Below are 230686 nucleotides of genomic sequence, written 5' to 3' on the forward strand. Positions count from 1 at the left end.
GTCTTCGCCGACGGCCGGGCCATGCTCGATCGCCTGATCAAGGGGCGCTGGCTGACCGCCAACGGCGTGATCGCGATGCTGCCCGCCAATGTGGTCGGCGACGACGACATCGAGATCTATACCGACGAATCGCGTTCGGAAGTGGCCTTTACGTGGCATAACCTGCGCCAGCAAAGCGAGCGTCCGGTCGTAGACGGTGTTCGCCGCCCGAACCGCTCGCTGGCCGACTTCATCGCCCCCAAGGACAGTGGCGTTGCCGACTATATCGGCGTGTTCGCGGTCACGGCAGGGCTTGGCGTCGACGCCAAGGAAGCCAGTTTCCTGGCAACGCACGACGATTACAGCGCGATCATGCTCAAAGCGCTGGCCGACCGTCTGGCCGAGGCGTTCGCCGAATGCATGCACGCGCGCGTGCGCCGCGACTTCTGGGGCTACGCCAGCGACGAGCAGTTGGATAACGACGCCCTCATCAAGGAAGCGTACGTCGGCATTCGCCCGGCACCGGGCTATCCGGCCTGCCCGGAGCACTCCGTCAAAGGTCCGATGTTCAAGTACCTGCAAGCCCACGAGATCAACATGAGCGTGACGGAATCGCTCGCCATGCTCCCTGCGGCAAGCGTCTCGGGCTTCTATCTGTCGCATCCGGACAGCACGTACTTCAGTGTCGGCAAGATCGGTCCCGATCAGGTCGAAGACTTCATGGAGCGTGCCAACGTGGACGAGGCGACCGCACGGCGTCTGCTCGCACCGCAACTGTCTTAGGAACCCGCTGTAAACGCGATCCGGCGCCCGGCATGACTACCGCGCGCCGGATCGGGATGCCATAATCGCGGCGGCGCACCGGCGCGGCAATGGCAGCAATTCGACGGGCGGCGGGGCAGACACCTCGACGTCTGACGTCTCCGGTGTCATGTGCCTGTCGCAACCGAAGCGTAGTGTCCCGCCCGACCGGGCTGATCCGATCGATTTGATCGATCCGACAGATCCAACCGATTGAATTGCCGGCCTCCGGCCCGCAGCCATTTGCCGGTTGGCTCACTTCGAGACGTTCCATGCACGCACTGCAAAGCATCCAGAATTTTCAGCTCCTCCCGCTGCTGAACACGGCGGTCTCGCTGTTCGTCGCGTTCGTGCTCGGCACGATCATCGGCGTGGAGCGGCAAGTCCGCCAACGCACGGCCGGCCTGCGAACCAACGTGCTCGTGGCCGTGGGCGCGGCCGCGTTCGTCGACCTGTCGATGCGACTCATGCCCGGCGATACCCGCGTGATTGCCTATGTGGTGTCGGGCGTCGGCTTCCTCGGCGCGGGCGCGATCATGAAGGACGGCGCTTCGGTGCGTGGCCTGAATACTGCCGCCACGCTCTGGGGCTCGGCCGCCGTGGGCGCTGCCGCCGGGGCCAGCCTGATCGTCGAAGCCTGTGTCGTGGCCGCGTTCGTGCTGGCCGCCAATACGTTGCTGCGCCCTATCGTGAATCGCATCAACCGCGCCCCGATCAACGAAGCCACGTCCGAGGCGACTTACGCGCTGTCCGTCATCTGTGCCCGCACTACGCAGCGCGACGTGCTCGACAAGGTAGAGGCCTGGCTCGAGGCGTCGAACTATCCGGTGCGCGCGCTCGACATTCATCCCTTCGGCGAAGCGGAAGTCGAAATCGAAGCGCTGCTGCTGCCCACAGCGGTCAAGGCGGGGGAACTCGACGCGCTCACCGATCATCTCGAAATGCTGCCCGGCGTCAATCAGGTGTTCTGGTCAAGCCGTTCGGATGACTAAGTAAAAAGCTGAATTACAAACGATTACAAAGCCTTACAGCACCGCACGCTTCGGCTTCTTAGACTGGAATCTCACTAACGCAAGTGATGCCTGCACGACAGACGTTCCTTCGATGTGCAGCGCAAAGCAAAGGAGTCCATCTGATGAAGAAGCTGATTATTTCTGTTGCTGCCCTGACCCTCGCCGGTGCCTCGGCACTGAGTTTCGCCCAAGGTTCGGCTGGTGGCGGTGCGGCAGGCCCGGGCGGCGGCACGACGACTGACCCGTCGACCCCAATGCCCAGTCAGGCGTCGCCGGACTCGCGCCAAACACCGACGCCGGGTGCTCAGACGATGACGCCGTCGGACCCGCACCCGAACGCGAAGGCGCAGAAGCCGCGTCACAGCACGAAGAAGACGCCGAACAACGGCAATACGGGTAACGGCGCCACGAATGCCCCGGATAACGCACCGGGCAAGGCGCAATAAGGAAGCACCGCCAGGAAGCACCGTCGCCCGGCGCAGCGCTACCGGGAAGTGATACCGCAAAATGATGCGCGACGACACCGGTACCGTCGCTGCCTTCGGGCTGGCGGCAACGCGCCAGGCGCCAGGGAAGCAACCCGCCATGGTTCACGGCCTTAACCGTTCTGGCATCACGGTAAAGGCTTGGCCGAAATCCTCGCCCGGGAGCGGCTCGTTTCCTTCGGACACAAAAAAAGCAGGCTCGCGATTTTCGGCCTGCTTTTTCATTGCCTGCGTCCGGCAATCGAGGAGCCCTCTACGGGCAGCCGTCACGCAGTGTTCAACGCTTGTCCACTTCCCACATCACGGCCACGTTTTCCTTGCGGGACTCACGCAGCATGTCGAGCAGCGGATAGGCACGTTGTGCCAGACGCAGACGATCGTGCTCGTCGCGTTCATCGGACTTTTTCCCTTCGCTTTCCTTCTTCGCGGCGGCGTTATCCTCCGCGATGGCGGCCTCGAGCTTGGCGATCGCCTCACCCATTTCGTCTTCGCCGATCGCTCCGCGCTCTCCGAGCTTCTTGCCGACCAATCCGAGCAGAAACTGCGCGAGATTCTCCAGCATGGTGATCGTGGGCGAGGCGTGCGACTTGAACGTTACCAGCATGGTTGTCTCCCTATTCGCGTTATCACCACCGCCGCCCCGGACTTGTTACGCAACGAGGGGGACCGGCGGGTACCGTGACTTTATGATACACCTGTTAAAATCCGGTGCTGACGATTCAATTGCCTGTCCGGACACGTCCGGACGCACCCGAAACACCCGCCAATGCTACCCGCCCAAAAGAATGCTCTCGTCGCACTGATCGGCGACGTCGTCGCCGGTTTGATACCCGCAGACGCCACCGCGCCCGTCATCCTGCTCGAACGCCCGAAAGTCGCCGCTCACGGCGATCTGGCCTGTAACGTGGCAATGCAACTCGCCAAGCCGCTGCGCGCCAACCCGCGCGAGCTGGCCCAGAAGATTGCCGACGCCATTCTCGCCGACAGCCGCGCGACGGGTCTCGTCGACGCCGTCGAGATCGCCGGTCCCGGCTTCATCAACCTGCGACTGGCCAACGCCGCCAAGCAGTCGGTCGCCCGCGCGATCCTGACCGAGGGCGCCGCCTTCGGCCGCCGCGCCGCCAGCAACGAAGCCGCCCCGGTGCTCGTCGAATTCGTCTCGGCCAATCCGACCGGCCCGCTGCACGTGGGCCACGGGCGTCAGGCTGCGCTCGGCGACACGATCTCGGCGCTGCTCGGCACGCAAGGCCGTCCGGTGCACCGCGAGTTCTACTACAACGATGCCGGTGTGCAGATCCAGACGCTCGCAACCTCGGTGCAGGCACGCGCACGCGGCTTCAAGCCGGGTGACGCCGAGTGGCCGGAATCGGCTTACAACGGCGACTACATCGGCGACATCGCGCAGGACTTCCTCGCCGGCAAAACCGTGCAGGCGTCCGACGGTGCGCCGGTTACCGGCAGCGGCGACATCGAAGACATCGACTCGATCCGCGCGTTCGCGGTCGCCTACCTGCGCCGCGAACAGGACATCGATCTGCAAACGTTCGGCGTGATCTTCGACCAGTACTACCTCGAGTCGTCGCTCTACGCCGACGGCAGTGTCGAGCGTACGGTACAGGCACTGATCGACGCTGGCGTCACGTACGAACAGGAAGGCGCGCTGTGGCTGCGCACCACCGACTACGGCGACGACAAGGATCGCGTGATGCGCAAGTCCGACGGCACGTACACCTACTTCGTGCCAGACGTGGCGTATCACACACGCAAGTGGGATCGCGGCTTCCATCAGGTCATTAATGTGCAAGGCTCCGATCACCACGGCACCATCGCCCGTGTGCGCGCCGGTCTTCAGGCGCTGGGCATCGGCATTCCGAAGGGTTATCCCGACTACGTGCTGCACAAGATGGTTACCGTCATGCGCAACGGCGAAGAGGTGAAGATCTCGAAGCGCGCCGGCAGCTACGTGACCGTGCGCGATCTGATCGAATGGTCGGGCGGCATTACCGCGGAAACGCCGGTAACGGACCCCACCGAACGTGAAGACGCCCTGCGCCGTGGCCGCGACGCCGTGCGTTTCTTCTTAATTTCGCGCAAGGCCGACACCGAATTCGTGTTCGACGTGGATCTCGCGCTCAAGCAGAACGACGAGAACCCGGTGTATTACGTCCAGTATGCGCACGCTCGCATCTGCTCGATCCTCACGCAGTGGGGCGGCGACGAAGCCCAATTGGTCAACGCCGAACTCGCGCCGCTCGACAGCGAACGCGCACTCGCGCTGCTCCAGTTGCTCGCCGAGTATCCGGACATGCTCACGCGCGCCGCCGAGGAACTGGCACCGCATGCGGTGGCCTTCTATCTGCGGGATCTGGCGGGAGCCTTCCACTCCTTCTATAACGCCGATCGCGTGCTGGTCGATGACGAAACCGTCAAGCACGCGCGTCTGGCGCTGCTGGCGGCAACGCGTCAGGTGCTGCGCAACGGCCTTGCCGTGCTGGGTGTATCGGCCCCGGCCAAGATGTGAGCCCGGCAACGTCTGTTCACGCCAATTACCCAACCATTCCGAACGGCAACCGCATCGGAACTCTGTAAGGACGGAATCGACTCGATGGCAAACACACGTCGACCACCCCGCCAGCGGGGCGGTACTTTTCTGGGCATCGTGCTCGGCCTGATCGTTGGGCTGGCCGTTGCCGTCGTCGTTGCGCTCTACATCACGAAGACGCCCACCCCGTTCGTCGAAAAGACACCGCCGCGCCCGGCCGAGAACTCGCCGGCCGCGCAAACGCCCGATCCGAACAAGTCGCTGCAACCGCGCACACCGCTGCCGGGCGCAGCATCGGGGCCTGCCGCGCCGGACACGGCGTCGCAGGCCGTGACCTCGCCGCTCGTGCCGGGTACAACGGTCACGCCGGCCGAGCCCGCGACGGCCTCTGCCCCGACCGCACCGGCCACGCAACCCGGTCACACGAAGCCGTCGCCGGCCGACATCCTCAACGGAAAGTCGACGGTTCCGGTCGCCCCGCCGACGACCCCGCCCGCCAGCGCCACGGATAACGCCAACACGGGTTACTACCTGCAGGTCGGTGCGTTCAAGTCGCAAACGGATGCCGAACAACTGCGCGCCAAGCTGGCCCTCTCGGGCTTCGAGGCGAAGGTCACGCAGCGCGATGCAAATGGTCTGACGCTTTACCGCGTGCGCCTCGGCCCGTACGGCAAGCTCGACGAGATGAACCATGTGCGTCAGCGCCTGCAAGATGGCGGGTACGACACGGCGGTCATTCGCTTTACCAAGCAATAACGGCAAAGGGCGTTGCGCCGACAGGTGCAGCGCCCTTTGTTTCTCCTCCCGAAACACGCCTCGCTCGCGAGCAGAAACGCGGAAAAGAACGCATCATTCGGGAGGATCCGGCATGGCCGGGCCGTTGAACCCGGCGGCACATCGCCGGTCATACGCACTGGCTAATCTGCCTGAATTCGGGATATGGTTTCGCGGGAGCGCCGCTCAATCGATGGCTGGCGCGTCTGCCTCACTCCTAAACAACGATCATGAAAAAACTTCTTGGTGCCGTTCTGATTTCCTTCGGTTTCCTCTCCGGTGCGGCCTCAGCGTCGCCCGAAGCACCGGTCGCGGGGACCGACTATCTGGTGTTGCCGCAGGCACAGCCCACATCGGCTGGCGCGGGCAAGATCGAAGTGACCGAGTTCTTCTGGTACGGATGCCCGCACTGCAATGCGCTCGAGCCGTCGCTCGAAGCCTGGGTGAAGAAGCAAGGTAAGGATGTCGTGTTCAAGCGTGTGCCGGTCGCCTTCCAGGACCGCTTTGAGCCGCACACGCGCATGTTCTACGCGCTGAGCGCCCTTGGCCGCGAAGGCGACCTCACGCCGAAGGTCTTCAACGAGATCCACGTCAAGCACAACTACCTGCTCACGGCACAGACGCAAGCCGACTTCCTCGCGCAGTTCGGTATCGACAAGCAGAAGTACATGGACGCGTATAACGGCTTCTCGACCCAGGCCAACGTGAAGACGGCCAACAAAACATGGCAGGACTACAAGATCGACGGCGTGCCGACGATCGCGATCCAGGGCAAGTATCTGGTGTCGCCGGCCACCTCGGGCGACGCACTGCAAAAGGCCGGCAAGCCGGCTACGACCGAACAGCAGACGTTCGACGCAGCGCTCAAGACGGCCGACTCGATCATCAACCAGATCCGCGCGAAGAAGCTATAAGCTCCGCGTCTTACAAAGCCCGGCCCCGGCCGGGCTTTTGCGTTACATGGCCACCCATACGACATCACCGAAAGTCTTTATCACGGGCGCCTCGAGCGGATTGGGCGAGGCCCTCGCGCGCCACTATGCCGCCGAGGGCGCAATCCTCGGGCTGGTGGGCCGCCGCGGCGACAAACTCAGCGACCTTGCCGCTTCGCTGCCCCACCCGCACGCCGTGCACTGCTACGCGCTCGACGTACGCGATGCGCTCGCCCTGCGCGCGGCCGCCGCAGACTTCATGTCGCGCCACGGTGTACCGGACATCGTGATTGCCAACGCGGGCATCAGCCACGGCGTGAATACGGAAGATGCGGCCGATTTGCCGCACTTCGCATCGGTGATGGATACCAACTGGATGGCGATGGTCGCCACCTTCAGCCCGTTCGTCGCGCCGATGCGCGAGCGCAAGCGCGGCACGCTCGTGGGTATCGGCAGTGTGGCCGGCGTGCGCGGCCTGCCTGGGCACGGGGCCTACAGCGCGTCGAAGGCGGCGGCCATGACGTATCTGGAAAGCCTCCGGGTGGAACTGCGCGCCGACAAGGTGGCGGTCGTAACGATCGCGCCGGGCTACATCCGCACGCCGATGACCGACGGCAATCCGTTCCCCATGCCGTTCCTGATGGACTCGGACAAGTTCGCACGCAAAGCCGCTACCGCGATCGCGCGCCGCAAGCGCTTCGCGGTGCTGCCGTGGCAGATGGGCATAGTGGCCTGCGCCATGCGACGCCTCCCGCGATGGCTCTACGACATGCTCTTCGCTCACGCCCCTCGCAAGCCGCGCTTGTCGGAGCGTCAGTCGAACGAGCGCGCCTCGGGCAAGCCCGGCAATTCCAACACGCCACCCGACATTCCGGCGAAAAAGCCCGAATAGCCGGGCACGCCGGGGACATCGCCCAATTTTCGGGGGCGATCCCGGGGAGTGCCGTGAGATGCACGTTACAGTGCCCCGACTCTCTCACGCGCCCCGTCCCCATGAACGCCATGTCAATGCAAGACGCGTCACGCGCTTGCCACAATCGTGGCGTCGCCTCGTTTACCTCATTTGCCTCCTTTCGGCGCGTCGCCCTCGTGCTTCTCGTACCGGTCACCGGCGTCATCTCGGGATGCGCGGTGATGGACCCGGGTAACTGGCAGGTTTTCGGGCCGCCGCCATCGTACGTTCACGCAGCGCCGGTTTTCGTCGCGCCGGCGCCAGCGATTGTCATGCCCGCACCGGTCATCGTTACCCCGGCGCCCATGATCCTTGCGCCGGCACAGCCCTACATCGTCGTGCCGCAGCCCCGCCCGCGCACCACCCGCGATACGGCGCACTTCCTCAGGGAGCGATGCTATCTGGAGAAGGGCGGCTGCTACACCACCGAGTATCAGCAACGGTACGAGTACGACCCCTACTCCGGCACCTGGGGTTGGGTCGGACAACGCGACTACCGCTGGAAAGGCAGCCGGGGAAATCGCTAAGCCCCGCCACGCTCTCAACCCCCGCCTCAAATCCCCTCTCCTGAGGGACGCTCCGGAATATTGACCCGTTGTGGTGCATTGCGTACCTGCGCTAGAGTGCCTGTGTAACTTGAATAGAGGTACACACGACGTTAAACCGGTCTTGCCGCCATAGAGCGGGCGTATGCCGAAGGGCGTTACCTCGCATATCGATCCGACTGCGGCAGTCCCAACCAAGCAGGAGAGGCATATGCAGGCAACCCCCACCGGCGCGCCGGTCATCGATCCGGCACTGCGACGCAAAGCCGTGATCGGTTCCACGCTGGGCAATGCATTCGAGTGGTTCGACTTCACCGTCTACGGTCTTTTCGCCGTCGTCATCGCAAAACTCTTTTTCCCTGCAGAAAACGATACGAACTCGCTGCTCGCGAGTGTGGCCTCGCTTGGCGTGGCGTTCTTCTTCCGTCCCATCGGGGGTCTCGCATTCGGTTTGTACGCCGATCACGCGGGCCGCAAGTCCGCGCTCTCCGTCATGGTGCTGCTCATGGCGCTCGGTACCGGCCTGATCGGCATTGCTCCCACTTACGCGACCATCGGCTTCGCGGCACCGCTGCTGATCCTGCTCGCCCGGGTGATTCAGGGGTTCTCGGCGGGCGGGGAATTCGGCGGCTCGACAGCGATGCTCATCGAATTCTCGCCACCGCATCTGCGCGGCTTTTACGGCAGCTTCCAGATGTGCTCGCAAGCGTTGGCCGTGGCGCTGGCCGGGCTGTGCGCCTATTTGCTTAACACCGGGCTGACGAAAGAAGCCCTCGAATCGTGGGGCTGGCGTCTGCCGTTCCTGTTCGGGATTCTGATCGGGCCGGTGGGCTTCTACATCCGGCGCCGCATGACGGAATCGCCGGAGTTTCTGGCCTACGCCGCCGCCCGTGAACCGACGCGGCGCACGCCGCTCGCCGATGTCTTCTCGAAGCACTATCGTTCGCTCATCGCGGGCTTCGGCCTGACGGTGGCCGCCACCACGTCGTTCTACGTGACACTCATCTACACGCCGATCTACGCGGTCAAGCAGTTGGGGCTGACGCAAGGCGCTGCCAGCCTGTCGACCTTTGTTGCCGCCATTCTGATCGCCGTGATGTGCCCGCTCACCGGGTGGATTTCGGATCGCGTTGGCCGCAAGCCGTTGATTCTGCTGTTCGTGCTGCTCTACGGTCTGGTCTCGTTCTGGATGTTCACGCGTCTGCACGGCTCGCCGTCGATGGCCAACCTGCTGCTCGCGCAGATTCTCCCCGCGATCTGCATGGGCTTCGTGTGGGGCGCGTTCCCGACAGCGGTGACAGAAGTGTTCCCGGTCGGCGTGCGCTCGACGGGCGTATCGATCCTCTACAACGTCTCGGTGATGTTGTTTGGCGGCCTCGCGCCGTTCTGGATCACGTATCTGATCAAGGCGACGCAGAACCCGCTGGCCCCGGCGTATTACATTCTGCTAACCGTGGCGATCAGCCTGCTGACATATGGTCTGCTGGGCCGCGACGGCAGGCATATCCCGGCGTCGACGCAACACGCCTGATGCGGTAGTCGCGCTCTCGCGACGCAAAAAAATGCCCTGGCGACGACAGTCACCAGGGCATTTTTCGTTGACCGAATCAGCCCGCGCCGGCCGCCGGCTGATTCGGCGCGAAGTTCAGACCGGCGAGAAGCGCCAGACACCTTTCTCGTCACGCGCGCGCCTGAGTTCCCCCGCATGCCAGAGCATATGCAAATGCGCCAGCGCTTCGCCCATCGCGAAGGTCGTCTGATGCGCGTCGAGCTTGCGGTGGAACATGATCGGCACGATGTCGCCCGCGCTTTGCGGCGATACCGCACACGCCTCGCGCACTTCCTGCAACCGCGCCGCATGATGATCGCGGAGTTGACGAATGCGCGTGTGCAGTCCGGTGAACGGCCGGCCGTGCGAGGGCAACACGAGGCAATCGGCAGGCAGATCAAGGTACACGCCCAGCGAGTCGAGGAACAGTTGCAGCGAGTTGGCTTCGGGCTCTATGTCGAACACGCTCACGTTGGTCGAGATACGCGGCAGCACCATATCGCCCGAGATCAGCACGTTGTGCTGTTCGGAATACAACGCCATATGCTCGGGCGAATGACCGTAGCCCGCGATCAGGCGCCAGTCGCTGCCGCCGATGCGCAACGTATCGCCATTGCGCAACCGGTAATAGCGCGACGGCACTTCGGGCACGAGATCGCTGAAGTAGCTCTTGCGGTTGCGAATCTGGTCAATCATCGCTTCGTCGGCGAGCCCGTGCGAGATGAAGTGCGTAACCGCGAAATCGCCTCCGGCGTTGGCCGCGTTATTGTTGTCGCCCTCCGACATGAGACGGCCCCAGGCATAGTCGCCCAGCGACATGGCAAGACGCGCTTGCCAACGCTGTTTGTCACCGCCCTTGCAGATCCAGTGCGCCAGACCGAGGTGATCGGGGTGGCAGTGCGTGACAACGACGCGCAACACCGGCTCGCCACCCAGCGCGCTGTCGAACACTTGCTCCCAATATGCCTTGATCTGCGGATGCGTGATGCCGCAATCCACCACCGTCCAGCCTTTGACGCCATCCACCTCGTCGCGTAACAGCCACAGGTTGATGTGGTCGAGCACGAACGGCAGCGGCATGCGTACCCAGAAGACGCCCGGCACCACTTCGTGGACCGTGCCGCCGTCCGGCAGGAAATCGCCAAGGGGATAGTTCAGTTGTTGTTCAAGGGCATTCACGGGGGACCACACTCCAGATGGACTTGTTCTCTTGTTGTCAGGTTCACGCCGTCACCGATTGCATACGATGCAAGTTGACGCTAACGTAAACGGCAATTCTATCTGCAATGGTAAGCACTTGCTTAACCCGATGCTCACATACACGATCACCGACCTCGCCCGCGAGTTCGACATCACGCCCCGCGCGATCCGCTTCTATGAGGATCAGGGTTTGCTCACGCCGGCCCGCGAAGGCCCCGGCGGGCGCCATCGCGTCTACACCGGACAGGACCGCACACGTCTGAAGCTGACGCTGCGCGGCAAACGTCTCGGGCTCACACTCTCGGAGATCAAGAACATTCTCGATCTCTACGAGTCGCCCAAAGATACGGTGCCCCAGCTCAAAGTCTTCCTTGAGACCCTCGCGCAACACCGGCAAGTGCTCGAGCAACAACTCGAAGACCTTCACGCGACACTCGATGAAGTCTCGCAACACGAAGCGCAGTGCCTTTCGTTGCTCGAAGCCGCAGGCGAGGCCGCGCCGGCGGCTGTCGCCCGGCGGACGAAAACCCCGGCCACGTCGCACTGACGCCCTCTCTGCGTTGCCACATCCGCCGGTCGGCTTACGCCCGCTCCGGCGGGATTTTCCCCCGCTTGCGTGCGCCCATTGGCGCCTCAGGAAACCCCTTACTTTACGTTTACGTAAACGTAAAGTAATATCCTCGAACGCAGTCTGAACTCAGCCCTGTCAGCGCTTTTGCCTCCATCATGGCCAACATTCCTGTCTCTCACGCTGCACCGCTCGACGGCGCCATCGCCGCGAAAATTCGCGCCAGCTTCGACAAACAAGGCGTGATGACGAATTGGGGCGCGCAACTCACGCATTTGGCCGACGGCCACTGCGAGATTTCGCTACCGTTCTCGGACAAGGTCAACCAGCAGCACGGCTTTTTCCATGGCGGGGTGATCGGCGCCATTGCCGACTCTGCGGGCGGTTACGCGGGCTATACGCGCCTCTCGCCGGATCAGGAGCTGGTCACCGCGGAGTACAAACTGAACATTCTGGCGCCCGGCAAGGGCGATACACTGGTTGGACGCGGTCAGGTCGTCAAAGCCGGACGCACGCTCATCGTCACCACGGCCGAACTGTTCGTCATCGACAACGGCAAATGGACGCTGTGCGCGCTGATGCAGCAAACGCTGTTCGCACTGCCGGCGGCGCCCTCGGCAGCCCCGGCCTCCGCCTCACGCTGAGCGCCGTCGCACCGGATTTACCGAATCAACGCTTCTCGAAACACCATCGAACATCAGCGCGGGCAAACTGCCACGCGCCACCCTCTGGAGACTGTGTCATGACTACGTTGCCCGGCCTCAATTTCATGCTCGGCGAAGACCTCGACATGCTGCGCGAATCGGTCGCGAACTTCGCGTCCAAGGAAATCGCTCCGCGCGCGGGCGAAGTCGACCGCACGGACCAGTTCCCAATGGATCTGTGGCGCAAGATGGGCGAGCTCGGCGTGCTTGGCATGACCGTCTCGGAAGCGTACGGCGGCGCGAACATGGGCTATCTCGCGCACATGATCGCGATGGAAGAAATCTCGCGCGCGTCGGCCTCGATCGGTCTGTCGTACGGTGCGCACTCGAACCTCTGCGTCAACCAGATTCACCGCAACGGCACCGCTGCGCAGAAGGAGAAGTACCTGCCCAAGCTGGTGTCGGGCGAACATATCGGCGCCCTCGCAATGAGCGAGCCGAACGCCGGTTCGGACGTCGTCAGCATGAAACTGCGCGCCGAGAAGCGCGGCGATCGCTTCGTGCTCAACGGCACGAAAATGTGGATCACCAACGGCCCGGACTGCGACACGCTGGTGGTCTACGGCAAGACCGATCCGGAAGCCGGCGCACGCGGTATGACGGCGTTTCTGGTGGAAAAGGGCATGAAGGGCTTCTCGGTCGCGCAAAAGCTCGACAAACTCGGCATGCGCGGCTCGCACACGGGCGAACTGGTGTTCGAGAACGTGGAAGTGCCGGAAGAGAACGTGCTGGGCCAGGTCGGCGGCGGCGCCAAGGTGCTCATGAGCGGTCTGGATTACGAGCGCGCTGTGCTCGCCGGCGGGCCGCTGGGCATCATGCAGGCCGCCATGGACGTGGTCGTGCCGTACATTCACGACCGCAAGCAGTTCGGCCAGTCGATCGGCGAATTCCAGCTCATTCAGGGCAAGGTCGCCGACATGTACACGATCCTTCAGGCGAGCCGCGCCTATCTGTATGCGGTGGGCCGCCAGCTCGACTCGCTCGGCAGCGATCACGTGCGTCAGGTGCGCAAGGACTGCGCGGGCGTCATTCTCTACACGGCAGAAAAGGCAACGTGGATGGCCGGTGAAGCGATCCAGATTCTGGGTGGCAACGGCTATATCAACGAATACCCGGTCGGGCGCCTGTGGCGCGACGCAAAGCTCTATGAAATCGGCGCGGGCACGTCGGAAATCCGCCGCATGCTGATCGGCCGCGAACTGTTCGCGGAAACCCTGTAACCGACATCGATCCACGACGGACATTCAGGCGCAGGCAGCGGCGCTACAATCCACCGAAGCCTCGCCCCTGCGCCAGTCCCGACCGGTATGAATCACTTCCCGAAACTCCTGTCGTCGCAGTTTGCTTTCGATGTCGCCCGCACCATGCTGGACGGCTTCGACAAGCATTACCGCATTTTCCGCGAGGTATGTGTCGCGGCGCAGGCATGTTTCGAGGCGGGTGACTTCGCGGGTATCCAGAAGCTCCAGCGCGACCGCATCGCCTATTACGACGAGCGCGTGCGCGAATGCACCGTGACACTGGAAGACGAGTTCGACGCCCAGTCGCTCGACGACGATGTCTGGCAACAGGTAAAGCTGCACTACATCGGCTTGCTCACGGAGCATCGTCAGCCCGAGCTGGCCGAGACGTTTTTCAACTCGGTGTGCTGCAAGATCCTGCACCGCTCGTATTTCAATAATCGCTTCATCTTCGTGCGCCCCGCGGTGGCGACCGAGTACATCGAGAACGACGCGCCGGCGGCCAAGCCGACCTATCGTGTCTACTACCCGGTGCAAGACGGCATGGCCGCCACGCTCGCACGCATCGTCACGAATTTTCAGCTCACCCGGGCGTTCGCCGATCTGCCGCGCGATGTCGGTTACGTGATGCGCGCCATCGAAGACGCCTTCGGCGAGTTCGAGCCGGCCCCGAATTTCCAGATTCATGTGCTCTCGTCGCTGTTCTTTCGCAACAAGGCAGCCTATATCGTGGGCCGGATCGTCAATGGCGACGTGACCACGCCGTTCGCCGTGCCAATCACGCACGACGCGAATGGCAAGCTCATGCTCGACACCGCCCTGCTGCGCCGCGACGAATTGCGGGTGGTATTCAGCTTCACGCATGCCTATTTCATGGTCGACATGGAAGTGCCGTCGGCCTACGTGCAGTTCCTGCGCACCATCATGCCGGGCAAGCCCAAGGCCGAAATCTATACCTCGGTCGGTCTGCAAAAACACGGCAAGAACCTGTTTTACCGCGATTTCCTGCATCACCTGAAGCACTCGAGCGACAAGTTTGTGAGCGCGCCGGGCATTCCCGGTCTGGTGATGCTGGTGTTCACGCTGCCCTCGTACCCGTACGTTTTCAAGCTGATTCGCGAGCGTTTCGCGCCGCCCAAGGAAACCACCCGCGAGCAGGTGAAAGCGAAGTACCTGATGGTCAAGCAGCATGATCGTGTCGGGCGCATGGCCGATACGCTGGAGTTCTCGAGCGTGGCCTTTCCGCTCGCGCGCTTCGACGACGCCCTGCTCGCCGAGCTTCGGCGCGAAGTGCCGTCGCTGCTCGAAGTCGACGGCGACGCCCTCGTCATCCGTCACTGCTATATCGAACGCCGTATGACGCCGCTCAACCTGTGGCTTCAGGGAGCGACCGACGCGCAAGTCGATCACGCCATGCGCGAGTACGGCAACGCAGTGAAGGAGTTGATGGCGGCGAACATCTTTCCGGGCGACATGCTGTACAAGAATTTCGGTGTGACGCGCCACGGCCGCGTGGTTTTCTACGACTACGACGAACTGGAATACCTCACGGATTGCCACATCCGTCGAGTGCCGGAACCGCGTAACGAAGAAGAGGCGATGTCGGGGGAAGTCTGGTACCGTGTAGGCCCGCACGACGTGTTTCCGCAGACGTTCGAAACGTTTCTGACAGGAGATGCGCGCGTGCGGCACTATCTGAGCCAGCATCATCCGGATTTTTTCGATCCCGGCCTGTGGCAGGACTATCAGGACCGGGTGCGAGCCGGACAGATGCACGACTTCTATCCGTACGATGTCTCACTGCGTTTCGTCAATCGCTACGGCACCGGCAGCGGTGCCACGAGCGCCCCGCCCCGTGCGGCGGCCGCTTGAGCCTGCGACGTCTCTCAGCACACGACACGGCCGCCGGATGACACGATCATGACCGAAGACAAAGACCAACCTCTCATTCATCTGCTCGACAACAATCGCGCCTGGGTTGCCAGCGTAAACGCGGAAGATCCCGCGTTTTTCGAGCGGCTGTCGAAGCTGCAAACGCCGGAATACCTCTGGATCGGCTGCTCCGATTCACGTGTGCCTGCCAACCAGATTACCGGTCTCGCGCCGGGCGAGGTGTTCGTCCACCGCAATATCGCGAACGTGGTCGTGCACAGCGACCTGAACTGCCTGTCGGTATTGCAGTTCGCGGTCGAAGTGCTGAAGGTTCGCCACATCATGGTGGTGGGCCATTACGGCTGCGGCGGTGTGGGTGCGGCGCTCGACGGCGCGAAGATGGGCCTGGTGGACAACTGGCTGCGCCACGTGCGCGATGTCTACGAGCGCCATGTCGACCAGATCGACGCGCTGCCCTCGCGTGATGCGCGTCACGACCGGCTGTGTGAGCTGAACGCCATTGAACAGGTCGTGAATATCTGCCACACGACGGTATTGCGCGACGCCTGGGCCCGCAACCAACCCGTCACGGTGCACGGCTGGGTGTATGGCCTGCGCGACGGACTGGTGCGCGACCTGCGCATGTCGGTCAATAGCCTCGAAACATTGCCGCGTATCTACGACCGTTGTGTCGCCGCAATGGCCGAATTGCGTCATCCACGCGCTTAGGCGATCAGCGCGATCCGGCCTGGCCGGAAGCGCCGGGTCACGGGTGGGCGCGTGGACGATGGAAGGACTGAAGCATTGGATATTCGGGGGCTGACGCACCCGCTCGCGAGAGCGAATCGCCAGCCTCGCCACCGATTACAGGAGACTGCCATGCAACAAGACCCGATCGTTATCGTTTCCGCCGCCCGCACGCCCATGGGCGGCCTGCAAGGGGTGTTCGGCGAAGTCGCCGCACCGCAACTGGGCGCGGCCGCCATTCGCGCCGCCGTCGAGCGCGCCGGCCTCAAGCCAGAACAGGTCGACGAAGTGGTGATGGGCTGCGTGCTGCCTGCCGGGCAGGGTCAGGCCCCGGCGCGTCAGGCCACGCTCGGCGCCGGGCTGCCGCTCGCCGCCGGCGCCACCACCGTCAACAAGATGTGCGGCTCCGGCATGCGCGCCGCGATGTTCGCGCACGACATGCTCGTCGCCGGCAGTGCCGATGTGATCGTCGCCGGTGGCATGGAAAGCATGAGCAACGCCCCCTATCTGCTGCCCAAGGCGCGCGCCGGCATGCGCATGGGGCACGGTCAGGTCATCGACCATATGTTCTTCGATGGCCTGGAAGACGCCTACGACAAGGGCCGCCTGATGGGCACCTTCGCCGAGGAATGCGCCGACCGTTACGCCTTCACCCGCGAAGCACAGGACAACTTCGCCATTGCCTCGCTCGAACGCGCTCAGAACGCCACGAAAGACGGCTCGTTTGCGTGGGAAATCACACCGGTGACGGTGCCGGGCCGCAAGGGCGACACCGTTGTCGATCAGGATGAACAGCCGTTCAAAGCCAATCCCGAGAAAATCCCGACGCTCAAGGCGGCCTTCCGCAAGGACGGCACGGTGACTGCCGCCAACTCGTCGTCGATTTCGGACGGTGCCGCCGCGCTTGTGCTCATGCGCGAATCCACGGCCAAACGCCTCGGCCTCGCGCCACTCGCACGCATTGCCGGCCACAGCACCTTCGCCCAGCAACCGGGCCTGTTCACGACTGCCCCGGTCGGCGCCATGCGCAAGCTTTTCGAGAAGACCGGCTGGTCGACGAAGGACGTCGATCTCTACGAAATCAACGAAGCCTTCGCGGTCGTCACGATGGCCGCAATGCATGAGTTCGGTCTGCCGCACGACAAGGTCAATATTCACGGCGGCGCCTGCGCGCTCGGTCACCCGATCGGCGCATCCGGCGCGCGAATTCTGGTCACGCTGATCGGCGCACTGCGCAAGACCGGCGGCAAACGTGGCGTGGCCAGTCTGTGTATCGGCGGTGGCGAAGCCACGGCCATGGCCATCGAACTCGTCTGATTCTCCGTACCTCTGACTTCGGCACTGGCCGACAGGACAAACCGTCATGAAGACTGCGCTCATCATCGGTGCTTCGCGCGGCATCGGCATGGAGTTCGTACGGCAATATCGCGACGACGGCTGGCGCGTGTTCGCCACCGCGCGCGATGACCATGGACTGTCGGCCCTGCGCGAACTCGGCGCAGAACCGCTCAAGCTCGACGTCACGCGTGTCGAGTCGCTCTCCGGCCTGTCGTGGCAGCTCGACGGCGTGGAACTGGACGTTGCGGTCTACAACGCGGGCGTGAATTCGGATCGCACGTCCGGTCTGGCCCCGGTCACGAAGGAAGCATTCGACCGCGTGTTTCACACGAATGTGCTCGGCGCCATGCAAACCGCGCCGCTCGTGTTGCCGTTCGTTGAAGCCGCCGGCGGCACGTTCGGTTTTCTCTCGAGCCGCATGGGCAGCGTTGCACTGATGGACTCGAACGGAAGCTGGCTCTACCGTGCGAGCAAAGCGGCGGTGAATTCGGTCGTCAAGGCCGTATCGCTCGAAGCACAACGCGCCACGTGCGTCGCCATGCACCCGGGCTGGGTGCGCACGGACATGGGCGGCGAGAACGCCGACATCGACGTGCACACGAGCGTCGCCGGCATGCGCCGCGTGTTCGCCCGGGCACCGGGCGAGCGCGCCACGCACAACGGCGGCTTCTTCAATTACGACGGCAACGCGCTCACATGGTGACCATGCGCGCGGGCCGCAGCAATGCATCGGCAGGCGTGACCCAGGGGGACCGAACCCTAAGGATTGGACTGGCAGCGGTAAGCCGGCCACTCGGACACGAAGCACCGGAAGACACAACGTCGCGACCGGGCGACCATCGCCCGGCGTCAAACGGAATAACCAAATAACAAGCTGTTGCCACACCGCCGTATCTTTTGATTCGCGGGCCAGACTCGTCACTCGGAAACGGAGCCAACATGACGGCCGCCATCGACTTTTATTTCGACTTCGCATCCCCCTATGGGTATTTTGCGAGCACCCGCATCGACGACATCGCCGCGAAAAACGGGCGCGGCGTTGCGTGGCATCCGATCCTGCTCGACATCGTCTACAAGGTGAACGGCACGGGCGCACCGGTGCAACATCCGATCAAGACCGAGTATTTGCGACACGACGTGGAGCGCACTGCGCGCTTTCACGGCATCGCGTACAAGCGACCGACCCATTTCCCGATCCCGACGCAAGCCGCCGAGCGCGCCGTGCTGTGGGTGCAGGATCATCGCGGCGGTGACCTGTCCGCGGAGTTCGCGAAATCGATCTTTCAGGCACTGTACGTCGACGACGTGAATATTGGCGACCCGGCAGAACTGGTGCGTCTTGGCGAGGCGCTGGGCATCGACGGTGCGGCGCTCGACGCCGGCATGCACTCCCCCGCCGCCAAGGATCACCTCAAGGCCGAAATCGATCTGGCCATTGCGCGCGGGGTCTTCGGCTCGCCGTTCGTGATCGTGGACGGCGAGCCGTTCTGGGGCTTCGACCGCCTCTCGCAGGTCGAGGCCTGTCTGAAGCAAGGCAAGATCTGACTCTGATTCCGATAACAAGGCAAGACACACCATGGCAACACCCCAACCGTCGCGCAGCACCACGACACAGGCTGTTGAGCGCGAAGCCTGCCCTTGCGGCGGCCTCGCGTTCGCCGACTGTTGCGGGCGCTATCTGGAGCGCGGCGATATTCCCGCCACGGCCGAAGCGCTCATGCGCTCGCGATACACCGCGTTCGTGCGTCACAACGCGCCGTATCTGCTAGACACCTGGGCGGCACGCACACGTCCCGCCACGCTCGACTTCGACGACGCGCCGCAGTGGCTCGGCTTGCAGATCAAGGCACATCTGCAACGCGACGAGCGCCACGCCGAGGTCGAATTCGTCGCCCGCTACAAAGTCGGCGGACGCGCCCACCGCCTGCACGAGCGCAGCCGTTTCGAGCGCTCGGACGACGGGCGCTGGCGTTACGTCGACGGCGACCTGTTCGACTGACGCGGCGCGGGCGCCACGTCGCGCTCATGCACGTAAAGACAACGAAGACCCCGAATTCAACGACAACTCACTCTCCACCGGATTTCGTCACATGCCGATTCTCGAAAGCAAACTCAACCCGCGCGGCGAAGACTTTGCACGCAACGCGGCCACGATGCAAACCCTGGTCGACGACCTGCGCGAGCGGGTCGCGCAACTGGCCGGTGGCGGCGGTGAGGCCGCACGCAAGAAGCACGTGGGCCGCGGCAAGCTGTTGCCCCGGGATCGCGTGCAGCAGTTGCTCGATCCGGGCTCGCCGTTTCTCGAACTCTCGCAGCTCGCCGCTATCGGCATGTATCACGACGAAGCCCCGGGCGCGGGCATCATCACCGGCATCGGACGTGTGTCGGGGCAGGAATGCGTGATCGTCTGTAACGACGCCACGGTCAAGGGCGGCACCTATTACCCGATGACGGTCAAGAAGCATCTTCGCGCGCAGGAGATCGCCGAGCAGAATCATCTGCCGTGTATCTATCTGGTCGACTCGGGCGGCGCCAACCTGCCGAATCAGGACGACGTGTTCCCCGACCGCGATCACTTCGGCCGCATCTTCTACAACCAGGCGCAGATGTCTGCGCAGGGCATTCCGCAGATCGCCGTCGTGATGGGCTCGTGCACGGCCGGCGGGGCCTACGTGCCTGCGATGAGCGACGAGTCGATCATCGTTAAGGAACAGGGCACGATTTTCCTCGGCGGCCCGCCACTCGTGAAGGCCGCGACCGGCGAGGAAGTGAGCGCCGAAGACCTCGGCGGGGCCGACGTCCATACGCGCCTGTCGGGTGTGGTGGATCACTTTGCGCAGAACGACGCGCACGCCCTCTCCATTGCACGCAGCATCGCCGCAAACCTCAATCGTCAGAAGCCGGCAACCGTGGCGGTCAGGCCCCCGGTCGAACCGAAGTACGACGCCCGTGAGCTGTACGGCGTGATTCCGTCCGATACAAAGAAGCCCTTCGATGTGCGCGAAGTGATCGCGCGCCTGGTCGACGGCTCCGAGTTCGACGAATTCAAGGCGCGTTACGGCACCACGCTCGTGTGCGGCTTCGCGCATTTGTGGGGCTATCCGGTCGGCATCGTGGCGAACAACGGCATTCTGTTCTCGGAGTCGGCGCAAAAGGGCGCCCACTTCATCGAGTTGTGCTGCCAGCGCAAGATCCCGCTGATTTTCCTGCAGAACATCACCGGCTTCATGGTCGGGCGCAAATACGAAAACGAAGGCATCGCCAAGCACGGCGCGAAGATGGTCACGGCTGTCGCCACGGCGAACGTGCCGAAGTTCACGGTCATCATCGGCGGCTCGTTCGGTGCCGGTAACTACGGCATGTGCGGTCGCGCGTATTCGCCGCGCTTCCTGTGGATGTGGCCGAACGCCCGCATCTCGGTGATGGGCGGCGAGCAAGCCGCCTCGGTGCTGGCCACGGTCAAGCGCGACGGCATCGAGGCCAAGGGCGGTCAGTGGAGCGCCGAAGAGGAAGACGCCTTCAAGCAACCGATCCGCGACCAGTACGAACGTCAGGGCCACCCGTATTACGCGAGCGCCCGCCTGTGGGACGACGGCGTGATCGACCCGGCCGACACCCGCACCGTGCTCGGGCTCGGTCTGTCGGCTGCGCTCAATGCGCCGATTCCGGAAACACGCTTCGGCCTGTTCCGCATGTAATCGTCTTCACCGGTCCCTCGAGGAATTTCACGTCATGAATCTCGCCACGCTAAGACTCAGCGTCGAAGCGCACATCGCCACGATCACCCTCAATCGTCCTGAGGTGCGTAACGCCTTCAACGAAACGGTCATCGAGGAATTGACGGGCGCCTTCCGTGCGCTCGCCACGAACGACGACGTTCGAGTCATCGTGCTCGCCGCCGAAGGGGTTGCCTTCTGCGCCGGCGCCGACCTGAACTGGATGAAGAAGATGGCCGGTTACTCAGACGCCGAGAACCGCGCCGATGCGATGACGCTCGCCGTCATGCTCAACACCATTTACCGCTGCCCGAAGCCGGTAATCGCTCGCGTGCAGGGCGACACGTACGCCGGCGGCGTGGGTCTCGCGGCAGTGGCCGACATCGTGGTTGCCGTAGACACCGCCCACTTTTGCCTGTCCGAAGCGAAGCTGGGCCTGATTCCCGCCACGATTGGCCCATACGTCATTCGCGCCCTGGGCGAACCGGCGTCGCGCCGCTACTTCCTGACGGCCGAGCGCTTCACCGCATCGACGGCACAACGCCACGGCCTCGTTCATGAAGTCGTTGCCGCAGAGGCCCTCGACAGCACCGTGCAAGCGCTTGCCAAGGCGCTTGCCGAGAACAGCCCCAACGCCGTGAAGGAATGCAAACGCCTCGTGCAAGACTTCTCGAGCCGCGCCATCGACGAACACGCCATTGCCGAAACGGCAGACCGCATTGCGGCCATTCGCGCATCGGACGAGGGCCGCGAAGGGGTGCGGTCGTTCCTTGAAAAGCGTTCGCCGTCGTGGCGCGAGGTGTCCTGAGCCCGGTACCCGACACAGCACGCATCATCGGTTACAAATTTTTTTGAGGAGGGCTGACGGCGGAGATGCCGCAACGTTATCGGCGGGTTTTACGAATTTATCGATAACGTCTTCCTACGGCACATAAAACAGCGATTTTTCGCGCCAATTCCGCCTATTGCCCTGTCAAAACGCTTTGCCTACCATGCGCCCATCTCCCACCTCCGGCCCCGAGCGGCAGCGCCCAGTGCGACGCCCGCCACCGGCCAGCCGGACGAACGACGCACGCCCCCGTGCCGACGTCGTTCGTCGCGGCCAACCAAGGAGTCAATGATGGACGCCTCCACGCGCCCCCCCGCCGGTCCCGGCGATCTTGCCGCGCGCAGTCTGCGACAGGTCTGGCACCCCTGCACGCAGATGAAGCAACAGGCAAAGCTGCCCCTCGTCGCGCTGTCTCACGGCGAAGGCCCCTGGCTCGTCGACACCGACGGCGAGCGCTATCTCGACGCCATCAGTTCGTGGTGGGTCAATCTCTTCGGCCATGCGAATCCGCGCATCAACGCGGCGCTCGTCGATCAACTCGGCCGCCTGGAGCACGCCATGCTCGCGGGCTTCACGCACGAGCCGGTCGTGGCGTTGGCCGAACGTCTGTCGGCATTGACCGGCGGCGTGCTGGGCCATGCCTTCTTCGCCTCCGACGGGGCATCCGCCGTCGAGATCGCGCTCAAGATGAGTTTCCACGCGTGGCGCAATCTGGGCCACAGCGACAAGCGCGAATTCGTCTGTGTCCGCAACGGTTATCACGGTGAAACGCTCGGCGCCCTCGCGGTCACCGACGTCGCCCTGTTCCGCGACGCCTACGATCCGCTGCTGCGCCATGCCCATGTGGTGACCTCGCCCGATGCGCGCCTCGCACGAGACGGCGAAACACCGTTCGACGCGGCACGCCGTGCCGCCGCCGATCTTGAGGCATTGCTCGCGCAACGCGAGGGCCGCGTCGCCGCCGTCATCGTCGAGCCCCTGGTGCAATGCGCGGCGGGAATGGCGATGCACGACCCCGAGTACCTGCGTCTCGTGCGCGCGTTGTGCGACACATATGGCGCCCACCTGATCGCCGACGAAATCGCTGTCGGATGCGGACGCACCGGCACGTTCTTCGCGAGCGAACAGGCGGGTATCTGGCCCGACCTGCTCACGCTGTCCAAAGGCATCAGCGGCGGCTACCTGCCGCTCTCGCTAGTGCTCTCGCGCGATGCGATTTACGACGCGTTCTACGACGACGACACCGCGCGTGGCTTCCTGCACTCGCACTCGTACACCGGTAATCCACTCGCGTGCCGCGCCGCGCTCGCCACGCTCGACATCTTTGCCGACGACGACGTGCTCGCGCGCAACGCTGCGCGCGCCGCACAACTCACGCGCGCGCTTGCCCCGCTGGCAGACGACCCGCGCACCCGGCACTTCCGGCATCGCGGCATGATCTGGGCCTTCGACGCCGCATTGCCGGATACCCCCGGCGCGGCAGGGGCCTTCGCGAAGCGCTTCTCCACCGAAGCCCGCGCACGCGGTGTGCTGCTGCGCCCTATTGGCGCCACGGTCTATCTGATGCCACCGTACGTGCTGGACGACGGCACCATCGACTGGCTCGCGGCGCAAACGCTCGCGGCGTTCGACGCCACGATGACGCAGGGGATGGAGGTGCCGGCATGACGTCCCACCCCTTGCTCGCCCGTCTCGACGCCGGACTCGCGGAAATCGACCGCGCACACCTGCGCCGCCGCCACCGCGTGGTCTCCACGCCGTGCCAGCCGCACGTGTGCGCCGACGGCCGCGACGTTCTCGCGTTCGCCAGCAACGACTATCTCGGTCTGGCCGCGCATCCGAAGGTTGTCGAAGCGCTCATCGAAGGTGCCCGCCGCTATGGCGCGGGCAGTGGTGCGTCGCACCTCATCAGCGGTCACTCGCAGGCCCACGCCGAACTCGAAGACTTGCTCACCGGGTTCATGTCGCCGCATCTCGTCGACGCTCGCGCGCTGTACTTCTGCACCGGCTACATGGCGAATCTGGCGACAATCTCGGCGCTGGCCGGCAAAGATGCCGAGATCTTCTCCGAAGCGCTCAACCACGCTTCGCTGATCGACGGCGCGCGTCTCTCGCGTGCCCGCACGCATGTCTATCCGCACGGCGATGTCGACGCCCTCGCGGCACTGCTCGCCGCCAGCCACGCCGAGACAAAGCTGATCGTCACCGACGGCGTGTTCTCGATGGATGGCGACATCGCGCCATTGCCGCAATTGCTCGCGCTGGCCGAACAGCACAACGCGTGGCTCGTGGTGGACGACGCGCATGGCTTCGGCGTCGTCGGTGAAAACGGCCGCGGCGTGTTCGAGCATTTCAATCTGCGCTCGCCCAACCTGGTCATCATCGGCACGCTCGGCAAAGCGGCGGGCGTCGGTGGTGCGTTCGTCGCGGCGAATCATCGCGTCATCGACTGGCTCATCAATCGCGCACGGCCGTATATCTTCACCACGGCGGCCGCCCCCTCGCAAGCGCACGCGCTACTCACGAGTATTGCGCTGATCGCAGGCGACGAGGGACGCGCACGCCGCGCGGCGTTGCAAGCACGTATCGCTCAACTGCGCGACTCGCTCACGCTGCAACACTGGCAGCACATGGTCTCGCCGACGGCCGTGCAACCGATCATTCTTGGCGAGAACGCTGCGGCACTGCACGCGCAGGCAGGCCTCGCGCAAGCCGGGTTGTGGGTTCCCGCCATCCGCCCGCCGACCGTGGCGCCGGGCACATCGCGCCTGCGCGTAACGCTTAGCGCCGCACACACGGCAGACGACGTGGCACGGCTCGCCACCGCCATCAACCAACTCGATCGAGACTGGATGGAGCACGCGCATGGCTGATCAAAACCTTATCGCCGCTTTCAATGCCCCGGCCGCGCGGCCGATGCCTGCCCGCCACGCGTTTTTCGTGACCGGCACCGACACCGAAATCGGCAAGACGCTGATCTCGTCCGCACTGCTGCACACGGCGGCGCGTCGCGGGCTGGTGTGCGCGGGTCTCAAGTCGGTGGCAGCGGGGGCATCGGAGCACAACGGACGCTTCATCAACGAAGACGTCGAGCAACTGCATCAGGCCAGCAATCTGAAACTGCCTGACGACTGGTACTGCCCGTACGTTCTCAAAGACGCCACCGCACCGCACATTGCCGCTGCGGCTGAAGGCATCGCGCTCGATTGCAGTGTGATCCGGGCAGGCTATGCGCGTGTGGCTGCGCGTGCCGACCTTGTGATCGTGGAAGGCGTTGGCGGGTTTCGCGTGCCGCTCGGCCCCGACGCCAGCGCCCCGGACACCGCCGACCTCGCGCGTCAGCTCGGCCTGCCAGTGATCCTCGTGGTCGGTCTGCGGCTGGGTTGCATCAGCCACGCGCTGCTCACCGCCGAGGCCATCGCCTCGCGCGGACTCACGCTCGCGGGCTGGGTCGCCAATCACGTCGATCCGGACATGCGCCACGTCGAGGCCAACATCGATGCCATCGCTACGCGACTGTCCGCCCCCTTGCTCGGACGCGTGCCCCATCTGCCACACCCCGACGCGGCAACGGCATCCGGTTATCTCGACATTGGCCCGCTGGTCGATACCCCACTGCCGAGTGCGGTAGAGGCGTCTATGAAGACGCGCCCGCACACGGCGCCCTGAGCGCCCGACGCTCTCCCACCGCGACATCAACGCCGCGACAGAATTCAAGGAATCACACCATGCAAGTTCACGCCCACACCGCCGCTCACGGACACGACGAAGCACTGCGCCGCAATGACAAGCCCTGGACCGTTGCCGAGATCGAGGCCCTTTTTGCGTTGCCGTTCAACGACCTGATCTTCCGCGCGCAGCAGGTGCACCGCGACCACTTCGACGCCAACGCCGTCCAGCTCTCGACGCTGCTCTCGATCAAGACCGGCGGCTGTCCGGAAGACTGCTCCTATTGCCCGCAATCGGCGCGCTACGACACAGGCGTGGAAGCCGAGAAGCTCATGCCGGTGGAGGAAGTCGTTGCCGCCGCGCAGCGCGCCAAGGACGCCGGCGCCACTCGCTTCTGCATGGGGGCCGCATGGCGCAGCCCGAAGCCGCATCAGGTCGACGCGGTGGGCGAGATGGTGCGCAGCGTGAAGGCGCTGGGTCTGGAGACATGCGTTACGCTCGGCATGCTGCGCGACGGTCAGGCTGAACAACTGCGCGAGGCCGGCCTCGATTACTACAATCACAACCTCGATACGTCGCCTGAGTTCTATGGTCAGATCATCACCACACGCACGTATCAGGATCGCCTCGACACGCTCGCTCGTGTGCGCGACGCGGGCCTGAAGGTTTGCTGCGGCGGCATCGTCGGCCTGGGCGAGACACGTCGTGAGCGCGCCGGCCTGATCGCGCAACTGGCCAACATGTCGCCGTATCCCGAGTCAGTGCCCATCAACAACCTGATGAAGGTCGAAGGCACACCGCTCGAACACAACGAGAGTGTTGACCCGTTCGATTTCGTACGCATGATCGCCGTGGCTCGCATCACCATGCCGCGCGCCATGGTGCGCCTGTCGGCCGGGCGCGAGATGATGGACGACGCGCTGCAATCGCTGTGCTTCCTTGCCGGCGCCAACTCGATGTTCTACGGCGAGAAGTTGCTCGTGACGCAAAATCCGCAGGCCGAGCACGACCGCGCGCTGCTCGCACGCCTTGGCATGCGCACGTCGACCGAGGAGAAGCTCGGTGCCGAAAGCGCTGGCGAGTGCGACGGTCTCGCCGCCTGCGCCACGCACTGAGCGCGTTCGGCCATTCAGTCATTCGACCATGCGTTGTGTCGCACGGCTGGCGTTGAAGGATGTGTTGACAGGTTAACCGCCGCGACGGCTGCGAGATCGCAAGAGACGATCCGCCGTCGCGGCGAAGTTGGATAGCAACGAGAATGGCGCAAGTGCAGCGGCCTTCCGTCACAAGCGGAGGTGCGATGCGTGAGCGCCGCCCCAATCGATCATTTTCCGGAGGCAATATGTTCGACAAGATCCTCATCGCCAACCGCGGCGAAATCGCCTGTCGCGTCGCGGCAACGGCGGCACGACTGGGCATTCGCACGGTGGCCGTCTATTCCGATGCCGACGCGCAAGCCAAGCACGTTGCCGTGTGCGACGAAGCGGTACACGTTGGCGGGGCCGCCGCGCGCGACAGCTACCTGCGTATCGACGCCATCATCAACGCCGCCAAGGCCACCGGCGCACAGGCCATCCACCCCGGCTACGGCTTCCTGTCCGAGAACGAGGCCTTCGCCGCCGCATGTCACGAGGCCGGCATCGTCTTCATCGGGCCGCCGGTCGGCGCCATTCACGCCATGGGCAGCAAGAGCGCTGCCAAGACACTCATGGAAGAGGCTGCGGTGCCGCTGGTGCCCGGCTATCACGGCGAGAATCAGGACGCCGCCTTCCTGCACGCGCGCGCCGACGAGATCGGCTACCCCGTGTTGCTCAAGGCCAGTGCAGGCGGCGGCGGCAAGGGCATGCGCGTGGTGGAACGCAGCGAGGATTTCCGCGCCGCGCTGGCGTCGTGCCAACGCGAAGCCGCGAGCAGCTTCGGCGACGAACGCGTGCTCGTGGAGAAATATCTGACGCGTCCGCGTCACATCGAGATTCAGGTGTTCGCCGATACGCACGGCAACTGCGTCTATCTGTTCGAGCGCGACTGCTCGGTGCAACGCCGTCACCAGAAGGTGCTGGAAGAAGCGCCCGCGCCGGGTATGACCGACGAGCGCCGTCGCTCGATGGGCGAAGCCGCCTGCAACGCCGCGCGTGCCGTGGGCTATGTGGGCGCCGGCACGGTCGAGTTCATCGCCAATCAGGACGGCTCGTTCTACTTCATGGAGATGAACACGCGCTTGCAAGTCGAGCACCCGGTCACGGAAATGATCACCGGCCTCGATCTGGTGGAATGGCAATTGCGCGTGGCCGCTGGCGAAGTGCTGCCGCGCAGGCAAGACGAATTGCGTATTCACGGCCATGCGCTCGAAGCGCGTATCTATGCCGAGAATCCGGACAACAACTTCTTGCCGTCGACGGGTACGCTGTCCACGCTGCGTCCGCCCGCCGCGGTGCAGTTCGAGATCGGAGGCGCCGGCTCACCGGCCGCCGTGCGTATCGACCCCGGTGTACGCGAAGGCGACACCATCTCGCCGTTCTACGATCCGATGATCGCCAAGCTGATCGTGTGGGGGCGGGACCGCAATGAAGCGCTCGCCCGCATGCGTCGCGCGCTAGGTCAGTATCGCGTGGTCGGCGTGCAGACCAACATCGCGTTCCTCGGGCGTCTGGTGGCCAGCGAGCCGTTTGCCGGGGCCGATCTCGACACGGGTCTGATCGAGCGCCATCGCGACACGCTGTTCCCGGCCGCCGCCCCGGTGCCTGCCACTACGCTAGCGCTGGCCGTCGCCGCACAGCTCAGCCGCGAGACCGTGACCGGACGCCGCAAGTATCTGGACAGCGTCGACCATCACTCCCCGTGGCAACTTGCGACCGGTTGGCGTCTCAACGCCGATTACCGGCGCACGTTGTCGTTCGATCATGGCGAAACGCGTCTCGACGTCGTACTCACGAGCGGGCCGCAGGCCAGCACACTCACCGTCGATGGGCAAACGTATCCGTATCGCTACACCCACGACGGCGGGATGTACCGCGTGACGCTCGGCGAGCGTCGTGTTCAGGGTCATGTCGACTTCGAGCATCAAAACGCGCATGTCTTTGCCGATGGCCTGTCGTGGACGCTGCGCTGGCATGATCCGCTGGCACAAGCCGGGGCCCACGAAGGGGGCGAAGGCCGGTTGACGGCACCGATGCCGGGCAAGGTCATCGCCGTGCTTGCGCAGCCCGGCGCGAAGGTCGAAAAGGGCGCACCGCTACTCGTGATGGAGGCGATGAAGATGGAGCACACCATCAGTGCCCCAGCGGACGGCGAGATCGAAGAAGTGCTGTACGCCGTTGGCGATCAAGTCCCCGAAGGCGCGCAGTTGCTGGCGTTCAAACGGTAAAGGGTGCGTGGCGGGCAGTCCGTGGCTGACATCCACTGACTGCCCGCGTATCCCCCAGCCGGTCATCGATCAACGCGAGACCGGCTGAGCGTGTGCGTCTTGAGGTCACCTCAATGCTTGTCGCGGACGGGCTCGAAATGCACCACGGCAAGCTTGTTGCCATCGAGATCGCGGAAATACGCGACGTACATGCGCGGATGGTAATCCGGACGCGGCCCGGGAGCACCTTCGCATTGGCCGCCTTGTGCCATCGCCGCCGAATACGCAGCGTCGACCTGCTGTTTCGACGCCGCATGCAACGCGATCATGGTGCCGTTGCCATGCGTGGCGGGCGCGCCGTCAAAGGGCAATGTGACGGCCAATACCACTTCCTCACTGGCTGCGCCCTTGCGTCCGTAGAAGGTTTCGTTCGAGAACGGCGTCGGATGCAAATCAAGAGGGGCCAGCACGCGGTTGTAGAAAACCGTCGCATTTTCCAGATTGTTGGTGCCGAGCGTTGCATAGCGAATCATGGCGATTCCTCCAAAGGGATAGGCGAACCGCGAGTCTATAGCACAAGAACCGCCCGTCGAAGGCACGCGCCCAAACCATGGGGACGCTGCGTTGGCATGATCCGCGGCGCAGGCCGACGGATGGCACCGATGCCGGCATCACGCCGGATCGTGCCCGGCCGCGCCCAAAATCGTCTGACGCCGGAACTGCTCCGGCGTCAGCCCCGACTCTCGCGTGAACATCTCGATGAAGGCGGAGGGCGTGGCATAGCCCAGATCGAACGCAATCGATTTGACGGTACGCCCGGCTTCCAACCCCTCGATAGCGCGCAGAAAACGCATGCGTTGTCGCCACTGTCCCAGCGTCATCCCCAACTCCGTGCGGCAATGACGGGCGAGCGTGCGCTGCGTCATGGAGACCGTCTCGGCCCACGCTTCGAGCGTGCGGTTATCTGCGGGCTCACGCTGCAACGCTTCCAGTACGCGGCGCAAAGACAGCGACCTCGCCTGCGGCAAGAATCGCGGTTCTGCCGGCGCAAGTGCCAACTGATCGATCAGCACGTGCGCCAGACGCCGGTCAGCCTCAGTGCCCGGACACGCCACGCCCCGCTCGGCGAAATCGGACAGGATGGCCCGCAGCAGGCCGCTGATGCGCAACGTCGCAGCACTCGACGGAAGCGCGTCGGCAAGGGAAGCATCGATATACACCGACCGGTAAACCACGGCGTTCGCATTGAAGCTCGCGTGTTCGGCTTTGGGCGGAATCCACACGGCGTACTGCGGCGGAGAGAGGAACCGGACGCCTTCAATCTCCAACTGCATGACACCGTTCGCAACGTAATTGAGCATGCCCCAGTCGTGACGATGCGGCACCCACGCCGTCTGCGCATCGAACTCGTCATACCGGAAGTACACCGGATACGGCAGCGTCTTGAAACTCGGCCAGTTGTTGCGAAGGGTCATGGCGATGGCGGGAACGGGCGCCCGGCGGCAAGGGGGTCTCGCGCATCTTACCTGTGCCGTCCCCTGCGCGGGGGCAAGGCGTTTTCCGTCCGGGCAGGCCGCCGGGTCTCATCTGCGTCAACTCGCATTCGGTGTCATGCTTTCGAACAACGCGGACGGCAACGGTATGCGGCGCGTCAGGCGGGCAGCGCTCGCTCCTATGGCGCTTATCCCTTTCGCCCCTCAGCCCCCGCGCGGCCCCTACCTCCCTGGCATCAGGAGCTCATATGAATATCGGATTTCTTGGACTCGGCACCATGGGCGCGCCCATGGCGCGCAACCTGCTCAAGGCGGGATTCGCACTGCGCGTCTGGAATCGCTCGCGCGGCCCGGTCGACGCACTGGCGACCCTCGGCGCCACCCCCGGCGCCACGCCGGCCGACGCCGCTCGCGGCGCGGAGGCTCTCATCGCGATCCTGTCCGACGACGACACCTCGCGCACCGTGCTGTGCGAAGGTGCCGACGGTGGCGCACTCGGCGCTCTGCCGCGCGGCGCCGTCGTCGTGAACATGGCCACCGTCTCGCTTGCCTTCGCGCGAGAGATGGCGGCACGGTGCGAGTCGCTCGGCCTGCGTTACGTTGCCGCCCCGGTGCTGGGGCGCGTCAATGTGGCGGAGGCGGGCAAGCTCAACATTCTGGCGGCGGGCGACGCGAGCGCCATCGATACCGTTCAACCGCTCTTCGACGTACTCGGCCAGCGCACATGGCGCTTCGGCGACTTGCCCGAGCAGGCCAACGTTGTGAAGCTCGCCGCGAATTTCATGATTGCCAGCGCCATCGAATCGATGAGCGAAGCCGCCACGCTGGCGCAAGGTCACGGTGTAGCCGGTGCCGACTTCCTCGAGATGATCACCACTGCGGTGTTCGCTACGCCCGCCTATACGGGCTACGGCGGCGCCATCGCGAAAGAGACCTTCGAGCCGGCCGGATTCAAGCTCTCGCTCGGCGCGAAAGATTTGCGTCTGGCGCTACTCGCGGGCGAGGCCGCGAACGTGCCGATGCCGTTCGGCACCGTGTTGCGCGACAACCATCTCGACAGCCTCGCGCACGGCGAGGGCCATCTCGACTGGGCTGCACTCTCGCGTGTCGCGCTGCGGCGCGCGGGCCTGCCAAAGACCCAAACCTGAGGCGCGTAGCGTGGATACCTTCGCGCTACCGCTTACTGCGTTATTCATTGTCAAAAATTGAGGAGGTTTCCTAGAAACTTCGGTAGCGGCCAGCAGACGCGGCCGCTGCCACGGGGATTTTCACGCATTCGGAATTTTCATAAGGAATCCGAATAGGTGTTCGGAAATATTCTCGGTGTCGATCTCAACCATGCGCAGCAAGGCGCTCGACACCATGACTCAATACCCACACACACCCTCCGGTCTGCGCGCGCTCGCGCTGGCCGCCACCCTGACGCTACTGGCGCTGCCCGCCAGCGTCAGCGCACAGAGTAATGTCACGCTCTACGGCGCGATCGATTCAGGCTTCGTACACGCCAATCACGTCGCCACGGAAAGGGGCCCGCAATCGCGCTCAATGATCACGAGCAACATTCTTTCCGGCAGCCGTTGGGGCCTGCGCGGCACGGAACCGCTTGGGCAAGGGCTTTCCGCGCTGTTCCAATTGGAGAGCGGATTCAACGCGGTCAATGGCGAGTTGGGGAACGGCGGCCGCGCGTTCGGTCGCAAGGCCATCGTCGGTCTGAAGAGCACTCAATGGGGTGAAGTCACCATCGGCCGCCAGTACGACCCGGTGGTCAACCTCGTGCAAGGCACGACTGCCGACGGCTACTTCGGCGGCTTCTTCGCCACGCCGGGCGACGTCGACAATTACGATAACGGCGCGCGCGTCAACAACTCGATTCGCTATGCCACACCGAACTTCGGCGGTCTGCAATTCGAGGGCATGTATGCGACCGGCAACGTGGCGGGCAAGGAAGGCGCCGGGCGCACCTATGGCTTCGCGGGGGCTTACAGCAATGGTCCGGTCTCGGTCGGCGCAGGCTTCTTCTTCGCCGATGGCGGCAGCCGCGAAATGAGCGACTTCAGGCATGCCGATTTTGGCTATCGCGACTGGACCAGCAGCGCAGGCTCGCTGTTCAATTCGCCGATTAACAAAGGCTTCCGTACGGCAAGCAAAGTGCGTATTGCGCGCATGGGTGGCAAGTACGCGGTCGGCCCGGCAATTCTGGGCGTGTCCTTCTCGACTGCGCAGTATGCGAGCGACGGACTTTCAAATTTCACCGTCACGGCGAAATTCGACACGGTGAACACCTTCGCCACCTACGCCCTGACGCCGGTAATCAACACGGGTATCGGCTACAGCTACACACGCCTGCGCGGTGGGCGCGATGTCGGCGCCCACTACAACCAATTCAACGCCGGTGTGACGTACGCGCTCTCAAAGCGCACCTCGACGTACGTGATCGGTGGCTACCAACAGGCTGTGGGCAAGACGCTGGATCGCGGCCGCGTGGTGGCAGCCAACGCTTCGGTCGGTTCGTACGGTCTGGACGCAGGTGCGCAAACGCAGTTGCTGGTCGGCATGGGTCTGAAGCACACCTTCTGATCCACTTGGCCATCGGTCCGAACGCGTGGAAGCATGCGGGTTTGGACCGATTATTCCAATGAATGAATCACTTGGAATTCAAACGGCAGTTTGGATAAATTCAACTCATTCGTCTAAAAAAATACACTATTTACAATTTTAAGGGTTTACCCTATTGGGGAATCTATTTAGAATTCGTCTTCATTGAAGTTCGATGCAGTCGCAACCGGCGGTAACCACGCATTTTGGATTTCCCTTTGAGTTCGACGCGCTCCGGTTTTTCGAACGCTGAAGTCATCAGGGAGAAGTGCTGTGGTCTTCGTCAGTTGGTTGGTGTTTGCAGTCGTTGCCGTGACGGTCTCGGCAGCGCGAGTGATGCAGTTGCACCGTCGCGCGGAACGCGCGGCCGCTGCGACCTACATTGAGCGGGTATTGCGATTTCGCCGTAGCCATCGCAATACGCCCTGCCCACGCATTCAGTTCAAGGACGCCGCGTAATCAGCGTCGTCCGGCAGTAGCAGTAGCAGTAGCAGTAGCAGTAGCAGTAGCAGTAGCAGTAGCAGTGGAAATTCTGGCAGTCCAGGTAGTTCCGCATTATCCGCAGTAGCAGTTCAGCAACTCGCAGTATCGGAAGTTTCAGGTCTGCATCGCTGTACACGCACCACCCGCAGTCCTGCAGTACAGAAGGTCTCGCATCACAGCATTACCCGTTGCCGAAGGTTGGCAACCGCAGTTTTCGCAGTGAATTCAAGCAATACCCGCAGTTGCAGTTCGCAGTACTCATGCTGTATTCCGGCGCAAGTGTCATGGCCGGATGGAGAGTCATCCCTCCCTGCTGTTACGAGGCATCGCTCTCACGCGTCAGAGCCGTACCGCCGCCTGCGTTCAAGGCGGCGGATTGCGCGCCCACAGCCTCGTATTGCCCACGCGTTGTAATAGACAACCCGACCCGCCCCCGATCACGCATCGCAGGCATCGTCGGAACGGATATCGCCACCACGATGGCATTTCTCCGTTCGTTTGACGTGTTTGCCTTGTCTGCCGCATTCACCTCGCGGCCGATGGCACGTAGTCGGATCCCGCTCGCCTGCGTTATCGCGTGGGCGCATGGCGTGCGCGCTGTCCGCGCGACGTGCCCAGTATTTTGAAGACGAGAAAATTGAAAAACATGAACACCGACCTAGAGCGCATCACCCTCACGATCACCCTGCACCCGAACGATTTGAAACAACTCGATAAGGCGTGCCAGCGCGTGGGGATGAAACGCGAAGAGTTCTGCGTGCTGTCCACGCACCTGGAAGGCGCTCGCGTGCTCAACGGCGAAGGGCTCGCAACGCTGGCACGTCCGTTCGGTTTCGCCGCCGCACTGCCCGCAGCGCTGCGCAACGCGTTGAGCCGCCTCTGCGTGCGCTGATCGGCGCGAGGTGCCGATAACACCGGCGCCATCGATCTAAGAGGCTGCGCCCATTTCGCCTTCACACGCCGTCTTCGTTTCGCCCTCCGCATCGAGCACGACCATACCGTCGCGTCCTTCGCGTTTCGCGCGATATAACGCACGATCGGCGTACTGAAGCCACAATTGCGGCGTATCGAAGATCGTGGAAAACGGCACAAGCCCAATGCTCACCGTGCACTCGGCCAACGAGAGGGTCTGTAAAGTCTGCATTTGCATCCGCGCTTCGGCTTGCGCGACCCGAGCACGCAGATCGGCGATCAGGCGGTACATCAGGTCCTGCCCCGCCACACCGCCGGTGTTCACGAGTACGGCACCGAACTCCTCGCCTCCGTATCGGCCGACGGCATCGATCTCGCGCAGACGCTGCCGCAAGAGTTCGGCAAAGCGTCGTAACGCCGTATCACCCGCCGCATGGCCCAGCGTATCGTTAATGCGCTTGAAGTGATCCAGATCCATCAGCACCAGACACGCCGGCTGTCCCGTGAGCATGCAATGTGCATGAACCTCGGCCAGCCGCTGCTCCCACGCCCGGCGGTTGAGCAGCCCTGTCAGGCCGTCATGCTGTGACAGATACTCCATTTCACGCGAGCGCTGCGCCAGCTTCTGCGAAAGGTCGTAGGTCACCTTTCCCAAAGCAATGGGGTACAGAATCAACATCGGCAGGCTGGTAACGACATTGAACGTGTCCGATGCCGGTGCCCACACGAAGCCGAGCATGGCAATGCCGATCAGCAAGCCCGCCACGTTCGCGAGCAAACCCCGAAGGAACAGTCGAATGCCTCCCGCGCCGACACTGTCCATCGACATCATCGTGAGTATCACCACGCTTGGTAACAAATTGAATTGCATCGCGGCAACCCAGAAGCCACCGAATGCCGCATCGATCGTCAGATTGGTGCGCTCGGCGCGATACGGCACCGGTCGCGACAGCGCCAGCGCGCAAGCGAGATGGGGCCAGACAAACCCGTGGAAGATCAGAAGGGCCCAAAGCCAGAGCGGCGTGGACGGCTCGTGACGGTAAAAGACGCCTGCGACGCAAAGAAACCCGATGCCCAAGCCAATCGTTCGCAGACGATAGATTCGTCGAACGAAACGTTTCCCCTTTCCGGCCACGGCCGGATCGATAGCGGAAAGGGACGGCGCTTCACGCCGTTGAGGCGAATTGCCGGCGTGCGCCGAGCGTTCTTGCTGACTCACTGACACCATGCTGCTCCGATCATCCATCACGAAACGCGCACGATGCCCTTGCATCGTGGGCCGGGTACGGCATATCGCGTACGCGATTTACGTGCCCAGAACCCGGCATGGCGCCATTCTACCTGCGGCGCATGGCGACAGCGCATTATTGGTCTAACCGGTCCAACCAGCCCGCATCTCCCGGTGCAATCCAACGTGGCATGGTATCGACGTCGTGTCTTAAAAACCTTATCGTTTGTCTCAAATTCGCTATGTCACTCACCGCTTTCCAGCGGACAATTCGCACTATTGTGTGCAGCTTCATGTGACTTGCTAGTCCTCACGTTATTGCCTGACCCCACGCCCGTATTGCCGTACTCCTGGCCCGCTTTCACGATTGGCCGGCCGTGCGCCGTGCCGCCCCCCATTTCAGAACCATGTTCAATTTCATCCTGCCGCTGACTGCCGTGCTGATCTGGTCAGCCAATGTGATCGTCAACAAGCTTGCTGTCGGTCACATCTTCCCCGCCGAGATCGCTTTCCTGCGATGGTTCGCCGCCGGGCTGATTCTCACGCCATTTGCGTTGCCGGTACTGTGGCGAGCACGCCGCGTGTTTCTGCCACATCTAACCCAGTACGCAACATTGGGGGTACTCGGCATGGCGATTTATCAGGGGCTCGCCTACTCGGCCGCGCACTACACGACTGCTACCAACATGGGGATCATTCTGGCGTTGCTGCCCCTCACGACGCTCACGCTGGCAGTCGTCGTGCTGGGCGATGCGCTCACCGCTGGCGCACTGATGGGCGGGTTGTTGTCGATTGTGGGCGTGCTGCTGGTGGTCGGGCACGGCTCGTTGCTGCATCTGGCGGGACAAGGCATTGGCATTGGCGACGCCATGATGTTCGGCGCCATGCTCGCCTACGCGGTCTATTGCGTGTTACTGCGCAAGTGGCAATTGCCGCTCGCCCCGCTGCCGTCGCTTTACGCACAGATCATGTGCGCGGTTGTCGTCTTGCTGCCTTTCTACGTGTTTTCGCAGAAGGCCGGGGTATCGATGGACAACCTGCCGCAACTGGCCTTCGCGACACTTCCCGTGTCGGTGGCCGCACCGTTCATCTGGATGATCGGCGTGGCGCGCATCGGTCCGCGACGCGCCACCGTCGTCATCAACCTGGTGCCGATCTTCACAGCGCTCATCGCAGCGGTCGGTCTCGGCGAACATCTCGCGACCTATCACCTCGTTGGTGGCGCGCTGATTCTGGCCGGTGTCGCCCTGGGGGAAAACTGGCACTTGCCGATCCGCAAAGCGCGTGTACCGGGTCCGGCATTGCCCGATGAGTTGGGAAGTGTCCGATAAATTTTGCGCTATTAGCGTCACCGACTCTTTATAGAGGCCCGGCTGTAACGCATGGTGAGGAGAGCGATATAACGTCGCAGGGCGCGGGGGGATTGATTACGCTGTGTGACTCGTCAACGGAGTTCCGCCATGCAAACGAATCCACTCGCGCTATTCGGAGACCATCTGGCCCGCCTGCGAAAGGCGCGCGGCTGGTCGCAGGAGAAACTTGCTCTCGAGAGCGGCCTGGCACGCTCGTATGTCAGCGGCATCGAACGCGGCAGACGCAACGTCGCCCTCGTCAACATCTGTGTCCTGGCCGATACGCTCGGCGTACCGACATCGGAGATGCTGCGCTTCGCACAAGCGGCGTCCGGCACCGAGGACGCCTCCGCGCCGTCGGCTCGCACGCCGTTGCCTCAGATCAGCCGCTCCCTGTGCCGGCTCGAAAATCGCGACCAGGTCTGGCTCGCCGAGATCATCCGGAGTCTCAGTTCCCGTTTGAGTCATGCCGCCCCACCCGGGGGCCCTCGCCCCGCGGCGGACACTTGCGCGATGCCGCACGTCGAGCACGACGGCAGAGGCCAAGAGGATAAGGACCTCGATGCCCTCGACGATGCCGACGATGCCTGCCAAGCCAATGCCAACGTGCGGCACGCCGCGTTCGGCAACATCCCTGAGCGCAGCGTCGTCGAGCCCGGCGTATCTGCGCATCGTCAATTCGCCGCATCGAACGACACGGGTTTCCAAGTCGACGACCGGAAGAGGCTCGCCCACGCCACTACGCATATTCGCGAGCCGGCACATCTCTCGTCCGATGACACGCCCCCCTCGGATACGCCTGCGGCAACGCAGCGATCCGACACTATCGTGCGCGAAGACTCGCGGCGTTTCCCCAACGACGACGATGCATGAGCCATCGCTGGGCATTTGATTCTTAGGACATTGCGCAAAGTCCCCCGGCTATCACGGGGGCATTGCGCGATCGTTCGTCCAGTAAAAGTTACGAATACCCCTACTGAAATCGATCGCCCCGGCAGACGTCCGGCATTGCGTCAGGCAACACATCACGGCTTCGGGCCGAACGCGTGCACGCCAGTCACCACGGGCGTGACAGCAGTTCGATGCCCGCTGCGCGCACGCGCATATTGACGCAGCATGGGACTCGTCCCGTCGACATCAAGTGACATCCCAAAGCGGAACCTTTCAGAATCGCCCCGTGGCTTGGTTTCGCATGTCTGGTGTCACACTGCGCGGCTCCGGTTGACGGGAGTACGACAAAACGTATCTCAATGACGTCACTGCAGTACGTAGATTGACGCCGTCACGCCCCTCGGAAAGCTCGCGCACTTTGTGCCTTCTCCGAAAGTTCAAGAAAAATCCGTATTGCAGGCCCGATAGCTCGCGCCTCACAAACGGGGGATACCCGAGGCACCGCCCTCAATACTGGATTTTTGTTTCAATCTTCTCGTCCCTAACAAGGAAAACATTCTTATGGACACCAACTTATTTCGATTCGGCAGACACCTTGCCGGCTTGCGCAAGAAATACAACTGGGCGCAAGACAAGCTGGCGCTGGAAAGCGGACTGGCGCGTTCTTATCTGAGCGGTGTCGAGCGTGGTAAACGCAATATTTCGCTGCGCAATATCTGCATTCTGGCGGACACGCTGGGGTTGCCGCCGCATGAGTTGCTCTCGTTCGATTCGTCGAACGGCATGGCTTCGGATGCCGGGCCGGGTGCGACGTCGCCTTGCGATCCATATCCGTCGCTCAATCGCGCCATGCAGAAATTATCGGATCGCGATCAGGCATGGATGGCGGATCTGGTGCGCACACTGAGCTTGCGTCTGGGCCACGGCGTATTGCGCGACGAATGAAAGCGAGACGCGAAGCCGAGGCGACGGGCTCGCGTCAGGTGCCGGGCGACACCGCGATTCAAGCGCCCCTCTTTTCCGGACGTTAATCGTTACCCAGGAAGGCGTCCACCGCGCGGTGAAACGCGATCGGATTGGCGAGGTTCATGCCATGAGACGCATCCTGAATCATCATGCGGCGGGCTTCCGGCATGGCGTGCGCGAGAGCGTTCAACACGTCCGGATAAGGCGCGGGGCTCTCCGCGCCGCCCATCAGCAGCACCGGCGCGTGCAACGCGCCGAGGGCATCGATCGGCAACGGTGTGCGCGGTTCTGCCACTTGACCGATCAATGTGAGCGCGTTGTCGCGCACCATCTGCTTGAACCAGGGCACCATGCGCCGCCAGGTGTCCGGCCCGCTCACAGTGTCGATGAAGATCGCCAGACCGCCGTCGATATCGCCAGCCTCGATGGCAGCAAGTGCCGTTTGGCGGAAATTGCCTCGCTCGCTGTCGAGCGGCACCTGAATCGGGCCGCCGCTGATTTCCACACCGGGGTCGGCCAGAATCAGCGAGCGCACCGTGTCGGGCGCCACCAATGCCGTGCGCAGCGCGACGTAACCGCCACGCGAATGTCCCAGCACGTGAACCGGACCCACACCGAGCGCCGTGATGAACGCGGCGAGGTCTTCGGCGTGCTGCTCCCCCGAGAACGTGCCGTCGCGGCCGTTCCAGGCTTCCGGCCAGTAGTGGCGCAGGCTGACCGAGATGACTCGCCGCCGTTGTCCCAACGGCGCCATGTTCGGCTTGAAGTAACGACAATCGCAAAGCGAGCCGTGAACCAGCACGAGCGGCGCCCCCACCGCGTCGGCAGGGGCAGGGGATTCGACATACGCCATCGGATAACCGTTGACGTCGATCGTTTGCGGTACAGGAACCGGCATGGGGACACATCAGGTGAGACGGGCCGCCAGTATACCGAGCTTGCGGCCCCCTTGCTGCGGCGCGCCTTCTGTGCCGCAAGCGCGCAGCGCAAACGTGCCGGCATCGGGCGCTGGTGTATGCTTGCGACTCTCTTCATTTCTGCGGTTTCCCGGCATGGCACTCAAAGCCACTATCTACAAGGCCGAGGTGCAAATCACCGACCTCGACCGCCACTATTACGCCTCCCATAGCCTGACGCTGGCCCGGCATCCGTCGGAAACCGACGAACGCATGATGGTGCGTTTGCTTGCCTTCATGTTGTACGCAGGCGAGCGTCTCTCCTTCGGCAAGGGCATCTCGACGGCCGAAGAGCCCGACCTGTGGGAGCATGACTTCGGCGGCGACATTGTCCGGTGGATCGACGTCGGGCAGCCCGACGCACGCCGCCTCGTCAAGGCGGCCGGCCGCGCAGAGCATGTCGATGTCATCGCCTACGGCGGCAAGCCGGCCGCGATCTGGTGGCAGGCGACCGAAACGCAGATCACACGGCTGTCGAACCTGACTGTGCGCATGCTCGACGAAGCCTCGGCCGAAGCGCTGACGGCGCTGGCCTCGCGCACGATGCGCCTGCAATGCACCATTCAGGACGGCGAAGTCTGGATCGCCGACGACAACCATAATCTGCCGGTCAACCTCGTCACGTTGCGCGCCGCCGCCAACGACTGACCGGTTCCGGTCGCGCGGAGCGGATCTCCCGTCCGCTCTGCCGCCCCCTGGCTTAGCCTCGCGATCTCCCTCTCCCCTTAACGCTCTGCTTCGCTCTCCTTCGCTCTGCTTCGCCCCTCTTCACGTAGCGCCTCTCGCGTAGCTCCCCTCACGTAGCTCCCCTCGCGTCTCCCTTCGCATCTCCTGTCATCTCCTCCACATCCCGCCAAACGACTCGCGCCGCTTCCCCGCCCGCCCCTCCGGCGCCGCCCCAATACGCGGCACGTCACAAGCTGCGTTACACTTGACGTTAACGTCAATCGAGTCACCGCGACTGCGCCGTCCGCGATCGCGCCACGGGCCGTTGCAGCGTGCCGAGCGCGCGTGCCGGTCACGTCGGTGCGCGTATGTACCGTAAGCTCGCTGGTCCTGTCGCCGTGCCTCATTCCTATACGCGTTTGCCCCGCACCACATGGATATCCTGATCTTTTCACCGGACGGCAAGACCGCCCCGTACGAAACCGGACTCGCCGGGCACTTGCCGCAAGCCAGCATTCGCAGTTGGCAGCCCGGCGACAGCGCACCGGCCGACTATCTGGTGCTCTGGAAGCCGAATGCGGAAGTGCTGCAACCGCGCGAACGCCTGAAAGCGATCTTCAACATGGGCGCCGGTGTCGACGGCGTACTTGGCACCCGCGGCGAGGGGGCGCAGCGTCTGCCCGCAGGTGTGCCGCTCGTGCGTCTGGAAGACGCCGGCATGGCCGATCAGATGGCGCAGTACGTGAGCGCCGCCGCGTTGCGATACTTCCGCCGCCTCGATGTCTTCCACGACCAGCAAGCCCAGGCGCAATGGAAATTTCAGAAGCCGAACCGGCTGGCAGATTTTCCCGTCGCGGTGCTCGGTTACGGCACACTCGGCGCGCACGTTGCCAAAACGCTGAAGATGTTCGGTTTTCCGGTTCGCGCGTGGAGCCGCAGCCAGCGCAGCGAAGGTTCGGATAGTGGCGGTGTCGCGCTGTATCACGGCGCTGCGGGCTTCGACGCCTGCGTGTCCGGTGCGCGCATTCTCGTGAATCTGTTGCCGCTCACGCCAGAGACGGTCGATGTCCTCAACGCCAGCCTGTTCGCGAAACTCGCGCAAGGCGCGTTCCTGATCAACGTGGCGCGCGGCGCCCATCTGGTCGAGGCCGATCTGCTGGCCGCGCTGGAAAGCGCTCAGATCGCGGGCGCCACGCTGGACGTGTTCCGCACGGAGCCACTGCCCGCCGACCATCCGTTCTGGCGCGAGCCGCGTATTACCGTCACGCCCCATATTTCAGCCCTGACGTTGCGCGACGAGACTGTTGCGCAGATCGCAGGCAAGATCGCCGCGCTTGAGCGCGGCGAAGCCATTACCGGCATTGTCGATCTGACGCGCGGCTACTGAGCCACGGCCCGTCAGGTCCCTTGCCCGCACCTCAACGAGGAGACAACTCATGGTGACGTCCCATCTGCCGCAACGCGTGAAAGTGGTCGAAGTCGGCCCGCGCGACGGCTTGCAAAACGAGAAGCAGCCGGTACCGACCGACGTGAAGATCGCGCTCGTCGACCGTCTGTCGGCTGCCGGCTTCGCCAACGTCGAAACGGCGTCGTTCGTCTCGCCGAAGTGGGTACCGCAGATGGCCGACGGCGCCGAGGTCATGGCCGGCATCAAACGCCGGCCCGGCACAATCTACTCGGTGCTGACACCTAACATGCGCGGCTTCGAGGGCGCAGTGGCGGCCAGGGCGGATGAAGTCGTGATCTTCGGCGCTGCGAGCGAAGCGTTCTCGCAACGCAATATCAACTGCTCCATCGAGGAGAGCATTGCGCGCTTCGAACCCGTGGCGCGTGCGGCGAAAGACGCAGGACTGCGTTTGCGCGGCAGCATCTCGTGCGCACTTGGCTGCCCGTATCAGGGTGAAGTGCCGGTCGCGAGCGTGGTCGACGTCGTGCAGCGCCTCGCGGCACTCGGTTGCGACGAGATCGACATCGCCGACACCATCGGCGTGGGCACGCCTTCGCGCACACGTGAAGTCATGGAAGCCTGCGCGAAGGTGTTCCCGATCGAGCGTCTGTCCGGTCACTTCCACGACACCTACGGACAGGCTACCGCCAACATCTATGCCGCTTTGCTTTCGGGCATCACGATTTTCCACTCGTCCGTCGCCGGTCTCGGCGGTTGCCCGTACGCCAAGGGCGCCACGGGCAACGTGGCAACGGAAGACGTGCTGTACCTGCTGCACGGACTGGGCATCGAGACCGGCATCGATCTTGAAGCGGTGGTGCACACCGGCGACTTCATTTCGCAAGCCATTGGCCGTCCGAACGCATCGCGGGTGGGACGCGCCATGCTCGCTAAATTGAAAGACGCCGCCACCGCCGGCGCCTGACCCACGCCTCCCATGCGAATCGAGAACATCGACCCGACCATGAGCGAAACACCTCACACGCCCGAACCTGCGAACGCGCAGGATCTTCCCGAAAGTGCGCGTCATGTGGCGCGCCTGCTCGCCGGCATGGGCCACGATCAGCCGATCGTGTTGCTGCCGGCCACTGGCAAGACATCAGCCGAAGCCGCCGCGGGGCTAGGCTGCGAAGTGGCGCAGATCGCCAAATCGATCATCTTCCGCCGCGCGTCGGACGACACGCCGGTGCTGGTCATCGCCAGCGGCGTCAATCGTGTCGACGAGAAGAAGGTGGCCGCGCGCGTCGGCGAGCTGGCTCGCGCCGACGCGCGCTTCGTCAAGGAAAAGACGGGTTACTCGATCGGCGGGGTGAGCCCGATCGGGCATGTCGTCTCCCCGGTCACGCTGATCGACGAAGACCTGCTCAAGCTCGCCAGCCTGTGGGCCGCCGCCGGTCACCCGCACGCCGTGTTCAACCTCACGCCGCAGCAACTCGTGGCGATGACGGGCGCGCCCGTCGTCGACGTGGCATTGCGTGACTGAGTGACAAGTGGCTGAGCCGGCGCATGCGCGCCGCTCAGGTTGAGCGTTGTATCCGGGAACCGCATCAAGGAGACACACCATGCCGAGCCCCGAACTTGCACCGGGCCTGACATTCGAGTGGACTTATCGCGTGCCGAAAAAGGCCGTGGTCCCCGAACTGTACGACGATGTCGAACTGTGCCGCGACATGCCGGCTGTGCTCGCCACCGGTTACCTCGCGGGCATTCTCGAATGCGCCTGCCTGCAAGCCATTCGCCCCTATCTCGACTGGCCGCGCGAGCAATCGCTCGGCACGCTCGTCTCGTTCTCGCATCTGGCCGCCACGCCCGCAGGCGACACGCTGCGCATTCGCGGCAAGCTCGTGGACGTCGCAGGTCGCACGTTGCGCTTCGAGGTCGAAGCCTGGGACGGTCTGGACAAAGTGAGCGCCGGCACGCACGAGCGCGTCATCGTCGATCAGGAACGTTTCCACGGCAAGCTACGCGAGAAGGCCGCCAAGCTCGGTCTGTCCGTTTGAATTTCGCGCTGCCCTGCGTCGCTCAATGGCTGTCATGACTCCACTCGAATCCCCCGTTCCGTCGCCCTGCACGAACATCTGCCGCATGAATCCGGCAACGGGCTGGTGCTCGGGCTGCTGGCGCACCCTCAGTGAAATCGCGGCCTGGTCGAGCATGGCCGACGACGACAAGCGACGCATCTGGTCGTTACTGCCCGCCCGGCGCGCCGAGCACGAGGAGCCGCCGGTACAGCACCGTCGCGTGATCGTTGGCAACGTCGACGACACCGGCACGGGCAACGCATGAACACTCTTTCGTCACTGCATATGGGAAAAATCGTTGAAGTTGGCGAGACGTTCTCCGCCACGCATCACTTCTCTGCCGACTCGATTCGTGAGTTCTCCACACTGGCGCACGACTTCAACCCGCTGCACATCGACCCCGACTACGCGGCCGCCGATCCGCGTTTCGGCGGGTTGATCTCGTCCGGCACGCAACAAATGTCGTATCTCGCCGCGTTACTCGCCACGCATTATGCGAAGACGGCGCAACCGCTCGGGCTCGAATTCGACATGAAGCTGCGCCGCGCCGTGCACGCGGGCGACGACATCACCGTGCGCTGGACGGTCACCGACAGCCTTTGGAAAGAGAAGCTCGCGGGCGACATCGTGTCGCTCGACGGCGAGGCCGTCAATCAGCGCGGCGAGACCGTAATTGCGGCCACAGCGAAGATCCTCGTATGCGCCAAACCCGCCTGACGCCCGACAAGCCGGAAAAGCCCGACACGCCGTTGCGTCCGGTCTTCCCCCTTCACGGGATACGCCCATGACCTCGCTTGCCCTGCCTGCCGGGCTGCGCGTGTTCGAGCGCGGCTGGCTTTCATCGAACAATGTGCTGTTCCTCGGCGATGCGCCCACGCTCGTCGACAGCGGTTACGTCTCGCACTCGGCGCAGACGCTGGCGCTTGTCGAACACGCGCTGCCCGACGCCCAGCCGCTCGCGCGGCTCGTCAACACGCATCTGCACTCCGATCACTGCGGCGGCAACGCAGCACTACAGACACGCTACGGCTGCCGCACATGGGTGCCCGCTGCCGAGGCCGATCCGGTTCGCCATTGGGACGAAAGGCGTCTGTCGTTCGAAGCGACCGGGCAGCAATGCGCGCGCTTCACCTTCGACGACACGCTCTCGCCCGGCGACGCCATGACGCTCGGAGACCACGAGTGGCTGGTACTTGGCGCGCCGGGACACGACCCGCACGCACTGATGCTCTACGACGCCACCGACGGCATTCTCATTTCGGGCGACGCCCTGTGGGAGCGCGGCTTCGGCGTGATCTTCCCGGAACTCGACGGCGAGTCGGGATTTGCCGAGCAGGCCGCGGTGCTCGATCTCATCGCACAGCTCGACGTCTCGCTGGTGATTCCCGGACATGGCAAACCCTTCGGCGACATCGATGGGGCGCTTAGCGCCGCACGCTCGCGCCTCGATTACCTGCAAAGCGATCCCGCACGCAATGCGCGTAACGCGCTCAAGGTGCTGATCGTCTTTCGTCTGATGGCCGAGACAGCGATGGCACGCGCCACGCTCAAAGCCACACTCGACACGGCGCGCGCGTGGCGTAATGCCGCAGCCATGCTGGCGCCGCCATCGGGCTGGCCCGGCCTGCTCGACACGCTCGTGGCAGAACTGGCGAAGACCGGCGCGCTGCGTCACGACATGGAGACGGATACGCTGTACGCCGTATGAGTGTCCCGGCGCGGCCCAAAAAAACAACGCCACTTGCCAGTCAAGGCAAGCGGCGTTTGAGGACGTGACGTGCCGGACGAACGCTGCGGTCGCTAACGCTGCGCCCGTCCTGCGGCATCGTGATGCTGAGCTCGCCTGGCACGCCATTTCATCCTAGACGCCGCACGCACTTCGCCCCAAGGGGACTTTCCCTGATACGAGGTGAAGACAGGTTGTAAAGGCGTCGGAACCGAGGAACTCTTCGAGTGCCCGCTCACCGGGCCACGGCCGAATCCCCCTATAATCGAACGATCGTTCGCGAAACTGGATCTCCGCAAATTGCGCGCCGACGCAATGGTCGCCGACCGTCGAACGCCCTGCTCAAGGAGACTTCATGGCCCTTCCCAAGATTCTGCAAAACCTGGCGCTGCCCGTTGTGGCCTCGCCGATGTTCATCGTGAGTTACCCCGAACTGGTACTCGCGCAGTGCAAGGCCGGTATCGTCGGCTCGTTCCCCGCGCTCAACGCGCGCGAGCCGCAAATTCTCGAGGACTGGCTCTCCCGCATTACCGAGGAACTCGCCTCGTACAAGGCGGCGAATCCGGACGCGGTCGTCGGCCCGCTCGCCGTCAACCAGATCGTGCATCAATCGAATCAGCGGCTCGAGCATGATGTGCGCGTGTGCGTAGAGCATCGCGTGCCGATCTTCATCACCAGTCTGCGCGCGCCGCCCAAGGAAGTGCTCGATGCGGTGCACAGCTATGGCGGTATCGTGCTGCACGACGTGATCAATCTGCGTCACGCGAACAAGGCACTCGAAGCCGGTGTAGACGGGTTGATCCTCGTCGCCGCCGGCGCAGGCGGTCATGCTGGCACGCTGTCGCCGTTCGCGCTGGTTGGCGAAGTGCGAAAGATTTTCGACGGCCCCATCGTGCTCTCCGGCTCGATTGCGAACGGCGGCTCGATCCTCGCAGCCCAAGCCATGGGCGCCGATCTGGCCTACATCGGTACGCGCTTTATCGCTTCCACGGAGGCGAATGCCAGCGACACCTACAAGCAGGCCATCGTCGACGCGAGTGCCAACGACATTGTCTATACGAACCTGTTCACCGGCGTGTCGGGCAACTACATCCGCCAGAGCATTCTGAACGCCGGCCTCGATCCCGACGACCTGCCCACCGCCGACAAGACCGCCATGAACTTCGCCAAGGCGAAGGCGTGGAAGGACATCTGGGGCGCCGGTCAGGGGGTGGGCCTGATGGATGACATCCGCCCCGCAGCGGAAATCATCGCGCGTCTGAAGCAGGAGTACGACGAGACTCGCCGACGTCTCGCCGGCTGAGCGCTTGCGAACGCAACACTCCACACACGGCCCTCCATCCCTCCATTGGTGAATGGGCCGCCGGCCCCTCGTCGAATCGTTCGTCCGGCATCGGCGCTTCACCCATCCCCGCCGTAGCAGTTCGCCCGATGGAACGCACGGCCATCCGTTCGGACCACACGCCTTCCCGGGGCGATACACCCGGTGAGCCGCGCGGCAGGTGAGCCGTTTCGTCGCCTTGACCCAGCGAACTTGTCTGCCCGCTGGCCGGCGGCTTCGAAGGCAAAATGCCGCACCGCGAAACCTTCAACGGTCTGCGGCAATCTGGCGCCCTGCGCGCGACGCCTCGTCCAACACCCCACGTCTCCCCGCTCCGAAGCCAGAAGTGCACCCTGCGCGTGACACGATGTGAATGCCATCGCTTTTCCCCGGCTATGCAACGGAATCGACAACGCATTCGGCCGAAGCACAAACACGCTCCCCCACCCGATGGCAGTCTTGTCCCCATGACAGGACAGGCACTGCGCTGATCCGGTCATGCCTATCGTTGTCTCATATTCAGGAGGTGATTTCATGCGGTACACGTCGCATTGTCGTGCGATCGATACTCCTCCCCGTTACCAAACCGAACGTCACTCGTTCACTCGCGAAACGCCCGCGCTCACGCCGCCCACCTTCGCTGGCGAGTTTCACTGCACACGTAACGCGCGAAAGCGCTCTGCCAGCCCTACGCTGCTGCGCCCCTCCCCCGCAGGGGCCGGTCCGGCATCCGCGCCCCCTTGGTCGATCGCATTTGCCATCCTGCTGGTCGCCAATCTCGCCACGCCGGCGTGCGGCCGTATCTCGCGGAGCCCGCTTCGTTCAGACGGCTGCGATGACTCCAGAACACCCTGTTTCCGGTGGCCCACCGCACGCGCGATGCCGGAACGCCATGCGTCCGAGGTCAAAATCGCGGGAGCCCCGGTACCCGACGACGTGATCGTTACGCCCGTGGAACGTGGCTCGCCGATCAAGACCGACTACTCCGTTCAGGAAGTCGTGAAAGCCGTGTCCTCGGCCGGCGCCCCGTTCCGCTCTCTGAGCGAATCGGTGCACAACGCTTACGAGGTACTGAGCGCAAGCACCGTCAGTCCAAACGCACGCGAGAGCGTACGGACAAGTTCCGATACGCTGGACTTCGTGACAGGACTGGTGCCGCATGTGTGGCTGACACGCCTGCCCGGTTATCTTGCGAGCGTCATCGGCGACGAACTGGAGGGCAAGCCGTTCGATCCCGAAAAGCTGAGCGGCATACTGCAATTCGGCGATCCGCGCAGTGTTGGGTCGGGCGCTCCGGTGCGCACCGGAGTACCCGCCCGGCCCCGCATACCGTGGTTTGCACGTCCCACAGGCAACTCCCCGCAGACACGCGGCGTCGAACTGCCCGCAGTAGCGCCGCGTGCAGGGAATGCGCGCCCGAGAGCGTCAGACGCCGTCAGATCCTACGCCAGCGAAGGTATCGACACCGGGGAAGCCGTGCCGTCGGCGGCAAGACCCGCTTTTGGCAATGCGAAGGGTCCTGTGTTGACGAGCGGCCTGCACATCGTTGGCGAGCATGAATATCTACAAGGTTATGCGCAAACACTGACGGCAGAACAGCTTCCTGCGGGCGAGCCGTCGCGGGTGGTGATGGTCGATGGACAGCGCTACCTCAAAGGCGAAGCGGGCTACTACCGTGCGCAACGAGGCCTGAGCGCCGACCACTGGCTGGTCGACGCCCCCAAAGGCGGCGAGCGCCGAGCACAAGTGCCGGTGACATACGATATGAGCACAGGCGACTGGCAGGCGCATCCCCCGCTACGGCTTTGCGGCGGCGGGTGCGGCTCAAGCAAGCCAATTTATCCGCCGGACAGCATCGCCGGCAGCCTGAGCGATATTTCCAGCGCGATACGCCATGTCCCCAATGAAAGTGCACAGGGCGCGATTCAAAACGCGTTTATCGAACTGAGCGAAATGCACCTGCGACGGGCCAATCGGCCCGATCTGCAATCGATTCGAGACAATTCCATCGTGAACCACCGGACATTGCTAAGCCGCGCCATGAGCCGCCGGATCGACCCGCGTTCGCCATTGATCAAGCAACAACGCGAAGCATCCGCGATCACGGCGATTTATTACGAGTGGAAAGGCTCCGCCGAGGCTTTCTGTCAGGAAAACGCCGAGATTCTCTTCAATGCGCTGCTCCAGAACGGCGTATCGAAAAACCAGATTCGCATGATCACCATCAAGCCACGAAATCGTTCGCCTCACGTTATGGTTCTTTATACGGAGTCCGAACATTTTATCGAACTACTGGATCGATCCACGCCACTGGAACCGAATCCGGCCCATCGCGATGGCATCAGCCACGAACTCTTTCGGGAGGCGATTTACCTTACACGCCGATCGACCGTGCTTCTCGATCCGTGGAGCACCACAAAGGCCATCTCGTTCGCCACCGCAACCAGCCATATCGACGCAGAGCGCATTATCAATAACGCGCTGACCGACATCGGGCAAGTGCCGGGAAACAAGTACGTAGTTTCCGTCACGCGCCCACTCGGCACTCAACGGGGCACGCCGGGGGAATGGGTCAATTCGCTGAACTCGGACAGCGCGTCGAGTCAGTCGGCAACGAGCCCGATTAGCCAGGGTGGCAGCATGACGTCGCCTGATATGCCGCCATCGCCACCGGCGCAAGGCGCGTTGCCGGACTAACGCCGCGCATTGCCCATGCGGCCGACGCGACACTCGCGTCGGCGCCCCCGGTCAAACCGCCATCAGTATATGTACACGCCGCGTCCGGTCTTTCTGCCGAGGTATCCGGCAGCAACCATTTCCTTGAGCAGCGGGCACGGACGATACTTCGAGTCAGCAAACTCTTCGTAGTACACATTCATCACCGACAGGCAGACATCCAGACCGATCATGTCGGCCAGCGCGAGCGGCCCGATCGGGTGATTGCAGCCGAGCTTCATCCCTTCGTCGATCTCTTCGGGAGACGCGAGATTCTCCGCCAGCACGAAGAATGCCTCGTTGATCATCGGCACCAGAATGCGGTTGACGACGAAGCCCGGCGCGTTCTTCACCGTGATCGGCGACTTGCCGAGCTGGCGCGCGAGCGCATCGACACGCGCATGCGTCTCGTCGCTCGTTTGCAGACCGCGAATGATTTCCACCAGCGCCATGAGCGGCACCGGATTGAAGAAGTGCATGCCGATGAACTGCTCGGGTCTGGCGACCACCGCAGCGAGCTTGGTAATCGAGATCGACGACGTGTTCGACGCGAGAATCGCATCGTCCTTCGCCACGCCTTCGAGCTGCTTGAGGATCTTGACCTTCAGATCGAAGTTCTCGGTGGCCGCTTCGATCACGATGTCGGCCTTGGCGAGTGCAGCGTAATCGGTCGCCGTGGTAATGCGCGCGAGCGCCGCCTCTTTGTCGGCGGGAGTGAGCTTGTCTTTCTTGATCAGGCGGTCGAGACTGCCCGCAATCGTCGCCACGCCCTTCTGCACGGCCGCATCACTGATGTCGACCATCGTCACCGGCAGCCCGGCCACCGCACACGCCTGTGCAATGCCGTTACCCATCGTGCCTGCGCCAATGATGCCTACGTGTTGAATCGTCATGTCGTCTCTGCTCCGTTTGTGCTGAAAGCTGGTAGGAATACCGTCTTGCGCGGTGCACAAATCATAGCGCGGACACGCCGGATCGGTGACACATGGAACCGCTGTGCGAAACGCTCGGACGGCGACGCACCGCGTTGTTGCATGTCCCGCACGTTCCGACTACTCCGGTAAACAGACAAAGGGGGCAAGCGCCCTCAACAAGCGTCTGCCCCCTTCGACGATCCTCCCCGGCGCGCATGTTTCCGGCATGCGCGCCGCGGAACATCAGAACTTCATGCGAACGCCACCACCGAAGGTATCGCCGCCCGACATCGAACTGACCTTGTCGTTCATGTAAGCCGCATAGATATCGGTGCGCTTCGACAGGTTGTAGTCGTAACCGAGCGCCCATGTCTTGCGGTTGACATTGCTCGTACCCGAGCTCTTCGTGTACGCGTACGACGCGAGCACGCTGCCGCCGCCCAGCGGCACGGACACACCGAGTTGGCCGCCGTTCTCCGACACGCCGCCGCCAGTGATGTTGTTGCGAATGTACTGATACTGACCGAAGAGCTTCACGACCTGCAGGTCATACGTCGCGCCCAGTTGCACGGCTTGCTGGCTGCGGAAACCTGCCATGCCCGCGAGATCGTCGGGCTGCGAGTCGAACTTCACCTGCTGATAGGCCAGGGTCGCGGCAAACGGACCGTTGAAGTACAGTGCCGACGCGCTCCACTTGTTCTGGCCGGTTTCCCCTGCCTTGTTGCCGAAGGCATACGACACGCTACCCGACAGGCCCTTGAATTTCGGCGTGGTGTACATCACGGCATTGCTCCAGCCGGAGTCGCCCACAATGCCCTGACCGGCCTGGCCAATGAACGTGTGGAACACCATCGGGCTGAAGGTGTACGAATCGACGAACGGGTTGAACAGAATCGTCGAGACGAAGTACGACGTGGTGAGACGACCGATCGTGACCGTACCGGCGGTGTCCGACGACAAGCCGACGTAGGCGTTACGCGAGAACATCGAGTCGCCCTGGAAGCGGCCGTACTGGCCGTTCTGCGGACGGAAGAAGTCTTCGAGCACGAACACGGCCTTCAGGCCGCCGCCAAGATCTTCGTTACCCTTCATGCCCCAGTACGACGTGGACATACCGCCACCGCCCTGCGTCCAGGCACGATCGCCGCCCGGGTTCTTGACCGCGCCCACCCAGGCGTCGACCTGACCGTACAGCGTGACGTTCGACTGCGCGAATGCCGGTGCGCTCATGCACGCGCCCAAAACGATTGCCCCGCCAATGCCCTTGGCCATGCTCCGCTTCATTGACTTCTCCTTGGTTTATGTATTTTGTGTGCCTGTTCCCGCCTTGCGCGGGCCCTGCTGGCGCCGGATGAAGCAGCGCCTCCCTGATAAACGGCCGTGATTCTCGCACAGCCCCGCCATGCGCAGAAAGGCCGGAACCGTACGAAAAAAGCACCACACAACGTGGCTGGGAAATGGTGGGGAGACAAAAATCGGCCGACCACCCGCGCCGCTATTAATCCCGGTATAACGAGATCGATATATCCCTTATATCAGCGGGTTAGCAAACACTCACATTCGCCATAATGTGCGGAATGAATAGGCGGGGGATAAGCGCGACCGGTAGACGCCATTGGGCGATATCAGCCGCATCCGATGTTGCACATGTGCAACATTCGGTGCATCGGGGAGCATGGGAGGAAAAAATGCGGCGCCAGGGCGGACAAATTGTCCGGGCACGTGATGTCGGGTACGGGAGACACCTCAGCGGGCGGGATGCCCGCCCGTTTGCGTTGACCGGCATCAGCACGCCATGTCGGCGGCTGATGCATGGTCGTCAGCGATTGCGACGGTTGCCCTCGCCACCCCGCGAGCCGCGCGGCGCGCCTTGCGGCGTGTACTGACGCTCTCGCGGTTCGGCCGGTGCCGCCCAGTTCGGATAGGCCGACTGGCCACGGCCGCGATCGGCATTGAAACGGCTGATGTCTTCGCGAAGCGACGCCTTGTTCACGTCCAGCACGTCGCGCCCACGGCCGCCGTCAGCCCAGGCAGGGTAGGCACACACAAGCAGCAACAGGAAACAGTAACGAAGTCGGGCACGCATTTGGGTTCAGCCACGGCACCCGGCCCTGAGTGGGGCCGGTTGGCACGGGACGCATGGGCACTTGCGGGTTGCACGCGCGCCATACGCCTCAAGAATGACTGTACCGGGTCAGCCGAACGAGCGTCGACCGAAAAAGTGTTAATGCCTGACGTGGTCTGCAACCGTTTGTAACTGCCGCCACAGGCTCATGCGAGACACGCTGCAACATCATATCCGTCTGGGCTTGGCGAGGCGTTGACGCCGACTGACCGGCGCCGCTTGCGCTGTCAATGTCGGCGAACGCAACACTCGCCTTACTTCTCGACTTGTTTCTCGACAGACAGCGAAATCTCGCGCAACCGCTCGCCGCGCGGTGTAACCAGATCCTGCGCCGTGACGGTGAAGTTGACCGGACGCGCGTACTTCTTGCTCGCGCTCTGCCATTCGGCGGGCAGGCCGGCCGGGTTCGTCGTCGTGGTGCGCAGCGTGGTCACGCCACGGGTGCAACGCGACACCTGCGTGGCGAAAGACTGCGCCTGATTACGCAGATCCATCGGCGTGATCTTCTGGTAATCCCAGATGCACTCGTAGGTCGGCGCGAGGCCCGTAGCCCGGAACACCTTGCAGTCACCGCCCGGCACCGAATAGGTAGCCTGATAGCTTTCGCCTCGCTCGTTCTTGGCCGCGAGCGGGCCGGTAATATCTTCAAAACCGTTCTGCGCGCTCTTGGCCAGCAGGAGGATGCCCTCACACTGGTCGGCGGCGAAGGCCGACTGCGCTGCGCAAAGGCAAGCCAGCAAGGCCCATCGTTGTAGTGAATTCGTTGCCATCGTTGGAATGTTTTGACTAAGTGCGGTGGCGTGCATCGTGGTTGCCGTGCAGGGCTGTTACCCCCTGCGATATCCGCCATGAATGGTGCCATTAGAACGCAAAGTCGGCACTGACGAAACCATGGTCACAGGGGAAATCGTGCGCCAATTCGAGTGCTTGAACGCCCGATAGTTCTCGCGCGACGTACGCTCATCCAAAAGGCCGATTCACGAGAGCTTCGGGCGACCTATACTGAAGTCGCAGTGAAACTGCATGGGCACGGCCGGGAACCGATGGTGGTTCAGTGCATGACGGCAATACCCCCAGGCGCCAAGTCTGCTTGGCCCTTACCATGCCGCGCCGGTACACGCGGCTGGCGATGCCCCGATGGGGCCTCAACCGGCGGCAAAGTCCGCCGGTTTCCATTTGTCCCTCTCATCGAGACAGACCTGCCCCGCCTACGCCGGATTCGCTCGACACCTCATGCCGACGGATTAAGCGAAAGTGCTGATTTCGCACGCGGCATCGCTCTGCAACTATCAAGACACAAGATCAATATTTGCCGGGCACTCACTTTCGGGAAGTCAACGGAGTGTTTGTGGATACGTGTACGTTGTCAGCAGTGCATTGCTCGCAATGCGCTCGCGTTGTTATGCGTCATGCAGGGTGAACCATGGGACACCCTACCCCTCCCGGCGGTCTTCGTCCCGAGCGTTCCGGCAACGGCAAGACACACGATGCGACGCGTCTCATGCGGCACGTTCGCGGACACGGCGGCACGCTCGCGCACGTGCTCGGCGCCGTGGGCAAGTTCCGCTTTCGCCACGGCCACTGGCCCCAGCAGTTATATCTCTATCCCGAAACGCTCGCCGCGCTCGTACAGGAGCTCACGCCGCTGGGCTTCTACGGGTTTCAGCAACGGCTCGACCTCGTTGCCGATCTCGAGCGCGATCTGTTCTGTGTCGACAACAGCGGCAATGTGTCGATCTACCGCATTCAGGCGGCGTCCGATCCCGCAAGCATCGAGGCGGCAGCGGTCTGGCTGGGCCTGTTATCGATAGGCGGAGAGAAGTCATGATGAACCGACTCGCGATCGTTCTGGATGGTCTGATGCTGCTTTACCTTGCCGCAGCAACCGTGGTCGGCGTGCAATCGAGCGCGGCCGACGGCCATGAGTTGCTCGCCAGTGTGCTCGGCGTGTTGGTCGCGCTATGCGTGCTGGCGCTGCTGGCTGCCCCGTTCTATGTCTCGTTCGTGGTGCTGGTCACGCAATCCGAGCGGCACCTTCGGCTCGCGTCGTGGCTGCACCGGGCGATGCTCACCCTCATGATCGGGCTGACGCTCATTTCGATGCTCGCACGCGACACCATCGAGGTGTCGGCGCCCCTCTTCGTGCTGGTCGCCGTGGTGTGTGTCGTCAATCTTGTCGCGCTCTCACGACGGCGCGTGCACTTCGAAGCGTTTCATCTGTTCGAGCATTGATGAACGGCCCGGCCACGCGCCGATTTGCGAGCGTTGCACGGGCGATGCTAGACTTCGCGGCATGAATCGCTGGCGAAAGCTTCTCGTGTTGTGGCTGTTGTGCGTCACCATGCCGTTGCAGGCCATGGCCGCACTGCGTGCGCATTGCGCGCCGGAAACGCCGGGACAAATCGTGATCGCCACGACCGCCGCGACTGACGCCAGCGTCATGCATCACACAACGATGATCGGCGGACAAGACGATGCCGCGCCGGGCATGCACCGCCATGACGGCGCCTCCACGCGCGACGCGACGCCGTTGCCGGTGGCGCATCAAGACACGTCGATGAACCCCGCCGCATCGGATACCTCGCACAGTCATCACGCCAGTTGTTCAGCGTGCGCCGCGTGCGTTGTCTGCACGGCACTCCCGCCAAGCGTCGTCATTCGTATGCCTGACGCCCAGCCGTCCACCGCTATTCCCTTCTTGCGCACGTCAGTCGCCAGCGCTGTTGTCGGCGTGCCTGAGCGTCCCCCGAAAGCCCTCGCCGTCTGACGGTCCGGCGTCCGTCTATCGACGGCGGCATCGCGCTGATGCCGCCTCGTTCCCGGCCGCTCGCAAACCGTCTTCGTTCTCCATCGGACTGACTTTCCGCACGATGTCGTGAACGACCTACATTGGCCGGTCGTTCACGCCGTGGCTGCGAATCCGTCTGCCAGTTGAACACGCGACGCAGGTGTGCCGCGCGCATTGGATGCGCGGCCACGGCATCGCCAGATTGACGAGCCTTTCGATGATGTTTCTTTCTCCAAGACGGCACACGTGGATCGTGCCGGTCGCGCTCTCGCTGTGGGGCGCGTGGTCTGCGCCGGCCAGTGGCGCGACGAGTCCACCGGCACCGCCCGCTCACAATGCTCACGATGCCCATGACGGGCGCACCAACGTGACCGGTTTCGACGATCCCGCTGCGCCGGATGCACCGGCAGGGCCACCCCCCGTCGGCGTGCTCCGCGACTTCTCCCGACCTGCGTTGTCCGTTCCCGCAGACGATTGGCGCAAGGTGAATGCCAGTGTCTCCGCAATGCCGGATGCGCCGGGTGCGCCCGGCTTCACGGGAATGTCAGGCAATCGCCACGACATGGGCAGCAAGAATGCGGTGCCGCCAACCGGACATGACGGGCACGCCGGACACGGCACGAAGGGAGACGCGCAATGACGGTCTCACTTTCGTTCCGCCATTCACTGCATTCGCCGATTACGCCGCTATCGACGGCTTCAACGCTTTCAACGATCACGTCGATCGCGCCAATTTCGTCCATCCATCAACGGATCGCGTCCACCGCGGCGCGACTGCGCCAACACCATCGCACGCCATTGATCGTGGCCGCTCTCGCCATGCTCACCCTGTCGGGATGTGCGACGTTCAGCCCCGACGGCGGCTTCGGCCCGGTCGCGCAAGCGACGCAGCAACACCTCGGCGAGCCGGCCGTCTGGGCACGTGACGACGCCGCGGCGCAAGACCTTGCGAAGGCGCGCGACGACTTGCTTGCGCGCCCGCTGGACATCGATAACGCCGTGCGTCTCACCTTGCTCAACCATCGCGGTTTGCAAGCCACCTACGCGGAACTCGGTATCGCCGAAGCCTCTCTGGTGCAAGCCGGACGCCTGCCCAATCCGCGCCTCTCGTTCCAGCGCGTGCAGGGCGGCGGTGATATCGGCATCGAGCGCACATGGGGGCTCGACTTCGTTCGTGTGCTCACGCTGCCACTCGCCTCGCGCATTGAAGCGCGCCGCTTTGCGCAGGTGCAGGCGCAAGTGACGCAAGCGGTCATCGAACAGGCCACGCTCACGCGTCGCGCGTGGATCGAAGCCGTTGCCGCGCAGGAGCGGGTGCAGATTCTCGAACAGACGAGTCTTGCAATGCAGGCCGCCAGCGAACTCGCCGACGGTATGGCGCGGGCGGGCAACTTCAGCGCAATGCGTCGTACACAGGAGAATCTGGTCTACGCCGACACGGCGGCGCGCCTCGCGCGAGCGCGGGAGCAGGCGGGCGCGGCGCGCGAACAACTTGCACGGCAAATGGGGCTGTGGGGCCGGCAACTGACCTTCACGCTGCCTGCGCGTTTGCCCGCGCTTGCGCGCACTCGGCCAGCGTGGCCCGATGCCGAAGCGCAAGCGTTGCGTGAGCGTGCCGACATTCGTGCCGCCCGCGCTGCGCTCGACAGCACGGCGAGCGATCTGGGACTCACGCGCGTCACGCGTTTCGTCAACGTGCTCGATATCGCCTATCGCAGCAACAGTGCAACGGGTTCGCCCAACGAGCGCGGTTACGAAATCTCGCTGGAGGTGCCGCTCTTCGACTGGGGTACGGCGCGCGTGGCCGGTGCCGAAGCGCGCTATCGACAGCGCATCGACCGCCTTGCGGACACTGCGGTCGCGGCGCGCGCCGACGTGCGTACGCGTCGGGCCCGGGCACTCGCTGCCTGGGATATTGCCGAGCACTACCGCGTGACGATTCTGCCGATGCGCCAGCGCGTCTCCGACGAATGGCTGCTGCGCTACAACGGCATGCTCGCCAGCGTCTTCGACCTGTTGACCGACGCTCGCGAGCAGCGCGACACGGTGCTCGCCTACATCGACGCCAAAGCCGATTTCTGGTTGGCCGACGCGTCGTTTCGCGAGAGTCTGGGAGGCGGAGAACCCGATACCGCCAACCCCGCCAACGCGACCGCGACAACCGGCGCGGTGCCCGCAGCCACGCAAGGCACGGCTTCACCGGCTGTCCCGGCCGCACTCCCCTCGCAACCTTTCTCTCCCCACCAACACGGAGGTGGCGCATGACTTCGCGCCGACGATTCCTGCGTAACGCGAGCCTCGCCGTCATGGGTGCAACGGCCGTCGAGCGCAGCAGCCTGGCCGCCCTGCCCGACGCGCCCACGCGTAGCGACGCCAGCACCGCCAAACCGCACTCGCCGCCCAATGGCCGGCCGTATCGCCCTGTCGTCACGCTCAACGGCTGGACACTGCCGTGGCGCATGCGCAATGGCGTGAAGGAGTTTCACCTGATCGCCGAGCCGGTCGTGCGCGAGATTGCGCCGGGCATGCAGGCGAATCTGTGGGGCTATAACGGGCAGAGTCCCGGCCCGACCATCGAGGTCGTAGAGGGCGATCGTGTTCGCCTGTACGTGACGAACCGTCTGCCCGAGGCAACGAGCGTGCATTGGCATGGCCAGCGCCTGCCCAACGGCATGGACGGTGTAGCCGGCCTGAACCAGCGTGCCATCGCACCGGGCCAGACTTACGTCTACGAGTTCGAAGCCCGGCGCCCCGGCACGTTCATGTATCACCCGCATGCCGACGAGATGATGCAGATGGCAATGGGACTGATGGGCTTCTGGGTCACGCACCCGAAAGACCCAGCGTTCGCGCCGGTCGATCGCGACTACGTGTTCCTCATCAACGCCTATGCCATCGATCCCGGCAGCCGCACGCCGCGCGTCAACGAGATGACGGACTTCAACCTGTGGACATGGAACAGCCGCGCGTTTCCGGGCATCGATCCGTTGGTGGCCCGTCAGGGCGACCGGGTGCGCATTCGGATCGGCAACCTCACGATGACGAATCACCCGATCCATCTGCACGGTCACGAGTTCAAGGTGACCGGCACCGATGGCGGTTGGGTGCCGCCCACCGCGCAGTGGCCGGAAGTGACAACCGACATTGCCGTGGGACAGATGCGCGCGATCGAGTTCGATGCCACCGAGCCCGGTGACTGGGCTTTCCACTGCCACAAGTCGCATCACACCATGAACCCGATGGGGCACGAGGTGCCGACCATGTTAGGCGTGAATCAGCGCGAGATTGCCACCAAAATCGCCCGCATCATTCCCGACTACATGGCGATGGGCGAAACCGGCGCGTCGATGAACGGCATGGAAATGCCATTGCCGGAGAACACCTTGCCGATGATGACCGGCACCGGCCCGTACGGCCCCATCGAAATGGGCGGCATGTTCACCACCCTGAAAGTGCGGCAGGGCCTGCCGCGCGACAGTTACCGCGATCCCGGCGGGTATCGCGCGCCGCGGGGCTCTGTTGCCAGTCCGTGGCAAGGCAGCACTTCAGCGTTACCCTCTACCCATCGTCAGCCCGCCAACACGGGCAATACCGGAGTCAAATCATGATTCGTTCACCTACCCCGTCGCGCATCACCCGTGCCTTCGTCATGCCTGTCGTGTTGGGGGCTGTCTCGCTGGCGTTCGCTGCTCCGGCATTCGCCGACGATCCGCACGCCATGCACATGCCGCACAGTCACGGCGGCGCGGCCGCCGCCATTGGCGAGCCCGGCGAGGAGGCCCAGGCCACCCGGACCGTCGACGTCGACATGCGCGACACCATGCGCTTCTCGCCCGCCACACTCACCGTGCGGCGCGGCGACACGGTGCGCTTTGTCGTTACCAACAGCGGCAAGATCCGTCACGAAATGATGCTGGGCACGGCAGCCTCGCTCGCCGAGCACGCCAGGATGATGCAGCAGATGCCCGGCATGTCCCACGCCGAACCCAATGCCGTCACGGTGGAACCCGGCGAACGCAAGACGCTCGTGTGGCACTTCACCCAGCCGGGAACGGTGGAATTCGCGTGTCTCGAACCGGGGCATTTCGAAGCCGGCATGCGAGGCGTGGTGAACGTGCGCTGATCGCAGCGCAACGGCGGTGGGTCAGTCGCAGCGCACCAGCCCACCGCTGAGCGCTTCGGTCGCATCAGCTTCGAATGCCTCCACGTCGCGCATCTTGAGTCGCAGCCGGAGCGTGACAGCATCGTCATATGCGGCGTCGAGGACTTCGGCGGCATGACGCTCCGCAAGACGGCGCAGCATGGCCTCGTGCGCAAAAGTGCAGCGGTAACGCGGCTCCGTCGTCGGTTCGACGGCGGTGAGCGTTGCGAGCTTCAGCGCTTCGCTCACCGCCTGTCCGTAGGCCCGGGTCAGTCCGCCTGCACCGAGTTTGATGCCGCCGTAATACCGCACGACAACCGCCAGCACGTTTGCCAGCCCCTTGTGCATGAGGACGTTGTACATCGGCTTGGCCGCCGTGCCGCCCGGCTCGCCATCGTCGTCGAAGCCCGAGGCGCCCTCGCACAACAGCACCCAGCAGTAATGGGTGGCGTTGGGATAACGCACACGTAGCGCGTCGAGTTCGCGCATCGCGGCCTCTCGTGAGGCCACAGGCGTGACAATGCCGATAAACCGGCTCTTCTTGATATCCAGCTCGGTCTCGACCGGTGCTGCCAACGCATACATACGGCTGCTGTCCCCCGCGCGCCTTACAGGCGCACCTCGCCGCGCGCGAGTTCGATGACGTTGCCGCCCACGCGAATCTCGCGGTTTGCCGTGACCTCGAGCGTCAGACGGCACGGCCGCTCAATGGCGTCGCCCTGCCTCACGCGGGCACGCACCGGCAGTGGGAAACCCTGCCCGATCAGCCAGCCGCCCAGGTTGGCACATGCCGAACCGGTGCCCGGGTCCTCGCTCACCCCGCCGCCCTGCGTCGTGAAGAAGTAGCGCGCCGTCACTTCCAGTTCGCCGTCCTTCGCGCTATCGATGGAAAACACGTAACCCGTCTTGCGCTCAAGGCTCGAAAGCGGCCACCGTTCCAGTCGCGCGCTATCGGGCTGGGCCCGCGCAACGGCGTCGGCATTACGCAGCGGAATCAGCAGTTGATCGGCGCCGGTGTCGACCCATTGCGGCGATTGCGCAAGGTCGTCGCGGCTCAGTCGCACCAGTGCGGCAATGTCGGCGTCCGCTTCGCTCGCCTTCTCGATCTTTGGCTCGCCCGACGACGGTGCGGTCAGCGTCCAGTGATCGCCATTGGCTTTGACCGGCACCCGCCCGGCGGCAAATTGCAGCGTTACGTCGTCGCCCAGGCCGCGCATTGCACGCAGCACATGCGCCGTGCCCAGCGTCGGGTGACCGGCAAAACGCATTTCGTAGCCCGGCGTGAAGATGCGCACATGCGCGTCGGCCGTCTCCGAGGGAAAAATGAAGGTCGTCTCCGACAGGTTGAACTGTCGCGCCAGTAACCGCATTTCGTCGTCGCTCAGACCTCGCCCGTCTTCGAACACGCACAGCGGATTGCCGCCGAAAAGGGTTTCGGCGAAGACATTGACGATACGAAATGCATAGGTGCGGCTCATGACGAATCTCCAGTTAGGGGGTTTCTGACAGCGGCCCGGCCCTCTGACCTCGTAAGACAGGGTGCGCCATGCCGATTGCCATGCGGTTGCCGGTAAGACCTTTCGAAGGAAGGCACGTAGTCTCGCACATCGCGCCGCAGCACGCGCGCCAATGCCGGCGCTTTCGGCCTTTTGTACCCCGCACCATAAGAATCGTCCGTTGCCCCGCCGGACGGCTGACGATGGCCACCGCCCCTTATTGTCACATTTCAGGCGACAATAATTCACAATTCAGGTGGATTGTAGTTCTTCGTCAGGACTCTAAAATGAACTTCATCGAGGCCAATCCAGCCTCCCAACGAAACGATGAAGACACAGGAGCCCATCATGCTGGACATCAGAAAAGCTGCGGACCGAGGCGTTGCCGATCATGGCTGGCTCAGCTCGCGCCACACATTCTCGTTCGCGAATTACTACGATCCGAAGCAAGTCGGCTTTTCCGATCTGCTGGTGATTAACGACGACCGCGTGGCCCCGGCGCAGGGCTTCGGCAAGCACCCGCACCGCGACATGGAGATTTTTTCGTACGTGCTCGAAGGCGCGCTCGAACATAAGGACACCATGGGCACGGGCTCGGTGATCGAGCCGGGCGACGTGCAGTTGATGAGCGCCGGTCGCGGCGTGGCGCACAGCGAGTTCAACCACTCGCCCACCTCGCCGGTGCACTTCCTGCAAATCTGGATCGTGCCGAACCAGACGGGCATCGCGCCGGAATATCAGCAACAGCGCTTCGCGCCGGAAGAAAAGCGGGGTCGTCTGCGCCTGATCATATCGCCGGATGGCAGCGAGAACTCGCTGCATATCCATCAGGACGCCCGCGTGTACGCCGGCCTGTTCGACGGCGACGAATCGGCCACGCTCACGCTCGCGCCGAACCGCTACGCCTACGTGCACGTCGCACGCGGCAGCGTGAGTCTGAACGGTGTGACGCTGGGTGAAGGGGACGGAGTGCGCGTGCGTGACGAAACCGCGCTCACGCTCTCGCACGGCACTGACGCCGAAGTGCTCGTGTTCGATCTGCGTCCGGTAGAAACGCCCGACTTCTAAGGCGGGGCAGGCAGGCGCTACGTACGCTCAACGTTCCGATGCACGTAGCGCCCCGGGCGCGAATGTCCGCGCGAATATCCGCGCGGATACGGCCGGCACCTCACGGTGCCGGCCGCTTTTCTTTGTTCGACATTCATCGGCGAGCGCGTCAACGCAGTCCACACAGTCAACGTGGTCGACACGGTCAACGCAACCCGCGCCATCAACGCTCGCGCAGGGTGAGCGAGCAGGCGTCGCCACGCGCGTCGCGGCTGACCGTCACCCGCGACAATCCTTCGAGCGTTGGCGCCAGCGCACGCCAGATGAAGGCGCAGAGATTTTCCAGCGTGGCAGGACCGAGACCCGCCACATCGTCGAGCAACCGATGGTCGAGCCGCTCGCGCACACGGGTAAGTTCGGCATCGAGGCACGCGAGATCAAGCACCATGCCGCTCTCCCCCTGCGGATTGCCCGTTACTTCGACCGTCGCACGATAGCTGTGACCGTGGATACGGCGGCTGGCATCGATACTCGGCGGATCAATGTCGCGCCGGCTCAACGTGTGGGCCGCTTCGAACACGAAGCTGCGCGAGAGCGTGAACTGCGCCCGCGACGCTACAACAGCGAGGTTGCGAGTACTGCGTGGTGCCGTGCGCTTCAGCGCCCTCGCACGCACGCCGTGCGGCGAGTCCGCCCCCTCGCGGCTCATGCGATCTCGCCGGCCATTTCCAGTGGCAGCGCGTGCTCGGCGTCGCGCCACGCGCTATCGCCCTGCGACAGTTCGACGACGCTCAGCGCGCACGCGCGGAACGCACGCTCGATGGCATCGCGATCCGTGTTACGGCCGATGAACACCACTTCGTTGATGCGATCGCCCCACGGCGCCTCCCAATTCGCTTCGATGGCAGCGCGCTGCGGGTCGCCTTCAGGCGGCCACTGCGCCGGATCTGCGGCGGCCCACCAATGGCCCACGTGTTCGAGCGTTGCGGTATTGCCTGCGCGCGAGTAAGCCAGTGCCCAAGCCGGGCGGTTCGCGGCCCAGACATAGCCTTTGGCGCGAATCAGACCGTCGAATGGCATCGACATGAACGACGCGAAGCGTCCCGGATGCAACGGCTCGCGCTGACGCAGCACGAAGCTCGTCACACCATAGGTGTCGGCTTCGGAATCGTGCTCGCCCGCGAGCGCCTGCGCCCAACCCGCCATCTGTTCCGCACGGTCCGGATCGAAAAGCCCGGTGCCCAGCACTTGGGTCAGCGGCACCTGGCCGCGTTCACCCAACACAATGCGGGCCGACGGATTGAGGCCGGTGATCAGCGCCTTGACAGCGTCGAGCTGCGCTGCGTCGACACAATCGACCTTGCTCACCACAACAACATCGGCGAACTCGATTTGCTCGGTCAGCAGTTCCGCGAGACGCCGTTCGTCTTCCTCCCCGGCCACTTCGCCACGCTGAGCGAGCGTGTCGAGGCTGTGGAAGTCGTCGAGCACATGCAGCGCGTCGACGACCGTCACCATCGTGTCCAGACGAGCAACGTCAGCGAGCGACTGGCCGGACTCGTCGCGAAACTCGAACGTTGCCGCGACCGGCATCGGCTCGGCAATGCCCGTCGACTCGATGAGCAGGTAGTCGAAGCGGCCGTCCTGTGCGAGTTCGCGCACGGCAATGAGCAAATCCTCACGCAAGGTGCAGCAGATGCAACCGTTGCTCATCTCGACGAGACGCTCTTCCGTACGCGACAGCGCCGCGCCCGCGTTGGCCGCGCCGCGCTCCACGAAAGAGGCGTCGATGTTCACCTCGCTCATGTCGTTGACGAGCACGGCCACGCGCAGGCCCTCACGATTGCGCAGGACATGGTTGAGCAGCGTGGTTTTGCCTGCGCCCAGAAAACCGGAAAGCACGGTGACGGGCAGGCGGCGATCGGCGTCGCCGGAGTTCGCGAGAGGAAGTGTCATGACAGCAAAGTCCTGTGATCTTGTGGGGCGGGCAAGGCGTGCCGGGTGCGCGCAACGCCCCGAAGGATGCGCGCCGACGACACCCGCCCAGGAGGTACCGCCGCACCCGCCGCCTGGGATAGCCGGCGCGGCATGGCACATGCCTGACATAACGCTGCTGGCGCTCGCCGTGGAGGGAACCGGCTCGGCATCACGCGAGGGCGGGTGCGTCGGCGCGCATTCGTGGCGATGCCGGCCGTTCACCGGACACCGCGCGGCGCGAGACTCGCGACAGCGACACGGCGGCATCCACACCGACACTTCGCACCTGCATCACCGCGCATCGCTGCACCATTCGCAGCCGAATTAATGCAACCGAGTTGCAATATGGCGCGATGATACGGTGGACGCCGCAATTTTGCAACTCAGTTGCAAATCGCCGACAAACTGGGGGCAGAGGGTGACGCGACAGATTGCCGCGCGAAGCACGGCCCCGGAACCGGCGGGCGGCTGCATTGGTCTGCAAGGTCTGCGATACTTCGTGAGCAGCGCAAGTCGCGTATTCGCCCATCCGTGCGCCCCCGCATCGCTCGCGCGACGCCGGCCGCACGTTTCTCATTCGCCGGCAAACGCCGCTCTCCCGACATTTCCGTCATTTCGCCAAACTCGACATGCATACTTCCAAGCTCGCCTCCCACGCCCCTCGTGCCACTGCTTCGCTGCGTCGTGCAACGCAGGGACTCGCGCTTGCGGCAATGCTCGGTCTGGCCGGTCTCTCTCAAGGCGCCTGGGCGCACGCACACGCCGTATCGAGCGAGCCCGCCGCGCAGGCTACCGTCGAAGCGCCGAAGTCAGTGCGTGTCACGTTCGACTCGACGCTTGAAGCTGCACTCTCGAAGCTGAGTGTGGTCGACGCCAAGGGCCGGCCGGTCACGCAGGCAAAGCCCGAACTCGACGCCGCACGCAAGACGCTCACCTTGCCCCTTCCCGCGCTGCCTGCCGGTGACTACCAGGCGAACTGGGTCGCTGTGGCGAGCGACGGCCATCGCACGCAAGGCAACTTCAAGTTCACCGTGAAGTGATGCCGGACAATCTGGCTGCCGGGACGTGGCAGCCCGCCACGGCGGGGTTGCTCAACCTCGCGCTGGCGCTCGCCATCGGCGTATGGCTGCTACGTAGCCCGCATGCCGTGCGGCGTGGTCTCACCGCGCGGGTGCTGCCCGCATTCGCGGCCGGACTCGCCATGCTCGCGTGGGTTGCCTACGTGCTCGCAAGCACCGAGGCAATGACCGGCGGCGATTGGGAAAGCACGTCGGCCATGTTCGGCGACGTGTGGCTGGTGCTCACGCAATCGCATTTCGGCCGGATGCAATGGGTCGCCGGGCTTGGCGCCGCGCTGCTGTGTGCGGGCGCATGGGCCTGGTATGACGCACGCCGCCGTCTGCGTGCAGTGCTGCCCATTGCGGACGACCCGCGCGACCGGCATCACCAGCGCGAACATCGTCAGGAACGCTTTGCCCGCGCGGTGTACCTCGCCGGTGCCGTCTTACTCGCGCTCGCCCGCGCAGGAACGGGGCATGCGGCCGATGCGTCCATGCCGTGGCTCGCCATCGGCGTTCATACTCTGCATGTCGGTGCAGCGGCGTCGTGGACCGGCGCGTTACTGGTGGCCGGATGCGTAATCCCGAGTTGGCGTCATTGGCCGGTCGGTGCGCGCGCTGCATATGGTGAACGGCTGTCGTCGGTCGCCACGCTGGCGATGTTCGTCGCACTCGTGACGGGGGCGTTCAACGCCTGGCGCACGCTGGGCGAAACCCCCTCGCTGTGGTTCGCCGCTCAGAACGCTCCGTATCTGACGTGGCTGGTGACGAAGCTCGTGCTGGTCGCCTGCGCCGCGCTACTCGGTGCATGGAATCGCTGGCGCTTCCTGCCGCGCCTGGCGCTCGATACCGGCGAGACCCCGCTCGACACGACGGCGTTCGCGCGCGTGGTCGCCATCGAAGCCCTTGTGCTGGTCATGGTGATGAGTCTGGCCGCAAAACTCGGCACCACAATGCCCCCGGGCGTCTGATCGAATTCGATCGCAAGAAACGGAGCGCAGCATCGCAACCCGCTCCCTAAACTGAGGACCATACTTCAGTCATCGGGAGAACACCGTGATGCGTACCGACCAAATGACCGCCAAACGCCCGCTTCGCTCCGGCACTGCCACCTCTGGCCCGCACAACGCGCAAGCGCAGGCCCGGCAGGCGTCTGCCCCGGCGCCTGCCGTCACGCGCTACGCGACCGACGAGGCGAAGTGGGCCGCCGTCGTTGCCCGCGACAAGCACGCGGATGGCGAATTCTTCTACTCCGTACGTACGACCGGCGTGTACTGCCGCCCCTCGTGCGGCGCCCGGCGGGCACGCCGCGAAAACGTGGCGTTCCACACGGACATGGCCGCCGCCGAACGCGCAGGATTTCGCCCGTGCAAGCGCTGCAAGCCGGATCAGGGTGCACTCGACACACGTCACGCCGCCCTGGTGACCGCCGCGTGCCGGCGTATCGAAACGGCAGAGGAACCACCGCGTCTGGAAGCCCTCGCCGCCGACGCCGGCTTGAGTCCGCATTATTTCCACCGGCTTTTTCGCTCGGTGACCGGCGTGACGCCGCGCGCCTATGCGAACGCCCGCCGCGCCGAACGCGTGCGCGACGCGTTGCCCGCCGCCGAGAGCGTCACGTCGGCGTTCTACGACGCCGGGTTCAACTCCAACGGCCGCTTCTACGCGAGTGCCGACGCGCTCCTCGGCATGAAACCGGCCGCGTTTCGCGCGGGCGGCAAAGCCGAATCGATTCGCTTTGCGGTGGCGCAATGCGCACTCGGCGCGCTCCTCGTAGCCGCGACCTCGCGCGGATTGTGCGACATCTCGTTGGGCGACGACCCGGAAGCGCTCGTGAGAGATTTGCAGGATCGGTTTCCAAAGGCGGAACTGGTCGGCGCCGATGGCGAGTTCGAACGCTGGGTCGCGCAAGTCGTCGGGTTTGTCGAGTCGCCGCGCATCGGTCTGTCACTGCCGCTCGACGTTCGCGGCACGGCGTTCCAGCAGCGTGTCTGGCAGGCGCTTCGAGAAGTGCCTGCGGGCGAGACTGCCAGTTACGCGCAGATCGCCGAGCGTATCGGGTCGCCTCGCGCAGTGCGAGCCGTGGCGCAAGCGTGCGCGTCGAACAAGCTCGCCGTGGCGATTCCGTGTCACCGGATCGTGCATCGCGACGGCACGCTGTCGGGCTACCGCTGGGGTGTCGAGCGCAAACGCGCGCTGCTCGCCAACGAACGGGCAGAGTACGGGGAACCTGAAGACATCGGGGAGCGTGGCGACGGCTCCGATCAGGTGAAGCGGTGAGCGCGCACCGGTCGGCCATCGCGTCGCTCGATTGGGCGGCACTGGAAGACGAACTCAATCGTTTCGGCGCCGCGCGTCTTCCCCGTCTGCTGAGCGATGCCGAGTGCGGCGAACTCTGCGCGATGTACGGCGAAACGAACGGCAGAACGAGCGTTACGCCGACGTCGCCCCGCTTTCGCAGTCGTGTCGTGATGGCGCGTCACGGCTTCGGACAAGGGGAATATCAGTACTTCGCCTACCCGCTGCCGCCGCGGGTTGCCGAACTGCGCGACGCGTTCTATGCACCGCTGCGCGAGATCGCCCACCACTGGCACGCAGCGATGGGCATCGACGCACGCTATCCGCCCACGCACGGCGCCTACCTCGCGCAATGCCATGACGCCGGCCAGCGCCGCCCAACGCCATTACTGCTGCGCTATGAGGCCGGCGATTACAATTGTCTGCATCAGGACCTTTACGGGGAACACGTCTTCCCGTTGCAGGTGGCCATTCTGCTGTCGCAGCCCGGCGAGGATTTCACCGGCGGTGAATTCGTCCTCACGGAGCAGCGTCCGCGCATGCAGTCGCGCGCCGAAGTGGTGCCGCTCGAGCGCGGCGACGCCGTGGTGTTCGCCGTGCATCACCGCCCGGTGAACGGCACACGCGGCGTCTATCGCGTCAATATGCGACACGGCGTCAGCCGCGTACGCAGCGGCCATCGGCATACGCTCGGCGTGATTCTGCACGACGCCACATGACACTCGATCTCTTCGGTAACGCCCCTCACGACAGCTTCCAGACCGACGAACTCGGACCGGGCGCGTTCGTGTTGCGGGGGTTTGCACACGCGCAACTGGCGACCTTGCAAGCGGATATCGACGCGGTGATTGCACAAGCGCCGCTGCGTCACTGGCTGACGCCGGGCGGCAAACGCATGTCGGTCGCCATGACGAACTGTGGGGAAGTGGGATGGATCAGCGACCGGATGGGATACCGCTACGGCACCCACGATCCGCTCTCGCAGCAACCGTGGCCGTCAATGCCTGCGTCGTTCGTAACACTCGCGCGTCAAGCGGCCGAAGCCGCGGGTTATCGTGACTTCAGACCCGACGCCTGCCTCATCAATCGCTACGCGCTGGACGCACGGCTCACACTGCATCAGGATCGCGACGAGCGCGAACTCGGCGCGCCCATCGTGTCGGTTTCGCTGGGACTGCCCGCGACCTTCCTGTGGGGCGGTCTTCAACGCAGCGACCGCACGCGCCGCGTGCGTCTCGCGCCGGGCGACGTCGTCGTGTGGGGCGGGCCGTCGCGTCTCGTCTATCACGGCATTGCGAGCGTCGAAGGCAGCTTCGACGCGCAGGCCGTGCGTTACAACCTGACGTTCCGGCAGGCGCGCTGATCCCATCGTTTTCAAGAACCACGCGCGATGCCTCCCCCCACGCACTGCCGTCGTGTAACGCTCAGTACCCGACCGTGAAACGCGCACGCGGGTGCTGGTTCTTCTCGAGTTCGTCCACCAACGCGATGGCGTAGTCCTCCATCGAAATCCAGCTCTTCCCGTTGGCGTCGACCAGCAAGCCATCGCCGCCCACGCGGAACTTGCCCGTACGCTCGCCCGGCTCGAACAACGCCGACGGCGACAGGAATGTCCAGTTCAGCGGCGAATCTTTCGGCTCGGCCCGCAGCACTTGCAGGAACACGCGCCCGGCGCTGGCTTCCGACTTGTAAGCCTCCGGAAATTCCGGCGTGTCGATCAGCGCTTTGCCCGGCGCGATTTCCAGACTGCCCGCACCGCCCACCACGAGCAGACGCGGCACCTTCGCCTGCTTCACCGCGTCGATGAGCTTGGCAGCGTCCATCGAAACAAAACGGCCGGCGCTGATGACGGCATCGTGACCGGCGAGCACTGGCGCGAGCGACGCCGGGTCGGCCGCGTCGCCCTTGACGACGCTCAGGCCCGTCTCGGCTTCGACACGCTCGGGATTGCGGGCAATGCCCGTGACGGTGTGACCACGTTCCAGCAACTCGGCGGCAACGCGCGTACCCACGCGGCCGGTAATACCAATCAAGGCGACTTTCATCAGGAATCTCCTGGGAGTGAGGGGGAATTCGGATTCAATGGCGGGCGCTCAGCGCACACAACCGTCGGGGCCGCATTGCGGCAACGCGCCAGCGGTGACGTCGGCACCGGCAGACGACGCCGTCTGCGCGGCAAGCAAGCGCTCGCGCAGCGCATCGCGCCACGCGTCGGGTTGGCCGAGATAGCGCCCCGGTTCGAGCCGCTCGACATTGCCGCCGACGTCCAGCGCGAACGTCGGAAAGCCGCTGCCGCCCACGCGGGCGAGCCACGCGCGGCTCTCGCGGAAGTGCTTCATGAGTGCGGTGGCATCCTGCGCGTCGAAGGCATTGGCGAAGGCGTCGCGGTCAAGGCCCAGCGCGCCCGCAACATCAACAAGCACGCTGCGATCGGCAATGCGCTTGCCATCGGCGTAATGGGCGCGCTGTAACGCCGCAAGCATGTCGAGACCACGCCCGGCCAACGCCTCTGCCGCCAGCACGGCAGCAGTGGGCGGTGCCGAGTCGAACACCGCAGTGCCGTCACGCAGCAGCCCGTCGAAATAGGCGTCGCCGAACGGCTGGCCGGTCAACGCCGCAATGCGATGGTCGTGCGGCATGACGTAATTGCGAAGCTGCGGCGTGACGGGTTGGGCATTCGGGCCAGCCATCATGCCGCCGCCGTGAAACACCACGTCGAGGCCCGCCACGTCGCGGGCGGCGCGCACCAGCGGCGCGGCGGCGTAGCACCATCCGCACAGCGGATCGGCGATGTAATGCAACGTTGCCTGAGTCATTTCGGTCTGTCCTTTGTCGTGCAGCGCCGTCGCTCGACGGCGTCTCATGAATGCCATCGTAGTCGCGCCAATCGCTCAAAAAAAGCCCATAATGACGATCACTTTGTTGCACAAATCGAGCAGATCATGGACCGTCTGACGGCAATGCGTGTCTTCACCGAGGTGGCCGAACGCGGCTCGCTCACGGCAGCGGCGCAACGGCTGGATATGTCCCGGGCCATGGTCTCCCGCTATCTGGCAGAACTCGAAGCGTGGCTCGGTACACGCCTGCTGCACAGAACCACGCGAGCAGTGAGTCTCACCGACGCCGGGAACGACGCCCTGCCGCGTTGCCGCGAAATGCTCGGGATCGCCGACGATCTGGCGTGTGCGTCGAACGCCGACAGCGCACCACACGGCCTGTTGCGTGTGGCGTGCAGCACCTCGCTCGGTCAGGCGTTTCTGGCGGCCGCCGTCACCCGTTTCATTGCGCGGCAACCGGGTGTGGCCATCGATCTCGTGGTGGCCGACCGGGCCGTCGATCTGGTGGACGAGCGCATCGATCTGGCCATTCGCGTGACCACCGAGCCGTCTCCCGGATTGATTGCACGGCGACTCGCCACGTGCCACTCGGTAGTGTGCGCTGCGCCTTCGTATCTCCAGCGTCACGGCACGCCGGAGCGCGCGGAAGACCTCGCACTGCACAACTGTCTGACGTACACCTACTTCGGCAAGAGCCTCTGGCAATTCACGCACAACGGCACGCCGCTCGGCGTGCCTGTCGGCGGCAATCTGTCGGCCAACGAAGTGAACGTGGTCTTCGCCGCCACGCTGGCGGGCGCGGGCATTTCCATGCAGCCCGTGTACTCGGCGCTGCCGCACCTGCGCGACGGCACCCTGCGTGCCCTGCTGCCCGACTACGTGCCGCGCGAGATGACCGTCTACGGCGTGTACATGTCGCGCAAGCAGATGCCGAGCGCCCTGCGCGCGCTGCTCGACGATCTCGTCGAACAGTTCCGCACCGGGCTGTTCGAGGATACCGGCTACGCGGGACGTCAGGCCCCGCCGTCCGCCTGAAGCCTTCCGCAGCGGTTCCGCTTGCGCGACACCGTAACGGCATCTCGTTTGACGTGACGTCGTCACGGCGTCACCGAATTGTCACAATCCCCGCGTAAAAACGTCGTCTGCCTCGCCCTCGCGGGTGAGCCGGCGATGGCGCTCCGTGCCTCGGCGCCCACCGCCGCCGAACGGTTGGCGCGCCCGCGCGCCCTCGCCCCCTAGCCGAACGCCACTGCCCGATACGTCAATCAAGGACATCATGACGAACGACGCTACGCCCCAACCCCACGATCCCGCTCTGGATGCCGACCTCTCTCACGACGACAATCCGTCGGACCCGTCGCGCCGCCGTCTGCTTCAGGGGCTGGCCGCCATCGGTGCCGCCGGTGCGGCGGGCGCCACGACCGCGCTGACCGGTTGCGCCACCGAGGGGGGTGCCAGTGCACCGACCGCAGTGCCCGCCGGCGGCACGTTCGACGCACAGCTCAAGGCCAACATCAAAACGGTGGTCGTGATCTATCTCGAGAACCGTAGTTTCAATAACCTGTTCGCCGATTTCCCCGGCGTGGAGAAGCCGCTCTCGAAGGTGCCCGCGTCGGCCTACACGCAGCTCGACCGCGACGGCAAGACACCGATGTCGCTGCTGCCGCCGTTCTTCGACGGTCTGGTGCCGCGCGCGCAAACCCTCGGCGGCAAGAAGTATCACATCACCGAGAAAGACATTCCGCGCCAGCCGAACGCCCCGTTCATGCTCAAGGATGCCGAGGGCAAGCTGCTGCCGACGTCCGTCATCACCCGCGATCTGTGGCACCTGTTCTGGCAGAACCAGATGCAGATCAACGACGGCGCGAACAATCAGTTCGCCGCATGGGCCGACTCGGGCGGTACGGTGATGGGCTACTACGGCGAGACCGCCAAAACGCTCGACATGTACAAGATCGCGCAGCAGTACACCATGTGCGACAATTTCTTCATGGCGGCATTCGGCGGCTCGTTCCTGAATCACCAGTTCCTGATTACGGGCCGTCCCCCCGTGTATCCGAATGCAGCGCAAAGCCCCGCGAAGGACAAGATCGCCGTGCTGGCCGATGGCCCGCAGGGGGTGCGTCTCGCGGTGGCCCCGGACTCGCCCGCCTCGGCCGCCGACGGCAAACCGAAATTCGTGCGCGACGGTGCGATCACGCCCGATAACTTCGCGGTGAATACCATGATGCCGCCGTATCAACCGTCGCCGATTAAACCGCCAGTGTCGGGCGATAAGCGTCTGGCCGACCCGGAGAACCCCGCAACGCTGCCGCCCCAGACCTTCGCCACGATCGGCGATCTGCTCTCGGCGAAGGGCGTGTCGTGGGCCTGGTATGCGGGCGCCTGGCAATCGGCGCTCGACCATAAGGGCGGCGCGGACCGGCCGAACTTCCAGTATCACCATCAGCCGTTCAACTACTTCGCGCAGTTCGCGCCGGGCACGGCCGCTCGTGAGGCGCACCTGCGCGACGGTGGCGAAGGCGACAGCCCGATCGCGAACAAATTCCTCGCCGACGCCATTGCCGGCAAGCTGCCTGCCGTCACGTTCTACAAGCCGCAAGGCAACCTGAACCAGCACGCCGGCTATTCGGATGTAGAGTCGGGCGACCAGCACGTGTCGAACGTGCTGGCGCACCTGATGAAGTCGCCGCAATGGCAAAACATGATGGTCGTGATTACGTACGACGAGAACGGCGGCTGGTGGGATCATGTTGCGCCGCCAAAGGGCGATCGCTGGGGGCCGGGTTCGCGTGTTCCGGCGCTCGTGGTCTCGCCGTTCGCCAAGCGTGGCAACGTCGATCACACGTTCTACGACACGACGTCGATCCTGCGCCTTGTCACGCGCCTTCACGATCTGCCGACGCTCGAAGGCATTGCCCATCGCAACGCCGCCTTCGCCGCCCGCGGTGCAATGCCGCCTGGCGATCTGACGAAAACGCTGACGTTCGCCTGAGCTTGAGGCGGCAATCGTACGCTTCGCAAACGTCGCGCACCTAAGCAAAAGGGCACCCACGGGTGCCCTTTCTCGTTTGCTGACGCGTAACGCTTGCGCGTGCGCGTCATTCCATCGCGTCGAGTTCGTCCGAGCGCAGCAGCAGCTTGTCGAGCAGGCGCTCGTACACGCGCATCTCGTCGTCCGTCAGCGCTTCGAACAACCGCTCGTAGTGCGCGCGAGCGGCATCGATCACCACGCGCCACACGCGCTCGCCTTCCGGTGTGAGCGATACCTTGACCGCGCGGCCATCGTGTTCGTCCGGCCCGCGACGCACCAGCCCTCGCGTGACCAGACCGTCCGCGCCCCGGCTCGCCTGACTCTTATCGAGATTCGCGCGGCGCGCCAGTTCCGAGTTCGACAGCGCGCCCGCCGTGCCCACGGCGGCAAGCACGCGCGACTCGGCAAGACTCAGTTGCGCCGCATCGGCATACGACTGCGCAATGCGCTTGTCATGCTGCTTCATCAAACGGTGCATCTTGTACGTCAGGAACTGGTCGAGCGATGGGTGGACTGGCCGCATTTCAGTGTTTTCCCCTAGACGAAATGGGTCGATATTTGGTTGCGAACGCAACATTAGCACACTAGAATGGTTGCGTTAGCAACTAAATGCTCGGTGACGTTTTTCGTCATTCGCGCAATGCGCATCCGCCGTCTCCCCGCTGACACGAGACCCGCTGCGCATGCGCCGAGCGGCTTATAGGGTGCCGCATCATGCATCGACCAGAGACCACCCCGCGCGCGTCGCTTTATCACGCGTACCGCGTTCATCCCCACTTTGCGCCGCAGGGCGACACGCCGGAAGTCCCCGTCACCGTGGTTGGCGGCGGCCCTATCGGCATGGTCACGGCGCTCGCGCTGGCACGCCATGGTGTGCGCTGCGTCGTGCTGCAAGCCGAGCAACAAGTCTCGGAAGGCAGCCGCGCCATTGTCTTCACGCGCCGCTCGCAGGAAATTCTGCAAGCCGTGGGCGTGGCCGACGCTGTCGTTGCCAAAGGTCTGCCGTGGACCAGCGGCAATTCGTACTATCGCGGCCAGCGCGTGTTCCGCATGGAATCACCGGTGGACGAAGACGACCGCTTCGCGCCGCTCATCAACCTGCAACAGAACGTGCTCGAGAGCTATCTCGTCGATGCCATCGAGCGTGAGCCGCTCGTCGAGATGCGCTGGGGCAACAAGCTCGTCGGCCTTACGCAGGACGCGCACGGCGTGGCGCTGCAAATCGACACGCCCGACGGCGAATATACGCAGCGCACGCAGTGGCTCGTCGCCGCCGACGGCGCGCGCTCGACCGTGCGTACCGCGCTCGGCTTGCGCTTCGAGGGCGCGAGCTACGAGGGCCGCTTCGTCATTGCCGACATTCGCATCGATCTTGATCTGCCGACCGAGCGGCTCGCGTATTTCGCCCCCGACTGGAATCCGGGTAACACCGTGCTCATGCACCGCGAGCCCGACGGCATCTGGCGTGTGGACTATCAACTGCCGGTGTCGGAGACCTCCGACCATGCGCTGCAACCCGAGACGATTCGCGAGCGCATCAACGCCCAACTGGAGATGATGGGGCTCGGCGGCAAGCCGTGGGAACTCGACTGGTGTTCGGTGTATTCGGCGCGTGCGCTCACGCTGCCCGACTATGTGCATGGCCGCGTGCTCTTCGCGGGCGACGCGGCGCATCTGCTGCCGATCTTCGGTGTGCGCGGTGCCAATACCGGTTTTCAGGACGCCATCGATCTGTCGTGGAAACTGGCGGCCGTGGCGAAAGGCGTAGCGCCGCCCCCCCTGCTCGCGTCGTACACGCATGACCGCGTCGGCGCCGCCCGCGAGATCATTGCAGAAGCCGGCAAGAGCACTCGCTTCATGACGCCGCCGTCACATGGCTTTCGCGTGTTGCGCGACGCCGTGCTGGATCTCTCGCTCGAACACGAGTTCGTTCGACCGCTGTTTCACTGGCGCACATCGCGGGCGCACGACTATCGCGACTCGCCGCTGAATTGCCCCAACGACGACAACGCGCAAATGACGTCTGGCCCGGCGGTTGGCGCACCGGCACCGAATGTGAAGCTCGGCGAGAACGACTATCTCTACGATCGTCTCGGCGCCGCGTTCCATCTGCTGACGTTCGGCGGCGCACCGTTCGACGACGGCTTGCTTCGTGAGATCGCAACGTGGCGCGAAAGCGGTGTACCGGTGAAGGTCATCGCGTTCGCCCCGTCGCAAAGCACGGTCACGGGCGCGGATATCACGCTGCCCGATCCGACGGGACATGCCGCAGCGAAATACGGTGCGGCCAACGGCACGGCGTATCTCGTGCGCCCCGATCACCATGTCTGCGCCCGTTGGCAGCAGATCGACGCTGCGCGTCTTGCCAGTGCGCTTGCGCAGGCAACGGCCCGCACGTGAGCCGTCGCATCACACAAGGAAGCCCATCATGACCACCGCACAAACCGCCGTCGCCGGACTCGAGGAGATTTACGACACCCTCGCGCTCGCCATCGACGCTGCACAGGAAGACAAGCGCGAGTTGCTCCTCACCAAGGTCGCTCTGCTGCTGGCCCATGAGATTCGCGACCCGCAGCGGGTCATTGATCTCATCGGGCGCGCAGCGAGCGGCGCGCAGAACGCCCTGACCCAAGCGCACTGACGGACTGTTCGTCATCGCACCCTTCGGCGTCCGCCCTCGATGGCGGCCCCGTTCACATGACACCGCCATACCCAAACCAAGGCGGGGAGCGTTGGAGAAGACACCTATCATGAGTCGTATCAAGCCTGCCGCCGGCCTCGCCGGCGGCGTTAGTCCATCGGCATCTCCTGCCGCTATCGCGGCTTGCGCCACTGCCGCCTTCGACGGCCCCCACGTCCAACAGACCGCATCCACCGACGCTATGGAACGCGCCGTCGTGCGCAAGGTTTCCCGCCGCTTGCTGGGCTTTCTGTTCCTGCTGTTCCTGTTCTCGTTTCTCGATCGCATCAACGTCGGTTTTGCCGCACTCACGATGAGTCAGGACCTGGGGCTCACGAGCACGATGTTCGGCATGGCCTCGACCGTGTTCTATCTGACGTATGTGCTGTGCGGCGTGCCAAGCAATCTGATGCTCGTGAAGTTCGGTGCGCGCCGCTGGATCGGCGCGATTCTGATCGCATGGGGGCTGGCGTCGAGCGCCACCATGTTTGCGCACGACGCCACGAGCCTCTACCTCATTCGCGCCATCGTCGGTATCACCGAAGCGGGCTTTCTGCCGGGCATGCTGCTGTACATGGGCGACTGGTTTCCGTCGGCCGCCCGCGCCCGCGCCAACGCGTGGTTCATGATCGCGATGCCGGTAACGTCGGCCCTCGGCGCTGCCGCCTCCGGTTATCTGCTGCGTCTGGACGGTGTCGCGGGACTCGCGGGCTGGCAATGGCTGTTCGTGCTGGAAGGATTGCCTACGGTGCTGCTCGGCGTCGTGACCTGGTGGTATCTCGACGACAAGCCGGCCCACGCGCGCTGGCTGAGCGCCGCCGAGAAGCAGACACTCGACACGATGATCGCCCGCGACCGTGCCGCCGCCCTCGCCCAGCAAGCCCCGCGTGCCCGACAGCCGGGCGCGGCATCGGGCACAAACGGCAGCGTGTGGCGCGCGATCCTGACACCCAGCGTGGCGAAGTTCGCACTCGGGTATTTCTGCCTCGTCAACACGCTCTCGTTAGCGTCGTTGTGGATTCCGCAGATCGTGAAGAGCTTCGGCACCACGAGCAGCAATGTCACCATCGGCCTGCTCGCGGCCATTCCCTCGGTTTGCACCATTGCCGGCATGATCTGGTGGGGACGCCGATCCGATCGCCTGCAGGAGCGTCGCTGGCATCTGGTGCTGCCGATGCTCTTCTCCGCCGCCGGGTGGGTCGTCACCTGTTTCGCGCCTGACCCGTCGCTGCGCCTTGCAGGCGTGGCCATGGCCTCGACCGGCGCCTATACCGCGATGGCGATTTTCTGGACAGTGCCCGACCGCAGTCTGGCGCCGCATACGCGCGCACTTGGGCTGGCGGTCATCAACGCCGTCGGCAATCTGGGCTCTGCGCTGAGTCCGATTGTGGTGGGCATGCTCAAGGACTGGACACATTCGTTCACCTCGGGCCTGATGTTCGCGGCGGCGAGTCTGCTGGTCGGCATTGCGGTGTTGTGGTGCGCACCGTTGGGACAACGTCGCGTCGCCCACTGATCCCGTTCAAGGCATGGCGAACACGGTTCCGGGCCATAATGCGGAACGTCTTCGCGATCAAGGAACCTCCGCCATGCCCGTAACAACACCCGTGACCGCTCAGGGTCCCACGCTTGTCGTGCTCATCGATGCCGATAACGCCGCCCCCGCCATCGTCGAAGGGCTGCTGACCGAAGTGGCCAAGTACGGTGTGGCAAGTGTGAAACGTATCTACGGCGACTGGACCAAGCCGAATCTCGACGGCTGGAAGAAGTGCCTGCTGGAATACTCGATCCAGCCGATCCAGCAGTTCCGATACACCGTCGGCAAGAACGCCACCGACAGCGCCATGATCATCGACGCGATGGATCTGCTCTACACCGGGCGCTTCGACGGCTTCTGTCTCGTCTCCAGCGACAGCGATTTCACGCGCCTGGCCTCGCGAATCCGCGAGCAAGGACTGATCGTGTACGGCTTCGGCGAACGCAAGACACCGCAGCCGTTTGTGACCGCCTGCGACAAATTCATCTACACGGAACTGCTGCGTCAGGACGACGAACCCGACGGCGACGAGACGCCTGCGCCGCGCAAGCGCCGCACGGCGTCGGATCTCAAGCGCGACACGCGCCTCGTGCGGTTGCTGCGCAATGCCGTGACCGCCGTGTCGGATGAAGACGGCTGGGCCAGTCTGGGTCCCATCGGCAGTCACATCGCCAAGCAGGCGCCTGACTTCGACGCGCGTAATTATGGCTTCGGCAAACTAAGCGACCTCGTGACGACCATCGGCCTCTTCGACGTCGAACAGCGTGCAGGCAGCGGCGGCAACAAAGGGCTCTGGGTGCGGATCAAGGCGAAACGCGGCACGCCAAAGCGCGGCGAATGAGCATGCCCGAAACTTTTTTCGGATATTTCGTGCGAAACGCTTGCCAGCCTCTGGAATTCACCCTATACTCGCGGTCTTTCTAGGCTCGTAGCTCAGCTGGTTAGAGCACCACCTTGACATGGTGGGGGTCGTTGGTTCGAGTCCAATCGAGCCTACCAACGAATCAAAGCACAAGGCGTTGCGCGTTTTCGCGTGACGCCTTTTGTTTTTCCGGCGACCGATTCCTGTCGTTCCCCGCCCGCAGCCCTACAGCCTCCGCTCCGGAATTCTCTCGCCGGCTCGTCGGAGCAGCACGCCAACGTGGCCCGTCCAGCCGCGTTACAAAACGACACATCCCAGACAAACTCGTAGCACCTGCTGCGCGGCCTCGCCGATACACTGGCTTCAACGATTCGGCGACAGGCATCTCTGCCCATCAGCGTCATCCGCCTGCGCGAATCGATCCGACTCACTGGCTAATTGCCTACCCGCACGCAGCATCCTCGCCCCTTGCGTCGATCTGCGAGCGCTCTTGGAGGACATCATGAAACGCATGCTTGTCATTGCTGCCCTCGGCGCCGCCGCCGCCCTCGCATCGACTGCCGCATCGGCTCGCGTCGATGTAGGCGTCTATCTCGGCGTGCCTGCGCCGGTCGTAGTGGCGCCGCCCGTCTACGTCGCACCGCAGCCGGTTTATGTGCAGCCGCGCCCGGTCTACGTCGCCCCGCAACCGGTGGTCTATTACGGCCGCGACCGCTGGCATGATTGGCATGATCGCCGCTGGGACGATCGTCACGATCGCGGCTGGCACGGTGGCTGGCGCCGCGACTAACGTCATCGAGAACGCCCACGAACGAAGCGGCCCGCCGGTTGGCGTCGGCGGGCTTTTTAAGCGGGAAGCGGCACTGTCGCTTTCCGCGTTCTTTTATCCGGCTCCCGCCGGTTCACTTTCGCGTATCCGTGCTCACATCATCGGCACGTCGCGCAACGCCCGCTTCATCCACTCCACGAATGCTCTTGTCCGCGACGGCAGCAGTCGGGCGTGCGGATACACGATGCTCACGGGACGCGCCGGCCCTTCGTAGTCCTTGAGTACGCGCACCAGACGTCCATCGGCCATGGCTGCCGCAACCTGATACGACAGAAAACAGCCGTAGCCCATCCCGTCGATGCACGCTTCGACCGCCGCGGTGCCGTGACTGAGTTCGAGATTGCCGTCGACCGGCACGACGAACTCGCGCCCGCCCTCCCAGAAGCGCCACTGGCCATAGCTGCCGCCATACGAGCGGATACAGTTCTTGCCGACCAGTTCGCGCGGATGCGTCACTTCGCCCTGCTCGGCCAGACACCCGGGACTCGCCACCACCACGCGGCGAATCGCCCCGACGCTCTGCGCAACGAGCGTGGAATCTTCCAACGGCGAGATGCGAATACCGACGTCGATGCCCTCCTCCCAGAGATTCACCACGCGGTCATTGAGCAGCAACCGGCATTTGACGGCCGGATAGGCGCGCAGGAAGCGATACAACGCAGGCGCCACATGCAATTGCCCAAAGAGCACTGGCGCCGTGACCACAAGCGTGCCCGTCGGCGCTTCGTGCCGCGCTGCGAGACGCGCTTCGGCCTCTTGCAGTTCGCTGAGAATCTGGCGGCAGGTGTCGAGATACCCTCGCCCCTCTTCGGTCAGCGCGATTCGGCGCGTCGTTCGATTGAGCAAACGCACGTCGAGCGAAGTCTCGAGCGCCGCCAGCGTGCGCACTACCGCCGGGAGCGAGGAATTGAGCGCGCGCGCCGCAGCGCTCAGGCTGCCCTGATCGACGATGGCGACGAATGTCTGCATGGCGCGAAGTTTATCCATGCCGCGCATCATTACTCCGATTTTCGGAGTAGTCAAATCAACTTCCCGGCATTTATCCGAAAATCGACAGGATGGAGAATCGGGGCATCGTGTGACGGCAGTGGTAGCAGCGTCGTCAACGGCCCGCCATCACTGGAGACGTTCCATGACCCGCCCCGTCGAAGCCCAAGTTCAACGCCCCGTTTACCCTGCACGCCCGATCCGCCTCTATCGACACGCGCTCTCGGGTCACTGTCATCGCGTCGAACTGATGCTGCATCTGCTCGATCTGCCCTACGAGACCATCGACATCGACCTCGTGGCCGGCGAGCACAAGCAGCCCGCCTATCTCGCCATCAATCTCTTCGGACAAGTACCGGCCATCGACGACGACGGCGTGGTGATTGCCGATTCGAACGCGATCCTTACGTACCTCGCCACGCGCTACGACGCCAGCGGCGCCTGGCTACCGCGCGACGCGCTCACCGCCGCGAAGGTGCAGCGTTGGCTGTCGGTGGCGGCAGGCGACGTGGCGTTCGGCCCGGCGGCAGCGCGTATCGTCGTGCTGTTCAATCGTGCCGTCGACCCGACGGCGATGATCGAGCGCGCCAAGACCCTGCTCTCGACGATGGAGACGTATCTGAGCACGCCGCAAGCCGGGGCGTTCCTCGCGGGCGACGCACCCACGATTGCCGACGTTGCGTGCTACGCGTATCTCGCGCACGCGCCGGAGGGCAATGTCTCGCTCGCCCCCTATCCCGCTGTGCGCGCTTGGTTGGGCCGGGTGGCCGCGCTGCCGCGCTTTATACCGATGGCGTCGAGCGCGTGCGGCCTGAATGCGGCCTGAACGCGATCTGAATCCGCGCTGGAAGTCGCGTAAATGCCGTCGGAACGTCAGGAGAGAATCATGACCGCGCCTGTAGAAACCTCGATCGCCACCTCGCCGTTTCACGCCGGTGAGATGGCCGTACAAACGCTCGCCGGTTCCCGAGAAGCGATGGCGGAAGTCGGGGCGCGCGTCATTCGTACCGCCATGCCGGAGCAGCATCGCCAGTTCTTCGCACAATTGCCGTTTCTCGTCGCAGGCGCGCTCGACGCCCACGGCCAACCGTGGGCAACGCTGCTGAGCGGCACGCCCGGTTTCGCGCACTCGCCCGATCCAACGCTGCTGCGTGTCGACACATTGCCGCCCGTGACCGATCCGTTGCATGGTGCGATGAGGTTGGACGCACCGGTCGGCCTGTTGGGACTGGAGCCGTCGACCCGCCGGCGGAATCGCGTGAACGGGCGAGTCGTCGAAGCCGACGCACGCGGCTTCGCGATTCGCGTTGCGCAGAGTTTCGGCAATTGCCCGCAGTACATCCGCAAGCGCGAGCTCACACCGCACCGCCACAATGAAGCGCCTGTGGCAGAGGCGGCGCAAATGTCGCTCGACGACGACGCACAATGGCAGATCGCCAGCGCCGACACCTTCTTCATCGCCACGCATTACGCCGGAGAAGGGGCAAGCGAACGGAGTGCCGGCGCGGACGTGTCGCATCGCGGTGGCAAGCCGGGCTTCGTGCGTGTCGAGGACGCGCACACCCTGATGTGGCCCGATTTTCGCGGCAATGCGTACTACAACACGCTCGGTAATCTGCACGTCAATCCGCGTGCGGGACTGGTGTTCGTCGATTTTGCGTCAGGCGATTTGCTTCACGTCGCGGGCGACGCCGACATTCTGTGGCAGAACGAAACACAGAGCGGCTTCGAAGGGGCCTTGCGGCTCGTGCGCGTGCATGTGCGCGAAGTGCGTCGCGTGCGCGGCGCGCTACCCGCCCACTGGCGCGACGGCGACGCCTCGCCCTCCGTCGACAGGACCGGGGCCTGGCCAACCGCGTGATCGGATCGAATGCCTGCGCGGCGTCGCACGCTTGCCGCGTGCGGAGGGTACGTGTAGAGTACGTCAACGCCCGTCGAGTGACAGGCGCCCTTCACTTCATCATCGATTCATGACGGCTTACGCGTCCCACCGAATTGCCGGGTCTGGCGTCGCACCGCTGCAACGCGGTGTTGGCGCGCACCTGCGCGGACGCTTTGTCGCAGTCACACATCCTCCGCTCTCGCCGCCGGCCGGCGTGGCACCGCCCGCCGTGGTAGTCGCAGACGTCAGCGTCGTGGCCTGACGCCACGTCTGACGCGCCGGGTGTTCATCTCCCGGCACAACACCTTTTCATCCGAAATCCAGTTTCGATCCGCCTGTCTGTGCGTCGCACGTCGAACGCGATGACACGTCGTCATGCTGCGCATGCGACCCGTATCGCGTGACAGGAGAGGGCGCCCTCGCACCCTTTTCCTCGGCGTGATGCCTGACGGGCCGGACATCCTGTTCAGGGGAAAATCGATGCAAATCGAAAGTCTCGCGTGGCGCCGGCATGGCGCAACGCTCTTGTTCGTTCTGCTGTGGAGTGGCGGTGCATTGGCCGCCAAATGGGGGCTGACAAACGCGTCGGCGTTTGCGTTTCTCGTGGTGCGGCTTGGCGTAGCCTTCGCAGCGCTGACGCTCATCGCTCTGACGCGCCGCCAATGGTGGCCGGCGCCAGGCACGCGATGGCAAGTCGCCGGCACCGGCGTGTTGCTCATCGGCGGCTATCAGGCGGCGTATCTGCTGGCGCTGGCGAACGGCATCACTCCGGGGGCGCTCGCGACCGTGCTGGGCGTGCAGCCGATTCTCACGCTCGTAGCCCTTGAGCGAGCGCATAGCGCGCGGCGCCTCGCCGGGCTTGCCGTCGCGCTGGCAGGACTGGCGCTCGTCGTCGCGCAGAGCCTGGTGTCGGCGAAATTGTCGGCGGCGGGCTCGGTATGGGCGTTAAGCGCACTCGCCTGCATGACGCTCGGCACCCTCGCGCAGAAAGGCTCGCGTCAAACGCCGCTCGACGTGCTGCCGCTGCAATACGCGGTCGGGCTCGCGCTGGCGTTGCTGGTCGCACCCACCCAGCCGTGGCACATCGACGACTCGTGGGGCTTCTGGTTACCGCTGCTCTACATGAGCCTCGTGATTTCGGTCGGCGCCACGCTGCTGCTCTACCGGATGATCGCCACGGGCAACCTCGTCACCGTTACGAGCCTGTTCTATCTGGTTCCCGTGGTGACGGCATTGCTCGACTGGGGCGTCTTCGGCCATCGCCCGACAGGGCTCGCGGTCGCGGGAACCGCCGCCATCCTGCTCGGGCTGCGTCTGGCGCTTCGGTAACGCGGCACGAACTGCCGCAAGCGAAGAAGCATGGAAAGCCGGGGCTGACATCCCGGCACACCCTGCCTCGGCTAAGATTGTCGGCTATCGGGTGACAATGACGAGATAAACGCGTTCGTTGTCACCTCACTTTCTTACGATTGGAATCTTGCCGATGGACTTGCTCGACGATATGCGCATCTTCGTCACCGCCGTGGACGCCATGAGCTTTACGGGCGCGGCGGCGAAGCTCGGGCTTTCGAAACAGTTCGTGAGCCGGCGCATCTCGTCGCTGGAGCAGGCGCTGGGCGTGCGGTTGCTGTTGCGCACCACGCGGCGGCTGTCGGTCACGGATCTCGGCCGGATCTACTACGAGCGCGCCCGGCGCATTCTCGACGACGTGGAGGCCGCCAATCTCGCCGTGAGCAGTCAGGGCGAGCGCCCGCGCGGCAATTTACGTGTCTCCGCCCCCATGTCGTTCGGAACGATGTTCCTCGGATCGGTCATGCCGTCGTTTCTCACGACCTATCCCGACGTCACGATCGAACTTGAGTTGAACGACCGGACCGTCGACATCATTGCCGAAGGCTACGACGTGGCGGTACGCATCGGCGAGCTGGCCGATTCGTCGCTGATCGCACGGCCAGTCGCCCCCATGCGAATGGTCACCTGCGCCAGCCCGCGCTATCTGGAAGCCCACGGCGTGCCCCAGACCCCGGACGACCTGCGCGACCACGCGCTGCTGCCCTACGGCCACACCCAACGCGTGAACTGGACCTACGCACAGGACGGTCATTCGATCGACGTTCCCGTCTCTGGGCGCCTGCGCGTCAACAACGGGGAACTGGCGCGCGACGCCGCCATGGCGGGACTTGGCCTGACATGGTTACCGGTGTTTATCGTCGCGCCAGCGCTGCTGAATGGGCGGCTGGTGACGGTGCTGGACGACTACGCGCCTGCGCCGATGGCCATTCACGTTGTCTATCCGCAGCATCGTCAGGCATCACTCGTGATTCGGGCGTTCTCGGATTTTCTGGCGTCGGCGTGCAGCGTAGCGGGCTCGCAATGGTGAGAATTCGGGAAGTCGCGGCGCTCCCGGCGCACGGGAATCGGCCGTCAGACTTGACCATCCATAGCCCGGACGGGGATACTTGACAGGTTAAAAACCCAGCTTTTTCACGCCGATGACCACGATTCTGCAACACATCCCCACGGGACAACGGGTCGGTATCGCCTTTTCGGGCGGTCTCGACACCAGCGCTGCGCTGCTTTGGATGCGCCAAAAAGGCGCGATTCCGTACGCTTACACGGCCAATCTGGGTCAGCCGGACGAACCGGACTACGAGGAAATCCCGCGCCGCGCCATGGGTTACGGTGCAGAAAATGCCCGCCTGATCGACTGCCGCACGCAACTCGTGGCAGAAGGCATCGCCGCCCTCCAGTCGGGCGCGTTCCATATCTCGACGGCCGGTGTCACCTACTTCAACACCACGCCGATCGGTCGCGCCGTCACGGGCACCATGCTCGTCGCCGCGATGAAGGAAGATGGCGTCAACATCTGGGGTGATGGCAGCACGTACAAGGGCAATGACATCGAGCGCTTCTACCGCTACGGTCTCTTGACCAACCCGGGCCTGCAAATCTACAAGCCGTGGCTGGACCAGACGTTCATCGACGAACTCGGCGGCCGCAAGGAAATGTCGGAATTCCTGATCGCCAACGGCTTCGATTACAAGATGTCGGTCGAGAAGGCCTATTCGACGGACTCGAACATGCTGGGCGCGACCCACGAAGCCAAGGATCTGGAGCACCTGAATTCGGGCATCAAGATCGTGCAGCCGATCATGGGCGTGCCGTTCTGGCGCGACGATTGCGCAATCAAGGCGGAAGAAGTCACCGTGCGCTTCGAAGAGGGTCAACCGGTGGCGCTGAACGGCAAGACGTTTGCCAACGCCGTCGAACTGTTCGAAGAAGCCAACCGCATCGGTGGCCGTCACGGTCTGGGCATGAGCGATCAGATCGAAAACCGCATCATTGAAGCGAAGAGCCGCGGCATCTACGAAGCCCCGGGCCTCGCGCTGCTGTTCATCGCTTACGAGCGACTCGTGACCGGCATCCACAACGAAGACACCATCGAGCAATACCGCGAAAACGGCCGCCGTCTGGGCCGTCTGCTGTATCAGGGCCGTTGGTTCGACCCGCAGGCCATCATGCTGCGCGAGACGGCACAACGCTGGGTGGCACGCGCCGTGACCGGCGAGGTCACCCTTGAGCTGCGTCGCGGCAACGATTACTCGCTGCTCAATACAACGTCGCCGAACCTCACCTACAAGCCCGAGCGTCTGACCATGGAAAAGGGCGACTCGGTCTTCACGCCGCTCGACCGTATCGGTCAACTCACGATGCGCACCCTCGACATCGTCGACACGCGCGAGAAGCTGATGACCTACGCCAAGGCCGGTCTGCTCACCGCATCGAGCGACGACGCCCTGCCGCAGCTCGAAGGCAAGAAAGACTAAGTCAGCCCGCGCTGACGCATCGCTCCGCGGGGCGCTGCGCCTGTGCTGTCTGTCACAACAGGCGGCGCGCCCCGACAGGAGCGCGCCGCCTTTGTTTTTGGCCTGTCACGGTTCACGCGCTAAGATAGCGTCAAAATAAGCCAAATCCTAAATCCTCCCGCATTCGGGGTGCGCGCATTCCCCGTGATGAGCGGGGGCGGGCGCTTGCGATGGAGACCTAACGTTGGTACGTCTGATACTACTGTTGCTTGGCGTCGATTACTTGCGGCGCCGGGCGCGCGCGCTGATCTGGATCGGCGCGATCTTCCTTGCCTTCGGGCTGGCCCTGATCGTCGATGCCCTCGACGGTGTTGTCCACTTCCCGCTCAAGGTGTTCGCCTGGCTGCTCCTGCTCGAAGGGCTGGCCACACTCGCCATCGTCACGATCGGCGTGGGCGGCCAGCGCATCGTGCGCGGCCTCAAGGGCGGCACGTTCACCGTCGCCGCACTGCTTGTACTTTTCTTCGATCAGCAATACGGCAACTTCTGGTTGTCGATGCTGTTCGGCACCCTGTTCCTCGCCGACGGCCTGCTGCAATGTGTGGCCGCATACGTCGTGCGATATCCGCGCTGGGCGTGGGCCATGGCGGGCGGGTTGCTTGAAATTGCCGTCGCGATCTTCTTCTACCAGCCATATCCGACACACTACAAAGGCACGCTGCCGTACGCCATCGGGCTGGGACTCGCGTTCACCGGCTGGAACGTGCTGGTGCTCGCCATGCGCGCGCGACGTATGCGCCGCGACTTCCGTGTCGAGCAGATTCTCGGCAGCCCGGAGGAAAAGCGCCACCTGTGGGAAACGCGCCCGCGCGCGCCTCGCTGGGAAGGCCCGCCCACCGATTCCGAACCGGCACTGACGGTGCACGTCTGGACACCGTCGGGCTCGGCCAAGGCGCCGGCGCGCCGCCATCCGGTGATCGATCGTTACATCGCCGCGGTCGACAAGAACGGTGTGATTTCTACAGGCCACGCAGCACTCGAAAGCCACGAGGGCATTTACGTCAGTCTGTATCCGGCCAAGGAAATCGACCGCTCTCCCGACCAATTCGGGCAACTGCTGCGCGCGACACGCGAAAACGATGTGCCGGGCGTGTTCCAACCGGACTACGCAACGGAATCGAAGGCATGGTGTCCGTCGACGGTCAAAGTCCGCATTCGCAACTACAGCCCCCGGCAGCTAAGCGCTTTCTGGGAGACGTACCGGCTGAACCCCACGTATAACCTCACGCACCGCAACTGCTCAAGCAGTGTCGCCAAGGCGCTTGAGGCCGCTATCGAAGGCCGGGTGGGGCAATTGCCGAATGGGGCGGACGCCGGCTGGTGGACGTTCGTGCGCCTGTGGCTCACGCCGGAACTGTGGGTTGCGGCGCAACTGCGCAAGCGCGCCAAGACAATGGCCTGGACGCCGGGTCTGGTGCTCGATTACGCCCGCGCGGTGAGCATGCTTGTCGATCCGCGCCCGTTCGGCTGGATCACGATGTCGTCGCTCGCGCTGCGCCGCATGCGCCGCTCGCGTCGCGCATGGCGAGAGGCCGCCGAGCAGGCCGCCGTTGCGCAGGCGCAGAGCAATCAGGCCTCGCACGGTTGATGGGACGCATGGTGTAACGCGGAGCAAGAGCGACACGAGCGGTACGCGAGACATTCGTGCGGGGACGGTGTAACGTCACTTGTACTGGCCAGGGCAACGGCAGCCAGCGTTCGGGCGATGTGCGCGCATGGCCCGAGCGCGCTTCAGAAGCGCAATCCAAGACGAGGACAGCTCAACATGTTCAACCGCCTGTGGCGCTTCGCAAGCGCCGCCCTGTTCGCCAGTCTGGTCATCGGACGCGCCGCTCACGCGATCACGCCCGAAGCGGCTCCCGCCACCATTCCGCATGGCGCCATCGTCGACCGGCAGCCACTCGAAGCCGACCACGGCTTACCCGAGGCCGGGGCGCAATTCCGCATTCGCTACAGTTCCATCGACGGTGTTGGCGGCGTTGAAGCCCGCGAGGACACGGGGACCGTCTTCCTGCCCAAAGGGCCGACACCACCCGGCGGCTGGCCGGTCGTTGTCTGGGCTCACGGCACCGTGGGCATTGCCAGCGCGTGTGCGCCGTCGCTCAATGTGCGCAGCCAACGCGACATACAGTACCTCGGCACCTGGCTCTCGCTGGGCTTCGCGATCGTGGCCCCCGACTATGCCGGCCTCGGTTCGCAAGGGCTGCATCACTACCTGAATTCGCGCGCCGAAGCCTATAGCGTGCTCGACAGTCTGCTCGCGGCACGCAGCGTATTTCCGTTGCAGAACCGCGTGGTCATCGTCGGTCAATCGCAAGGGGCGCACGCCGCTTTCGCGGCCGCGGGCTACCAACCGCAATACGCGCCAGACGTCAAAGTGATCGCCACCGTGCTGACGGGCACACCGTACTTCAATGCCCAGACCTCTGCCGCCATGCTGTTCGCGAGCCAACCCGATCCGGGCGCGCCGGACCCGAAGATTCCCTACGCGATGTATCTTTTCCTGTCGGCCGCCGACCGCGACCCGTCGTTGCAGGCGGCGCGGTACTTCTCGCCGCAGGCGCTGCCGGTGCTCGACGAAGCCCGTACGCTGTGCATCGACGAGCTGACCAATCACTCGGCGGCCGCGGGCCTGAACGCCGGCAACAGCCTTCAACCGATGATCCAGAAGTTGCTGAACCACCAGACACCCTCGCTGCGCTACCCGACACTGCATATCAAGCATCCGGTGTTCATCGGCATCGGCGGTCAGGACATCGATGTGCCGGTCATCATGCAGCAAGCGTTCGCGCGCGACGTCGCCAAAGCGGGCACCACTACGCGGGTGCGCGTGTATGACGGGCTCGATCATGACGCAACGCTCAATCCGTCCCTGCGCGATTCGGTGCCCTTCGTCCTCGAACTCATGTCGCTCAAAAGACGTGCGCGCGCACAATAACTAGAGGAAGCACTCGGGATTTGGGAGAGACGACAGACTGAGAGACAACAGGAGAACAGGAATAAATCATTGATTCCATGAGATTTATTTCCCGTTGCAAGTACGCAACACGCGGAGACTTACGTAAAAATACATATGGTGCGTTGCAGCACGGCGTCCTATACTGAACTCGTCTCCTCCATGTCTCCTCCTGATATGGATTTAGCCCGCACCATGCGGGCTTTCTTTTTTTCTGCGGCCGGAAAACTGGCTGCCATCCCGCCTCTCCTCCGCCGGACGATCAATCGATGGCTGCCGCGCAGGCGTCCGTCGGCGCGGCCAGCACGCCCCCTACGCCGGGAATGATCTTGAGTCCTGCCGACGTCACCCGGCATGGCGCGGCCAGCAATCCGCACCCTGAAACCGACGTCACGAAGGGAAGAATGGCGAACAGCGCCCACCAACGGCGCAGGTTTCGCGGTGCAGGCTTCGACGCCGATGGCGCCTCGTTCGCGTTGGCGGCGCGGGGATCGTGCTCGTCGGCCGCGACAATGTGCGCACGCGAATCGGCAATGGCCTGACGGCGCATCGGGGAGAACAGGGTCATGGGAAGCGAGTCCTGAAATGGCGAGGTGTAGAGAATCATGCCGGCCGGGCGCGTCGTTACCCAACGCACGGGGCGCAATTGCTTAGGCGGCGGGGGTCGTATGACCGATATAAGTAAAGCGCGCCACCGGCCCGTCGTCCGTCATCACCGGTTCGTTCCAGATACGCAGCAGGCGGGTGCTCATCGGCAACCCTTCACGCGGGTAGAGTCGCGTGTAGACGACCACCGGTTCATCGGTCTCGTCGGCACGGGCAATACCCAGTGCGAGATAGCAATTCCCCTTGTAGTGACGGTAGACGCCCGGGCGAAACGCCTCGATTTCCGGCGTGGATTCTGCCGATGACACTGGCACATTCGAAAACATCGTTCTCTTCTCCTGCATACGACAACCGGAAGCTCCGGTACAAAAAACGCTTGCAGATGTTCCGCCTTAGTGCGGAACCGCGATACCCACCGACTTCGCCAGCGGCACGGGCGAAATGCCGGACACGCCGCGAAACGGCTCGTCCAGATTAATGATCAACGCGATCACCATGCCGATCGCGCCCATGTGGATCGCAATGATGAAATTACCCTTCCACGAGCCGGGATACCGGCCATTCATCGCCATGGCCGCGAGCATGAACAACGAGATGACCCACCAGAACACGCCGGGCACTGTCTTCGTTGCATTCTCGAAGCGTCCCTGCCGCGACTCCTCCAACCGGTCGAGCAGCGTGCGGATCGAACTGGCGCTGTCCTCGTGTTTCGCCACCACGCGGCGCGTGGCGCCGACAAACGCCGTGAGCGCTTCCTCCGTCACCGGGGACAAATCGGGATCGGCGGTACTCAATGTCGCCCATTCGTCGCTGACGGCAGACTTCACGTAGCTGCGCAGCAGCACGCGCGCAGACTGCGCGTCGGCGTCGCCGACCGCTTTGAGTTCCCGGTCCAGACGCCTCACCACCGACGCCTCGTGCAACGCCTGGTCGTCGGCATGACCGAGGTTGGAGCGCACATCGGTCAGCACGTGAGCGAGCACGAAGACAATGAACGCGAGCAAACTGCCGTGAACCACATCGGCCACGGTACCCCGCACTTCGGAGGGATCGGCCAGGCGGTCGAACAACCAGATGCGCGCGAGCCAGGCGACGATAACGGCGACCAGCGCCGTGCCGAACGCCATACTGACAAGCAACAGCCCTGTCGGCAACAACGTCATTTGGTCAACCAGCCATTGCATTCGCGTCCCCTCGCATGCGTCTTTTATAGGTCGTTACGAAATCGATATGGCGGTGGGGCACAGCGCCCCCGCCGCCGATGCGGCGACTATACCTGATGCACGAAAGACGGCAACTTTGGAAAATTTCCGCGCCTGACAGCCGAAACCCGATGAAAGAATTCGCCGATCAGAGCGCCTTGGTTAACAGCACGGTCGTAAAGCCGCTGTCCCATTCCTCGTCGGGATACATTGCAACCTCGGCGTAACCGTGTCTGGCGTAGAACGCGCGGCTTTGTACGTTGAACGTGTCGGTTTCGAGCCGTGCGAGGGGGTGTCCCTGCGCGCGCATGCGTGACTCTGCCTGCGCGAGCAACAACGCGCCGATACCACGGCGTTGCTGTGATGGCGCCACATGCAAGGCGTCGATGAAGTCACCCTCCACATGCACCATGCCAACGATCCGACCATCATCCACGCCCGGCACCGCCACCGTGAACTCACGCCAATGCCCCTGCACGTAGGCCTTCGTGCGTTCGCCGCTGTCGAATGCGGCGGCGGCTTCCGGCCGCAACATGGGTGCCCACGTCTCGCGATAGGTCTGCATGAGCAGCAACGTGAGCGCGGCAACGTCGGACTCGCGCGCGTTGCGCAACAGAATTTCAGGACCATGCATTGCGAAGCTTCCTTGCAACATCGATATGTACCGTCACGTCGCCCACCGGCCCGCGCGGCGTATCGCCTTCGCGTGGCTTCGGGAGCCTCTCGTAGAGCGGCAACATTTTGTCGGAGACGAAACGGCTGCGCGTGCCATATACGTGACGATCTCCCAAACCGGTTTGCTGATGCACGTAAAACCGCTGGGGCACGACCAGTTGCAGCGACGCTTTCGCACGCGTCATCGCCACATACAACAGACGCCGCTCTTCCTCAATATCAGCCTCGTCGCCCGTACTCATATCGGACGGAATACATCCGTCCACCACGTTGAGCACATAGACCGAGTGCCACTCCTGGCCCTTCGCACTGTGAATGGTCGACAGAATCAGATAATCCTCGTCGAGCAACGGCGCGCCGGATTGCGCACTCGTGGCGTCCGGAGGATCGAGCGTCAATTCGGTCAGGAATGATTCGCGCGAGCCGTAGGTGCCGGCAATGCGTGCGAGTTGTTCGAGATCTGCCTGACGCACGGCGGCATCGTCGTATCGTTGCGTGAGCATCGGGGCATACCAGCGCAATGCGAGATCGACGTCGGCAGGCCAGGCAATCCGCGTGTCGTGCAGCGCCATGAAAACCTCAACGAACGCACGCCAATCGGCGGCAGCGGCCGACGGCGGCTTGAAATCGGCGAGCACCCGCGCGGGCGTGGCCGATTGCGCCATGGCGTCGAGCAGACGTGTCGCGCTTACCGGACCAATGCCCGGAATAAGTTGCGCCACACGAAACCCCGACAGACGGCTGGCCGGATTGTGCGCCCAACGCAGTATCGACAGCATGTCTTTCACATGCGCCGCTTCGAGAAACTTGAGCCCCCCGAATTTCACGAACGGGATGTTGCGGCGTGTCAGCTCGAGTTCGAGCGCGGCGCTGTGGCTCCCCGTGCGAAACAACACCGCCTGTTGCGTCAATCGCGTGCCGGTCTCGCGCTGTGCCAGCACCTGATCGGCGACCCAGCGCGCCTGCCCGGATTCATCGCTCACGTTGACGAGTTGCGGCAGACGCGTCGAGTGACGGTCGGTCCATAGTGCCTTCGCATAGCGTTCGCTCGACTCGGCGATCACGGCATTGGATGCATCGAGAATCGGTTGCGTCGACCGGTAATTTCGCTCGAGCGTGACCACATGCGCAGGTTCGGCGAACTGGCCCGGGAAGTCGAGAATGTTGCGGATCGTGGCGGCGCGAAACGCGTAGATGGACTGCGCGTCATCTCCAACGACGGTCAGGCCGCGTCCATCAGGCTTCATTGCCAGCAGAATCTGCGCCTGCAAACGGTTGGTATCCTGGTACTCGTCGACGAGCACATGATCGAAACGCTCGCCCAACTCGCGCGCCAGTTCCGGCGCACTCATCATCTCGGCCCAGTACAACAGCAGGTCGTCGTAATCGAGAACGTGTTGCGCCTGCTTCGCGTCGACATAAGCGCCGAAGAGTGTCTTGAGTTGCGCTTCCCATTGCGCGCACCAGGGGAAGTGTTTCGCCAGCACTTCCGGGAGCGGTGCCTGACTGTTCACCACGCGCGAATAGATCGACAGACAGGTGCCCTTGAGCGGGAAGCGCGATTGCGTGTTGGAAAAACCGAGTTCGTGACGCGCGATACCCAGCAGATCCTCGGCGTCGCTGCGATCGTGAATCGTGAACGCTTCCGACAAACCGATACGCGTAGCAAAGTCGCGCAGAAGACGCGCACCGATCGCGTGAAACGTTCCGGCCCACGGTAACGAGGGCGGCTGCGACGACGCCAGCCCCAGAACCTTCTGGAGCACCGATCCCACACGCCGCTCCATTTCACCCGCCGCACGGCGTGAGAACGTAAGAAGCAGAATGCGATTCGGATCGGCCCCGCGCACGATCAGGTTAGCCACCCGATGCGCGAGCGTGCTCGTCTTGCCCGAGCCTGCGCCGGCTATGACGAGCAAGGGGCCGCCGGGCTCGCCGCCGTCGCCCACACCGTGGTCGACGGCCTCACGCTGGCGTTCGTTAAGTTCGGCCCACGGATCGCGGGCGGAGGCAGTCGGCTGTTCTGACATGCGGAATCTGGGAGAAGCACGGGAATGCGGGCCGTTGCCCGCGGTTACGCTCATCGAGTACTGTATATTTATACATTATATCGATGACACCAACGTCCATCGACCCCCGTTCCGAAATTGAGACGACTCCCGGATGTCGCCCAGACGATGGCGCTCCGATCTGTTCGATGACGATTATGACGATACGCACCGGCACCTCGTCGTGGACCGATCCGACCCTCATTGCGTGCGGCCGGTTCTACCCTCCGGGCGTCGCTACGCCCGAGGCGCGCTTGCGTCATTACGCTTCGAAGTTCGATCTGGTGGAAGTCGACAGCAGCTATTACCGTTTGCCCGACGCCGCCACGGCATGGCGATGGGCACAACGCACACCGGCGTCGTTTCGCTTTCACATCAAGGCATTTCGCGCGTTCACGGGTCATACGACACCGCTGGCCGCATTCCCCACCGACATTGCCAACGCACTTGCCGCAAACGCCGGGCCAGCGGCATCCGCAGGGAATGCCATCTCACTGACCGACATCCCTGCCGAGTTGCGAGACGAACTCTGGCGACGCTATCTCGAAGCGGTCGAGCCGCTGCGACAGAGCGGTCAGCTAAGCGCGATCCACTTTCAGTTCTCGCCACGCGTGCGCAACGACAAGGCCGGCAGGACACTGGTATTCGAGACGGCAAGACGACTGGAGGGCGAGCGGCACGCTATCGAATTTCGCCACCGCAGTTGGTTCGACACGCCCTCGCGCGAAGCCGCCACGTTGGCGATGCTGCGAGAGACCGGCGCGGCGCACACTATCGTCGACAGTCCCGGCGGGTTCGACAACACGGTGCCAGCCGTCTGGGCAACAACGCGCGACGACCTCTGTGTCGTGCGCCTGCATGGCCGTAACGCCGACGCGTGGAACCGGCGAGGCATCGTCGCCTCGTCCGGACGCTTCGTCTACGAATACAGCGCGAGCGAGCTGATCGACATCTCGGCTCGCGTGCAACGCATTGCCGCGCTAGCCGACGATACGCACGTCCTTTTCAATACAAATCACGAAGATCAGGGCATGAAAAACGCGTCGGCCTTTCAGCGCGCGCTGGTAAAGATGGCGCACGGCGAGCGCTAGGGAAACTACGTGTCCTCGCCGGCGCGGCGACCGCTCCCCTGCGACTTGCGCCACGCAGGCAGATCGGCGAGCCGCGCGCCTTCAGGTACTGCGCCGTGCTTGCCGTGTCCGACACGTTGCGCGCGATAGATCCCCGTATGGCCCGAGCACAGATAGGCCAGCACACAGGCGATCGCCGCGTAGCCGCCGATTTGCGGGCCGAAGATCTCGATGGCCATCAATGTCGACGCGATGGGCGTGTTGGCCGCACCGGCAAATACAGCGACAAAGCCAATGCCGGCGAGTACGGCGGCGGGCAACGTCAACACATGCGAGAGTGCGTTGCCCAGCGTCGCCCCCATGTAGAACAGCGGCGTCACCTCGCCGCCCTTGAATCCCGAGCCGAGCGTGAGAACGGTAAAGAGCGCCTTGCCGAGGAAGTCGTACCAGGGCAGCGTGGCGTGAAACGCGTCCACGAGGGTCGGAATACCCAGGCCGAGATACTGCGGCGTGCCCAACACCGTAGCGGCGGCGGCAACCGCCACGCCGCCCGCGAAGGGGCGTAGCGGCGCGTAGGCGACGCGCCGTTTCATGAACGCGGACGTCGCGTGCGTCGCCTGCGCAAACGCCATGCCGGTCAATCCGCAGAGTACCCCGGCGACAGCGGCACTGAACGCTCCGGAGATCGACATCGAGGTGGCAAACAGACCGGGCGCAATCACGTACGCGGTGTGATGCACGCCCCAGGCGCGCGTCACGGCGTCGCCCACGAGCGCCGCGACCAGGCACGGCAGCAGGGCGTCATGGCGCAGGCGTCCGATGGCGAGCACTTCCAGCCCGAACACGGCGCCCGCGAGCGGTGTGCCGAACACCGATGCAAAGCCCGCAGCAATGCCGGACATCAGCAGCACACGACGCTGTTCGCCGGACAAGCGAAAGAGCGGTGTCAGTTGATCGGCCAGCGCGCCGCCCATTTGCACGGCGGTGCCCTCCCGCCCGGCAGACCCGCCGAACAGATGCGTGACGACCGTGCCGAAAAGCACGAGCGGCGCCATGCGCAACGGCACGACGCGCTTAGGATCGTGAATCTCGTCGATCAGCAGGTTATTACCAGCCTCGACATGCCAGCCGAAGCGCAGATAAAGCCAGCCGACCGCGAAGCCGGCTACGGGCAGCAGCCACAGCAGCCACGGGTGCATGAGCCGTGTGTTCGTGGCCAGATCCAGGGCCACCAGAAACAGCGCCGAGGCGCTGCCGGCCATCACGCCGACGAGCGCCGCCAGCGCACTGACATGGGCGGCACGCGGCAAGACGCCGAACAGGTCCCGCAACGGGGAATCGTGGAACATCTTCATGGTGTCAAGCATCGGGACGAGCAACGTCGTCGATAAATTGCCTGAACCTGCCGGAAGAAGAACGGGAATCGGAATACGAAGGGAACGCGTGAACCGCTCGAATGCATCGCCCGCAACCTCCCGGCACGCCAGGATCTTGCAGGCATCATCAGCCCCGGGGAGGGGCGGTTTGCGAAACGAACGCCGGAGGTATGCCATCTCCGTGAAGCAGCCGCCATGCTATCAGGAAGCCCACGCACTCACAATGCGCGACATGCCGAACGCCCGAATGCCAACCGGGTCGACACGTCGCCGGACTTCGAGCCCTGCCCGTTACCCGACGAAAACGGCGGGGGCGATGCCTGACATCGCAACCCGCCGTCGTTGGCTTCGTGGTGACGAAACGTCTACTTTCTGGCGCTCTTCACCGCTTGCTCGATGCGCGCACCGACGTCCTTATCGATCTGCTTCCAGTAATCGAAAGCCCGCTCCAGCACCGGGCTACGCACCCCGGCCAGCAGCGCGCCCGACACGGTCTCGACCAGACGTGCACGCGCCGCGTCGTCGAACACGTTGCGCACCAGATGACCCGGTTGCGAGAAGTCGTCGTCGTCCTTGTGCAGCGTGTAGGCACTGCGCACCATGTCGCCGTCCGACGCCCAGCCATCTTCCGCGGGGCCGGTCTGATCGGCGTACGGACGCCCCCCGCTGTTCGGCACGTAGGTCGGCGCATTGCCGCTATGCTCAAACGTCATATGACCGTCGAACATATACGACTGTACCGGTACTTTCGGGCGGTTGACGGGCAATTGATGGAAGTTCGTGCCGATGCGATTGCGTTGCGCATCGTTGTAAGCGAAGGCGCGCCCGAGCAGCATCTTGTCGGGCGACAGACCGATGCCCGGCACCGTATTACCCGGCGAAAACGCGGCCTGCTCGATCTGCGCGAAGAAGTTCTCCGGATTGCGGTTGAGCGTCATCTTGCCCACCTTGATCAGCGGATAGTCCTTGTGCGACCACGTTTTCGTCAGATCGAACGGATTGAAGCGGTACTGCTTCGCGTCGGCGTACGGCATGACCTGCACCGACAGAATCCAGCTCGGATACTCGCCACGGGCGATGGCATCGAACAGATCGCGTCGATGGAAGTCGGCGTCCTGACCGGACATCGTCGCCGCCTCGGCGTTGGTGAAGAACGCCATGCCCTGCTCGGTATGGAAGTGGTACTTCACCCAGAATTTCTCGCCACTGGCGTTAATCCACATGTAGGTGTGCGAACCATAGCCGTTCATGTGACGCCAGGTCCGCGGCAGACCCCGATCACCCATCAGATACGTGACCTGATGCGCAGACTCCGGGTTGTTCGTCCAGAAATCCCATTGCATATGGTTATCGCGCAGGCCCGAGTCCGGCAGACGCTTCTGGCTGCGGATGAAGTGCGGAAACTTCATCGGGTCGCGCACGAAGAAAATCGGTGTGTTGTTACCCACGAGATCGTAGTTACCTTCGTCGGTATAAAACTTGAGCGAGAAGCCGCGCACGTCGCGCCACGTGTCTGGGCTGCCGGCTTCGCCCGCAACCGTCGAGAAACGGGCGAGCATTTCCACCTTGGCGCCCTTCCTGAACAGCGAGGCCTTGGTGTAACGGCTGACATCTTCCGTGGTTTCGAATACGCCAAAAGCACCTGCGCCTTTGGCGTGAGGCTGACGCTCGGGCACCTTCTCCCGATTGAAGTGCGCCATTTGCTCGATGAAGTGAACGTCGTGAAGCAGCAGCGGGCCGTCCGCTCCGACCGATAGTGTGTTCCGGTCGCTTGCCGCCGGCGCACCGGCACCGGTCGTCGATCCGGTGTCCGGACGATCTTTCTCTTTGCTCATACTTACCTCCGAGATGAAGGTGGGTGGGGAGAGGGAGAGAGTTGGAGTCAGCGATATCGCAAGTCGTTCAAAGCATAATACAAGACGCCCAAAAGCACTCGCCGGCATTCGGTGCATTGAATATTCATCAACGTGAGACCGCTTGCGCGAACGGCGGCAAAAGAAAACGTCCGCGAATGCGGACGTCAGTATCGGTATCGATATCAGTACGGCGCCGGTGTCACCCTACCCAACCCTAACGGGCCGGCACCGACGCATGCGGCGAATGTAAGCTCAGGCGGCCAACGCCCGGCATTGACAGACAACGCGCTCGAAGCACGCAATCGCGAAGTCGATCGAGGCCTCGTCGGTAAAACGTCCGAGGCTCACTCGGACCGTGCGGCTTGCCGCTTCGCTATCGAGTCCGATGGCGCTCAGCACATACGACGGCTGACCCGATGCCGAGTTGCAAGCCGACGTCGACGAGACCGCCAGATTGCCGTTGAGCATGAACGTGAAGAACCCCGCGTGCCGCACCGTCAGGCTCAACGTGTGCGGAATGCGCGGTGCATCGGCGGCGTTGTGCACCACACCGTCGAGCGCCAGCACGCCATCGAGCAGGCGCCGGCTTAGCCGGGCAATACGCGCGTTATCCGTCGTCATGGCCTGCATGGCCAACTCGCATGCCGTTCCCATACCGACGATCTGATGCGTTGCCAACGTGCCGGAGCGCAAGCCTCGCTCATGACCACCGCCGTGAATTTGCGGGGCGATGCGCGGCATGACGTCCTTGCTCACGTACAACGCGCCGATTCCCTTGGGCCCATAGACCTTGTGCGCCGACATCGACAGCAGATCGATGCCCATCGCCTTCACGTCGATCGGCGTCTTGCCCAGCGCCTGTGCCGCGTCGACATGCAGCAGCGCGCCGGCGGCGTGCACCACCTTCGAGATGGCCGCAACGTCGGTCAGCGTGCCCAGTTCGTTGTTGACTAGCATGAGCGATACCAGCCCCGTGTCGGGACGCAACGCTGCCGCCACCGCTTCGGCCGTGATTTCGCCACTGGCTGAGGGCGTGACATAGGTCACCGGTACGCCGCGCTTTTCCAGATACGCCATCGTGTCGAGAATCGCCTTGTGTTCGAGCACACTCGTGATCATGTGGGGGCGCGACTGCCCCAGTTCTGCATAGCCCTTGAGCGCCAGATTGTTCGATTCGGTGGCGCCTGAAGTCCAGACGATCTCCGCCGCATCGGCACCGACGAGTGCGGCGACCTGTGCGCGCGAGCGCTCCACGAGACGGCGCGCACTCACGCCTGCCGCATGCGAGCTCGACGCCGGATTCCCGAACACACCCTCCACGCCGAGACAGTCGGACATTGCTGCGATCACCGCCGCGTCCGCAGGCGTGGTGGCGGCATAGTCGAAGTAATGGAGGGATTCTTTCTCGCGCATGATCGGCCTCGGATAAATAAGTGCATCGATCCTACGCGGCGAAAGCGAGAAAAGGCTTGCAGAATCACCCGCCAACAAACAGCTTCGTGGAAAATTCATCCCAAAAAACACAATATTCTGGAAATTTTATCCAATCCACGTCATTCGTCCTCACTCGCCGGGAATCGCACGGTGACGTCGAGTCCACCGCCCGGCGCGTCGTCAAGCGCGACTTCCGCGCGGTGCATGCGGGCAATCTCCTTGACGATGGCCAGTCCCAACCCGGAGCCGTCTGCGGACTGCGGGGTCGCACCATGGTGTTCCCGGCGATAGAAGCGCTCGAACACCGCCTCGCGTTCGTGCACAGGAATACCGGGACCGTTATCGACGACCTGAAGCACTGCCGCGTCGGCCTCTCGCCGCGTGCGTACCGTGATGACGGTGCCGTCGCCGGCCCTTGCCGCATACCGAATGGCGTTGTCGATGAGATTGCCGCACAGCTCGCTCAGCAACTCACGTTGCGCCAGTACCGGCACCGGGCCGTCGTGCTCGAATCCCAGATCGATATGGCGCGAGCGCGCTACCGGCGACCAGTCGAGGGCCACGCTGCGCGCAACCTCGTCGAGCCGCAATGGCACCATTGCCACAGGCGGCCCGCCTTCCGCTTCGAGACGCGATAACGACAGCAACTGGCGCACGCTCTTCGCTGCCTGCTTGACCGCGTGATTGAGCCGCTCGACGCGCGTTCGCGCCGGTTCGCTGAGCGACTCGCGCAGGGTGAGTTCCGACTCGGCCTGAATAATGGCGAGCGGCGTTTTCAGTTGATGCGCCGCGTCGGCAAAGAAGCGTTGCCGCGACGCCTGCATTCGCCCGACACGTCCGACATATTGGTTGATGGACTCAACGAGCGGCTTGACCTCCGTTGGCAGATCGACGTTATCGAGCGGGGTCGTGTCGTCTTCGCTGCGCGCGGCGACCTTGGCGGACAACCGATTGAGCGGCCGCAGCCCGCGCGTAACACCGAGCCAGACGATGGCAAGCGCCAGCACGACCAGCAACACTTCCTGTTGCAACGCGCCGGTCAGAATCTGTCGCGCCAACTCATGACGCGACTCCGTTGTCTCGCCAACGACAATCCACACCGCACGCGTCTGTGCGTTCGGCACGTCATGCACCGGTAGTTGCAGCGCGCCCATGCGCAGCGCTTCGCCGCGATACACGGCGTCGTAAAACGCCGTGTGATACGGCTCCGGCGCCAGCCGGCCCGGAGGCATGGGCAAGTCGTGATAGCCGGTCACGGCACGCCCGCCGTCCTCCCGAATCACGTAATAGATCTTGCCCCCACGATCGGACTCGAACATCTCGAGCGCAAGGTACGGCAGATTGACCTGCACCTCGCCGTCGATCAGTTGCGTGCCTTCACGAATCGATTTGATCGAGAATTCCAGCGACCGGTCGAACGCCGAATTGGCCGCACTCATGGCGCGCTGATAAGTCAGCCACGTATCGAGCGCGAGCAGGCCGAGCAACGGAAACAGCAGCCAGAGCGCCAGTTGACGGCGAAGATTCGGTTGCGGCATGGGCAGCAAAAATGGAGAGATCGGCGGGCTTAAACGGCCGGCGGCGCGTCGGACTTTTCTTCAAGCAGATAGCCCAGCCCGCGCAACGTGACGATGGCCACGCGGCTGCCTTCGAGCTTCTTCCTCAAGCGGTGGACGTAGATCTCAATGGCGTCCGGATTGACCGATTCCTCGATGCCGAAGAGCTTCTCCGAGAGGGCTTCCTTATTGATCGCGCGCCCGCCGCGCAGGATCAGGATTTCGAGCACGGCGCGCTCGCGCTTGGTGAGTGCAAGGAGTTCGCCGTCGAGACGGAAACTGCGCTCTACACCGTCAAACACCAGCGGCCCGCAGGCCACATCGGCACTCTCGTGATGCTGGGCGCGACGAATCAGGGCGCGGGCACGGGCCTCCAGTTCGTCGAGTTCGAACGGCTTCGACAGATAATCGTCGGCCCCGAGATTGAGGCCCTTCACGCGATCTTCGAGCGAACCGTGGGCCGTGAGAATCAGCACGGGCACGCGGTTACGGCGCGCGCGCAAGCGGCGCAGGATTTCGAGGCCGTCGAGACGCGGCAACCCGAGATCGAGAATCACGAGCGAGTACTCCTGCGTGCGCAACACATGATCGGCAGCCTCACCGTCATGCATGCAATCGACGGCGAAGTTTGCCTGCGTCAACGCTTCAGAGAGCGATTTGGCCAGACTCGGATTGTCTTCGACAAGCAGGATGCGCATAACAACTAGGGAAATCCATGACCCGAAAAAGGGGGTTCGGATCGGATTCGACACGAAATCGAAAGCGATTTGAAAGTTCCGGCAACTTAACATGCGCCACGCGAAAACGACAAACCCCATTCAAGGGGTCTTCCGGAGGATGACATGAAGCAACAGAAAACGCTCGGCGCGATGGCCGCGGCCGCAGCGCTCTTCGCGGCTGCTATGCCTGCGGCTCACGCACAGGTGACGGCCGGCTATCCGGCAAACTATCAGGCCACCATCGACGCCGCCAAAAAGGAAGGCAAGCTCATCGTGTACTCGGTGACCGACACGGCGCTGGTGCGTCCGCTCATCAAGGACTTCGAGTCGCTGTACGGCGTGAAAGTCGAGTACAACGACATGAACAGCACCGAGCTGTACAACCGCTATATCAGCGAGAACGCCGCCAACAGCACCAGCGCCGACGTGCTCTGGAGTTCCGCCATGGACCTTCAGGTCAAGCTGGTGAACGACGGCATGATGGCGAGCTACGAATCGCCCGAAAGCGCGCACATTCCGCAATGGGCGCAGTACCAGAAGCAAGCCTACGGCACGACTTACGAGCCGCTCGCGATCGTCTACAACAAGCGTCTGCTGCCGGCAAACGAAGTGCCGCAAACGCGCATGGAACTGATCAAGCTGCTGCAAGCGAACCCGGCCAAGTTCAAGGGCAAGGTCACGACCTACGACATCGAAAAGTCGGGCGTGGGCTTCAACTACCTCACGCAGGACGCGCGCGTGAACCCGGAAGTGACGTGGGAACTCGTGGGCGCCATGGGCGCGCTCAACCCGAAGCTGCAATCGAGCACGGGCGCGATGATGGAGCGCATTTCGTCGGGCGAGAACCTGATCGGCTACAACATTCTCGGCTCGTACGCCTTCGCCAAGGCAAAGAAAGATCCGTCCATCGGCTACGTCTATCCGCGTGATTACACCCAGGTAGTGAGCCGTCTGGTCACGATCTCGAAGAAGGCGAAGAACGCAAACGCCGCCAAGCTGTGGGTGGATTACCTGCTCTCGAAGCGCGGTCAGACGTTGCTCGCCAATCAGGCCAATCTTTTCTCGATCCGTGCCGACGTGGACGGCGAAACGTCGATGGCAAGCCTCACGCAGCAACTCGGCTCGGCGCTCAAGCCAATTCCGATCGGTGCGGGTTTGCTGGTCTATCTCGATCAGGCCAAGCGTCTTGAATTCCTTAAGCGCTGGCAACAGTCGATCAAGCGTTGAGCGGCACGCTGCAAGCTGCGCTTGTTTGCTGACGTAATGCCACGGGGCGCTCTCGCCCCGCGGTCATCGCCTGACCCGTAGCCCCCTTAAGTCCGGCGGCCGCACGCGCGGCCCGCCTCTCCCCAAGCCTTTCTCGATATGCACCCTGCCGGGTGCAGGGAGACCCTCATGCTGTCGTCTTCTACCGCCAACCGCTCTGCGGTGCCTGCCGGGCACGCCCTTGCCGGTGCTGCGCCTCACGTTGCGGCGCCCTGGCGCGCGCTTGCGGCCACCTCGCGCTGGCTGGTCATCGCCGTACTCACGATTGCCGTGCTGCTGCCGCTGTCGTTCATCGTCTTGCAGAGCCTGCTCTCGGCACCGTTCTTCGATGCCAGCCGCACGTTCGGTATCGACGGCTACCGCTTCATCTTCTCCGATCCCGACTTCTGGTCGGCGGTGAAGAACTCTTTCATTATCGCGTTCGGGATGCTGTTCATCTCGATCCCGCTCGGCGGCATTCTCGCCTTCCTGATGGTACGCACCGACCTGCCGGGCCGCCGCTGGCTCGAACCGTTGCTGCTCACGCCGGTGTTCGTCTCGCCGATGGTGCTTGCTTTCGGATACGTGGTCGCCGCCGGCCCGGTGGGCTTCTATTCCGTGTGGTTCCGCGAACTCACCGGGCTCGATGCCCCGTGGTCCATCTACTCGATCTTCGCCATCACGGTGATCGTCGGCCTCACGCATGTGCCTCACGTCTATCTGTACTCGTCGGCGGCCCTGCGCAACCTCGGCTCCGACGTGGAAGAAGCCGCGCGCGTCGCGGGTGCGCGCCCGTTCCGTGTGGCGCTCGACGTCAGTCTGCCGATGACCATGCCCGCCCTGCTCTTCGCGGGCGTGCTCGTGTTCTTCCTTGGCTTCGAAGTCTTCGGCCTGCCGCTGGTGCTGGGCGACCCCGAAGGCCACCTCGTGCTGGCAACGTACCTCTACAAACTCACCAACAAGCTCGGTGTGCCGTCATATCACCTGATGGCCGCTGTCGCCATGTGCATCGTAGCGATCACGTTCCCGCTCGTGCTGCTGCAACGTCACTTGCTCAAGCGCGCGAACAAGTACGTCACGGTGAAGGGCAAGGCGGGGCGCCAGACGGTGCTGCCGCTCGGCGTGTGGCGCTGGGTCGCGCTGGCGATCGTTGCTGCCTGGCTGCTCGTGACGGTGCTCGTGCCGATTTCGGGCATTGTGCTGCGCTCGTTCGTCACGCATTGGGGCGAGGGCGTGGCGCTGAGCGAAGTCCTCACGCTGGCCAACTTCACCGAACTCTTCGAGCAAGACAACCTCGTGCGCGCCATTCTCAACACGCTCGGCATTGGCGTGATCGGTGGCGCAATGGCCGTCGGCTTCTACTCGCTCGTGGCGTTCGCCGGTCATCGCCGCAACGACTGGGCCGCGAAGTTGCTCGATTACCTCGTGCTGCTGCCGCGTGCCGTGCCGGGGCTGCTCGCCGGTCTGGCGTTTCTGTGGATCTTCCTGTTCGTGCCGGGTCTGCGCGAACTGAAGAACTCGATGTGGAGCATCTGGGTGGCCTACACGGTGGTGTGGCTCGCCTATGGCATGCGTCTCATCCAGAGCGCACTGCTGCAAGTCGGTCCCGAACTGGAGGAAGCCGGACGCAGCGTCGGCGCCACGCGCAGCCGCGTGAGCCTCGACGTCACCCTGCCGCTCGTGCGCTTCGGTTTACTCGCCGCCTGGCTGCTCATTTTCATGATCTTCGAGCGCGAGTACTCGACCGCCGTGTATCTGCTCTCGCCGGGCACGGAAGTCATCGGTTCGCTGCTCGTGTCGCTGTGGGCGACCGGTGCGGTCGATCAGGTCGCGGCGCTCTCTGTCATCAACATCGCGATGGTCGGCGCCGGTCTGGGCGTGGCGTTGCGCTTCGGAGTCAAATTGCATGGATAAGCTCATCGTCGACAACCTCTTCCTGAGCTACGGCACCAACCCGATCCTCAAGGGCGTGTCGTTCGAACTCAACGCCGGTGAAGTCGTGTGCCTGCTGGGCGCATCGGGCAGCGGCAAGACCACGCTCCTGCGCGCGGTCGCCGGGCTGGAACAGCCGTCGGAAGGTCGCATCGCGCTGGACGATCAGGTCTTCTTCGACGGAGACAAAGGCATCGACTGCCCCGTCGAGCAGCGCTCGCTCGGTCTGGTGTTTCAGTCATACGCGCTTTGGCCGCACCGCACGGTGGCGGACAACGTGGGCTACGGCCTGAAGCTGCGCAAGGTCGGCGCGGCCGAGCGTCGCGAGCGCGTGCAAAAAGCGCTCGACCAGCTCGGCCTGGGTCATCTTGCCGAGCGTTATCCGTTTCAGCTCTCCGGCGGTCAGCAGCAGCGCGTTGCGATTGCACGCGCGCTGGTCTACAACCCGCCCGTCATTCTGCTCGACGAGCCGCTCTCGAACCTCGACGCCAAGCTGCGCGAAGAAGCGCGTGCGTGGCTGCGCGAACTGATCGTCTCGCTGGGACTCTCCGCCCTGTGTGTCACGCACGACCAGACCGAGGCGATGGCCATGTCCGATCGCATTCTGCTGCTGCGCAACGGACGCATTGAACAGGAAGGCTCGCCCGCCGAACTTTACGGCTCGCCGCGTTCGCTCTACACCGCGGAGTTCATGGGCAGCAACAACCGTATCGATGCGACGGTCAGCGCCGTCGACGGCGATCTCGTCACGCTCGCGGGCGAAGGTTTTGCCCTGCAAGCGCGCGCACGCGACGCCCTCTCACCGGGTCAGGACGCACAGGCCGTCATTCGTCTGGAGCGCGTGCAGGTGGCCGATGGTCCGGGACATAACCGCGTGAACGCGCAACTCGTCACGTCGATGTATCTCGGCGATCGCTGGGAATACCTGTTCCACTGCGGCTCGCTGCGCTTCCGCGCGTTCGGGCATGTGCCGCGCGAGCCGGGCCATCACTGGGTGGAGTTTCCGACGAACGACTGCTGGGCATTCGCGCAATCGAACGCGTAAGCCCGGCCACGCCTTTCATGCGACGCGCGGGCGCTCTCCCGCGCACACCACGAGAAACAAAAAAGAGGAGACGACAATGAAACGAAGCAGTATCGGTCTGGCCGCCTTGAGCGCCATCGGCACATTCGGTGCTTTCGCGCTGACCGGACAGGCCCACGCGCAATCGAACGTGACGATTTACGGGATCGTCGATGCGGGGGTGGAGTACGTGAATCATGCCAGTCCAAACGGCGGCGCCGCGCGCGCCATTTCCGGCGGCAAAAACACCTCGCGCTTCGGCTTCAGGGGCACGGAAGATCTCGGCGGCGACCTCAAGGCCGTATTCAACCTCGAGAGCGGCATCAACATGGTGAACGGCCAGTTCGACGACGGCCCCGGCGCCATCTTCGACCGTCGCGCCACGGTGGGCCTTGCGCACAAGCAATGGGGGCAGGTCACGCTCGGTCGCACATTCACCACGACGTACGACTACATGCTCCCGTTCGACCCGATGGGCTATGCCCCGAACTACTCGTGGGCCACGAGTTCGACAGCCACCGGTGGCCGCAAGGACGGCCTGTTCTCGCGCTCGGCCAACGCCGTGCGTTACGACGGCGAATTCAGCGGCCTTAAGCTCGGCGCCATGTATGGCTTCGGCAACGTGCCCGGCAGCATGAAGACGGCGTCGAAATACGACTTCGCCATTGGCTACGAAAACGGCCCGCTGGCGGTCGTGGCAACCTACGACCGCCAGAACGGCGCGGGCAGCAGCGTGGCGCCGGCCGACACGACCGATTACATCCAGGGAATTCACGCGGGCGCGAGCTACCGTTTCGGTGGCGCGAAGGTGATGGCAGGCTACCGCAACTACAAGAAGACCTTCGTAACGGCGAGCACCGCGTCGCTGCGCAGCGACATGTATTGGCTCGGCATGTCATACGACTTCACACCGGCCTTCACACTGTATGGCGCGATCTACCATCAGGACATCAAGGATGCGGGCGATGCAGACCCGACGCTCATTTCACTGCGCGCGCAATACGCTATGTCCAAACGCACCGCGCTATACCTGTCGGGGGGCTATGCGTTCGCCAAGCACGGGCAGCTGGTGAGTCTGTCACGCGATCTGACCGGCGCGGCAGATACGCAGGTCGGTGTCACCGCGGGTATCCAGCATCGCTTCTGACGTTTTCCTCAACGACGACCCGGCGGTTGCGGGGGGTGAACCGCCGGTGCCGGGTCGTCGTTTTTTTTCGATCCCCCTCTCCGGGTTCAGGAGAGGGATTCGATATGCGTCGAATGGGCGTATGCCTGACCGAATCGATTGGCAAGAAAATCCGGCAGCGCGATCTGCTCCTGCCGCACGAAGCCTCGCTGCGGCAACTGTCCCGCGAAGAACATGTCTACCGCCGCACAGATGGCCGACGCCGTGGTGATCTGGATGGCGCTGGCGCTGTGGCCGTTGTTGCGCTCCGCAAAGATCTTCCGCGCAAAGACTTCCTGCGTGAGCACCCCGCTGCGCAGACCGCTAACGACCACGAAGATAAGCACTACGTCCTGCAAGGTGCTCGGCACAGCGCGTTTGAGCATTGTCTTGAGCGTGTCCTGATCGTCTTTCAGACGCAATTCGTTGAGCAACACCTTCATTAGCGCGCCGTGCCCCGGGTAGCGCACCGACTTGTAATCGAGATCGCGTACGCGGCCGCTGAGTGTCTCGCACAAGGTTCCCAGCCCGCCCGACGTGTTGAATGCCTCGTACTCGACTCCATCGAGCGAGAAGTGTTCCAGGTCTTCCAGCGGCTGCACGGTCAGTCTGACACCGTCGCGAATTGCCTCGCATGGTTGGCAATACTCGTTGATGAGGCCGTCGACACTCCATGTCAGGTTGTACTTCAACGAGTTCGTGGGGAACGCCGGCAGCGCCCCGACGCGCATTTTCACAGAGTCGACCTGATCGAAAGCCGCCGCGAGATGATGCGCTGCAATGGCGATAAAGCCCGGCGCCAGACCGCATTGGGGCATCAGCGCAGTTGATGCCCCTTCGGCGAGTTGCTGGATAGCGTGGGTTGCCGCCACGTCCTCGGTCAGATCGAAGTAGTGGCATCCGGCCGCCACGGCGGCGGTGGCGGCACTCGTCGCCATGGTGTAGGGAAGCGCGTTGACAACGGCATCGTGGCCCGAAATGGCCTTCTGCAGCGAACCCGTGTCGCTGCTGGTCAACTCGACGAAGTCGTCTGCATGTTCGCGCACGACCTCCGACGCCCGCGCGTTCCGGTCGAACACCGTCACCCGATAGTCGCCGCTGTCGTGCAGCAGGCGTGCAATGGTCTGGCCGATATGTCCTGCGCCAAGCAAAGCGATCTTTTTCATGTTTTCCCCCTGGATCAAGACGTCGAACGAGGTGCACTCGCGTCACGCCCGGCAGGAATCCCGCGGGCGTTCATACGAGGACTACGACATCAATTCTAGGGAGACTGACCGATGAAATGTAGCGTTATTTCGTCGAAAAAACTTACATTTTTGCCGAATCGTCGATTTTTATGACGAATTGTATTTTCCAAGGCATTGACAGCCTTGACAACCTCGAGGGGATGGATCGTCGACGGTTCATTGACGGCCAGTCCGGAGTCGCGCGGCGCATTGCGCGTTGCGCGTTGCTGAGGTAGCGGTTAAACACGCGGCGGGAACTTTGGCGCATTCGTCTTTATAGCGCTCGCATATGTCATCGAAATGAAACTCACGGGATTTTCGACAGAGAATTCCGAAGCGTTGCAGCGCACCGACATCGGTACGGCAATTTCGTTAATACACCTATGGAATTGCGATTTCGTTCGATATAGTTCGCCCCGAACCCACGGGGCGCTATTCCACAGGCGACGGGTTCGCATCAACTCATAAGTTATCGAAAGAGGATTAGACCGATGAAAATGACGCAATTGGCTGCCGCACTGGGTGGCGTTATCGCGGTAGTGGCGGCAGGTGCCGCGCACGCGCAGAGCAACGTTACGCTGTATGGCGTTCTCGATGGCGGCCTGGCCTATGTGAGCAACGTTGGCGGCAGCAAGAACTTCACCACGGCTGACGGTCTGCAGTCGGGTAACCGTTGGGGCCTGAAGGGTTCGGAAGATCTGGGCGGCGGACTGTCGGCTGTCTTCAACCTGGAAAACGGCTTCAACCTCACCAACGGTGCGCTCGGTCAGGGCAGCCGCGAGTTCGGCCGTCAGGCATTCGTCGGTCTGTCGAGCAAGACGCTCGGCAGCGTGACCATCGGCCGTCAATACGACTCCGTGGTCGACTTCGTGAGCGGCCTGACGTCGGCCAAGCAATTCGCCACGAAGCTGGGCGCCCACGTCGGCGATGTGGACAACCTGTACAACTCGTTCCGCATCAACAACTCGGTGAAGTACACGAGCGCCAATTACGGCGGCTTCTCGTTCGGCGGTTTGTATGGCTTCTCGAACCAGGCAAGCAGCGGTACCGGCGGTACGGGCTTCGCCAACAACCGCGCGTTCAGCGTGGGTGCCGGTTACGCCAACGGCCCGATCAAGTTCGGTATCGGCTACCTCGATGTCAGCTCGCCGAACAGCACCAACACCGGCGGCTCGGTGGTCGGCGACTACAGCGGCGACTTCTACTCGACGAAGATTGGCGCGACGACCTTCGGTGTCGACAAGCAACGCGTGTTCGCCACGGGCGGCAGCTACAAGTTCGGCCCGGCAACGGTCGGCCTCGTGTACAGCAACACGCAGCTCAAGTACGTGAGCGGCACGGGCGCACGCGTGTCGAACTATGAAGTCAACGGCACGTACAACCTGTCGCCGTCGCTGCTGCTCGGCCTGTCGTACACGTACACCGATGCCAGCACGCGCAGCACCACGCTCGCTGACCTGAAGCCGAAGTATCATCAGGTCAACGCCGCTGTCGACTACCTGCTCTCGCGTCGCACCGACGTGTATCTGGTGGGCATCTATCAGAAGGCGGCCGGCGATGCTACGGCTGCCTCGATCAGCGGTGCGGGCGGTGCTTCGAGCACGAAGAGCCAGACCGCTGTGATCTCCGGCCTGCGTCACAAGTTCTAAGCCAACGTCTTCGCGAGACGTGTAGTACCTGATTGAGTGCTCCAGATGGAAAGGGAGTCCCGATGGGACTCCCTTTTTTTGTCTCCGCCCGCACAACAGGCAGGGACAATCCCCAAATCCCGCGCTCTCGGGAACATACGCTCGCGCAGAAGACACTAACGCGCACCGCCCGGCACCACATTCAGTGCTGGCCTTACGAAGGAACCCCGGTGCAACTGTCCGAATACTTCCCCGTTCTGCTGTTTCTGGTTGTTGCCCTGCTCATCGGCGGGGGGTTGCTGGTGATCGCGAAGCCGATTCGGCCGCATCGCCCGGACATGGCGAAGAATTCACCCTACGAATGCGGGTTTAATGCGTTCGGCGACGCCCGCAAACAGTTCGACGTGCGCTACTACCGCGTCGCGATCTTCTTCATCGTGTTCGATATCGAACTGGCCTTCACGCTGCCGTGGGCCGTGGCGATACGAGACATAGGCTGGCCCGGCTTTATCGCCATGATGTTCTTCTTGTTCATTCTCGCGCTCGGCTTCGCCTACGAGTGGGGCAAGAAGGCGCTGGACTGGGAGTAGACACCTCACATCGCGCTGCACATCTCCCGCCTTTATCCCCCCAAAAAGCCGGACACCTAACGGATGTCCGGCTTTTTGCCGTGATTCACCTTGCCGCACCGAACCTCGCGTCGGTGCACTGGCCCTACGCTTGAAGCAAGCGGTGCCGGTCGATGTCGAAGCGATGACATTCGCGCTTGATCCAATCGGAGAAGATTGCAGTACGGCGATCATGCGGATCGCGCGAAAGCAGCACGTATCTCGCAGGCGCCTTCACCGGCTTGCCCATCGCAACAAGACGCCCGCTTCGAATGTCGTCGTAGACCAATGCCGTGCGCCCCATGGCGACGCCCTGATGGCTGAGTGCCGCCGCCAGCGCCAGGCTCGACAGATTGAATTGCGGACCATCGATATGGCGGGGTCCGTCAGGACGATTCACCTCCATCCAGGTTCGCCATTCGACGAATTCAGCCGCGCCGACCCACGGCGACGCATCGTGGAGGAACACCACGCCGTCCAGCGAACGGCCGTCGTCAAGGCCCGGATGCGCGGCCAGATACTCGGGCGTGGCGACCGCTACCAGATATTCGTCGAGCAGCACGTCGGCCTGGACTTCCGAATAGGTCGTCGGGTCGTAACGCACCGCGACATCGATGTCTTCCACCCGCATGGACTGCCGGTCCACGCTTTGAAACTCGGCCCGCAGTCGCACGGAAACATCGGGCTCCTGCCGGTGAAAGTCCGTCAGGCGCGGCATCAGCCATTGCAACGCAAATGACGGCAGACAACTCACCTGCAACGGGGCGTTCGACAGCCCGAGCCGCTGCAACGTTGCCTGTATGTCGCCTAAAGCGCGCGTAGTCACTTCGAACAGCGCCTCGCCTTTGTCGGTGAGCTTGAGGCTCCGCGCCTGCCGGACGAACAGCCGATACCCAAGCCGCTCTTCCAGATGTCGAATCTGTTGGCTGACGGCGCTTTGCGTCAGATTCAGCGACCGCGACGCCTGCGTGAAACTCAACAGTCGCGCAGCCGCCTCGAAGCAACGCAGCGCGCCGAGCATGGATGAATCCAGTTGCATACGAATTAGCCCAGCTAATGCACTCATTAGAATCCAGCGCTATTTTTACCCAAAAGCAGACGCTAGCATCGTGCCAAGTATCAGCAAATTGCGAGTGAAATGCCAACTATGTCTGCCCCCACCCAGTTCGACGCCATATTAGCCAAGCTTCAGGCAAGGATGCCAACACTCTGGCTAAACGACAGGCTCGGGCAACCGCTGCCCGCCACGGCCCCTTCGACGGCATCGATATCCGGCGCCGAAGCTCGCATGGCCCGCTGCGCGCCGCTTCTCGTCGAACTCTTCCCCGAACTGAGCGATACCGACGGGCACATCGAGTCGGCGTTGATGCCCGCCGACAACCTCAAAGCCGCGCTATCGTGCGACAGCACCGCTGGCGCCGGGGTCTGGTTCATCAAGCGCGACGATGCGTTGCCCGTGGCAGGTTCGATCAAGGCGCGCGGCGGTTTCCACGAAGTGCTGGCAGTCGCCGAGGAAATTGCGTTGACGCGCGGATTAATCTTGCCGGACGACGACCGCCGCCGCCTCAACACGCCGGAAGTGCGTGCCGTGTTTGCGCAGTACACCGTTGCCGTCGGCAGTACGGGCAACCTTGGCCTAAGCATTGGCGTGATGGCCGCCGCGCTGGGATTCGACGCCGTGGTTCACATGTCCGCCGATGCAAAGGCCTGGAAGAAGGAGCGGCTGCGCAAGCGTGGGGTTCGCGTGGTCGAACACGCTGGCGATTACGCAAAAGCCGTCGCCGGCGGTCGCGCTCAGGCACTCGCGCTGCCACATAGCCACTTCGTCGACGACGAGCGCTCGGACCTGCTCTTCTTCGGCTACGCCGCGAGCGCCCGCTATCTCGCCGCCCAATTGAAAGACGCGGGCAGGCAAGTCGACGCGCAGCACCCGCTGTTCGTCTACCTGCCTTGCGGTGTCGGTGGTGCTCCCGGCGGCATTACCTACGGGTTGAAAGCCTTGTTCGGCGAGCACGTTCATTGCTTCTTCGCAGAGCCGGTCGCGTCCCCCTGCATGCTGGTGCAACTGGCCTCGCACAGCGACACGCCGATCTCCGTCTACGACATCGGCCTCGACAACAAGACCGATGCAGACGGTCTGGCCGTTGGCGAAGCGTCGCATCTGGTGGCGCCGCTCATGGCATCGCAGCTCTCCGGTGTGTTCACCGTATCGGATACCGAACTGTTCCTGAATCTTCGTGCACTGAAGGCAAGCCTCGGGGTGTGGGTCGAACCGTCTGCCGCCGCAGGCATCCCCGGCCCGCGATGGTTGAGCGATTCGGCGCAAGGACGGGCCTACATCGAACGGCACGCGCTCGATATGCGTCAGGCTACGCATGTGATCTGGTCCACCGGCGGCTCGCTGGTGCCGCCCGAAGAACACCGGGCATTTCACGACCATGCAGATGAACTGGCACGACGCGGCGAAGCCGCCTTGCAGATTAGTTGATTCCACGAACGTCCACACCCGCTGCGGGAGTTAGGCACATGAAACAACAGGCAACGATTACCCCGGATATCGGCACAGGCATCGAGCGCACGACCTTCGAAGACGCGACGTATCGCAAAGTCGCCGTCCGGTTCATTCCCTTCCTGATGCTGTGCTACGTGGTCGCGTATCTCGATCGCGTCAACATCGGCATCGCGAAGCTCAACATGCTTGCCGACCTGCAATTCAGCGAAGCGGCATACGGGCTGGGCGCCGGTCTTTTCTTCGTCGGCTATATGCTTTTTGAGGTGCCGAGCAATCTGATCATGCATCGGGTCGGTGCACGCCTGTGGATCGCACGCATCATGATCTCGTGGGGCCTGCTCTCCGGCATCATGGCCTTTGTCAGCGCGCCGTGGCAGTTTTACGTGGTGCGCTTTCTCCTGGGCGTTGCGGAAGCCGGGTTCTATCCGGGCGTCATTCTCTTCCTGACGTACTGGTTTCCCAACCGCCGCCGCGCGAAGATGACAGCGATCTTTCAGGCAGGCATTCCGGTTGCCGGGCTGATCGGCGGCCCACTCTCCGGCTGGATTCTCGACACCTTCCATCAAGTGGGCGGACATGCCGGGTGGCAATGGGTGTTCGTGCTCGAAGCCTTGCCGACGATTCCGCTGGCTATCGGCGTTCTGCTGATCCTGACGGACCGCGTGAAGGACGCCAGATGGCTCACGCAGGCACAGCGCGAGTTGATCGCCCACGACATTGCGCAAGACGATCAGGGACGCCCGCACATGCCCATGTCGCATATCGTGCGCGACCTGCGCATCGGGAAGATCATTCTCATGACGTTCCCCGCGATGATGGCGCTCTACACACTGGGCTTTTACCTGCCCACGCTCATCAAGGATGCCGGCGCGGTGGGTGGCCTTCAGGTCGGCCTGCTCAGCGCGATTCCCTACTGTGTTGCCGCCGTCGCGATGGTCGCGATTGGCCGAAGCTCGGATCGCCGGCGCGAACGCCGCTGGCATCTGGCCGGCATTATGCTGCTTGGCGCTGCCGGTCTCGTCGCCAGCGTGTTCGCCGGACAGAATCTGACGCTCGCGATTATTTCGCTTTCGGTGGCCGCTGCTGGCATCATCAGCTTCTCGCCCATCATGTGGACGTTGCCGACGGCATTCCTCGGCGGCGCCACCGCAGCGGCGTCGATCGGGGCCATCAACAGCCTGGCCAATCTGGGCGGCTTCGTCAGTCCGTACCTGATCGGCTGGATTCGTGACACCTATCACAGCACCGCCCCGGCGATTTTCATCATTGCCGGCTCGCTCGTCATCAGCGCCCTCATCGCGCTGAGCTTCGATCCCAAGACGGTGAATCGATAAGCCGAGACAGGCTGACCCAGGAGACTATGACCTTGACCATGGAACGCACCTCTGCCCGTTTCGCCGTCGCCGGCATCATCCACGAGACCAACACCTACGCGGCCGAATTCTCCGGCATGACGCCGTTGCGTGCGTTCGAGCAATACGGGAACGACGCCATTCCCGTCGCCTTCGAGCAGTCGAACCATCAGGTAGGCGGCTTCATCGAAGGGGCTCGCCGGGCCGGTGTCACGCTCGAATACACGTTTGTGGGACAGGCCACCCCCTCCGGCACGATCGAGGCGAGCGCCTACGCGTTGATGAAGCAGGAAATCCTCGACGGTATCCGCGCAACGCTACCGGTCGACGGCGTATTGCTGGCGCTGCACGGCGCAGGGGTGGCCGACGGCACGGAAGACGTCGAAGGCGATCTTGCCACTGCCGTGAGAGCGCTTGTCGGTCCCGACGTACCCATCGCGGCGGTCTATGACTTGCATGGCAACTTCACGGAGGAGATGCGTAGCGCCTGCGACATTACGCTGCCGTGCAAGCTGTACCCGCATACCGACTTCTTCGACCGCGGCGTGGAGGCCGTCGAGCTGCTGGTGCAAATGCTGAAGGGGCACCTGAAGCCGGTCGTTGCCATGCGACGCCTGCCGATGCTGCCTTACATCGTCACCACGCAAGACGGCTTTACCCCGTCGCTCGTCAATGCGCTTTGCGCACGTCTTGCGAAACGCGAAGGCGTAGTGGATTGCTCATGGTTTCATGGCTTCCCGTATGCCGACATTGCCGCACCCTGCCCCACGGTCGTGTGTACGACGAACGCCGATATGGAAACGGCGCAGGCACTGGCGGACGAAGTCGCCGACTGGATCTGGAATCATCGCGAAGCGTTCCACCCGTCCTTCCCGTCGCCCGCCGAAGGCGTCGCCATGGCGCTCGCTGCCGCAGACGGCCCTATCGTGGTGAATGAGTATGCCGACAACCCGGGGGGCGGCACGCCCGGGGACGGCACGCATCTCCTGCGTGCATTGCTGGCGGCGCGCCCGGCACCGGGCACCGCGTGCTTCGCCTCGATCAACGATGCGGCTGTCGTTGCGCAAGCGCAGGCGGCCGGTGTTGGCGCCACGATTCGCGTGTCGCTGGGCGGCAAGCTGGGCCGCTACCAGGGCGAGCCCATCGAGGCAGACGCCTACGTCAAGTCGATTACCGACGGCAAATTCGTGAACCGGCCGGGCGCCATGTTTGCAGGTGTGCGCTTCGATCTGGGAGCGATGTGCCGGCTTGTCATCGACGGCGTTGATGTCATCGTGGCGTCGCGCGCAGAGCAGATCTACGACATCGAACCGTTCGCGCTTCACGGTCTCGATGTGAGCGAGCACCGGCTCATTGCGTTAAAGGGCGCTAATCACTTCCGTGCCTACTATCAGCATCTGGCGAAGCAGATCATCTCGGTGGACAGTGTGGGGTTGAGCACCGCCGACATTACGTCGTTCGCGCGGGAGCATCTGCAAGGTGAGTATTGGCCTCTCTCGGACAAGGCCCAATTCCAGCGAGACTGATTCGGGCAACGCGTGCGACATTGATCGCATGCCGGCGCCCCAATGAAAATCGCCATCAATAAAAAGGCCGGCTCGCGCAAAGCGAAGCCGGCTTTTTTTTGAGAGGCGCGACACAAGCGCCCCTTCGAGTTACTCCACCGTCACCGATTTGGCGAGGTTGCGGGGCTTATCGACATCGGTGCCGCGTGCGCAGGCGGTGTGATACGCCAGCAGTTGCAGCGGTACGACGTGCAGAATCGGCGAGAGTTGACCGTAATGCTCGGGCATGCGGATCACGTGGATGCCGTCGGCATTCGCGATCTCCGTATCGGCGTCAGCAAATACGTACAACTGCCCGCCACGCGCGCGCACTTCCTGCATGTTCGACTTCAGCTTCTCGACCAGCGCGTCGCGCGGCGCCACCGTCACCACCGGCATCTCTTCCGTCACCAGCGCAAGCGGGCCATGCTTGAGTTCGCCCGCCGGGTACGCCTCGGCGTGGATATACGAGATTTCCTTGAGCTTGAGCGCACCTTCCAGAGCGATCGGGTAGTGCAGACCGCGTCCGAGGAACAGCGCGTTTTCGCGACGGGCAAATTCTTCTGCCCACGCGATGATCTGCGGCTCAAGCGCCAGCACGCTGTGCAGCGCCGCCGGAAGATGGCGCAATTGCGTCAGGTAATCGGCTTCCTGTGCCGCCGTCAAACGCCCGCGCAGCTTCGCAAGGGTCAGCGTCAGCAGAAACAGCGCGGTCAACTGAGTGGTGAATGCTTTCGTCGACGCCACGCCGATTTCCGTTCCGGCGCGCGTCAGGTAATGCAGCGCCGTCTGGCGCACCATCGCGCTGGTGCCCACGTTGCAGATCGCCAATGTGTTCGTCATGCCCAGCGATTGCGCGTGCTGAAGGGCCGCCATCGTGTCGGCCGTCTCGCCCGACTGCGAAATCGTCACCACCAGCGTTTTCGGATTCGGCACGCTGTCGCGATAGCGATACTCGCTCGCCACTTCCACTTGCGTCGGAATCTGCGCCAGCGACTCCAGCCAGTACTTGGCCGTCATGCCGGAGTAGTAGCTCGTGCCGCACGCCAGAATCAGGATCGAGTCGACGTTGCTCAACACCGCCTCTGCGTTCTCGCCGAAGAGCGTCGGCGAAATGCCTTCCACGCCCTCCATCGTGTCGCCGATGGCGCGCGGTTGCTCGAAGATTTCCTTCTGCATGTAGTGGCGATACGGGCCCAGTTCCACCGCGCCCGTATACGCCTGCACCGTGCGCACCTCGCGTTCGACGGCCGCGTGATTGCGGTCCATGATCGTCACGCCATCGAGCGTGAGTTCGACCACATCACCCTCTTCCAGATAGATGAACTTGTCTGTCGTGCCCGCGAGTGCCAGCGCGTCGGAGGCAAGGAAGTTTTCACCCTCGCCCACCCCCACAACCAACGGCGAACCCGCACGCGCGCCGATCACCCGGTGCGGCTCCTGCTTGCGGAACACCGCAATGGCGTAAGCGCCATGCAACCGGCGTGTTGCCAGACGCACTGCGTGATACAAATCTCCGGCCGCGCCGTTCGTCAGAATGTGATGAATCAGATGCGCGATGACTTCGGTGTCGGTCTGCGACACGAACTCGTAGCCCAGCCCGCGAAGTTCCTCGCGCAGGCTTTCATGGTTCTCGATGATGCCGTTGTGAACCAGCGCGACTTCGTCGCGCGAGAAAATCGGATGCGCGTTGTTCGTGACCGGTGCGCCATGCGTCGCCCAACGCGTGTGGGCAATGCCCGTCTCGCCGCTGAGATGCGTTTGTGCAAGCTGCTCGTCCAGATCCGCCACGCGCGACACGCTGCGCGCACGCTGCGGCACGCCGTCTTTCAAGACCGCCACGCCACACGAATCGTAGCCGCGATACTCCAGGCGGCGCAAACCTTCAACCAACACCGGTACTACATTACGTCGCGCCACCGCGCCGACAATGCCGCACATATTCGCTTCCCTTTATGCCAGAGGGCCCTGGCGCATTTGATCGGACTGAATCCGTCTCTCTCGCCGGCACACATTTGACTTTGCGCACCGGCCCATAACCGCCGATTTTACCGCTTCTGCTTGCGCGGACGGACATAGCCCATCTTCGCTTCCTGCGTCTTGCCGTTGAGGACCAGCGCGTCTTCCGGCGTGTCCTTCCACACGGTGGTGCCGGCAGCAATCGTCGTGCCGCGGCGCACCGTTACCGGGGCCACCAACTGCGTGTCGGAGCCGATGAATACGTCGTCTTCGATCACCGTGCGGTGCTTGTTCGCGCCGTCGTAATTACACGTAATGGTGCCAGCACCGATGTTCACCCGCGCGCCCACGGTCGAGTCGCCCACATATGCCAGATGGTTGGCCTTCGAGCCCTTCGCGAGCGATGCATTCTTCACTTCCACGAAGTTGCCGATGTGTACCTCGTCTGCCAGATCGGCCCCCGGGCGCAAGCGGGCATACGGCCCGACGTGCGCGTCGGCGCCCACCACCGCACCATCGAGATGACTGAACGCCTCGATGCGCGTACCCGCGCCGATGGTGCTGTTACGAATCACGCAGTTCGCGCCGATCGTCGCGCCGTCGCCGATCGTCACATTGCCTTCGAAGATGCAATTCACATCGATGGAAACATCGGTGCCGCAGACGATCTCTCCGCGCAGGTCGAAACGCGCCGGATCGATGAGCGTGACACCCGCCGCGAGCAATGCGCGCGCTGCGTTACGCTGATAGTCGCGCTCCAATTGTGCAAGCTGCGCCTTGTCGTTCACGCCATCGGTCTCCCACGCGAAGGCCGGTTGCGTGCTGACGACCGGCACGCCATCCGCCACCGCGCACGCGATGACGTCCGTCAGGTAGTACTCGCCCTGTGCGTTCTGGTTCTTCAAACCGCTCAGCCAACCCTTCAAGGCGCGCGTCGGCGCCATCACAATGCCGGTATTGATCTCGCGAATGGCCAGCTCGGCCTCGTTGGCGTCCTTCTGTTCGACGATTCGCTGCACGTTGCCAGCAGCATCGCGCACGATCCGGCCATACCCCGTCGGGTTTTCCAGATCGACGGTGAGTACGCCCAGCTTGTCGTTACCCGCGGCGTCGATCAGTGTCTGCAAGGTTTCGGGGCGCGTAAGCGGCACGTCGCCATAAAGCACCAGCGTCGGTACCGATTCGTCGAGCAGCGACGCCGCCTGCTGCACCGCGTGCCCGGTGCCCAACTGTTGCGCCTGCTCGGCGAAGCGCACGCCGTCACCGGCCACGGCTTCACGCACGGCGTCGCCGCCGTGCCCGATCACCACGATGAGCTGGCCCGGCGCGAGCTTGCGTGCGGTCGCAATCACGTGCGACAGAAGCGGCCGGCCAGCCAACGGCTGAAGCACCTTGGGCAGTTTCGAGCGCATGCGCTTACCCATGCCGGCGGCGAGAATCACAATATTCATGGCGTCGTGACGATTCGAAAGTCGGTGTGTCGGTGTCTTGCGGCCCGCCGATGAGGTGTGCGGGCCGCGTCAAGGAATGATGCCGCGTGCGGACACGCGCGCGATCAGTCGTCGAATTGCGTGATGCGAATGATGCCCGCGTCGTTCTCGTCGCCACAGGGAGCTTCGTCGAACGCGATATCGCCGAGCGGATCGGGCTGCCCCGTGGCACGCAGATTCTTGAAATCGTGAAGGTTCGTATCCATGAGGTGCGACGGGATCACGTTCGAGAGCGCGCTGAAGATCGACTTGATGCGCCCCGGGTGCTGCTTCTCCCACTGACGGATCAGCGCCTTCATCTCGGCGCGCTTCAGATTCGGCTGGCTGCCGCACAGCGTGCACGGAATGATCGGGAATTGCTTGTACTCGGCGTAACGCTCCAGATCCGATTCGCGCACATACGCGAGCGGGCGGATCACCACGTTCTTGCCATCGTCCGACTGCAACTTCGGCGGCATGCCCTTGAGCTTGCCACCGTAGAACAGGTTCAGGAACACGGTCTCGATGATGTCGTCGCGATGGTGGCCGAGCGCGACCTTGGTTGCGCCGAGCTCGCCCGCCACGCGGTAGAGAATACCGCGACGCAGCCGCGAGCACAGCGAGCAGGTCGTTTTGCCCTCGGGCACCACGCGCTTGACGATGGAGTACGTGTCCTGATTCTCGATGTGGAAATCCACCCCGATGGAACGGAAGTAATCGGGCAGCACATGCTCCGGGAACCCCGGTTGCTTCTGGTCGAGATTGACGGCGACGATGGAAAAATCGATCGGCGCACGCTCGCGCAGCTTGAGCAGAATGTCGAGCATGGCGTAGCTGTCCTTGCCACCGGACATGCACACCATCACACGGTCGCCCTGCTCGATCATGTTGTAGTCGCCGATGGCCTGCCCCGTCAGACGGAACAACCGCTTCTCGAGCTTGTTGTTCTCGAACGCGAGCTTCTGCGCTTTCTTCACGCTATCGGCGGCAACGTTGCCGGTCGCGACCATCGGCGCGCCGGTCTCGGGCATGACGGCACTCATGTCAGGCATCCTTCATCTTGAAAACTTCGATGCCCACCGAGTGGCAATCGGGATAAACGTCGGGCTTCTCGGTCGACACCCCTACGGCGCGCACGCGCGGATGCGCCAGCAGCGCACTCGCAACGTCGTCGCACAGCGTCTCCTGCAAATGAATGTGGCCCTGTCCCACGCGCTTGGCGATCGTCTCGCGCATGAAGTCGTAGTCGACCACCTCGTCGAGCTTGTCGGCCACGGGGGTGCTCTCGGCGAGCGGCACGAAGAGTTGCACGTTGATCAGCACGCGCTGTTCGCCCCGCTTCTCGTGATCGTGCACGCCAATGTTGATGAACACTTCATAGTCGCGCAGGAACATGCGACGGCAGTCCATCAGGCGAGGGTGGGAAAGAGCGCTATGCATTTTGAAAACTCGTAATGACAATCAACGAGACCGGTCGGCATCGGCCGGCTCGGTCAGAAATTTCACGTCGCGCGACGAACTCGCGAGATGTTGCCCCCCGTCGACATACAACACCGTGCCGGTCACGGCAGGCGCTTCAGCCAGATACGCCACGGCCTGGGCAATGTCCTCCGGCGTAGACGATGCGCCCAGCGGTGTCGAGGCATGGGCTGCCGCAAAACCCGCCGGTGTCTGATCGACCGATAGCAGCGTAACGCCAGGCGCCACGCCGACCACCCGCAAGCGCGGAGCGAAGGCCTGCGCCAGCAAGGTCGTCGCCACGTCGAGCGCCGCCTTCGACAGCGTGTACGACAGGTAGTCGGGGTTCGGATTCGCCAGCTTCTGATCGAGCAGATTAACGACCACACCACGCTGCGTCTCGCCCAATGCCGCGTGCATCTCGCGCGCGAGCACGAGCGGCGCGCCCGCGTTCACCCGCATGTGACGCTCCAGCGCCTGATAGCCGAAATCGGCCGCGCTATCGTACTCGAAGCGCGAGGCATTGTTGACGAGGCAGGTGGGCACGCCGAGGGCTTCGCGACAACGGCCGATGAGTGCCGCCGTAGCGGCCTCGTCGGCCAGCGACGCCTGCAACGCAACGGCCCGGCGACCCAACGCTTCGATGGCGGCAACGGTCTCCAGCGCCTCGTCGTGCGAGCGTTCGTAGTGAACGGCAACGTCCCAGCCCAAGCCGGCAAGCCGCAACGCGATCGCGCGTCCGATCCGGCGTGCGCCTCCCGTCACAAGCGCCACGCGCGGCACGGCGGGCGTGCGCGAGCGGTCGCTGATGGCAGGCGTAGGGCGTGGCGTCGATGCAACGGTCATACGGCGAATTCCGGTCAGTGGGGCGGGCGGGTAGACGAACTTCGGGCGGCTGCCGGCTTGGCCGGACATTGGGCGTCGCGGCTTGCGATTGCCTCGCGTACCGCCCTGACAAAGGGCAGATATCGCGGGAATTGGCGAAAACCACGAAAAAACAGCTAAAAACCAACGAAAATTGGCGGAAATTGTGTCGATATCGGCCACAGACGCGCTTTCACATCTCCAGCAGCCAGTCTGCACCGTCTCCGTTACAATGCCCGCATGAATCAGGCCGCACCGAAACCCCATAGTTTACCCGTTCCAGAGCCAGACGCGCTCGAACACTCGCGCCGTCTCACGGCTCATCTCGCCGACGCCATCGACGCGGCCGGCGGCTGGTTGCCGTTCGATCGCTTCATGGAACTGGCGCTGTACGCGCCCGGCCTCGGTTATTACGCCGCCGGCGCCGCCAAATTCGGCCGGCTCGCCGCCGACGGCAGCGACTTTGTCACCGCCCCTGAACTCACACCGTTCTTCGCGCGCACGTTGGCGCGCCAACTCGGCGAGATCTTCGAGCAGACGGGCGATGCGCACGTGCTGGAATTCGGCGCCGGATCCGGACGCCTGGCTGCCGATCTGTTGCTCGCGCTCGAGGCGGAAGGCACGCCCTGCGAGACGTACTCGATCATGGAACTGTCGGGTGAGTTGCGTGCACGCCAGCGCGAGACCATTGCCAGCACCGCGCCGCATCTGCTCGATCGTGTCACATGGCTCGATCGATTGCCCGACGCCTTTTACGGCGTGATGCTCGGCAACGAAGTGCTCGACGCCATGCCTGTGCGCCTGTGGGCACGCCGCCCCGACGAGACCGGACAACCCGTCTGGTTCGAGCGCGGCGTGGTCCGCACGCCGACGGGTTTCGGTTGGGAGGCGCGTTTGTATAACGGCTCGTTGCCGGAGGCGCTCGCGGCACTGGCCGATTTGCCGCCGACACAGGAATACCTGACGGAGACGCACGAAGCCGCATCGGCCTTCGTGCGCAGCGTGGCGCCGCTGCTCGCGCGTGGCGTGCTCTTGCTCATCGACTACGGATTCCCCGCGCGCGAGTACTACCATCCGCAACGGGCTCACGGCACGTTGATGTGCCACTACCGTCATCACGCACACGACGACCCGTTCTACTACCCCGGCTTGCAGGACATCACGGCGCACGTGGAGTTTTCCGGCATTGCCGACGCCGGCGTCGAAGCCGGGCTCGATCTGCTGGGCTTCACGTCGCAGGCGCGATTCCTGATGAATGCGGGTATCGTCGACCTGATGAGCGCACTCGATCCGACCGATCCGAAGACGTTCCTGCCAGCGGCCGCGGCCGCGCAGAAGCTGCTCTCCGAAGCCGAGATGGGTGAACTCTTCAAGGTCATCGCCTTCGGACGCGGCATGGACGAGTGGGCCGGCCTGCTCGGTTTCGCCACCGGTGACCGCAGCCACGCGCTCTGACATCCCCCCCTTCATAGAGAGGTCAAGCCGATGTTTCGCTGGATGTTCACGATCTTCATTGCGATCTGCATCCTCTCGGCTGCTTCGCCATGGCTCACCAAGCTCGGCATCGGCCGGCTGCCCGGTGATCTGCGCCTGCGCTGGCGGGGCAGGGAGATGCTCTTCCCGTTCGCCTCGACGGTCGTACTTTCGCTCGTCTTCAATCTGCTGATTCGGTTGCTCTGACTCCCGCCGGTCGACGCAACACCTGTTGCAACGTCGGCCGGCATGCTCCCGTCGTTATCCGCCCCGGCTTCCCGTCCGTCTGCCGCCACCCGCCGCCGCCCTCAAGGCCGCGGTGTGCCTTGGCGTGTCTGCCCCCAAACCCTTGACGCCGCTAGGGTTAACAACCATTTGATCATTTGTTGCAAAAAAATTAACATGAAACAAATGATTCAAATCTGAATCACGGTGAGACCATTTCAGGAGCAGGACATGATCAAGGTGCGATTGACCGGGGTAATGCTGGGCGTAGCAATGTGTGTCGCGGCAGGCGCTGCGATGGCCCAGAACGCATCGGAGACGCTGCAAAAGATCGAGAGCAGCGGTGTGATTTCCATCGGGCACCGCGAGTCGTCGATTCCGTTCTCGTACTACGACAACAACCACAACGTCATCGGCTACTCACAGGATCTGTGCAACAAGATCGTTGACGTGGTGAAGGCTCGTCTGAAAAAGCCGGATCTGCAAGTGCGCTTCATTCCTGTCACCTCCCAGAACCGCATCGCGCTGGTGCAAAACGGCACGGTCGATATCGAGTGTGGCGTGACCACGAACCTGAAGGCGCGTCAGGCACAGGTCAACTTCTCGAATACGTTCTTCGTGGCGGGCACGCGTCTGCTCGTGAACAAGAATTCGGGCATCAAGGACTTCCCGGATCTGGCAGGCAAGCCGGTCGTGACCAATGCGGGCACAACGTCGGAGCGCATCCTCAACAAGATGAACAACGACAAGAAGATGAACATGAGCGTGATTTCGGGCAAGGATTACGGTGAGTCGTTCACCATGCTCCAGGGCGGCCGCGTTCAGGCGTTCATGATGGACGACGTGTTGCTCGCGGGTGCGCGCACGATGGGCCGCAACCCCGACGACTGGGTCGTGACCGGCACGCCGCAGTCGTTCGAGGCCTACGGCTTCATGATGAAACACGGGGATACGGAGTTCAAAAAGCTCGTCGACGACACGCTCGCAGGAGTAATGAAGAGCGGCGAGATCAACACGATGTACAAGAAGTGGTTCGAATCGCCGGTGCCGCCGAAGAACACCAGCTTCAATTTCCCGATGAGCGAACAGCTCAAACAGCTCTACGCGAATCCGAACGACAAGGCATTCGAATAAGCGCTGTCAATCGTGTGCAAGGGCGTGCCGTCTCGCTGACTGCAAATCCATAGTTCGCGCATCAGGGGCAACATCGGCGAAAGGCAAAGACCTTCATCATGGGGCTTTGCCTTTCGTCATTTCCGGAGCCTCTCTCATGATGTCCTCCCCCGGCGGCCACTCGCCCCGCGCCAGTGCCGTCACGTCAACGACCTCATGGCCGGTCACGCTGAGTCATCCCGAGGGCTACCCGCGGCCGGGAGGACAATTCAGCGTGGCGCTGCAATTCGCGGGAAATATTCCGCCTGCTGCGCCCGATACACTGACGCTGCCCGACACGCCAACGCAGTACTACAACTTCGCCGTCGCCTTCCTGAAAGCCAATCGGCAGAGCATGCAAATGTACTGGGCCGATCGTGACGCCATTCCGGCGCTGGTCCGTTCGGAAATGTCGCGTTATCCGGGCTTACGGATAACGCATCACGAAACGCCCGTCGCATTCGCGAAATACATAGGCGAACAATGCCGGGCGGGGGCGCCGCACCGCGAGCAATGTCTGGTCGAGCTCAGCCCGATGGAAGGCCATTGTGTGGGGGTCGATCTGCGCATCGATGCCGGGGAACCGACCATCATCGTCATCGAGTCCGGCACGCTGAACGCGACCGGCGCGGGCATGCTGCTCCTTCGGCTCGCCATGGCCCTGAAGCACACGGTGAGGTGCATTGCCCGGAATGGGCTCGACAAGCATCTGATGTTCTTCGAGACCGCGGCGCAACAAAGCCCCAACGATTGCGCGATGTTCAGCTTGTGCGCCTGCAAGACCATGTTCAGGAATGCCGATGTCTTCACGTCGTTACACCAACGCTTGCGGGCGGGCGAGTTCAGCGACATGCTGACCAAGGGATATGTGGCGAGCGCCGAGGCGGACCTGATGCTGCCCTCCGCCCTCATGCAGCATACGCAGTCATCGGCGCGACTCGCCCAGTACGCCCAACGCCGCATTCCGGACGATCCGGCGCAGGCGCCCGCCGTCGGCAAGTTGATCAGGCGTCAGAAGGGTCTCGTCTTCGCTCGCGGCGATCGGACCTACAGCGTGTCGATTGAAATGGCACGGATAAAGATGGCCGGGCGCGCACTTCCGCCTCCGGCCGAAGACCCGACATTGCTGGCGCCGCCGCGCCGCGACGACTTCATGTCGTCTACGGAATCGCAGTAGTCATGGCGTTTGCTTCCGGGCGCGCGGACCTGTAGCGCTAACGGCCATTCCCCTGCGGCGCTCACTCGTCTGCGGCGCCCAGCCCCGCCGCCTCAACGGCTTCGATTCTGGCGGCTTGCACGGCGTCGCGAATCTTCGAGGGATCGTCGGCATACTGTCTGGCGACAGCCCCTGCATCGATGCCGCGCGCGGCATCGAGTGCAGCCATCAAACGGTCTCGCTGTGGATACGGCGCCGTTGCGAAATCGCCGCCCCGTCCGCGCGCATCGGCCTCGCAAGCCTGAAGCACTTCCACGAACCGATCGGGCTTGCGCAAAGCGTCGCAGCGCTCCAGCAAACGTACCAATGCCGCTGCACCGAACTTCTGGCTTGCATGGATATTGCCGTGCTCGCGCGCCACGACCTGCGCCAGCTCGCGGCACTCTACGGGCACCCGCAAGCGCGCGCACAACGGGCCGAGCAATCCCACACTGCGCCCTTCATGTCCGATGTGACGCGGCAATACGTCTTCCGGCGTCGTGCCTTTGCCGAGGTCGTGCGTGAGCGCCGCAAAGCGCACCGGCAACGAGTACCCCTGCTTCGCCGCGTAATCGACCACCATCATCACATGCAAGCCGGTGTCCACCTCGGGGTGGAAGTCGGCACGCTGCGGCACCCCCCATAGCTGCGCCAACTCGGGCAAGATGCGCTCCAGCGCGCCCGACGCACGCAACACGTCGAACATGCGTGACGGCTGGTGCTCCATCAACCCGCGCGCGATCTCCTGCCAGACACGCTCGGCGACCAGCGCGTCGACTTCGCCGTTCGCCGTCATTTCGCGCATCAGCGCGAGGGTTTCGCCGGCAACGGAGAAATCGGTGAAGCGCGCGGCAAAGCGCGCGCAACGGAGAATACGCACCGGGTCTTCCGCAAACGCTTCGCCGACATGGCGGAACAACTTCGCCTCGAGATCGCGTTTGCCGCCGTAGGGATCGACCAGTTCGTCAGACAGACTGTCATCGGGCATGACCTCGCGCGCCATCGCGTTGATCGTGAAGTCGCGCCGCACGAGGTCTTCTTCCAGCGTGACTTCCGGGGCGAAGTAGAACGAAAAGCCGTGATAGCCGCGCGCCGTCTTGCGCTCGGTACGAGCGAGCGCGTATTCGGCACGGGTCTGAGGATGGAGGAACACCGGGAAATCTTTGCCCACCGGTTTGAAGCCCTTGCGCACCATTTCCTCGGGGGTCGCGCCGACCACCACATAGTCGCGGTCCTTGACGGGCAGTCCCAGCATGGCGTCGCGAATCGCGCCGCCGACAGCGTAAATCTTCATGGACGCACGTCGTAATAGGCCACGCTCACCGTCTCGCCACGGCCCGCCGCCACCCACGCCTGCACCGCGGGCACTTCGCGAATGCGGTCGGCATACGCCTGCGCGTGCGCCGACAGCGACGGCTCGAAGGTGGCAAAGCGCATGACCACCGGCGCGTAGAAGGCATCGGCAATGGTGAAGTCGCCGAACAGGAACGGGCCGTCGTGACGTGCGAGGCAATCCTCCCAGATCGCTTCGATACGACGGATATCGGCCAGCGCCTCAGGCGTCGCGCCTGCCCCCGGCCAATGCGCAGCGACATTCATCCACATGTTCGTGCGCAGGGCGGTGAAGCCGCTGTGCATTTCGGCACAAATGCTGCGCGCGTGGGCGCGCGCCTCACGCGACTTCGGCCACAGCGGCAAATGCGGATAGCTGTCGGCCAGGTATTCGCAGATAGCCAGCGAGTCCCACACGGTAATGCCATTGTCGATCAGACACGGCACTTTGCCGGTGGGGGAATAGCGCAGAATCTGCTCGCGCGAGTCGGGTTGCGCGAGCCACACTTGCTGCTCGTCGAACGCAATGCCGAAGTGCTTGAGCACGACCCATGGACGCATCGACCATGACGAGTATTTTTTGTTGGCGATGATCAGTTGCATGAGGACTTTCCTTGCGCGCGGCACGTTGGGGGTGGCGCGCGACCGATGAAGGAGCGTGAGACGTCAGCGCCCCGCGTACCGCCGGTAATCCGACAGACGCCGCTCCCAGTTGTCGCCATCGAGGTAATCGACGGCAATTTCGAGCCCATTCGGCGTGAGACCGAGTTCGGGCGCCAGCGGACCGCTCATGACATTGTCGACCGTCATGGAGTCGAGATTGTCGCGCGTGATGATCGGCTCGCCCGGCAGCTTCTCGAAAATCGCCGCCTGCAAACGCGCGGTGCTGTCGGGCAGCGGCAGAATCGGCCGCTCGCAGCCACACGCGGCACCGGCAAAACGCACAAGCGCTTCCAGTGTGTAGACGTCGGGGCCGCCCAGCTCGTAAGTCTTGCCCACCGTCGCGTCGTTATCGAGCGCCCCCGCAAAGGCCTGCGCAACGTCCGTCACGTAGATCGGCTGGAAGCGCGCCTTGGCACTCGCCAGCGGCACGACAGGCAGGCGCCGTTGCAGCTTGGCAAACGTATTCAGGAATTTGTCGCCCGGGCCGAACACCACCGAGGGACGGAAGATCGTGACAGGAATGCCCGTCTCGCGAATCGCCACCTCGCCGTCGCCCTTGGAGCGCTGATACATGCTCGGGCCGTGCGAATCGGCACCGAGCGCGCTCATGTGAAGGAGCCGGTCGATGCCCCGGTCGCGGCATGCCCGCGCGATCTTGCGCGGCAGCTCCACGTGAGCACGGGCGAACGCGCGACCGTACGGCGTACCCCGGTCGCTGTGCAACACGCCGACAAGATTGATGACCGCGTCGCACCCCGCAATCACTCGCTCCAGCGCGCGCGGATCATGCACATCGCACTCGACCAGTTCCACACCGGGCAACACGCCGAGCGCCTTGGCGGCCTCGACGCGTCGCGTTGGCAAACGCACGGCGTGTCCCATGGTCACCAGCCGGGCTACCAGATGGCTGCCGATAAAACCGGTGCCACCGACGACACAAACGTTATAGCGCATGCGTCACCTCCGCGTCATGACTGTGGAACGGCCGCCCGTCACTGGGGCAAGATTATGCCAAGCCGCTCCTTGAGCGATTGCGGACGGCCTGTGATCAGGGCCGAATAATACGTCGTGTTCGACAGCACATTCTCGACATACGTACGCGTCTCGTTGAACGGGATCGTTTCAGCGAAGATCGCCCCCTCGACCGGACGATCCAGCGTGGAGCGCCACGTCCGCGGACGCCCCGGGCCGGCGTTATAACCGGCGGACGCCAGCACGGCCGAGCCGTCGAACTTATTGTAGATATCCGCCAGATAGCTGGTGCCCAGACGGATATTGGTGTCGATGTCGTGCATCATGCCCGGCTGATAGTCCATGCCGATCTGCCTGGCGACCATCTTCGCGGTCGCCGGCATGACCTGCATCAGACCGCCGGCGCCGGCCGACGACCGCGCATTGATGATGAAACGCGACTCCTGGCGGATCAGACCGTAGGCCCACGCTTCGTCCAGATCGACGGCGGCGGCCAGCGGTTCCACCTTGCTGCGGAACGGCATCAGATAGCGCAGCGTGAAGTCGTGCTCGGCCTTCGTGCGATCCGCGGTGTTCACGGCCCGATCGAACAGCTCGATGCCATTGGCGTACTGAGCGGCCGCGATCAACTGACGGTCAGTCATGTTGCGCAGTTCCCAGTTCCACTCACGATTGCCTTCGAAGCGCAGGCCCAGATCGTAGAACTTGGCGGCGCGCTGGAATCCGGGGTTCGCGCGATTCGCGTCGATCTCCGCCTTGGTGACGGTCGTGCGTGCCGGCAGCGTTGTCTTGTTGCCCAACTCCTCGTTCGCCAGTTGACCGTAGAAGTTCGTCTGCATGGCGATCTTCTGGAATTGTGCGCGAGCGGCGTCGCCCTGCCCGGCTTCGCGCAGCGCGCGGCCATACCAATAGGTCCAGACAGCGTCGTCACGCAGTGCGGCGGGCATCGCTTCGATTCCCGTACGCACCAGATTCCAGTCGCCCGCGCGCAGCGCCGCGCGAATCTTCCACTCCTGCGCCGTATTCGAGAGCTTGGCGTTGCCGGCCTGACGATACCAGGTGATGGCCATCGGATTCTGCGACAGCGCACCGCGCATGCCGATGGCGCCCCAGCCAATGGCGCGCTCGTCTGCCGACAAGCTGCCCGCAATGCCCGCGAAGGTGCTCGCAGCAAGCATGGCGTCGCTACGGGCCATGCGCACGGTAGCGAGCAGCGCGAGCTGACGCGAGGCTTCCGAGCCGTCCACGCCGCGCGCGAGGATCTGCGCCGGACGCGTGGCCGCCATATCGAGCAAGCTGTCGTCGGGGCGCACGGCGCCCAACGCGTCGGCGATCTGCTTACCGAGCGACGTGTAGTTCTCTTCGTAAGCCAGACGAATCTGATGCCAGACTTCCTTGCGCGGCAACTGACCGCTCGCGGCCAGCGTGTTGATCATGTCGACGCACCCCTCGCCGTAGTACTTCGGCGTAGTCAGCAGATCGGTGGCCGCCTGTGTGACGTTCTCGCCACGCGCAGCGCGCGACATCATCGAATAGCACTTGACCTGTGTGTCGTCGTCGAGCACGAACTTCGGATACTCGGCGTCGAATGTCTGCCAGTCGTGACGTTTGCCCAGCACCAGCAGCCAGTCGTTGCGCATGCGATCGGCAATCGCCTGACCGTCATACGTGCGCAAGAAGGCCCGGATATCGTCGTCGGGCGTATCGATGAGCGCCTTGCCCGAACGGTCGAACATGCGCGACTTGATCTGGAAGTACTGGACGTACGACGGCACGTCGTAGTCGCTGAGCATGGCGGCAAGCGCGGTGGCGCGCGGCGCGTCGTTGCTGCGGGCGGCTTCGCGCAGTTGCACGAAGATGTCGTCGGGCGAGCGCTGCGAGAGCGCGTCGGCAGATGTCGTCGAGCGGCTTGCCGCCGATGGCGCCTTCGGACGGCCGGTCGCCTGGGTCGTGCTGCAGGCGACCAGCGCGGCAGCGGTCAGGGCCAGCGCAGCAGCGCGATATACTCGGGTCAAACGTTCTGACATCTTCGGGGGAGCGTCGGTTAAAAAGTGAATTCAAGCATAGCACGGGACCCCGCTCAATCGGCGGCCCAAACCGCCGGAAATGGGATGGAATCAGCCACAGGCAAGGCGCGTCAGCGCAAAGCATTGCTGGACGTGCGCGCCTCGCTCGAAGGCCGAAGCGAGCGCGACGTCGCGCTCGCTGCACGGCTGAGCGACGAACTGGCGCGCCGTGCACCGCGCTGTGTGGGCTTCTACTGGCCGATCCAGAGCGAATTCGACGCCCGCGAGGTCGTCTCGGCGTGGCTCGCGCAGGCCGCCCCCGGAGCACCGCGGCTGGCCGCGCTGCCGGTCGTCACCGCGCCGGCAACGCCCCTCGTCTTCCACCGCTGGACGCCCGCCACGGTCATGAAAGAAGGCCGTTACCGCATTCCCGTGCCGGCCGGCACCGAAGTGCTGGTGCCCGATCTGCTGCTGGTGCCCTGCGTGGGCTTCACCCGCGAAGGCCTGCGACTGGGCTACGGCGGGGGCTTCTACGACCGTACCCTGCACGCGATGACGCCCACCCCGCAAACGCTCGGCATTGCCTACGATGCGCTCGAAATCGACCACCTCAGCGCCGAAGCCCATGATCTGGCGCTCGACGCCATCGTGACGGAATCCGCCACTTTTGCACGCCCTCCCGGCACCCAACGCTAACCCAATGACAACGCTCAAGATTCTGCCGCTCGGCGACAGTGCCCTCGTCTGCGAGGCCGGCACCACGCCTACGCTGGCCACGCAGCGCCGTGTCTGGCATGTGGCGTCGCTCGCGCACGCGTGGCCCGACGTGCGCGAGGTCGTGCCCGGCATGAACAACCTCACGCTGCTGTTCGATCCGCTCGCCACCGACATCGACGCGCTGAGCGAGCGTCTGCGCGACGCCTGGCAGATACCACCGGCCGCCGGGGACGTCGGGCGAGACATCGAAATCCCCGTGCACTACGGCGGCCAGCATGGCCCCGATCTGGCCGAGGTTGCCAAGCTTGCGCGTTTGCAGCCGAAGACCGTCGTCCAACGTCACACCGCCCCGGAGTACATTGTCTACTTCCTCGGTTTTCAACCGGGCTTTGCCTATCTGGGCGGCCTCGACGAATCGATCGCCACGCCTCGCCGTGCAGAACCGAGACTGTCGGTGCCGGCCGGCTCGGTAGGCATTGGCGGCAATCAGACCGGCGTCTATCCCCTTACCGCGCCCGGCGGCTGGCAGATCATCGGCCACACCACCTGCGCCCTGTTCGACCCTGCCGCGACCCCGCCTGCCCTGCTGGCGCCGGGCGACCGCGTGCGCTTCACTATCGCGAGTCTCGACCTGTGATCGACATCCAGCGTGCCGGCCTGCTCACCACGGTTCAGGATCTGGGCCGCCCCCGACAGCGCGAATTCGGTGTCGCGAGCGGTGGCGCCGTCGATCCGCTGGCCTGCGCCGTGGCCAACCGCCTCGTCGGCAACGACCTGAGCGCCGCGACCCTCGAAATCACCATGGGAACGTGCGTGATGCGATTCAGCGCCGCCACGCTCGTTGCCCTGACCGGTGCCGACTGTCATGCCGACCTCGACGGCACACCCGTGTGGTCGTGGTGGCGATTCCCGGTCGCGCGCGGCCAGACACTGACACTGCGTCCGGCCCGCTTCGGCATGCGTACCTATCTGGCCGTGGCGGGCGGGGTCGACGTGCCCGAGACGCTTGGCTCGCGCAGCACCGATCTGGCCGCCGGCTTCGGCGGCTTCGAAGGCCGGGCCTTGCACGACGGCGACCGCATCGCGATCGGACGCGCCAGCGCCGCCGTGCGCCATGTCGAGCCGTTGGGCGTGCGTCCGCCCTTGTGGTTGTCCGACCCGCTGGCGCAACGTGTGCGTGTACTGCCGGGTCCGGAGTACGACGACTTTACCGCCGCCACGCATAAAAGCTTCTGGGAAAATCCATGGCAGGTCACGCCCAACAGCAACCGCATGGGCTACCGTCTGGCGGGACCGGAGCCGCTCACGCGCAAGAAGAATCGGAGTCACGATCTGCTCTCGCATGGGGTACTGCCGGGGGTCATTCAGGTGCCGCCGTCGGGCCAGCCGATCATTCTGCTAGCCGACGCCCAGACCACCGGCGGCTACCCCAAGATCGGCACCGTCATCAGCGCAGACCTGTGGCGGCTCGGACAGGCGCGGCTAGGCAGCACCCTGTATTTCTCGGAATGCAGCGCCGCCGAGGCACGCGAGGCGCTGCGTGAACAGTTGCGATATCTTGCCCAGATCGAGCGCGCCCTCGCGTGGCACGATCGGGGCATTCTGACGACACCACGGGTACCGGCCATCACGCGCAAACGCTGACGCAGCGCACGCGCGACGGCATGGCCCTTGCAGGAGAATCCATCATGAAGATCGATCTGAACGTCGACCTTGGCGAAGGTTGCAATTACGACGAAGCGCTGCTCGCGCTGGTCAGTTCGGCCAATGTGGCTTGTGGTTGGCACGCGGGCGACGCAGGCACGATGCAGCAGGTGGTGCGCTGGGCGCTGGAGAACGGTGTCGCCGTCGGCGCGCATCCGAGCTTCCCCGATCGCGAGAATTTCGGACGCACCGAAATGCAGCTTCCGCTCGATGAAATCCGCGCAGGCATGCTGTATCAGATCGGTGCGCTCGCGGCGATGGTCCGGGCTCAGGGTGGCGGGCTCTCGCACGTCAAGCCGCACGGTGCTCTTTACAACCAGGCGGCACGCGACCCGGCGCTGGCCGAAACCATCGTCGAAGCTGTTCGCGCGTTCGATACCGATCTCGCGATCTTCGGGCTGGCGGGCGGCGAGTTGGTGAAAGCCGCGCGTGCGGCCGGCATGCATGCGGTCGAGGAGGTCTTCGCCGACCGCGGTTACAACCCGGACGGCTCACTGGTCAAACGCGGCACGCCCGGCGCCCTGATCGAACGCGAGGAAGATGCGCTGGCGCAAACACTGTTGATGGTGCGCGAGCAACGCGTGCGCGCCATCGACGGCACGCTCGTACCGATTCGGGCGCAAACCGTCTGCCTGCACGGCGACGGCGAACACGCCCTCGAATTCGCCAGGCGCATTCGCAGCTTTCTGCTCGACGAAGGCATCGAGATCGCACCGGTTCGGTAATTGCGATGGGCCGAAGCGCCCCCCGCGTCGAAAGAAAAACGCCGTCCGGCGCAACCTCCGGACGGCGTTTTCGTTTTCGGCTGGCGCGGGCATCGTCGCCGGGCCCCGCGGACAATCTGGCGAACGGAACCGCCTCGCAGCAGACGGAAGCCGCTTACGCCGTTTCGCGAATCGCTTCCGCCACAATGCCGAACAACTCGTCGAGTTGGGCTTCGCTCACGATGAGCGGCGGCGAGAACGCAAGAATGTCGCCCGTGTAACGCACCAGCGCTCCCTTCTCGAAGCACTTGACGAAAACCTCGTGCGCACGTGCACCCGGCTTGCCGTCGCGAGTCGACATTTCGATACCGCCGACCAGCCCGAGATTCCGGATATCGATGACGTTCGGCAGGTCGCGCAGCCCGTGAATGGCCTTCTCGAAATACGGCGCAAGCTTCGCGGCGCGCTCGAACAGGCCGTCGTTCTTGTACACGTCGAGCGCCGCACAGGCGGCAGCGGCGGCCAGCGGGTGACCCGAGTACGTATAGCCGTGGAAGAACTCGATAGCGCCCGCATTCCCGGCATTGACGATGGTGTCGTGCACACTCGTCTTCACGGCGACCGCACCCATCGGCACGGCGGCGTTGTTCACGCCCTTGGCCATCGTGATGATGTCCGGCGTCACACCGAAGTATTGCGCAGCGAACGGCTTGCCCAGACGGCCGAGCCCGGTAATGACTTCGTCGAAGATCAGCAGAATGCCGTGCTTGTCGCAGATCTCGCGCAACTTTTGCAGATAGCCTTGCGGCGGCACCAGCACACCGGTGGAACCGGCGAGCGGCTCGACGATCACGGCGGCGATGGTCGACGCATCGTGCAAGGTCACCAGACGTTCGAGGTCGTCGGCCAGATGTGCGCCCCACGTCGGCTGGCCCTTCGTGAAAGCGGCTTCCTTGATGTTGAGCGTATGCGGCAGGTGATCGACAGCCGGCAGCAATTGGCCCGAATAAGCCTTGCGATTCGGCGAGATGCCACCGACCGAAATGCCGCCGAAACCCACGCCGTGGTAGCCACGCTCGCGGCCGATGAGGCGGGTGCGTTGACCTTCGCCGCGTGCGCGATGGTACGCGAGGGCCATCTTCAGCGCCGTGTCGACCGACTCCGAACCCGAGTTCGTGAAGAAAATACGATCGAGCCCTTGCGGCGTGATGGCGGCGATCTTGCTTGCGGCTTCGAACGCCTTCGGGTGGCCCATCTGGAACGTCGGCGCAAAGTCCATTTCACCGGCTTGCTGACGAATCGCCTCGACAATCTCGGTGCGGCAGTGCCCCGCGTTGACACACCACAGACCGGCCGTGCCGTCGAGAATCTGACGATTGTCCGACGACGTGTAGTACATACCCTCGGCCTTCACCAACAGGCGCGGCGAGCTCTTGAACTGACGGTTGTTCGTGAACGGCATCCAGAACGCCGTCATGTCGAGATTCAGGTCTTTCATGTTCATCGCGGGGAGCTCCTCAGGGATTGGCTCAATCAGGATGTCCCGCGGACAGCACGACAGATCGCCACGGGTGGATGGCATCGATCCTACGAGAGGCCAACCGGTACAGACATGTACAGTCGGCCGGAAAATGTATATTCTGTATCGGTCAATTGCCCCAACTGTATTGGCAACAGCCTCTACCCTGCCATCATGGTCCAGCCGCTCGCCTTCTCCCTGAATCGCGCCCAACCGGAAGCGCTCGTCGATCAGATCGTGCGGGAGGTCGAACATGCATTGCAGCGGCAGACGCTTCATGCGGGCATGCGGATGCCATCGATCCGCGCGCTGGCGAAGGCACACGGCATCAGCACGTTCACCGTGGTGGAGGCTTACGATCGTCTTGTCGCCAATGGCATGCTTGTGGCCCGGCGCGGGGCGGGGTTCTTCGTGGCGGGGGCAGCCGACGCGCGAGACGCCGGACCGGCCAGTCCGGGAACCGGTCTGAGCGCCGGTGGCGCCGCGAGCGAAGTCACGAACGCGTGGCTGCTTTCGGAAATTTTTGCCGACGACTCCATTGCCGTGAAAAGCGGCTGCGGGTGGTTGCCGGACAGTTGGCTCGACGAAGACGGACTGCATGGCGCGCTGCGCTCGCTCTCGAAAGGGCCGGGCGCGCATTTCGCGCATTACGGCCATCCGCACGGGTATGGTCTGTTGCGTCAGTGGCTGGCGCGGCGTCTTGGCGAGTTGTCCATCGATGCGCCGCCCGAGAACATCGTACTCACCCACGGGGCGACACAGGCGCTCGATCTGATCGTTCGCACATTGCTCAAGCCGGGCGACACTGTACTGGTCGAGGCCCCGGCGTACTGCAACTTGCTGGCGGTGCTGCGTCTGGCGGGACTCAATGTCGTGGGCATCGAGCGCACGGAAGCCGGTCTGGATCTCGCCGCGCTGGAGCAAGCGGCACAGACACATCGCCCGCGCGCGCTGTTCGTGAATCCTGCGTTGCAGAACCCGCTCGGGACATCGCTCTCACCCGCAGCGGCGCATCGCATTTTGCAGTGCGCCGAGCAACATGGATTCTGGATCGTCGAGGACGATATCTATCGGGAGTTGGCTCCCGCCGGCACGCCGTCGCTGGCGGCGATGGATGGTCTGTCGCGCGTGATCTACGTATCGAGTTTCTCGAAAACGATTTCGCCGTCGGTGCGCGTGGGGTATCTGGCATGTTCGCGCGATCTGGCGCATGAAATCGCACGCAGCAAGATGGTGGCAGGACTCACGTCGTCGGAAATTAACGAGCGCATCGTGCATGCGATTCTGACCGAGGGACGTCACCGTAAGCACATCGAACGCCTGTCGGACCGGCTGACGCGCGCTCGTGCGCGGCTCATCACGCAATTGCAATCACACGGGGTGACGTTGCTGGCGCAGCCGGAAGGCGGCATGTTCGTGTGCGGCAGCTTGCCGCAGACCGCACGATCGGCACGCGAACTGGCGGAAGCCGCCTTGCTGGAAAGCATCATGCTCGCGCCGGGCGAGTTCTTCCTCGCGCACAACGAGCCGTGCCATTGGTTCCGTTTCAACGTCGCGTATTCGGACGATGCGCGTTTGTTCCGCTTTCTCGAGCGGGCGGCAGCGGGGAAGCGAGCGGCATGATCCCGGGCACGGAGCGGCGAGAACGCTGTCTTCATGTCGGCGCCGATCAACGAGCCCAGATCACCACTTCGCGCGACGACCTTTGCCTCTGCGTCCAATCTTGCGAGCACCTGTCGCGCATGTGCGGTGCGAGCGCGCAGGACGTCGCCCAATGCACCGGCCCCCGCGTCATGTCTCGCACAAGCCGCCATCGTGCTCTGCAACGATAAGCGCTCGACCCGCGATGCGGCGTACACCTGCGACTACGCCTCCTGCACGGAGTAATAGGCTCGGGCGACATCGAAGATCACCTGTTGAAATCGCGCGTCCCGAAGCGCCATTGCCACGGCCAATCGACTTCGCGCCCTATCCAACAACGCGCCACGTGAGCCGAAATCGAGAAGAAACCAACTGATACTGGCCCGCCAGTGGCCCGCATTGCCCGCGCCGTTGCCGTGTTCGTTGCCGCCAAACTCGGTGGACGCCAGCCGATCGTTGATGCGCGGGATCGCGCGTGCATCGCTTCGAACGGATAATGCCGTTGCCTTACATGGCACGACTCCATGTCGCATTCACAAACACGTTCCCGTTTCCGGCCCCTGAGACTCGCTCAAGTTCGCAAAAAGGAATTTCCTTGATCGAACCGTCCTCTCGTGCCGCGTTCTGCTTTTCCGTCAGTTGAGCTATGAAGGCTTGCGTTGTCATGGATACGTCTCCTAAGAGCCCGCGAAGGAAATCGTCTCGTTGATTGCGGGGCGTCAACAAGACGCGCTACACCATGCCGGTTGGCGATCTAGACAAACCGCGGGTGAGGAAGAGTATTGACCGTGGGAGGTCAGTATTGAAATCGGGAAATTCCGAAAAGAACCGGCGCAAGGCGAGGAGTCCCGGGAAGGGTGTCAGCCCCCCATCCCGAACCGCTCCCGATAGGCCGCGGGCGTCACGCCGTACTGACGTTGAAACGCCCTGCGCAGATTTTGTTCGTCGCCGAAGCCCACGCGTGCGGCAATGCGCTTGAGTGGCGCGTCCGAGTCGAGCAATGCGAAACGCGCCGCTTCCAGACGCATTCGCTCCACAGCCTTCGCGGGGGTCGATCCGGTTCGCGCAAGATAGCTTCGGGCGAACGTGCGCGGGCTCATGTTCGCCTGCTCCGCCAGACGCACCACCGACAGGTCGCCATCCAGCCGCGCCGACATCCACGCATGCAACTCCCCGAACGGTGCCCCCGCGGCTACCTGTTCCTGCAACGGCGGACTGAACTGCGATTGCCCGCCCGCGCGCTTGAGAAACACCACGAGCCGACGCGCCGCCTGCAACGCGACGTCCGCGCCGCAATCGTCCTCGACCAGCGCCAGCCCGAGATCGATGCCCGCCGTGATCCCCGCCGATGTCCACACCGCCTCGTCGCGTACATAGATCGGATCGGACTCGACTCGCGCCTCCGGAAAACATGTCTGCAACATCTCGGTATCCAGCCAGTGCGTTGTGGCACGCCGTCCGTTCAACAACCCCGCCGCGCCCAGAATGAATGCCCCCACGCACACCGAGCACACGCGTCTCACGCGCGGCGCGTACTCGCGCAACCACTCGCCCACCTCACCCGGCACCGCGGGCCGATGCGCGACCGCTCCGCCTACCGCGATCAACGTGTCGACTTCCATCGCCTCGAGCGCGCGCATCGGCTCCGTATGCAGCGCGACCCCCGATCCGGTCTCGACCGGACCGCCATGCTCGGACACCACCACCGTACGATACGGCACCGCACGTCCCGACTCGTTGAAGTTGCGGATGACCGCGTGAAATGCGTCGAGCGGGCCGGCCAGATCCAGCAGCACGAACGGCGGCACGATGAGAAAGGCGACGAGACGAGGCTGAATCGGGGTCATAGGGTCATGGGCGAAAGCGTTCGTCAGGCAGGCGCGTGCGCCGGACGCCGCTTCGCGTCAAGGGCGTACCACACGGTCGCCAGCGCAGCGACGGCAAGCAAAGGAAAGGTCGCCTGATTGATCGTAGCCCAACCGAAGCGAGCCAGCAGTTGCCCGGCGAACAGACTCGAGATCGCCGTTCCGGCAAAGGTGATGAATTCATTCGCGGCTTGCGCGCGCGCCCGCTCTGCCGGGCGATACGACATGGTGAGCAACGTGGTGCCGCCCACAAACATGAAGTTCCAGCCCACCCCGAGGAACGCGAGCGCCGCATAGAAGTACGGCAGACTCGTCGACATGAGTGCCAGCACGCCGCATAGCCCGCTCATCGCGATACCCGCCAGCAGCACCGGCACGACGCCCCAGCGTTTCACGAGATGCCCCGAGAAGAACGACGGTGCATACATGCCCACCAGATGCCACTCGATGATGTGCGCCCCGTCGTCGATGCTGTGTCCGCACGCAACCGCCGCGATCGGCGTCGCCGTCATCACGAACATCATCACCATGAAGCCGATCAGATTGTTCGCGAGCGCCGCCATATAGATCGGCTGACGCATGATCTCGCCTAGCGGACGCGCAGGTAACGCCGCCGCATCTCCCGCCACGCCGCTCGCCGTATGCACCGGCAAATTGCGAAGGAAGCCGACAAGCAACAGCAGCGAAATGCCCGAGAGCAGCGTGACGACCAGATACGACCCGGCGAATGTCACCGGTGCCAGCCAGTCCTTGCTGCCCGCCGCAAGCGCCGGCCCGATCACCGCCGCCAACACGCCCCCCGTAAGCACGATGGAGATGGCGCGCGGCTTGTCCTCGACAGGCACGACGTCTGCCGCCGCCAGCCGGTAGTAGCGCGCAAACGCCTGAAACACGCCGACACATGCCGTGCCCGCGCAGAACATCGCGAAGTGTCGCTCGTAAATCGCCACGACCGACACGAGCCCGCCCACCGTGCCGAACAACGCGCCCAGCGCGAACCCCAGTCGTTGCCCGAAACGCTGGATCAGCATCGACGCAAAGATCGTCGTGATGGCCGACGCCACGGTAATGAGCGAGAACGGTAGCGTCGCATAGCCCTTGTCCGACGCCAGCATGTAGCCAACGAGCCCCGTCAGCGTGAGATCGACGGACAGCGCCGCCGTGTAAAGCGCCTGGCACGCGGCCAACACGGCAGCGTAGCGACGGCCCATGCGGCGCCGTTGGTGTTCGGCGTGGCCGGGTTCTGAGGGGGGCGCGGCGCGCCCGGCAATGGCTTCGGTCATAGCGGTGATGTCGAACAAGTCGGGAGTCGTCGGGAGCCCTAATCTTGCCGTCGGCCGTTTTGGCACGAATGCCAATCATGCATCAAAAAATGCCACTCGGTGGCCTCCCCCGCCAGGTGGCCGCCCGGCAGGCGGCCCGCAGCCAGAGATCACCGCCGCCGCGCCAACTCGGTGCGCACCAACTCTGCGCGCCGTCGCACCAACGTGCTTCGCGCGGCGTTCGGCCGTCAGCCGAAAGGCGGATACCCGAGGGGTTGGCCAACGCCGACGCGATCGCCGGGAAAATCCGGATATCGCAGCCTTGTACACCAGATGGCGTCTCGCCTTGTACACCAGTCGGCGTTTCGCAACGATCCGTTTCACCCCCACTTTGCGGGCATGGATGCCATCGACGCCTCGTCGCTGGCACGACCTTTGCGTAAGTCCCCCCATACCGGATCCGCCGGTCTAACCAGGAAAGGGGAAGACGTACCATGAAACGACGCACGCTACTCCAGATGGCGGCCCTCTCGGGCGCCGCTTCGCTTACCGGCATGGCGCCGAACTTGTTCGCACAGAGCAAGCAGCCCATCAAGGTCGGCATCCTGCATTCACTCTCGGGCACGATGGCCATCTCGGAGACGTCGCTCAAGGATGTCGCGCTCATGACCATCGCCGACATCAACGCCCGCGGTGGCGTGATGGGCCGTCCGCTCGAAGCCGTGGTGGTCGACCCGGCCTCGAACTGGCCGCTGTTCGCCGAAAAGGCCCGCCAACTGCTCACCACGGACAAAGTCGCCGCTGTGTTCGGTTGCTGGACCTCGGTGTCGCGCAAGTCGGTGCTGCCGGTCTTCGAAGAACTCAATGGCCTGCTCTTCTACCCCGTGCAGTACGAGGGCGAAGAGATGTCGAAGAATGTCTTCTACACGGGCGCCGCGCCGAATCAGCAGGCGATCCCGGCCGTGGAATATGTCATGAGCAAGGAAGGCGGCGGCGCCAAGCGCTTCTTCCTGCTGGGCACCGACTATGTCTACCCGCGCACGACCAACAAGATCCTGCGCGCCTTCCTGCATTCGAAGGGCGTGGCGGACAAGGACATTCAAGAGGTCTACACGCCGTTCGGTCATAGCGATTACCAAACCATCGTCGCCAACATCAAACAGTTCGCACAAGGCGGCAAAACCACCGTCATCTCGACCATCAACGGCGATTCGAACGTGCCGTTCTACAAGGAACTGGGCAATCAGGGCCTGAAGGCCACCGACGTGCCGGTCGTGGCGTTCTCGGTCGGCGAAGAGGAACTGCGCGGCATCGATACGAAGCCGCTCGTCGGCCACCTCGCCGCGTGGAACTACTTCATGTCGGTGAAGAACCCCACCAACGATGCCTTCAAGAAGGAGTGGTTCGCCTACGTCAAGGCGAAGGGTCTGCCCGGCGGCGACAAGCGCGTGACGAACGATCCGATGGAAGCCACCTTCGTAGGCATGCATATGTGGAAGCAGGCGGTCGAGAAAGCCGGCAGCGTCGACGTCGACAAGGTGCGTACCGCAATGATCGGCCAGACCTTCAAGTCGCCAGATGGCTTCGACATGGTCATGGACGGCAACCACCACCTGCACAAACCCGTAATGATCGGGGAGATCCGTCCGGACGGTCAGTTCAACGTGGTGTGGAAGACCAAATCGACCGTGCGCGCGCAGCCGTGGAGCCCGTTCATCGCGGGTAATGAAGGCAAGCCCGACAAAGTCTGACCTTTCTTTCACTCTTTGCGCCGGCGCCGCGTAGACGGTCTCCGGCGCATGCAGAGGTTTTGATGATAACGATAAGACGCTGGACCGCAGCCGCCCTTGTCCTGATATCGCTGGGCGCCTCGCTGACAACTCCTTCCACGGCCCGGGCCGCCGTCACCAGCGCCGATCTCACGGCGCTCGCGGGCGACGACTTCGACGCCCGCGCGCAAGCGATCGATCACCTCGTGGCCGACGGTTCACCGCAGGCTGCTGCGCTGCTCAAGGCATTGGCCGACGACTCGGCCGTGATCGTGGGCGATCGCATTGCCATTCAGAACGGCGACAAGTATGTCGATCCGATCACGGGGGCACCGGTCAAGGCTGACGACGCGGGTTCGCTCACCCTCAATAACGTGTTGCGCGCCAAGGTCGCCACAGCCGCTGCGGCCAGCGCTCTGCTCTCGCAGGATCACGATGCCCGTGCGCAGGCGATCGACACGATGCTTCAGAATCCGTCGCCCGCGTTCAAGACACTCATCGAACAGGCTCGCCAGAAAGAGACCGACCCGGCGTTGCGCAAACGCCTCGATCAACTCTGGGCGCAATCGGCATTGCATGACACCGACCCCGCCAAGCGCCGCGAAGCCATCGATCTGATTGCCGCCGCAGGCGATCCGCAGATGCGCGACCTGCTGCTGCCCATCGTGGCCAGGCAGACAGACGGGACCTACGCAGAGCCCGACGCCAGCGTGCGCAGCGCTGCCGACATCGCGCTCACGCAACTGGCCGCCGCGCAACGCCGCAGCGAGTTCTTCGGCACGGTGTTCGCGGGGCTGTCGCTGGGCAGCGTGCTGCTGCTCGCCGCGCTGGGTCTGGCCATCACGTACGGCCTCATCGGTGTCATCAACATGGCGCACGGCGAGTTCCTGATGGTCGGCGCGTATGCCACCTACGTGGTGCAGACACTCTTCCAGCGCTTCCTGCCGGGGGCGTTCGACTTCTATCTCGTGGCCGCCGTGCCCGCCGCGTTTCTCGTGGCGGCCGCGCTCGGTCTCGTGCTGGAGCGCACCGTCATCAAGCATTTGTACGGCCGGCCGCTCGAGACCCTGCTCACGACCTTCGGTATCAGCCTGCTGCTCATTCAGGGCGTGCGCACGCTGTTCGGCGCGCAAAACGTCGAAGTGGTCAATCCGTCGTGGATGAGCGGCGGTATCGCCGTGCTGCCCAACCTGATGCTGCCGTACAACCGCGTGGTGATCCTGATCTTCGCGCTGGTGGTCGTGGCGCTCACGTGGTCGGTGCTCAATCTCACACGTCTCGGCTTGTTCATTCGCGCCGTGACGCAGAACCGTTCGATGGCCGCCTGCGTCGGGGTGAAGACCGGTCGCGTCGACAGCTACGCATTCGCCTTCGGTGCGGGCATTGCCGGACTGGGCGGATGCGCGCTCTCGCAGATCGGCAACGTGGGGCCGGATCTCGGACAGAGCTACATCATCGATTCGTTCATGGCCGTGGTGCTCGGTGGCGTGGGACAGCTCGCGGGGACGATCGTGGGCGCGTTCGGTCTGGGCATCGCCAACAAGCTGCTCGAACCGGTGTGGGGCGCCGTGCTCGCCAAGATCGCCGTGCTGATCCTGATCGTGCTGTTCATCCAGAAACGCCCGCAGGGCATGTTTGCGCTCAAAGGGCGCAGCGCGGAGGCCTGAATGCAGACGTCGAACTTTTTGCCCGAAGGCACCACGCCTTCGATCTCGCTGGATGTCCCTTCGCGGGCCCGCCTGCTGCCGAAGCACGTTGCCCCCTTGCTGCTCGCGTTCGTGATCGCCGTAGCGATTCTGGTGCCGGTATGCGCGCTGGTGTTGCCTGCCACGCATCCGTTGCATCTGTCGGCCTACGCCATGACGCTCGTCGGCAAGATCATGTGCTACGCGATTGCCGCGCTCGCGCTCGATCTGGTGTGGGGCTACTGCGGCATTCTCAGCCTCGGCCACGGGCTGTTCTTCGCGCTCGGCGGCTACGCAATGGGCATGTACCTGATGCGCAGCATCGGGCGCGACGGCGTGTATCACAGCGACCTGCCGGACTTCATGGTGTTTCTCGACTGGAAGTCGCTGCCCTGGTACTGGACCGGGACCGAGCACTTCGCCTGGGCGATGTTTCTCGTCGTGGCGCTGCCCGGTGTCATCGCGTGGATCTTCGGCTATCTGGCCTTCCGCTCTCGCGTGAAGGGCGTGTATCTGTCGATCATCACGCAAGCGCTCACGTTCGCCGCCATGCTGCTCTTCTATCGCAACGAGACTGGCTTCGGGGGCAACAACGGCTTCACCGACTTCAAGCGCATTCTCGGCTACCCGATCACCTCGGCCAACACACGCACGGTGCTGTTTCTCGTGACGTTCGCCGTGCTCGTCGGTGCGTTCCTGTTGTGCCGCGCGCTGGTCGTATCGAAGTTCGGCCGCGTGGTCACGGCGATTCGCGACGGCGAATCGCGCGCCATGTTCCTCGGTTACCGGCCGCTGAGCTACAAGCTGTTCGTGTGGACACTGTCCGCCATGCTGTGCGGTATCGCAGGCGCGCTCTACGTGCCCCAGGTCGGCATCATCAACCCGAGCGAAATGGCGCCGGTCAACTCCATCGAGATGGCGATCTGGGTCGCCATCGGCGGACGCGGCTCGCTCGTCGGCGCCATTGCCGGGGCGTTTCTCGTCAACGGCGCGAAGAGCTTCTTCACTGCGTATTTTGCCGAGTACTGGCTGTTCTTCCTCGGTGCAATGTTCGTGCTCGTGCCGCTGTTGCTGCCGCAAGGCGTGATGGGCCTCGTTACGCAACTCTCGCGCAAGCGCACGCAACACGCGCCGGCCGCCGCCGAAGGCGACGCACCGCACCCCGTCACCGGAGATCGCGCATGAACAATTACATGGCCGATATCAGCTGGCAACTGGCAGACACGCCCGACGCCTCGGTGGCCGTCAACGTCAGCGGCGACACCACGGGCATGTCGCACTTCGTGGTGCCGGGCGAGATCGATACCTCGCACGGGCTCATTCTGTATGTGGAGAACATTTCCGTATCGTTCGATGGATTTCGCGCGCTGAACGATCTCTCGCTGTCGATCAAGACCGACGAACTGCGCTGCATCATCGGGCCGAACGGCGCGGGCAAGACGACCATGATGGACGTCATCACGGGCAAGACCCGCCCCGACGCCGGGCGCGCCTTCCTCGGCCAGACGCTGGATCTCACGCGACTCGACGAGCCCGCCATCGCGCAGGCAGGGGTCGGCCGCAAATTTCAGAAACCCACGGTGTTCGAACATCACAGCGTGTGGGAGAACCTGGAACTCGCCTGCGCGGGCGACAAACGCTGGTTCCGCTCGCTCTGGGCCATGCTCACGCCCGCGATCCGGCATCGCATCGAAGAAGTGCTCGCGCTCACACATCTGGAACATCAGGCGCATGTGCGCGCGGGACAGCTATCGCACGGTCAGAAGCAACGGCTGGAGATTGGCATGTTGCTGATGCAGCAGCCGCAACTACTGCTGCTCGACGAACCTGCCGCCGGCATGACCGACGAAGAGACCGCCCAGCTTGCCGAGTTGCTCAATCGCCTGCGCGGTCATTGTTCGATGATGGTGGTCGAGCACGATATGGCCTTCGTGGCTGCGCTCGCGGGCGAGACGGGCCTCGTCACCGTCATGGCCGAAGGCCGGGTGCTCGCCGAAGGCACACTCGACACTGTGCAGCGCGACGAACGTGTGATCGAATCGTATCTGGGACGCTGACCATGCTGGAAATTCACGCACTCAATCAGTACTACAGCGGCAGCCACATCTTGCGCAATGTGGAATTCACCGTGCCCGACGCCCAACTCACTGTGCTGCTGGGGCGCAACGGCGTAGGCAAGACCACGCTGCTCAAATGCCTCATGGGCGTGGTGCCCGTGAAGTCCGGCAGCATCGCGTGGCGGGGTCATGCCCTGACCTCGGCGCCACCGTATGCGCGCGTGGCCAACGGGCTCGCCTATGTGCCGCAGGGGCGCGACATCTTCCCGCGACTGAGCGTTGAGGAGAATCTGCTGATCGGCGCCGCAAGCCGATCCGCACGCGAGGTCAAGCGCGGGGTGCCCGATCACATCTACGAACTCTTCCCCGTGCTGCGCGACATGAAACAGCGCCGCGGCGGCGATCTGTCCGGCGGACAGCAGCAGCAACTCGCCATCGGGCGCGCCCTTATGAGCGATCCGCAACTACTGATTCTCGACGAGCCGACCGAAGGAATTCAGCCCTCGATCATCAAGGACATCGGCGCGACGCTGCGACGGCTGGTCGACGAGCGCGGCATGACGGTGTTGCTCGTCGAGCAGTATTACGACTTCGCACTCGAACTTGCGGATCACTATCGCGTGATGAGTCGCGGGGCCATCGTGGCGAGCGGTCTCGGCAAGGACATGGAGGCCGATGGGGTGCGGCATATGGTGGCGGTGTAACGCACCCGGCACGTGGCGCTGCCATGCAGGCGCGCCGCGTGCTAGATTCGCGCCATTCACTGCCGATCCCTTTTCATGAATTCCCTGCACGCTCCCTCCACCGGCTGGCATGCCGAGCTGACGCTGGGCTTTGCGCGGCACGATGCGCGCACTGTCCTGGCCACGCGCCGCCATCAAGGCCCGCTCGTCGTTCAGAAGTCGCTTCATCCGGAAGGCCCGGGCATTTGCCACGCCGTGGTCGTGCATCCGCCCGGCGGCATTGCCGGCGGTGACGCACTTTCCATCGACGTCGATGTCGGGGATCGCGCGCACGCCGTGCTGACCACGCCCGGGGCGACCAAGTGGTACAAGTCGCAAGGCCGCTTCGGCACGCAGGACATCACGCTCACCGTGCGAGACGGGGCAAAGCTCGATTGGCTGCCGCTCGAGAACATCGTGTTCGAACACGCCGACGCTCGCCAGCACATTACCGTGCGGCTCGGCGAAGGCGCGAGCATCATCGGCTGGGACGCCACCCTGCTCGGCCGTCAGGCCGCCGGAGAGCAATGGACGCAAGGCCGCTGGCGTTCGAACTTCGAACTGCGCGACGCGAAAGATCGCCTGCTGTGGGCGGAACAGGCCGCGCTCGGCGCGGACGACACGCAACGCACGGGCGCCACAGGCCTCGCCGGATTTCCGGTCTTCGCTGCGCTGTGGGCGGTTGGCGACGCTTGCACGAGAGCGCTGGCCGAATCACTGGCCGAAGGTCTGCCGTTCAACGACGCCCTGCGTGCAGGGATCACCTGCCTGCCCGGCAACGTGCTCGTGCTACGCGCGCTCGGTCATGACATGGAGGCGGTGCGCCAGTTGCTGGTCTCCCATTGGTTGACGCTGCGCCCCTTGGTCCACGGGGTCCCCGCGGAGCCTTTGCGAATTTGGTCGACGTGATCTCGCTATCGCGAGAATCCGCGCAATAGCGCGCAATAACGTGCACATGCATACCGAAAGCGGTCCCCATAGGGCGGTATCTTTGCGACAAGTCTGAGGCCGCGTCCCAAAACGCTTCGGAATCCTCTTCGCTTACGCGGTGCTCGGGAAGAATTCGACACACGCGCGCCAGTACCCGGCGCGCGCATCGTATCGTTCCAAGAAGAGGAGTGCCTCGTGAAATCGAGCAGTAGCACGTCGTCGGCCAGCGGTGTCGCCGCCTATCCGGCCTTCTCGCCGCTTGCGACCCACGCAGACGCTTTGGGAGGCCGACCGGATGCCTTTGCGCAGGACTTCGGCGCGGCCAGTCAGATATCCCGTCATCAGAGCGAGATCGGCATGATGACGACCGGCAGCTTGCCAAGCCCCTTCCGAATGCACGCGCCCCCGGGGCCTCGCGGGGGCATCGTAGGAATCGCCGGAATGGCCACGATCGACATGCCGTCACTGGACGACGATGTCCCCGAGGTCTTTGGCGACGACATCGTCGACTGGGGACTTGCCCCCGACCTTGGCCCGCCGCCTGTCGCCTCTGTCGCAAAAATCTTCCGGCTCGACGAAGCGAAGCGCGAACCGGTGCCGAGCATCATTAGTTACATCTGGATCGGCGGCAACGGCATCAGCGGCGCCAATTACAACAATCTGCTGCATGCGGCCCGGTTGAATCCGCACGCAACCGTTCATCTCTACCTCGACAGCGAAACGCGAGACATCTCGCTCGAAGCCCTCGCTGTGCGCAGCGGTTTCGATGCCGGATGCGCGTTACGCCAATGTCCGAACGTCAAACTGGTCCGCGTGAGAGACAGTGCCTTCGGCGAGGCCTTTTCAAACGCGCACGGCGACGCCTATGCCTTCTACGAGCGCTGCATGGCAGCCGGGAAATTTGCCATGGCGTCGGACACCCTGCGCTACGAGGCGGTATATCGCACCGGCGGCGCGTATTTCGATGCCGATGACGAACTGCTGACACCGATAGACTTCCAACGCTTGAATGCGGCCCCCGACGAAGTCCTTCATCAGACGCCGTATGCCCTGGAACATATCCACGGCGATGGCCTGTTTTTCCCGAATTGCCCATTCGCAGCGCGCGCAGGCTGCGAGCTATTGCGCGAAGTCATCGATCGCTGCGGCGCCAATTACCAGCGCTATGTGCGAATGGAAAACGGCGGCTACAAGCCGCAATTCCGGCTTGAAGACGCGATACCGTACTACGAGATAAACCGCATGTGCGGCCCCGGGGTTTTTACCGAAGTCTTGGTCGAGCACGATCCGAGATCGGCACTGCTCTACCAACTGCATGCGAACCCCACGAAATCGTCGGACGCGCTTCCGGCGGGAATCGAACGTCACGTTCCTTTCGCAAAACATGACGTCAGCGCATGCGCGTTCCGCTCAGGCTCCGATCACAGTTGGGATACGACGAAAGGGGTCCCGCCGTTCGAGCGCCTTGCCGTACGCGAACCCGAAGGATTGCCGCAACCCAACGCGGATGGGATTCGCATCGACGAGCGCGGCAACGGGTTCGTCCGCGCCGGAGGATTCACGTTCCGGGTCGCGCTGGAAGGCACCGACAATCTTCGATGCGTTTTGACCCCCTACGGCCGGGCCTCGTTCGTCACCGTCCAGCGTAGTGAACGCGGTATCTGGTGTGTGCAGGACAACTCGCGCCCCTCCACCCCCAACGCCTGAACGCGCCGCCGACCGATCTGACAAACGCCGATCGGCGAGCGCGCGACATCGGCAAATGCACCAAAAATGGGAACGTTCTGGTGCCTGCCTATGAATTGCACCAACAAGAGGCTCTCGCCCCAACGCCGAGCCGGCCTGAATTCCTGAGACATCGCGCAGCAGCCGCGCCGCGCGATCGTTTTCTTGCCGCCACCCCCTCGGGCACGATTCCTGCTACCTCACTGTATCGACCGGTCAGACCAGATGATCCGGCCGCCGGCACACTCCTGTTGCCGGAATCCTTCGCCCCCGATACCCGAGGTTGCCGTCATGCTGCCGTTCACTCGTACCGCCGTCTCTCATGAAGCCGTTGCCGCCACGCTCGGCGCGCGCGCCCGTGCCCGCCGGGCCTTCACCACGCTGATGGTCGCCGCCAGTGCGATCGCCGCGCTCGCTGTGGCGATGCCGCGCGCCGCCCACGCCGACGGGCTCGACGACATCGTCAAGCGCGGCACCCTGCGTGTGGCCGTGCCTCAGGACTTCCCGCCGTTCGGCTCCATCGGTCCGGACATGAAGCCGGCCGGCTATGACATCGACACCGCCGCCCTGCTCGCCAAGGGCATGGGCGTGAAGCTGGAACTGGTGCCGGTGACCAGCGCCAACCGCGTGCCCTATCTCACGACGAACAAGGCCGACCTCGTGATCTCCAGCCTCGGCAAGAATGCCGAGCGCGAGAAAGTGATCGACTTCTCGGAAGCCTATGCACCGTTCTACAACGGCGTGTTCGGTCCGAAGGACCTCGCTGTCTCCAAGCCGGCCGACCTCTCGGGCAAGACCATCGGCGTGACGCGCGGTGCCGTGGAAGACCTCGAACTCTCGAAGATCGCGCCCGCCGACGTGACGATCAAGCGCTTCGAAGACAACAACGGCACCATCTCGGCCTTCCTCTCGGGTCAGGTGCAACTGGTCGCCACGGGCAACGTCGTGGCCGCCGCAATTCTCGCCAAGCATCCGCCCAAGCTGCCGGAGCCGAAGTTCCTCATCAAGAACTCGCCTTGCTTCGTCGGCCTGAACAAGAACGAACCGCGCCTGCTCGCCAAGGTCAACGAGATCCTCACGGCGTCGAAGAAGGACGGCTCGCTCGGCAAGATCTCGCAGAAGTGGCTCGGCATGCCGTTGCCGGCCGATCTCTGATCTGCGCCCGGGCTCCGGCCCGATCGACCTCGCGACTCACCACCGGCATCACATGCATTACGTCCTCGACTTTGCCGATCTGCGGCAATACCTGATGCTCTTTGTGCGCGGCGCCGCACTGACGATTGCCCTCACGGCCGTGTCCACGGTTGTGGGCGTAGTCATCGGTGCGCTGTGCGCCATTGCCCGCGAAGAAGGGCCCATTTGGCTCAAGGCCATTGCGGGTCTGTACGTCGAACTGATCCGCAACACGCCGTTCATCGTGCAGCTCTTCTTCATCTTCTTCGGGCTACCGAGCCTCGGCATTCATATCGACGAGACGACCGCCGCCGTTCTCGCCATGAGCGTAAACCTCGGCGCGTATGCCACCGAGATCATTCGTGCCGGCATGCGCGCCGTGCCGACCGGCCTGTCCGAAGCCGGGTTGTCGCTCGCCATGACGCGTGGCCAGATCCTGCGTCATGTGATCCTGCCGCAGGCGTTCGCCAAGGTATTCCCCGCGCTCGCCAGCCAGATCGTGATTGTGATGCTCGGCTCGGCGGTCGTGTCGCAAATCTCTGTGCCCGATCTGTCGTATGCCGCGAACTTCGTGCAGTCGCGTACCTTCCGGGCGTTTGAGAGCTATCTGATCGTCACCGCGCTGTATCTCGTGCTGGCGATTGCGCTGCGTCGCGTGCTGATGCGTTGTGCGCGCCGGCTCTTTCGCGGCACGGTCAAGCTCCGCGGAGGTGCGCGATGACCGAATTCTCGGCGTGGGACATGTTGTACGGGCTATTGCTGGCCGGGCGCTGGACGCTCGCACTTTCGGCCATCGCTTTCGTGTTTGGCGGGTTGGTGGCGCTGCTGCTGCTCGTGGTGCGCGTGGGCCGCGTGCAGTGGGCGGCTAACGCTGTGGCGCTGTACATCGAAGTCTTCCAGGGCACGCCGCTGCTCATGCAGTTGTTCCTGGTCTTCTTCGGTCTGCCGCTGCTCGGCCTGGATGTCTCGCCGTGGGTGGCCGCCGCGGTTTGCCTCACGCTTTACACGAGCGCCTATCTGACGGAAATCTGGCGCGGCTGTGTCGACGCCATTCCGCATGGTCAATGGGAAGCGTCATCGAGTCTCGCCATGCGTTATGGCGAGCAACTGCGTCACGTGATCCTGCCGCAAGCGCTGCGTATCGCCATTGCGCCGACGGTCGGCTTTTCAGTGCAGGTGGTCAAAAGCACGGCGCTCGCGTCGATCATCGGCTTCGACGAGTTGACCAAGACCGGCACCATGCTCACCAACGCGACGTTCCAGCCGTTCACCGTGTACGGGCTCGTTGCACTGCTCTACTTCGCCGCCTGCTATCCGCTGTCGCTGTGGGCGCGTCATCTTGAAAGGAAACTCCATGTCGCTCATTGAAGTCAGGGGCATGCAAAAACGCTTCGGCGAGAACCCGGTGCTCAAGGGCATCGACATGGATGTCGAGCGCGGTCAGGTCGTCTCGATCATCGGCAAGAGCGGCTCGGGCAAAAGCACGTTGCTGCGCACGCTCAACGGCCTTGAACGGTTCGACGCGGGCAGCGTCGCCGTGGACGGTGTTCACGTCGGCGCACGCGACACCGACCTGCGCGCGCTGCGTCTGAAAGTCGGCATGGTGTTCCAGCAATACAACCTGTTTCCGCATCTGTCGGCCGGTGAGAACGTGATGCTCGCGCAAAAGGTGGTGAAGAAGACTTCTAGCGCCGACGCGCGCGAAATCGCTCGCGCCATGCTGGCCAAAGTGGGGCTGGCCGACAAGTTCGATAGCTACCCGTCGCAGCTCTCCGGGGGGCAACAGCAGCGAGTGGCGATCGCACGCTCACTCGCCATGAACCCCGCCGTGTTGCTGTGCGACGAGATCACCTCGGCGCTCGACCCCGAACTGGTCGCCGAAGTGCTCAAAGTGCTGGAAGACCTTGCTGCCGAAGGGATGACACTGATACTCGTCACGCACGAGATGCGCTTCGCGCGTCATGTATCGGATCGCGTAGTGTTTATGCATCAGGGCAAGATCTGGGAATCGGGCGAGCCCGAACAGCTCTTTACACAGCCGGCCACGCCGGAATTGCAGCGGTTCATCTGCCAATGAAAACGCCGGCCAACGACGTCCTTCGTGACGTTGCGCCGCACAATGCCGGTGCGCGCGGGGCCGACCGCAAAACCCAGTGGCGCGCACGTGAGCACGCGCCTATGATGTGCGGCAGCGGCGTTATCCCCATGAACCCCTCGCATTGAAATTTCTTCGTCACGATGAAGCTCACTCCGCGCGAAAAAGACAAGTTGCTCATTTTCACCGCCGCACTGCTCGCCGAACGCCGGCGTGCCCGCGGCCTGAAGCTCAACTATCCGGAGGCCGTGGCCTTCATCAGCGCCGCCCTCATGGAAGCCGCGCGCGATGGACGCACCGTGGCCGACCTGATGCACTACGGCACCACGCTGCTCACGCGCGACGACGTCATGGACGGCGTGCCGGAAATGATTCCCGACATTCAGGTGGAAGCCACCTTTCCGGACGGCACCAAGCTCGTCACCGTGCATCACCCGATTCCCTGAGACGCAAGCGATCGCGGGCACTCCCGGTTGCCCCCGATCGTCTGCGATCCGGTTTCGATTCATCTCCGTTTTTCGTCGTCGACAACAACACCCAAAGGACGTCTCATGTCAGTGGACCGCCTCCTCGATACTCATGATGCCGGCGAAGTGTCCGCCACTTCGCTAACGGCTTCCGCCCACGCCCGCCCTTGCGCTCATGCCACCGGCCGCACGCGTCGGCGCGTGGTTCGGGCCGCGACCGGCCTGGCGCTGCTCGCGGCTTCCGGCGTTGCGCTCGCGCACCCCGGCCATCCGGGTCACGACGCCGCCAGCAGCTTCGCCGCTGGCTTCCTGCATCCGCTGACCGGCGCCGATCACCTTTGCGCCATGATCGTCGTCGGGCTGTGGAGTTCGCTCACGTCCAGACGCGTCTGGCTTGCCCCGGTGGCTTTCGTCGCCATGCTTGCGGCGGGTGGCCTGCTCGGCATGTCGCACTGGTTTTCGCTACCGGGCGTGGAGCCGATGATTGCCGTCTCGCTCCTCGTGCTCGGCCTGATGCTCGCCACGCGCGCGAAGTTGCCGGGCTGGGCAGGTGCTGCCATCGTAGGCGCCTTCGCGGTCTTCCACGGCTTCGCTCACGGCGCGGAATTGCCGGACGAAGCGAGCGCATTGCACTACATGGCGGGCTTCCTGGTCGCGACCGGCATGCTGCACGGCATTGGCATTGCGGCGGGCGTTGCGTTGCGCCATCGCAGCGTGTGGGTCCCGCGTTTGCTGGGCGCCGGTGTGCTGGCGTACGGCGTGTCGCTGCTCGCTGCGGCGGCCTGAGTCCCCGTCACGCCTTTTCGGAGACGCGCATGATTCCCGGAGAACTGCTGCCCGCCGCAGGTGAGATCACGCTGAACGAGGGTCGTCCGACCGTCAGTGTGACCGTCGCCAACACCGGCGACCGTCCGATCCAGATCGGTTCGCACTTCCACTTCTATGAAGTCAACGACGCCTTGCAATTCGACCGCGAGGCGGCGCGCGGCTTTCGTCTGAACATTGCGGCCGGCACGGCAGTCCGCTTCGAGCCGGGGCAGCAACGGACAGTCGAGCTGGTCGCGTTGGCAGGTGATCGCCGCGTCTTCGGTTTCGCCGGTCGTGTCATGGGGGCGCTATGAAAATTTCACGCCGCGCTTATGCGGAAATGTTCGGCCCGACGACGGGCGATCGCCTGCGGCTAGCCGATACCGAACTCATCATCGAGATCGAGCGCGATTACACAATCTACGGCGAAGAAGTGAAGTTTGGCGGCGGCAAAGTCATTCGCGACGGCATGGGCCAATCGCAACGCACGCGCGCCGATGTGGTCGACACCGTCATCACCAACGCCGTCATCGTCGATCACTGGGGCATCGTCAAAGCCGACATCGGACTCAAGGACGGCCGCATCTGGGGCATCGGCAAGGCCGGCAACCCGGATATCCAGCCCGGCGTCACCATTCCGCTGGGTGGGGCGACGGAAGTGATCGCGGGCGAGGGGATGATCGTTACGGCCGGTGGCATCGACTCGCATATCCACTTCATCTGCCCGCAGCAGATCGAAGAGGCGCTCTCGTCCGGCGTGACCACGTTGCTCGGTGGCGGCACCGGTCCCGCAACCGGTACGAACGCCACCACTTGCACCCCCGGGCCGTGGCACCTGGAGCGCATGCTGCAAGCCGCCGACGGCTGGCCGATCAATCTCGGTTTTCTTGGCAAGGGCAACGTCAGCCAACCCGCGCCGCTGCTCGAACAGATCGAAGCGGGCGCCATCGGTCTGAAGTTGCACGAGGACTGGGGCTCCACGCCGGCCGCCATCGACGCGTGCCTGTCCGTCGCCGATGCGACCGACACCCAGGTCGCGATTCACACCGACACGCTCAACGAAGGCGGCTTCGTCGAAGCAACTGTCGCGGCCATCAACGGGCGCACGATCCACACGTATCACACCGAAGGCGCCGGCGGCGGTCATGCGCCCGACATCCTGAAAGTGTGCGGTGAGCCGAACGTGCTGCCGTCGTCCACCAACCCGACGCGCCCGTACACCATCAACACGCTCGACGAGCATCTCGACATGCTGATGGTCTGCCACCACCTCGATCCGGCCATCGCCGAGGACATTGCCTTTGCCGAATCGCGCATCCGGCGCGAGACGATTGCGGCCGAAGACATCCTGCACGACCTCGGCGCGCTGTCGATGATCTCCTCGGATTCACAGGCGATGGGACGCGTGGGTGAAGTCGTCATGCGCACGTGGCAGACCGCGCACAAGATGAAGGTGCAGCGCGGTGCGCTGGGTACCGACACGGCGCAGGCCGATAACTTCCGCGTAAAACGCTACGTGGCCAAGTACACGATCAACCCGGCGATCACCCATGGCATGGCTCATGAAATCGGCTCGATCGAAGTGGGCAAGTGGGCCGATCTGGTACTGTGGGAACCGGCCTTCTTCGGCGTGAAACCCACCCTGATTCTCAAGGGCGGCATGATTACGACGGCGCTCATGGGCGACCCGAATGCGTCAATCCCGACGCCTCAGCCGGTGCACTATCGGGAGATGTTCGGAGCACGCGCCGGGGCAATGGCGCGCACGTCTCTCACGTTCGTGTCGCAAGCGGCGTACGATGGCGACGTGGCCGGCCGTTATGGGCTGTCCAAGCGCGTCGTGCCGGTGCGCGATATCCGGCAGGTGACCAAGGCCAACATGATCAACAACGACTGGTTGCCGCATATCAGCGTCGACCCCGAGACCTATCAGGTCATCGCGGACGGTCAGTTGCTGACGTGCGAACCTGCGACCGTGCTGCCGATGGCGCAACGTTACTTCCTTTTCTGACCCCATGTCGCAAGATTCCGAATCCCCCTCAACCTCCGACTACGCCTTATCGTCGACGCTGCGCCGCGTTGAGAAACGCCTCGAAGCCGGACGCATTGCCGCACCGCTGGCACAGCGCGCTCCGGCACTCGTGCTGCCGTTCGACGCGCGCAGCAAAAGCCGCCTGCGCGCCACGCTGACGACCGGAGAAGAGGTTGCCCTGTTCCTGCCACGAGGCACGGTGCTGCGTGGCGGCGATGTACTCGTGGCCAACGACGGCGGCCTCATTCGCGTGGAAGCCGCCGCCGAGACGGTGCTGCTCGTGAGCGCCGCCACGGCACTTGCGCTCACGCGTGCGGCATATCACCTCGGCAACCGGCATACGCCGGTGGAAGTCGGCGACGGTTATCTCAAGCTCGAATACGATCCGGTGCTGCGCGACATGCTGCTACGGCTTGATGTCGACGTTGCCGAGGCGCTCATGCCCTTTGAACCCGAAGCGGGGGCTTATGGCGGCGGACACAAGCATGGTCACGATGCGACGTTCGCCGAGGACTTTGCCCTCGCTCAGCAAGTGTTCCACGAGCATCATGGGCACTCGCACGATGACAGCCATGGTCACGGGCATTTGCATTCACATGACGATGACCATGACCATGCCCCCGGTCACGTTCACGGCCCGGGGTGCAATCACGATCACGCCCCGAGTCACGTGCATGGGCCCGATTGCGCTCACTCGCACGTTCACGAGGATCATCACGGCCATCTTCATATGCACGGCCCCGACTGCGGGCATGACCATTCCCGCGCCCCGGACGGCACCGCTGCCGGCGCCGCGCCCATCCCTGTGAGTCCGACCGATGACGGCAAGTCTGGCCAGTCCTCTCACTGAACCCGTTGCCGCTGCGTCGCTGCAATCGCTCGCAGCGCTGCTTCATCTCGCCTCGCCGGCGCTGCCCATCGGTGCGTTCAGCTATTCGCAGGGCCTTGAGGCCGCCGTCGAGCACGGCATCATTCACGACGCCCCAAGCGCCGAGCGCTGGATCGCCAGCCAGCTCGACGGGGTCTTCACGACCGGCGAGATGGCGCTACTTGCCCGGCAGTGGCGTTACTGGCAAGCGGGCGACGTCGCCGCGCTCACCCGCGTGAACGATTGGCTGCTTGCCACACGCGAGGCGGCTGAGTTGCGCGCGGAAACTGAACAGATGGGCTGGTCGCTCACGCAACTCGCGCTCTCGCTCGAATGGGGCGAGCCGGCACAGCGAGCGCACCTGGCTGCGTTACGTCCGATTGCGCTGCCGACGGCATTCGCGTTCGCGGCACTCACGCATGGCGCACCGCTGGCCGACATGCTCGTGGCTTACGCGTTCAGTTGGCTCGAGAACCAGGTCGCCGGTGCGCTCAAAGCGGTTCCACTCGGCCAACTGGCCGCGCAACGTGTGATCGTCTCGCTACGTCCCCGCGTCGTCGACGCGGCCCATCGGGCGGCGTCGTTGCCCGACGACCAGATCAATACGTTTTCCCCGATGCTCGCGATACTCGCGTCGCGCCACGAGACACAGTATTCACGGCTGTTCCGTTCGTGAAATGCGATGCGTCGCGTCTTCTTGTTTTGTCACCTCGCTACTCAGCGATTTCGTTTTTTCCGCCACCCACGACATTCGCCATGACGACTTCTGCCAACGCCCGTCGTACCAAGAAGAATCCGCCGCTGCGTGTCGGCATCGGAGGCCCGGTCGGCTCCGGCAAAACCACCCTGACCGAAATGCTCTGCAAAGCCATGCGCGAGCGCTACGATCTCGTGGTGATCACCAACGACATCTACACCAAGGAAGACCAGCGCCTGCTGACAGTCGCGGGCGCCCTGGAGCCCGAGCGTATTCTGGGTGTCGAGACGGGTGGCTGCCCGCATACGGCCATTCGTGAAGATGCGTCGATCAATCTGGAAGCCGTCGAGCGCATGCTCGAACGGTTTCCGGACGCCGATGTGGTCTTCATCGAATCGGGCGGTGACAATCTTGCCGCCACATTCAGCCCCGAGCTCTCCGATCTCACCATCTACGTGATCGATGTGGCTGGCGGTGAGAAAATCCCTCGCAAGGGGGGGCCGGGCATTACCAAGTCGGACCTCCTCGTCATCAACAAGACCGATCTCGCCCCCTATGTCGGGGCGTCGCTCGACATCATGCGCTCGGATACACAGAAGATGCGCGGCATGCGTCCTTTCGTCATGGGGAACATGAAGGAAGGCAAGGGCCTTCAGGAGATCATCCGCTTTATCGAGGCGCGAGGAATGCTGGCTTGAGGTGATGCGCGCATTGAACGTCCCGGCTTTCCGATGCGCGCATCAGGCTATCGCTGCGTCACCGAAAATCCATGCTCGCGCAGCAGTTGCAATACCCCGTGCGGCCCACCAAGGTGCAACGTGCCGATGGCAACGAACACCGGCTTGCCCGGGTCCGCCAAAAAGAGCATGCGCGCCAGAAAACGCCGATTGCGCGAATATAGAATGCGCTCGTCGATAGCATCGGCGAGCGCTACGTTGCGCCGCACTTGCGCCGACTTGCTCTGCGACCAGTCGAACACCAGCTCGGCGTCTCCCGCGCGCCACAGACGGTGCAGCTCCTCGACCTGCGCCGTCGCCGTCTTGGGGGTAAGCACCAACTCCTGCGCCAGTAGCTCGTTCTGCTGCGCCGAGGTCAGGCCGGTGAACGCGTCCATCTGTTCCGCAAGCGACTCAAGGCCGACGATACGTCCGCGATAGATGTTCTCAAGCTGATTCTCGGTGCCGTACTCCGTTTGCAGATCGGCCCCCATCGAGTCCAGCGTTTCGACGAGCAGCGCCGCCAGCCATGGCCGCATGTGACGGATCTCGGCCAGCATCGCCGGATTGCCTTTCAGACGGTCGCGCAACTTGCGCCATAACGGCGCCGGAATCATCTTCGGCAAACAGGCACGCGTGCACATGCCGTACTTCTGCACGTCGTCCTGCGACATCGTCAGATCGTCAGGCGAAAGCTCGAACGCCACTACCTTCGATACGCGCAGCGCATCGACCACAACTTTGCGGAACGGATAGTCGTCGGGCTTGCCGACGTGCAGGGTGCCCATCACGTAGATGGTCATGTCGCCCTTGCGGGCTTCGTAGAACGGGAGATTGGCGCCCGGCGGCGACTCGCCGGGCTCGGGCACCACCAGCGGCAACGTGCGCGGCGTGACGGCACGCGGCGTCACGGTCGAGGCTGCGTCCAGCGTGACGGCGAGCGTCATCAGCAGACAGCCAAGCAGCCAGCCGGTCAATGCAACGCCCCGGCGCACCTGCGTCGCGCGTGGTGGTCCACCCAATCTCGTTATCCCTCAATGTCTTCAACCCGATGGCACGCCACCAGACGCCCTTCGAGCTTGCGCAATTGTGGTACTTCCTCGCGGCAATGGTCGACGGCATACGGACAGCGCGGCGCAAACGCACACCCCGGCGGCGGGCGCAACGGCGATGGCAGCTCGCCGATCAGCGGAATTTTCACGCGCCGCTCGGAGGGCTTGATCGCCGGTGTCGCCGACATCAGCGCCTTGGTGTACGGATGTAGCGGCTTGCCGAACACGGCGGCCTTGGGACCGTGTTCGACCGCGCGGCCGAGATACATCACCATGACGTCGTCGGCCACATGCTCGACCACGGCGAGATTATGCGACACGAACACGTAACTCGTCGCGTATCGGTCCTGCAAATCCATGAAAAGATTCAGGATCTGTGCCTGAATTGAGACATCCAGGGCCGAAACGGGCTCGTCGGCGACCACGATAGCAGGCGACATGATCATCGCCCGGGCAATCGCCACCCGCTGCCGCTGCCCGCCCGAGAACATATGCGGATAACGGGCCACGTGCTCCGGACGCAACCCTACCGTGCGCATCATCTCGGCAATCTTCTCGCCGCGCTCCGCGCGGCTGAGCGACGTATTGATCGCCAGCGGCTCGTCGAGCGCCTGCCCCACGGTCTTGCGTGGGTTGAGCGACGCATACGGGTTCTGGAACACCATCTGAATGCGCGTGCGCAGCGGCGCCAGATCGCCCGCCGACGCCCCCGTGGTCTCGGTGGCATCAATGGCGAGTCTGCCGGACGTCGGCGGTTCGATCAATGTCAGCACTCTGGCCAGCGTCGATTTGCCGCACCCGGACTCCCCCACCACGGCGAGCGTGCGGCCGGCCGACAACTCGAACGACACCCCGTTGAGTGCCTTGACCGTGGCCTGCCCGCGCATCAAGCCGCGGTTCACCGTGTAGAAACGCGTCAGCGCTTGCGCAGTCAGCACCAACGGACCGCTGCCGCGCTCGCTGCCACCCGGCACAGGCGTTTGCGGCGCTCCCGGAGGCGTCGCGAAAACGGTTTCACTCATTGCGCTCCTCCCGTCGTCTGTACGCCCGCCACCGTATGCGGCAGCGGCTTGAAGCATCGCACCAGCGGCGTGCCGATGGCCTGAGGCCCCGTATAGGGCTCGAGCGGGGGCGGCGCCGTACGGCAGTGGTCGTCGGCATAGGGACAACGCGGCGAGAGCAGACAGCCTGCCGGACGGTCGTCCCGCCCGGGTACCACACCCGGCAACGTGTGCAAACGGCGCACCCCGCGGTTGTGTTCGGGAATGGCGGAGAGCAAGGCCTCCGTGTACGGATGATGCGGCGCGTCGAACAGCGCCGGCACCTGCTGAACTTCGATCACCTGCCCCGCATACATGACGGCCACCCGGTGCGCGACCTCGGCCACCACAGCCAGATCGTGCGAAATGAGCACCAGCGCCATGCCGTAATCCTTTTGCAGTTGCAGCAGCAAGGCCATGATCTGCGCCTGAATCGTGACGTCGAGCGCAGTCGTCGGTTCATCGGCAATCAACAGCTTCGGGCGGCAGGCAATCGCCATTGCGATCATCACGCGCTGGTTCATCCCGCCGGATAGCTGGTGCGGGTAAGCGCCTAGCCGGTTGGCGGCGTCGGGAATCTCGACTTGCTCGAGCAGTTCGACAACGCGATCCTTCAACGCCTTGCCGCGCAATCCCATGTGACGCCGCAACACTTCGCCGATCTGGTAGCCAACGGTGTAGCTCGGGTTCAGGCTGGTGAGTGCGTCCTGAAAGATCATCGACACGTCGCGCCCGACAATACTTCGCCGCTCGCGCGCCGAGGCATTGAGCAGGTCGCGCCCGTCGAAGCGCACTTCGTCGGCCCGCACGCGGCCCGGCGCGTCGATGAGCCCCATGAGCGCGAGCATGGTCACACTCTTGCCGGAGCCGGATTCGCCGACCACGCCGAGAATCTCGCCCTGGCCAACGGTCATGTCGATGGCGTCGACAGCGCGCGCGCCGTCGAAGTCGACCGATAGATTTCGAATGGAGAGCAGACTCATGCGATTCGCTTCAGTTTGGGGTCGAGTGCATCGCGCAGGCCGTCGCCGACCAGATTGATCGCGAGCACCGAGATGACGATCGCAAGGCCCGGCAGCGTAACGATCCACCAGGCACTTTCCATATAGTCGCGTGCCGACGCGAGCATCGAGCCCCATTCGGCGAGCGGCGGTTGCACGCCCAGACCGAGAAAGCCGAGGGCGGCTGCGTCGAGAATCGCCACCGAGAAACTCAGCGTCGCCTGCACGATGAGCGGCGCCGCACAGTTCGGCAGCACCGTCGAGAACATCAGCCGCAGCGTGCCCGCCCCCGCCATGCGCGAGGCCACGACATACTCGCGCTGCAACTCGCCAATGGCCGCCGCTCGTGTCAAACGCACATAGGCAGGCAAGGTCACGATAGCGATAGCGATGGTCGTATTGGCAAGTCCCGGGCCGATCACGGCCACCACGGCCACGGCCAGCAGCAGCGACGGCAGCGCCATCATCATGTCCATCAGGCGCATGATCGGCGTGTCGAGCCAGCGCGGGAAGAAGGCCGCGAGCAAGCCGAGCAGAATGCCCGGAATCAGCGAAAGCACAACCGACGACAAACCGATCCAGAACGACAGGCGCGCACCGAAAATCAGACGCGAAAGAATATCGCGCCCAGCCTCATCCGTGCCCAGCAGGAACCGGGCGTTGCCGCCCTCGAACCACGCGGGCGGAATCTTCACGAAATCGCGATATTGCTCGATGGGGCTGTGCGGCGCGATCAGCGGCGCGAAAATCGCCGCCGCGAACATCAACAACAGCACGATGGCCGCGGCCGTCGCGCCGCGGTTGGCGGTAAAGCTGCGCAGAAACTCCCGAACCAGACGCGCGCGAGGCGTGGCCGTCACAGTCGCGGGAGGCGGCAGCGTAGCAGGCGTGTCACTCATCGTTGACCTCCTTCAGTGCCGAATGCGCGGGTTGACGACGCCATAGAGCACGTCGACCAGCAAGTTGACCAGAATCACGCCCGTCGCGATGAGCAGAATGCCGCCCTGCACCACCGGATAGTCGCGTCGCAGAATGGCATCGATCAGCCATTTACCGATCCCGGGCCACGAGAACACGTTCTCGGTCAGCACCGCCCCGGCAAGCAATGTGCCGACTTGCAGACCGATCACGGTAATGACGGGAATCAGCGCGTTGCGCAGCGCATGCACCACGATCACACGCCACGGCGAGAGACCCTTCGCGCGTGCCGTGCGAATGTAGTCCTCGCGAAGGACTTCGAGCATGGCCGAGCGTGTCATGCGGGCAATCACCGCGAGCGGCACGGTGCCGAGCACGATGGTCGGCAGGATCAGATGACTCACCGCCGAGCTGAAAGCGCCCTGATCTCCGGAGAGCAGCGTGTCGATCAGCATGAAGCCGGTGACCACCGGCACGTCGTACTCCACGCCGATACGTCCGGACACCGGGGTCCATTGCAGGTCGACGGAGAACAGCATGATGAGCAGCAGCCCCCACCAGAAAATCGGCATGGAGTAGCCGGTGAGCGCCGCCCCCATCGTGGTGTGATCGAGCATCTTGCCGCGCCTGAGCGAGGCGGCAACGCCTGCCGGCAATCCGACCACGAGCGCGAAGATCATCGCGCAGAGGGCGAGTTCCAGCGTTGCGGGAAAGCGCGAGAAGAACTCGTGAAGCACACCCTCGTTGGTCACGATCGAGCGCCCGAGATCCCCCTGCGCTGCGTGCTTCAGATAGACGAAATATTGCGTGGTGAGCGGCTGGTCGAGTCCAAGCCGCTTCATCGCCTCCGCGTGCATGACCGGATCGAGGTTCCGCTCGCCCACGAGCACTTCGATCGGATCGCCGGGAATAAGGTGAATGAGCGCGAACGCCAGGATAGTGATGCCGATGAAAGTCGGGATCACCATGCCCAGTCGTCTCAGGACGAATCTCAGCATAGGAGGGTTCCGTGGGGGCTTCGCGCACCGCCCGGCCCCGGCGCAGGGACGGATGGCGCTGTGCCGCGTTAGTCAGTTCGTAGACGATCTTTTGTCTTGGTGCGGCAGGCAGATCCGGGCGCGGCGGCCGGGTCTGCCTGCTTGATACCCAAAACTTGCTTTTGGCCGGCGTCGGCCGGCACCGGCCGACGCTGCTGCCATGTCGCGGGCTTCGATCAATCCAGCGACACGCCGGCGAAGCTATTGCGGCTGAACGGGCTGAGCTTGAAGCCCTTCACGTTCGTGGCCATCGGCTTGTACTGCGTGGAGTGTGCGATGGGCGAGAACGGCAGTTGCTGGGAGAAGATCTCCTGCGCTTGCGTGTACAGCTTCGTACGCGCGGCGACGTCCGTGGTCTGACGTGCCTGCTTGATGAGATCGTCGAACGGCTTGTAGCACCACTTCGAGAAGTTGTTGCCGTTCATCGAGTCGCAGCCGAGCAGCACACCGAGCCAGTTGTCCGGATCGCCGTTGTCGCCGGTCCAGCCAATAAGCATCGCATCGTGTTCGCCCGCCTTGGCGCGCTTGATGTACTCGCCCCACTCGTAAGTGACGATGTTGGCCTTCACGCCGATCTTGGCCCAGTCGGCCTGAATCATTTCGGCCATGAGCTTGCCGTTCGGGTTATACGGGCGTTGCACCGGCATTGCCCACAGGGTGATCTCGATGTTCTTCACACCGGCCTTGTCGAGCAACGCGCGGGCCTTCTCGGGATCGTAGCTGGCCGACTTGATGTTCTTGTCGTATGACCATTGCGTCGGCGGCATCGGCGCGCCGTTCGACAACTGCCCTGCCGAGCCGTAGACGGACTGAAGAATCGCCTTCTTGTTGATCGCCATGTCGAGTGCCTGACGCACTTCCACACGATCGAGCGGCTTCTTCTGCACGTTGTACGCCACGTAGCCGAGGTTGAAGCCGACCTGATCCGGCATCTTCAGCTTCGAGGCCTTGCCCTGTGCCGAGATTTCGGCCTTGAGCGCGTCGACGTCAGCCGGACGCGGGTAGGTCGCGACCTGGCATTCGTTGCGCTTGAGCTTCTGGATACGAACGTTCGCATCGGTCGTGATCGCGAAGATCAGCTTGCCCACCTTCGGCGGCAGATTCGCGTTCCAGTAGTCCTTGTTGCCGTCGAGGCGCAGCGTGGCGTCCTTCGTATAGCTGCGGAAGATGAACGGCCCCGTGCCAACCGGCTTGAGTGCGATATCGCGCGGGTTGTTCGCCGCGAGCAGCTTGTCCGCGTATTCCTTCGACAGGATCGACGCGAACGACATCGCCAGATTCTGGATGAACGGCGCATCGACCTTCTTCAGCACGAAACGCACGGTGTACGGGTCGACGACCTCGATGCGGTCGATGTCCGCCTGAAGCCCCATGTCGACGAAATACGGAAACTCGGCCGGATAGGCCTTGCGGAACGGCATCTCACGATCGCCCATGCGATCGAAAGTGAACTTCACATCCTCGGCGTTGAAATCACGCGTGGGGGTGAAGTATTCGGTCGTATGAAACTTGACACCCTTGCGCAGGTGGAAGGTGTAGATCTTGTTGTCCGGCGAGATATCCCACTTCTCCGCAAGCGACGGCATCACACCGGTTTCGCCCGGTACGAAGGCGATGAGGCGGTTGTAGATGGCGTCGGCGGGATCGAAATCGGTGCCTGTGGTGAGTTGCCCCGGATCGAAGCCGGCGGGACTGCCCTCGGAGCAATACACGAGGGTCTTGTTCGGGAGCTCGACTGCTGCCGCGGGCGGGATCACGGTTGCACCGGCAAGCAAGGTCGCAGCCAAAAGCAAACGCAGGGTGTGAGTCTGTTTCATAGGCTCCTCGGGATATGAGATGACGCCCGGCGACGATCGGCCGCCGAGCCCACGAGGGATATTACTTAAGCTTACCTCGCCTCACAACACGCCAAATCCCTAGCAAACCGCCTATTTGTGGTGTTTTTGATTAGGAAATTGCTTAATTATGATCAGGATTGACTTCCAACCCGCCCACCCGCTAGTCAGCGATTGCGCGGCGCCTTACAGACCGAGGCGCTGCCACATCGCTTTGGTCGCCGAAGCAGCGTTGAGCGTGTAGAAATGCAATCCGGGCGCGCCGCCCGCGAGCAGGCGCTCGCACAGCGCCGTCACCACGTCGAGCCCGAAGGCGCGGATCGCCTCGCGGTCGTCGCCGAAGCCTTCGAGACGCTTGGCCACCCAGCGCGGCACTTCGGCGCCGCACATCTCCGAGAACCGCATCATCTGCGAATAGTTCGTGATGGGCATGATGCCGGGCACGATCGGCACCGTCACACCGAGACGCTGTACGTCTTCGACGAAGCGGAAATACGCGTCGGCGTTGAAGAAGTACTGCGTGATCGCGGCGTCTGCTCCGGCCTTCACCTTGTTGGCAAAGTGCTCGAGATCCAGACGCGGCGACTTCGCCTGCGGGTGGTATTCCGGATAGGCCGCCACTTCGATATGAAACCAGTCGCCGGTCTCGGCACGAATGAACTCGACCAGTTCCGAGGCATAGCGGAACTCGCCGATCTCGCCCATCCCCGACGGCATGTCGCCACGCAGCGCCACGATATGGCGGATGCCGTTATCGCGGTAGGTCTTCAGAATGTCGCGGATGTTCTCTTTGGTCGAGCCGACGCACGAGAGGTGCGGTGCGGCTTCCACGCCTTCGCGCTGGATTTCGATGACCGTATCCAGCGTACCCCGCTGCGTCGAGCCGCCGGCGCCGAACGTCACCGAGACGAACTTGGGGCCAAGGGGAAACAGTTGCTGGCGCGTGGCGCGCAGCTTTTCCGCGCCGTCGGCGGTCTTGGGCGGGAAGAATTCGAAACTGAAGGAAGGCTTCGTCATGATGGTCTTGTTTTCGAGAGAGCCACTCATGCCGCGCGTCTGGCGTGCACGAAGAACTCCCGGTTGCCGTCACCCCCGGCGATAGGGCTGTCGAGCCACGCGGCTACGGTCAGCGCCAGCGCTTCGCAGGCGGTGCGGATCTTTGTCTCCACTTGCGCGTATTGCGCGGCATCTTTCACGAGGCCGCCGCGACCAATGTGCTCGCGCCCCACTTCGAACTGCGGCTTCACCAGCATCAGCAGATCGCCCGTCGCCGCCAGCAAAGGGGCCAGCGCCGGCAGTATCAGCGTGAGCGAGATGAACGACACATCGCCGACGATCAGGTCGAAGCCCGCTTCCGGCACGGCGGTCAAGGCCGCGACGGGAGTATCTCGTGCGGCGTCATCGGTGCACTGCGTCAAACGTTCGTCGAGCATCTCGCGCGACAGGTGACGTGCGTTGATGCCTTCTAGCGAGACGAGGCGCGGCTCGGTCGCCAGACGTTGGTTCAGTTGCCCATGCCCGACATCCACGCCAACGACCCGCGCAACGCCCGCCTGCAAGAGGCAGTCGGCAAAGCCGCCGGTCGACAGGCCCACGTCGAGGGCGATGCGCCCCGTGACATCGAGCCCGGTCTGCGCCAGCGCGCCAGCCAGCTTCAACCCGCCGCGCGACACGTAGCGGTCCTCGCCGGGCAAACCGTCCGCCGCCGCACGCACTTCGAGGTCTTCGTCGTCCGCCACAACCTGACTGGCCTTTTTCAGCGCCGTTTCGGTGCCGGCGAAATATACGCGCCCGGCATCGATGAGACGTTGAGCGGCGGTGCGCGATGCTGCCAGCCCCCGGGAGACGAGGGCCTGATCGGCACGAAGAGCTTGCGACATGACTACCGGTTTCCTGCAAAGAACCGTCGACGGCGAGGCGTCGACACTTACACGTTAGTGGCGCGTTCGCCGCCGAACACCAGCGCCGACAGAATCCACGAAATCAGGCTATACAGCAGCGAGCCGAACAGCGCCGCCCAGAATCCCGAAACTTCAAAACCCTTGACGACATGCGCGGCCAGCCAGAACAGCAAGGCGTTGATCACGAAGATGAACAAGCCCAGCGAGAGCACCGTGACCGGCAGCGTGAGCACAACGAGCAGCGGCCGCAGGAACGCGTTGATCAGGCCGAGCACGACCGCAACGATCAGTGCCGTGCCGATACCCTTGAGCTGAATGCCCGACACGATGTACGGCAGGACGAGAAGCGCAATGGCGTTGATAAGCCAAATCAGCAGCAGACGCATGGCAAGCTCCGGAGAACAGGCCGGTGCGGGATCGACAGTCCCGCACCGGCGGTAGCGAAAAGTGAACGCGGCGCCAGTCGAAGCCACCACGTTGACCCGTTCACCTTACCGGCACAGCGCACCCCTGGGCGCCCTGTACCGGCTCGGTGGATCGGGGAAATCAATAGCGATAGTGGGCCGGCTTGAACGGACCGTTCTTGTCGACACTGATGTACTTCGCCTGATCATCGGTGAGCACCGTGAGTTCGGCACCGATACGGCCCAGGTGCAGACGCGCCACCTTCTCGTCCAGATGCTTCGGCAGCACGTACACGCTGTTCTTGTACTTGGCGCCGTGAACGAACAGTTCGATCTGTGCGAGCGTCTGGTTGGTGAACGAGTTGCTCATCACGAACGACGGGTGGCCCGTGGCGCAGCCCAGGTTCACGAGGCGACCTTCCGCCAGCAGGATGATGCGCTTTCCGTCCGGGAAGATGATGTGATCGACCTGCGGCTTGATGTTTTCCCACTGGTACTTGCGGGTCGACGCCACGTTGATTTCCGAGTCGAAGTGACCGATGTTGCACACGATGGCCTGGTGCTTCATCGCGGCCATGTGGTCATGATCGATCACGTGGAAGTTGCCCGTGGCCGTCACGAAGATGTCGGCCTTGTCGGCAGCGTACTCCATCGTCACGACACGGTAGCCTTCCATGGCGGCTTGCAGTGCGCAGATCGGATCAATTTCCGTGACCCACACCGTGGCGCCCAGACCGCGCAGGCTTTGCGCACAGCCCTTGCCCACGTCGCCGTAACCGGCCACGAGCGCGATCTTGCCGGCGATCATCACGTCGGTCGCGCGCTTGATACCGTCGACCAGCGACTCACGGCAGCCGTACAGGTTGTCGAACTTCGACTTGGTGACCGAGTCGTTCACATTGATGGCCGGGAACGGCAGCGTGCCGTCCTTTTCCATCTGATACAGACGATGCACGCCCGTGGTAGTCTCTTCGGTCACGCCCTTGATTTGCGACAGGCGCTTGCTATACCACTGCGGATCGATCTCGATATGGCGCTTGATGGCGGCGTACAGTGCGACTTCTTCTTCGTTGGTCGGATTGGCGACCACGGACAGATCCTTCTCGGCCTTGCTGCCCAGGATCAGCAGCAGCGTGGCGTCGCCCCCGTCGTCGAGAATCATGTTGGCGAACTCGCCGTTCGGCCATTCGAAGATGCGGTGGCTGTATTCCCAGTACTCGTCGAGCGATTCGCCCTTGAAGGCGAACACGGGAATGCCGGCGGCAGCGATGGCCGCAGCGGCGTGGTCTTGCGTCGAGAAGATGTTGCACGAGGCCCAGCGCACTTCTGCACCGAGGGCCACGAGCGTTTCGATGAGCACGCCCGTCTGAATGGTCATGTGCAGCGAACCGGCGATGCGTGCGCCCTTGAGCGGCTGGCTGGCCTTGAACTCGGCACGCGTGGCCATCAGACCCGGCATTTCGCTCTCGGCGATGGTCAGTTCCTTGCGGCCCCAGCCGGCAAGGTTGATATCGGCAACGTGGAAATCGGAGAATTTCGAATCGACTACGGCGTTCATCACGCCTCCTTTTCTCTAAATAAAGACTAGATAGTGGGACGTGAGCGCCGTTCTGGAGGCTCACACGCCATGCTACCCGTATCGATAACGGCGGCCGGCGCGGCCAATAGGAAGGATCTTGAGCCTGGCAGCACGATGGCTGTCGCAACGCTCCTCAAGAATCTCGGCATTGTAGCAAAACTGATACGCGCCGTCGGGGCGCAAGCGTCGCTTGAAGGGTTATTTTTTGCGAGGCAGATGACAGCCGTGAGCCTCGCGTGCGACGCAACCCCGTCGCATGCGGTCAGGCTGTCGAGATGTCAGATCGGCAGATGCGCGAGCAGGGGCGCGGCGAACACCATCAAAATGCCGTTGATCATCATGACGAGGCTGGCCACGACGCCTTCTTCGCTACCGATCTGGCGCGCCTTGGCAGTGCCGAAGCCGTGGGCGCCCGCCCCGAACGGCGCGCCGCGCGCCATGCGGGTGCGCAACGGCAGCCACGAGAGCAACGCCTCGCCGAGCAGCATGCCGATGAACCCGGTGATGATGACGAAGAGTCCCACCAGATCGCGTGAACCGCCCACCTGATCGGATACGGCCAGAGCAAACGGCGTCGAGATCGACCGCGCGAGCAGGCTGCGCGCCATCTCGGGCGGCAACTCGAACAACCGGGCGAGCACGAAAGAGCTGCCCACAGCCACGACCATGGCGACCAGCACGCCGACGATCAACGCAAACGCGTGCCGGCGAATGATGTCGCGATGCTCGTAGATCGGCACGGCAAACGCGATCGTCGTCGGGCCGAGCAGCCAGACCAGCCAGCGCGAGTCGGAGATGTACGTCGTGTAGGAAATGTCGCCACCGATCATCACGACGATGAGCAGGACCGGCGCCAGAATTGCCGGGCCGAGCCACACCTTGCCGAAACGCGCGTAAAGGCGCTTCGACACGTAATAGAACACGACGGTGAGAACGAGCAGCAAGAGCGCCGTATGATTCATGGCAAGACCCGGCAAGCGCTGAACAGACTGGTAATGGGGACGGCCGGCTCGCGCATCAACGGGCGTCGTGCGCAGGTGTGCGGCGAGCCGGAATACGAACGAGCGCGCGCTTCATATGACGCTCCGCGCGGCAGGCGAGATCGACTGCCAGCGCCGTCGACACCATCACGAGCACCGTGCCAACGCCAATCACGGCCAGCAATTGCAGCCCTTCGTGACGCAGCAGATCGGTGTATTGCATGACGGCCGCGACCATCGGCACGAAGAAGAGGATCATTTCGGCGAGAAACCAGTCGGCGCCCCGCTTGATCTTCTCCGTCTTCAGCACGCCGCTCATGAGCAGCGCCACCACGGCGAGCAAACCGAGTACGCCGCCCGGCAGCGGCAAATGAAAATGACGCGATGCAGCATCGGCCACAAGGTAGATACCGGTAAGCAGCGCAATTTGCCAGACCACATCGACAATGCGCTTGCTGCGGCTATACAGACGGCTGGCAATCATCTTGGTCATGGCGGGCTCCCGGGTTTGGCTTCAATATGAAGGGCAGTATAGGAAGCAGCGCAACATAAATATAATGAATTAGTATCATAAAATAGATTCCAAATTGGAATAATTTAAGTATTAACCCTAATCGTGCATGAGAAAGCCTGATGGGACGGGGCTTTCCGAGAATTTGCACTAATTTGGTGCAATTGAGAGAACCAAAATGGAACTGCGCGCGTTGCGGGGATTTGTGGAAGTTGTGCGACAGCAGAGCTTCACGGCGGCGGCCGAAGCACTGTTCGTCACCCAGCCGACCGTGAGCAAAATGGTCAAGGCGCTGGAAGACGAGCTGGGCACGCCGCTGATGTTGCGCGAAGAGCGCGGCATGGGCCGCCGGCTTCAACTGACCGACGCGGGGCGCGTCGTCTTCGAGCGCGGACAGGACGTGCTGGCCGCTTACGCCCGGCTACAGCAGGAGCTGGCCGATCTCGAGACAGTCGCACGCGGCGAGCTGTCGATTGGCATTCCGCCGCTCGGCGGCGATCTGTTCATTCCGGTGATCGGTGCGTTTCACCAGCACTATCCGGATATCGAGATGAAGCTCTTCGAGACCGGCTCGCGCGCCATTGAGCAGGCACTGCTGGCGGGCGATATCGAACTGGGGGCGGTGCTGTTGCCGGTCGACCCCACGATTCTCGATGTGCTGCCGGTGTGTCATTACCAGCTGCGCCTGATCGCCCCGCGCGAGTCCCGCTGGGAGGGACGCGCCTCTGTCGGTCTGGGCGAGTTGCGCGACGAGCCATTCGTCTTTTACGGCGAAGGGTTTGCGCTGTCCGAGTTCGTGATTGCCGCGTGCCGCCGCGCAGGCTTCACGCCAAAGATCGCGGGACGCTCCAGCCAATGGGACTTCATTGCGTCGATGGTGGACAACGGCGTGGGCATCGCCTTGCTGCCGGAGCCCTTCTGTGCACGCCTCGATCCGAAGCGCTTCGTCATGACCGACGTGCGCGACCCGGAAATTCCGTGGGATCTGGCCATGGCATGGCGGCGCGACTCGTATCTGTCGCATGCGGCACGACGCTGGCTCGCGCTTGCCCGCGACATTCTCGGCCCCGGCGGTGACGGCGACGCTCAGGCGGCCATCGCGGGTGGCGCTCGCCGCACCCGAGGGGCTGAGCCTTCCCAATAACACCCGTACCGTCACGGCAACAGGTGGCGAGGCCGGCATCATCCGACACCGCATCGCGATTGCGGTATGCTTGCCGCTGACATTTTCCTCCCCCTTTTGCCGCGCGAGCGCGGCGCATCGACACTCATGCGCATCATTACCGCGAATCTCAACGGCGTGCGATCGGCCGCCAAGAAGGGCTTTTTCGAGTGGTTCGGCAAGCAGGAAGCCGACATTCTCTGTGTGCAGGAAATCAAGGCGCAGTTGCCCGACATGACGCCGGACTTCCTCACGCCGCACGACTATCAGGGCTATTTCCATTACGCGGAAAAGAAGGGCTACAGCGGCGCCGGCGTGTACGTGCGACGCGAGCCCGACGACATTCTCATCGGTTGGGGTAACGCCGAGTTCGACGCCGAAGGCCGTTACGTCGAAGTACGCTACGGCAATCTGTCGGTGATCTCCGTGTACATCCCGTCGGGATCGAGTGGCGAGGAACGTCAGGCCGCCAAGTTCCGCTTCATGGCCGACTTCATGCCGCACCTGCTGGCCCTCAAGGCGGCCGGACGCGAGGTGATCCTGTGCGGCGACGTGAACATCGCGCACAAGGAAATCGACATCAAGAACTGGAAAGGCAACCTGAAGAACTCGGGATTCCTGCCCGAAGAGCGCGCATGGCTCACGCAGTTGTTCGACGAACACGGCTATGTCGACGTCTTCCGCACACTCGACCCGCGTGCCGATCAGTACACATGGTGGAGCAACCGCGGTCAGGCTTACGCGAAGAACGTCGGCTGGCGCATTGACTATCAGATCGCCACACAAGGCATCGCCGGCAAAGCCAAGGCCACCTCGGTGTTCCGCGACATCAAATTCAGCGATCACGCCCCCCTGACCGTCGACTACGATCACGCGCTATAACGTATCGCACGATGAAAACACTTTTGTTTTGCACCAGCTACATGAAGGATGCCGACGCGTGGCAGCAGCGGTATCAGCGCTGGCTCGACTACTACCGGAACGGGCCGATCCACGCCGACAAGATCCTCATGATCGATGACGGCTCGCCGTATCTGCCGCCGGCCGACATTGTGAAAACGCTACCGGCAAACGGCGATCTTTCGGCACACGAACCTGTGCATGGCATTGTGCGATTCGAGAAGAATCTGGGGCGACAGAGCATGAGCCGGTATCCCGGCTGGTGGCGCAGTTTCCTTCACTCGGTGAGCATTGCGCGCGCCATCGGGGCGGAGAAGATCGTTCACATCGAATCCGATGCCTACACGCTGAGCCAGTCGCTCGCCGATTTCATCAACAACACGCACACCGGCTGGCATGTCATGTGGGCGCAGCGTTACGCGATGCCGGAGACGGCCATCCAGATCATCGGTCAGGATCAATTCGCGGCGCTTGAGACGCTCCGGGATACGTACCCGAATCTGGATTTCCCGGACATCGCGGAGCGCCTGCTGCCATTTACCTCGGTAAACCGGCACTTCAAGGGCGATCGGTACAGCGAATTCAAACGCAACCGCGGCATCTTCCGCTCGAGGAAATTCAACTTTCTCCCGATCTTCCAGTGGGACTTCTTCTGGGAGCCGATTCCGCCCGACGCCGACTTCGCCACTCAGGTCGTCACGCGCCAGAAGGTCGCCTTTCGCGGCGTCTGAGCCGCATCGCCACACCCCTCAGCGTGATCCGTTCGTCGCGGGCACGCCATCGCCACCATCGTCGTCTGCCCCCCAGGGAGCGACCTTCGGCAGCAGCAGCATGCCGGGCAGCGCAAGTGCCGTGCAGATAAGAAAGAACGTGAGCCAACCCACACCGTCCACGATATAGCCGGTGCCTGCGTTGGCAAACGTGCGCGGCACGGAGGCCAGACTCGTGAACAGCGCGAACTGCGTCGCCGTATAGCGCGGGTCGGTCGTGCGGGCGATGTAAGCGGTGAACGCCGCAGTGCCCAACCCTGCCGTGAAGGCTTCGAAAGCGATCACCAAGCCGAGCCCCGTCACCACCGGACCGGCCTCCGCCAGCCACGCGAAGCCGAGTACCGACACCAGTTGGAGTACACCGAAGACCCAGAGCCCGCGGTTGATGCCGAGCTTGATCAACCAGACTCCGCCGATAATGCCGCCCGCCACGCTGGCCCACAGGCTCGTCGCCTTGGCGACAACGCCGATTTGTGTCTTCGTGAATCCCAGATCGAGATAGAACGACGTGGCCAGCGACGTCGCCATCGAATCGCCGAGCTTATAGAGGAAGATGAACGCGAGCACGAGCAGCGCCTGAGACCAGCCGCCGCGCGTAACGAACTCGTGAAACGGCTCGACCACGGCCTCACGCAGTGTCTTCGGCGGCGTGCCGCGAATCTCCGGTTCCTTGACGACGAGCGTCATCACGATACCCGGCAGCATGAACGCCGCCGTGACGAAGAACACCTGCGACCACGGCAGATGATCGGCCATGATGAGCGCGAGCGACCCCGGCACGAGGCCGGCCACTTTGTAGGCGTTCACGTGCATGGCGGTACCCAGCCCCTGCTCGCGATCGGAGAGCAACTCGCGTCGATAGGCATCCAGACAGATATCGAGACTCGCACTGAAAAACGCCAGCGCCGCCGCGAGCGCGGCAATCGTCATCAGATCACGCTGCGGCGAATACGTCCCCATGAGCGCCACCGCGCCGGCCACGAGCAATTGCGTCACGAACATCCAGCCACGGCGTCGCCCCGGCTTCCATCCAAAAACGTTGGGCGCAAAGCGATCCATGAGCGGCGCCCACAGAAACTTCCACGTGTACGGAAACTGGATCAGGGCGAACAGGCCGATCGCCTTGAGATCCACATGCTCGCTGCGCAGCCATGCCTGCACGAGGTTGAGCAGGATGAACAACGGCAAGCCGGAGGTAAAGCCGAGGATCACGCAGATGAGCATCCGCGTGGGGTGAAAGACGCGCCCGTCGTCGGGCGGCAGCGAATCGGTCATGGAAAGGACAGTGGAGGCCAGCCGCCTGCGGTGCGCGGCACCCGGCCCCCGGCGTGTCTTCAGCCGTCAGGGGCCCGGCGCTTCGCTGCCCCGTTAGCTGCCGTCGGTTCAGGAACGCTTGACGCGATAGACCGCAAGACTACCACGCCAGTTCGCGCCCACGGACACGAGCCGGCCGTTGTGAAGCACCGCGCGATCGAGAATCTTCACACCGACATCCGGTGCGAGCGCCTCGAAGTCCTTGATGGTCAGCACACGCACGTTCGGCGTGTTGTGCCACTGGAACGGCAGACTCTTCGACACCGGCATGCGGCCCTGCAACACCGACAGGCGGTGCGGCCAGTAGCCGAAGTTCGGGAACGATACGATCGCCTCACGGCCGACACGCACCGTCTCGCGCAAAATGTCTGCGGTACGGTGAATCGTTTGCAGTGTCTGCGACAGGATGACCGTGTCGAAACTCTGGTCTTCGAAGAGCTTCAACCCGTCTTCCATATTTTGCTGAATGACGTTGATGCCGCGCTGCGCCGAGGCGAGCACCCCGGCGTCGTCGATCTCGATGCCGTAGCCGCTCACATCGAGTTCGTCCATCAACAGGCGCAGCAGCGAGCCGTCGCTGCATCCCAGATCGAGCACCTGCGATGACGGCTCGATCCATCTTGCGATGACGCGAAAATCCGGCCGGTCGGCCAGCGACGCCGAAATACGGTCGCGCGACGCGGCCAGATGCGCCGCCTGCGCGCTAGTGGCCGGTACTGTGGACAGACTCATACCCCGACCTCCTGGGCGATTCGTTCGTAGTAGGCGCGCACCAGGTTGTGATAGCGCGCGTCGGTAAGCAAGAAGGCGTCGTGACCGTGGGGCGCGTCGATCTCGGCGTAGCTCACGGTGCGGCGCGTATCGAGCAGCGCCTTGACGATTTCACGCGAGCGGGCCGGCGCGAAGCGCCAGTCAGTCGTGAACGACACGATGAGGTACTTGGCCGTAGTGTGCGACAGCGCCTTTGCCAGATCGCCCCCCACGGTACGCGCCGGATCAAAGTAATCGAGCGCACGCGTGATCAGCAAATAGGTGTTGGCGTCGAAATACTCGGCGAACTTGTCGCCCTGATAACGCAGATACGACTCCACTTCGAACTCAACGTCGAAGCTGAAGCGATAGGCATCGTCCTGCCCGTTGCCATTGCCGTCTGCCCTGGGCGCGGCCTTCACACCGTCCACCAGCGCTTCGGCACGGCGCAAGGCCCGGCCGAACTTGGTCGCCATGTCTTCGTCGGAGAGATAGGTGATGTGACCGATCATGCGCGCCACACGCAGTCCGCGTCGCGGCACCACACCGTGCGCGTAATAGTTACCGCCGTGGAAATCCGGATCGGAGAGGATGGCCGAGCGCGCCACTTCGTTGAACGCAATGTTCTGTGCCGAGAGCTTCGGCGTGGAGGCGATGACCAGACAGTGCCCCACGCGCTCGGGATACATGATGCTCCATGCAAGCGCCTGCATGCCGCCGAGGCTGCCGCCCATCACGGCCGCAAACTTCCGGATACCGAAGGCGTCGGCCACGCGAGCCTGCGCATTGACCCAGTCTTCCACCGTCACGACCGGGAAGCGGGCACCGTAGGGGGCGCCGGTGGATTCGTCGAGGCTCATCGGCCCGGTCGAGCCAAAGCACGAACCGAGGTTATTTACCCCGATGACGAAAAAACGATCGGTGTCGAGCGGCTTGCCGGGCCCGACCATGTTGTCCCACCAGCCGATGTCCTTGGGATTGTCGGCGGCGATACCGGCAACGTGGTGCGACGCATTGAGCGCGTGACACACCAGTACGGCGTTGCTGCGATCGGCATTGAGTTCGCCATAGGTCTCGACCATCAGGTCGTAGCCCGCGAGTGTGCTGCCGTTCTGCAGTGCCAGCGGCTCAGCGAAATGCATCCGCTGCGGTGTGACGATTCCGATTGAAGATTCCATAAATCCCTGTCCGAAACATGTCGTGGCCGGCGTCTCTGTCGACAATGATCGAGGGACGGCGGCCTTGAGCGTTCTGTGCGGGAAAAGGGGTCGACGGAATGACGGCGGAGTGCGCGCGCACGACCTCTTTAGCCGCATTTTTAATGAATGTCAGTGCCCGGGAACCCCCCGGCAGAGTCATTCGCGCGCCCGCAAGCGAGTCACCAAATCGGCGCGCCAATCGTCGCGACAGGGCCGGTCCAATCACCGGCGGCCCCGTCACGGGTTGCAAAAGTATAACGTAATCTGCGCAGGGGGCGCAGACCACCGGGTCTTAGCGCAGCAGCGCGGCGACCTGAGGCTCGGCCCCTTCGGCAGGCGAGCGCTTGAAGCCACTCTTCGCGAAGCGATGCCAGCGGCCAAGCACGTAGGACACGAGCAGATTGGCGCGCGAGTTGGCATCGAACGTCTCGGGCAACGTGCCTTGCGCGGCGGCCAGGCGCAGCACCTGGCGCAGCGACGCCTCGATGCGGTCGAGCAACTGGTTCATGCGCTCTTGCAGGCGTTCGTGCTCGCCGACCAGCGCTTCGCCGGTCAGCACGCGCGTCATGCCCGGGTTCTTCTCGGCGAAACCGAGCAACATCAGCACGATAGCGCGCGCTTGCGTCACGCCGTCCTGATCCTGCGCGGAGATCTGATTGATCAGACCGAAGATGGTTTGTTCGATGAACTCGATGAGCCCTTCGAACATCTGGGCCTTGCTCGCGAAATGGCGGTAAAGCGCCGCTTCGGAGACATCGAGGCGCGCGGCGAGCGCGGCCGTGGTGATCTTCTCGCCCTTGGGCGTCTCGAGCATGGCCGCGAGGGTCTGCAACACCTGCACGCGGCGCTCGCCCGGCTTGGGGCGGGTTGTCTTTACCGGCGCGGGCGCGGCCTCCAGCGCATCGGCAGTGCCGTACCCGGCACCGCTCGAAGAGTTTTCCTGCTGCATCGTCTGGTCGTTATCGGTAGGGATTTGATTGTCGGACGGCCTGGGCTAGGACCCCGGTCGCAAGGCGCGCCCGTAACTCGCGCAGAGATTGTACTTTGATATCCACGAAGTGTGGGCGCCCACTGCGCGGCATCGCGTCGCCAAGACTGTTTCTCACCGGCAGATGCCCCGTGATCCAGACTGTCTTGATGCCAAAATGCCGCAAGTGCTTCAGGTGCGAGCGCGTATCTTCGACCAGCCAAGTGCGATGCGGCGCGAGCCCTTCGCGCGCCAGCAACCGACGCAACATGATGGCGTCGGGTTTGGCTCGCCAGGCACGCCGGTCCGCCATGTCCTCAATGCTCACACAACGCTCGAAATAACGACGGATTCCCAACGCCTCCACGATCGGCAGCGCGTAATGAGCAGGCGCGTTGGTCAGCAGAATCTTGCGTCCCGGCAACCCGGCGAGCAGGCGTGCTACGCCTCGTTCGGCACGCAGCACTTCCACCAGCGGCGGCAATTCGTGCACACGCGCCAGGAATTCGTGCGGATCAATGGCGTGATGCTTGATGAGACCGAGCAGCACGGCCCCGTACCGTTCCGTGTAGGCCGAACGCAGGTGATTGGCCTCGTCGTTCGACACCCCCAGCTTCTCGGCGATATAAGCGGTCATCGCGCGGTTGATGCGCGGAAAGATCGCATGCGACGCGCGATGCAACGTGTTGTCCAGATCGAACAGCCAGACCGGACCGCGCGTGCCGTATTCGGTGCGGGCGCGGGGCGCCCGGCGCCGCCGGCTCAGAACATGAGAAGAAGGCACGGAGATAGCAGATTCATGCGAGGAGATAGGTGAAGATGACCACACCGACCGAACATTCACCCGGCTTGCCGGAGAACGCGGCGCAGCCACGGCAAGGCACGATGCTAGCGCGCGGGGCACGCTTTGACAAATCGGCGCAGCCAGCCTTACGCCAGTTGCGGCTGCCCACGGACTTCCCGCGAGCCTCCCTCGTTAAGGCAGCGCGTTCTCTCGCGAACCGATATGCCCGACTGCCCGACCGGCCCCGTTGCCGTCAACCGCCTCGCACCCGGGCCCGTACCCGCAACAGACTCACCACGCCGCCCACTGCGGCGAGCACGGTCGCCGCGACCATGGCCGCACGCGCCCCGTCGTCTCCATACAGGTCAAACAGCAGCGCCACGACGGCGGCGCCGAGCGTCATGCCGACCGTGCGGGCAATCGTCATCAGTCCGCTGGCCGCGCCGCTGCGCTCGCGCGGCGCTCCCATCAGGATGATGCGATTGTTGGGGGTTTGAAAGAAACCGAATCCCAGCCCGCAAATCGCCATGCGCGCCGCGATGTCCCAATCGCCGGCATCTGTCGGCAGCCATGCCAGCGACGCCAGCCCGAGCGCGAACACGCCCAGACCCAATGCACTCATGCGCGCACTGTCGAAGCGATCCGACAGACGCCCCGCGAGTGGCGCGATAAACACGATCACCAGCGGCCACGGCGTAATGAGCAAACCGGTCACCCCCTCGCTACGCGAGAGCGTGTGTTGCAGCAGAAATGGCATGCCGACGTACGACAGCGTCTGCGACATGTAGCACGCCACCGACGTGAGCGACGAGAGCGCCAGCACCGGCACGCGCATCAGGTCGAGCGGCAACAACGGTGCCGCGCGCGTGCGCTGATGCCGAACGAGAATCACCGCCACCACGAGACCCAGCACGATTTGCAACGCTGCCGTACCGTGATGCCCGGCCTCGCCGACATGCCCCACCCCAATGATGACGAGCGCCAACGCGGCCGCATTAAGCAGCGCGCCGGGAACATCGATACGCCGCTCGGCACCCGGCGTGTGCGGCAAAAACCGGTAAGACGCGGCAAAGGCGATCAGCCCGATAGGCAAATTGATCGCGAACAACCAGCGCCAGTCGCCGAGCGACAGGATCACCGCTGCCACGCTGGGCCCGGCGGCCGTCGACAAGGCGACGGTGAGTGCAAGCAGCGAAATGGCACGGCCGCCCATTTGCGGCGGAAACACCATGCGCAACAGCGCCGGCACGATCGTCGACATGCAGGCGCCGCACAGCCCCTGCAATACGCGCGCCGCCACGAGCCACGCGAGGCTCGGCGCGAGGGCACAGCCGACCGAAGCGAGTGTGAACCCGGCCACGCCGAACAGGAACACTCGCCGGTAGCCGAGCTTCTCGCCAAGCGCCGCCAGCGGCAGCACGGCCATCGCGAAAATCAGTTGATAGGCGTTAACGACCCAGACAGTCGACGCGGGATCGGCCACGAGATCGCGCGCGATGGTCGGCAACGCGACATTGGCGATGGAAGCGTCCAGGTTTCCGAGAAAGGTGCCCAGCAAAATGGAAGGCACGGCGATGCGCCGGGCGCTTGCGCTCAGGCCTTCAGCATGCGGCGCGGAGGGTGCCATCGGTCGGGTCATACGTGGAGCGTGAAGCGGGTTAGAAAGACGAAACCAACGAAAGGCAGGGAAGGCGCGCGCGGGAAAGACGGCATAGGGAAGGAAGAAAAAATGCGGCCCGGGAAAACCTTCGCACTTGCAGCGAGCATCATAGCCCGGGCCGGGCAGGAAAATCGTGCGCAATGGCGCAGCTCGGGGAATGTACGGCTGCGCACGGTCATGCCGCACGACGTCTGCCGGATCACTCTCTCGTGGCGCGCGGCACCGCCACCACGTCGCATGCCGCGCAACAGGGAGTGACGCCGCATCGCGTCACGCGCGGAGCGCCCCCCCGGACGTTCCGCGCGTGTCAAATGCACGCGATGCCGCGTTTCTGGCGTCGTCGGGAGACCCGATCAGAACGTGTGCTGAATGCCCAGCATCGTACCGAACTGGTTGCCGCCCGTGACGACCGAACCGCCAGCGGCAATCGCCACTGCGCCGTTCTGGCTGTTCGCCACCCAGCCGGCCATGCCATAGAGCGACGTGCGCTTCGAGAGCGAGTACGTGGCGCGGCCGATGAGCATCGTGGCGTTGGCGCGGCTCTTCAACTGGTAACGAATCGCCTGCGCGTCGAACGCCCAGGTGATCGTCGGCAGATAGGTGAAGCCGATGAAGTAGATGTCCGAGCGCAGCGATGCCGCGTCGGCGCTCACGTTACGGTGAATCCAGCCACCGCCCACGCGTCCCGTCGACCACTTGTAGTACGCGTTGATGACCGAGTGCGAGTCGGTGTACTGCGAGCTGGTAAGCGGTGCCGCCGCGCCCGTGTTGCCGCGCATCTGATCGTACGACGCCGCGATACCGAAGTTCTCGTAGTCGTAGCCGATCAGGCCGGTGAATTGCTTACACGCCTGATAGTTACCGGCCACGTTGCCTGCGCAATTCGTGGCCGACGGGCCGCCTGCGGCCGATGCGTCGCGCCCGAAGCTGTACGTAGCACCCAGCGTTACGCCCGAGAACTTGCCCATATAGCCGACAGCGCTGTCGCTACGCGCATTGGCAATGTACGGATCGATACTGGCCAGCGAGAAGATCGACGGTCCGATCACGTCGGCGTTGCCCGTCACGTAGAACGTCATGTTGTTCTGACGGCCGATGAGGAACGTACCCCATGCGCCCGAGAGACCGACGTTGGCCTGACGGCCGAACAGACGTCCACCGTAGTTCAGACCGCCGGTGCCCGGCTGAAAGCCGTTTTCCAACGTGAAGACGGCCTTCAGACCACCGCCCAGATCTTCGACCCCCTTGAAGCCGAAGCGCGAAGGCACCTTACCCGTGAGGGTGGGTTCGCCGACGAAGCTGCCGCCCCCCACTGCGTTGTTGTAGTAAGCGATGCCGGTATCGACGATCCCGTACAGCGTCACGTTGCTTTGCGCCTGAGCCAGTCCTGCGCTCAACAGCAGGCCAGCGGCCAATGCGTGTTTCACTTTCACTTCTGTCCCCTTGTTTTTGAAATACACAGCTACGAGGGTCTGCTCACCCTCACGACTTCAAACTCCGGACCGGTGGCAATGTCGCCGGTCCAGTCTTTTGCAAGACGGCACTGCGGCCGCCTCAGGTACTGCCCTTCCACAACCTTCCAACTTCCTCTGCTGCTATTGCCTTGACGGGTGACCGTTGCCGCCTCCTGTACTGCACATCCGGCATCGGTCCCCGCATTTTTTTGCGCGGCGTGAGGTGCTGATTTTTTCCTCACGCCTCGCGAATGAAAGTGAAACGCGCTTCACGGCGAGCAATGCGCCAGCCCTGCGCAGTCCGGACAAACGTATCCTCAAACTCCCCCATGACCTGACGGCCCTGCGCCGGACGCCCGAACGGTCCCGGCGTGTCCTGCGCCGACCCGCTCCAGAGCAGCACCATGCTGCTGCCAATAGCACTCGTGGGCGATGTGATATCGATCAGCACGTTGCCGACGAGATGCCGCGTGAGCCGATCCGCCGGACGATCGGCATAGGCGGCGGCAATGGCCGCCGGCCCGACGAGCGTTTCGCCGTTCGGGCGCACAAGCACGCCCTTCTCGGCAAACAGTGCGCCCAGCCCCTGCGGGTCGCGCCGGTCGTTGCAAGCCACGAAGCGCATCACGAGGTCGTGGCACGCTTGCTTGGCGAGCAGTTCGTCGAGCGTTTTCGCATCGATGGCGGACGTCGTGTCCCGATGCGCGATGTTCTGCGTCATGCCGATCGCTCCTGGGTGAAGTCCGCGCGAGACGCGGGACGCGCAAGCCACGCCTGCATCGCGTCGGCCACCGCTTGCGGACGCTCCATCGGACTCATATGGCCGCTGTGCTCGATGACGCTCAACACTGCGTTCGGCATCAGCCTCGCCATGACTTCGTGGCGCGCGAGCGGGCTCCACGTGTCTTGCCGTCCGCACAGCACGAGCGTCGGGCAGCGCACATCGCCAAGCAGCGACGTTGCATCCGGACGACCGAGCAATGCATGAATCTGTGCCGCGAACTGATCGGGATGGCTGCGCTCGATCATGTCGAGGATCGCGATGAAGAGCGGCGTGCCGATCTGGTCGGGATGCACCATGCCGGTCGCCCACACCTCGCCCATTGCGCGCATGCCGGCCTCGCGCGCACGCGCGAGCAATGCGGCACGCCCGCTGCGCTCCTTCTCCGCGGCTTCCCCCTCGGGCAATGCCTGATAACCGGTGTCGAGCAAGGCGAGATGCGTTACGCGATGCGGCGCGCGACGCGTCACTTCGAGCGCCACGCGTCCGCCCATCGAATGCCCTGCGAGCGCGAAGTGCGGCTCGGGCGTGGTCGTCAGCACGTGCTCGGCCATCGCCTCGATGGTGTCGAGCGCGCCCCACGCCGGAACGCGGCAATCGTATTGCGGCAAAAGTGCCGCGGTTGCTGCCCATGCCACCTGGTCGCAAAGCAAGCCGGGAAGCATGAGCAACGGGGGACGTTCGATGCTCATGACTTCCCTCCCTGCGCCCAGACTTGAGCGGGTATGCAGACTTCGCCGTCGAACAGCCAGCGCGCCGTGCGTAACAATCCGGCGCCTTTCACCTCCAGCGCGCCGTCGGGGCCTGCGCCGAGCGCCAGACGCACGGTGAATTCGCCGGTCGGATGTTCGATGGCGAGCAGCGGTGTATCGCCGTCGGGCACCACCGCCATCTCATGACAAACGGTGCCCGGCAGTGCCGCGGCCGTTGCCGCACTCACCGCCGCGAGCACGCCGATGGACGAGTGGCAACGGTGCGGAATGAAACAGCGAGTCGCGAGTGCGCCACCGGCTTGTGGCGGCGCCACGAGACACATCTTGGGCACCGTGCGCGAGCGCACGTCGCCGAGGTTCATGCGCGGACCGACGGCCAGCCGAATCGCCTCGATCCTGTCGCGCGTGTTCTGAAACGCCGCGTCCGCCTCGAGCTGTTCGCAGGACTCCGCGCCGGTACACCCGAGGTCCGCTGCGCGCATGAGCACGAGCGGCATGCCGTTGTCGATACACGTCACCGTGACACCTTCCACGACCTCCTGACGTTGACCGGTCGGAAACAGTGCGCCGCACGACGAGCCAGCGGTATCGCGGAACATCAACGGCATCGGGGCGGCCGTGCCCGGCACGCCATCGATGGCAACGTCGCCGTCGTACTTCACAATGCCCCCGGGGGTTTGCACGGTAGCGATTGCCACCTGCCCCGTATTGACCATGTGAATGCCGACGTCGGTCGCATCGCCCACTGCTGCCACGAGCCCCCGCTCGATCGCAAACGGCCCCACCCCCGCGAGGAGGTTGCCGCAGTTCTGCCCATAGTCGACACGCGCTTCGTCGACCACGACCTGCGCAAAGAGATAGTCGACGTCGGCATCGGGCCGCGTTGCCCGAGACACAATGGCGACCTTGCTCGTGAGCGGATTCGCACCGCCCATTCCGTCGATCTGGCGCGCATCGGGCGAGCCCATCGCGGCCAGCAGCACAGCGTCGCGCGTGGCGGCGTCCGCCGGCAGATCCTCGGCGAGGAAGTAAAGCCCCTTCGACGTGCCGCCGCGCATTACGGCCGCGCGAATACGGGTTTGGGAGTGGGTCATATCGATCAAATCGGTCAAGTGTGTCAACCCGCCGTCCTCACCCGCCCTGCAACTCGTCGAGCGAATCGACGTAGCGCAGACCCTTCGCGGCAAGACGCTCGCGCATCTTGTAATAGTCCAGTCCCAGCGTGCCGCCTGCGAGCACACCACGCTTGTATGCCTCGTCGGCACCGCGTGCGGCGGCGGCCTTGGCAACCGTCTGCGCCGTGGCAAACGGCACCACGACCACACCGTCGTCGTCGGCCACGATGACGTCGCCCGGATTCACAATCTGGTTGGCGCATACGACCGGTACGTTCACCGAACCGAGCGTCTCCTTGACCGTGCCCTGCGAGGAGATGGCCTTCGACCACACGGGGAACCGCATCTCGGTAAGCGTGCCGATGTCGCGGCAGCCCGCGTCGATGATCAGACCGGCAACGCCGCGCGCCTTCATCGACGTGGCGAGCAGATCGCCGAAATAGCCGTCGTCGCATGGCGAGGTCACGCCGACCACCACAATGTCGCCCGGCTGTGCCTGTTCCACGGCAACGTGCAACATCCAGTTGTCCGAGGGCGGCGCGAGCACCGTTACGGCACTGCCCGCAACGGCGGCACCGGCGTAGATCGGACGCAGGTAAGTGGCCATCAGGCCCAGGCGGCTTTGCGCTTCGTGCACGGTGGCGCTGCCAGCGCTGCGCAGAACGTCGAGCGTAGCGGCATCGACACGGGGAATCTTGCGAACGACGACGCCGCGAATCATGACAGTTGCTCCGTAACGACCGGCGTGAGGCGCATCAGCCCTTCTGCGTATTTGATGTCGCGCGCGGCCGTAATGCCGATGTTGCGTTTGGCCTGCACGCCGCGTTGCAGCGCCACGCGCGTGTAGTAATCCCACAGGTGTTCCTGACCGGCCATGCACTCGATGGCGGCGCGCTTCTTCTCCCACACCGGCGTGATATCCACGAAGGTGTTCGGAATCCATTCGCACTGTTCGGTCTGATGCGGCTCGAACGCGAGCACCGCCGGCGCACCGATGATCTTCTCGCCCGGCTTGTGACCTTCGGCCTGCGCAATCACGCGCGCTTCCTGCGTGACGTGCATCGCCAGCGGGTGATCGAAGTTGTACGGGTCCTTCTCCGAATGACTCAGCACAAACGACGGCTGCACGTCGCGGTAGATGTCGACGAGTCGAAACAGCGTCTCGTCGGACACGCGCATCGGGTAGTCGCCAATGTCGAGGAACTCGATTTCCGCACCGAGAATGTCGGCGGCCCGCTGCGCCTCTTCACGACGCGCGGCCTTGACCTTCGCTTCGGTCATCTCTGCGCCCTTACGCCAGAGCTTGGCCGACTCGCCACGTTCGCCGAACGACAGGCAGACGATCTTCATGCGGTAGCCCTGCGCGACGTGCGTGGCAATCGTGCCGGCCGCACGCCAGACAAAATCCGCCGAATGGGCGCTGACAACGAGACCGGCCAATCCGGCGGTAGAGGTGTTCTGTGTTGTGCTCATGTGTTTGACGTCAATTCGTGTTGTGCACGGCCTGCTCAGACAGGTCGTTCGACTCAGGCGCTTTCCAGCCCGACCAGCGTGGCGAGCAATTCCGGCGACGCCGCAAGGTCATTGCTGCGCCCCGCCCAGACCTCGCGGCCCCGGTCGAGCACCAGCGCCCGGTCGGTCAACTCCAGCCCGAGTTCCGCGTGCTGCTCCACGAGCACCACGCCCATGCCGCCGTTGGCGCGCAGCTTCCAGAAGGCATCGACCAACTGATCGACGATCACCGGCGCGAGCCCCTCGAACGGCTCGTCGAACAGAATCACGCGAGGATTGCCGATCAACGCCCGGCCGATGGCAAGCATCTGCTGCTCGCCACCCGAGAGCTGGTTGCCAAGATTGCGGCGACGTTCGTGCAAGCGCGGGAACAGGTCGTACACGCGCTCAAGCGTCCATTCGGCGCTGTCGCCTCCGTTGCCCATTGCAGACACCTGAAGGTTCTCTTCGACAGAGAGCGACTTGAATATCTCGCGCTCCTGCGGCACCAGCGCCAGCCCGGCGCGTGCCCGCTTGTAAGCGGGCCACGACGAAATGTCGTCGTCGCGGTAGCGCACCACGCCGCCGTGGCGCGTGGTCAATCCCAGCAGACTGAGCAGCAACGTGCTTTTGCCCACGCCGTTGCGACCGAGAATGGCAACAGCCTCTCCCGCCTCCACACGCAGGCTCAGGTCTTCGAGCACGATGGTCTCGCCATAGCCGGCACTCAGTCCGCCGGCTTCGAGCAGAATGTCAGTCATGATGGCGACGCCCCAGATAAATGTCGCGCACACGCGGATCGCTGCGCACTTCGTCCTTCTCGCCTTCCATCAGCACGGCGCCTTCGACCAGCACCGTGATACGCCGCGCGAAGCGGAAGACCAGATCCATATCGTGTTCGATGACCATCACCGCCACGTCTTCGGGCAGGCGTTCGAGCAATTCGAACAGCTTGCGTCCCTGCCCCGACGGCACACCCGCAACGGGCTCGTCGAGCAACAGCACCTTGGGGTCGAGCGCGAGGCCCAGCGCGATTTCCACCTGACGGCGCTGGCCATACGCGAGTTCGTTGATGCGCTTGCCCGCCAGGTCGAGCATGCCAAGCTCGCGCAGCCGCTCCGCCGCCTCTTCCACCACCGCTGGGCGGCTCGCGAGCGGTTTGCCGATACGGCCGTCGAGCCCGCGCCGCGACGTGAGCGCAAGGCCCACGTTCTCGGCCACGGTGAGCGCATCGAACAGGGTGTTGAGCTGAAACGTGCGCGCCAGCCCCAGCTTCACGCGCTTGTGCGAAGGCATCGACGTCACGTCCGTGCCCCCCACGCGCACCACGCCGGCGTTCGGTTTGAGCACCCCCGTGAGCAGATTCATCAACGTGCTCTTACCCGCACCGTTCGGGCCGATCAACGCATGTCGCGCCCCCACAGGCAGCGACAGGTTCACGTTGCGCGTTACGTCCAACTGGCCGAAGCGCTTGGACAGTCCTTGAATTTCGAGTGCAGCGCTCACGGCGTCACCTCCTTGTCCGTGGTCGTTGCCTGGGTACTCACACTCTCCGGCGACGCGGTCACCGCGTGACGAGGACGACGAAAACGGGCCGCAAAACGATCCACCAGACCGATGAGGCCATCGGGGGCGAAACGCACCACCACGATCAGCAACACACCGAGGGCAGCAAGCCAGTTCGTCGGATCGATGGCCGCAATGCGGTCGGACAACACCATGAAGACGACTGCGCCGAGGACTGCCCCGTAGAGGCGTCCGGTGCCGCCCAGCGCGAGCATCACCAGTACGTTGGCCGAGAGCGTGAACGACAGCGTATCGAGCGCCACGATGTTGTTCACCTGCGCGGAAAGTGCACCCGCGACACCGGCCACCGCGGCGGCAAGCGTGTACAGCATCAGACGACGCAGGCCAACGCGCACACCGAGCAGCGACATGCGCATGGCGTTCTCTCGAATGCCCTGCACGGTCAGGCCGAACGGCGAGTTCACGAGGAACTGTGTGAACAGGTACACGACCAGCAGCACAGCGAGCGCGTAGAGATACGCCGTATGACCGTAAATATCGAATTCGAACAGGCCGAGCACGGGCGCGACGGTGTAGCCGGTCAGGCCGTCGTCGCCCATGGTGATCGACTTGGCGACGTTACCCGCTTCGTAGAGCAGCGTGGCGCACGCCAGCGTCAGCATGATCTGGGTCAGCCCGCTCACGCGTAGCACGACCACACCGGTCATCAGGCCCACAAGGGCCGCGACAACGGCACCCGCCACCAGTCCCAGCAGCGGATCGGGCGACACATGCAACGCGAAAAGGCCCGCCGCATAGGCACCGCTGCCGAAGAACGCCGCGTGCCCCAGTGTCTCGATACCGCAATAGCCCTGCACGAGGTCGAGCGATAGCGCGAAAATGATCATGATCAGCACGCTCGTGGCGAGCGCGAGATACAGATCGGCGAAGAAATACGTGGCGACGGCGGCAACGAGCAGCACCGCGTCGAGCACACCCAGGCGTTTGCGGCGCAAGGCAGGCACCACTCGCTCAGTACCCGCCACCGGCGGCAGAGGATTCGTATGTGACATCGTGACCCTCCGCTCAGGCGCGGCCGACCAACCCTTGCGGGCGGATCAGCAGAATGGCCAGCACGGCCAGATAAATCATGAAGGCGCCCAGTGCAGGCAAGTAGTAGCGGCCCAGCGTGTCGATCAGACCGAGCAGCAGCCCCGCGTAGAGCGAACCGCGCAGGCTGCCCAGACCGCCGGCGGCCACCACGATCAGCACCAGCACCAGATACTTCAGGCCGTAGTACGGTTCGAGCGGCAGAATCTGGCTGGAGCGTGCCCCGCCCAGCCCCGACAGACCGCAACCGATGGCGAACGTGATCGAGAACACGAGCGGCACATCGATACCGACGCAGCGCGCCATGCGAGGGTTGTCGACTGCGGCGCGCAGCTTTGCGCCGAACGGCGTGCGCTCCAGCCCCCACCAGATACCGAGGGCCACGACCGCGCTGCATACCAGCGCGAAGATGCGATAGACCGACACCGAGAACGAGCCGAAGTCCCACGTGCCGCGCAGCCCCTGCGGCACAGGAATCGTTTGCAACTCCGTCCCGGCGAGGTTCTTCGCGATCGCACAGATGATGAACGCGAGCCCGATCGTCATGAGCAACTGCCCAAGCCCGTTGGCCGTGTAGACCCAGCGATACAGCGTGCGCTCAAGCACGGCGCCAAGCACCATCGTGCCGAACACGCCGACGAGCAGCGCCACGAAGAAATCGAGCCCGGCGCGCTGCATGGCCCACAAGGTGAAATAACCGCCGATCATGGCGAAGGCGGAGTGCGCGAGGTTGACCACGCGCATCACGCCCAGCGTGACGGTGAGACCCACAGAGATGAGGAACAACAACATCCCGTAGGCCACGCCGTCGATCGACAACGACAGGAAAGTGGCAAGCGATTGCGTCATGACGAATTACCGAACGGACTGAACGACGACGCCTGCGTTACTTGGCAGCCACCTGGGGGTGGCTCACGTGCCACGGCTCGACCACCGACTTGTAGGTCTCGATCGGCTTGTTGCCGAGCTTTCCGTCGATGGTTTCCACCCGGCGGATGTACACGTTCTGAATGATTTCACGCGTCTTCGGGTCGATCGACACCGGGCCGCGAGCGCTCGTCCAGGCGTAGCCCTTCACGGCGGCGACCGCCTTGTCGCCATCCTTCTTGCCCTTGGTCGCTTTGATCATCTGCGCGATGAGCGTCATCGAGTCATACGCCGACACCGATGCAATCGAGGGCAAAGCGCCCGGGCCATACTTCGCCTTGTAAGCCTTCACGAAGGCGACGTTCTCCGGCGACGTCAGGTACGGCGAGTAGTGCAGTGCAGTGATCGTGCCGAGTGCGCTGTCGCCAATCGCCGGCAAATCGGACTCCATCGTCTCTGTCGTGGCGAAAAGCTGGATACCGGCCTTGTCGAGTTCGCGTTCCTTGAACGCCTTCACGAAGCCGGCCGACATCGGGCCCACAGGCATGAACATGAAGACGGCGTCCGGCTTCGCATCGCGCACGCGTTGCAGGTAGCTCGAGAAGTCCGTCGTGCCCAGCGGCACCTTCACTTCGACGGCGACCTTGCCGCCCGCCTTCTTGAACGTTTCGCTGTAGGCGTCGATAGCGTCGTAGCCCGTGGCGAAGTCGGCCACCACGATGGCGGCATTCTTCACGCCCTTGCTGGCGGCGTACTCGACGAGCGGCACACTCACGGTCCACTGCGTGAAGCCCGTGCGCACGAAGTACGGCGACTTGAGCGTGACGCTGGAGGTGCCGGAATTACCGATCACGAGCGGCGTCTTGGTCTGGTTCGCCACGTCGGCCATGGCCAGCACGTTCGGCGTGAACGAGCCGCCGAACAAGTACTGCACCTGATCGCGCACCACGAGTTCCTGCGCAAGCTGACGCGTGCGTTGCGGATTCACGCCGCCTTCGTCGCGCTCCAGAATCACGATCGTGTCGTCGCCGACCTTGTTCTTGTTCTGCTCGAGCCAAAGGTTGATGCCGCGGCGGTACTCCGTACCCCACCACGACGTCGAGCCGGAGAACAAGCCCAGCACGCCGACCTTGATTTCCTCGGCGCGCGCCGAAACAGCAGTGAATTGGCAAACGCCCGCAAGTGCTACCGCGAGCCAGAGATGGCGCTTCATCATGGTGTCGTCTCCTCGTCGGCGTCGTGCGCCGCTCCGATTTTTTCTGATGTGGTGCGCCGGGGGGTTGGCGCACCTTTTCAATGTGTCGGGAACAGCTTAGGCAGCCGAAAACGACACGTCGAATGAAACTCCCGCGTCGAGCGTTGCGTTTTTCGTATATCCCCGAGATTTCCCCTACGTTATGTGACGATTTTTGCGAGGGAAATTTCACGCTGCGGGACACCTCGCGTTCCCTTGGTGAAACGCCCGCCGCACAAGGCGCGGCGAGTGCCGGTCAACAACCGGTCCGCGAACCGCAAAAGGTTCGCGATCGATAGGAACGAGATATGCAACCCATGGCGAATCCGGCGATTTTCGCCGCGCTCGCCGGTCGCTTTGCGAACGCGGCGTGCGTATTACGTGAGCATTACGTCGGATGTTGCATCGTTGGCGCAAGTGCGCGCAGTTCGTCGAGCAACTGCTCTGCGGCGGGCGACAGCAAGCCGTCGCGGCGCGTGGCAACGCCAATGGCGCGCCGCGCATGTTGCAGGGTCACCGGCACCACGGCCAGTTCCCCTGTGCGCAACTCCGAGGTGATCTGCACCGGCGAGAGCAACGCGAGCCGATCGCTCGACGACAACAACCCGCGCACCACCGGTGAACTGCTTGCGTGCACCTGTGTCTGCGGCAGCGGTAGCCCTTCTGCATGAAACACGCGCTCGAACACGCCGCGTGCTGGCGTGCACGGCAGCGGACTCACCCAACCGTACTGGGCGAGGTCCGCAAGCGTGGGCGTTCGCCCCGAGACCAGACATGGGTGATCGGCGCGCGCGACCACCGACAGATGATCTTCGAACAGCGCCTCCTGGCGAATGTCCGGCGGCACGTCGTTCGCGCGCAGTGCGCCGACAATCATGTCGACGTCGGCCTGACGCAACTGCCGCACCAGCGCTTCATAGGTGCCGTCGACGACGGTCACACTCAGGTACGGCGACTTGTACAACAGGCTGTCGATGGCCTTGGGCAGCAAAAAGCCGCTCGAGAGCGGCAATGCAGCCACGATCACCGTGCCCTGCTGACGGCCGCCGAACGGTGCGAGTTCGTCTTCGGCAATCGCGAGTTCGGCCAACGCCCGCTTCACCGGGCCCAGCAACGCCTGCGCTTCATCGGTCAGACGAGTGCCGCGCGGAGTGCGCCGGAACAGCTTGATACCGATGAGGTCTTCGAGTTGATCGAGGTTGCGCTGAATCGTCGGCTGAGAGCATTGCAAGCGGTTCGCCGCGAGTGGCCCGCTCCCCAACTCTGCGACGGCGATGAAGCTGGTGAGTTGCTGCGGGGCGACGACTGCCGCGAAGCGGCTCGCCGCGCGCGCGCCGCCGTCGGCCTGCGACGCCGTGGCGGCGAACGCCTCGCGATAGCCGTTGGCCAGTTCGGCAAGCGCTCGCGTGGCGCGCACGCCGAGACGTTGGCCCGCCGCATTCGGGATCAGGCCACGCCCGCTGCGATGAAAAAGCGGGAAGCCCAACTCCGCTTCGATGTCGGAGATCGAGCGCGCCACGGCCGACTGCGAGAGATGCAGCATGCGCGCCGCCCGGGCGACCGAATCGCATTCGAGCACGGCAACCATCGCGCGCAGGCCCCGCAGCTTGCGGCACAACAGCGTCGCTTCGTTGCTCTGCGGCGCACGGCTCCAGGTGCCACGCTCGTGACATGCCAGCCGGGGGGCGGCCGGCGTGTTCGTCAGGCTGATGGCGGTGTCGATGGCCATGTCCGGCTCAACGCATGGTTGGCACGCGTCGCGTGGCCATGAACGCTTCGAGTGTCTCGCCGCGCATGAGCGCATAGACTTCGAGATTGGTCTTGCGCACCACGCGGGCAAACTTCTCCAGCACGAAGAAATTCACGCCGTGGCGCACGAGCCCCAGCCAGTCCTGCGCCTGCACCATCGCTTGCTCTTCGGCACTCAGTCCGGCCGCCGTCATCGCGGCGACGGGATCGTTCAGATACGATTCGCGATTCTCCGCACGGATCATGTGCCAGAAGAAGCGATTGAGCTTGAGCGTGCGGTGACTCACACGCAGGTCGAATGCATACGTGCCGGTGATCGCCTCGATCCCTTCGAGTTGCGGATTCATGCGGCGTCCTCCTCGTAGAGCGCGACCGTCATGGCGGTGGTCGTCGCCAGGTAGTAGTTCAGATGCAGACGCTTGATGCGCGGGCCCATCGCGCCGCGCATCGACAGCCACATGATTTGCTCGACGCTCTCGGCGCCGCCACGCTCGACATAGTCCACATGCTTGAGTTCGGTGAGCTTCTCGGGCTGATGCTCCAGCAGATCCAGAAACTCGCGATCCCACGCTTCGTCGTTGTAACCCGCGCGCTCGCCGTGAATCTGGTGCGAGAGACCGCCCGTGCCCACCACCACCACGCGCAGGTCTTCCGGATACGACTCGATGGCGCGGCGCACCGCCTGACCGAGGCGGTAGCAACGGCGGCCCGTTGGCAGCGGGTATTGCAAGACGTTGATGGCGATCGGCACGACCGTGCCCGGCCAGTCCGGCTTGTGCGGCCAGAGCAGCGGCAGCGGCGACGCGCAGCCGTGATCGATCGGCTTGTCCTGAAACACGGTGATATCGAACTCGTCGTTCACCAGCGACTCGGCAATGTGCGCCTGCAACGCCACGTCGCCCCGGATCGGCGGCAGCGGGCGCAGCCCCGCGCCCTCGTCGGCAATCGGGAACGACTCGCCCACGCCCAGCGCGAACGTCGGATACATGTCGAAGAAAAACGTGGTCGCGTGGTCGTTGTAGAAAAACACCAGTACGTCGGCCTGCTTCTCGGCCAGCCATTTTGCGACGGGCTCGTAGCCCTGGAACAACGGCGCCCACGCGGGATCCTGTTGCTTGCCCTTGTCGTACGCCACGCCGATGGTCGGCACGTGCGACGTACCGATCCCCCCAATGATCTTTGCCACGCGAAGTCTCCGTCTTTTGTCTTGTGATGCCCTGCGGTCGAATGAAACCACCCGCATTTATGCTGCGCCGAGTCTATCCGGGATCCCGTATTGTCAGAAAGCAGGGTATTCACTGATGCGTTTTGCAATTACGGGATCCCATAATGAAAAAAAGCCGGATCTGGCAGGGTCCAGAACGACCGGCAGGCATTCCAGCGATCGAAAGGAGACGCATGCTGCATCCCACGCCGACAACGGTTCAATTGCGCGAGATGATCCTCAAGGGCGAACTGGCGCCGGGCGAACGCCTGGCCGAGGCCAAGCTCGCGGAACAGCTCGGGGTCTCGCGCATGCCGGTGCGTCAGGCGCTGCCCGTGCTCGCAGAGGAAGGACTGGTGGTGCGCGCCGGACAGCGCGGCTATGCCGTGCGGGCGCACACGCGTGAGGAGAGTGTCGAGGCATTGCATCTGCGCGGCGCGCTCGAAGGCTATGCCGCGCGTCTGCTTGCAGAAAAAGGCGCGAGCGCCGAGTTGCTCGCGAAATTGCGCGACTTGCTTGCCGAGGGCGACGACCTGCTCGCCGGCCACATGATGACCGCCGAAGTGCAGATCGGCTACGCGTCGCTCAACGCACGCTTTCACGATTTGCTTGTGACCGGCGCTCGCAATCCGTTGCTCGAAGGCTTCATCGCGCGCTGCAATCTGGTGCCGTTCGTCGCGCCGCGCACGGTGGCGTTTGGCCACGAGGACCGGCGGCAATACGCCGACATCATTGCGTACGCGCATCGTCAACATCACGCGATCGTCGAGGCGATTGCCGCACGCCAGCCCGATCGCGCCGAGTTCATGTGCCGCGAGCACATCGTCACACAGGAACACAGCATGGGCGCGCAGTTGCTCTGAGGCGCCCCCCCCCCGAATTCATCCCGACCATTCCCCATCGAAACGAGAGCGCGCCGGTCGAAGGTGCGCCAAGGAGACAAACGATCATGTTCCTCAAAAATACCTGGTACGTCGCCTGCACCCCGGACGAGTTTGCCGACAAGCCGCTGGGCCGCAAGATCTGCAACGAGCCGATGGTGTTCTTTCGCGACGGCAACGGCAATGTCGCGGCGCTGGAAGACTTCTGCCCGCATCGTGGCGCAGCGCTCTCGCTGGGCTTCGTCAAGGACGGCCACCTCGTGTGCGGCTATCACGGCCTGACAGTCGACGGCGGCGGCAAGTGCACGAAGATGGTGGGGCAGCGCGTCGGCGGTTTCCCGAAGACACGCGCATTTCCATGTGTGGAGCGCTATGGCTTCGTCTGGGTCTGGCCGGGCGACGCCGCGCTCGCCAATCCCGACGAGATCCCGCATCTGGAATGGGCGGTGAGCGATCAGTGGGCGTATGGCGGCGGGCTGTATCACATTAAGTGCGACTATCGCCTGATGATCGACAACCTGATGGATCTGACGCACGAGACGTACGTGCATGCAACGAGCATCGGTCAGGAAGAAATCGAAGAAGCGCCGCCGAAGACGACCGTTGAAGGCGACATGGTGATTACGGCGCGTCACATGGAGAACATCAAGGCGCCGCCGTTCTGGGCGAGCGCGTTGCGTGCAAACGGTCTGGACGATCAGGTGCCGTGCGACCGCTGGCAAGTCTGCCGCTTCACGCCGCCGAGTCATGTGATGATCGAGGTGGGCGTTGCGCACGCGGGTCACGGCGGTTACCACGCACCGGCCGACAAAAAGGCCGGCAGCATCGTGGTCGATTTCATCACGCCCGAAACCGACGAGTCGATCTGGTACTTCTGGGGCATGGCGCGCAACTTCAAGCCGGAAGACGCTGAGCTGACCGCCGCGATCAAGCGCGGGCAAGGCGGTATCTTCGCCGAAGACCAGGAGGTGCTCGAAGCCCAGCAGCGCAATTTGTCCGCCTATCCGGAGAAGAAGATTCTCAAGCTCAACATCGATGCGGGCGGCGTGCAGTCGCGCAAGGTGCTTGAGCGTCTGATCGACGCCGAACGTGCCGGTAGCGCAAACGCGCAGGCCGTGGCAGGTGCGGAGAACGCAGCATGAAAGTCCGGCTGGCGAACAAGCGCGATGTCGCCACCGACATCTGCGAATTTGAATTGGTGAGTGTCGACGGCAGCGCGCTGCCGGCATTCACGGCGGGCGCGCATATCGACGTGCACGTGGCCGACGGCCTGGTGCGTCAGTACTCGTTGTGCAACGCACCGGGCGAGACGCATCGGTACTGCCTGGGCGTGCTGCGCGACCCGGCGTCGCGGGGTGGCTCGGAGGGCATGCACGCCCTCACGGTCGGTACCACGCTGGAGATCAGTGCGCCGCGCAATCACTTCCCGCTCGACGAGCAGGCGCAGCACAGCATTCTGCTCGCCGGGGGTATCGGTGTAACGCCAATTCTCTGTATGGCCGAAGCGCTGTCGGCGCGCAACGCATCGTTCGAAGTGCACTACTGCACGCGCGAGCCAGCGCGTACTGCTTTTCGCGAACGCTTCGCGCGAGACGATCTCGCCGCGAAGACGCGTCTGTACTTCGACAGCGACGGCGAGCGCGCCGATCTGGACGCGATCCTCGCGCAACCGTCCGGCAGCAAGCATCTGTACGTCTGCGGCCCGGCCGGCTTCATCGAGGCGGTGCTTGCGCGAGCGGAAGCGGCGCAATGGCCGGAAGGCAACGTGCATCGCGAGTACTTCGCCGCACCGGCGCAAGCGGACACCGGTGGCGACACGCCGTTCCAGGTCAAGCTGCATTCGAGTGGCCGCGTGATCGATGTGAAGGCCGGCGAGACCATCGTGGCGGCCCTCGCCGCGCAGGGTGTCGAAGTGCAGATGTCGTGCGAACAAGGGGTGTGCGGCACCTGTCTCACGCGAGTTATCGACGGCACGCCCGATCATCGCGATGTCTACCTGACCGACGACGAACGCGCCGCCAACGACCAGATCCTGCCGTGCTGCTCGCGTAGCAAATCCGCCGTGCTCGTGCTCGATCTGTAATCGAGCCCGGCATCTGCCGCAGAAGACAACAGCCCCGCTGCGCATCGCGAGCGGGGCTGTTGTGCTTTCATGGGTTGCCCGATCGTTACAACGTACGATCCTTGGTCTCACGCACAAGGAAGGTCGAGATCAGGGCCATCGCTGCCAGGATGAGGAAGTAGACGATGACCGGCCAGATCTGCCCATGACTCCACGCGAGCAGACTCGCCGCGATCATCGGCGCCAGTCCGCCGCCCAGCACCGTGCCGATCTGCTTGCCGAGCGATACGCCCGAGAATCGCACGCGAGTATCGAACAATTCCGAGAAGAAGCTGCCCTCCGGGCCGAACATCATCGGATGAATCACACCAGCACCGATCACGATCGCCATGACGACCAGCGCGGTCTCCTTGCTGCCCATCATCAGGAAGAACGGATAGATGAAGATCGCCGTGGCAGCCAGTCCCATCAGGAACATTGGACGGCGCCCCAGCTTGTCGGACAGCATGCCGAAGGCGGGAATTGTCAGCATTGCGAGAATGTTGGCATACAGCACCCCGTCGGCCATCGTGTTGCGCGGCAAGCCGAGTGTCTTGGTGCCGTACGACAACGAGAAAATCGCGACCAGATAGAAGAAGCTCGTCTCGGCCAGACAGATGAAAAACGTGACGAGCGTTGGCCGCCAGTAGTGCGTGATCACCTCGGCGACCGGCACCTTTGCGATATCGCGATGCTGCTCCGCCGCCTTGAAGCTCGGCGACTCTTCCACCTTCAGACGCACGTAAGTCCCCAGCGCCACCAGCAGCAAACTTACGAGGAACGGCAGACGCCAGCCCCACGTGAGCAGATCGTCTTCCGGCAGTCGCGTGATGAGCACGATGGCGAGCGACGCACCCACGATGGACGTCGGCCCCGCCGCCTGAATCAGGCCGCCGAAGAGGCCGCGCAAGTGTGCGGGGGCGCCTTCCACCGTCATCAGCAAGCCGCCGACGGACTCGCCACCGAGCGCGAAGCCCTGCACGAAGCGCAGCGTCACCAGCATGACGGGCGCCCACATGCCGACCCTGTCGTAAGTCGGCAGCAAGCCGATCATGGTGGTCGCCACGCCCATCAGAATCAGCGTGAACAGCAGAATCGACTTGCGGCCGATGCGATCGCCGAAGTGGCCGAACACGATACCGCCAATAGGCCGTGCAATGAAGCCGACGGCGAACGTGGCGAAGACCGCGATCATGCCCGCCATCGGATCGAGCTGCGGGAAGAACAGCCGGTCGAAGACGATGGGCGCGAGAAAGCCGTAGATGAAAAAGTCATACCACTCGATGGCGGTACCGAAACAACTGGCCGCTACCACGCGCCCGTAGTTCGCCGATGCGCCGGGCGTTGCGGCCTTCGCAGCAGCATTGGCGTCGTGTTGGTGAACCTCGCTGCCTCCGGCATGGCCGGAGGTTGCGCCAGCCCCCGCAGGGGCGGTTTCGTACTGTTGTGACACGGTTGTCTCCTCCGGCCGTCTGTTCCGGTCTCCCGGCTGCGGCGGTATGGTGGTTTGGCGTTACGTTGCGTCAGCGGGCGTACGGCCCGCCGGGCAGGGTTCAGAACGGATAGTGACGCGGTGTCGTCTGCACCGTCATCCAGCGCAGATCGGTGAACTCGTGAACGCCGGCCTTGCCGCCGAAACGTCCCCACCCGCTCGACTTCACGCCGCCGAACGGCATCTGCGCTTCGTCGTGCACCGTGGGGCCATTGATATGGCAAATGCCCGACTCGATACGTTTGGCCACCCCCATCGCCCGCGCAATGTCGCGGCTGAAAACCGCAGACGACAACCCGTAGGCATTGTCGTTGGCACACGCGATGGCCGCTTCGTCGTCCTTCACGCGCACGATGCCCTTGACCGGACCGAACGACTCTTCGCTGTAGATCTTCATATCGGGTGTGACGTGATCGAGCAACGTTGCAGGCATCAGCGTAGTGTCAGCCCGGCCACCGCACAGCAACTTCGCGCCCTTGGCGAGGGCGTCGTCGATGAGTGCGTTGCAACGCTCGACGGTCGCCATGTCGATCACGGAACCGAGAACGACCGGCCCTTCGCGCGGATCGCCCAACGGCAACGAGCAGGCCTTGGCGGCGAGCTTTTCCACGAAGACGTCGGCAATCGACTCCGCCACGACGATACGCTCCGTCGACATGCAGATCTGGCCGGAGTTGGCGAACGCCCCAAACGCGACACCGCTCACAGCAGCGTCGAGGTCGGCGTCGTCGAGCACGAGACATGGCGCTTTACCGCCCAACTCGAGCACGGCGGGTTTCAGATGTTCGGCGCACAACGAGGCGATGATGCGGCCAACGCGCGTTGAACCGGTGAAGTTCACGCGGCGCACGGCAGGCTCCGCGATCAACGCTTCGACAATGGCGCCGGCGTCTTTCGGTGCGTTCGTAATGAAGTTCACCACGCCGGGCGGCAGGCCCGCTTCGTCGAGTGCATCCGCAATCAGGCCATGCGTGGCCGGGCACAACTCCGAGCCTTTGAAGACCACGGTGTTGCCACAAGCCAGCGGCAGCGCCAATGCGCGCACACCGAGAATGACCGGTGCGTTCCAGGGCGCAATGCCGAGCACCACCCCTGCCGCCTGACGCACGCCCATCGCGAGACTGCCCGGCACATCGGACGGGATGATGTCGCCTGCGATCTGCGTCGTCATTGCAGCGGCTTCGCGCAGCCCCTGCGCGGCGAGATGGACGTTAAAGCCCGCCCACAAGCCAGACGCGCCAGTCTCCGCCGCCATCGCGGCCTGAAATTGTTCGACCTTTGCGTCCAGCCGATCGGCGGCCTTCATGAGCCGCGCGCGACGCTCGCCGGGGCCGGTGTTCGACCATGCGGGGAAGGCATTCCATGCCGCGCGCACGGCGGCGCGGGCGTCGTCCACCGTCGCGGCAGGGGCACGCGACGCAACTTCGCCGTCCAGCGGATTGCGTCGCTCGAAGGTGGCGCCCTGCGTCGCGCCGACGCGCTTGCCGTCGATCAGCATCGTCAGCGCCTTGGGGTCTTGTTGGATCTGCATTGGCATTTGTCTCCTTGCTCGATGATTCGTCACGGATGGCGCGCGGCGCTCACGACACGCGGCGCAGGCACTCGCCGCGCATCATGCCACCACGATTTCGACAAGACGTGTCTCGCCGCTCGAGATGGCCTGCGACAAGACGTCGCGCAATTCACTCCCTTGCTCGACGCGTTGCGCGCGCACACCCATGCCTTCGGCCAGACGAACGAAATCGAGATCGGGCAAATCGGTTCCTTGCACCGGATCTTTCGGGCCGAAGCCGAACGACGGTGCGAAGTCCTGCAACGCGGCATAACGACGGTTGTTCAAAATCACGAACGTGATCGGCAGTCTGGCTTGCGCCGCACTCCACAAGCCTTGAATCGAATACATCGCGGAGCCGTCGCCGATCAGACCGATAACGCGCCGCGCCGGGTGTGCCATCGCGACACCGACTGCGGCGGGCATCGAATAGCCCAGACCGCCGCTGTTCATGGTGTAGAACGTGCCCGGCAACGTGAAGGGCAGATATTGCTGCATGACCGAGCGCGCGCTCGGCGCTTCTTCGACGACGATATCTTGCGCGTCGCGCACCTGGGCAAGCGTTTGCAGCGCGAACGCTGTCGTCATGCGTTCGCCCGGCACGTTCGCCATGGCGACCGGCGGCGCCGTACGCGCGGGCGGCAATTCACGCTCGTGCGGGATCTCGCGCGCCAGCAGTGCCTCGACACCGAGCCGCACGTTCCCCACCACCGATGCGCCAACGGGTGTCCACGCCGCCACGCCCGGGTCTTCGATCAATTGGAACAACGACGCCCCCTCGGGGACATGCGGCCCGGCGCCTTCCACGTGGTAGGTGAATGCGGGCGCACCGATCACGAGAATCAGATCGTGACCGCCCAGCAGTCCGACGATCTTCTCGCGCATCGGCGGCAAGAAGCCCGCGAACAAGCGGTGATCTTCCGGGAACGCGCAACGGGCGCACATCGGTGCCGTGAAAACACGCGCGTTATGCCGCTCGGCCAATGCGATCACCGCGTCGAACGCCCCGGCACGATCGATGGACGAGCCGACAACGAATGCCGGACGCGCACAGGCGTCGAGCGCCGCCCCCAGTTGGGCAAGCGCCGCCGGTTCGGGTTGCACTCGCGTACTCACCTGACGCGGCGGCAACGTCTCGGCCGGACGATCCCAATCGTCGACAGGAATCGAGACGAAGACTGGCCCCTTCGGCTCCTGCATCGCAATGTGATACGCACGGGCAAGGGCCAGCGGCACGTCTTCGGCACGCGCGGGTTCGAGACTGAACTTCACGTAGGGCTGCGGCAACTCGGTCGCGCGCACCGACGCGAGGAACGGGTCGAACGGCAGAATGGCGCGCGCTTGCTGACCGGCCGTGACAATGAGCGGCGTCTGATTCTTGTACGCGGTGAAGATGTTGCCCATTGCGTTACCCACACCGGCGGCCGAATGCAGATTGATGAATGCCGCGTTGCCGGTCGCCTGCGCGTAACCGTCGGCCATGCCGACGACCACGGCCTCCTGAAGACCCAGCACGTATTCGAAGTCGGCGGGGAAATCGCGAAACAACGGCAATTCGGTCGAACCGGGGTTAGCGAACACCTTGGTCATGCCGTGACGTCGCATCAGATCGATGACCACGTCGCGAACGGTCAAGGCTTGGGGAATGCCGGCGCTTTGGCCGGCACGAAGTTCTCGGCTGTCTTTCATGGATACGGTTGTCTCGTGCCGCCGTCGACGCGCATACGTGACGGCGTGGTTTCTTTTGTGAGCTCGGGCCGTGCGGCGGAAAGCCGACGCGGAAGATCAATCGTCGATCGCGTGCGATTGAACGAGCGATTGGACGAGTATAGGGAGCCGATATATGCACCGGAATTGCTTTTATGTGCCGAAGTCATTACGCTTTTGCATGACTTTTCGATGTCGCTGTGCGTCGCCATCGCTGTGCCTGGCGCCCCTCTTCCCCTTGAGTTCCGTCGTCCGCCATGAGCCTGAATCTCCAGCAACTGCGCGCCTTCACGACCATCGTTGCGACCGGCAGTCTCGGCCGCGCCGCCACGGAACTGCACCTCACCCAGCCTGCGCTGAGCCGCACCATCAAGCGGCTCGAGACCGACCTTGGCGCGCCGCTGTTCGAGCGGCATAGCAAGGGCATGGCGTTAACGGCGTTCGGGCAAGCGCTGCTGCCCCATGCGATGCTGCTTGAGCGCGAGGCCGACCACGCACGCGAAGAGATCGATGCGTTGCGTGGTCTGGCCAAGGGCACGATCAAGGTCGGCGCCGTCGGGGCCATTGCAAGTCACGTGCTGCCACTTGCCGTGGATCGTGTGCTCAACCGATGGCCGAATCTGCGGGTGGAGATCATCGAAGGCGTGTGGGACCGGCTCGCGCAGGGACTGATGCGGCACGAGATCGATCTGGCGCTCTCCACCGTCGCCCCCGATACCGAGGACATCGTCGCGATCTCCGACTGCCATTGGGAAGACGACAGCTATGTGGTCGCCGCCTGCAATCATCCGTTGCGCCGGCGCAAGACCATCGAGTTGGCGGATACGCTGACACAGCGCTGGGCGATTCCGCCACGCGGCACGGCACCGTACGCCCACATGCAGGGCGTGTTCGCCGCACACGGGCTGGGGTTGCCGAACATCGTCGTGGAGACACGCTCGGTGCCGGTGCTCAAAAGCATGGTCGCGCGATGCGGCTTTCTGACATGGATGCCCGAACCGATGTACGACGTCGAAGCGCGGGCACAGGTGATGGACACGCTACCGATTGCCACCGTGCGCGCCACGCGCACCCTCACGGCGTTTCGCCGCCGCCAGGGGATCTTACCGAGCCCTGCGGCCAAACTGCTCGACGAGTTGCGGCAACTCACCGCCCCCGGCTGATGCCCCCCGTCCGGCTTAGCCCTGGGCGTACACGATTTGCGCGCGGTGGTATGGCGTGCCGCCGTACTCCCGGGGACCGTGTATCGTCTCGATCCGCTCAATGCGCCACGGCACCGGGCGGGCGAAGCGAGGGCCGTCGTAAGCGAAGGTATGGAACTCGCCGTTCTCGCCGCACGCATCGACAGTCGACGGAAGGTCGGCCAGCAGCGTAGCGTCGTATTCGCGGCCGACGAATTCCGGTCCGAGATGCCGTCCGTCCACACACACGATCACCGCGCGGTAGCCTAACGAGACGAATTCATTGGCGAGTGTCAGGCGCTCGCGTTGCCACAGCGGCAGCACGGCGGTCATGCCCGCCGCCGCACACACCTTCTCTTCCCAATCGCGATGCGGTTGCAAGTCAATATCGCCGAACAGCGCATGCGTAATGCCATCTGCGCGCATGGCCTGCAATCGGGCAACGAACGCCGTCTCGTATTCGCGCCACCCGGCTTGTCCGACGTCGAGTGCGATACCGAGCGCGTTTGCCTGCGCTTGCATCAACTCTCGCGGCAGGCCGTGCGAGCGCGAGCTGTCGCCGGTCTCGTCGAACATTGCCAGCAAACGCCGCACGTCGTAATGCGGTGCGCCTGTCGTGTCGCAAGACAGTGCGTGGTGCAGGGCAAGGCAGGAATCCTTGCCGCCGCTCCAGGAGAAAAAGGCAGGTGTGGGCATGGGGTCTTGTGAGTCGATCGGCCGAAGGGGTTGTCGAAACATCGATCCGCGATCCATCGCGAGACGGATCGCACAAATGCAAAGCGGACCCCGCAGGGTCCGCCCTTGAGACTTGCGGGTTGCGATGTTGCCATCGACACGCCCCGCATGACGTCGCGCTCAGTGCGAGCGGATCATCGTGCCGAACGGCTGCTCCGTCAGGATCTCAAGCAACACCGAGTGCTCGATGCGGCCGTCGACGATGTGCACTGACTTCACGCCGCTCTTCGCGGCGTCGAGCGCCGACGAGATCTTCGGCAGCATGCCGCCCGAGATCGTGCCGTCTGCAAACAGTTCGTCGATCTCGCGTGCCGACAGGTCGGTCAGCAGATTGCCTTCACGGTCCATCACGCCCGGGATGTTGGTCATCATCACCAGTTTCTCGGCGCCCAGCACCGTAGCAAGCTTGCCCGCCACGAGGTCGGCATTGATGTTGTAGGCCTGACCGTCTTCGCCCACACCGATCGGCGAGATCACGGGAATGAAAGCGTCGTCCTGCAACGCGCGCACCACGGCCGGATTGATCGAGTCGACTTCACCGACGAAACCGATGTCGAGGAACTGGCCTTCATGTTCGCGATCCGGCATCAGCATCTTGCGGGCGTTGATGAGACCACCGTCCTTGCCGGTAAGACCCACCGCCTGACCGCCGTACTGGTTGATCAGCATCACGATGTCTTGCTGGACTTCGCCGCCGAGCACCCACTCGACCACTTCCATCGTCTCTTCGTCGGTCACGCGCATGCCCTGGATGAACGTGCCCTGCTTACCGATCTTCTTGAGCGCCTGATCGATTTGCGGACCGCCCCCGTGCACCACCACCGGATTGATACCGACGAGCTTGAGCAGAATGACGTCGCGCGCGAAGCCTTGCTTCAGACGCTCTTCGGTCATTGCGTTGCCGCCATATTTGATCACCACGGTCTTACCGTGGTACTTGCGGATATACGGCATCGCCTCAGCCAGCACTTCGGCCTTGAGAGCAGGTGCGATGTCGTCGATGGAAGACAGTTGCGGATCGGACATGGCGGGAAGGTTTTCGCAGGTGGACCAGAAACACGGCGCATTGTACAACCAAGAAGCCTTTGCGTGCCGGGGTTCGACGGGTTTCGGAAGGGTCTGGGACTTGCCTCGGGCAATGCCCATGGCTACCCTTCGTCACGTACCGGACGGCAACCGCAAAAGCGGCGATTTTCGCCCGCTCAGCGGCACACAATCGCGTGTGCGTATCACCCCTTTCACTTATTCCTGGACGCCCTTCAGTGGCCGATTTTTACCGCATCGCCGCTCGCCCCCCGATTTCGGCGCCTCAACCGCCCGCTTGTGGCCGGCCAATGACAGCGTGCGTGCTGTTGCAGTTGCGCAACTCGCGGTCGCTGGTGTCCCGGCAGAACACTGGCACCGTCGCGGCGCCGTCTCTCATGACGTGGTAAGCATGACTGACCCGAACCCCACGAAACCGGCCGGCGTCGCCCCCGATCCTGATCCTGATCCTGATCCGTCACGCTGCCCGAAGTGCGGCGCCGTGGTGACGTGCGGGGCGCTGGCTTGCGCTGACAACGCCGGCAATATCCGGTGCTGGTGCCTTGACTGGCCCCGCCTGCCTGCGTCGGCCCGGCTCGGTGCCGGCAGCTGTCTGTGCCCCGACTGTCTGCGCGCGGCGCTTGCCGGTGCCGGTGTGGCGATCGACGGCACCGCCGCCGATCCCCGTTGAAGCTGACTGGCTGCGTCAGCGCTCGCCGAATTTACTGGCTGTGCGCGCCGTGCGCCATGCCCGCCATGCCGCCGCCCGCCGCAGGCGCACCCGCCGTGAGATCGCGCACCGGCACCTGCACCTGCTGCTCGGACTTTTTGTGATCCGCCGATTCGAAGCGCAACGTCAACGGGACGGTATCGCCCTTCTTGAGCGCCGCCTTCAGGTCCGTGAGCATGATGTGGTAGCTGCCCGGCTTGAGCTGCACCGGCTGATTGGCCGGCAGCGGCAAGCCGTTGGGCAACGCGCGCATTTTCATGAGCGTGCCTTCAAGCTTCATCTCGTGCACTTCGGCGTTCGCCGCCACCGGCGTACTCGCACCAACGAGCGTAGTCGCCTGATGCGCCTGCAACGTCATGAAAACGCCGGTCGCCGTCTGGCCGGGCACGGTGCCGCGCGCCCACGCGTCGGAGACATCCACCTGCGCATAGGCCGAGGCCATGCCGAGACTCAGCGCGGCAGCCACCCAAAGCTTGTGCTTCATGCAAACTCCTTTTCGTTATCGACGGACACACATCCGCCCTGTATCGCATGAGACGCCGCGCGGCACCATGCCGCGCGAGACGTGGATCTTCATTGTAGACGCGCCTCGCCGCACGTGTGTGCGGGAAGTGTGATGAGGTGCATTGCGGCTTGTTCCCCCCGTGCGGCAGAGTGTCGCAGCGCCGGGCCACGCGGGATAGCCCGGGACCCGGACTTGGTACACTTGTCGTATGACTCATTTTCCCATCGAGCGAACCAACGTCGTTCAGCTTTTCTGGCTGCGCTGCCTGGCCATCGTCGGCCAACTGGCGACGATCGGGGTCGCGCAACTCTGGCTCGGCGTGCGATTGCCGCTTGAGCCGATGCTCACCATCGTCGCTCTCGAAGTGCTGTTCAACGTACTCACCTGGGTACGGGCGCGACGCGGGCTGGAGCGCGCGAAGCGCCGCACCGATCTCGATCTGATGGGACAGTTGCTCGTCGATCTGGCCGCGCTCACCGCGCTGCTGTTCTTCTCGGGCGGCGCAACCAATCCCTTCGTCTCGCTGTTCCTGCCCGGTCTGGCGATTGCCGCCGCCGTACTGCCGTGGCGTAACGCCTCGCAACTGGCGTTGCTCTCGCTAGTCGCCTATGGCGCGCTGAACTTCCAGTACGTACCGCTCGATCTGGCCGATCCGGGCAATCTGCTGCGCCTGCATCTGGCCGGCATGTGGGTCAACTTCGTGGTCAGCGTGCTGGTCATCGCGTGGTTCGTCTCGCGAATGTCGCGGGCGCTGCGCGCGCGCGACGCGCAACTCGCCCGCGCCGAGCAGCGTTTGTTGCGCGACGAACGCATGGCCGCGCTAGGCGCACAGGCCGCGAGCGTAGCGCATGAACTCGGCACACCGCTCTCGACGATGGCCGTGGTCGTGGGCGAACTCCGCAGCGAGAGTCGGGGCAACGACGCGCTCAAACCCTTCGAGCCGGATCTTCAGACGCTCGAACAGCAAATCGCCTTGTGCAAGAGCGCCATCGGCCACGTGCAGACGCGCGCTGCGGCGCCGGTGCGTCAGGCGGTAGCCGAGTGGCTGCCCGCGTTCACCACGCAATGGCGATTGCGCCATCCGCAGGTGCAGTTTCAGTTACGCGTGCCGCCGCAAATGACCGCACGCATCGAAGACACCGTGCAGGTCGGTCAGATTCTCACCATCCTGCTCGATAACGCAGCGTACTTCAGCCCGTCGTCGGTCACGCTCGACGTCAGTGTCACGCCGGACAATGTGCACTTCACCGTCTGCGACGAGGGCCCTGGCATGACGGCCGAATTGCGTACGCGGCTGGGGAATTCCCCGGTGATGAGCACACACGGCGGGCATGGCATGGGGCTGTATCTGGCCTTTGCCAGCGCGCAGCGTCTCGGTGGCGATATCGTCCTCACCCCCAACGCGCCGCAAGGCACGCGCGCCGAGCTGCGCTTGCCGATGGCCACCTTCTTCTTCGGCTCGCGGAGTCAGACATGAACGCCTCGCATTTCCTCCTTATCGACGACGATGTCGTCTTCGCCGAAACACTGGCCCGGGCGCTGACCCGTCGCGGCTACGACGTGCAGATCGCCGCCGACAGTGCTGCGGCGCTGCTCGCGGCGCGCACGCGTCAGTTCGATCTGATTTCGGTCGACCTGCATCTCGGCCATGACTCGGGACTGCCGCTTATCGCTCCGCTGCGCGCATTGCAACCGAAAGCCCGCATGCTGGTGCTCACCGGTTACGCGAGCATTGCGACGGCCGTACAGGCCGTGAAGGACGGCGCGGACAACTATCTCGCCAAACCGGCCAACGCCGACACGATCCTCGCGTCGCTACGCAGCGACGCAAGCGAAACGCAGGCCGACGAAGCCTTCGAGAACCCGTCGCCCCTGTCGGTCGCACGCCTCGAGTGGGAACACATTCAACGCGTGCTCGCCGAACATAACGGCAACATCTCGGCCACGGCACGCGCGTTGAACATGCATCGGCGCACGTTGCAGCGCAAGCTGCTGAAGCGGCCTGTGAAGCAGTAACCTCAGGGCAACGCGCGATAGCGCAGCCATACAGTGCTCGCGCAGCGCCCGCACGCCGCTCACACAGCGCGTCGCCAGACGAAAAAAGGCCCCTCCCGGGGCCTTTTTCACGTCGCTTCGATCTCTCGGCGCGGCTTACAGCACGTAGCGCGACAGATCTTCGTTCTGCGCCACTTCCTCGAGGAAACGATTCACGTACTCGGCGTTGATCGACACCACTTCGCTCGCCTGCTTGCCGGCGTTGTACGAGATATCTTCCAGCAGCTTCTCGATCACGGTGTACAGACGTCGTGCACCGATGTTCTCGGTCTTCTCGTTGACCGAGAACGCGATTTCCGCGAGACGCTTGATCCCGTCCGGCGCGAATTCGAGATGCACGTCTTCCGTGGCGAGCAACGCCTGATACTGCTTGACGAGGCTGGCGTCCGTTTGCGTGAGAATCGCTTCGAAATCCTGCACCGACAGCGATTCGAGTTCGACGCGAATCGGGAAGCGCCCTTGCAGTTCCGGAATCAGATCGCTCGGCTTGGCCAGATGGAATGCACCACTCGCAATGAACAGGATGTGGTCCGTCTTGATCATGCCGAACTTCGTGCTCACGGTCGTGCCTTCGACCAGCGGCAGCAGATCGCGCTGCACACCCTGACGCGACACGTCGCCGCCGCCCACTTCGCTACGCGTGGCGATCTTGTCGATTTCGTCGAGGAACACAATGCCGTTCTGCTCGACGTTACGCAGGGCCAGTTGCTTGACCTCTTCGTCGTTGAGCATCTTCGACGCTTCTTCGTCCGTCAGCACCTTGAGCGCGTCCTTGATCTTGAGCTTCTGACGCTTCTTGCGCTGATTACCCAGATTCGCGAACATGCCCTTGATCTGCTCGGTCATCTCTTCCATTCCCGGCGGGCCCATGATCTCCATGCCCTGTGCCGGAATTTCCACTTCCAGTTCGACTTCCTTGTCGTCGAGCTGACCTTCGCGAAGGCGCTTGCGGAAGGTCTGACGCGTCGCGTTATCTTCCGTGTTCGTTTCCACCTCGTGCGACGCCGAACCAAAACGGATATCGCGCGACGATTCGCGCCCGGTCGGCAGCAGCAGATCGAGAATGCGATCCTCGGCGCGATCTTCGGCCTTGGTACGCACCTTCTTCATTTCGGCTTCACGCGTCTGCTTGATCGCGATTTCCGCGAGGTCGCGCACAATGCTATCCACGTCGCGGCCGACATAGCCCACTTCGGTGAACTTGGTCGCCTCGACCTTGATGAACGGCGCATCAGCCAGCTTGGCCAGACGGCGCGCAATTTCGGTCTTGCCGACACCGGTCGGACCGATCATGAGAATGTTCTTCGGCGTGATTTCCTGACGCAGGGGCTCAGCCACCTGCTGACGGCGCCAGCGGTTGCGCAACGCCACCGCAACAGCCTTCTTGGCCTTCTGCTGGCCGATGATGTGTTTGTCGAGTTCGGAAACGATCTCGGAGGGGGTCATATGGGTCATGACGTTCGCCAAATTAGGGGTTCGCACAGAGGGTGACGCCCGGCCGGCATGCTCGCCGCCGCCGGCCGGCAAGTCGCACCGCAGGAGTCCACCTGCTGCGGTGCGCGCGTCGTCCGTCGTCACTTCGCTGCCGTCTGCGGCAGCGATTCGATAATGTGGTTGCCGTTGGTGTAGATGCACATTTCGCCCGCGATCGTCAGCGCTTTCTTGACGATCTCTGCCGGCGTCAGGTCGGTGTTCTCGACCAGCGCGCGCGCCGCGGCCTGTGCGTAAGATCCGCCCGAACCGATGGCGGCAACGCCGCCCTCCGGATCGAGCACATCGCCGTTGCCGGTGATGACCAGCGTGGTCTCGGCATCGGCAACGATCATCATCGCTTCGAGACGGCGCAGCATACGGTCGGTACGCCAATCCTTGGCAAGTTCGACCGCCGAGCGTGTCAGATGCCCCTGGTGCTTCTGAAGCTTCGCCTCGAAGCGGTCGAGCAGCGAGAAGGCGTCTGCCGTGGCGCCGGCGAAGCCGACCATGACCTTGCCGTCGTAAATCGTGCGCACTTTGCGTGCGGTGCCCTTCATCACGATGTTGCCGAGCGTGACCTGACCGTCGCCGCCGAGCGCGACCTGATCGCCGCGCCGAACGGAGACGATGGTGGTGCCGTGATATTGCTCCATGCCTGTTCCTTTTCGGGGGGCGACAACGCGCCCCGTAACGATTGGCCCGGACGCCTGACGCGCCCTCACGACCGTGACGACGCACCCTGCCGGGCGAGACGTGACTGTAGTTTAGGGCAATCGAAAGAATATCAAGAGGCGTCGACGGCTTGGGGCAACCCCAGCTTTTCTGGCAGGCCGGTGTCGCAAAATAGCGGCATGGATCGGAAGATTCGCGCGGCGTTGCACCGCGCGAATCGAGTGTTGCGAAACAATTTCTCGGAAATTGCCTCGTTTTTGCGGCGTTTTACCGCTTAGAACGTGGTGCGCAACCCCACGCGAACCGAACGCCCGCCCTGCGGCGCAATGTCGCGCAGCACCGAACTGGCCAGACGCACCTCCTGATTGGTCAGGTTCTCACCCTTCAGATAGGCCAGCCATTGTGCGCCACCTGCCTTGAACTGGTAGGTAAGCGCCGCGCCGAGCGTGGTGTAGCCATTTGTCGTCAGATCGTTGGCGGGCACACGGCCCTGATTGCTCGCATGCACCATTTCCAGTCGCGTGCCCCAATGGCCCAGCCCGTACGCCAGCGCCGCCGTCAGACGCAACGGTGCAATGCGCGGCAGCGGTTCGCCCGTATCGCGATTACGGCCAATGGTGTAATCGCCACGCAGTTCGAGATCGAGATTGCCGTAGCCCTGCCAGAGGCGCGCGCGGCCTTCGGCCTCGACACCGTAAAGGTCAGCCGGAACCCCCGCGTACTGATAGACCGGCAGGTTCCGGTCGTCCTCGGCAATCGTCTGCCCGGTGTTGTTCAGGGCGATGAAGTTGGTGAAGCGGCTGTAGAACAAACCGACGCTGCCCTTGTTCGGACCACTTTCGTAACGCAGCGACAGATCGGTTGAGAAGGCCTTCTCGAGCTTGGCCTGCGGATTGCCGATTTCCCATACGCCGGTCGCCAGATGCGGGCCGTTCGCGTATAGCTCGTAGAACGTGGGAGCGCGCTCCGTATATGAGGTGTTGAGCGCTACCGACCATGCCGGCGCCAGCGCGAAGACCGCACCAGCCGAGACGCTACCCGGGGTGAAGTTGCGCGACGGCAGGTCGTCGAAACGCTCGTTGCCCCCCATCGCCGGCTTCACACTCGTGTGTTCGATGCGCGCGCCGAACGAGAGCTTCACCGCCTGACTCACGGCCCACTCTTCGAGCGCGAACAGTGCCACGTTGCGGGTGTCGCTCTTGGGCACAAAAGCCTCTTCGCCCAGCGCCGAGAATGTGTTCTGAGAGAACTGTACGCCCACCGCGCCTTCAAGCGGTCCGATCTTCGCATGGCGCGCTTCGATTCGGCCTTCGTATCCGTGATTCTTGAAGGTCGTACCCGTCTCGCCGTTTTCGATTTCCTTGTGCTCGTAGTCGGTGTAGCCGAAGTTGAACTTGAGGGCCGTGAAAGGGCCGCTCAGATTGCGCACTTCACTTGCCAGCGCCAGACGCTGCTGCCGCATGCGGATGCGCGTGTCGGCCTCGGCAACGGTGCCGTAGTCGGAGTCGTAACCGGAGTACGACAGCCCCGCATAGCCGTTCGCCCAGGTCCACGACGCCCCTACGGCAGCACCGCTCACCTGCCCGTTGCTGTTCGGCAATGTGCCTGACGGTTGCGGCGTATCTTCGTCGTCGCGGGCGCGTTGTTGTGCCGAACGGGCGAAGCCCGGGATACGCAGGTCCGCGTTCTTCCGGGCAAAGCCGTCGACATGGAACGCAAACTGGCCATTGCCGAATTCGAGCTGTGCCGCGCCCGCGCGCTCGCGGTTCGCGCCGCCGTAGCTGAAGTCCGTCGCGCCGGAAATGCCCGTGATGGATTCACGCGGAATACGATTGTCGATGGTGTTGATTACGCCGCCGACGGCATTGCCACCATAGAGCAGGGCGGCTGGGCCGCGCACGATTTCGACGCGCTCGATCGTCAACGGGTCTTGTGCCACGGCGTGGTCGTAGGACAGAGACGACGCATCGAGGGCGGCGGTGCCGTTCTGCAACACGCGGATGCGGTCGCCGTCGAGCCCCCGGATGATCGGCCGGCTGACGTTCGGGCCATACGACGTTGCCGAGACCCCCGGCAGTCCGTCGAGCGTCTCGCCCAGCGTTCCGGCACGGCGCAGCGCAAGCGCTTTCCCGTCGAGTTCGGTCACCGGCACGGTCAGATCGGCAGCGGCACGGCCGAGCGGATTCCCCGTAACGAAAGTCGTCGGTAGTGCTGCTTCCGGCGCCGCCGGGGCGGCGGCGGAAGGCGTTTCGGAAGGGACATCAGCCGCTTGAGCGGAAAGACTCGTCGCGGCAAGCGCGCTGAATGTCAGTGCCGCAGCCAACGGCAGCGGCGCCAGATCGGGCAGTGCGCGGCGCGCGCGACGCACGGCGAGAAGCGAAGAAGCAGCAAAAGCGAGCGAAGACGCCGCACGCTCACGCGCGGCGTTCGAAGTAGGGTGTGCCATGTCGGTATGAATTCTGTTGGGTCTGTGCAGGGAGCCTCGCCCGAGGGCTCAGGACGCCCGGGTACCCCGTGCATCGGCGCGAACGAATGCCTGCCGCGTCGACGCCAAACGGCAGACGAACGCGCAGCAGCACGCTCGCTTCACACGCTCGGGAGGCAGCGAAGATCAGTGCTGGTATCGGCAGGGAGTCGCGCGCAAAGCGCGGAAAAACGCGAGAGAACGCGTAGGGTCAGACCGCGACCGGCGGGGCGCGAGAATCGAATGGCCGTTGAAGCGCACTGGCGTGGCTGCGACCGGTGGCCCGCATCGGCGCGTTCGCTCTGGCGGTATCGCCGCGCCATTGCAGCACGGCCACGGCCATTGCTGCCGCCAGCGTCGCCCCTTCAAACAGATGGCAATGATGATGAAAGCCGAAGCCGGCTTGCGTAGAGGCTCCACCGCCCTCGCCGGCAAACGTGAGATCCGAGTCCGGGTCATCCAGATCGACTGCCGCCGACACCCGCTGAGCGGCGCCCGAAAGCTCGCGCGCATGCGAGATTTCATGTTGCAGGCCCCACATCTGCACGCAGAGCAGTGCGACGATGAGCCACGCGATCCATCCGCTTCGTCCACGGCCATTCGGCATGCGCAAGCACGCACGCCATTGGCGGAAGACGGATTCGATGGACGGCATGGAGAGATTTAATTGCAACTGAGTTGCAATTTTGCCATAAAGCCGCTTAGGCTGCGAGCCTTACGCTGTGTTGTGCGCAGGCGACAGCGCCGGACGAGCCGAGAGCGACTGGGCGGCGAGCGGTGGGCAAACAAAAAAGGCATGTCGTGAAGACATGCCTTTTGCAAACCGAGGGGTCCGACGGCGTGGCCGCCACCGCGCGGCGTCGGGCCGGAATGCGTGTTGCGATCAGTCGCCGAACAGCTTTTGACGCAGTTCGCGACGCTCCTGCGCTTCGAGCGACAGAGTAGCGGTCGGGCGGGCGAGCAGACGCGGAATGCCGATCGGCTCACCGGTTTCCTCGCACCAGCCATATTCGCCGGAATCGATACGGGCGAGCGATTGCTGCACCTTCTTCAGCAGCTTGCGTTCACGATCACGGGTACGCAGTTCAAGTGCGTGCTCCTCTTCGATCGTGGCGCGGTCAGCCGGGTCCGGCACGAGAATGGTTTCCCGAAGGTTCTCGGTCGTTTGACCGGCATTGCGCAGAATGTCAGCTTGCAGAGTTTCCAGACGATCCTTGAAGAAGGCGAGTTGATCTTCATTCATGTAGTCCTTCTCGCCCATCTTCAGAATTTCGGCCTCGGTCAAAAGTCTTTTCTTGCTCATGGGTTTTTCTGGCGTCTCTTTCGGATAGTCCGGCGACGCCCCTGCAGCAGATGGGACGTCTTGCTTACCGGCGATGCCGCGGGCGGCTTCCTGGGTTACGTTCCTGCCGGACGATTTGGGCGCGGCCTTTTTGGCGGCGACCTTCTCGACCGTCTTCGATTTGCCTGCTGGAGCACGCTTGGCACCCGCATCTGGCGCCGGGTCAGACCGGCGCGTGGGGCGTGCGGTGGCAGTCTTGCGAGAGGCGGTGGCCATGGCGGTGCTCCCCTGCCTACCCCCCGGAATGCCGCGTGAATTCGCTGGCGACAGCCCAGTGGGCAGGTATTGTAACCGAATCACCGGAAAGCCCCGGTTAAGGGGTTTCCCGTTGCTCGATTCGGCAGTCCCGCTCAGACCAGACAGCGCTCCAGCCCTTGCAGGATGATGTCTTTCGGCAGCTCGGCACCAATGAATACCATCTTGGTATTCGGCGTCTCTCCCGGTTGCCATTTCGTGCCCACATCGCTGCCCATCATCTGGTGCACGCCCTGGAACACGACCCGGCGATCGATGCCGCGCATGTTTAATACGCCTTTATAACGCAATAAGCGTTCGCCGTACACCTGTAGGATGCTCCCGAGGAAGTCCTCCAGCTTGGCCGGATCGAATTGTTTTTCGCTGCGGAAGACGAACGACTTGATCGCGTCGTCGTGATGGGCATGGTGATGATGATGCCCGTGGTCATGCCCTTCGTGATCGCACTTGCCGTGATCGTGATCGCAGTGCGAATGATCGTGGTCGTGCCCATGGCCGTGATCATGATCGTGCGCATGCTCGTCGGCGGCCAGGAAGTCGGGATCGATATCGAGCTTGTCGTTCAGATTGAAGCCGTGGATATCGAAGATCTGCTTGAGGTCGGCCTGACCGAAATCGACCACCTGCTGCGGCGCGCGCGGGTTCATATGCGCCAGTCGATGCTTCAGATCGTGCAGCACCTCGGGCGTGACCAGATCGGCCTTGGTAATGAACAGACGGTCGGCAAAACCCACCTGACGCTGCACCACCTCGTGCTGATCGAGCTGCTGCGGGCCATGCTTGGCGTCAACCAGCGTGATGATGGCGTCGAGCCGGTAGGTGTCGGCCACTTCGTCGTCGATGAAGAAGGTCTGTGCCACCGGGCCGGGGTTCGCCAGACCGGTCGTCTCGATCACCACCCGATCGAACTGGATCTTGCCGGCGTCGCGCTGGCTGTTCAAATCGGACAACGCCTGCACCAGATCGCCACGGATCGTGCAGCAAATGCAGCCGTTGCTCATCTGCACGATCTGCTCGGCGTTCTCCTGCACGAGGATGTCGTTGTCGATGTTCTCTTCACCGAATTCGTTCTCGATAACGGCAATCTTCATGCCGTGCGCTTCGGTCAGAATGCGCTTGAGCAACGTGGTTTTCCCGCTGCCGAGAAAACCGGTCAGGATAGTGACGGGGGTCATGAATGCAATGTCCTGTTGTGAAACGGCGCGCCCGGTGCCGCCTGAATGTCAGTCACTCTACCCGAGGTGACGCAAAGCGGCTTGGCACGCGTCAGTTGGGGGCGCCCGCGCACTGTGCGCAAGTGCCGTGAATCAGCAGCTCGACCTGTTCGCCCACGAAACCCTGGGGCAGGCGTTTGAGTTCTCGCTCACTCAGTTGGGGATGCTGGGGCCAGTCGTCAAGACAGAAGGTCCGATGACAGCGTACACAGCGAAAATGACCGTGTTGCGTATGCGGACGCGGCGACGCGGCACGTTGCGGATCGACGTGCTCGGCCATCACGAAGCGGAAGATACGATCGTCACCCGCCTGTTTGGTGGCCCAGCCCTGCGCGACCAGCCAGTCGAGCACGCGGTAGGCTGTCACGCGGTCGAGCGGATCGGCGTCGGTGGCCAGATCGGCCAGCACTTCCTGATGGGTCAGCGGCCGGCCGGCCTTGAGCAGCAAGGCCAGCACACGGACACGCCCCGAGGTCACACGGCCCGATTGCTCCTGCAAGCTCGTTCGGGCGGCTTCCAGATACGGTTGTAGTTGAGTAAGGCTCATGAATCGATTTAAGCACAGCGCCGTCAGCGCTGCAACCGAGTTGCAAAAGTGAGGGCGCGCGGGCCAGCGTGGGCGGACATTGGCCAAAAGTGACTGAAAGTGGGCAGGCAATGCGTCATACAATTGACACAAAAAACAGCCCTCGCCATGTCGCCCACCGCTCTCGCCCTCGTTGTTACCGCCGCATTCCTGCACGCCACGTGGAATTTCCTCGCCAAACGCATCGACACCAGCGAAGGGGGCGGCCCGCAACTCGTCTTCCTTTATGCGCTGCTCACCGTTGTGCTCTACACGCCGCTGGCGTTGTACTTTCTGATCGGTGCCGAGGCCGGTTGGCCCTCGGCGCCGGGTTGGGCCGTCATTGCGGTGAGCGCCTTGCTGCACTATGGCTACACGCTCGTCTTGCAGCGCGGCTACCGGGTGGGCGATCTGTCGGTGGTCTATCCGCTCGCACGCGGCACCGGACCGTTGCTGTCGTCGCTCGGTGCGATCGTGTTGCTGGGGGAGCGCCCCGGCTGGCTCGCGCTCGTGGGCATTGGACTTGTGGTGGGCGGCGTGCTGGTCGTCGCCGGCGGCGAGCGCCTGTTCCGGCCTGGCAGCATGCACGCGGGTGCAGGCTGGGGCGTGCTCACGGGCGGATTCATCGCGGCTTATACGCTAGCCGATGCCTACGCCATCCGTACCCTGCTGCTCTCCCCTCTCGTCTATTACTACCTTGAGAACGTGCTGCGGGTGGTGCTCTCGGCACCGATGGCATGCTCGCGCCCTGCGCGCATGGCCATGCTCTGGCAGTCGAACTGGCGCAAGATCGTGCTGATCTCGCTGATTTCGCCAATGTCGTACTTCCTGATCCTGACCGCGCTGAAGTACGCACCGGTCTCGCACGTCGCCCCGGCACGGGAGATGTCGATGATGGTCGCCGCCCTACTCGGCGTACGTCTGTTGGGAGAGGGGGAGATGCACCGCCGCGTGGGCGGTGCCGTGCTGATCGCGCTGGGTGTGGTCGCTTTGACGCTGGGCTGAAGCCCAGCAAAAGCGAACACTTACATACGCTGCAACCAAAGTCCCTTGAGGTATTCCCCTTCGGGGAACTGCGTGAGCATCGGGTGATCCATGCCCGCCGACAGACGGCGCAGAATGCGCGCATCGACACCGGCGTCGACCGCCGCGCCCGCCACGATCTTCTGGAACAGCGCCGCGTCGATAGCCCCCGAGCACGAGTAGGTCAGCAACTGGCCGCCCGGGCGCAGTAGCTTAAAACCCGCCATATTGATGTCCTTGTACGCTCGGGCGGCACGATCCACGTGATGGGCCGACGGTGCGAACTTGGGCGGATCGAGCACGATCATGTCGAACGTGCGCCCCTCTTCGCGCAAGGCGCGCAGGGTCTTGAAGACATCCGCATCGCGCCACTCGGCACGGCTGGCATCGAAACCGTTGAGTTCGACATTGCGCGCCCCGATCGCCAGCGCCTCGCCAGACGAGTCGATGGACAGCACGCTTTGCGCGCCGCCGGCCAGCGCCGCCAGCGAGAAACCGCCGGTGTAGCAGAAGCAGTTGAGCACGTCGCTGCCCTTGGCTTGCTGCTGCACCAGCAGACGGTTATCGCGTTGATCGACGTAGAAGCCGGTCTTGTGCCCGTTACGCACGTCGACGTAATACTTCACGCCGCATTCGTACGTCGTCAGCAGTTCCGGCGCTTCGGGCGGCTCGGCACCGGCCAGCACCCCCGTGAGGCTCGGCAGGCCTTCGCGCTCGCGCACGGCGGCGTCGGAGCGCTCGTAGACGTTCGGACACCCGGTCACGCCGGTAAGCGCCTTGACGATCGCGTCTTTCCAGGCTTCCACCCCCGCCGCCATGAACTGGCACACGAGCTGGTCCGTCACCGGCGCACCGGGAGCAGACTGATAGCGGTCGACGATCAGGCCCGGCAGGCCGTCGGCCTCGCCGAAGATCAGGCGTGTCGCGCCGGTGTCGTGCACCATCTGCTCGCGATAGGCGAGCGCCGCCGACACGCGACGCTTGAAGAACGCGTGATCGACCGGCTCGTTTTCGTCGAACGTCCACACACGGGCACGGATCGCCGAAACCGGGCTGAACGCGGCCCGCGCGAGAAAGCGCCCGTCGGCGGCACGCACCACGACCGTTGCGCCGGAAGCCGGCTTGCCGTCCACGCGTGCCACGGCAGTGGCGTAAATCCAGGGGTGACGGCGCAGCAAGGACTTTTCTTTGCCGGGCTTGAGGGTCAAGGTATTCATGCGGGACGGGCCAACGGTTGCGTACGGAATGGCGGCAAGTCGCGCGACGCACGCGGCGGCATCGCCTTACGAGGGCGACGTCCGGCGAACGGACAACATGCGGGACTTGCTAGGGAAGGACGCGATTCTACACCGAGTCGCACTGCCTGCCGGAAAGCTCAGGTCTTCTTGCGCGCGCGCGGATGCGCCTGATCGTAGACCTTCGCGAGATGCTGGAAGTCGAGCTTCGTGTAGATTTGCGTCGTCGAGATATTGCTGTGCCCCAGCATCTCCTGCACAGCGCGCAGATCGCCGGACGATTGCAGGACGTGCGTTGCAAACGAGTGACGCAGCATGTGCGGATGAACGTGCGTCGGCAGCCCGGCCGCCAGCGCGTGACGGGCCAGCCCCTGCTGCACCGCTCGCGGGCCGATGCGTTTGCCGCGCGCCGACAGGAAGAGCGCGTGCGGCTCCGCCGTTGCCAATGCGGTACGCCTATCGAGCCAGAGAGCGAGTGCCTGCGCCGCCTTCTCGCCAACCGGCACACGGCGTCGCTTGTTCCCCTTGCCGGTCACGACCACCTCTCGCTCGGGCAGATCCAGCCAACTGGCGGAACGATAGCCGTCAGCGTCCACATAGCGATGGTCGAGGCCCGTCAGCTCCGACAACCGCAGACCGGACGAGTACAGGAGCTCGAACATCGCCCGGTTGCGAACGGTCTCGGCAGACGTACCGGCGGCATATTCGACGAGCGCCGATGCCTGATCGGGCGATAGCGCTTTGGGCAACGGCTTGGGCTGTTTCGGCGCGCGCACCCCCTCCACCGGATTGGCGGCGAGCGGGGTTCGCTGCGCGAGCCACGCAAAATAGCCTCGCCAGGCGGAGAGCTTGCGAGCAATCGAACGGCCGACGAGCCCCTCGCTGTGCAACTGCATCGCGAAGCGGCGAATGTCGCCGTGCTGAAGCGAGTCGAGGGGACGGCCGTGCGCCAGCCGCTGCAACTGGCGCAGATCGCGTGTGTAGTTCTCGAGGGTCAGCCCGGCGAGCTTGCGTTCGCTCGCAAGGGAGGTGAGGTAACTGCGAATACCCGGTTCGAGCGGCATGTCGGGCACTTCAGCGGCTACGGACATCTCGGGCGAATCGGACACGCTTCCGCCCGGCAAGCTGGCTGCCGTGGACTTCCGCCCGCGAACCGGCGGCGTGCTGCCGACCCGGCGGCCAGTTGCGGCCCCCTTGGCGGGGCGGGGCGATCGGGTCGACGTGGCCATGAGGTACCGGAACGGAGAACGTCAGCGAGCCACAGACCCGGCGGTCATCAGTCGTCGGCGCGCAATTTGCCGAGCGCTGCGCCGGCCAGTTCGCCGATCTGCGTCAGGAAGTCGGTCGCCATGCCTTCGTGGAAACGGCGAGCGTCTTCCGAACCCATCACGAGCAGGCCGAAGATCGGACCTTCCGGCATTTGCGGATCGCGAAGCGCCAGCAGCGCGACAGACGCCGGATCGCTTGGCGCGCCGAGCCACGTTACCGCTTCGAAACCGGTATTGGCGCCGCAATACGGCGTAGCGAGACTCGACGCGAAGATTTTCACCTCTTCGCTCACGCTGCGAGCGAATTCGGCCGGCTGATACGGCGCGGCCACGTTCCACAGGCGCACTGCCGCGAAGGGCACGTTGAATACGTCGCGCAGCCCCCGGGCGATGGCTTCGGGCAAAGCATGCGGATCGCGCTCGCCGAGCAGCCCGAGGGTCCAGCGATGCAATTTGGCCGAGATGTCGTCATTCTCATGACCGTAGCGCATCAGTTCGGCGAGGCGTCGCTCGATCTGCTTGGTCTTCTCGCGCTGCATCTCGATCTGGCGCTCCTGCAACGACACCGCCCGCTGGCCATGCGGGCTGGTAAGCCGCACACCGGCCAGCAATTCGGCATGGCGCTCGAAGAAGTCGGGATGCGCGATCAGGTATTCCGCTATATCTCGGTCGTTCATGAGTGTCCGTCTGCTGTTCGTCAACTGCCGCCAGCCGCCCTCGAGCACAAGGGTGGCCCGCGGCCGCCTGGGTCGCTAAATCAGAATTCGTGAGAAACCAATATTACTGTGCTGCTGCCGGCGCGCCGTACCGGGACCGACGTTTTGCGTCAGACCTCGATCGTGCCTTCGAAGACCGTGGTGGCCGGCCCCGTCATGATGACCGGACCGCTCGCGCCGTCCCAGTCGATGGTCAGCGTGCCGCCATGCGTTTCGATGGCCACGGGCGCGCTCAATAGCCCGCGGCGAATTCCCGCCACGGCAGCCGCGCACGCGCCGGTGCCGCAAGCGAGCGTTTCGCCGGCACCGCGCTCGTACACCCGCAAACGCGCCCGATGCTTGTCCACCACTTGCAGGAATCCGGCGTTCACGCGGCGCGGAAAGCGGGCGTGGCGCTCGATCAGCGGGCCGTCCGTCTCCACCGGCGCCGTATCGACGTTATCGACCACCTGCACGGCATGCGGATTGCCCATCGAGACGACGGAAATCCAGGTGGTCTTGCCGGCCACGTCGAGCGGCCAGAGCGTGTCGTCCCCATCGCGGCGGCCTTCCAGACCGCTGGCGTCGAACGGCACGTCGGACGGGGTGAGGACCGGTGCGCCCATATCCACGCTGACCTGGCCGTCGTCGCGCATCGTGAGCGTAATCACGCCCTGCTGGACTTGGACACGCACCGAGCGCTTGTCGGTCAGCCCCGTGTCGCGCACGAACTTCACGAAGCAGCGTGCGCCATTGCCGCAATGCTCCACCTCGCCGCCGTCGGCGTTGAAGATACGGTAGCGGAAATCCACGTCCGGCAGCGTCGGGCGTTCGACGAGCAAAAGCTGATCCGCGCCGACGCCGAAATGGCGGTCGGCGAGCGCACGCCACTGCTCGGGCCTGAAATCGATGGTCTGCGAGATGCCGTCGATCACGACGAAGTCGTTACCGGCGCCTTGCATCTTGGTGAATTTGAGCTTCATGCCGCTATTGTAGTGGAGAAGGTCGACGCGCATCCGGTGCCGGTCAATACACCCCCGGCTCGCCGGGCGGACGCGTCTTGAAGCGCTTGTGCACCCAGTAGTACTGCTCGGGCATCTTGAGAATCTGCTCTTCGAGGAAGGCGTTCATGCGGCGCGCGTCGGCATCGGGGTCGCCGCTCGGGTAGTTCTCCCATACCGGGAACACCTTGAGGCGGTAGCCCTTGTAATTCGGCAGCACCTCGCCGATGAACGGCAGGATCTGCGCCCGGCCGACCTCGGCGAGACGCGAAACAGACGTCAGCGTGCAGGCTTCGACCCCGAAGAACGGCACGAACGTGGAATTTCGCGCGCCGTAGTCCATGTCGGCCGCCAGCATGACCGGCTTGCCCTTTCGGAACATGCGCAGCACATCGCGGGCACTGTCGCCGCGCGGAATCATTTCCGCATCGAAACGGCCGCGTTGCTCGCGCGCCATGGCATCGAACGCCGGGTTCGACATCGGCGTATAGAGCGAGGCACAAGGCCGGTGCAGCGAGTAATTAATAAAGACCGAACCGGCCTCGATGCCCACGAAGTGGAAGCCGAGCAGAATCGTCGGCGGCATGTTCGGATCGCGCAGATCGACGGCCGAATCGAGTTCAATGAGCCGTTCCAGCTTCTTGCCGTCGGCGAACCATTGCACGCTGCGCTCTGCATAGCTGCGAATGGCGTGCACGAACGACGCCTTGGCAACGCGTTCTCGCGTCGCGTCGTCCCAATGCGGGAAACACAGGCGCAAGTTGGTATGCACCACACGTTTGCGCGAGCTGGGAAGCGCGTAAAGCACCCGCCCCAGGCCGGCGCCGAAACGCGCGACCCAGCTATAAGGCAGCAGGTTCAGCCCGCGCAGCAGGCCAACGCTAAGGTAGTAGCCGATGGACTTCTTGGGAGTAGTTGCCATGTCGCCAGCAAAATTTCTTCAGGGGCGTATAATAATCGACATCGCCGAGTTAACTGACAACTTGCGGGGCGATTCGAATGAGCCACCTTATTGGCAGCGCATTCGACCAACTTTCCGCTAAAGCGTCGCCGCTTCCCCTCCGATGACGGCTACGTGAGTCGCCAAATTCGTTTTGAGGAGCCAGAAGTGGCGAACGATTATCTCTTTACCTCCGAATCGGTTTCTGAAGGTCACCCGGACAAGGTTGCCGACCAGATTTCTGACGCCGTTCTCGATGCCATCCTGACGCAAGACAAATACGCCCGCGTTGCTGCCGAAACGCTTTGCAACACGGGTCTTGTCGTGCTGGCCGGCGAAATCACCACGACCGCCACGGTGGACTACCAGCAAGTGGCGCGCGAGACGATCCGCCGCATCGGTTACGACAACACCGACTACGGTATCGACTACAAGGGTTGCGCGGTGCTGGTCGCCTACGACCGCCAGTCGCCGGATATCGCTCAGGGCGTGGACCGTGCACATGACGACAACCTCGATCAGGGCGCCGGCGACCAGGGCCTGATGTTCGGCTACGCCTGCGACGAAACGCCGGAACTCATGCCCCTGCCGATCTACCTGTCGCACCGTCTGGTCGAGCGCCAGTCGCAAGTGCGCCGTGACGGCCGTCTGCCCTGGCTGCGCCCGGACGCCAAGTCGCAAGTCACCATCAAGTACGAAAACGGCCGTCCGCACAGCATCGACACCGTGGTGCTCTCGACGCAGCACCATCCGGACATCGCGCTGGAAGCCCTGCGCGAAGCTGTGATCGAAGAAGTCATCAAGCCGGTGCTGCCGGCCGACCTGATCAAGGGCGACATCAAGTTCCTGGTGAACCCGACCGGCCGTTTCGTGATCGGTGGCCCGCAAGGCGACGCCGGCCTCACGGGCCGCAAGATCATCGTCGACACGTACGGCGGTGCCGCACCGCACGGTGGCGGCGCGTTCTCGGGCAAGGACCCCTCGAAGGTCGACCGCTCGGCAGCCTACGCCGGCCGTTACGTCGCGAAGAACATCGTGGCCGCCGGCCTGGCGTCAAAGTGCGTGATTCAGGTCTCGTACGCCATCGGTGTGGCCCGTCCGACGTCGGTCATGGTCAACACGTTCGGCACCGGCAAGATCAGCGATCAGCGCATTGCCGAGCTGGTCGAGAAGCACTTCGATCTGCGCCCGAAGGGCATCATCCAGATGCTCGACCTGCTGCGTCCGATCTATGAGAAGACGGCGGCCTACGGTCACTTCGGCCGTGAAGAGCCGGAATTCTCGTGGGAAGCGACCGATCGCGCCGACGCTCTGCTGGCCGACGCCGGCCTGCGCGCCGTCGCCTGATCGAGCATGCCCCCGGCGCCCACCGGTCCTGATCGGTGAGCGCCAGACAAAACCCCCGCCCGGGTCAAACCGGCGGGGGTTTTGTTTTGTGCTTTGCTTCGCCTTACTTCGGTGCCCGAGGTCGCACGACAGCGACGAAGGCCGGTTCGGCGGAGGTCAGCGAAGCAACTGCCGGATCAGCGCGGCAAACACCTTGCCATAGGGTGGATTGAGCAGGCCGGCGCCATTCCAGCGCGCTTGCCGGACAATCGGCTTCTCCTTGGAGAACGTGCGAAAGCCCGCCTCGCCGTGATACCCGCCCATGCCCGACGCACCCACACCGCCGAACGGGAGCGAGTGTTCCGCCGCATGCAGCAGCGTGTCGTTGATCGTCACGCCGCCGGAAATCGTGCCGCCGACGACCTGATCGATACGTGCATTGTCGGTATCGAACACATACAGCGCCAACGGACGCGGGCGCTCGTTCACATAGGCGATAGCGGCGTCGAGGTCGTCATAGGGCACTACGGGCAGGAGCGGCCCGAAAATCTCTTCGCGCATCACGCGCATGCCGTCGTGCACGCCGGTGATGACCACAGGCGGCAAGCGCCTGCGCGAAGCCTGCGCCGGGGTATCGAACAGTTCGTGCAACGTGGCGCCCTGCGCCGCCGCTTCACTCGCCAACCCGGACAACCGCTCGAAGTGCCGCGCCGACACAATGCTCGTGTACTGCGGATTGTTCACGGCGTCCGGATAGAGGCGCGCGGCGGCTTGCCTGGCGGCCGCCACGAAGGCATCGAGCTTCTCGCGTGGCACCAGAACATAGTCGGGCGCCACGCAGGTCTGTCCGGCGTTGACCAGCTTGCCGAACATGATGCGCGCCACCGCATGCTCCCAACGGGCGCCCGGCCCGATGATGACGGGCGACTTGCCCCCCAGTTCGAGCGTGACCGGCGTAAGATTTGCGCTCGCGGCCCGCATCACATGATGACCGATGGACGTTGCCCCGGTGAACAGCAGATGGTCGAACGGCAACGTCGAAAACGCGCGCGCGACCTGGGCATCGCCGGTCACGACCGTCACCCATTCCGGCGCAAATGTCTCGGCCACCGCCGCCGCGAAAACTTCCGAGAGACGTGGCGTGACCTCCGACATTTTGAGCATCACACGGTTGCCGGCGGCCAATGCATCGGTCAGCGGGCCGATGGAGAGGAGCAGCGGGTAGTTCCAGGGCACGATCACGCCGACGACACCCAACGGTTGCGGCACGATCGCCCGGCGCGCAGGCAGCAGCCAAAGATTGGCCCAGCCCTGCGAGCCCCGCATCCACCGACGTGTGTGTGAGAGGGCGTGCTTCAGATTGCCGTTCAAAGGGAACAGCTCGAGCATGTCCGTTTCCTGCGCCGAGCGACCGCCAAAATCCTCGTCGATCGCGCGGGCGAACGGCTCGCGATACTTGTGCATCATCGCCTGGAGCGCCTTCAGGTGACGTTGGCGCGTCGGCCAGTCGACTTGCGGTGCGGCGTCGTGTGCGTGACGCATCGCGTCGAAACGAGGTGTCAGCAATGCGCGCGCGATGTCGTCCTCAGCCGAAATCTCCCGCAACGCCGGCGGCACCGCGTCGTGCAAGCCGTTCAGTTCATGGTTGTGTCCCACGCCGTCTCCTCCCTGTGATCGGCGAGCGAGCACGCGCAAGCGCGTCGCCCGGCGCCATCGATATATTGTTGTGCGTTATGCGAGAAATGCCCGGTCGAGCCAGGCGCGTTGAACGCCTGCCGCGAGCGTGTCCGGCATCACGCCATAGACTCGCCCTCCGGCGTTCGAGAAGCGGCTCTCGATGAAACCGTGCGCCAGTTCGGACGGCGCGTGCTCGAGCAGCAATGCCGCCTGAGAGAGCAGTACGACCTGTTGCGCGATGGCGCGCGCGCGCACTGCGTGCGTTGCGGGGTCGGCGGCCAGCCAGCCATGCAGTTGCGCCAACGCGGCACGCAAGGCCGCGTGCGATCCGACGCGCGTTTCGAGCCACCGGAACCAGTGCTGTGCCACGTCGGGCTCGCGGCTCACGGCGCGCAGCACGTCGAGACACATGACATTACCCGATCCTTCCCAGATCGAATTGACGGGCGCCTCACGGTACAGACGTGCGAGCGGCCCCGTCTCGACATAGCCATTGCCGCCCCACACTTCCATGCACTCGCCCGCAAGTTCGAGGGCGCGCTTGCACACCCAGAACTTCGCGGCTGGCAGCACAATGCGACGCCATGCACGCTCGACCGGCGAATCGTCGTCGGCCAGACTTGCGTCGAACGCCTGTGCGAGACGCATCGCCAGCCAGGTCGCCGCCTCGGACTCCAGCGCCAGATCCGCGAGCACCGCCGTCATCAGATCCTGATCGACGAGCTTCGCCCCGAATGCCGTGCGATGCCGCGCATGATGAATCGCCTGCACGACACCCGTGCGCATCATCGCCGCGCTGCCGATCACGCAGTCGAGCCGCGTGTACGTCGCCATCTCGATGATGGTGGGAACACCGCGTCCCGGCGCTCCGACACGCACGCCATACGCGCCCTGAAATTCGACTTCGCTGCTCGCGTTGGAACGATTGCCGAGCTTGTCCTTGAGACGTTGAATCTGTACGGCGTTCTTGCGGCCGTCGGGGGCATAGCGCGGCACGAAGAAACAGGAGAGCGCGTCGCTGTCGCTGTCTCGCGCAAGGACCAGATGCGCGTCGCACTGCGGCGCCGAGAAGAACCACTTGTGCCCGACGAGCGAAAATGTGCCGTCGCCCCGATCGGTTGCCGTGGTGGTATTGGTGCGCACGTCGGAGCCGCCCTGCTTCTCGGTCATCCCCATGCCAATGAGAATGGCATGCTTCTGTGCGAGCGGCACATCGCGCGGATCGTGTTGCGGCGCGAGCAATTTGTCCTTGATCGAGGCGAAGAGCGCGGACTCCTTCGCAAGCACGGGAATGCTCGCAAACGTCATGGTCGTGGGACACAACGCGCCTGCCTCGTTCTGGGCGTGCAAAAAGTACGACGCCGTGCGTGCCGCCATCGCCCCGGCGCGCGGATGCGCCCACGGCAGCGACTGAAGCTGTGCACCGCGTAACAAGCCCATGAGCGCGTGCCACGCCGGATGAAACTCAACGTGATCGATGCGATTCCCTTGCGAATCGAAGGATTGCAGTTCCGGTGTGTGCCGATTGGCCGTGTCCGCCCACTGCTGGACTTCCGCTTCCCCGAGACGCGCGCCCTGACGATGCAGCGCCTTCGCGTGCCAGTCGGCGTTAAACGCCACAACGGCGGCTTGCAGCGCGTTATCCGTGGCGTAAAGGTTGTAATCCATGAGCGGCGGCACCTGATTGGTGACGTCGTGGGTCTGCCAGGCTTCAGTCATCCGTGTCTCCGTCGGCCCGTCTGCCGAATATAGGACGGTCACCTCAAGTGCATCCTTTCATCATAGCGGCTAGGTCCACGCGTTCGCACAAATTAGAGGAATGCTTCACTTCCCCCCCGAGCATACGGGTTGTCTGTCTACAATGAGTGCCGCTGTGAGACGTCAACCACGAGTGAACGCCACGCAGTGCGGCACCTGAAAAATCGCAGAACCATAATTCCAAAGCAGCGAACAAGAAAACAAGGCAACGCAGTTGACGAAGTGCCCATCCAAGGGAGGATGACAGCATGGACTATGACTACGTCATTGTCGGCGGAGGCTCTGCCGGTTGTGCGCTGGCCGCGCGATTGGCCGACGGTGCACCGGATCGCACCATCGCGCTCATTGAGGCCGGTCCGCCCGACGACAGCTTTCTCGTAAGACTACCGCTCGGCCTTGCGGCACTCGTGCCGTTTCGCTCGCGCCGCAACTACGGTTATCGCACGACGCCGCAGGCGGGACTCGCAGGACGCCAGGGCTATCAGCCGCGCGGACGCGGCCTCGGCGGCTCGAGTTCGATCAACGCAATGATCTACACGCGCGGTCATCCGGACGATTACAACGACTGGGCGCAGGCCGGCTGTACCGGCTGGGGATGGAACGACGTTCTGCCGTACTTCCGTCGCAACGAAAACAACGAGCGCGGCGCCAGCGTCTGGCACGGCGCCGGCGGCCCGCTCAACGTCTCGGATCTGCGCACGGTCAATCCATTCTCGCGGCACTACGTGGAAGCGGCGCGCGAAGCCGGATTCCCGGTCAGCGAGGATTTCAACGGGGCGCAGTACGAAGGCGCGGGCATTTATCAGGTGACGCAAAAAGACGGCGAACGGTGGAATGCCGCTCGCGCCTATCTGCACGGGAAATCACGGGCCAATCTGCATGTCGTCACCGACGCCGTCGTGCAGCGTGTCGTGTTCGACGGCAGGCGGGCTACGGGCGTCAAATTGCAACGGCGCGGCGCGTTGGAGACGATCCGCGCGCGGGCCGAGGTGGTGTTGAGTGCGGGCGCCTTCAACTCTCCGCAGTTGCTGATGTGCTCGGGGATCGGCCCTGCCGGGCATCTGCGCTCGCATGGGGTGGAAGTGCGCGTCGATGCGCCGGGCGTCGGCGAAAACCTGCAGGACCACATCGACTTCATCATCAACAAGTACGTCGCGCACCCCGACCTCGTGGGCTATACGCCGGCGGGCTTATGGCACCTGCTGAGACAAGGGCTGGACTATCTGCGCGACAAGCGCGGCCTGTTCGCCAGCAACATCGCCGAAGCGGGCGGCTTCCTCAAAAGCGACCCCGCGCTGGCGCGCCCCGATTTGCAGATGCATTTTCTTGTAGGTATCTGCGACAACCACAATCGCCGGTTGCATTGGCGGCGCGGTCTGTCGCTGCACGCATGCGTGTTGCGTCCGAAGAGCCGTGGACGTGTGAGGCTCGCCTCCGCCGACATGCGCGACGCACCGCTCATCGACCCGGCATTCCTGCAAGCACAAGAGGATGTCGACACTTTGCTGCGCGGCGCCCGCGTGATCCGGCGAATTCTCGCGGCGCCATCGCTCGCACAGTTCGGCGGGAAGGAACTGCATAGCCGGGGTATCGAGTCGGACGAGGCCCTCACCGCGCTGATTCGTTCGCGCGCAGACACCATCTATCACCCGGTCGGCACCTGCCGCATGGGCAGCGATGCCGCCTCGGTCGTCGATCCGGAATTGAAGGTGCGGGGCGTGGAGGGACTACGTGTGGTCGATGCGTCGATCATGCCGACGCTCATCGGTGGCAACACCAACGCGCCGTCGATGATGATCGGAGAAAAGGCAGCGGATCTGATGCTGGCGCGTACCTCGGTGAGGGCGCAGAACGTTGATGCACTCACGAGCGCCTCCGGCACCGCAACGACGGAAATGACTGAAATGACTGAAATGACGGAAGCGACCGTATTAGCCGTCCGCGCGCAGCCACAGGTTTAGGAACGCCTCGCCCCACAACAGGCTCGCCAGTGCCCCCAGAATCAGCCATGGACCAAACGGCAGCGGCTCGCGCAACGCGCGGCCGCGCCACAGTCCCAGCACGGCGAAGGCGAGGGTCGCCGCCATCGCACCGAACGACAGCATCAGCGGCACACCGATCCAGCCAAGCCATGCACCGCACGCCGCCACGAGCTTGGCATCGCCGCCACCGAGTCCGTCCGTGCCCGTCAGCATTCGATAGGCGCCAGCGATCATGCCCATGACGCCATAACCCAATGCCGCGCCGAGCACCGCGTCATCGACGGAGATCGTCAGTCCCGCCACGCTGCAAAGCAAGCCTCCCCACAGCAGCGGCAATGTCAGTGCGTCGGGCAGCAGCCGCGTGTCGCTGTCGATCAGCGTGAGCGTGATCAGCACGGCACCGAAGCCACACCATGCCAGCATCGCGGCGTATAGCATCGACGGCGCGAAATGCCACGCAACGCACGCGAACAGAATCCCGGTGCTCAGTTCGACGAGCGGATAGCGCGGCGAAATCCCCGCACGGCAATGCGCGCAACGGCCGCGCAGCAAAAGGAAGCCGAGCACGGGGACGTTGTGGCGTGCCGAGATGCGTGTCTCGCAATGCGGACACCGCGACGGTGGCCACGCCAGGTTGAACGTCGGCGTCACCGCCGGCACCTGTCCGGCCCACGCCGCACTCTCCTGTGCCCACTGGGCCTCAAGCATGCGCGGCAGACGGTACGCGACCACGTTCATAAAGCTCCCGACGAACAGCCCCAACATCGCCATCGCAGCAGTCATCGCTTCGCGCGGGAGGGCCCGGAATTCGTGCCACACAAGATCAGTGATCGACGTCATCGTCAGAACATCGACTCCGCGTACTCACCCGCTGCGTGCCCGATTTGCAGCATGCCGGCGACGGTGAAGATGATTGTCAGACCGACCAACGCCATCAGCACGGAGCGAAGCGCTGCCGAACGCATCTTGATGCGCTCGGCGACCTCCTCAATGGTCATCAGGCCGATCTTGCGAATACCGGCGTCAAAGTTGGTACGGCCCGAATATTCGACCAGCCGGTCGAATACTTCCTCGTTGAAGATGCCGGTATCCATCGCCTTGACCATGCTCCGTTCGCTCTTGAGCGACGCGCGCATGCGCAACAGATGGGAGCGCATCCAGGGCGACGCCCCGGCAAGCAAAAGCGAAATGGAATCGAACACCGATGTCTTCGCACCGGTCAATGCGGCAAGCGCGACGAGAAACTCACCGGCGCGCACATCGCGATACACCGCGTACGGACCGAAGTTGTCGACCCGCCGCCTCAGCGGCCCCGTCCACCGGCTGAGCGAGAACGACACCGCCACCACGCTCACGAGCGGCACGCCATAGAGAAGCGGCCACCAGTTCGCGACGAAACCCGACACCACATACAACCCCGCGCCCACCAGCGGAAACTGCTCCGGCGGCATGATTTCGGTCATGATCGGCATCATGCCGTAGGCCACGCCGAGCTGAATCGCAGCGAGCAGCACCGACATGAAAATCGGCAGCACTACGGCCCCCGCAATCGCTGCGCGTGTCTGCTGTTGCAGCGTCACCACGCGCGCGAGGAATCGCAGCGAGCCGGGCAGATCGCCCTTCTCTCCGGCCCCAATCACGATCAGATCTTCGTCGGGAATGGTGCCTTCCCACGACTTTCGCAGGTTCTTCGAGCTGGTGCGATCACGCCATATGGCATAGAGCGGCGCCATCGGATTGCGCCGCTCTTTCGCGCGGGCATACCGACGCGAGAAGAGCTCGAACGGATTGGCACCGTCTTCAATCGCATCGGCGAAATCGCTATAGAACTTCGCGCGCGTCTTGCGAAAGTGACGCTTCGCCCGGCTGAGTCCCGGATACGGGGCCCGCGCGGGAGACAGCTTGGCGAGCAGACGATTGACGGCTTCGAGCATAGGCAGTGGCGCTGCGTTTCAGATGAGTGGCGAAATCAAGGGCGAGACGAATGGCGAGGCGGCGACTTACACGCTCGCCAGGCGACGAGGAGGTTGAGGCGACGTAGACCCGCCCTTCCACATCTGGAATTTCCTGAGCTTGTGGAACGCGGCCTCGATGTCGCCCGGATCGATGAGACCCTGCGCCATCTTGTAGATCGCGTGCTCCATGGCCGACTTGCCGTACATGACCGGACTCGTGAGATCGCCGTCGTGATGGGCGCGCCAATAACGTTGCGCCTCCCAGAATTTCGACTGACGCAGCAAGTCGAGCAACTCGTCGCATAGTTCGCAGACTTCCGCCACGACCGTCTGCCCTGCCGTGCCCCGGCCTTTGCAGTGATCGCAGCCCGGGCCCGCTACACGCACACGCGACGTGTCGATGCCAAGGCCGGCAATGACACACAACATCGCCTCGTCGAGATGCCCTACGGCCGGCAGTTTGCAGTGATCGCACAGCACCGGAATGAGCTTCTGATAGACCATCGCGGTCAGAAAATTGGGGGACGTGACGGCAGATACCGGCATACCGATCTCCTCGCTGATCAATCGCGGAATAATGCCGAATGCACTCGACGCATGAACCGTGGACAACACCTGGTGGCCCGTCTCCGTCATCGACTTGGCGAACGAGCCGGTCTCGGTGTCACGAATTTCGCCGGGCATGAGCTTGTCCGGATCGCCGCGCAGCAGCACCTTGGCGGCCGCCCCGAACGCCGATTCGCCGTGGCCGTCTTCGGCGCGCCGTTGAATCGGAATCTGCGTCACATGCGGCTGGATGTATTCGACCGGATCTTCGATCGAAAAGAACTTCTTACCGGAGTTGCGCTCGTATCGCATCATTGTGCGCAGGGTGGTCGACTTTCCCGAGCCGGTCTCCCCCGCGATGATCGTCAACCCCGGACTGCGATGGACCGCGTTCTCGAGTACTTCGATCTGATCGTCGGAGTAGCCGAGTTCGGAGAGCGACAGCACGTCGTCGTCCATGGCCTCGTTCACGAGCAGTCGCACCACGACGTCGACGCCGCGATTCTCGCGAATGCTCTGCAACCGAAGCTGGTACTTGCGATTGCGCAGGTTCAACGGAATCGAGCAACTCTGATGCTGATCTTCGTCGAAGTGGTTGTGACTTCGGCTGCTGGGGTCGGCACGTGAGTTGTACGCCGCAGAAACGGCATCGAGCATCGCGTGATAGTCGCGCGAAAGACGATCGCTCTCGCCGGTTGCGCGCAACTTGCCGTGAATACG

212 protein-coding genes, 1 tRNA gene, 4 pseudogenes and 2 riboswitches (2 of these 219 only partly in view) are annotated in these 230686 nt (G+C 63.8%); of the genes and pseudogenes, 119 read left to right on the plus strand and 98 right to left on the minus strand.

Annotated features, from left to right (window positions below; translation table 11 throughout):
* From metH to AT395_RS22855, 3 genes are all read left to right on the plus strand, one after another.
* Positions 1-762, plus strand: partial view of a methionine synthase gene (gene metH / locus AT395_RS22845; protein WP_072632903.1) — the 3' portion only. It extends 1944 nt beyond the left edge of the window; 762 of the gene's 2706 nt are visible here — the last part of the coding sequence; the start codon falls outside the window, past its left edge; its stop codon occupies positions 760-762.
* A 299-nt stretch (positions 763-1061) separates the two neighbouring features.
* Positions 1062-1772, plus strand: a complete 711-nt coding sequence (locus tag AT395_RS22850; protein ID WP_042117760.1) for an MgtC/SapB family protein — start codon at positions 1062-1064, stop codon at positions 1770-1772.
* A 143-nt stretch (positions 1773-1915) separates the two neighbouring features.
* On the plus strand, positions 1916-2239 hold the full coding sequence (locus AT395_RS22855; RefSeq protein ID WP_042114173.1) for a hypothetical protein: 324 nt from the start codon (positions 1916-1918) through the stop codon (positions 2237-2239).
* 316 nt (positions 2240-2555) lie between these two features.
* On the opposite strand, the gene AT395_RS22860 is transcribed toward AT395_RS22855, so the two are convergent.
* Entirely contained in the window at positions 2556-2882 is a 327-nt protein-coding gene (locus AT395_RS22860; protein ID WP_042114172.1) for a DUF1840 domain-containing protein, read from the minus strand.
* 162 nt (positions 2883-3044) lie between these two features.
* On the opposite strand from AT395_RS22860, the gene argS reads away from it, so the two are divergent.
* From argS to AT395_RS22890, 6 genes are all read left to right on the plus strand, one after another.
* Positions 3045-4799: an arginine--tRNA ligase gene (argS, locus tag AT395_RS22865; protein WP_048628567.1), complete on the plus strand. Its 1755-nt coding sequence runs from the start codon at positions 3045-3047 to the stop codon at positions 4797-4799.
* Positions 4800-4883: 84 nt separating this feature from the next.
* Positions 4884-5576: an SPOR domain-containing protein gene (locus AT395_RS22870; protein WP_042114168.1), complete on the plus strand. Its 693-nt coding sequence runs from the start codon at positions 4884-4886 to the stop codon at positions 5574-5576.
* Positions 5577-5824: 248 nt separating this feature from the next.
* Positions 5825-6508: a thiol:disulfide interchange protein DsbA/DsbL gene (locus tag AT395_RS22875; protein ID WP_042114166.1), complete on the plus strand. Its 684-nt coding sequence runs from the start codon at positions 5825-5827 to the stop codon at positions 6506-6508.
* Between the two features lie 46 nt (positions 6509-6554).
* On the plus strand, positions 6555-7418 hold the full coding sequence (locus tag AT395_RS22880) for an SDR family oxidoreductase (protein WP_042114165.1): 864 nt from the start codon (positions 6555-6557) through the stop codon (positions 7416-7418).
* A gap of 197 nt (positions 7419-7615) precedes the next feature.
* Positions 7616-8005, plus strand: coding sequence for a hypothetical protein (locus tag AT395_RS22885; protein ID WP_125347385.1), 390 nt, complete (start codon positions 7616-7618; stop codon positions 8003-8005).
* A 229-nt stretch (positions 8006-8234) separates the two neighbouring features.
* Positions 8235-9554: an MFS transporter gene (locus AT395_RS22890; RefSeq protein WP_042114159.1), complete on the plus strand. Its 1320-nt coding sequence runs from the start codon at positions 8235-8237 to the stop codon at positions 9552-9554.
* A 114-nt stretch (positions 9555-9668) separates the two neighbouring features.
* On the opposite strand, the gene AT395_RS22895 is transcribed toward AT395_RS22890, so the two are convergent.
* The gene (locus AT395_RS22895; protein ID WP_042114157.1) at positions 9669-10751 is read right to left on the minus strand and encodes an MBL fold metallo-hydrolase; all 1083 of its coding nucleotides are present in this window, start codon (positions 10749-10751) and stop codon (positions 9669-9671) included.
* A 130-nt stretch (positions 10752-10881) separates the two neighbouring features.
* Between AT395_RS22895 and AT395_RS22900 the strand changes: the two genes are divergently transcribed.
* The 16 genes and pseudogenes from AT395_RS22900 (at position 10882) to AT395_RS22975 (ending at position 28820) form a co-directional block, all read left to right on the plus strand.
* Positions 10882-11319 carry a MerR family transcriptional regulator gene (locus AT395_RS22900; RefSeq protein ID WP_042114156.1) on the plus strand — a complete coding sequence of 146 codons (438 nt, stop codon included), beginning with the start codon at positions 10882-10884 and terminating at the stop codon, positions 11317-11319.
* A gap of 179 nt (positions 11320-11498) precedes the next feature.
* The gene (locus AT395_RS22905) at positions 11499-11984 is read left to right on the plus strand and encodes a PaaI family thioesterase (RefSeq protein WP_042114155.1); all 486 of its coding nucleotides are present in this window, start codon (positions 11499-11501) and stop codon (positions 11982-11984) included.
* Between the two features lie 98 nt (positions 11985-12082).
* Positions 12083-13264 (plus strand): isovaleryl-CoA dehydrogenase, encoded by a 1182-nt coding sequence (locus AT395_RS22910; RefSeq protein ID WP_042114154.1) that lies wholly within the window; start codon positions 12083-12085, stop codon positions 13262-13264.
* Positions 13265-13351: 87 nt separating this feature from the next.
* Positions 13352-15157 carry a bifunctional isocitrate dehydrogenase kinase/phosphatase gene (aceK, locus tag AT395_RS22915; RefSeq protein WP_042114153.1) on the plus strand — a complete coding sequence of 602 codons (1806 nt, stop codon included), beginning with the start codon at positions 13352-13354 and terminating at the stop codon, positions 15155-15157.
* 48 nt (positions 15158-15205) lie between these two features.
* Complete coding sequence (can, locus tag AT395_RS22920) at positions 15206-15886, plus strand: carbonate dehydratase (RefSeq protein ID WP_042114151.1); 681 nt, start codon at positions 15206-15208, stop codon at positions 15884-15886.
* Between the two features lie 150 nt (positions 15887-16036).
* Positions 16037-17221, plus strand: a complete 1185-nt coding sequence (locus AT395_RS22925) for an acetyl-CoA C-acetyltransferase (protein ID WP_042114149.1) — start codon at positions 16037-16039, stop codon at positions 17219-17221.
* A gap of 46 nt (positions 17222-17267) precedes the next feature.
* Positions 17268-17945: an SDR family oxidoreductase gene (locus AT395_RS22930; RefSeq protein ID WP_042114147.1), complete on the plus strand. Its 678-nt coding sequence runs from the start codon at positions 17268-17270 to the stop codon at positions 17943-17945.
* 236 nt (positions 17946-18181) lie between these two features.
* Complete coding sequence (locus AT395_RS22935; protein WP_042114145.1) at positions 18182-18787, plus strand: 2-hydroxychromene-2-carboxylate isomerase; 606 nt, start codon at positions 18182-18184, stop codon at positions 18785-18787.
* A gap of 31 nt (positions 18788-18818) precedes the next feature.
* Entirely contained in the window at positions 18819-19241 is a 423-nt protein-coding gene (locus AT395_RS22940; RefSeq protein WP_042114144.1) for a YchJ family protein, read from the plus strand.
* Positions 19242-19332: 91 nt separating this feature from the next.
* Positions 19333-20940, plus strand: a complete 1608-nt coding sequence (locus tag AT395_RS22945; protein ID WP_042114143.1) for a carboxyl transferase domain-containing protein — start codon at positions 19333-19335, stop codon at positions 20938-20940.
* 34 nt (positions 20941-20974) lie between these two features.
* Positions 20975-21766, plus strand: coding sequence for an enoyl-CoA hydratase/isomerase family protein (locus AT395_RS22950; RefSeq protein WP_048628565.1), 792 nt, complete (start codon positions 20975-20977; stop codon positions 21764-21766).
* 312 nt (positions 21767-22078) lie between these two features.
* Entirely contained in the window at positions 22079-23455 is a 1377-nt protein-coding gene (gene bioA / locus AT395_RS22955) for an adenosylmethionine--8-amino-7-oxononanoate transaminase (RefSeq protein WP_048628564.1), read from the plus strand.
* Positions 23452-24660: an 8-amino-7-oxononanoate synthase gene (gene bioF / locus AT395_RS22960; RefSeq protein WP_042114139.1), complete on the plus strand. Its 1209-nt coding sequence runs from the start codon at positions 23452-23454 to the stop codon at positions 24658-24660. Before bioA ends, bioF begins: the two co-directional genes overlap by 4 nt.
* Entirely contained in the window at positions 24653-25456 is an 804-nt protein-coding gene (gene bioD / locus AT395_RS22965) for a dethiobiotin synthase (RefSeq protein ID WP_231606101.1), read from the plus strand. Before bioF ends, bioD begins: the two co-directional genes overlap by 8 nt.
* Positions 25457-25590: 134 nt before the next feature.
* Positions 25591-26571: pseudogene (gene bioB, locus AT395_RS22970) on the plus strand (biotin synthase BioB); the annotation flags it as partial.
* A 227-nt stretch (positions 26572-26798) separates the two neighbouring features.
* The gene (locus tag AT395_RS22975) at positions 26799-28820 is read left to right on the plus strand and encodes an acetyl/propionyl/methylcrotonyl-CoA carboxylase subunit alpha (RefSeq protein WP_048628563.1); all 2022 of its coding nucleotides are present in this window, start codon (positions 26799-26801) and stop codon (positions 28818-28820) included.
* A gap of 110 nt (positions 28821-28930) precedes the next feature.
* Here the strand turns inward: AT395_RS22975 and AT395_RS22980 are convergent, their stop codons facing one another.
* Both AT395_RS22980 and AT395_RS22985 read right to left on the minus strand, forming a co-directional pair.
* The gene (locus AT395_RS22980) at positions 28931-29332 is read right to left on the minus strand and encodes a VOC family protein (protein ID WP_042114133.1); all 402 of its coding nucleotides are present in this window, start codon (positions 29330-29332) and stop codon (positions 28931-28933) included.
* Positions 29333-29470: 138 nt separating this feature from the next.
* Positions 29471-30274, minus strand: a complete 804-nt coding sequence (locus AT395_RS22985; RefSeq protein ID WP_042114130.1) for an AraC family transcriptional regulator — start codon at positions 30272-30274, stop codon at positions 29471-29473.
* A 266-nt stretch (positions 30275-30540) separates the two neighbouring features.
* Between AT395_RS22985 and AT395_RS22990 the strand changes: the two genes are divergently transcribed.
* From AT395_RS22990 to AT395_RS23005, 3 genes are all read left to right on the plus strand, one after another.
* Positions 30541-31440: an NAD(P)-dependent oxidoreductase gene (locus AT395_RS22990; protein WP_048628562.1), complete on the plus strand. Its 900-nt coding sequence runs from the start codon at positions 30541-30543 to the stop codon at positions 31438-31440.
* Between the two features lie 214 nt (positions 31441-31654).
* On the plus strand, positions 31655-32869 hold the full coding sequence (locus tag AT395_RS22995; RefSeq protein WP_048628761.1) for a porin: 1215 nt from the start codon (positions 31655-31657) through the stop codon (positions 32867-32869).
* A 1147-nt stretch (positions 32870-34016) separates the two neighbouring features.
* On the plus strand, positions 34017-34262 hold the full coding sequence (locus AT395_RS23005; RefSeq protein ID WP_048628560.1) for a hypothetical protein: 246 nt from the start codon (positions 34017-34019) through the stop codon (positions 34260-34262).
* Between the two features lie 36 nt (positions 34263-34298).
* On the opposite strand, the gene AT395_RS23010 is transcribed toward AT395_RS23005, so the two are convergent.
* A complete protein-coding gene (locus AT395_RS23010) occupies positions 34299-35510 on the minus strand; it encodes a diguanylate cyclase (RefSeq protein ID WP_083577674.1) in 1212 nt (403 codons plus the stop codon).
* Positions 35511-35917: 407 nt separating this feature from the next.
* Between AT395_RS23010 and AT395_RS23015 the strand changes: the two genes are divergently transcribed.
* The 3 genes from AT395_RS23015 to AT395_RS23025 all read left to right on the plus strand — a co-directional run bounded on the left by AT395_RS23015 (position 35918) and on the right by AT395_RS23025 (position 38698).
* A complete protein-coding gene (locus AT395_RS23015; RefSeq protein WP_042114124.1) occupies positions 35918-36841 on the plus strand; it encodes a DMT family transporter in 924 nt (307 codons plus the stop codon).
* 129 nt (positions 36842-36970) lie between these two features.
* Entirely contained in the window at positions 36971-37735 is a 765-nt protein-coding gene (locus tag AT395_RS26315; protein WP_082164732.1) for a helix-turn-helix domain-containing protein, read from the plus strand.
* A 579-nt stretch (positions 37736-38314) separates the two neighbouring features.
* A complete protein-coding gene (locus tag AT395_RS23025; RefSeq protein ID WP_042114123.1) occupies positions 38315-38698 on the plus strand; it encodes a helix-turn-helix domain-containing protein in 384 nt (127 codons plus the stop codon).
* 82 nt (positions 38699-38780) lie between these two features.
* Here AT395_RS23025 and AT395_RS23030 read toward each other — a convergent pair whose 3' ends face one another.
* Positions 38781-39617 (minus strand): alpha/beta fold hydrolase, encoded by an 837-nt coding sequence (locus AT395_RS23030; protein ID WP_048628559.1) that lies wholly within the window; start codon positions 39615-39617, stop codon positions 38781-38783.
* Positions 39618-39771: 154 nt separating this feature from the next.
* Here AT395_RS23030 and AT395_RS23035 point away from each other — a divergent pair, with 154 nt between their 5' ends.
* The 10 genes from AT395_RS23035 to AT395_RS23080 all read left to right on the plus strand — a co-directional run bounded on the left by AT395_RS23035 (position 39772) and on the right by AT395_RS23080 (position 49553).
* On the plus strand, positions 39772-40323 hold the full coding sequence (locus tag AT395_RS23035; RefSeq protein WP_048628558.1) for a YaeQ family protein: 552 nt from the start codon (positions 39772-39774) through the stop codon (positions 40321-40323).
* 451 nt (positions 40324-40774) lie between these two features.
* Positions 40775-41728 carry a 2-hydroxyacid dehydrogenase gene (locus tag AT395_RS23040; protein WP_048628557.1) on the plus strand — a complete coding sequence of 318 codons (954 nt, stop codon included), beginning with the start codon at positions 40775-40777 and terminating at the stop codon, positions 41726-41728.
* Between the two features lie 49 nt (positions 41729-41777).
* Positions 41778-42713, plus strand: a complete 936-nt coding sequence (locus tag AT395_RS23045) for a hydroxymethylglutaryl-CoA lyase (protein ID WP_048628556.1) — start codon at positions 41778-41780, stop codon at positions 42711-42713.
* A gap of 39 nt (positions 42714-42752) precedes the next feature.
* Positions 42753-43271, plus strand: coding sequence for a YbaK/EbsC family protein (locus AT395_RS23050; protein WP_042117746.1), 519 nt, complete (start codon positions 42753-42755; stop codon positions 43269-43271).
* Between the two features lie 79 nt (positions 43272-43350).
* Complete coding sequence (locus tag AT395_RS23055; protein ID WP_042114116.1) at positions 43351-43788, plus strand: thioesterase family protein; 438 nt, start codon at positions 43351-43353, stop codon at positions 43786-43788.
* A gap of 85 nt (positions 43789-43873) precedes the next feature.
* Positions 43874-44074 carry a DUF1289 domain-containing protein gene (locus AT395_RS23060; protein ID WP_312023866.1) on the plus strand — a complete coding sequence of 67 codons (201 nt, stop codon included), beginning with the start codon at positions 43874-43876 and terminating at the stop codon, positions 44072-44074.
* The gene (locus AT395_RS23065) at positions 44071-44526 is read left to right on the plus strand and encodes a MaoC family dehydratase (RefSeq protein ID WP_048628554.1); all 456 of its coding nucleotides are present in this window, start codon (positions 44071-44073) and stop codon (positions 44524-44526) included. The genes AT395_RS23060 and AT395_RS23065 overlap by 4 nt, the downstream gene beginning before the upstream one ends.
* A 67-nt stretch (positions 44527-44593) precedes the next feature.
* Positions 44594-45517 carry an MBL fold metallo-hydrolase gene (locus tag AT395_RS23070; protein WP_042114110.1) on the plus strand — a complete coding sequence of 308 codons (924 nt, stop codon included), beginning with the start codon at positions 44594-44596 and terminating at the stop codon, positions 45515-45517.
* Between the two features lie 373 nt (positions 45518-45890).
* Positions 45891-46838, plus strand: coding sequence for an NAD(P)H-dependent flavin oxidoreductase (locus AT395_RS23075; protein WP_042114109.1), 948 nt, complete (start codon positions 45891-45893; stop codon positions 46836-46838).
* An 897-nt stretch (positions 46839-47735) separates the two neighbouring features.
* Positions 47736-49553, plus strand: coding sequence for a hypothetical protein (locus tag AT395_RS23080; RefSeq protein WP_048628553.1), 1818 nt, complete (start codon positions 47736-47738; stop codon positions 49551-49553).
* A 62-nt stretch (positions 49554-49615) separates the two neighbouring features.
* Here AT395_RS23080 and AT395_RS23085 read toward each other — a convergent pair whose 3' ends face one another.
* The 4 genes from AT395_RS23085 to AT395_RS23100 form a co-directional block, all read right to left on the minus strand.
* Entirely contained in the window at positions 49616-50464 is an 849-nt protein-coding gene (locus AT395_RS23085; RefSeq protein ID WP_042114106.1) for a 3-hydroxybutyryl-CoA dehydrogenase, read from the minus strand.
* Between the two features lie 264 nt (positions 50465-50728).
* Positions 50729-51769, minus strand: coding sequence for a porin (locus AT395_RS23090; protein WP_052765473.1), 1041 nt, complete (start codon positions 51767-51769; stop codon positions 50729-50731).
* 535 nt (positions 51770-52304) lie between these two features.
* Positions 52305-52571: a hypothetical protein gene (locus tag AT395_RS23095; protein ID WP_042114105.1), complete on the minus strand. Its 267-nt coding sequence runs from the start codon at positions 52569-52571 to the stop codon at positions 52305-52307.
* Positions 52572-52864: 293 nt separating this feature from the next.
* On the minus strand, positions 52865-53380 hold the full coding sequence (locus tag AT395_RS23100; RefSeq protein WP_124988533.1) for a hypothetical protein: 516 nt from the start codon (positions 53378-53380) through the stop codon (positions 52865-52867).
* Between the two features lie 653 nt (positions 53381-54033).
* Between AT395_RS23100 and AT395_RS23105 the strand changes: the two genes are divergently transcribed.
* From AT395_RS23105 to AT395_RS23135, 7 genes are all read left to right on the plus strand, one after another.
* Positions 54034-54438, plus strand: coding sequence for a hypothetical protein (locus AT395_RS23105; RefSeq protein WP_125347384.1), 405 nt, complete (start codon positions 54034-54036; stop codon positions 54436-54438).
* A complete protein-coding gene (locus AT395_RS23110) occupies positions 54435-54842 on the plus strand; it encodes a hypothetical protein (RefSeq protein WP_042114102.1) in 408 nt (135 codons plus the stop codon). The genes AT395_RS23105 and AT395_RS23110 overlap by 4 nt, the downstream gene beginning before the upstream one ends.
* 61 nt (positions 54843-54903) lie before the next feature.
* Positions 54904-55377 carry a hypothetical protein gene (locus tag AT395_RS23115; RefSeq protein WP_048628551.1) on the plus strand — a complete coding sequence of 158 codons (474 nt, stop codon included), beginning with the start codon at positions 54904-54906 and terminating at the stop codon, positions 55375-55377.
* 238 nt (positions 55378-55615) lie between these two features.
* Entirely contained in the window at positions 55616-56038 is a 423-nt protein-coding gene (locus AT395_RS23120; RefSeq protein WP_048628550.1) for a hypothetical protein, read from the plus strand.
* Positions 56035-57663: a TolC family protein gene (locus tag AT395_RS23125; protein WP_231606099.1), complete on the plus strand. Its 1629-nt coding sequence runs from the start codon at positions 56035-56037 to the stop codon at positions 57661-57663. Before AT395_RS23120 ends, AT395_RS23125 begins: the two co-directional genes overlap by 4 nt.
* Positions 57660-59006, plus strand: coding sequence for a multicopper oxidase family protein (locus AT395_RS23130; RefSeq protein WP_042114097.1), 1347 nt, complete (start codon positions 57660-57662; stop codon positions 59004-59006). The genes AT395_RS23125 and AT395_RS23130 overlap by 4 nt, the downstream gene beginning before the upstream one ends.
* The gene (locus tag AT395_RS23135) at positions 59003-59521 is read left to right on the plus strand and encodes a cupredoxin domain-containing protein (protein ID WP_231606098.1); all 519 of its coding nucleotides are present in this window, start codon (positions 59003-59005) and stop codon (positions 59519-59521) included. The genes AT395_RS23130 and AT395_RS23135 overlap by 4 nt, the downstream gene beginning before the upstream one ends.
* 21 nt (positions 59522-59542) lie before the next feature.
* On the opposite strand, the gene AT395_RS23140 is transcribed toward AT395_RS23135, so the two are convergent.
* Together AT395_RS23140 and AT395_RS23145 are read right to left on the minus strand one after the other, a co-directional pair.
* Positions 59543-60124: an IMPACT family protein gene (locus AT395_RS23140; RefSeq protein ID WP_048628549.1), complete on the minus strand. Its 582-nt coding sequence runs from the start codon at positions 60122-60124 to the stop codon at positions 59543-59545.
* A 23-nt stretch (positions 60125-60147) separates the two neighbouring features.
* Positions 60148-61017: a PhzF family phenazine biosynthesis protein gene (locus AT395_RS23145; RefSeq protein WP_048628548.1), complete on the minus strand. Its 870-nt coding sequence runs from the start codon at positions 61015-61017 to the stop codon at positions 60148-60150.
* A gap of 366 nt (positions 61018-61383) precedes the next feature.
* On the opposite strand from AT395_RS23145, the gene AT395_RS23150 reads away from it, so the two are divergent.
* Complete coding sequence (locus AT395_RS23150; RefSeq protein ID WP_048628756.1) at positions 61384-62103, plus strand: pirin family protein; 720 nt, start codon at positions 61384-61386, stop codon at positions 62101-62103.
* Between the two features lie 202 nt (positions 62104-62305).
* On the opposite strand, the gene AT395_RS23155 is transcribed toward AT395_RS23150, so the two are convergent.
* Positions 62306-62791, minus strand: coding sequence for a 6-pyruvoyl trahydropterin synthase family protein (locus tag AT395_RS23155; protein WP_082117746.1), 486 nt, complete (start codon positions 62789-62791; stop codon positions 62306-62308).
* On the minus strand, positions 62788-64038 hold the full coding sequence (locus tag AT395_RS23160) for a GTP-binding protein (RefSeq protein ID WP_042114094.1): 1251 nt from the start codon (positions 64036-64038) through the stop codon (positions 62788-62790). The genes AT395_RS23155 and AT395_RS23160 overlap by 4 nt, the downstream gene beginning before the upstream one ends.
* A gap of 650 nt (positions 64039-64688) precedes the next feature.
* Here AT395_RS23160 and AT395_RS23165 point away from each other — a divergent pair.
* The 5 genes from AT395_RS23165 to alkB all read left to right on the plus strand — a co-directional run bounded on the left by AT395_RS23165 (position 64689) and on the right by alkB (position 68778).
* Positions 64689-65099 carry a copper resistance protein CopC gene (locus tag AT395_RS23165; RefSeq protein ID WP_082117745.1) on the plus strand — a complete coding sequence of 137 codons (411 nt, stop codon included), beginning with the start codon at positions 64689-64691 and terminating at the stop codon, positions 65097-65099.
* Positions 65099-66088, plus strand: coding sequence for a copper resistance D family protein (locus tag AT395_RS23170; RefSeq protein ID WP_042114089.1), 990 nt, complete (start codon positions 65099-65101; stop codon positions 66086-66088). Before AT395_RS23165 ends, AT395_RS23170 begins: the two co-directional genes overlap by 1 nt.
* A gap of 88 nt (positions 66089-66176) precedes the next feature.
* Entirely contained in the window at positions 66177-67397 is a 1221-nt protein-coding gene (ada, locus tag AT395_RS23175; RefSeq protein ID WP_231606097.1) for a bifunctional DNA-binding transcriptional regulator/O6-methylguanine-DNA methyltransferase Ada, read from the plus strand.
* Positions 67394-68134, plus strand: a complete 741-nt coding sequence (locus AT395_RS23180; RefSeq protein ID WP_048628547.1) for a 2OG-Fe(II) oxygenase — start codon at positions 67394-67396, stop codon at positions 68132-68134. The genes ada and AT395_RS23180 overlap by 4 nt, the downstream gene beginning before the upstream one ends.
* The gene (gene alkB, locus AT395_RS23185; protein ID WP_048628546.1) at positions 68131-68778 is read left to right on the plus strand and encodes a DNA oxidative demethylase AlkB; all 648 of its coding nucleotides are present in this window, start codon (positions 68131-68133) and stop codon (positions 68776-68778) included. Before AT395_RS23180 ends, alkB begins: the two co-directional genes overlap by 4 nt.
* A gap of 61 nt (positions 68779-68839) precedes the next feature.
* Here alkB and AT395_RS23190 read toward each other — a convergent pair whose 3' ends face one another.
* Positions 68840-69460, minus strand: a complete 621-nt coding sequence (locus AT395_RS23190) for an NAD(P)-dependent oxidoreductase (protein WP_048628545.1) — start codon at positions 69458-69460, stop codon at positions 68840-68842.
* Positions 69461-69508: 48 nt separating this feature from the next.
* On the minus strand, positions 69509-70279 hold the full coding sequence (locus AT395_RS23195; RefSeq protein WP_376738394.1) for a DsbA family protein: 771 nt from the start codon (positions 70277-70279) through the stop codon (positions 69509-69511).
* A gap of 78 nt (positions 70280-70357) precedes the next feature.
* Here AT395_RS23195 and AT395_RS23200 point away from each other — a divergent pair, with 78 nt between their 5' ends.
* Positions 70358-71287: a LysR family transcriptional regulator gene (locus tag AT395_RS23200; RefSeq protein WP_048628544.1), complete on the plus strand. Its 930-nt coding sequence runs from the start codon at positions 70358-70360 to the stop codon at positions 71285-71287.
* A 241-nt stretch (positions 71288-71528) separates the two neighbouring features.
* Positions 71529-73247, plus strand: a complete 1719-nt coding sequence (locus tag AT395_RS23205) for an acid phosphatase (protein WP_083577670.1) — start codon at positions 71529-71531, stop codon at positions 73245-73247.
* Between the two features lie 106 nt (positions 73248-73353).
* On the opposite strand, the gene AT395_RS23210 is transcribed toward AT395_RS23205, so the two are convergent.
* Positions 73354-73809, minus strand: a complete 456-nt coding sequence (locus AT395_RS23210; RefSeq protein WP_042114079.1) for a MarR family winged helix-turn-helix transcriptional regulator — start codon at positions 73807-73809, stop codon at positions 73354-73356.
* A 191-nt stretch (positions 73810-74000) separates the two neighbouring features.
* Between AT395_RS23210 and AT395_RS23215 the strand changes: the two genes are divergently transcribed.
* From AT395_RS23215 to AT395_RS23240, 6 genes and pseudogenes are all read left to right on the plus strand, one after another.
* Positions 74001-75686 (plus strand): FAD-dependent monooxygenase, encoded by a 1686-nt coding sequence (locus AT395_RS23215; protein WP_048628543.1) that lies wholly within the window; start codon positions 74001-74003, stop codon positions 75684-75686.
* A 28-nt stretch (positions 75687-75714) separates the two neighbouring features.
* The gene (locus AT395_RS23220; RefSeq protein WP_042114077.1) at positions 75715-75927 is read left to right on the plus strand and encodes a hypothetical protein; all 213 of its coding nucleotides are present in this window, start codon (positions 75715-75717) and stop codon (positions 75925-75927) included.
* A gap of 109 nt (positions 75928-76036) precedes the next feature.
* Positions 76037-77482 carry an MFS transporter gene (locus AT395_RS23225; protein ID WP_104926949.1) on the plus strand — a complete coding sequence of 482 codons (1446 nt, stop codon included), beginning with the start codon at positions 76037-76039 and terminating at the stop codon, positions 77480-77482.
* Positions 77483-77555: 73 nt separating this feature from the next.
* A pseudogene (locus AT395_RS23230) lies at positions 77556-78317 on the plus strand (NYN domain-containing protein); the annotation flags it as partial.
* A gap of 108 nt (positions 78318-78425) precedes the next feature.
* Positions 78426-78502 (plus strand) — tRNA-Val (locus tag AT395_RS23235).
* 365 nt (positions 78503-78867) lie between these two features.
* The gene (locus AT395_RS23240) at positions 78868-79155 is read left to right on the plus strand and encodes a hypothetical protein (RefSeq protein WP_042114074.1); all 288 of its coding nucleotides are present in this window, start codon (positions 78868-78870) and stop codon (positions 79153-79155) included.
* A gap of 132 nt (positions 79156-79287) precedes the next feature.
* On the opposite strand, the gene AT395_RS23245 is transcribed toward AT395_RS23240, so the two are convergent.
* Positions 79288-80181: a LysR family transcriptional regulator gene (locus AT395_RS23245; protein WP_048628751.1), complete on the minus strand. Its 894-nt coding sequence runs from the start codon at positions 80179-80181 to the stop codon at positions 79288-79290.
* Between the two features lie 145 nt (positions 80182-80326).
* Between AT395_RS23245 and AT395_RS23250 the strand changes: the two genes are divergently transcribed.
* From AT395_RS23250 to AT395_RS23280, 7 genes are all read left to right on the plus strand, one after another.
* Positions 80327-81007 (plus strand): glutathione S-transferase family protein, encoded by a 681-nt coding sequence (locus AT395_RS23250; RefSeq protein ID WP_042114073.1) that lies wholly within the window; start codon positions 80327-80329, stop codon positions 81005-81007.
* A gap of 60 nt (positions 81008-81067) precedes the next feature.
* Positions 81068-82042, plus strand: coding sequence for a pyridoxamine 5'-phosphate oxidase family protein (locus AT395_RS23255; protein ID WP_048628542.1), 975 nt, complete (start codon positions 81068-81070; stop codon positions 82040-82042).
* A gap of 501 nt (positions 82043-82543) precedes the next feature.
* Positions 82544-83392 carry a DMT family transporter gene (locus tag AT395_RS23260; protein ID WP_048628541.1) on the plus strand — a complete coding sequence of 283 codons (849 nt, stop codon included), beginning with the start codon at positions 82544-82546 and terminating at the stop codon, positions 83390-83392.
* A 154-nt stretch (positions 83393-83546) separates the two neighbouring features.
* Entirely contained in the window at positions 83547-84443 is an 897-nt protein-coding gene (locus AT395_RS23265) for a LysR family transcriptional regulator (protein WP_042114068.1), read from the plus strand.
* A 112-nt stretch (positions 84444-84555) separates the two neighbouring features.
* Positions 84556-85890 (plus strand): argininosuccinate synthase, encoded by a 1335-nt coding sequence (gene argG, locus AT395_RS23270; protein ID WP_042114066.1) that lies wholly within the window; start codon positions 84556-84558, stop codon positions 85888-85890.
* Between the two features lie 223 nt (positions 85891-86113).
* Entirely contained in the window at positions 86114-87517 is a 1404-nt protein-coding gene (locus AT395_RS23275; protein ID WP_042114064.1) for an HdeD family acid-resistance protein, read from the plus strand.
* Positions 87518-87694: 177 nt separating this feature from the next.
* Complete coding sequence (locus AT395_RS23280; protein WP_052765472.1) at positions 87695-88867, plus strand: alpha/beta fold hydrolase; 1173 nt, start codon at positions 87695-87697, stop codon at positions 88865-88867.
* A 280-nt stretch (positions 88868-89147) separates the two neighbouring features.
* On the opposite strand, the gene AT395_RS26320 is transcribed toward AT395_RS23280, so the two are convergent.
* The 5 genes from AT395_RS26320 to AT395_RS23305 all read right to left on the minus strand — a co-directional run bounded on the left by AT395_RS26320 (position 89148) and on the right by AT395_RS23305 (position 93398).
* Positions 89148-89318 carry a DUF6726 family protein gene (locus tag AT395_RS26320; RefSeq protein WP_042117721.1) on the minus strand — a complete coding sequence of 57 codons (171 nt, stop codon included), beginning with the start codon at positions 89316-89318 and terminating at the stop codon, positions 89148-89150.
* A gap of 217 nt (positions 89319-89535) precedes the next feature.
* A complete protein-coding gene (locus AT395_RS23290) occupies positions 89536-89817 on the minus strand; it encodes a DUF1653 domain-containing protein (protein WP_048628540.1) in 282 nt (93 codons plus the stop codon).
* 66 nt (positions 89818-89883) lie between these two features.
* Positions 89884-90675, minus strand: coding sequence for a bestrophin-like domain (locus AT395_RS23295; RefSeq protein WP_042114059.1), 792 nt, complete (start codon positions 90673-90675; stop codon positions 89884-89886).
* A 166-nt stretch (positions 90676-90841) separates the two neighbouring features.
* The gene (locus tag AT395_RS23300; RefSeq protein WP_048628539.1) at positions 90842-91327 is read right to left on the minus strand and encodes a GNAT family N-acetyltransferase; all 486 of its coding nucleotides are present in this window, start codon (positions 91325-91327) and stop codon (positions 90842-90844) included.
* Entirely contained in the window at positions 91314-93398 is a 2085-nt protein-coding gene (locus tag AT395_RS23305) for an ATP-dependent helicase (RefSeq protein WP_048628538.1), read from the minus strand. The genes AT395_RS23300 and AT395_RS23305 overlap by 14 nt, the downstream gene beginning before the upstream one ends.
* Before the next feature lie 176 nt (positions 93399-93574).
* Here AT395_RS23305 and AT395_RS23310 point away from each other — a divergent pair, with 176 nt between their 5' ends.
* Complete coding sequence (locus tag AT395_RS23310; protein ID WP_042117719.1) at positions 93575-94507, plus strand: DUF72 domain-containing protein; 933 nt, start codon at positions 93575-93577, stop codon at positions 94505-94507.
* 5 nt (positions 94508-94512) lie between these two features.
* Here AT395_RS23310 and AT395_RS23315 read toward each other — a convergent pair whose 3' ends face one another.
* The 5 genes and pseudogenes from AT395_RS23315 to AT395_RS23335 form a co-directional block, all read right to left on the minus strand.
* The gene (locus AT395_RS23315; protein WP_376738397.1) at positions 94513-95835 is read right to left on the minus strand and encodes a voltage-gated chloride channel family protein; all 1323 of its coding nucleotides are present in this window, start codon (positions 95833-95835) and stop codon (positions 94513-94515) included.
* Between the two features lie 138 nt (positions 95836-95973).
* A riboswitch (Fluoride riboswitch) is annotated at positions 95974-96052 on the minus strand.
* A gap of 175 nt (positions 96053-96227) precedes the next feature.
* Positions 96228-97697: a catalase gene (locus tag AT395_RS23320; RefSeq protein WP_042114056.1), complete on the minus strand. Its 1470-nt coding sequence runs from the start codon at positions 97695-97697 to the stop codon at positions 96228-96230.
* 276 nt (positions 97698-97973) lie between these two features.
* Positions 97974-99131: pseudogene (locus AT395_RS23325) on the minus strand (cysteine desulfurase family protein); the annotation flags it as partial.
* Positions 99132-99271: 140 nt separating this feature from the next.
* Positions 99272-100690 (minus strand): sensor histidine kinase, encoded by a 1419-nt coding sequence (locus tag AT395_RS23330; protein WP_048628537.1) that lies wholly within the window; start codon positions 100688-100690, stop codon positions 99272-99274.
* A gap of 29 nt (positions 100691-100719) precedes the next feature.
* Complete coding sequence (locus tag AT395_RS23335; protein WP_042114053.1) at positions 100720-101406, minus strand: response regulator; 687 nt, start codon at positions 101404-101406, stop codon at positions 100720-100722.
* Positions 101407-101577: 171 nt separating this feature from the next.
* Here AT395_RS23335 and AT395_RS23340 point away from each other — a divergent pair, with 171 nt between their 5' ends.
* The 4 genes from AT395_RS23340 (at position 101578) to AT395_RS23355 (ending at position 106814) form a co-directional block, all read left to right on the plus strand.
* Positions 101578-102654: an ABC transporter substrate-binding protein gene (locus AT395_RS23340; RefSeq protein WP_048628749.1), complete on the plus strand. Its 1077-nt coding sequence runs from the start codon at positions 101578-101580 to the stop codon at positions 102652-102654.
* Positions 102655-102822: 168 nt separating this feature from the next.
* A complete protein-coding gene (locus AT395_RS23345; protein ID WP_042114051.1) occupies positions 102823-104586 on the plus strand; it encodes an ABC transporter permease in 1764 nt (587 codons plus the stop codon).
* On the plus strand, positions 104579-105649 hold the full coding sequence (locus AT395_RS23350) for an ABC transporter ATP-binding protein (RefSeq protein ID WP_048628536.1): 1071 nt from the start codon (positions 104579-104581) through the stop codon (positions 105647-105649). The genes AT395_RS23345 and AT395_RS23350 overlap by 8 nt, the downstream gene beginning before the upstream one ends.
* Before the next feature lie 76 nt (positions 105650-105725).
* On the plus strand, positions 105726-106814 hold the full coding sequence (locus AT395_RS23355) for a porin (RefSeq protein WP_048628535.1): 1089 nt from the start codon (positions 105726-105728) through the stop codon (positions 106812-106814).
* An 86-nt stretch (positions 106815-106900) separates the two neighbouring features.
* Here the strand turns inward: AT395_RS23355 and AT395_RS23360 are convergent, their stop codons facing one another.
* Positions 106901-107998, minus strand: a complete 1098-nt coding sequence (locus AT395_RS23360; RefSeq protein ID WP_042114048.1) for a saccharopine dehydrogenase C-terminal domain-containing protein — start codon at positions 107996-107998, stop codon at positions 106901-106903.
* A 551-nt stretch (positions 107999-108549) separates the two neighbouring features.
* On the opposite strand from AT395_RS23360, the gene AT395_RS23365 reads away from it, so the two are divergent.
* Together AT395_RS23365 and ndhC are read left to right on the plus strand one after the other, a co-directional pair.
* Complete coding sequence (locus AT395_RS23365) at positions 108550-109707, plus strand: porin (RefSeq protein ID WP_042114047.1); 1158 nt, start codon at positions 108550-108552, stop codon at positions 109705-109707.
* 209 nt (positions 109708-109916) lie between these two features.
* Complete coding sequence (gene ndhC / locus AT395_RS23370; RefSeq protein ID WP_042114046.1) at positions 109917-110276, plus strand: NADH-quinone oxidoreductase subunit A; 360 nt, start codon at positions 109917-109919, stop codon at positions 110274-110276.
* Between the two features lie 124 nt (positions 110277-110400).
* Here ndhC and AT395_RS23375 read toward each other — a convergent pair whose 3' ends face one another.
* Positions 110401-111333 carry a LysR substrate-binding domain-containing protein gene (locus tag AT395_RS23375; protein ID WP_042114044.1) on the minus strand — a complete coding sequence of 311 codons (933 nt, stop codon included), beginning with the start codon at positions 111331-111333 and terminating at the stop codon, positions 110401-110403.
* A 99-nt stretch (positions 111334-111432) separates the two neighbouring features.
* Here AT395_RS23375 and AT395_RS23380 point away from each other — a divergent pair, with 99 nt between their 5' ends.
* Genes AT395_RS23380 through AT395_RS23390 form a run of 3 tightly spaced genes read left to right on the plus strand, consistent with a single transcriptional unit; the run spans position 111433 to position 115684 of the window.
* Positions 111433-112782: a D-serine ammonia-lyase gene (locus tag AT395_RS23380; protein ID WP_048628534.1), complete on the plus strand. Its 1350-nt coding sequence runs from the start codon at positions 111433-111435 to the stop codon at positions 112780-112782.
* Between the two features lie 38 nt (positions 112783-112820).
* Positions 112821-114140 (plus strand): MFS transporter, encoded by a 1320-nt coding sequence (locus AT395_RS23385; RefSeq protein ID WP_042114041.1) that lies wholly within the window; start codon positions 112821-112823, stop codon positions 114138-114140.
* A 38-nt stretch (positions 114141-114178) separates the two neighbouring features.
* Positions 114179-115684 carry a M81 family metallopeptidase gene (locus AT395_RS23390; protein ID WP_048628748.1) on the plus strand — a complete coding sequence of 502 codons (1506 nt, stop codon included), beginning with the start codon at positions 114179-114181 and terminating at the stop codon, positions 115682-115684.
* Positions 115685-115813: 129 nt separating this feature from the next.
* Here the strand turns inward: AT395_RS23390 and glmS are convergent, their stop codons facing one another.
* The 5 genes from glmS to AT395_RS23415 all read right to left on the minus strand — a co-directional run bounded on the left by glmS (position 115814) and on the right by AT395_RS23415 (position 121434).
* The gene (gene glmS / locus AT395_RS23395) at positions 115814-117643 is read right to left on the minus strand and encodes a glutamine--fructose-6-phosphate transaminase (isomerizing) (protein WP_042114039.1); all 1830 of its coding nucleotides are present in this window, start codon (positions 117641-117643) and stop codon (positions 115814-115816) included.
* Between the two features lie 107 nt (positions 117644-117750).
* Entirely contained in the window at positions 117751-119112 is a 1362-nt protein-coding gene (gene glmU, locus AT395_RS23400) for a bifunctional UDP-N-acetylglucosamine diphosphorylase/glucosamine-1-phosphate N-acetyltransferase GlmU (protein WP_048628533.1), read from the minus strand.
* A 104-nt stretch (positions 119113-119216) separates the two neighbouring features.
* Positions 119217-120140 carry a tRNA 2-thiocytidine(32) synthetase TtcA gene (gene ttcA, locus AT395_RS23405; RefSeq protein ID WP_376738396.1) on the minus strand — a complete coding sequence of 308 codons (924 nt, stop codon included), beginning with the start codon at positions 120138-120140 and terminating at the stop codon, positions 119217-119219.
* Positions 120141-120174: 34 nt separating this feature from the next.
* Positions 120175-120570, minus strand: coding sequence for a dihydroneopterin aldolase (locus AT395_RS23410; protein ID WP_039370528.1), 396 nt, complete (start codon positions 120568-120570; stop codon positions 120175-120177).
* A 21-nt stretch (positions 120571-120591) separates the two neighbouring features.
* On the minus strand, positions 120592-121434 hold the full coding sequence (locus AT395_RS23415) for an SDR family oxidoreductase (protein WP_231586172.1): 843 nt from the start codon (positions 121432-121434) through the stop codon (positions 120592-120594).
* A 258-nt stretch (positions 121435-121692) separates the two neighbouring features.
* On the opposite strand from AT395_RS23415, the gene AT395_RS23420 reads away from it, so the two are divergent.
* The 4 genes from AT395_RS23420 to AT395_RS23435 all read left to right on the plus strand — a co-directional run bounded on the left by AT395_RS23420 (position 121693) and on the right by AT395_RS23435 (position 125479).
* On the plus strand, positions 121693-122907 hold the full coding sequence (locus AT395_RS23420; protein ID WP_048628532.1) for a class I SAM-dependent methyltransferase: 1215 nt from the start codon (positions 121693-121695) through the stop codon (positions 122905-122907).
* 30 nt (positions 122908-122937) lie between these two features.
* On the plus strand, positions 122938-123132 hold the full coding sequence (locus AT395_RS23425; RefSeq protein WP_010805524.1) for a DUF2905 domain-containing protein: 195 nt from the start codon (positions 122938-122940) through the stop codon (positions 123130-123132).
* Between the two features lie 249 nt (positions 123133-123381).
* Positions 123382-124284 (plus strand): glutamate/aspartate ABC transporter substrate-binding protein, encoded by a 903-nt coding sequence (locus AT395_RS23430; protein ID WP_042114033.1) that lies wholly within the window; start codon positions 123382-123384, stop codon positions 124282-124284.
* 136 nt (positions 124285-124420) lie between these two features.
* A complete protein-coding gene (locus AT395_RS23435) occupies positions 124421-125479 on the plus strand; it encodes a YopJ family acetyltransferase (RefSeq protein ID WP_048628531.1) in 1059 nt (352 codons plus the stop codon).
* 61 nt (positions 125480-125540) lie between these two features.
* Here the strand turns inward: AT395_RS23435 and AT395_RS23440 are convergent, their stop codons facing one another.
* The 4 genes from AT395_RS23440 to AT395_RS23455 all read right to left on the minus strand — a co-directional run bounded on the left by AT395_RS23440 (position 125541) and on the right by AT395_RS23455 (position 130491).
* Complete coding sequence (locus AT395_RS23440) at positions 125541-126791, minus strand: multifunctional CCA addition/repair protein (protein WP_048628530.1); 1251 nt, start codon at positions 126789-126791, stop codon at positions 125541-125543.
* On the minus strand, positions 126788-127432 hold the full coding sequence (locus AT395_RS23445; RefSeq protein ID WP_042114030.1) for a glutathione S-transferase family protein: 645 nt from the start codon (positions 127430-127432) through the stop codon (positions 126788-126790). Before AT395_RS23445 ends, AT395_RS23440 begins: the two co-directional genes overlap by 4 nt.
* Before the next feature lie 63 nt (positions 127433-127495).
* On the minus strand, positions 127496-128446 hold the full coding sequence (locus AT395_RS23450; RefSeq protein WP_042114028.1) for a complex I NDUFA9 subunit family protein: 951 nt from the start codon (positions 128444-128446) through the stop codon (positions 127496-127498).
* Positions 128447-128484: 38 nt separating this feature from the next.
* Positions 128485-130491 (minus strand): lytic transglycosylase domain-containing protein, encoded by a 2007-nt coding sequence (locus tag AT395_RS23455; protein ID WP_048628529.1) that lies wholly within the window; start codon positions 130489-130491, stop codon positions 128485-128487.
* 84 nt (positions 130492-130575) lie between these two features.
* On the opposite strand from AT395_RS23455, the gene AT395_RS23460 reads away from it, so the two are divergent.
* The 4 genes from AT395_RS23460 to pxpA are packed head-to-tail and all read left to right on the plus strand — an operon-like array spanning position 130576 to position 133616.
* Positions 130576-131166 (plus strand): 5-formyltetrahydrofolate cyclo-ligase, encoded by a 591-nt coding sequence (locus tag AT395_RS23460; RefSeq protein WP_048628528.1) that lies wholly within the window; start codon positions 130576-130578, stop codon positions 131164-131166.
* 4 nt (positions 131167-131170) lie between these two features.
* Positions 131171-131824 (plus strand): 5-oxoprolinase subunit PxpB, encoded by a 654-nt coding sequence (gene pxpB / locus AT395_RS23465; protein WP_042114023.1) that lies wholly within the window; start codon positions 131171-131173, stop codon positions 131822-131824.
* Positions 131821-132831, plus strand: coding sequence for a 5-oxoprolinase subunit C family protein (locus AT395_RS23470; RefSeq protein WP_048628527.1), 1011 nt, complete (start codon positions 131821-131823; stop codon positions 132829-132831). The genes pxpB and AT395_RS23470 overlap by 4 nt, the downstream gene beginning before the upstream one ends.
* Positions 132832-132875: 44 nt before the next feature.
* A complete protein-coding gene (pxpA, locus tag AT395_RS23475) occupies positions 132876-133616 on the plus strand; it encodes a 5-oxoprolinase subunit PxpA (protein WP_048628526.1) in 741 nt (246 codons plus the stop codon).
* Positions 133617-133770: 154 nt separating this feature from the next.
* On the opposite strand, the gene aptA is transcribed toward pxpA, so the two are convergent.
* Positions 133771-135099, minus strand: coding sequence for an omega-aminotransferase AptA (aptA, locus tag AT395_RS23480; RefSeq protein ID WP_042114017.1), 1329 nt, complete (start codon positions 135097-135099; stop codon positions 133771-133773).
* Between the two features lie 189 nt (positions 135100-135288).
* On the opposite strand from aptA, the gene AT395_RS23485 reads away from it, so the two are divergent.
* A complete protein-coding gene (locus tag AT395_RS23485; RefSeq protein WP_048628747.1) occupies positions 135289-136737 on the plus strand; it encodes an aminotransferase-like domain-containing protein in 1449 nt (482 codons plus the stop codon).
* Positions 136738-137262: 525 nt separating this feature from the next.
* Here AT395_RS23485 and AT395_RS25875 read toward each other — a convergent pair.
* The 3 genes from AT395_RS25875 to AT395_RS23500 form a co-directional block, all read right to left on the minus strand.
* A complete protein-coding gene (locus AT395_RS25875; protein ID WP_156181588.1) occupies positions 137263-137421 on the minus strand; it encodes a hypothetical protein in 159 nt (52 codons plus the stop codon).
* Positions 137422-137615: 194 nt separating this feature from the next.
* A complete protein-coding gene (locus tag AT395_RS23495) occupies positions 137616-138602 on the minus strand; it encodes a GlxA family transcriptional regulator (RefSeq protein WP_042114013.1) in 987 nt (328 codons plus the stop codon).
* A gap of 23 nt (positions 138603-138625) precedes the next feature.
* Entirely contained in the window at positions 138626-139903 is a 1278-nt protein-coding gene (locus AT395_RS23500) for an MFS transporter (RefSeq protein WP_042114011.1), read from the minus strand.
* 533 nt (positions 139904-140436) lie between these two features.
* Between AT395_RS23500 and urtA the strand changes: the two genes are divergently transcribed.
* The 18 genes and pseudogenes from urtA (at position 140437) to ureG (ending at position 157607) form a co-directional block, all read left to right on the plus strand.
* On the plus strand, positions 140437-141633 hold the full coding sequence (gene urtA / locus AT395_RS23505; RefSeq protein WP_376738395.1) for an urea ABC transporter substrate-binding protein: 1197 nt from the start codon (positions 140437-140439) through the stop codon (positions 141631-141633).
* Between the two features lie 62 nt (positions 141634-141695).
* A complete protein-coding gene (urtB, locus tag AT395_RS23510) occupies positions 141696-143318 on the plus strand; it encodes an urea ABC transporter permease subunit UrtB (RefSeq protein ID WP_053086341.1) in 1623 nt (540 codons plus the stop codon).
* Positions 143319-144521, plus strand: coding sequence for an urea ABC transporter permease subunit UrtC (urtC, locus tag AT395_RS23515; RefSeq protein ID WP_048628525.1), 1203 nt, complete (start codon positions 143319-143321; stop codon positions 144519-144521).
* Positions 144522-144607: 86 nt separating this feature from the next.
* On the plus strand, positions 144608-145393 hold the full coding sequence (gene urtD, locus AT395_RS23520) for an urea ABC transporter ATP-binding protein UrtD (RefSeq protein WP_231606109.1): 786 nt from the start codon (positions 144608-144610) through the stop codon (positions 145391-145393).
* 2 nt (positions 145394-145395) lie between these two features.
* Positions 145396-146097, plus strand: a complete 702-nt coding sequence (gene urtE, locus AT395_RS23525) for an urea ABC transporter ATP-binding subunit UrtE (RefSeq protein ID WP_042114006.1) — start codon at positions 145396-145398, stop codon at positions 146095-146097.
* Between the two features lie 75 nt (positions 146098-146172).
* Positions 146173-147024, plus strand: a complete 852-nt coding sequence (locus AT395_RS23530) for an urease accessory protein UreD (protein WP_048628524.1) — start codon at positions 146173-146175, stop codon at positions 147022-147024.
* Between the two features lie 462 nt (positions 147025-147486).
* Positions 147487-148752 carry a glycosyltransferase gene (locus tag AT395_RS23535; protein ID WP_048628523.1) on the plus strand — a complete coding sequence of 422 codons (1266 nt, stop codon included), beginning with the start codon at positions 147487-147489 and terminating at the stop codon, positions 148750-148752.
* Positions 148753-149154: 402 nt separating this feature from the next.
* The gene (locus tag AT395_RS23540) at positions 149155-149925 is read left to right on the plus strand and encodes a transporter substrate-binding domain-containing protein (RefSeq protein ID WP_042114001.1); all 771 of its coding nucleotides are present in this window, start codon (positions 149155-149157) and stop codon (positions 149923-149925) included.
* Positions 149926-149977: 52 nt separating this feature from the next.
* Positions 149978-150664 carry an amino acid ABC transporter permease gene (locus tag AT395_RS23545; RefSeq protein ID WP_042113998.1) on the plus strand — a complete coding sequence of 229 codons (687 nt, stop codon included), beginning with the start codon at positions 149978-149980 and terminating at the stop codon, positions 150662-150664.
* Positions 150661-151311, plus strand: a complete 651-nt coding sequence (locus AT395_RS23550) for an amino acid ABC transporter permease (protein WP_048628522.1) — start codon at positions 150661-150663, stop codon at positions 151309-151311. The genes AT395_RS23545 and AT395_RS23550 overlap by 4 nt, the downstream gene beginning before the upstream one ends.
* On the plus strand, positions 151298-152020 hold the full coding sequence (locus AT395_RS23555; protein WP_042113996.1) for an amino acid ABC transporter ATP-binding protein: 723 nt from the start codon (positions 151298-151300) through the stop codon (positions 152018-152020). Before AT395_RS23550 ends, AT395_RS23555 begins: the two co-directional genes overlap by 14 nt.
* Before the next feature lie 161 nt (positions 152021-152181).
* A complete protein-coding gene (locus AT395_RS23560) occupies positions 152182-152484 on the plus strand; it encodes an urease subunit gamma (protein ID WP_023598019.1) in 303 nt (100 codons plus the stop codon).
* Positions 152485-152706: 222 nt separating this feature from the next.
* Entirely contained in the window at positions 152707-153291 is a 585-nt protein-coding gene (locus AT395_RS23565) for a HupE/UreJ family protein (RefSeq protein WP_048628521.1), read from the plus strand.
* A 29-nt stretch (positions 153292-153320) separates the two neighbouring features.
* Entirely contained in the window at positions 153321-153626 is a 306-nt protein-coding gene (locus AT395_RS23570; RefSeq protein ID WP_042113993.1) for an urease subunit beta, read from the plus strand.
* Positions 153623-155323: an urease subunit alpha gene (gene ureC, locus AT395_RS23575; protein ID WP_042113991.1), complete on the plus strand. Its 1701-nt coding sequence runs from the start codon at positions 153623-153625 to the stop codon at positions 155321-155323. The genes AT395_RS23570 and ureC overlap by 4 nt, the downstream gene beginning before the upstream one ends.
* A gap of 58 nt (positions 155324-155381) precedes the next feature.
* A pseudogene (ureE, locus tag AT395_RS23580) lies at positions 155382-156014 on the plus strand (urease accessory protein UreE); the annotation flags it as partial.
* Positions 156015-156162: 148 nt separating this feature from the next.
* Positions 156163-156888, plus strand: coding sequence for an urease accessory protein UreF (locus AT395_RS23585; protein ID WP_042113988.1), 726 nt, complete (start codon positions 156163-156165; stop codon positions 156886-156888).
* A gap of 80 nt (positions 156889-156968) precedes the next feature.
* Entirely contained in the window at positions 156969-157607 is a 639-nt protein-coding gene (gene ureG, locus AT395_RS23590; RefSeq protein WP_042113987.1) for an urease accessory protein UreG, read from the plus strand.
* 47 nt (positions 157608-157654) lie between these two features.
* Here the strand turns inward: ureG and AT395_RS23595 are convergent, their stop codons facing one another.
* From AT395_RS23595 to AT395_RS23650, 12 genes are all read right to left on the minus strand, one after another.
* The gene (locus AT395_RS23595; RefSeq protein WP_376738393.1) at positions 157655-158647 is read right to left on the minus strand and encodes a TraB/GumN family protein; all 993 of its coding nucleotides are present in this window, start codon (positions 158645-158647) and stop codon (positions 157655-157657) included.
* 5 nt (positions 158648-158652) lie between these two features.
* Positions 158653-159699, minus strand: a complete 1047-nt coding sequence (locus AT395_RS23600; RefSeq protein ID WP_042113985.1) for a peptide ABC transporter ATP-binding protein — start codon at positions 159697-159699, stop codon at positions 158653-158655.
* Positions 159696-160700, minus strand: a complete 1005-nt coding sequence (locus tag AT395_RS23605; RefSeq protein WP_048628518.1) for an ABC transporter ATP-binding protein — start codon at positions 160698-160700, stop codon at positions 159696-159698. Before AT395_RS23605 ends, AT395_RS23600 begins: the two co-directional genes overlap by 4 nt.
* Positions 160697-161617 (minus strand): ABC transporter permease subunit, encoded by a 921-nt coding sequence (locus AT395_RS23610; RefSeq protein ID WP_042113982.1) that lies wholly within the window; start codon positions 161615-161617, stop codon positions 160697-160699. The genes AT395_RS23605 and AT395_RS23610 overlap by 4 nt, the downstream gene beginning before the upstream one ends.
* Before the next feature lie 12 nt (positions 161618-161629).
* Positions 161630-162634, minus strand: a complete 1005-nt coding sequence (locus AT395_RS23615) for an ABC transporter permease subunit (protein ID WP_042113981.1) — start codon at positions 162632-162634, stop codon at positions 161630-161632.
* 215 nt (positions 162635-162849) lie between these two features.
* Positions 162850-164490 (minus strand): ABC transporter substrate-binding protein, encoded by a 1641-nt coding sequence (locus tag AT395_RS23620; protein WP_042113980.1) that lies wholly within the window; start codon positions 164488-164490, stop codon positions 162850-162852.
* A gap of 204 nt (positions 164491-164694) precedes the next feature.
* Positions 164695-165525: a methylenetetrahydrofolate reductase [NAD(P)H] gene (metF, locus tag AT395_RS23625; RefSeq protein ID WP_042117700.1), complete on the minus strand. Its 831-nt coding sequence runs from the start codon at positions 165523-165525 to the stop codon at positions 164695-164697.
* A gap of 26 nt (positions 165526-165551) precedes the next feature.
* Positions 165552-166388, minus strand: coding sequence for a TlyA family RNA methyltransferase (locus AT395_RS23630; protein ID WP_042113979.1), 837 nt, complete (start codon positions 166386-166388; stop codon positions 165552-165554).
* Positions 166389-166435: 47 nt separating this feature from the next.
* A complete protein-coding gene (locus AT395_RS23635; RefSeq protein ID WP_042113978.1) occupies positions 166436-166795 on the minus strand; it encodes a phage holin family protein in 360 nt (119 codons plus the stop codon).
* 160 nt (positions 166796-166955) lie between these two features.
* Complete coding sequence (gene ahcY, locus AT395_RS23640) at positions 166956-168371, minus strand: adenosylhomocysteinase (protein WP_048628516.1); 1416 nt, start codon at positions 168369-168371, stop codon at positions 166956-166958.
* Positions 168372-168406: 35 nt separating this feature from the next.
* Positions 168407-168533, minus strand: a riboswitch (S-adenosyl-L-homocysteine riboswitch).
* A gap of 137 nt (positions 168534-168670) precedes the next feature.
* Positions 168671-169354 (minus strand): LrgB family protein, encoded by a 684-nt coding sequence (locus AT395_RS23645; RefSeq protein ID WP_042117698.1) that lies wholly within the window; start codon positions 169352-169354, stop codon positions 168671-168673.
* Between the two features lie 55 nt (positions 169355-169409).
* Positions 169410-169865, minus strand: coding sequence for a CidA/LrgA family protein (locus AT395_RS23650; RefSeq protein WP_042113976.1), 456 nt, complete (start codon positions 169863-169865; stop codon positions 169410-169412).
* Between the two features lie 196 nt (positions 169866-170061).
* Here AT395_RS23650 and AT395_RS23655 point away from each other — a divergent pair, with 196 nt between their 5' ends.
* The 3 genes from AT395_RS23655 (at position 170062) to AT395_RS23665 (ending at position 172676) form a co-directional block, all read left to right on the plus strand.
* Positions 170062-171027, plus strand: coding sequence for a LysR family transcriptional regulator (locus AT395_RS23655; RefSeq protein WP_042113975.1), 966 nt, complete (start codon positions 170062-170064; stop codon positions 171025-171027).
* A 66-nt stretch (positions 171028-171093) separates the two neighbouring features.
* Positions 171094-171927, plus strand: a complete 834-nt coding sequence (locus AT395_RS23660) for an exodeoxyribonuclease III (RefSeq protein WP_042113973.1) — start codon at positions 171094-171096, stop codon at positions 171925-171927.
* Between the two features lie 11 nt (positions 171928-171938).
* On the plus strand, positions 171939-172676 hold the full coding sequence (locus AT395_RS23665; RefSeq protein ID WP_125347448.1) for a hypothetical protein: 738 nt from the start codon (positions 171939-171941) through the stop codon (positions 172674-172676).
* Between the two features lie 18 nt (positions 172677-172694).
* Here AT395_RS23665 and AT395_RS23670 read toward each other — a convergent pair whose 3' ends face one another.
* The 20 genes from AT395_RS23670 to AT395_RS23765 form a co-directional block, all read right to left on the minus strand.
* Complete coding sequence (locus AT395_RS23670; protein ID WP_042113969.1) at positions 172695-173990, minus strand: AmpG family muropeptide MFS transporter; 1296 nt, start codon at positions 173988-173990, stop codon at positions 172695-172697.
* 108 nt (positions 173991-174098) lie between these two features.
* Complete coding sequence (gene metW / locus AT395_RS23675; RefSeq protein WP_224787331.1) at positions 174099-174761, minus strand: methionine biosynthesis protein MetW; 663 nt, start codon at positions 174759-174761, stop codon at positions 174099-174101.
* Complete coding sequence (metX, locus tag AT395_RS23680; RefSeq protein WP_048628514.1) at positions 174758-175957, minus strand: homoserine O-acetyltransferase MetX; 1200 nt, start codon at positions 175955-175957, stop codon at positions 174758-174760. The genes metW and metX overlap by 4 nt, the downstream gene beginning before the upstream one ends.
* Positions 175958-176270: 313 nt before the next feature.
* Positions 176271-176927, minus strand: a complete 657-nt coding sequence (gene slmA, locus AT395_RS23685) for a nucleoid occlusion factor SlmA (protein ID WP_042113967.1) — start codon at positions 176925-176927, stop codon at positions 176271-176273.
* 10 nt (positions 176928-176937) lie between these two features.
* Positions 176938-177729, minus strand: a complete 792-nt coding sequence (locus tag AT395_RS23690) for an HAD-IA family hydrolase (protein ID WP_172417090.1) — start codon at positions 177727-177729, stop codon at positions 176938-176940.
* A 253-nt stretch (positions 177730-177982) separates the two neighbouring features.
* Entirely contained in the window at positions 177983-179299 is a 1317-nt protein-coding gene (locus AT395_RS23695; RefSeq protein WP_224787330.1) for an MFS transporter, read from the minus strand.
* A 443-nt stretch (positions 179300-179742) separates the two neighbouring features.
* Complete coding sequence (locus AT395_RS23700; protein ID WP_376738392.1) at positions 179743-180822, minus strand: porin; 1080 nt, start codon at positions 180820-180822, stop codon at positions 179743-179745.
* Between the two features lie 259 nt (positions 180823-181081).
* A complete protein-coding gene (locus tag AT395_RS23705) occupies positions 181082-181564 on the minus strand; it encodes a nuclear transport factor 2 family protein (RefSeq protein ID WP_048628512.1) in 483 nt (160 codons plus the stop codon).
* Complete coding sequence (locus tag AT395_RS23710) at positions 181561-182316, minus strand: alpha/beta fold hydrolase (RefSeq protein ID WP_172961444.1); 756 nt, start codon at positions 182314-182316, stop codon at positions 181561-181563. Before AT395_RS23710 ends, AT395_RS23705 begins: the two co-directional genes overlap by 4 nt.
* Positions 182313-183431, minus strand: a complete 1119-nt coding sequence (locus AT395_RS23715) for a 4-oxalomesaconate tautomerase (RefSeq protein WP_048628741.1) — start codon at positions 183429-183431, stop codon at positions 182313-182315. Before AT395_RS23715 ends, AT395_RS23710 begins: the two co-directional genes overlap by 4 nt.
* Positions 183432-183468: 37 nt before the next feature.
* Complete coding sequence (locus AT395_RS23720; RefSeq protein ID WP_172417077.1) at positions 183469-184173, minus strand: 4-carboxy-4-hydroxy-2-oxoadipate aldolase/oxaloacetate decarboxylase; 705 nt, start codon at positions 184171-184173, stop codon at positions 183469-183471.
* Complete coding sequence (locus AT395_RS23725) at positions 184170-184925, minus strand: PIG-L deacetylase family protein (RefSeq protein WP_042113963.1); 756 nt, start codon at positions 184923-184925, stop codon at positions 184170-184172. The genes AT395_RS23720 and AT395_RS23725 overlap by 4 nt, the downstream gene beginning before the upstream one ends.
* Positions 184926-184978: 53 nt before the next feature.
* Positions 184979-185704 (minus strand): ABC transporter ATP-binding protein, encoded by a 726-nt coding sequence (locus AT395_RS23730; protein ID WP_042113960.1) that lies wholly within the window; start codon positions 185702-185704, stop codon positions 184979-184981.
* On the minus strand, positions 185697-186449 hold the full coding sequence (locus AT395_RS23735) for an ABC transporter ATP-binding protein (RefSeq protein ID WP_048628511.1): 753 nt from the start codon (positions 186447-186449) through the stop codon (positions 185697-185699). The genes AT395_RS23730 and AT395_RS23735 overlap by 8 nt, the downstream gene beginning before the upstream one ends.
* Entirely contained in the window at positions 186446-187522 is a 1077-nt protein-coding gene (locus tag AT395_RS23740) for a branched-chain amino acid ABC transporter permease (protein ID WP_048628510.1), read from the minus strand. Before AT395_RS23740 ends, AT395_RS23735 begins: the two co-directional genes overlap by 4 nt.
* A gap of 13 nt (positions 187523-187535) precedes the next feature.
* The gene (locus tag AT395_RS23745; protein WP_048628509.1) at positions 187536-188408 is read right to left on the minus strand and encodes a branched-chain amino acid ABC transporter permease; all 873 of its coding nucleotides are present in this window, start codon (positions 188406-188408) and stop codon (positions 187536-187538) included.
* 37 nt (positions 188409-188445) lie between these two features.
* Entirely contained in the window at positions 188446-189642 is a 1197-nt protein-coding gene (locus tag AT395_RS23750; protein WP_048628508.1) for an ABC transporter substrate-binding protein, read from the minus strand.
* Positions 189643-190048: 406 nt separating this feature from the next.
* Positions 190049-191389 carry a LysR family transcriptional regulator gene (locus tag AT395_RS23755; RefSeq protein ID WP_048628507.1) on the minus strand — a complete coding sequence of 447 codons (1341 nt, stop codon included), beginning with the start codon at positions 191387-191389 and terminating at the stop codon, positions 190049-190051.
* A 7-nt stretch (positions 191390-191396) separates the two neighbouring features.
* Positions 191397-191756 (minus strand): protocatechuate 3,4-dioxygenase, encoded by a 360-nt coding sequence (locus AT395_RS23760; RefSeq protein WP_042113955.1) that lies wholly within the window; start codon positions 191754-191756, stop codon positions 191397-191399.
* Entirely contained in the window at positions 191753-192595 is an 843-nt protein-coding gene (locus AT395_RS23765; RefSeq protein ID WP_039370388.1) for a gallate dioxygenase, read from the minus strand. Before AT395_RS23765 ends, AT395_RS23760 begins: the two co-directional genes overlap by 4 nt.
* Before the next feature lie 212 nt (positions 192596-192807).
* Between AT395_RS23765 and AT395_RS23770 the strand changes: the two genes are divergently transcribed.
* The 3 genes from AT395_RS23770 (at position 192808) to AT395_RS23780 (ending at position 195577) form a co-directional block, all read left to right on the plus strand.
* On the plus strand, positions 192808-193476 hold the full coding sequence (locus tag AT395_RS23770; protein ID WP_048628506.1) for a GntR family transcriptional regulator: 669 nt from the start codon (positions 192808-192810) through the stop codon (positions 193474-193476).
* Between the two features lie 86 nt (positions 193477-193562).
* Positions 193563-194636 carry an aromatic ring-hydroxylating dioxygenase subunit alpha gene (locus AT395_RS23775; protein WP_042113951.1) on the plus strand — a complete coding sequence of 358 codons (1074 nt, stop codon included), beginning with the start codon at positions 193563-193565 and terminating at the stop codon, positions 194634-194636.
* Positions 194633-195577 carry a PDR/VanB family oxidoreductase gene (locus AT395_RS23780; RefSeq protein ID WP_042113950.1) on the plus strand — a complete coding sequence of 315 codons (945 nt, stop codon included), beginning with the start codon at positions 194633-194635 and terminating at the stop codon, positions 195575-195577. The genes AT395_RS23775 and AT395_RS23780 overlap by 4 nt, the downstream gene beginning before the upstream one ends.
* Positions 195578-195662: 85 nt before the next feature.
* Here the strand turns inward: AT395_RS23780 and AT395_RS23785 are convergent, their stop codons facing one another.
* From AT395_RS23785 to mdlC, 3 genes are all read right to left on the minus strand, one after another.
* Entirely contained in the window at positions 195663-197048 is a 1386-nt protein-coding gene (locus tag AT395_RS23785; RefSeq protein ID WP_048628505.1) for an MFS transporter, read from the minus strand.
* A 100-nt stretch (positions 197049-197148) separates the two neighbouring features.
* Positions 197149-198618 (minus strand): aldehyde dehydrogenase, encoded by a 1470-nt coding sequence (locus AT395_RS23790; protein WP_048628504.1) that lies wholly within the window; start codon positions 198616-198618, stop codon positions 197149-197151.
* Between the two features lie 81 nt (positions 198619-198699).
* Positions 198700-200328 carry a benzoylformate decarboxylase gene (gene mdlC / locus AT395_RS23795; RefSeq protein ID WP_042113946.1) on the minus strand — a complete coding sequence of 543 codons (1629 nt, stop codon included), beginning with the start codon at positions 200326-200328 and terminating at the stop codon, positions 198700-198702.
* Positions 200329-200603: 275 nt separating this feature from the next.
* Here mdlC and AT395_RS23800 point away from each other — a divergent pair, with 275 nt between their 5' ends.
* Positions 200604-201509, plus strand: coding sequence for a LysR family transcriptional regulator (locus AT395_RS23800; protein WP_048628503.1), 906 nt, complete (start codon positions 200604-200606; stop codon positions 201507-201509).
* Positions 201510-201524: 15 nt separating this feature from the next.
* Here the strand turns inward: AT395_RS23800 and AT395_RS23805 are convergent, their stop codons facing one another.
* The gene (locus AT395_RS23805) at positions 201525-202223 is read right to left on the minus strand and encodes a Dph6-related ATP pyrophosphatase (protein ID WP_048628502.1); all 699 of its coding nucleotides are present in this window, start codon (positions 202221-202223) and stop codon (positions 201525-201527) included.
* Positions 202224-202382: 159 nt separating this feature from the next.
* The gene (gene argB, locus AT395_RS23810; RefSeq protein ID WP_010805600.1) at positions 202383-203288 is read right to left on the minus strand and encodes an acetylglutamate kinase; all 906 of its coding nucleotides are present in this window, start codon (positions 203286-203288) and stop codon (positions 202383-202385) included.
* A gap of 118 nt (positions 203289-203406) precedes the next feature.
* On the opposite strand from argB, the gene AT395_RS25400 reads away from it, so the two are divergent.
* Positions 203407-203976 carry a cysteine-rich CWC family protein gene (locus tag AT395_RS25400; protein ID WP_058375259.1) on the plus strand — a complete coding sequence of 190 codons (570 nt, stop codon included), beginning with the start codon at positions 203407-203409 and terminating at the stop codon, positions 203974-203976.
* Positions 203977-204007: 31 nt separating this feature from the next.
* On the opposite strand, the gene AT395_RS23820 is transcribed toward AT395_RS25400, so the two are convergent.
* Entirely contained in the window at positions 204008-204499 is a 492-nt protein-coding gene (locus AT395_RS23820; protein ID WP_042113940.1) for a copper chaperone PCu(A)C, read from the minus strand.
* 229 nt (positions 204500-204728) lie between these two features.
* On the opposite strand from AT395_RS23820, the gene AT395_RS23825 reads away from it, so the two are divergent.
* A complete protein-coding gene (locus AT395_RS23825; RefSeq protein WP_042113939.1) occupies positions 204729-205997 on the plus strand; it encodes an ATP-binding protein in 1269 nt (422 codons plus the stop codon).
* Positions 205994-206536, plus strand: a complete 543-nt coding sequence (locus AT395_RS23830) for a response regulator transcription factor (protein ID WP_039370362.1) — start codon at positions 205994-205996, stop codon at positions 206534-206536. The genes AT395_RS23825 and AT395_RS23830 overlap by 4 nt, the downstream gene beginning before the upstream one ends.
* A gap of 135 nt (positions 206537-206671) precedes the next feature.
* Here the strand turns inward: AT395_RS23830 and hslU are convergent, their stop codons facing one another.
* The 7 genes from hslU to AT395_RS23865 form a co-directional block, all read right to left on the minus strand.
* Positions 206672-208030 (minus strand): ATP-dependent protease ATPase subunit HslU, encoded by a 1359-nt coding sequence (gene hslU, locus AT395_RS23835; RefSeq protein ID WP_042113935.1) that lies wholly within the window; start codon positions 208028-208030, stop codon positions 206672-206674.
* A 119-nt stretch (positions 208031-208149) separates the two neighbouring features.
* Positions 208150-208701 carry an ATP-dependent protease subunit HslV gene (hslV, locus tag AT395_RS23840; RefSeq protein WP_042113934.1) on the minus strand — a complete coding sequence of 184 codons (552 nt, stop codon included), beginning with the start codon at positions 208699-208701 and terminating at the stop codon, positions 208150-208152.
* A gap of 293 nt (positions 208702-208994) precedes the next feature.
* Positions 208995-211166: a TonB-dependent receptor gene (locus AT395_RS23845; RefSeq protein ID WP_231606096.1), complete on the minus strand. Its 2172-nt coding sequence runs from the start codon at positions 211164-211166 to the stop codon at positions 208995-208997.
* 229 nt (positions 211167-211395) lie between these two features.
* On the minus strand, positions 211396-211839 hold the full coding sequence (locus AT395_RS23850; protein WP_048628501.1) for a hypothetical protein: 444 nt from the start codon (positions 211837-211839) through the stop codon (positions 211396-211398).
* A gap of 228 nt (positions 211840-212067) precedes the next feature.
* Positions 212068-212487 (minus strand): RNA polymerase-binding protein DksA, encoded by a 420-nt coding sequence (dksA, locus tag AT395_RS23855; RefSeq protein WP_010805609.1) that lies wholly within the window; start codon positions 212485-212487, stop codon positions 212068-212070.
* A 389-nt stretch (positions 212488-212876) separates the two neighbouring features.
* A complete protein-coding gene (locus AT395_RS23860) occupies positions 212877-213956 on the minus strand; it encodes a CobW family GTP-binding protein (protein ID WP_042113931.1) in 1080 nt (359 codons plus the stop codon).
* A 91-nt stretch (positions 213957-214047) separates the two neighbouring features.
* Positions 214048-214542: a Fur family transcriptional regulator gene (locus AT395_RS23865; protein ID WP_042113929.1), complete on the minus strand. Its 495-nt coding sequence runs from the start codon at positions 214540-214542 to the stop codon at positions 214048-214050.
* A 147-nt stretch (positions 214543-214689) separates the two neighbouring features.
* Between AT395_RS23865 and AT395_RS23870 the strand changes: the two genes are divergently transcribed.
* A complete protein-coding gene (locus tag AT395_RS23870; RefSeq protein ID WP_042113926.1) occupies positions 214690-215565 on the plus strand; it encodes a DMT family transporter in 876 nt (291 codons plus the stop codon).
* A 20-nt stretch (positions 215566-215585) separates the two neighbouring features.
* Here AT395_RS23870 and AT395_RS23875 read toward each other — a convergent pair whose 3' ends face one another.
* The 5 genes from AT395_RS23875 to AT395_RS23895 all read right to left on the minus strand — a co-directional run bounded on the left by AT395_RS23875 (position 215586) and on the right by AT395_RS23895 (position 220704).
* Positions 215586-216800: a class I SAM-dependent rRNA methyltransferase gene (locus tag AT395_RS23875; protein WP_058375260.1), complete on the minus strand. Its 1215-nt coding sequence runs from the start codon at positions 216798-216800 to the stop codon at positions 215586-215588.
* Positions 216801-216958: 158 nt separating this feature from the next.
* Positions 216959-217909 (minus strand): tyrosine recombinase XerC, encoded by a 951-nt coding sequence (gene xerC / locus AT395_RS23880; protein ID WP_376738391.1) that lies wholly within the window; start codon positions 217907-217909, stop codon positions 216959-216961.
* A gap of 185 nt (positions 217910-218094) precedes the next feature.
* On the minus strand, positions 218095-218763 hold the full coding sequence (locus tag AT395_RS23885; protein WP_042113922.1) for a DUF484 family protein: 669 nt from the start codon (positions 218761-218763) through the stop codon (positions 218095-218097).
* Between the two features lie 149 nt (positions 218764-218912).
* Positions 218913-219764: a diaminopimelate epimerase gene (gene dapF / locus AT395_RS23890; RefSeq protein ID WP_042117677.1), complete on the minus strand. Its 852-nt coding sequence runs from the start codon at positions 219762-219764 to the stop codon at positions 218913-218915.
* A gap of 43 nt (positions 219765-219807) precedes the next feature.
* Positions 219808-220704, minus strand: a complete 897-nt coding sequence (locus AT395_RS23895; protein ID WP_042113920.1) for a lipid A biosynthesis lauroyl acyltransferase — start codon at positions 220702-220704, stop codon at positions 219808-219810.
* Between the two features lie 186 nt (positions 220705-220890).
* Here AT395_RS23895 and metK point away from each other — a divergent pair, with 186 nt between their 5' ends.
* A complete protein-coding gene (gene metK, locus AT395_RS23900; RefSeq protein WP_042113918.1) occupies positions 220891-222069 on the plus strand; it encodes a methionine adenosyltransferase in 1179 nt (392 codons plus the stop codon).
* Between the two features lie 156 nt (positions 222070-222225).
* Here metK and AT395_RS23905 read toward each other — a convergent pair whose 3' ends face one another.
* Both AT395_RS23905 and AT395_RS23910 read right to left on the minus strand, forming a co-directional pair.
* A complete protein-coding gene (locus tag AT395_RS23905) occupies positions 222226-223590 on the minus strand; it encodes a coniferyl aldehyde dehydrogenase (RefSeq protein ID WP_048628738.1) in 1365 nt (454 codons plus the stop codon).
* Between the two features lie 189 nt (positions 223591-223779).
* The gene (locus AT395_RS23910; RefSeq protein ID WP_042113915.1) at positions 223780-225444 is read right to left on the minus strand and encodes an isovaleryl-CoA dehydrogenase; all 1665 of its coding nucleotides are present in this window, start codon (positions 225442-225444) and stop codon (positions 223780-223782) included.
* A gap of 287 nt (positions 225445-225731) precedes the next feature.
* Between AT395_RS23910 and AT395_RS23915 the strand changes: the two genes are divergently transcribed.
* Positions 225732-227444, plus strand: a complete 1713-nt coding sequence (locus tag AT395_RS23915) for a GMC family oxidoreductase (RefSeq protein WP_082164729.1) — start codon at positions 225732-225734, stop codon at positions 227442-227444.
* Here the strand turns inward: AT395_RS23915 and AT395_RS23920 are convergent.
* The 3 genes from AT395_RS23920 to AT395_RS23930 form a co-directional block, all read right to left on the minus strand.
* The gene (locus AT395_RS23920; RefSeq protein WP_048628499.1) at positions 227415-228305 is read right to left on the minus strand and encodes a prepilin peptidase; all 891 of its coding nucleotides are present in this window, start codon (positions 228303-228305) and stop codon (positions 227415-227417) included. The genes AT395_RS23915 and AT395_RS23920 overlap by 30 nt on opposite strands.
* A 2-nt stretch (positions 228306-228307) precedes the next feature.
* Complete coding sequence (locus AT395_RS23925) at positions 228308-229399, minus strand: type II secretion system F family protein (protein WP_048628498.1); 1092 nt, start codon at positions 229397-229399, stop codon at positions 228308-228310.
* A gap of 66 nt (positions 229400-229465) precedes the next feature.
* Positions 229466-230686, minus strand: partial view of a GspE/PulE family protein gene (locus AT395_RS23930; RefSeq protein ID WP_042113908.1) — the 3' portion only. It continues 498 nt past the right edge of the window; the window shows 1221 of its 1719 coding nt (coding positions 499-1719); its start codon lies beyond the right edge, outside the window; it ends in the stop codon at positions 229466-229468.

Source organism: Pandoraea apista, from assembly GCF_001465595.2.
Taxonomy (GTDB): Bacteria; Pseudomonadota; Gammaproteobacteria; order Burkholderiales; family Burkholderiaceae; genus Pandoraea; species Pandoraea apista.

Excerpts from the sequence above, each read along its gene's own strand:
- AT395_RS23210 (WP_042114079.1), bottom strand. The coding sequence starts at position 73,809 with ATGCGGCCAGTCCACCCATCGCTCGACCAGTTCCTGACGTACAAGATG.
- AT395_RS23190 (WP_048628545.1), bottom strand. The coding sequence starts at position 69,460 with ATGAAAGTCGCCTTGATTGGTATTACCGGCCGCGTGGGTACGCGCGTT.
- AT395_RS22950 (WP_048628565.1), top strand. The coding sequence starts at position 20,975 with ATGAATCTCGCCACGCTAAGACTCAGCGTCGAAGCGCACATCGCCACG.
- AT395_RS23320 (WP_042114056.1), bottom strand. The coding sequence starts at position 97,697 with ATGAGCAAAGAGAAAGATCGTCCGGACACCGGATCGACGACCGGTGCC.
- AT395_RS23065 (WP_048628554.1), top strand. The coding sequence starts at position 44,071 with ATGAACACTCTTTCGTCACTGCATATGGGAAAAATCGTTGAAGTTGGC.
- AT395_RS23875 (WP_058375260.1), bottom strand. The coding sequence starts at position 216,800 with ATGAATACCTTGACCCTCAAGCCCGGCAAAGAAAAGTCCTTGCTGCGC.
- AT395_RS23195 (WP_376738394.1), bottom strand. The coding sequence starts at position 70,279 with ATGAGACGCCGTCGAGCGACGGCGCTGCACGACAAAGGACAGACCGAA.
- argB (WP_010805600.1), bottom strand. The coding sequence starts at position 203,288 with ATGTCCGATCCGCAACTGTCTTCCATCGACGACATCGCACCTGCTCTC.
- AT395_RS23135 (WP_231606098.1), top strand. The coding sequence starts at position 59,003 with ATGATTCGTTCACCTACCCCGTCGCGCATCACCCGTGCCTTCGTCATG.
- AT395_RS22855 (WP_042114173.1), top strand. The coding sequence starts at position 1,916 with ATGAAGAAGCTGATTATTTCTGTTGCTGCCCTGACCCTCGCCGGTGCC.
- AT395_RS23655 (WP_042113975.1), top strand. The coding sequence starts at position 170,062 with ATGGAACTGCGCGCGTTGCGGGGATTTGTGGAAGTTGTGCGACAGCAG.
- AT395_RS23620 (WP_042113980.1), bottom strand. The coding sequence starts at position 164,490 with ATGAAACAGACTCACACCCTGCGTTTGCTTTTGGCTGCGACCTTGCTT.
- aceK (WP_042114153.1), top strand. The coding sequence starts at position 13,352 with ATGAATCACTTCCCGAAACTCCTGTCGTCGCAGTTTGCTTTCGATGTC.
- AT395_RS23380 (WP_048628534.1), top strand. The coding sequence starts at position 111,433 with ATGCCAACTATGTCTGCCCCCACCCAGTTCGACGCCATATTAGCCAAG.
- AT395_RS23530 (WP_048628524.1), top strand. The coding sequence starts at position 146,173 with ATGAATTCCCTGCACGCTCCCTCCACCGGCTGGCATGCCGAGCTGACG.
- AT395_RS23345 (WP_042114051.1), top strand. The coding sequence starts at position 102,823 with ATGCTGTCGTCTTCTACCGCCAACCGCTCTGCGGTGCCTGCCGGGCAC.
- AT395_RS23315 (WP_376738397.1), bottom strand. The coding sequence starts at position 95,835 with ATGTTCCACGATTCCCCGTTGCGGGACCTGTTCGGCGTCTTGCCGCGT.
- AT395_RS23500 (WP_042114011.1), bottom strand. The coding sequence starts at position 139,903 with ATGACCGAAGCCATTGCCGGGCGCGCCGCGCCCCCCTCAGAACCCGGC.
- AT395_RS23495 (WP_042114013.1), bottom strand. The coding sequence starts at position 138,602 with ATGACCCCGATTCAGCCTCGTCTCGTCGCCTTTCTCATCGTGCCGCCG.
- AT395_RS23860 (WP_042113931.1), bottom strand. The coding sequence starts at position 213,956 with ATGACCCCCGTCACTATCCTGACCGGTTTTCTCGGCAGCGGGAAAACC.
- AT395_RS23125 (WP_231606099.1), top strand. The coding sequence starts at position 56,035 with ATGACGGTCTCACTTTCGTTCCGCCATTCACTGCATTCGCCGATTACG.
- urtC (WP_048628525.1), top strand. The coding sequence starts at position 143,319 with ATGCAGACGTCGAACTTTTTGCCCGAAGGCACCACGCCTTCGATCTCG.
- AT395_RS23090 (WP_052765473.1), bottom strand. The coding sequence starts at position 51,769 with ATGAAGCGGAGCATGGCCAAGGGCATTGGCGGGGCAATCGTTTTGGGC.
- AT395_RS23755 (WP_048628507.1), bottom strand. The coding sequence starts at position 191,389 with ATGGCCATCGACACCGCCATCAGCCTGACGAACACGCCGGCCGCCCCC.
- AT395_RS23010 (WP_083577674.1), bottom strand. The coding sequence starts at position 35,510 with ATGGTGTCAGTGAGTCAGCAAGAACGCTCGGCGCACGCCGGCAATTCG.
- AT395_RS23830 (WP_039370362.1), top strand. The coding sequence starts at position 205,994 with ATGAACGCCTCGCATTTCCTCCTTATCGACGACGATGTCGTCTTCGCC.
- hslU (WP_042113935.1), bottom strand. The coding sequence starts at position 208,030 with ATGACCCATATGACCCCCTCCGAGATCGTTTCCGAACTCGACAAACAC.
- AT395_RS23665 (WP_125347448.1), top strand. The coding sequence starts at position 171,939 with ATGAAAACACTTTTGTTTTGCACCAGCTACATGAAGGATGCCGACGCG.
- AT395_RS23560 (WP_023598019.1), top strand. The coding sequence starts at position 152,182 with ATGAAGCTCACTCCGCGCGAAAAAGACAAGTTGCTCATTTTCACCGCC.
- AT395_RS23100 (WP_124988533.1), bottom strand. The coding sequence starts at position 53,380 with ATGGCAACGAATTCACTACAACGATGGGCCTTGCTGGCTTGCCTTTGC.
- pxpB (WP_042114023.1), top strand. The coding sequence starts at position 131,171 with ATGACAACGCTCAAGATTCTGCCGCTCGGCGACAGTGCCCTCGTCTGC.
- AT395_RS23660 (WP_042113973.1), top strand. The coding sequence starts at position 171,094 with ATGCTTGCCGCTGACATTTTCCTCCCCCTTTTGCCGCGCGAGCGCGGC.
- ttcA (WP_376738396.1), bottom strand. The coding sequence starts at position 120,140 with ATGGTCGCGACCGGCAACGTTGCCGCCGATAGCGTGAAGAAAGCGCAG.
- aptA (WP_042114017.1), bottom strand. The coding sequence starts at position 135,099 with ATGAACATGAAAGACCTGAATCTCGACATGACGGCGTTCTGGATGCCG.
- AT395_RS23670 (WP_042113969.1), bottom strand. The coding sequence starts at position 173,990 with ATGACCGATTCGCTGCCGCCCGACGACGGGCGCGTCTTTCACCCCACG.
- AT395_RS23630 (WP_042113979.1), bottom strand. The coding sequence starts at position 166,388 with ATGTCGCAAGCTCTTCGTGCCGATCAGGCCCTCGTCTCCCGGGGGCTG.
- pxpA (WP_048628526.1), top strand. The coding sequence starts at position 132,876 with ATGAAGATCGATCTGAACGTCGACCTTGGCGAAGGTTGCAATTACGAC.
- AT395_RS22945 (WP_042114143.1), top strand. The coding sequence starts at position 19,333 with ATGCCGATTCTCGAAAGCAAACTCAACCCGCGCGGCGAAGACTTTGCA.
- AT395_RS23340 (WP_048628749.1), top strand. The coding sequence starts at position 101,578 with ATGGCCGCGGCCGCAGCGCTCTTCGCGGCTGCTATGCCTGCGGCTCAC.
- AT395_RS23365 (WP_042114047.1), top strand. The coding sequence starts at position 108,550 with ATGAAAATGACGCAATTGGCTGCCGCACTGGGTGGCGTTATCGCGGTA.
- AT395_RS23825 (WP_042113939.1), top strand. The coding sequence starts at position 204,729 with ATGACTCATTTTCCCATCGAGCGAACCAACGTCGTTCAGCTTTTCTGG.
- AT395_RS22935 (WP_042114145.1), top strand. The coding sequence starts at position 18,182 with ATGACGGCCGCCATCGACTTTTATTTCGACTTCGCATCCCCCTATGGG.
- AT395_RS23775 (WP_042113951.1), top strand. The coding sequence starts at position 193,563 with ATGTTCCTCAAAAATACCTGGTACGTCGCCTGCACCCCGGACGAGTTT.
- AT395_RS23425 (WP_010805524.1), top strand. The coding sequence starts at position 122,938 with ATGTTTCGCTGGATGTTCACGATCTTCATTGCGATCTGCATCCTCTCG.
- AT395_RS23645 (WP_042117698.1), bottom strand. The coding sequence starts at position 169,354 with ATGAATCATACGGCGCTCTTGCTGCTCGTTCTCACCGTCGTGTTCTAT.
- AT395_RS23740 (WP_048628510.1), bottom strand. The coding sequence starts at position 187,522 with ATGTCACATACGAATCCTCTGCCGCCGGTGGCGGGTACTGAGCGAGTG.
- AT395_RS23330 (WP_048628537.1), bottom strand. The coding sequence starts at position 100,690 with ATGCCGCAACCGAATCTTCGCCGTCAACTGGCGCTCTGGCTGCTGTTT.
- AT395_RS23060 (WP_312023866.1), top strand. The coding sequence starts at position 43,874 with ATGAATCCGGCAACGGGCTGGTGCTCGGGCTGCTGGCGCACCCTCAGT.
- AT395_RS23355 (WP_048628535.1), top strand. The coding sequence starts at position 105,726 with ATGAAACGAAGCAGTATCGGTCTGGCCGCCTTGAGCGCCATCGGCACA.
- AT395_RS23570 (WP_042113993.1), top strand. The coding sequence starts at position 153,321 with ATGATTCCCGGAGAACTGCTGCCCGCCGCAGGTGAGATCACGCTGAAC.
- AT395_RS23410 (WP_039370528.1), bottom strand. The coding sequence starts at position 120,570 with ATGCATAGCGCTCTTTCCCACCCTCGCCTGATGGACTGCCGTCGCATG.
- AT395_RS23715 (WP_048628741.1), bottom strand. The coding sequence starts at position 183,431 with ATGACCCACTCCCAAACCCGTATTCGCGCGGCCGTAATGCGCGGCGGC.
- AT395_RS22975 (WP_048628563.1), top strand. The coding sequence starts at position 26,799 with ATGTTCGACAAGATCCTCATCGCCAACCGCGGCGAAATCGCCTGTCGC.
- AT395_RS22890 (WP_042114159.1), top strand. The coding sequence starts at position 8,235 with ATGCAGGCAACCCCCACCGGCGCGCCGGTCATCGATCCGGCACTGCGA.
- AT395_RS23110 (WP_042114102.1), top strand. The coding sequence starts at position 54,435 with ATGATGAACCGACTCGCGATCGTTCTGGATGGTCTGATGCTGCTTTAC.
- AT395_RS22985 (WP_042114130.1), bottom strand. The coding sequence starts at position 30,274 with ATGACCCTTCGCAACAACTGGCCGAGTTTCAAGACGCTGCCGTATCCG.
- metX (WP_048628514.1), bottom strand. The coding sequence starts at position 175,957 with ATGGAATCTTCAATCGGAATCGTCACACCGCAGCGGATGCATTTCGCT.
- AT395_RS23115 (WP_048628551.1), top strand. The coding sequence starts at position 54,904 with ATGAATCGCTGGCGAAAGCTTCTCGTGTTGTGGCTGTTGTGCGTCACC.
- AT395_RS22930 (WP_042114147.1), top strand. The coding sequence starts at position 17,268 with ATGAAGACTGCGCTCATCATCGGTGCTTCGCGCGGCATCGGCATGGAG.
- AT395_RS23265 (WP_042114068.1), top strand. The coding sequence starts at position 83,547 with ATGGACTTGCTCGACGATATGCGCATCTTCGTCACCGCCGTGGACGCC.
- AT395_RS23385 (WP_042114041.1), top strand. The coding sequence starts at position 112,821 with ATGAAACAACAGGCAACGATTACCCCGGATATCGGCACAGGCATCGAG.
- AT395_RS23915 (WP_082164729.1), top strand. The coding sequence starts at position 225,732 with ATGGACTATGACTACGTCATTGTCGGCGGAGGCTCTGCCGGTTGTGCG.
- AT395_RS23145 (WP_048628548.1), bottom strand. The coding sequence starts at position 61,017 with ATGAGCCGCACCTATGCATTTCGTATCGTCAATGTCTTCGCCGAAACC.
- AT395_RS22860 (WP_042114172.1), bottom strand. The coding sequence starts at position 2,882 with ATGCTGGTAACGTTCAAGTCGCACGCCTCGCCCACGATCACCATGCTG.
- ada (WP_231606097.1), top strand. The coding sequence starts at position 66,177 with ATGCGTACCGACCAAATGACCGCCAAACGCCCGCTTCGCTCCGGCACT.
- mdlC (WP_042113946.1), bottom strand. The coding sequence starts at position 200,328 with ATGAAAGACAGCCGAGAACTTCGTGCCGGCCAAAGCGCCGGCATTCCC.
- AT395_RS23870 (WP_042113926.1), top strand. The coding sequence starts at position 214,690 with ATGTCGCCCACCGCTCTCGCCCTCGTTGTTACCGCCGCATTCCTGCAC.
- AT395_RS23805 (WP_048628502.1), bottom strand. The coding sequence starts at position 202,223 with ATGCCCACACCTGCCTTTTTCTCCTGGAGCGGCGGCAAGGATTCCTGC.
- ahcY (WP_048628516.1), bottom strand. The coding sequence starts at position 168,371 with ATGAACGCCGTAGTCGATTCGAAATTCTCCGATTTCCACGTTGCCGAT.
- AT395_RS23335 (WP_042114053.1), bottom strand. The coding sequence starts at position 101,406 with ATGCGCATCCTGCTTGTCGAAGACAATCCGAGTCTGGCCAAATCGCTC.
- AT395_RS23770 (WP_048628506.1), top strand. The coding sequence starts at position 192,808 with ATGCTGCATCCCACGCCGACAACGGTTCAATTGCGCGAGATGATCCTC.
- AT395_RS23445 (WP_042114030.1), bottom strand. The coding sequence starts at position 127,432 with ATGCAACTGATCATCGCCAACAAAAAATACTCGTCATGGTCGATGCGT.
- AT395_RS23540 (WP_042114001.1), top strand. The coding sequence starts at position 149,155 with ATGGTCGCCGCCAGTGCGATCGCCGCGCTCGCTGTGGCGATGCCGCGC.
- AT395_RS23120 (WP_048628550.1), top strand. The coding sequence starts at position 55,616 with ATGATGTTTCTTTCTCCAAGACGGCACACGTGGATCGTGCCGGTCGCG.
- bioF (WP_042114139.1), top strand. The coding sequence starts at position 23,452 with ATGACGTCCCACCCCTTGCTCGCCCGTCTCGACGCCGGACTCGCGGAA.
- glmU (WP_048628533.1), bottom strand. The coding sequence starts at position 119,112 with ATGAATATTGTGATTCTCGCCGCCGGCATGGGTAAGCGCATGCGCTCG.
- AT395_RS23005 (WP_048628560.1), top strand. The coding sequence starts at position 34,017 with ATGAACACCGACCTAGAGCGCATCACCCTCACGATCACCCTGCACCCG.
- AT395_RS23920 (WP_048628499.1), bottom strand. The coding sequence starts at position 228,305 with ATGACGTCGATCACTGATCTTGTGTGGCACGAATTCCGGGCCCTCCCG.
- AT395_RS23160 (WP_042114094.1), bottom strand. The coding sequence starts at position 64,038 with ATGACACTTCCTCTCGCGAACTCCGGCGACGCCGATCGCCGCCTGCCC.
- urtD (WP_231606109.1), top strand. The coding sequence starts at position 144,608 with ATGTCGCACTTCGTGGTGCCGGGCGAGATCGATACCTCGCACGGGCTC.
- AT395_RS23140 (WP_048628549.1), bottom strand. The coding sequence starts at position 60,124 with ATGTATGCGTTGGCAGCACCGGTCGAGACCGAGCTGGATATCAAGAAG.
- slmA (WP_042113967.1), bottom strand. The coding sequence starts at position 176,927 with ATGCAGCAGGAAAACTCTTCGAGCGGTGCCGGGTACGGCACTGCCGAT.
- AT395_RS23845 (WP_231606096.1), bottom strand. The coding sequence starts at position 211,166 with ATGGCACACCCTACTTCGAACGCCGCGCGTGAGCGTGCGGCGTCTTCG.
- AT395_RS23300 (WP_048628539.1), bottom strand. The coding sequence starts at position 91,327 with ATGCATGGTCCTGAAATTCTGTTGCGCAACGCGCGCGAGTCCGACGTT.
- can (WP_042114151.1), top strand. The coding sequence starts at position 15,206 with ATGACCGAAGACAAAGACCAACCTCTCATTCATCTGCTCGACAACAAT.
- AT395_RS23725 (WP_042113963.1), bottom strand. The coding sequence starts at position 184,925 with ATGAGCACAACACAGAACACCTCTACCGCCGGATTGGCCGGTCTCGTT.
- AT395_RS23245 (WP_048628751.1), bottom strand. The coding sequence starts at position 80,181 with ATGGATAAACTTCGCGCCATGCAGACATTCGTCGCCATCGTCGATCAG.
- AT395_RS23450 (WP_042114028.1), bottom strand. The coding sequence starts at position 128,446 with ATGCGCTATAACGTTTGTGTCGTCGGTGGCACCGGTTTTATCGGCAGC.
- AT395_RS22905 (WP_042114155.1), top strand. The coding sequence starts at position 11,499 with ATGGCCAACATTCCTGTCTCTCACGCTGCACCGCTCGACGGCGCCATC.
- ureG (WP_042113987.1), top strand. The coding sequence starts at position 156,969 with ATGACGACTTCTGCCAACGCCCGTCGTACCAAGAAGAATCCGCCGCTG.
- AT395_RS23850 (WP_048628501.1), bottom strand. The coding sequence starts at position 211,839 with ATGCCGTCCATCGAATCCGTCTTCCGCCAATGGCGTGCGTGCTTGCGC.
- AT395_RS23650 (WP_042113976.1), bottom strand. The coding sequence starts at position 169,865 with ATGACCAAGATGATTGCCAGCCGTCTGTATAGCCGCAGCAAGCGCATT.
- AT395_RS23585 (WP_042113988.1), top strand. The coding sequence starts at position 156,163 with ATGACGGCAAGTCTGGCCAGTCCTCTCACTGAACCCGTTGCCGCTGCG.
- AT395_RS23745 (WP_048628509.1), bottom strand. The coding sequence starts at position 188,408 with ATGACGCAATCGCTTGCCACTTTCCTGTCGTTGTCGATCGACGGCGTG.
- AT395_RS23165 (WP_082117745.1), top strand. The coding sequence starts at position 64,689 with ATGCATACTTCCAAGCTCGCCTCCCACGCCCCTCGTGCCACTGCTTCG.
- AT395_RS23360 (WP_042114048.1), bottom strand. The coding sequence starts at position 107,998 with ATGAAAAAGATCGCTTTGCTTGGCGCAGGACATATCGGCCAGACCATT.
- AT395_RS22880 (WP_042114165.1), top strand. The coding sequence starts at position 6,555 with ATGGCCACCCATACGACATCACCGAAAGTCTTTATCACGGGCGCCTCG.
- AT395_RS23350 (WP_048628536.1), top strand. The coding sequence starts at position 104,579 with ATGGATAAGCTCATCGTCGACAACCTCTTCCTGAGCTACGGCACCAAC.
- argG (WP_042114066.1), top strand. The coding sequence starts at position 84,556 with ATGACCACGATTCTGCAACACATCCCCACGGGACAACGGGTCGGTATC.
- AT395_RS23150 (WP_048628756.1), top strand. The coding sequence starts at position 61,384 with ATGCTGGACATCAGAAAAGCTGCGGACCGAGGCGTTGCCGATCATGGC.
- AT395_RS23535 (WP_048628523.1), top strand. The coding sequence starts at position 147,487 with ATGGCCACGATCGACATGCCGTCACTGGACGACGATGTCCCCGAGGTC.
- AT395_RS22875 (WP_042114166.1), top strand. The coding sequence starts at position 5,825 with ATGAAAAAACTTCTTGGTGCCGTTCTGATTTCCTTCGGTTTCCTCTCC.
- AT395_RS22995 (WP_048628761.1), top strand. The coding sequence starts at position 31,655 with ATGACTCAATACCCACACACACCCTCCGGTCTGCGCGCGCTCGCGCTG.
- AT395_RS23430 (WP_042114033.1), top strand. The coding sequence starts at position 123,382 with ATGATCAAGGTGCGATTGACCGGGGTAATGCTGGGCGTAGCAATGTGT.
- AT395_RS23095 (WP_042114105.1), bottom strand. The coding sequence starts at position 52,571 with ATGCGTGCCCGACTTCGTTACTGTTTCCTGTTGCTGCTTGTGTGTGCC.
- AT395_RS23280 (WP_052765472.1), top strand. The coding sequence starts at position 87,695 with ATGTTCAACCGCCTGTGGCGCTTCGCAAGCGCCGCCCTGTTCGCCAGT.
- AT395_RS23415 (WP_231586172.1), bottom strand. The coding sequence starts at position 121,434 with ATGACCGTTGCATCGACGCCACGCCCTACGCCTGCCATCAGCGACCGC.
- AT395_RS23485 (WP_048628747.1), top strand. The coding sequence starts at position 135,289 with ATGGTCCAGCCGCTCGCCTTCTCCCTGAATCGCGCCCAACCGGAAGCG.
- AT395_RS23290 (WP_048628540.1), bottom strand. The coding sequence starts at position 89,817 with ATGTTTTCGAATGTGCCAGTGTCATCGGCAGAATCCACGCCGGAAATC.
- hslV (WP_042113934.1), bottom strand. The coding sequence starts at position 208,701 with ATGGAGCAATATCACGGCACCACCATCGTCTCCGTTCGGCGCGGCGAT.
- AT395_RS22990 (WP_048628562.1), top strand. The coding sequence starts at position 30,541 with ATGAATATCGGATTTCTTGGACTCGGCACCATGGGCGCGCCCATGGCG.
- AT395_RS23600 (WP_042113985.1), bottom strand. The coding sequence starts at position 159,699 with ATGAGTGAAACCGTTTTCGCGACGCCTCCGGGAGCGCCGCAAACGCCT.
- AT395_RS22870 (WP_042114168.1), top strand. The coding sequence starts at position 4,884 with ATGGCAAACACACGTCGACCACCCCGCCAGCGGGGCGGTACTTTTCTG.
- AT395_RS23310 (WP_042117719.1), top strand. The coding sequence starts at position 93,575 with ATGACGATACGCACCGGCACCTCGTCGTGGACCGATCCGACCCTCATT.
- argS (WP_048628567.1), top strand. The coding sequence starts at position 3,045 with ATGCTACCCGCCCAAAAGAATGCTCTCGTCGCACTGATCGGCGACGTC.
- AT395_RS25400 (WP_058375259.1), top strand. The coding sequence starts at position 203,407 with ATGGCTACCCTTCGTCACGTACCGGACGGCAACCGCAAAAGCGGCGAT.
- AT395_RS22900 (WP_042114156.1), top strand. The coding sequence starts at position 10,882 with ATGCTCACATACACGATCACCGACCTCGCCCGCGAGTTCGACATCACG.
- AT395_RS23545 (WP_042113998.1), top strand. The coding sequence starts at position 149,978 with ATGCATTACGTCCTCGACTTTGCCGATCTGCGGCAATACCTGATGCTC.
- bioA (WP_048628564.1), top strand. The coding sequence starts at position 22,079 with ATGGACGCCTCCACGCGCCCCCCCGCCGGTCCCGGCGATCTTGCCGCG.
- bioD (WP_231606101.1), top strand. The coding sequence starts at position 24,653 with ATGGCTGATCAAAACCTTATCGCCGCTTTCAATGCCCCGGCCGCGCGG.
- AT395_RS23240 (WP_042114074.1), top strand. The coding sequence starts at position 78,868 with ATGAAACGCATGCTTGTCATTGCTGCCCTCGGCGCCGCCGCCGCCCTC.
- AT395_RS23260 (WP_048628541.1), top strand. The coding sequence starts at position 82,544 with ATGCAAATCGAAAGTCTCGCGTGGCGCCGGCATGGCGCAACGCTCTTG.
- AT395_RS23390 (WP_048628748.1), top strand. The coding sequence starts at position 114,179 with ATGGAACGCACCTCTGCCCGTTTCGCCGTCGCCGGCATCATCCACGAG.
- AT395_RS23035 (WP_048628558.1), top strand. The coding sequence starts at position 39,772 with ATGGCACTCAAAGCCACTATCTACAAGGCCGAGGTGCAAATCACCGAC.
- AT395_RS25875 (WP_156181588.1), bottom strand. The coding sequence starts at position 137,421 with ATGACAACGCAAGCCTTCATAGCTCAACTGACGGAAAAGCAGAACGCG.
- AT395_RS22910 (WP_042114154.1), top strand. The coding sequence starts at position 12,083 with ATGACTACGTTGCCCGGCCTCAATTTCATGCTCGGCGAAGACCTCGAC.
- metF (WP_042117700.1), bottom strand. The coding sequence starts at position 165,525 with ATGACGAAGCCTTCCTTCAGTTTCGAATTCTTCCCGCCCAAGACCGCC.
- AT395_RS23905 (WP_048628738.1), bottom strand. The coding sequence starts at position 223,590 with ATGCGTCACGCACACGACGCCGCACCGCAAGTCGACTGGCCGACGCGC.
- AT395_RS23250 (WP_042114073.1), top strand. The coding sequence starts at position 80,327 with ATGACCCGCCCCGTCGAAGCCCAAGTTCAACGCCCCGTTTACCCTGCA.
- AT395_RS23720 (WP_172417077.1), bottom strand. The coding sequence starts at position 184,173 with ATGATTCGCGGCGTCGTCGTTCGCAAGATTCCCCGTGTCGATGCCGCT.
- AT395_RS23155 (WP_082117746.1), bottom strand. The coding sequence starts at position 62,791 with ATGAGCCGCGAGGGGGCGGACTCGCCGCACGGCGTGCGTGCGAGGGCG.
- urtB (WP_053086341.1), top strand. The coding sequence starts at position 141,696 with ATGATAACGATAAGACGCTGGACCGCAGCCGCCCTTGTCCTGATATCG.
- AT395_RS23910 (WP_042113915.1), bottom strand. The coding sequence starts at position 225,444 with ATGACTGAAGCCTGGCAGACCCACGACGTCACCAATCAGGTGCCGCCG.
- AT395_RS23820 (WP_042113940.1), bottom strand. The coding sequence starts at position 204,499 with ATGAAGCACAAGCTTTGGGTGGCTGCCGCGCTGAGTCTCGGCATGGCC.
- AT395_RS23030 (WP_048628559.1), bottom strand. The coding sequence starts at position 39,617 with ATGCCGGTTCCTGTACCGCAAACGATCGACGTCAACGGTTATCCGATG.
- AT395_RS23025 (WP_042114123.1), top strand. The coding sequence starts at position 38,315 with ATGGACACCAACTTATTTCGATTCGGCAGACACCTTGCCGGCTTGCGC.
- dksA (WP_010805609.1), bottom strand. The coding sequence starts at position 212,487 with ATGAGCAAGAAAAGACTTTTGACCGAGGCCGAAATTCTGAAGATGGGC.
- AT395_RS23055 (WP_042114116.1), top strand. The coding sequence starts at position 43,351 with ATGCCGAGCCCCGAACTTGCACCGGGCCTGACATTCGAGTGGACTTAT.
- AT395_RS23705 (WP_048628512.1), bottom strand. The coding sequence starts at position 181,564 with ATGACGCAGAACATCGCGCATCGGGACACGACGTCCGCCATCGATGCG.
- metW (WP_224787331.1), bottom strand. The coding sequence starts at position 174,761 with ATGAGTCTGTCCACAGTACCGGCCACTAGCGCGCAGGCGGCGCATCTG.
- AT395_RS23780 (WP_042113950.1), top strand. The coding sequence starts at position 194,633 with ATGAAAGTCCGGCTGGCGAACAAGCGCGATGTCGCCACCGACATCTGC.
- AT395_RS23080 (WP_048628553.1), top strand. The coding sequence starts at position 47,736 with ATGCCGGAACGCCATGCGTCCGAGGTCAAAATCGCGGGAGCCCCGGTA.
- AT395_RS23610 (WP_042113982.1), bottom strand. The coding sequence starts at position 161,617 with ATGAGTGACACGCCTGCTACGCTGCCGCCTCCCGCGACTGTGACGGCC.
- AT395_RS23045 (WP_048628556.1), top strand. The coding sequence starts at position 41,778 with ATGGTGACGTCCCATCTGCCGCAACGCGTGAAAGTGGTCGAAGTCGGC.
- AT395_RS23420 (WP_048628532.1), top strand. The coding sequence starts at position 121,693 with ATGAATCAGGCCGCACCGAAACCCCATAGTTTACCCGTTCCAGAGCCA.
- alkB (WP_048628546.1), top strand. The coding sequence starts at position 68,131 with ATGACACTCGATCTCTTCGGTAACGCCCCTCACGACAGCTTCCAGACC.
- AT395_RS23215 (WP_048628543.1), top strand. The coding sequence starts at position 74,001 with ATGCATCGACCAGAGACCACCCCGCGCGCGTCGCTTTATCACGCGTAC.
- AT395_RS23750 (WP_048628508.1), bottom strand. The coding sequence starts at position 189,642 with ATGATGAAGCGCCATCTCTGGCTCGCGGTAGCACTTGCGGGCGTTTGC.
- AT395_RS23170 (WP_042114089.1), top strand. The coding sequence starts at position 65,099 with ATGCCGGACAATCTGGCTGCCGGGACGTGGCAGCCCGCCACGGCGGGG.
- AT395_RS23200 (WP_048628544.1), top strand. The coding sequence starts at position 70,358 with ATGGACCGTCTGACGGCAATGCGTGTCTTCACCGAGGTGGCCGAACGC.
- AT395_RS23225 (WP_104926949.1), top strand. The coding sequence starts at position 76,037 with ATGAGTCGTATCAAGCCTGCCGCCGGCCTCGCCGGCGGCGTTAGTCCA.
- AT395_RS23255 (WP_048628542.1), top strand. The coding sequence starts at position 81,068 with ATGACCGCGCCTGTAGAAACCTCGATCGCCACCTCGCCGTTTCACGCC.
- AT395_RS23790 (WP_048628504.1), bottom strand. The coding sequence starts at position 198,618 with ATGCAGATCCAACAAGACCCCAAGGCGCTGACGATGCTGATCGACGGC.
- AT395_RS23295 (WP_042114059.1), bottom strand. The coding sequence starts at position 90,675 with ATGCAATGGCTGGTTGACCAAATGACGTTGTTGCCGACAGGGCTGTTG.
- AT395_RS23635 (WP_042113978.1), bottom strand. The coding sequence starts at position 166,795 with ATGCGTCTGCTGCTGATTTGGCTTATCAACGCCATTGCGCTTCTCGTC.
- AT395_RS22925 (WP_042114149.1), top strand. The coding sequence starts at position 16,037 with ATGCAACAAGACCCGATCGTTATCGTTTCCGCCGCCCGCACGCCCATG.
- AT395_RS23015 (WP_042114124.1), top strand. The coding sequence starts at position 35,918 with ATGTTCAATTTCATCCTGCCGCTGACTGCCGTGCTGATCTGGTCAGCC.
- AT395_RS23105 (WP_125347384.1), top strand. The coding sequence starts at position 54,034 with ATGGGACACCCTACCCCTCCCGGCGGTCTTCGTCCCGAGCGTTCCGGC.
- AT395_RS23075 (WP_042114109.1), top strand. The coding sequence starts at position 45,891 with ATGGCCCTTCCCAAGATTCTGCAAAACCTGGCGCTGCCCGTTGTGGCC.
- AT395_RS23220 (WP_042114077.1), top strand. The coding sequence starts at position 75,715 with ATGACCACCGCACAAACCGCCGTCGCCGGACTCGAGGAGATTTACGAC.
- AT395_RS23555 (WP_042113996.1), top strand. The coding sequence starts at position 151,298 with ATGTCGCTCATTGAAGTCAGGGGCATGCAAAAACGCTTCGGCGAGAAC.
- AT395_RS23895 (WP_042113920.1), bottom strand. The coding sequence starts at position 220,704 with ATGGCAACTACTCCCAAGAAGTCCATCGGCTACTACCTTAGCGTTGGC.
- AT395_RS23885 (WP_042113922.1), bottom strand. The coding sequence starts at position 218,763 with ATGAACGACCGAGATATAGCGGAATACCTGATCGCGCATCCCGACTTC.
- AT395_RS22980 (WP_042114133.1), bottom strand. The coding sequence starts at position 29,332 with ATGATTCGCTATGCAACGCTCGGCACCAACAATCTGGAAAATGCGACG.
- AT395_RS23375 (WP_042114044.1), bottom strand. The coding sequence starts at position 111,333 with ATGCAACTGGATTCATCCATGCTCGGCGCGCTGCGTTGCTTCGAGGCG.
- AT395_RS23760 (WP_042113955.1), bottom strand. The coding sequence starts at position 191,756 with ATGAATCCGCAACTCGAAGGGATCGAGGCGATCACCGGCACGTATGCA.
- glmS (WP_042114039.1), bottom strand. The coding sequence starts at position 117,643 with ATGTGCGGCATTGTCGGCGCGGTGGCGCGACGTAATGTAGTACCGGTG.
- AT395_RS23455 (WP_048628529.1), bottom strand. The coding sequence starts at position 130,491 with ATGTCAGAACGTTTGACCCGAGTATATCGCGCTGCTGCGCTGGCCCTG.
- AT395_RS23440 (WP_048628530.1), bottom strand. The coding sequence starts at position 126,791 with ATGAAGATTTACGCTGTCGGCGGCGCGATTCGCGACGCCATGCTGGGA.
- urtE (WP_042114006.1), top strand. The coding sequence starts at position 145,396 with ATGCTGGAAATTCACGCACTCAATCAGTACTACAGCGGCAGCCACATC.
- ureC (WP_042113991.1), top strand. The coding sequence starts at position 153,623 with ATGAAAATTTCACGCCGCGCTTATGCGGAAATGTTCGGCCCGACGACG.
- AT395_RS23070 (WP_042114110.1), top strand. The coding sequence starts at position 44,594 with ATGACCTCGCTTGCCCTGCCTGCCGGGCTGCGCGTGTTCGAGCGCGGC.
- AT395_RS23730 (WP_042113960.1), bottom strand. The coding sequence starts at position 185,704 with ATGACTGACATTCTGCTCGAAGCCGGCGGACTGAGTGCCGGCTATGGC.
- AT395_RS23605 (WP_048628518.1), bottom strand. The coding sequence starts at position 160,700 with ATGAGTCTGCTCTCCATTCGAAATCTATCGGTCGACTTCGACGGCGCG.
- xerC (WP_376738391.1), bottom strand. The coding sequence starts at position 217,909 with ATGTCCGTAGCCGCTGAAGTGCCCGACATGCCGCTCGAACCGGGTATT.
- AT395_RS23085 (WP_042114106.1), bottom strand. The coding sequence starts at position 50,464 with ATGACGATTCAACACGTAGGCATCATTGGCGCAGGCACGATGGGTAAC.
- AT395_RS23435 (WP_048628531.1), top strand. The coding sequence starts at position 124,421 with ATGATGTCCTCCCCCGGCGGCCACTCGCCCCGCGCCAGTGCCGTCACG.
- AT395_RS23205 (WP_083577670.1), top strand. The coding sequence starts at position 71,529 with ATGACGAACGACGCTACGCCCCAACCCCACGATCCCGCTCTGGATGCC.
- dapF (WP_042117677.1), bottom strand. The coding sequence starts at position 219,764 with ATGAAGCTCAAATTCACCAAGATGCAAGGCGCCGGTAACGACTTCGTC.
- AT395_RS23040 (WP_048628557.1), top strand. The coding sequence starts at position 40,775 with ATGGATATCCTGATCTTTTCACCGGACGGCAAGACCGCCCCGTACGAA.
- AT395_RS22940 (WP_042114144.1), top strand. The coding sequence starts at position 18,819 with ATGGCAACACCCCAACCGTCGCGCAGCACCACGACACAGGCTGTTGAG.
- AT395_RS23865 (WP_042113929.1), bottom strand. The coding sequence starts at position 214,542 with ATGAGCCTTACTCAACTACAACCGTATCTGGAAGCCGCCCGAACGAGC.
- AT395_RS23460 (WP_048628528.1), top strand. The coding sequence starts at position 130,576 with ATGGAATCAGCCACAGGCAAGGCGCGTCAGCGCAAAGCATTGCTGGAC.
- urtA (WP_376738395.1), top strand. The coding sequence starts at position 140,437 with ATGGCGCCGAACTTGTTCGCACAGAGCAAGCAGCCCATCAAGGTCGGC.
- AT395_RS23710 (WP_172961444.1), bottom strand. The coding sequence starts at position 182,316 with ATGAGCATCGAACGTCCCCCGTTGCTCATGCTTCCCGGCTTGCTTTGC.
- AT395_RS23800 (WP_048628503.1), top strand. The coding sequence starts at position 200,604 with ATGAGCCTGAATCTCCAGCAACTGCGCGCCTTCACGACCATCGTTGCG.
- AT395_RS23925 (WP_048628498.1), bottom strand. The coding sequence starts at position 229,399 with ATGCTCGAAGCCGTCAATCGTCTGCTCGCCAAGCTGTCTCCCGCGCGG.
- AT395_RS26315 (WP_082164732.1), top strand. The coding sequence starts at position 36,971 with ATGCAAACGAATCCACTCGCGCTATTCGGAGACCATCTGGCCCGCCTG.
- AT395_RS23550 (WP_048628522.1), top strand. The coding sequence starts at position 150,661 with ATGACCGAATTCTCGGCGTGGGACATGTTGTACGGGCTATTGCTGGCC.
- AT395_RS23050 (WP_042117746.1), top strand. The coding sequence starts at position 42,753 with ATGAGCGAAACACCTCACACGCCCGAACCTGCGAACGCGCAGGATCTT.
- AT395_RS23130 (WP_042114097.1), top strand. The coding sequence starts at position 57,660 with ATGACTTCGCGCCGACGATTCCTGCGTAACGCGAGCCTCGCCGTCATG.
- AT395_RS23305 (WP_048628538.1), bottom strand. The coding sequence starts at position 93,398 with ATGTCAGAACAGCCGACTGCCTCCGCCCGCGATCCGTGGGCCGAACTT.
- AT395_RS23615 (WP_042113981.1), bottom strand. The coding sequence starts at position 162,634 with ATGCTGAGATTCGTCCTGAGACGACTGGGCATGGTGATCCCGACTTTC.